Annotated in this window: 230 protein-coding genes, 1 tRNA gene, 1 pseudogene and 1 riboswitch (2 of these 233 running past the window's edge); of the genes and pseudogenes, 100 read left to right on the top strand and 132 right to left on the bottom strand. The window is 70.1% G+C overall.

Annotated features, from left to right (window positions below):
- Together G6N60_RS04815 and G6N60_RS04810 are read right to left on the bottom strand one after the other, a co-directional pair.
- Positions 1 to 622, bottom strand: the 5' portion of a protein-coding gene (locus tag G6N60_RS04815) for a GntR family transcriptional regulator (protein ID WP_163733297.1). Its footprint begins 83 nt before the window's first position; 622 of the gene's 705 nt are visible here — the first part of the coding sequence; its start codon is at positions 620 to 622; its stop codon lies off the left edge, out of view.
- 125 nt (positions 623 to 747) lie between these two features.
- Positions 748 to 2205, bottom strand: coding sequence for a serine/threonine-protein kinase (locus G6N60_RS04810; RefSeq protein WP_163733294.1), 1458 nt, complete (start codon positions 2203 to 2205; stop codon positions 748 to 750).
- Positions 2206 to 2398: 193 nt separating this feature from the next.
- Between G6N60_RS04810 and G6N60_RS04805 the strand changes: the two genes are divergently transcribed.
- Positions 2399 to 2788 carry an SEC-C metal-binding domain-containing protein gene (locus G6N60_RS04805; protein WP_163733291.1) on the top strand — a complete coding sequence of 130 codons (390 nt, stop codon included), beginning with the start codon at positions 2399 to 2401 and terminating at the stop codon, positions 2786 to 2788.
- On the opposite strand, the gene G6N60_RS04800 is transcribed toward G6N60_RS04805, so the two are convergent.
- From G6N60_RS04800 to G6N60_RS04790, 3 genes are all read right to left on the bottom strand, one after another.
- Positions 2785 to 3033, bottom strand: coding sequence for a hypothetical protein (locus G6N60_RS04800; protein ID WP_163733288.1), 249 nt, complete (start codon positions 3031 to 3033; stop codon positions 2785 to 2787). The two genes, G6N60_RS04805 and G6N60_RS04800, sit on opposite strands and share 4 nt — an antisense overlap.
- Before the next feature lie 86 nt (positions 3034 to 3119).
- Positions 3120 to 4136: a DUF7159 family protein gene (locus G6N60_RS04795; RefSeq protein ID WP_163733286.1), complete on the bottom strand. Its 1017-nt coding sequence runs from the start codon at positions 4134 to 4136 to the stop codon at positions 3120 to 3122.
- Between the two features lie 41 nt (positions 4137 to 4177).
- The gene (locus G6N60_RS04790) at positions 4178 to 4852 is read right to left on the bottom strand and encodes a rhomboid-like protein (protein ID WP_163733283.1); all 675 of its coding nucleotides are present in this window, start codon (positions 4850 to 4852) and stop codon (positions 4178 to 4180) included.
- A 55-nt stretch (positions 4853 to 4907) separates the two neighbouring features.
- Here G6N60_RS04790 and G6N60_RS04785 point away from each other — a divergent pair, with 55 nt between their 5' ends.
- Entirely contained in the window at positions 4908 to 5585 is a 678-nt protein-coding gene (locus G6N60_RS04785) for a haloacid dehalogenase type II (protein WP_163733280.1), read from the top strand.
- Between the two features lie 139 nt (positions 5586 to 5724).
- Positions 5725 to 6024, top strand: a complete 300-nt coding sequence (locus G6N60_RS04780; protein WP_163733277.1) for a hypothetical protein — start codon at positions 5725 to 5727, stop codon at positions 6022 to 6024.
- A gap of 23 nt (positions 6025 to 6047) precedes the next feature.
- Here G6N60_RS04780 and G6N60_RS04775 read toward each other — a convergent pair whose 3' ends face one another.
- The 3 genes from G6N60_RS04775 to G6N60_RS04765 all read right to left on the bottom strand — a co-directional run bounded on the left by G6N60_RS04775 (position 6048) and on the right by G6N60_RS04765 (position 8721).
- Entirely contained in the window at positions 6048 to 7145 is a 1098-nt protein-coding gene (locus G6N60_RS04775; protein ID WP_163743469.1) for a glycosyltransferase, read from the bottom strand.
- A gap of 270 nt (positions 7146 to 7415) precedes the next feature.
- The gene (locus tag G6N60_RS04770; protein ID WP_246240310.1) at positions 7416 to 8165 is read right to left on the bottom strand and encodes a GAF and ANTAR domain-containing protein; all 750 of its coding nucleotides are present in this window, start codon (positions 8163 to 8165) and stop codon (positions 7416 to 7418) included.
- A 37-nt stretch (positions 8166 to 8202) separates the two neighbouring features.
- Positions 8203 to 8721: a gamma carbonic anhydrase family protein gene (locus G6N60_RS04765; RefSeq protein ID WP_163733271.1), complete on the bottom strand. Its 519-nt coding sequence runs from the start codon at positions 8719 to 8721 to the stop codon at positions 8203 to 8205.
- A 117-nt stretch (positions 8722 to 8838) separates the two neighbouring features.
- On the opposite strand from G6N60_RS04765, the gene G6N60_RS04760 reads away from it, so the two are divergent.
- Genes G6N60_RS04760 through bluB form a run of 4 tightly spaced genes read left to right on the top strand, consistent with a single transcriptional unit; the run spans position 8839 to position 12423 of the window.
- Complete coding sequence (locus tag G6N60_RS04760) at positions 8839 to 9513, top strand: precorrin-8X methylmutase (RefSeq protein WP_163733268.1); 675 nt, start codon at positions 8839 to 8841, stop codon at positions 9511 to 9513.
- Positions 9510 to 11021 (top strand): precorrin-2 C(20)-methyltransferase, encoded by a 1512-nt coding sequence (locus G6N60_RS04755; RefSeq protein ID WP_163733265.1) that lies wholly within the window; start codon positions 9510 to 9512, stop codon positions 11019 to 11021. The genes G6N60_RS04760 and G6N60_RS04755 overlap by 4 nt, the downstream gene beginning before the upstream one ends.
- Positions 11018 to 11782 carry a precorrin-4 C(11)-methyltransferase gene (gene cobM, locus G6N60_RS04750; RefSeq protein WP_372510927.1) on the top strand — a complete coding sequence of 255 codons (765 nt, stop codon included), beginning with the start codon at positions 11018 to 11020 and terminating at the stop codon, positions 11780 to 11782. Before G6N60_RS04755 ends, cobM begins: the two co-directional genes overlap by 4 nt.
- Complete coding sequence (gene bluB / locus G6N60_RS04745) at positions 11779 to 12423, top strand: 5,6-dimethylbenzimidazole synthase (RefSeq protein WP_163733259.1); 645 nt, start codon at positions 11779 to 11781, stop codon at positions 12421 to 12423. Before cobM ends, bluB begins: the two co-directional genes overlap by 4 nt.
- Here bluB and cbiE read toward each other — a convergent pair.
- A complete protein-coding gene (gene cbiE, locus G6N60_RS04740) occupies positions 12408 to 13649 on the bottom strand; it encodes a precorrin-6y C5,15-methyltransferase (decarboxylating) subunit CbiE (protein ID WP_179969642.1) in 1242 nt (413 codons plus the stop codon). The two genes, bluB and cbiE, sit on opposite strands and share 16 nt — an antisense overlap.
- A gap of 75 nt (positions 13650 to 13724) precedes the next feature.
- On the opposite strand from cbiE, the gene G6N60_RS04735 reads away from it, so the two are divergent.
- From G6N60_RS04735 to G6N60_RS04725, 3 genes are all read left to right on the top strand, one after another.
- Positions 13725 to 15704 (top strand): VWA domain-containing protein, encoded by a 1980-nt coding sequence (locus tag G6N60_RS04735; protein ID WP_407665263.1) that lies wholly within the window; start codon positions 13725 to 13727, stop codon positions 15702 to 15704.
- Positions 15701 to 16639, top strand: coding sequence for a cobalamin biosynthesis protein (locus tag G6N60_RS04730; protein ID WP_163743464.1), 939 nt, complete (start codon positions 15701 to 15703; stop codon positions 16637 to 16639). The genes G6N60_RS04735 and G6N60_RS04730 overlap by 4 nt, the downstream gene beginning before the upstream one ends.
- A 104-nt stretch (positions 16640 to 16743) precedes the next feature.
- Positions 16744 to 19161 carry an HNH endonuclease signature motif containing protein gene (locus G6N60_RS04725; RefSeq protein ID WP_163733256.1) on the top strand — a complete coding sequence of 806 codons (2418 nt, stop codon included), beginning with the start codon at positions 16744 to 16746 and terminating at the stop codon, positions 19159 to 19161.
- Here the strand turns inward: G6N60_RS04725 and G6N60_RS04720 are convergent.
- From G6N60_RS04720 to G6N60_RS28845, 5 genes are all read right to left on the bottom strand, one after another.
- Positions 19158 to 19895 carry a cobalt-precorrin-6A reductase gene (locus G6N60_RS04720; RefSeq protein WP_163733253.1) on the bottom strand — a complete coding sequence of 246 codons (738 nt, stop codon included), beginning with the start codon at positions 19893 to 19895 and terminating at the stop codon, positions 19158 to 19160. The two genes, G6N60_RS04725 and G6N60_RS04720, sit on opposite strands and share 4 nt — an antisense overlap.
- Positions 19892 to 21355, bottom strand: coding sequence for a cobyric acid synthase (locus G6N60_RS04715; protein WP_163733250.1), 1464 nt, complete (start codon positions 21353 to 21355; stop codon positions 19892 to 19894). The genes G6N60_RS04720 and G6N60_RS04715 overlap by 4 nt, the downstream gene beginning before the upstream one ends.
- Positions 21355 to 22101, bottom strand: coding sequence for a precorrin-6A synthase (deacetylating) (gene cobF, locus G6N60_RS04710; RefSeq protein WP_163743460.1), 747 nt, complete (start codon positions 22099 to 22101; stop codon positions 21355 to 21357). Before cobF ends, G6N60_RS04715 begins: the two co-directional genes overlap by 1 nt.
- 5 nt (positions 22102 to 22106) lie before the next feature.
- Positions 22107 to 25706 (bottom strand): cobaltochelatase subunit CobN, encoded by a 3600-nt coding sequence (gene cobN / locus G6N60_RS04705; protein WP_163733247.1) that lies wholly within the window; start codon positions 25704 to 25706, stop codon positions 22107 to 22109.
- Positions 25707 to 25862: 156 nt separating this feature from the next.
- Positions 25863 to 27437 carry a helix-turn-helix domain-containing protein gene (locus G6N60_RS28845; RefSeq protein WP_163733244.1) on the bottom strand — a complete coding sequence of 525 codons (1575 nt, stop codon included), beginning with the start codon at positions 27435 to 27437 and terminating at the stop codon, positions 25863 to 25865.
- Positions 27438 to 27702: 265 nt separating this feature from the next.
- On the opposite strand from G6N60_RS28845, the gene G6N60_RS04695 reads away from it, so the two are divergent.
- The 3 genes from G6N60_RS04695 to G6N60_RS04685 all read left to right on the top strand — a co-directional run bounded on the left by G6N60_RS04695 (position 27703) and on the right by G6N60_RS04685 (position 30484).
- Positions 27703 to 27951: an acetyl-CoA carboxylase gene (locus G6N60_RS04695; RefSeq protein ID WP_163733240.1), complete on the top strand. Its 249-nt coding sequence runs from the start codon at positions 27703 to 27705 to the stop codon at positions 27949 to 27951.
- Entirely contained in the window at positions 27948 to 29306 is a 1359-nt protein-coding gene (locus G6N60_RS04690; protein WP_163733235.1) for an acetyl-CoA carboxylase biotin carboxylase subunit, read from the top strand. The genes G6N60_RS04695 and G6N60_RS04690 overlap by 4 nt, the downstream gene beginning before the upstream one ends.
- An 89-nt stretch (positions 29307 to 29395) precedes the next feature.
- On the top strand, positions 29396 to 30484 hold the full coding sequence (locus G6N60_RS04685) for a ParB/RepB/Spo0J family partition protein (RefSeq protein WP_163733232.1): 1089 nt from the start codon (positions 29396 to 29398) through the stop codon (positions 30482 to 30484).
- Positions 30485 to 30497: 13 nt separating this feature from the next.
- On the opposite strand, the gene G6N60_RS04680 is transcribed toward G6N60_RS04685, so the two are convergent.
- Positions 30498 to 30974: a hypothetical protein gene (locus G6N60_RS04680; RefSeq protein ID WP_163733229.1), complete on the bottom strand. Its 477-nt coding sequence runs from the start codon at positions 30972 to 30974 to the stop codon at positions 30498 to 30500.
- A 718-nt stretch (positions 30975 to 31692) separates the two neighbouring features.
- Between G6N60_RS04680 and G6N60_RS28260 the strand changes: the two genes are divergently transcribed.
- Complete coding sequence (locus G6N60_RS28260; RefSeq protein WP_179969641.1) at positions 31693 to 31998, top strand: hypothetical protein; 306 nt, start codon at positions 31693 to 31695, stop codon at positions 31996 to 31998.
- A 223-nt stretch (positions 31999 to 32221) separates the two neighbouring features.
- Here the strand turns inward: G6N60_RS28260 and G6N60_RS04670 are convergent, their stop codons facing one another.
- From G6N60_RS04670 to G6N60_RS04660, 3 genes are all read right to left on the bottom strand, one after another.
- Positions 32222 to 33355 (bottom strand): hypothetical protein, encoded by a 1134-nt coding sequence (locus G6N60_RS04670; protein WP_163733226.1) that lies wholly within the window; start codon positions 33353 to 33355, stop codon positions 32222 to 32224.
- A gap of 341 nt (positions 33356 to 33696) precedes the next feature.
- Positions 33697 to 34635, bottom strand: a complete 939-nt coding sequence (locus G6N60_RS04665; RefSeq protein ID WP_163733223.1) for an NmrA family NAD(P)-binding protein — start codon at positions 34633 to 34635, stop codon at positions 33697 to 33699.
- The gene (locus G6N60_RS04660) at positions 34632 to 35393 is read right to left on the bottom strand and encodes an SDR family oxidoreductase (protein ID WP_163733220.1); all 762 of its coding nucleotides are present in this window, start codon (positions 35391 to 35393) and stop codon (positions 34632 to 34634) included. The genes G6N60_RS04665 and G6N60_RS04660 overlap by 4 nt, the downstream gene beginning before the upstream one ends.
- Positions 35394 to 36057: 664 nt before the next feature.
- Here G6N60_RS04660 and G6N60_RS04655 point away from each other — a divergent pair.
- Together G6N60_RS04655 and G6N60_RS04650 are read left to right on the top strand one after the other, a co-directional pair.
- Positions 36058 to 36915, top strand: coding sequence for an MBL fold metallo-hydrolase (locus G6N60_RS04655; RefSeq protein ID WP_163733217.1), 858 nt, complete (start codon positions 36058 to 36060; stop codon positions 36913 to 36915).
- Positions 36912 to 37361 (top strand): lipocalin-like domain-containing protein, encoded by a 450-nt coding sequence (locus tag G6N60_RS04650; protein WP_163733214.1) that lies wholly within the window; start codon positions 36912 to 36914, stop codon positions 37359 to 37361. Before G6N60_RS04655 ends, G6N60_RS04650 begins: the two co-directional genes overlap by 4 nt.
- Before the next feature lie 150 nt (positions 37362 to 37511).
- On the opposite strand, the gene G6N60_RS04645 is transcribed toward G6N60_RS04650, so the two are convergent.
- Positions 37512 to 38492 (bottom strand): GlxA family transcriptional regulator, encoded by a 981-nt coding sequence (locus tag G6N60_RS04645; protein WP_163733211.1) that lies wholly within the window; start codon positions 38490 to 38492, stop codon positions 37512 to 37514.
- Positions 38493 to 38735: 243 nt separating this feature from the next.
- On the opposite strand from G6N60_RS04645, the gene G6N60_RS04640 reads away from it, so the two are divergent.
- The gene (locus G6N60_RS04640; RefSeq protein ID WP_163733208.1) at positions 38736 to 39482 is read left to right on the top strand and encodes a hypothetical protein; all 747 of its coding nucleotides are present in this window, start codon (positions 38736 to 38738) and stop codon (positions 39480 to 39482) included.
- A 164-nt stretch (positions 39483 to 39646) separates the two neighbouring features.
- On the opposite strand, the gene G6N60_RS04635 is transcribed toward G6N60_RS04640, so the two are convergent.
- Positions 39647 to 39729, bottom strand: a tRNA-Tyr gene (locus G6N60_RS04635).
- A gap of 102 nt (positions 39730 to 39831) precedes the next feature.
- On the opposite strand from G6N60_RS04635, the gene G6N60_RS04630 reads away from it, so the two are divergent.
- Together G6N60_RS04630 and G6N60_RS04625 are read left to right on the top strand one after the other, a co-directional pair.
- Positions 39832 to 40323 carry a YajQ family cyclic di-GMP-binding protein gene (locus G6N60_RS04630; RefSeq protein WP_163733206.1) on the top strand — a complete coding sequence of 164 codons (492 nt, stop codon included), beginning with the start codon at positions 39832 to 39834 and terminating at the stop codon, positions 40321 to 40323.
- Between the two features lie 74 nt (positions 40324 to 40397).
- Complete coding sequence (locus G6N60_RS04625) at positions 40398 to 41423, top strand: NAD(P)H-dependent glycerol-3-phosphate dehydrogenase (RefSeq protein ID WP_163733203.1); 1026 nt, start codon at positions 40398 to 40400, stop codon at positions 41421 to 41423.
- A 4-nt stretch (positions 41424 to 41427) separates the two neighbouring features.
- On the opposite strand, the gene G6N60_RS04620 is transcribed toward G6N60_RS04625, so the two are convergent.
- From G6N60_RS04620 to grcC1, 3 genes are all read right to left on the bottom strand, one after another.
- Positions 41428 to 41973: a hypothetical protein gene (locus G6N60_RS04620; RefSeq protein ID WP_246240307.1), complete on the bottom strand. Its 546-nt coding sequence runs from the start codon at positions 41971 to 41973 to the stop codon at positions 41428 to 41430.
- A 55-nt stretch (positions 41974 to 42028) separates the two neighbouring features.
- A complete protein-coding gene (gene htpX, locus G6N60_RS04615; protein ID WP_163733200.1) occupies positions 42029 to 42904 on the bottom strand; it encodes a zinc metalloprotease HtpX in 876 nt (291 codons plus the stop codon).
- Between the two features lie 84 nt (positions 42905 to 42988).
- Positions 42989 to 43996 carry a nonaprenyl/(2E,6E)-farnesyl/geranylgeranyl diphosphat synthase gene (gene grcC1, locus G6N60_RS04610; protein ID WP_179969640.1) on the bottom strand — a complete coding sequence of 336 codons (1008 nt, stop codon included), beginning with the start codon at positions 43994 to 43996 and terminating at the stop codon, positions 42989 to 42991.
- Positions 43997 to 44017: 21 nt separating this feature from the next.
- On the opposite strand from grcC1, the gene menJ reads away from it, so the two are divergent.
- The 3 genes from menJ to G6N60_RS04595 all read left to right on the top strand — a co-directional run bounded on the left by menJ (position 44018) and on the right by G6N60_RS04595 (position 48569).
- A complete protein-coding gene (gene menJ / locus G6N60_RS04605) occupies positions 44018 to 45238 on the top strand; it encodes a menaquinone reductase MenJ (RefSeq protein ID WP_163733195.1) in 1221 nt (406 codons plus the stop codon).
- A gap of 200 nt (positions 45239 to 45438) precedes the next feature.
- The gene (locus tag G6N60_RS04600) at positions 45439 to 48186 is read left to right on the top strand and encodes an ATP-binding protein (RefSeq protein WP_263992728.1); all 2748 of its coding nucleotides are present in this window, start codon (positions 45439 to 45441) and stop codon (positions 48184 to 48186) included.
- A gap of 47 nt (positions 48187 to 48233) precedes the next feature.
- A complete protein-coding gene (locus tag G6N60_RS04595; RefSeq protein WP_163733189.1) occupies positions 48234 to 48569 on the top strand; it encodes a hypothetical protein in 336 nt (111 codons plus the stop codon).
- Between the two features lie 10 nt (positions 48570 to 48579).
- Here the strand turns inward: G6N60_RS04595 and G6N60_RS04590 are convergent, their stop codons facing one another.
- Positions 48580 to 49266 (bottom strand): demethylmenaquinone methyltransferase, encoded by a 687-nt coding sequence (locus G6N60_RS04590; RefSeq protein ID WP_163733186.1) that lies wholly within the window; start codon positions 49264 to 49266, stop codon positions 48580 to 48582.
- 97 nt (positions 49267 to 49363) lie between these two features.
- On the opposite strand from G6N60_RS04590, the gene G6N60_RS04585 reads away from it, so the two are divergent.
- The gene (locus G6N60_RS04585) at positions 49364 to 50188 is read left to right on the top strand and encodes an SDR family oxidoreductase (RefSeq protein ID WP_163733183.1); all 825 of its coding nucleotides are present in this window, start codon (positions 49364 to 49366) and stop codon (positions 50186 to 50188) included.
- Here G6N60_RS04585 and G6N60_RS04580 read toward each other — a convergent pair whose 3' ends face one another.
- From G6N60_RS04580 to G6N60_RS04555, 6 genes are all read right to left on the bottom strand, one after another.
- Positions 50189 to 50605: a hypothetical protein gene (locus tag G6N60_RS04580; protein ID WP_163733178.1), complete on the bottom strand. Its 417-nt coding sequence runs from the start codon at positions 50603 to 50605 to the stop codon at positions 50189 to 50191.
- Positions 50606 to 50640: 35 nt separating this feature from the next.
- The gene (locus tag G6N60_RS04575) at positions 50641 to 51768 is read right to left on the bottom strand and encodes a glycosyltransferase family 4 protein (RefSeq protein ID WP_163733174.1); all 1128 of its coding nucleotides are present in this window, start codon (positions 51766 to 51768) and stop codon (positions 50641 to 50643) included.
- A 65-nt stretch (positions 51769 to 51833) separates the two neighbouring features.
- Positions 51834 to 52331, bottom strand: a complete 498-nt coding sequence (locus tag G6N60_RS04570) for a DUF3592 domain-containing protein (protein WP_163743453.1) — start codon at positions 52329 to 52331, stop codon at positions 51834 to 51836.
- Between the two features lie 23 nt (positions 52332 to 52354).
- Complete coding sequence (gene menD, locus G6N60_RS04565) at positions 52355 to 54013, bottom strand: 2-succinyl-5-enolpyruvyl-6-hydroxy-3-cyclohexene-1-carboxylic-acid synthase (RefSeq protein WP_163733171.1); 1659 nt, start codon at positions 54011 to 54013, stop codon at positions 52355 to 52357.
- A gap of 13 nt (positions 54014 to 54026) precedes the next feature.
- Positions 54027 to 54809 (bottom strand): alpha/beta fold hydrolase, encoded by a 783-nt coding sequence (locus tag G6N60_RS04560; RefSeq protein WP_163733167.1) that lies wholly within the window; start codon positions 54807 to 54809, stop codon positions 54027 to 54029.
- A complete protein-coding gene (locus tag G6N60_RS04555) occupies positions 54806 to 55783 on the bottom strand; it encodes an o-succinylbenzoate synthase (RefSeq protein WP_163733165.1) in 978 nt (325 codons plus the stop codon). The genes G6N60_RS04560 and G6N60_RS04555 overlap by 4 nt, the downstream gene beginning before the upstream one ends.
- Positions 55784 to 55913: 130 nt before the next feature.
- On the opposite strand from G6N60_RS04555, the gene qcrB reads away from it, so the two are divergent.
- Positions 55914 to 57545, top strand: a complete 1632-nt coding sequence (gene qcrB, locus G6N60_RS04550) for a cytochrome bc1 complex cytochrome b subunit (protein ID WP_163733162.1) — start codon at positions 55914 to 55916, stop codon at positions 57543 to 57545.
- A 66-nt stretch (positions 57546 to 57611) separates the two neighbouring features.
- Here qcrB and G6N60_RS04545 read toward each other — a convergent pair whose 3' ends face one another.
- Both G6N60_RS04545 and G6N60_RS04540 read right to left on the bottom strand, forming a co-directional pair.
- The gene (locus G6N60_RS04545) at positions 57612 to 59168 is read right to left on the bottom strand and encodes a long-chain-fatty-acid--CoA ligase (RefSeq protein WP_163733159.1); all 1557 of its coding nucleotides are present in this window, start codon (positions 59166 to 59168) and stop codon (positions 57612 to 57614) included.
- Between the two features lie 30 nt (positions 59169 to 59198).
- Positions 59199 to 60806, bottom strand: coding sequence for an amidohydrolase (locus G6N60_RS04540; RefSeq protein ID WP_163733155.1), 1608 nt, complete (start codon positions 60804 to 60806; stop codon positions 59199 to 59201).
- Positions 60807 to 60942: 136 nt separating this feature from the next.
- On the opposite strand from G6N60_RS04540, the gene G6N60_RS04535 reads away from it, so the two are divergent.
- A complete protein-coding gene (locus G6N60_RS04535; RefSeq protein ID WP_163733152.1) occupies positions 60943 to 61362 on the top strand; it encodes a YciI family protein in 420 nt (139 codons plus the stop codon).
- A 61-nt stretch (positions 61363 to 61423) separates the two neighbouring features.
- Here the strand turns inward: G6N60_RS04535 and G6N60_RS04530 are convergent, their stop codons facing one another.
- The gene (locus G6N60_RS04530; protein ID WP_163733148.1) at positions 61424 to 61675 is read right to left on the bottom strand and encodes a DUF3253 domain-containing protein; all 252 of its coding nucleotides are present in this window, start codon (positions 61673 to 61675) and stop codon (positions 61424 to 61426) included.
- 67 nt (positions 61676 to 61742) lie between these two features.
- Here G6N60_RS04530 and fadD8 point away from each other — a divergent pair, with 67 nt between their 5' ends.
- Positions 61743 to 63353 (top strand): fatty-acid--CoA ligase FadD8, encoded by a 1611-nt coding sequence (fadD8, locus tag G6N60_RS04525; RefSeq protein WP_163733144.1) that lies wholly within the window; start codon positions 61743 to 61745, stop codon positions 63351 to 63353.
- A 15-nt stretch (positions 63354 to 63368) separates the two neighbouring features.
- On the opposite strand, the gene G6N60_RS04520 is transcribed toward fadD8, so the two are convergent.
- The gene (locus G6N60_RS04520) at positions 63369 to 64031 is read right to left on the bottom strand and encodes a FadR/GntR family transcriptional regulator (RefSeq protein ID WP_163733142.1); all 663 of its coding nucleotides are present in this window, start codon (positions 64029 to 64031) and stop codon (positions 63369 to 63371) included.
- 48 nt (positions 64032 to 64079) lie between these two features.
- Here G6N60_RS04520 and G6N60_RS04515 point away from each other — a divergent pair, with 48 nt between their 5' ends.
- From G6N60_RS04515 to G6N60_RS04485, 7 genes are all read left to right on the top strand, one after another.
- Positions 64080 to 65300, top strand: a complete 1221-nt coding sequence (locus tag G6N60_RS04515) for a CynX/NimT family MFS transporter (RefSeq protein WP_163733139.1) — start codon at positions 64080 to 64082, stop codon at positions 65298 to 65300.
- A 75-nt stretch (positions 65301 to 65375) separates the two neighbouring features.
- Entirely contained in the window at positions 65376 to 66578 is a 1203-nt protein-coding gene (locus tag G6N60_RS04510) for an RNA polymerase sigma factor (protein ID WP_163743451.1), read from the top strand.
- Positions 66575 to 67258 (top strand): HAD family hydrolase, encoded by a 684-nt coding sequence (locus G6N60_RS04505; protein WP_163733136.1) that lies wholly within the window; start codon positions 66575 to 66577, stop codon positions 67256 to 67258. The genes G6N60_RS04510 and G6N60_RS04505 overlap by 4 nt, the downstream gene beginning before the upstream one ends.
- Before the next feature lie 30 nt (positions 67259 to 67288).
- Positions 67289 to 68203: a 1,4-dihydroxy-2-naphthoyl-CoA synthase gene (locus G6N60_RS04500; protein WP_163733133.1), complete on the top strand. Its 915-nt coding sequence runs from the start codon at positions 67289 to 67291 to the stop codon at positions 68201 to 68203.
- Positions 68203 to 70350 (top strand): thiamine pyrophosphate-dependent enzyme, encoded by a 2148-nt coding sequence (locus G6N60_RS04495; protein ID WP_163733130.1) that lies wholly within the window; start codon positions 68203 to 68205, stop codon positions 70348 to 70350. Before G6N60_RS04500 ends, G6N60_RS04495 begins: the two co-directional genes overlap by 1 nt.
- Before the next feature lie 121 nt (positions 70351 to 70471).
- The gene (locus G6N60_RS04490) at positions 70472 to 71347 is read left to right on the top strand and encodes an SDR family oxidoreductase (protein WP_163733126.1); all 876 of its coding nucleotides are present in this window, start codon (positions 70472 to 70474) and stop codon (positions 71345 to 71347) included.
- A gap of 28 nt (positions 71348 to 71375) precedes the next feature.
- The gene (locus G6N60_RS04485) at positions 71376 to 71762 is read left to right on the top strand and encodes a VOC family protein (protein WP_163733123.1); all 387 of its coding nucleotides are present in this window, start codon (positions 71376 to 71378) and stop codon (positions 71760 to 71762) included.
- A gap of 15 nt (positions 71763 to 71777) precedes the next feature.
- Here G6N60_RS04485 and G6N60_RS04480 read toward each other — a convergent pair whose 3' ends face one another.
- The 3 genes from G6N60_RS04480 to G6N60_RS04470 are packed head-to-tail and all read right to left on the bottom strand — an operon-like array spanning position 71778 to position 73650.
- On the bottom strand, positions 71778 to 72083 hold the full coding sequence (locus tag G6N60_RS04480) for a DUF3349 domain-containing protein (protein WP_163733120.1): 306 nt from the start codon (positions 72081 to 72083) through the stop codon (positions 71778 to 71780).
- An 11-nt stretch (positions 72084 to 72094) separates the two neighbouring features.
- Positions 72095 to 72373 (bottom strand): hypothetical protein, encoded by a 279-nt coding sequence (locus G6N60_RS04475; RefSeq protein WP_163733117.1) that lies wholly within the window; start codon positions 72371 to 72373, stop codon positions 72095 to 72097.
- 35 nt (positions 72374 to 72408) lie between these two features.
- Positions 72409 to 73650 carry an inorganic phosphate transporter gene (locus G6N60_RS04470; RefSeq protein WP_163733114.1) on the bottom strand — a complete coding sequence of 414 codons (1242 nt, stop codon included), beginning with the start codon at positions 73648 to 73650 and terminating at the stop codon, positions 72409 to 72411.
- A gap of 253 nt (positions 73651 to 73903) precedes the next feature.
- Here G6N60_RS04470 and G6N60_RS04465 point away from each other — a divergent pair, with 253 nt between their 5' ends.
- The 7 genes from G6N60_RS04465 to G6N60_RS04440 all read left to right on the top strand — a co-directional run bounded on the left by G6N60_RS04465 (position 73904) and on the right by G6N60_RS04440 (position 79696).
- Positions 73904 to 74206: a DUF3349 domain-containing protein gene (locus G6N60_RS04465; RefSeq protein WP_163733111.1), complete on the top strand. Its 303-nt coding sequence runs from the start codon at positions 73904 to 73906 to the stop codon at positions 74204 to 74206.
- A gap of 50 nt (positions 74207 to 74256) precedes the next feature.
- Positions 74257 to 75351, top strand: coding sequence for an o-succinylbenzoate--CoA ligase (gene menE / locus G6N60_RS04460; protein WP_220100377.1), 1095 nt, complete (start codon positions 74257 to 74259; stop codon positions 75349 to 75351).
- Positions 75352 to 75358: 7 nt separating this feature from the next.
- Positions 75359 to 75973: a pyridoxamine 5'-phosphate oxidase family protein gene (locus tag G6N60_RS04455; protein ID WP_163733108.1), complete on the top strand. Its 615-nt coding sequence runs from the start codon at positions 75359 to 75361 to the stop codon at positions 75971 to 75973.
- A gap of 89 nt (positions 75974 to 76062) precedes the next feature.
- Positions 76063 to 76218, top strand: coding sequence for a hypothetical protein (locus tag G6N60_RS28110; RefSeq protein ID WP_170312544.1), 156 nt, complete (start codon positions 76063 to 76065; stop codon positions 76216 to 76218).
- Between the two features lie 27 nt (positions 76219 to 76245).
- Entirely contained in the window at positions 76246 to 77397 is a 1152-nt protein-coding gene (locus G6N60_RS04450) for an AI-2E family transporter (RefSeq protein ID WP_163733104.1), read from the top strand.
- A gap of 58 nt (positions 77398 to 77455) precedes the next feature.
- The gene (locus G6N60_RS04445; RefSeq protein WP_163733101.1) at positions 77456 to 78265 is read left to right on the top strand and encodes an LLM class F420-dependent oxidoreductase; all 810 of its coding nucleotides are present in this window, start codon (positions 77456 to 77458) and stop codon (positions 78263 to 78265) included.
- Between the two features lie 75 nt (positions 78266 to 78340).
- A complete protein-coding gene (locus G6N60_RS04440) occupies positions 78341 to 79696 on the top strand; it encodes a hypothetical protein (RefSeq protein ID WP_163733098.1) in 1356 nt (451 codons plus the stop codon).
- 15 nt (positions 79697 to 79711) lie between these two features.
- On the opposite strand, the gene G6N60_RS04435 is transcribed toward G6N60_RS04440, so the two are convergent.
- From G6N60_RS04435 to G6N60_RS04425, 3 genes are read right to left on the bottom strand one after another with little or no spacing between them, the layout of a single operon-like run.
- A complete protein-coding gene (locus G6N60_RS04435) occupies positions 79712 to 80344 on the bottom strand; it encodes a methyltransferase domain-containing protein (RefSeq protein ID WP_163733095.1) in 633 nt (210 codons plus the stop codon).
- Entirely contained in the window at positions 80334 to 81020 is a 687-nt protein-coding gene (locus G6N60_RS04430; RefSeq protein WP_163733092.1) for a TIGR04282 family arsenosugar biosynthesis glycosyltransferase, read from the bottom strand. The genes G6N60_RS04435 and G6N60_RS04430 overlap by 11 nt, the downstream gene beginning before the upstream one ends.
- Positions 81017 to 81673 (bottom strand): glycosyltransferase family 2 protein, encoded by a 657-nt coding sequence (locus G6N60_RS04425; RefSeq protein ID WP_163733088.1) that lies wholly within the window; start codon positions 81671 to 81673, stop codon positions 81017 to 81019. The genes G6N60_RS04430 and G6N60_RS04425 overlap by 4 nt, the downstream gene beginning before the upstream one ends.
- A gap of 103 nt (positions 81674 to 81776) precedes the next feature.
- On the opposite strand from G6N60_RS04425, the gene G6N60_RS04420 reads away from it, so the two are divergent.
- Positions 81777 to 82463: a response regulator transcription factor gene (locus tag G6N60_RS04420; RefSeq protein ID WP_163733085.1), complete on the top strand. Its 687-nt coding sequence runs from the start codon at positions 81777 to 81779 to the stop codon at positions 82461 to 82463.
- Positions 82453 to 83478: a sensor histidine kinase gene (locus G6N60_RS04415; RefSeq protein ID WP_163733082.1), complete on the top strand. Its 1026-nt coding sequence runs from the start codon at positions 82453 to 82455 to the stop codon at positions 83476 to 83478. The genes G6N60_RS04420 and G6N60_RS04415 overlap by 11 nt, the downstream gene beginning before the upstream one ends.
- Before the next feature lie 17 nt (positions 83479 to 83495).
- Here G6N60_RS04415 and G6N60_RS04410 read toward each other — a convergent pair whose 3' ends face one another.
- Genes G6N60_RS04410 through G6N60_RS04400 form a run of 3 tightly spaced genes read right to left on the bottom strand, consistent with a single transcriptional unit; the run spans position 83496 to position 86450 of the window.
- Complete coding sequence (locus G6N60_RS04410) at positions 83496 to 84614, bottom strand: NAD(P)H-dependent flavin oxidoreductase (protein ID WP_163733079.1); 1119 nt, start codon at positions 84612 to 84614, stop codon at positions 83496 to 83498.
- Positions 84615 to 84627: 13 nt separating this feature from the next.
- Positions 84628 to 85659, bottom strand: a complete 1032-nt coding sequence (locus tag G6N60_RS04405; RefSeq protein WP_163733076.1) for an NAD-dependent epimerase/dehydratase family protein — start codon at positions 85657 to 85659, stop codon at positions 84628 to 84630.
- Positions 85656 to 86450: an S-methyl-5'-thioadenosine phosphorylase gene (locus G6N60_RS04400; protein WP_179969759.1), complete on the bottom strand. Its 795-nt coding sequence runs from the start codon at positions 86448 to 86450 to the stop codon at positions 85656 to 85658. The genes G6N60_RS04405 and G6N60_RS04400 overlap by 4 nt, the downstream gene beginning before the upstream one ends.
- Positions 86451 to 86664: 214 nt before the next feature.
- Between G6N60_RS04400 and G6N60_RS04395 the strand changes: the two genes are divergently transcribed.
- Genes G6N60_RS04395 through G6N60_RS04380 form a run of 4 tightly spaced genes read left to right on the top strand, consistent with a single transcriptional unit; the run spans position 86665 to position 91851 of the window.
- On the top strand, positions 86665 to 89553 hold the full coding sequence (locus tag G6N60_RS04395) for an arabinosyltransferase domain-containing protein (protein ID WP_163733070.1): 2889 nt from the start codon (positions 86665 to 86667) through the stop codon (positions 89551 to 89553).
- A 34-nt stretch (positions 89554 to 89587) separates the two neighbouring features.
- A complete protein-coding gene (locus tag G6N60_RS04390) occupies positions 89588 to 90244 on the top strand; it encodes a DUF1345 domain-containing protein (RefSeq protein ID WP_163733067.1) in 657 nt (218 codons plus the stop codon).
- A gap of 33 nt (positions 90245 to 90277) precedes the next feature.
- Positions 90278 to 91147 carry a 1,4-dihydroxy-2-naphthoate polyprenyltransferase gene (locus G6N60_RS04385; protein WP_163733064.1) on the top strand — a complete coding sequence of 290 codons (870 nt, stop codon included), beginning with the start codon at positions 90278 to 90280 and terminating at the stop codon, positions 91145 to 91147.
- 29 nt (positions 91148 to 91176) lie between these two features.
- Positions 91177 to 91851, top strand: a complete 675-nt coding sequence (locus tag G6N60_RS04380; protein WP_163733060.1) for a hypothetical protein — start codon at positions 91177 to 91179, stop codon at positions 91849 to 91851.
- A 13-nt stretch (positions 91852 to 91864) separates the two neighbouring features.
- On the opposite strand, the gene G6N60_RS04375 is transcribed toward G6N60_RS04380, so the two are convergent.
- Positions 91865 to 92143, bottom strand: coding sequence for a DUF4229 domain-containing protein (locus G6N60_RS04375; protein ID WP_163743447.1), 279 nt, complete (start codon positions 92141 to 92143; stop codon positions 91865 to 91867).
- 198 nt (positions 92144 to 92341) lie between these two features.
- Between G6N60_RS04375 and G6N60_RS04370 the strand changes: the two genes are divergently transcribed.
- A complete protein-coding gene (locus G6N60_RS04370) occupies positions 92342 to 92500 on the top strand; it encodes a hypothetical protein (RefSeq protein WP_246241128.1) in 159 nt (52 codons plus the stop codon).
- A gap of 7 nt (positions 92501 to 92507) precedes the next feature.
- Here G6N60_RS04370 and G6N60_RS04365 read toward each other — a convergent pair whose 3' ends face one another.
- Genes G6N60_RS04365 through G6N60_RS04320 form a run of 10 tightly spaced genes read right to left on the bottom strand, consistent with a single transcriptional unit; the run spans position 92508 to position 102807 of the window.
- Positions 92508 to 93596, bottom strand: coding sequence for a MinD/ParA family ATP-binding protein (locus G6N60_RS04365; protein ID WP_372511049.1), 1089 nt, complete (start codon positions 93594 to 93596; stop codon positions 92508 to 92510).
- Complete coding sequence (gene ccsB, locus G6N60_RS04360) at positions 93593 to 94570, bottom strand: c-type cytochrome biogenesis protein CcsB (protein ID WP_163733057.1); 978 nt, start codon at positions 94568 to 94570, stop codon at positions 93593 to 93595. Before ccsB ends, G6N60_RS04365 begins: the two co-directional genes overlap by 4 nt.
- Positions 94567 to 96192 carry a cytochrome c biogenesis protein ResB gene (gene resB, locus G6N60_RS04355; RefSeq protein ID WP_163733055.1) on the bottom strand — a complete coding sequence of 542 codons (1626 nt, stop codon included), beginning with the start codon at positions 96190 to 96192 and terminating at the stop codon, positions 94567 to 94569. Before resB ends, ccsB begins: the two co-directional genes overlap by 4 nt.
- On the bottom strand, positions 96189 to 96968 hold the full coding sequence (locus G6N60_RS04350; protein ID WP_163733052.1) for a cytochrome c biogenesis CcdA family protein: 780 nt from the start codon (positions 96966 to 96968) through the stop codon (positions 96189 to 96191). The genes resB and G6N60_RS04350 overlap by 4 nt, the downstream gene beginning before the upstream one ends.
- Positions 96969 to 96979: 11 nt before the next feature.
- Positions 96980 to 97555 (bottom strand): TlpA disulfide reductase family protein, encoded by a 576-nt coding sequence (locus G6N60_RS04345; protein ID WP_163743442.1) that lies wholly within the window; start codon positions 97553 to 97555, stop codon positions 96980 to 96982.
- Between the two features lie 8 nt (positions 97556 to 97563).
- Complete coding sequence (locus G6N60_RS04340) at positions 97564 to 98178, bottom strand: histidine phosphatase family protein (RefSeq protein WP_163733048.1); 615 nt, start codon at positions 98176 to 98178, stop codon at positions 97564 to 97566.
- On the bottom strand, positions 98175 to 99488 hold the full coding sequence (hemL, locus tag G6N60_RS04335; RefSeq protein ID WP_163733044.1) for a glutamate-1-semialdehyde 2,1-aminomutase: 1314 nt from the start codon (positions 99486 to 99488) through the stop codon (positions 98175 to 98177). Before hemL ends, G6N60_RS04340 begins: the two co-directional genes overlap by 4 nt.
- Positions 99489 to 99519: 31 nt before the next feature.
- Positions 99520 to 100908: a cytochrome P450 gene (locus G6N60_RS04330; protein WP_163733040.1), complete on the bottom strand. Its 1389-nt coding sequence runs from the start codon at positions 100906 to 100908 to the stop codon at positions 99520 to 99522.
- Positions 100909 to 100933: 25 nt separating this feature from the next.
- Positions 100934 to 101440, bottom strand: a complete 507-nt coding sequence (locus tag G6N60_RS04325) for a VOC family protein (protein WP_163733037.1) — start codon at positions 101438 to 101440, stop codon at positions 100934 to 100936.
- On the bottom strand, positions 101437 to 102807 hold the full coding sequence (locus G6N60_RS04320) for an FAD-dependent monooxygenase (protein ID WP_163733034.1): 1371 nt from the start codon (positions 102805 to 102807) through the stop codon (positions 101437 to 101439). The genes G6N60_RS04325 and G6N60_RS04320 overlap by 4 nt, the downstream gene beginning before the upstream one ends.
- Positions 102808 to 102904: 97 nt before the next feature.
- Here G6N60_RS04320 and G6N60_RS04315 point away from each other — a divergent pair, with 97 nt between their 5' ends.
- Positions 102905 to 103501 carry a TetR/AcrR family transcriptional regulator gene (locus tag G6N60_RS04315; protein ID WP_163733032.1) on the top strand — a complete coding sequence of 199 codons (597 nt, stop codon included), beginning with the start codon at positions 102905 to 102907 and terminating at the stop codon, positions 103499 to 103501.
- 39 nt (positions 103502 to 103540) lie between these two features.
- On the opposite strand, the gene G6N60_RS04310 is transcribed toward G6N60_RS04315, so the two are convergent.
- The 12 genes from G6N60_RS04310 to G6N60_RS04255 all read right to left on the bottom strand — a co-directional run bounded on the left by G6N60_RS04310 (position 103541) and on the right by G6N60_RS04255 (position 112337).
- Positions 103541 to 103846 carry a hypothetical protein gene (locus G6N60_RS04310; protein WP_163730756.1) on the bottom strand — a complete coding sequence of 102 codons (306 nt, stop codon included), beginning with the start codon at positions 103844 to 103846 and terminating at the stop codon, positions 103541 to 103543.
- 52 nt (positions 103847 to 103898) lie between these two features.
- Positions 103899 to 104489: a TetR/AcrR family transcriptional regulator gene (locus G6N60_RS04305; protein ID WP_163733028.1), complete on the bottom strand. Its 591-nt coding sequence runs from the start codon at positions 104487 to 104489 to the stop codon at positions 103899 to 103901.
- Positions 104476 to 105342: an oxygenase MpaB family protein gene (locus G6N60_RS04300; RefSeq protein WP_163733026.1), complete on the bottom strand. Its 867-nt coding sequence runs from the start codon at positions 105340 to 105342 to the stop codon at positions 104476 to 104478. Before G6N60_RS04300 ends, G6N60_RS04305 begins: the two co-directional genes overlap by 14 nt.
- A gap of 51 nt (positions 105343 to 105393) precedes the next feature.
- Complete coding sequence (locus G6N60_RS04295) at positions 105394 to 105624, bottom strand: hypothetical protein (RefSeq protein ID WP_163733023.1); 231 nt, start codon at positions 105622 to 105624, stop codon at positions 105394 to 105396.
- Positions 105621 to 106100, bottom strand: a complete 480-nt coding sequence (locus G6N60_RS04290) for a transport-regulating membrane protein Mce1N (RefSeq protein ID WP_163733019.1) — start codon at positions 106098 to 106100, stop codon at positions 105621 to 105623. Before G6N60_RS04290 ends, G6N60_RS04295 begins: the two co-directional genes overlap by 4 nt.
- A complete protein-coding gene (locus G6N60_RS04285) occupies positions 106097 to 106504 on the bottom strand; it encodes a hypothetical protein (protein WP_163733016.1) in 408 nt (135 codons plus the stop codon). The genes G6N60_RS04290 and G6N60_RS04285 overlap by 4 nt, the downstream gene beginning before the upstream one ends.
- Before the next feature lie 24 nt (positions 106505 to 106528).
- Positions 106529 to 106942 carry a hypothetical protein gene (locus G6N60_RS04280; protein WP_163743440.1) on the bottom strand — a complete coding sequence of 138 codons (414 nt, stop codon included), beginning with the start codon at positions 106940 to 106942 and terminating at the stop codon, positions 106529 to 106531.
- On the bottom strand, positions 106930 to 107910 hold the full coding sequence (gene hemB / locus G6N60_RS04275; protein ID WP_163733013.1) for a porphobilinogen synthase: 981 nt from the start codon (positions 107908 to 107910) through the stop codon (positions 106930 to 106932). Before hemB ends, G6N60_RS04280 begins: the two co-directional genes overlap by 13 nt.
- Before the next feature lie 11 nt (positions 107911 to 107921).
- A complete protein-coding gene (locus tag G6N60_RS04270) occupies positions 107922 to 109571 on the bottom strand; it encodes a bifunctional uroporphyrinogen-III C-methyltransferase/uroporphyrinogen-III synthase (RefSeq protein ID WP_163733011.1) in 1650 nt (549 codons plus the stop codon).
- Positions 109572 to 109574: 3 nt separating this feature from the next.
- Positions 109575 to 110513, bottom strand: coding sequence for a hydroxymethylbilane synthase (gene hemC / locus G6N60_RS04265; protein WP_163733008.1), 939 nt, complete (start codon positions 110511 to 110513; stop codon positions 109575 to 109577).
- A gap of 26 nt (positions 110514 to 110539) precedes the next feature.
- A complete protein-coding gene (locus G6N60_RS04260) occupies positions 110540 to 111910 on the bottom strand; it encodes a glutamyl-tRNA reductase (RefSeq protein ID WP_163733005.1) in 1371 nt (456 codons plus the stop codon).
- Positions 111911 to 112028: 118 nt separating this feature from the next.
- A complete protein-coding gene (locus G6N60_RS04255; protein ID WP_179969639.1) occupies positions 112029 to 112337 on the bottom strand; it encodes a glutaredoxin family protein in 309 nt (102 codons plus the stop codon).
- Positions 112338 to 112463: 126 nt separating this feature from the next.
- Here G6N60_RS04255 and G6N60_RS04250 point away from each other — a divergent pair, with 126 nt between their 5' ends.
- Together G6N60_RS04250 and G6N60_RS04245 are read left to right on the top strand one after the other, a co-directional pair.
- The gene (locus tag G6N60_RS04250) at positions 112464 to 113291 is read left to right on the top strand and encodes an HAD family hydrolase (protein ID WP_246241125.1); all 828 of its coding nucleotides are present in this window, start codon (positions 112464 to 112466) and stop codon (positions 113289 to 113291) included.
- Between the two features lie 60 nt (positions 113292 to 113351).
- Positions 113352 to 113891: an FAS1-like dehydratase domain-containing protein gene (locus G6N60_RS04245; RefSeq protein WP_163733002.1), complete on the top strand. Its 540-nt coding sequence runs from the start codon at positions 113352 to 113354 to the stop codon at positions 113889 to 113891.
- 6 nt (positions 113892 to 113897) lie between these two features.
- Here the strand turns inward: G6N60_RS04245 and G6N60_RS04240 are convergent, their stop codons facing one another.
- From G6N60_RS04240 to G6N60_RS04200, 9 genes are all read right to left on the bottom strand, one after another.
- Complete coding sequence (locus G6N60_RS04240; RefSeq protein ID WP_163732999.1) at positions 113898 to 114962, bottom strand: lysophospholipid acyltransferase family protein; 1065 nt, start codon at positions 114960 to 114962, stop codon at positions 113898 to 113900.
- Positions 114963 to 114995: 33 nt separating this feature from the next.
- Positions 114996 to 116108 (bottom strand): SDR family oxidoreductase, encoded by a 1113-nt coding sequence (locus G6N60_RS04235; RefSeq protein ID WP_179969638.1) that lies wholly within the window; start codon positions 116106 to 116108, stop codon positions 114996 to 114998.
- Positions 116109 to 116137: 29 nt separating this feature from the next.
- Entirely contained in the window at positions 116138 to 116239 is a 102-nt protein-coding gene (locus tag G6N60_RS04230; RefSeq protein WP_003402602.1) for a 30S ribosomal protein bS22, read from the bottom strand.
- A gap of 111 nt (positions 116240 to 116350) precedes the next feature.
- Positions 116351 to 116608 (bottom strand): helix-turn-helix domain-containing protein, encoded by a 258-nt coding sequence (locus G6N60_RS04225; RefSeq protein ID WP_163732995.1) that lies wholly within the window; start codon positions 116606 to 116608, stop codon positions 116351 to 116353.
- Positions 116609 to 116743: 135 nt separating this feature from the next.
- The gene (proC, locus tag G6N60_RS04220) at positions 116744 to 117616 is read right to left on the bottom strand and encodes a pyrroline-5-carboxylate reductase (RefSeq protein ID WP_163732992.1); all 873 of its coding nucleotides are present in this window, start codon (positions 117614 to 117616) and stop codon (positions 116744 to 116746) included.
- Positions 117617 to 117647: 31 nt separating this feature from the next.
- The gene (locus G6N60_RS04215) at positions 117648 to 118478 is read right to left on the bottom strand and encodes a thioesterase family protein (protein ID WP_163743432.1); all 831 of its coding nucleotides are present in this window, start codon (positions 118476 to 118478) and stop codon (positions 117648 to 117650) included.
- A gap of 77 nt (positions 118479 to 118555) precedes the next feature.
- Positions 118556 to 119401, bottom strand: coding sequence for a sugar phosphate isomerase/epimerase family protein (locus G6N60_RS04210; RefSeq protein WP_163732989.1), 846 nt, complete (start codon positions 119399 to 119401; stop codon positions 118556 to 118558).
- A gap of 20 nt (positions 119402 to 119421) precedes the next feature.
- Positions 119422 to 120546 (bottom strand): Rv0497 family membrane protein, encoded by a 1125-nt coding sequence (locus tag G6N60_RS04205; protein WP_163732986.1) that lies wholly within the window; start codon positions 120544 to 120546, stop codon positions 119422 to 119424.
- The gene (locus G6N60_RS04200; protein ID WP_163732984.1) at positions 120543 to 121544 is read right to left on the bottom strand and encodes a Ppx/GppA family phosphatase; all 1002 of its coding nucleotides are present in this window, start codon (positions 121542 to 121544) and stop codon (positions 120543 to 120545) included. Before G6N60_RS04200 ends, G6N60_RS04205 begins: the two co-directional genes overlap by 4 nt.
- Positions 121545 to 121578: 34 nt before the next feature.
- Here G6N60_RS04200 and G6N60_RS04195 point away from each other — a divergent pair, with 34 nt between their 5' ends.
- Positions 121579 to 122355, top strand: coding sequence for a DUF3109 family protein (locus tag G6N60_RS04195; RefSeq protein WP_163732981.1), 777 nt, complete (start codon positions 121579 to 121581; stop codon positions 122353 to 122355).
- Here G6N60_RS04195 and regX read toward each other — a convergent pair whose 3' ends face one another.
- The 6 genes from regX to G6N60_RS04165 form a co-directional block, all read right to left on the bottom strand.
- Positions 122356 to 123042 carry a two-component sensory transduction protein RegX gene (gene regX, locus G6N60_RS04190; RefSeq protein ID WP_163732977.1) on the bottom strand — a complete coding sequence of 229 codons (687 nt, stop codon included), beginning with the start codon at positions 123040 to 123042 and terminating at the stop codon, positions 122356 to 122358.
- Complete coding sequence (locus G6N60_RS04185; RefSeq protein WP_163732975.1) at positions 123039 to 124229, bottom strand: sensor histidine kinase; 1191 nt, start codon at positions 124227 to 124229, stop codon at positions 123039 to 123041. The genes regX and G6N60_RS04185 overlap by 4 nt, the downstream gene beginning before the upstream one ends.
- Positions 124230 to 124368: 139 nt before the next feature.
- Entirely contained in the window at positions 124369 to 125109 is a 741-nt protein-coding gene (locus tag G6N60_RS04180) for a phosphoglyceromutase (protein WP_163732972.1), read from the bottom strand.
- Between the two features lie 37 nt (positions 125110 to 125146).
- Positions 125147 to 125650: a type III secretion system chaperone family protein gene (locus tag G6N60_RS04175; RefSeq protein WP_163732970.1), complete on the bottom strand. Its 504-nt coding sequence runs from the start codon at positions 125648 to 125650 to the stop codon at positions 125147 to 125149.
- Positions 125647 to 126933: a D-inositol-3-phosphate glycosyltransferase gene (mshA, locus tag G6N60_RS04170; RefSeq protein WP_163732967.1), complete on the bottom strand. Its 1287-nt coding sequence runs from the start codon at positions 126931 to 126933 to the stop codon at positions 125647 to 125649. Before mshA ends, G6N60_RS04175 begins: the two co-directional genes overlap by 4 nt.
- Before the next feature lie 50 nt (positions 126934 to 126983).
- Positions 126984 to 128267 carry an ROK family protein gene (locus G6N60_RS04165; RefSeq protein WP_372511046.1) on the bottom strand — a complete coding sequence of 428 codons (1284 nt, stop codon included), beginning with the start codon at positions 128265 to 128267 and terminating at the stop codon, positions 126984 to 126986.
- A gap of 190 nt (positions 128268 to 128457) precedes the next feature.
- On the opposite strand from G6N60_RS04165, the gene G6N60_RS04160 reads away from it, so the two are divergent.
- Positions 128458 to 129216, top strand: a complete 759-nt coding sequence (locus G6N60_RS04160) for an SDR family oxidoreductase (RefSeq protein WP_163732962.1) — start codon at positions 128458 to 128460, stop codon at positions 129214 to 129216.
- 70 nt (positions 129217 to 129286) lie between these two features.
- On the opposite strand, the pseudogene G6N60_RS04155 reads toward G6N60_RS04160, so the two are convergent.
- Both G6N60_RS04155 and G6N60_RS04150 read right to left on the bottom strand, forming a co-directional pair.
- A pseudogene (locus G6N60_RS04155) lies at positions 129287 to 130618 on the bottom strand (L,D-transpeptidase); the annotation flags it as partial.
- Between the two features lie 9 nt (positions 130619 to 130627).
- Positions 130628 to 131692: a UDP-N-acetylmuramate dehydrogenase gene (locus tag G6N60_RS04150; RefSeq protein ID WP_163732959.1), complete on the bottom strand. Its 1065-nt coding sequence runs from the start codon at positions 131690 to 131692 to the stop codon at positions 130628 to 130630.
- 26 nt (positions 131693 to 131718) lie between these two features.
- Here G6N60_RS04150 and G6N60_RS04145 point away from each other — a divergent pair, with 26 nt between their 5' ends.
- From G6N60_RS04145 to G6N60_RS04130, 4 genes are read left to right on the top strand one after another with little or no spacing between them, the layout of a single operon-like run.
- The gene (locus tag G6N60_RS04145) at positions 131719 to 132225 is read left to right on the top strand and encodes a DUF2505 domain-containing protein (protein ID WP_163732956.1); all 507 of its coding nucleotides are present in this window, start codon (positions 131719 to 131721) and stop codon (positions 132223 to 132225) included.
- Positions 132222 to 132992 carry a class I SAM-dependent methyltransferase gene (locus tag G6N60_RS04140; protein ID WP_179969758.1) on the top strand — a complete coding sequence of 257 codons (771 nt, stop codon included), beginning with the start codon at positions 132222 to 132224 and terminating at the stop codon, positions 132990 to 132992. Before G6N60_RS04145 ends, G6N60_RS04140 begins: the two co-directional genes overlap by 4 nt.
- A gap of 19 nt (positions 132993 to 133011) precedes the next feature.
- The gene (locus G6N60_RS04135; protein WP_163732953.1) at positions 133012 to 133827 is read left to right on the top strand and encodes a carbon-nitrogen hydrolase family protein; all 816 of its coding nucleotides are present in this window, start codon (positions 133012 to 133014) and stop codon (positions 133825 to 133827) included.
- Positions 133824 to 134783, top strand: a complete 960-nt coding sequence (locus G6N60_RS04130) for an LmeA family phospholipid-binding protein (RefSeq protein ID WP_163732951.1) — start codon at positions 133824 to 133826, stop codon at positions 134781 to 134783. Before G6N60_RS04135 ends, G6N60_RS04130 begins: the two co-directional genes overlap by 4 nt.
- Here the strand turns inward: G6N60_RS04130 and deoC are convergent.
- The 6 genes from deoC to G6N60_RS04100 form a co-directional block, all read right to left on the bottom strand.
- Positions 134780 to 135451 (bottom strand): deoxyribose-phosphate aldolase, encoded by a 672-nt coding sequence (deoC, locus tag G6N60_RS04125; RefSeq protein ID WP_163732948.1) that lies wholly within the window; start codon positions 135449 to 135451, stop codon positions 134780 to 134782. The two genes, G6N60_RS04130 and deoC, sit on opposite strands and share 4 nt — an antisense overlap.
- Positions 135451 to 135837 carry a DUF2599 domain-containing protein gene (locus G6N60_RS04120; RefSeq protein ID WP_246241120.1) on the bottom strand — a complete coding sequence of 129 codons (387 nt, stop codon included), beginning with the start codon at positions 135835 to 135837 and terminating at the stop codon, positions 135451 to 135453. The genes deoC and G6N60_RS04120 overlap by 1 nt, the downstream gene beginning before the upstream one ends.
- Before the next feature lie 56 nt (positions 135838 to 135893).
- The gene (locus tag G6N60_RS04115; protein ID WP_179969757.1) at positions 135894 to 136175 is read right to left on the bottom strand and encodes a DUF2516 family protein; all 282 of its coding nucleotides are present in this window, start codon (positions 136173 to 136175) and stop codon (positions 135894 to 135896) included.
- Between the two features lie 77 nt (positions 136176 to 136252).
- Complete coding sequence (locus tag G6N60_RS04110) at positions 136253 to 136930, bottom strand: heparin-binding hemagglutinin (RefSeq protein WP_163732938.1); 678 nt, start codon at positions 136928 to 136930, stop codon at positions 136253 to 136255.
- 56 nt (positions 136931 to 136986) lie between these two features.
- Complete coding sequence (locus G6N60_RS04105) at positions 136987 to 137379, bottom strand: helix-turn-helix domain-containing protein (protein ID WP_163732934.1); 393 nt, start codon at positions 137377 to 137379, stop codon at positions 136987 to 136989.
- Positions 137380 to 137464: 85 nt separating this feature from the next.
- Complete coding sequence (locus G6N60_RS04100) at positions 137465 to 138796, bottom strand: DUF445 domain-containing protein (RefSeq protein ID WP_163732931.1); 1332 nt, start codon at positions 138794 to 138796, stop codon at positions 137465 to 137467.
- Between the two features lie 87 nt (positions 138797 to 138883).
- Between G6N60_RS04100 and G6N60_RS04095 the strand changes: the two genes are divergently transcribed.
- The 3 genes from G6N60_RS04095 (at position 138884) to G6N60_RS04085 (ending at position 141422) form a co-directional block, all read left to right on the top strand.
- Positions 138884 to 139588, top strand: coding sequence for a TetR/AcrR family transcriptional regulator (locus G6N60_RS04095; protein ID WP_163732928.1), 705 nt, complete (start codon positions 138884 to 138886; stop codon positions 139586 to 139588).
- Between the two features lie 4 nt (positions 139589 to 139592).
- Positions 139593 to 140465 (top strand): polyphosphate kinase 2 family protein, encoded by an 873-nt coding sequence (locus G6N60_RS04090; RefSeq protein WP_163732923.1) that lies wholly within the window; start codon positions 139593 to 139595, stop codon positions 140463 to 140465.
- Positions 140466 to 140573: 108 nt separating this feature from the next.
- Entirely contained in the window at positions 140574 to 141422 is an 849-nt protein-coding gene (locus G6N60_RS04085) for an endonuclease domain-containing protein (RefSeq protein WP_163732920.1), read from the top strand.
- A gap of 63 nt (positions 141423 to 141485) precedes the next feature.
- Here the strand turns inward: G6N60_RS04085 and G6N60_RS04080 are convergent, their stop codons facing one another.
- The 3 genes from G6N60_RS04080 to G6N60_RS04070 all read right to left on the bottom strand — a co-directional run bounded on the left by G6N60_RS04080 (position 141486) and on the right by G6N60_RS04070 (position 144755).
- Entirely contained in the window at positions 141486 to 142340 is an 855-nt protein-coding gene (locus tag G6N60_RS04080) for a 3-hydroxybutyryl-CoA dehydrogenase (RefSeq protein WP_163732917.1), read from the bottom strand.
- Positions 142341 to 142435: 95 nt separating this feature from the next.
- The gene (aceA, locus tag G6N60_RS04075) at positions 142436 to 143722 is read right to left on the bottom strand and encodes an isocitrate lyase (RefSeq protein WP_163732915.1); all 1287 of its coding nucleotides are present in this window, start codon (positions 143720 to 143722) and stop codon (positions 142436 to 142438) included.
- A 256-nt stretch (positions 143723 to 143978) separates the two neighbouring features.
- The gene (locus G6N60_RS04070; RefSeq protein WP_246241114.1) at positions 143979 to 144755 is read right to left on the bottom strand and encodes an acyl-[acyl-carrier-protein] thioesterase; all 777 of its coding nucleotides are present in this window, start codon (positions 144753 to 144755) and stop codon (positions 143979 to 143981) included.
- Between the two features lie 143 nt (positions 144756 to 144898).
- Here G6N60_RS04070 and ramB point away from each other — a divergent pair, with 143 nt between their 5' ends.
- Together ramB and G6N60_RS04060 are read left to right on the top strand one after the other, a co-directional pair.
- Positions 144899 to 146326: an acetate metabolism transcriptional regulator RamB gene (gene ramB, locus G6N60_RS04065; RefSeq protein WP_163732909.1), complete on the top strand. Its 1428-nt coding sequence runs from the start codon at positions 144899 to 144901 to the stop codon at positions 146324 to 146326.
- Positions 146323 to 146874 carry a carboxymuconolactone decarboxylase family protein gene (locus G6N60_RS04060; protein ID WP_163732906.1) on the top strand — a complete coding sequence of 184 codons (552 nt, stop codon included), beginning with the start codon at positions 146323 to 146325 and terminating at the stop codon, positions 146872 to 146874. The genes ramB and G6N60_RS04060 overlap by 4 nt, the downstream gene beginning before the upstream one ends.
- A 1-nt stretch (position 146875) precedes the next feature.
- Here the strand turns inward: G6N60_RS04060 and G6N60_RS04055 are convergent, their stop codons facing one another.
- Genes G6N60_RS04055 through G6N60_RS04045 form a run of 3 tightly spaced genes read right to left on the bottom strand, consistent with a single transcriptional unit; the run spans position 146876 to position 149060 of the window.
- Positions 146876 to 147145, bottom strand: a complete 270-nt coding sequence (locus G6N60_RS04055) for a hypothetical protein (protein WP_163732904.1) — start codon at positions 147143 to 147145, stop codon at positions 146876 to 146878.
- 10 nt (positions 147146 to 147155) lie between these two features.
- A complete protein-coding gene (gene lpdA, locus G6N60_RS04050; RefSeq protein ID WP_163732900.1) occupies positions 147156 to 148550 on the bottom strand; it encodes a dihydrolipoyl dehydrogenase in 1395 nt (464 codons plus the stop codon).
- A 21-nt stretch (positions 148551 to 148571) separates the two neighbouring features.
- Positions 148572 to 149060 carry a DUF779 domain-containing protein gene (locus G6N60_RS04045; protein ID WP_163732896.1) on the bottom strand — a complete coding sequence of 163 codons (489 nt, stop codon included), beginning with the start codon at positions 149058 to 149060 and terminating at the stop codon, positions 148572 to 148574.
- Between the two features lie 58 nt (positions 149061 to 149118).
- Between G6N60_RS04045 and G6N60_RS04040 the strand changes: the two genes are divergently transcribed.
- From G6N60_RS04040 to G6N60_RS04030, 3 genes are read left to right on the top strand one after another with little or no spacing between them, the layout of a single operon-like run.
- Positions 149119 to 151137 (top strand): prolyl oligopeptidase family serine peptidase, encoded by a 2019-nt coding sequence (locus G6N60_RS04040; protein WP_179969756.1) that lies wholly within the window; start codon positions 149119 to 149121, stop codon positions 151135 to 151137.
- On the top strand, positions 151134 to 151769 hold the full coding sequence (locus G6N60_RS04035) for an RNA polymerase sigma factor (protein WP_163732889.1): 636 nt from the start codon (positions 151134 to 151136) through the stop codon (positions 151767 to 151769). Before G6N60_RS04040 ends, G6N60_RS04035 begins: the two co-directional genes overlap by 4 nt.
- Positions 151769 to 151993 (top strand): anti-sigma factor family protein, encoded by a 225-nt coding sequence (locus tag G6N60_RS04030; RefSeq protein ID WP_163732886.1) that lies wholly within the window; start codon positions 151769 to 151771, stop codon positions 151991 to 151993. The genes G6N60_RS04035 and G6N60_RS04030 overlap by 1 nt, the downstream gene beginning before the upstream one ends.
- 47 nt (positions 151994 to 152040) lie before the next feature.
- Here the strand turns inward: G6N60_RS04030 and G6N60_RS04025 are convergent, their stop codons facing one another.
- From G6N60_RS04025 to G6N60_RS03990, 8 genes are all read right to left on the bottom strand, one after another.
- Complete coding sequence (locus G6N60_RS04025; protein WP_163732882.1) at positions 152041 to 153804, bottom strand: cellulase family glycosylhydrolase; 1764 nt, start codon at positions 153802 to 153804, stop codon at positions 152041 to 152043.
- Positions 153805 to 154286: 482 nt separating this feature from the next.
- A complete protein-coding gene (locus G6N60_RS04020) occupies positions 154287 to 155135 on the bottom strand; it encodes a hypothetical protein (RefSeq protein ID WP_163732879.1) in 849 nt (282 codons plus the stop codon).
- A gap of 30 nt (positions 155136 to 155165) precedes the next feature.
- Positions 155166 to 156029, bottom strand: coding sequence for a polyphosphate kinase 2 (ppk2, locus tag G6N60_RS04015; protein WP_163732877.1), 864 nt, complete (start codon positions 156027 to 156029; stop codon positions 155166 to 155168).
- Between the two features lie 129 nt (positions 156030 to 156158).
- Positions 156159 to 157670 carry an aldehyde dehydrogenase family protein gene (locus G6N60_RS04010; RefSeq protein ID WP_163732873.1) on the bottom strand — a complete coding sequence of 504 codons (1512 nt, stop codon included), beginning with the start codon at positions 157668 to 157670 and terminating at the stop codon, positions 156159 to 156161.
- 9 nt (positions 157671 to 157679) lie between these two features.
- Complete coding sequence (locus tag G6N60_RS04005; protein ID WP_179969637.1) at positions 157680 to 158261, bottom strand: phosphatase PAP2 family protein; 582 nt, start codon at positions 158259 to 158261, stop codon at positions 157680 to 157682.
- A 1-nt stretch (position 158262) separates the two neighbouring features.
- Complete coding sequence (locus G6N60_RS04000) at positions 158263 to 158778, bottom strand: mycothiol transferase (protein ID WP_163732870.1); 516 nt, start codon at positions 158776 to 158778, stop codon at positions 158263 to 158265.
- A 48-nt stretch (positions 158779 to 158826) separates the two neighbouring features.
- Positions 158827 to 159054, bottom strand: coding sequence for a type II toxin-antitoxin system BrnA family antitoxin (gene brnA, locus G6N60_RS03995; protein ID WP_163732867.1), 228 nt, complete (start codon positions 159052 to 159054; stop codon positions 158827 to 158829).
- Positions 159044 to 159307, bottom strand: a complete 264-nt coding sequence (locus G6N60_RS03990) for a BrnT family toxin (protein ID WP_163732864.1) — start codon at positions 159305 to 159307, stop codon at positions 159044 to 159046. The genes brnA and G6N60_RS03990 overlap by 11 nt, the downstream gene beginning before the upstream one ends.
- Positions 159308 to 159437: 130 nt before the next feature.
- On the opposite strand from G6N60_RS03990, the gene G6N60_RS03985 reads away from it, so the two are divergent.
- A complete protein-coding gene (locus G6N60_RS03985) occupies positions 159438 to 161180 on the top strand; it encodes an N-acyl-D-amino-acid deacylase family protein (RefSeq protein ID WP_163732861.1) in 1743 nt (580 codons plus the stop codon).
- On the opposite strand, the gene G6N60_RS03980 is transcribed toward G6N60_RS03985, so the two are convergent.
- Together G6N60_RS03980 and G6N60_RS03975 are read right to left on the bottom strand one after the other, a co-directional pair.
- Positions 161152 to 162018 carry a carbon-nitrogen hydrolase family protein gene (locus tag G6N60_RS03980; RefSeq protein ID WP_163732858.1) on the bottom strand — a complete coding sequence of 289 codons (867 nt, stop codon included), beginning with the start codon at positions 162016 to 162018 and terminating at the stop codon, positions 161152 to 161154. The genes G6N60_RS03985 and G6N60_RS03980 overlap by 29 nt on opposite strands.
- A 58-nt stretch (positions 162019 to 162076) precedes the next feature.
- Complete coding sequence (locus tag G6N60_RS03975; RefSeq protein ID WP_163732855.1) at positions 162077 to 162889, bottom strand: SDR family NAD(P)-dependent oxidoreductase; 813 nt, start codon at positions 162887 to 162889, stop codon at positions 162077 to 162079.
- 99 nt (positions 162890 to 162988) lie between these two features.
- Between G6N60_RS03975 and G6N60_RS03970 the strand changes: the two genes are divergently transcribed.
- The gene (locus G6N60_RS03970; RefSeq protein ID WP_163732852.1) at positions 162989 to 164308 is read left to right on the top strand and encodes an MFS transporter; all 1320 of its coding nucleotides are present in this window, start codon (positions 162989 to 162991) and stop codon (positions 164306 to 164308) included.
- Here the strand turns inward: G6N60_RS03970 and G6N60_RS03965 are convergent.
- From G6N60_RS03965 to G6N60_RS03955, 3 genes are all read right to left on the bottom strand, one after another.
- Positions 164280 to 165392, bottom strand: coding sequence for a hypothetical protein (locus G6N60_RS03965; RefSeq protein WP_163732849.1), 1113 nt, complete (start codon positions 165390 to 165392; stop codon positions 164280 to 164282). The genes G6N60_RS03970 and G6N60_RS03965 overlap by 29 nt on opposite strands.
- Before the next feature lie 394 nt (positions 165393 to 165786).
- Complete coding sequence (gene groL, locus G6N60_RS03960) at positions 165787 to 167412, bottom strand: chaperonin GroEL (protein WP_163732847.1); 1626 nt, start codon at positions 167410 to 167412, stop codon at positions 165787 to 165789.
- Between the two features lie 195 nt (positions 167413 to 167607).
- The gene (locus G6N60_RS03955; protein WP_246240297.1) at positions 167608 to 168174 is read right to left on the bottom strand and encodes a TetR/AcrR family transcriptional regulator; all 567 of its coding nucleotides are present in this window, start codon (positions 168172 to 168174) and stop codon (positions 167608 to 167610) included.
- A gap of 93 nt (positions 168175 to 168267) precedes the next feature.
- Between G6N60_RS03955 and G6N60_RS03950 the strand changes: the two genes are divergently transcribed.
- Together G6N60_RS03950 and G6N60_RS03945 are read left to right on the top strand one after the other, a co-directional pair.
- On the top strand, positions 168268 to 169158 hold the full coding sequence (locus G6N60_RS03950; RefSeq protein ID WP_372511045.1) for an SDR family NAD(P)-dependent oxidoreductase: 891 nt from the start codon (positions 168268 to 168270) through the stop codon (positions 169156 to 169158).
- A gap of 31 nt (positions 169159 to 169189) precedes the next feature.
- Positions 169190 to 170074 carry an SDR family NAD(P)-dependent oxidoreductase gene (locus tag G6N60_RS03945; RefSeq protein ID WP_163732844.1) on the top strand — a complete coding sequence of 295 codons (885 nt, stop codon included), beginning with the start codon at positions 169190 to 169192 and terminating at the stop codon, positions 170072 to 170074.
- Here G6N60_RS03945 and G6N60_RS03940 read toward each other — a convergent pair.
- Positions 170062 to 172593 carry an excinuclease ABC subunit UvrA gene (locus G6N60_RS03940; RefSeq protein ID WP_163732842.1) on the bottom strand — a complete coding sequence of 844 codons (2532 nt, stop codon included), beginning with the start codon at positions 172591 to 172593 and terminating at the stop codon, positions 170062 to 170064. The genes G6N60_RS03945 and G6N60_RS03940 overlap by 13 nt on opposite strands.
- Positions 172594 to 172756: 163 nt before the next feature.
- Between G6N60_RS03940 and G6N60_RS03935 the strand changes: the two genes are divergently transcribed.
- Entirely contained in the window at positions 172757 to 174400 is a 1644-nt protein-coding gene (locus tag G6N60_RS03935) for a DEAD/DEAH box helicase (RefSeq protein ID WP_276028408.1), read from the top strand.
- 78 nt (positions 174401 to 174478) lie between these two features.
- Here G6N60_RS03935 and G6N60_RS03930 read toward each other — a convergent pair whose 3' ends face one another.
- Positions 174479 to 175303, bottom strand: coding sequence for an HAD-IIA family hydrolase (locus tag G6N60_RS03930; RefSeq protein ID WP_163732835.1), 825 nt, complete (start codon positions 175301 to 175303; stop codon positions 174479 to 174481).
- 73 nt (positions 175304 to 175376) lie between these two features.
- Here G6N60_RS03930 and G6N60_RS03925 point away from each other — a divergent pair, with 73 nt between their 5' ends.
- From G6N60_RS03925 to G6N60_RS03905, 5 genes are read left to right on the top strand one after another with little or no spacing between them, the layout of a single operon-like run.
- Entirely contained in the window at positions 175377 to 176297 is a 921-nt protein-coding gene (locus G6N60_RS03925) for an SDR family NAD(P)-dependent oxidoreductase (RefSeq protein ID WP_163732832.1), read from the top strand.
- 2 nt (positions 176298 to 176299) lie between these two features.
- Positions 176300 to 177493 carry a molybdopterin molybdotransferase MoeA gene (moeA, locus tag G6N60_RS03920; RefSeq protein WP_163743418.1) on the top strand — a complete coding sequence of 398 codons (1194 nt, stop codon included), beginning with the start codon at positions 176300 to 176302 and terminating at the stop codon, positions 177491 to 177493.
- Between the two features lie 22 nt (positions 177494 to 177515).
- Positions 177516 to 178229 (top strand): phosphatidylserine decarboxylase, encoded by a 714-nt coding sequence (locus tag G6N60_RS03915; protein ID WP_163732828.1) that lies wholly within the window; start codon positions 177516 to 177518, stop codon positions 178227 to 178229.
- A complete protein-coding gene (locus tag G6N60_RS03910) occupies positions 178226 to 179077 on the top strand; it encodes a CDP-alcohol phosphatidyltransferase family protein (protein WP_163732825.1) in 852 nt (283 codons plus the stop codon). Before G6N60_RS03915 ends, G6N60_RS03910 begins: the two co-directional genes overlap by 4 nt.
- A 3-nt stretch (positions 179078 to 179080) precedes the next feature.
- Positions 179081 to 181282 (top strand): AAA family ATPase, encoded by a 2202-nt coding sequence (locus tag G6N60_RS03905; protein ID WP_246240294.1) that lies wholly within the window; start codon positions 179081 to 179083, stop codon positions 181280 to 181282.
- Position 181283: 1 nt separating this feature from the next.
- Here the strand turns inward: G6N60_RS03905 and G6N60_RS03900 are convergent, their stop codons facing one another.
- Positions 181284 to 181757: an SRPBCC family protein gene (locus G6N60_RS03900; protein ID WP_163732822.1), complete on the bottom strand. Its 474-nt coding sequence runs from the start codon at positions 181755 to 181757 to the stop codon at positions 181284 to 181286.
- Between the two features lie 146 nt (positions 181758 to 181903).
- On the opposite strand from G6N60_RS03900, the gene G6N60_RS03895 reads away from it, so the two are divergent.
- From G6N60_RS03895 to G6N60_RS28840, 9 genes are all read left to right on the top strand, one after another.
- Positions 181904 to 184771: a Na+/H+ antiporter subunit A gene (locus tag G6N60_RS03895; RefSeq protein WP_163732819.1), complete on the top strand. Its 2868-nt coding sequence runs from the start codon at positions 181904 to 181906 to the stop codon at positions 184769 to 184771.
- Positions 184768 to 185250: a Na(+)/H(+) antiporter subunit C gene (locus G6N60_RS03890; protein WP_163732816.1), complete on the top strand. Its 483-nt coding sequence runs from the start codon at positions 184768 to 184770 to the stop codon at positions 185248 to 185250. The genes G6N60_RS03895 and G6N60_RS03890 overlap by 4 nt, the downstream gene beginning before the upstream one ends.
- A complete protein-coding gene (locus G6N60_RS03885) occupies positions 185247 to 186839 on the top strand; it encodes a Na+/H+ antiporter subunit D (protein WP_163732813.1) in 1593 nt (530 codons plus the stop codon). Before G6N60_RS03890 ends, G6N60_RS03885 begins: the two co-directional genes overlap by 4 nt.
- A complete protein-coding gene (locus G6N60_RS03880) occupies positions 186836 to 187369 on the top strand; it encodes a Na+/H+ antiporter subunit E (protein WP_163732809.1) in 534 nt (177 codons plus the stop codon). Before G6N60_RS03885 ends, G6N60_RS03880 begins: the two co-directional genes overlap by 4 nt.
- A gap of 67 nt (positions 187370 to 187436) precedes the next feature.
- A complete protein-coding gene (locus G6N60_RS03875; protein ID WP_163732806.1) occupies positions 187437 to 187715 on the top strand; it encodes a monovalent cation/H+ antiporter complex subunit F in 279 nt (92 codons plus the stop codon).
- Positions 187712 to 188056 carry a monovalent cation/H(+) antiporter subunit G gene (gene mnhG / locus G6N60_RS03870; protein ID WP_163732803.1) on the top strand — a complete coding sequence of 115 codons (345 nt, stop codon included), beginning with the start codon at positions 187712 to 187714 and terminating at the stop codon, positions 188054 to 188056. Before G6N60_RS03875 ends, mnhG begins: the two co-directional genes overlap by 4 nt.
- Positions 188043 to 188984, top strand: a complete 942-nt coding sequence (locus tag G6N60_RS03865; RefSeq protein ID WP_163732800.1) for a class I SAM-dependent methyltransferase — start codon at positions 188043 to 188045, stop codon at positions 188982 to 188984. The genes mnhG and G6N60_RS03865 overlap by 14 nt, the downstream gene beginning before the upstream one ends.
- 151 nt (positions 188985 to 189135) lie before the next feature.
- Positions 189136 to 190248: a hypothetical protein gene (locus tag G6N60_RS03860; RefSeq protein ID WP_163732798.1), complete on the top strand. Its 1113-nt coding sequence runs from the start codon at positions 189136 to 189138 to the stop codon at positions 190246 to 190248.
- Positions 190249 to 190474: 226 nt separating this feature from the next.
- The gene (locus G6N60_RS28840) at positions 190475 to 191944 is read left to right on the top strand and encodes a hypothetical protein (protein WP_179969636.1); all 1470 of its coding nucleotides are present in this window, start codon (positions 190475 to 190477) and stop codon (positions 191942 to 191944) included.
- A gap of 31 nt (positions 191945 to 191975) precedes the next feature.
- Here G6N60_RS28840 and G6N60_RS03850 read toward each other — a convergent pair whose 3' ends face one another.
- From G6N60_RS03850 to G6N60_RS03830, 5 genes are read right to left on the bottom strand one after another with little or no spacing between them, the layout of a single operon-like run.
- Positions 191976 to 192614, bottom strand: coding sequence for an LON peptidase substrate-binding domain-containing protein (locus G6N60_RS03850; RefSeq protein ID WP_179969755.1), 639 nt, complete (start codon positions 192612 to 192614; stop codon positions 191976 to 191978).
- Positions 192615 to 192631: 17 nt separating this feature from the next.
- Positions 192632 to 193762 carry a glutamate--cysteine ligase gene (locus G6N60_RS03845; protein ID WP_163743413.1) on the bottom strand — a complete coding sequence of 377 codons (1131 nt, stop codon included), beginning with the start codon at positions 193760 to 193762 and terminating at the stop codon, positions 192632 to 192634.
- A 1-nt stretch (position 193763) separates the two neighbouring features.
- On the bottom strand, positions 193764 to 194477 hold the full coding sequence (gene sodC / locus G6N60_RS03840) for a superoxide dismutase[Cu-Zn] (protein WP_163732793.1): 714 nt from the start codon (positions 194475 to 194477) through the stop codon (positions 193764 to 193766).
- 10 nt (positions 194478 to 194487) lie between these two features.
- Positions 194488 to 194955: a LytR C-terminal domain-containing protein gene (locus tag G6N60_RS03835; RefSeq protein WP_163732790.1), complete on the bottom strand. Its 468-nt coding sequence runs from the start codon at positions 194953 to 194955 to the stop codon at positions 194488 to 194490.
- A 43-nt stretch (positions 194956 to 194998) separates the two neighbouring features.
- A complete protein-coding gene (locus G6N60_RS03830; protein WP_163732788.1) occupies positions 194999 to 195316 on the bottom strand; it encodes a nucleoid-associated protein NapA in 318 nt (105 codons plus the stop codon).
- A 133-nt stretch (positions 195317 to 195449) separates the two neighbouring features.
- Here G6N60_RS03830 and G6N60_RS03825 point away from each other — a divergent pair, with 133 nt between their 5' ends.
- The 3 genes from G6N60_RS03825 to G6N60_RS03815 all read left to right on the top strand — a co-directional run bounded on the left by G6N60_RS03825 (position 195450) and on the right by G6N60_RS03815 (position 197806).
- Positions 195450 to 196043: a peptide deformylase gene (locus G6N60_RS03825; protein ID WP_163732785.1), complete on the top strand. Its 594-nt coding sequence runs from the start codon at positions 195450 to 195452 to the stop codon at positions 196041 to 196043.
- 78 nt (positions 196044 to 196121) lie between these two features.
- Positions 196122 to 197009, top strand: a complete 888-nt coding sequence (locus G6N60_RS03820) for an N-acetylglutamate synthase, CG3035 family (protein WP_163732782.1) — start codon at positions 196122 to 196124, stop codon at positions 197007 to 197009.
- A 5-nt stretch (positions 197010 to 197014) separates the two neighbouring features.
- On the top strand, positions 197015 to 197806 hold the full coding sequence (locus G6N60_RS03815; RefSeq protein ID WP_163732779.1) for an exodeoxyribonuclease III: 792 nt from the start codon (positions 197015 to 197017) through the stop codon (positions 197804 to 197806).
- 17 nt (positions 197807 to 197823) lie between these two features.
- Here G6N60_RS03815 and G6N60_RS03810 read toward each other — a convergent pair whose 3' ends face one another.
- Together G6N60_RS03810 and G6N60_RS03805 are read right to left on the bottom strand one after the other, a co-directional pair.
- Positions 197824 to 198459: a class I SAM-dependent methyltransferase gene (locus G6N60_RS03810; RefSeq protein ID WP_163732776.1), complete on the bottom strand. Its 636-nt coding sequence runs from the start codon at positions 198457 to 198459 to the stop codon at positions 197824 to 197826.
- Between the two features lie 36 nt (positions 198460 to 198495).
- Positions 198496 to 200259 carry an MFS transporter gene (locus G6N60_RS03805; RefSeq protein WP_246240291.1) on the bottom strand — a complete coding sequence of 588 codons (1764 nt, stop codon included), beginning with the start codon at positions 200257 to 200259 and terminating at the stop codon, positions 198496 to 198498.
- Positions 200260 to 200543: 284 nt separating this feature from the next.
- Here G6N60_RS03805 and thiD point away from each other — a divergent pair, with 284 nt between their 5' ends.
- The 9 genes from thiD to G6N60_RS03760 all read left to right on the top strand — a co-directional run bounded on the left by thiD (position 200544) and on the right by G6N60_RS03760 (position 207778).
- Complete coding sequence (thiD, locus tag G6N60_RS03800; RefSeq protein ID WP_163732773.1) at positions 200544 to 201392, top strand: bifunctional hydroxymethylpyrimidine kinase/phosphomethylpyrimidine kinase; 849 nt, start codon at positions 200544 to 200546, stop codon at positions 201390 to 201392.
- A complete protein-coding gene (locus tag G6N60_RS03795; RefSeq protein ID WP_163732770.1) occupies positions 201382 to 201999 on the top strand; it encodes an alpha/beta hydrolase family protein in 618 nt (205 codons plus the stop codon). The genes thiD and G6N60_RS03795 overlap by 11 nt, the downstream gene beginning before the upstream one ends.
- Positions 202000 to 202017: 18 nt before the next feature.
- Positions 202018 to 202599 (top strand): septum formation family protein, encoded by a 582-nt coding sequence (locus G6N60_RS03790; RefSeq protein ID WP_163732769.1) that lies wholly within the window; start codon positions 202018 to 202020, stop codon positions 202597 to 202599.
- A 44-nt stretch (positions 202600 to 202643) separates the two neighbouring features.
- Complete coding sequence (locus tag G6N60_RS03785; RefSeq protein ID WP_163732767.1) at positions 202644 to 204131, top strand: flavin-containing monooxygenase; 1488 nt, start codon at positions 202644 to 202646, stop codon at positions 204129 to 204131.
- 14 nt (positions 204132 to 204145) lie between these two features.
- Positions 204146 to 204415 (top strand): DoxX-related protein, encoded by a 270-nt coding sequence (locus G6N60_RS03780; RefSeq protein WP_170312543.1) that lies wholly within the window; start codon positions 204146 to 204148, stop codon positions 204413 to 204415.
- 141 nt (positions 204416 to 204556) lie between these two features.
- Entirely contained in the window at positions 204557 to 205396 is an 840-nt protein-coding gene (locus G6N60_RS03775) for a polysaccharide deacetylase family protein (RefSeq protein ID WP_372511048.1), read from the top strand.
- A 25-nt stretch (positions 205397 to 205421) separates the two neighbouring features.
- Positions 205422 to 206435, top strand: a complete 1014-nt coding sequence (locus G6N60_RS03770; RefSeq protein WP_163732763.1) for a zinc-dependent alcohol dehydrogenase family protein — start codon at positions 205422 to 205424, stop codon at positions 206433 to 206435.
- Between the two features lie 32 nt (positions 206436 to 206467).
- Positions 206468 to 206902: a MarR family winged helix-turn-helix transcriptional regulator gene (locus G6N60_RS03765; RefSeq protein ID WP_163732761.1), complete on the top strand. Its 435-nt coding sequence runs from the start codon at positions 206468 to 206470 to the stop codon at positions 206900 to 206902.
- 18 nt (positions 206903 to 206920) lie between these two features.
- Positions 206921 to 207778, top strand: coding sequence for an LLM class F420-dependent oxidoreductase (locus tag G6N60_RS03760; protein WP_163732759.1), 858 nt, complete (start codon positions 206921 to 206923; stop codon positions 207776 to 207778).
- On the opposite strand, the gene G6N60_RS03755 is transcribed toward G6N60_RS03760, so the two are convergent.
- A complete protein-coding gene (locus tag G6N60_RS03755; RefSeq protein ID WP_163732757.1) occupies positions 207771 to 208172 on the bottom strand; it encodes a type II toxin-antitoxin system VapC family toxin in 402 nt (133 codons plus the stop codon). The two genes, G6N60_RS03760 and G6N60_RS03755, sit on opposite strands and share 8 nt — an antisense overlap.
- A gap of 7 nt (positions 208173 to 208179) precedes the next feature.
- On the bottom strand, positions 208180 to 208446 hold the full coding sequence (locus G6N60_RS28835) for a type II toxin-antitoxin system Phd/YefM family antitoxin (RefSeq protein ID WP_163732755.1): 267 nt from the start codon (positions 208444 to 208446) through the stop codon (positions 208180 to 208182).
- 73 nt (positions 208447 to 208519) lie between these two features.
- Between G6N60_RS28835 and G6N60_RS03745 the strand changes: the two genes are divergently transcribed.
- On the top strand, positions 208520 to 209779 hold the full coding sequence (locus tag G6N60_RS03745) for a uracil-xanthine permease family protein (RefSeq protein WP_246240289.1): 1260 nt from the start codon (positions 208520 to 208522) through the stop codon (positions 209777 to 209779).
- On the opposite strand, the gene G6N60_RS03740 is transcribed toward G6N60_RS03745, so the two are convergent.
- The 3 genes from G6N60_RS03740 to G6N60_RS03730 form a co-directional block, all read right to left on the bottom strand.
- Positions 209776 to 210183, bottom strand: coding sequence for a hypothetical protein (locus G6N60_RS03740; RefSeq protein WP_163732750.1), 408 nt, complete (start codon positions 210181 to 210183; stop codon positions 209776 to 209778). The two genes, G6N60_RS03745 and G6N60_RS03740, sit on opposite strands and share 4 nt — an antisense overlap.
- Before the next feature lie 72 nt (positions 210184 to 210255).
- Positions 210256 to 211704, bottom strand: coding sequence for a M28 family peptidase (locus tag G6N60_RS03735; protein ID WP_163732748.1), 1449 nt, complete (start codon positions 211702 to 211704; stop codon positions 210256 to 210258).
- Positions 211701 to 213194: a M20/M25/M40 family metallo-hydrolase gene (locus tag G6N60_RS03730; RefSeq protein WP_163732746.1), complete on the bottom strand. Its 1494-nt coding sequence runs from the start codon at positions 213192 to 213194 to the stop codon at positions 211701 to 211703. Before G6N60_RS03730 ends, G6N60_RS03735 begins: the two co-directional genes overlap by 4 nt.
- Positions 213195 to 213311: 117 nt before the next feature.
- On the opposite strand from G6N60_RS03730, the gene G6N60_RS03725 reads away from it, so the two are divergent.
- The gene (locus G6N60_RS03725; protein WP_163732744.1) at positions 213312 to 214058 is read left to right on the top strand and encodes an SDR family oxidoreductase; all 747 of its coding nucleotides are present in this window, start codon (positions 213312 to 213314) and stop codon (positions 214056 to 214058) included.
- Here G6N60_RS03725 and G6N60_RS03720 read toward each other — a convergent pair.
- From G6N60_RS03720 to thiO, 7 genes are all read right to left on the bottom strand, one after another.
- Positions 214055 to 214543 carry a MarR family winged helix-turn-helix transcriptional regulator gene (locus tag G6N60_RS03720; RefSeq protein WP_163732741.1) on the bottom strand — a complete coding sequence of 163 codons (489 nt, stop codon included), beginning with the start codon at positions 214541 to 214543 and terminating at the stop codon, positions 214055 to 214057. The genes G6N60_RS03725 and G6N60_RS03720 overlap by 4 nt on opposite strands.
- Before the next feature lie 50 nt (positions 214544 to 214593).
- On the bottom strand, positions 214594 to 215331 hold the full coding sequence (locus G6N60_RS03715; RefSeq protein ID WP_163732738.1) for an ABC transporter permease: 738 nt from the start codon (positions 215329 to 215331) through the stop codon (positions 214594 to 214596).
- Entirely contained in the window at positions 215331 to 216242 is a 912-nt protein-coding gene (locus G6N60_RS03710; RefSeq protein WP_163732735.1) for an ABC transporter ATP-binding protein, read from the bottom strand. The genes G6N60_RS03715 and G6N60_RS03710 overlap by 1 nt, the downstream gene beginning before the upstream one ends.
- 14 nt (positions 216243 to 216256) lie before the next feature.
- On the bottom strand, positions 216257 to 216988 hold the full coding sequence (locus tag G6N60_RS03705; protein WP_163743408.1) for an SGNH/GDSL hydrolase family protein: 732 nt from the start codon (positions 216986 to 216988) through the stop codon (positions 216257 to 216259).
- Positions 216989 to 217017: 29 nt separating this feature from the next.
- The gene (gene thiG, locus G6N60_RS03700) at positions 217018 to 217782 is read right to left on the bottom strand and encodes a thiazole synthase (protein ID WP_163732732.1); all 765 of its coding nucleotides are present in this window, start codon (positions 217780 to 217782) and stop codon (positions 217018 to 217020) included.
- Positions 217775 to 217972 (bottom strand): sulfur carrier protein ThiS, encoded by a 198-nt coding sequence (gene thiS, locus G6N60_RS03695; protein ID WP_163732729.1) that lies wholly within the window; start codon positions 217970 to 217972, stop codon positions 217775 to 217777. The genes thiG and thiS overlap by 8 nt, the downstream gene beginning before the upstream one ends.
- Positions 217969 to 218970 carry a glycine oxidase ThiO gene (gene thiO, locus G6N60_RS03690; protein ID WP_372511050.1) on the bottom strand — a complete coding sequence of 334 codons (1002 nt, stop codon included), beginning with the start codon at positions 218968 to 218970 and terminating at the stop codon, positions 217969 to 217971. Before thiO ends, thiS begins: the two co-directional genes overlap by 4 nt.
- Positions 218963 to 219075: riboswitch (TPP riboswitch) on the bottom strand. Its footprint overlaps the gene before it by 8 nt.
- Before the next feature lie 33 nt (positions 219076 to 219108).
- Here thiO and thiE point away from each other — a divergent pair.
- On the top strand, positions 219109 to 219777 hold the full coding sequence (gene thiE, locus G6N60_RS03685; protein WP_163732725.1) for a thiamine phosphate synthase: 669 nt from the start codon (positions 219109 to 219111) through the stop codon (positions 219775 to 219777).
- A gap of 63 nt (positions 219778 to 219840) precedes the next feature.
- Here thiE and G6N60_RS03680 read toward each other — a convergent pair whose 3' ends face one another.
- Positions 219841 to 220089: a type II toxin-antitoxin system prevent-host-death family antitoxin gene (locus G6N60_RS03680; RefSeq protein WP_163732722.1), complete on the bottom strand. Its 249-nt coding sequence runs from the start codon at positions 220087 to 220089 to the stop codon at positions 219841 to 219843.
- 83 nt (positions 220090 to 220172) lie between these two features.
- Positions 220173 to 220679, bottom strand: coding sequence for an NUDIX domain-containing protein (locus tag G6N60_RS03675; protein WP_163732717.1), 507 nt, complete (start codon positions 220677 to 220679; stop codon positions 220173 to 220175).
- Between the two features lie 127 nt (positions 220680 to 220806).
- Here G6N60_RS03675 and glnX point away from each other — a divergent pair, with 127 nt between their 5' ends.
- Entirely contained in the window at positions 220807 to 222126 is a 1320-nt protein-coding gene (glnX, locus tag G6N60_RS03670) for a protein kinase G-activating protein GlnX (RefSeq protein WP_163732714.1), read from the top strand.
- Positions 222123 to 222855: the 5' portion of a glutamate ABC transporter substrate-binding protein gene (locus G6N60_RS03665; RefSeq protein WP_163732709.1), read on the top strand. The gene runs 239 nt beyond the window's last position; 733 of the gene's 972 nt are visible here — the first part of the coding sequence; it begins with the start codon at positions 222123 to 222125; the stop codon falls past the right edge of the window. The genes glnX and G6N60_RS03665 overlap by 4 nt, the downstream gene beginning before the upstream one ends.

The raw sequence follows: 222855 nt of genomic DNA, 5'->3' as shown, positions 1-222855 counted from the left end.
CGGCCACGGCGCGCTCCGCGTCGCGGCGGCGGTAGGCCCGGATCAGGGCGGCATGGTCCCGGTCGCCTCGGCGCCGGGTGCCCGCCGAGGCGCCGAGGGACACCGCGACGTACAGCGTCGACAGGTTCGACATTCGGTTGATGACGTCCTGCAGGTGCGTGCGACGCGACGCCGCGGTGAGGACGTGGTGGAAGCGACGGTTGAACTCGACCCACTCGGCGTGGTCGGTGGCGGACTCCATCTGGGCGGCGATCGACTCGGCCTCCGAGATCTCCGCGTCGGTGATGCGGGCGACGGCCTCGCGCACCGCGGGCGGGGTGAGGAGGAACCGGATCTGGTAGATCTCCTCGAGTTCCGCCAGCGTCGGCGTGTGGACCGTGGCCCCGCGGTAGGCGTCGAAGTCCACCAGGCCCTCGGCGACCAAGTCCCGCAACGCTTCTCGCACCGGCGTGACGCTCACGTGCAGCGAGCGGGCGAGGTCGGCTTGCACCAGCCGCGTGCCCGGCGGCAACACCCCGGTCAGCATGGCCCGGCGCAGCTCGTCGATGACCGCGACGTGCGCGGTGCGGGCGGTCGACCCGTGGAGGTCGATCGCGCCCAACCCGTCCACGGTTCCGCCCAACGGTTCACCCCTTCCCGCACCGGCCTGTGCTGGACTGACCCTATCCCCTGCAGATGGGAGGACCGGCGAGCCGTTTCACCCCCCCAGCTGCATGGGGGACGCTCGGGGTGCGACGCGATGCTCGGCTAAGCCGAGCCCCACTCCAACGCCGGCTCCGCGGAGTCGACGTGCCCGTTGCTGATGATCGTCAGCTCGTCGGGGCGCACCTGGTAGCGGGCCCCGTCGGCCGGATTCACCGCGTCGAACCCGTCGCCCGTCGGTACGGCGTTCGCGATCTTGACGTTGGCTCCGTCGCTCAGACGCTCACCGTGGTAGTAGAAGTCTCCCGACGAGGTCCGGCAGATCACGGCCAGCGACGACGCCGTCCGGATCGCCGACTGCAGTGAGTCGCCGGCATCGCAGCGCGCCGCGTGGTCGACGAACCCCTGCGCGTCGACGTCCGACAGCCCCGCCAGCGGCGCCGACGACGGGCTCGAGGTCGTGGTCGACGCACTGGCGGTCGAGGGCGGCGGCGCGGCCAGCGGGGTCTTTGGTGACGACGGCGTCGAGCCGCCCGTGAACACGATCGCTGCAGCGAGCCCCGCCGCCAGCGCGAACATCGCCACCGTGCCCGCCAGCAACGCCTTTTGCGTCCCGCTGAACCGGGACCGGGCGACCGGTGCCACCGGCGGGACGGGCGCGTAGGGCGGCGGTGGCGCGTCGAATTGCCGCGTCCGCATCGGCGGCTGTCCGACGGCGACGGGCCGGGCCGACGCGGCTGCCGCCGCCGCGCGCGCCAATTCGCCCGCCGAGGCGTACCGGTCCGCGGGGTCCTTGGCCATCCCGGTGGCGATCACGGCGTCGAACGCCGGGTTGAGGCCGGGCCTGGCCACGCTCGGCCGCGGCGGTGGCGCGAACACGTGAGCGCTCATCACCGCCCGCAGGTCCGCCGCCTCGAACGGCGCGCGACCGGTCAGGCACTCGTACAGCAGGCACGTCAGCGAATACACGTCCGACGCCGGGCCGCCGGGTTTGCCGCTGAGCCGTTCGGTGGCCATGTACGCGCACGACCCCATGACGAGGCCCGTCTTGGTCACCGACGCCTCGCCGCCGCCGTGGGCAATGCCGAAGTCGACGAGGTAGGCGAAGTCGTCGGAGGTGAGCAGCACGTTCTCCGGCTTGATGTCGCGGTGGACCAGCCCGTTGGCGTGCGCGGCGTCCAGGGCCGACGCCACCTGGGAGACGATCCACACCGCCCGCGCCGGCGGCAGCACCCCGTGGGCGCGCAGTTCGCCCTTGACGCTGCCGCCCTCGACGAGGCGCATGTCGATGAAGAGCACGCCGTCGATCTCGCCGAAGTCGTGCACCGGGATGACGTGCGGCTCCTGCAGCCGAGCCGTGATCCGCGATTCGCGACGGAACCGCTCCTGGAAGCTCGGGTCGGCGGCCATGTCGGCGCGCAGCAACTTCAGCGCGACGGTGCGCCCCCGGACGGTGTCGTACGCCCGGTACACCTCGCCCATCCCGCCGAGGCCGATCAATTCCTGAAGCTCGTAGGGCCCGAACTGCGTGCCGAGCCGCGAGCCGGCACCCCGGGAGCCCATACGTCATCCTCCCTCGCCGCTACCGCACCAGCCGGTTCTTTGGGGCCAGCGTACAGGTCGGCCCGACGAGGGGCGGTCCAGCAAAATCGTCAACCGGTGCCGCCGGCGATGTTAGCTAGCACGTGGTTTGGCTGCGAAAGGAACTCTCAGTACCCTTGACCGGAACCAGTCAGACATTTGCTAGGAGACCACCGTGCGCGACGACATCGCCATCGTGCTCCGCACCTGTGCCGACTGCGGCTTCCCGATCCGCGCGACCATCGTCGCCTCGTGCCCGTACTGCGCGGCACCCCCGGACGCCGGGTCGCAGTGTCAGGCGCTCTACGGCCTCTCACTGACCAGCCTGCAACGCCTGCGGCTCTCGCTGAGGGCAGCGCCGGACACCCGCCTCCGGACGGTTCTCGACGTCCTCGTCGCGCTGTACGCGATCTCCGACGAGCCGGCCACACCCGCACAGCTGACCGAAGTCGTCGACAAGGTGGCCGCCGACCGGCTGGGCGAGTTGCCGCTACCGAGACGCAGCCCGTGCTTCTGCCACTCCGGGCGTCGCTACCAGAAGTGCCACGGCCGCAGAGCGCGCTAGTTGCAGAAGTGCAGCAACCCCAGCGGACCGGTCACGCACCCACCGCCGTAGCCGTTGTATCCGCCGTAGCCGTAGTAGGGCGGCGGTGGCGGCGGCGCGTATCCGCCCCAGGCCGGTCCGCCCCAGCCGTGCCCGTGTCCCCAGTACGGGTCGGCGTTGGCCACCCCGGCGCCGGCGCCGAGCGCGGCCAGCCCGAGGGAGCCCGCGATGGCCGCTCCCGCTGCGATCTTCTTGACGTCGAACATGGCGCACCTCTTCCAAAGCCGTTCCGGGAGAACGCCATCCCGCCGTACTCCCGCACCTCAGAGTAGTAAGCCCGGTTAAGTATCAGCTATGGAGAACTCGCCAACCCGCTGGCAACTCGCCGCGGCGGGCTGGTCCGCGGCGGCGTCGTCGGCACCGCGGCGGGCACCGCGGCCGGCGGCGGGGGCGCCTTGGCGATCATCGTCTGGGCGAAGGACCGACCCGCCTCCGGAAAGGCGACCGACGGCTTGCCCGCGGCGGGCACCGGTGTGTAATCCGCTGCGGCGGTGACGGTTTGGTGCTTCGCCGGAGTGACGTGGGTGGCCTGGCGCTGGAGCGCAAGGGACACCGACACCACGAACGTCACGACCGCGACGGCCAGTATCGCGGCCAGCACTCCGGTCCGCCCGGCCCGCCCGGCCAGCACCGTCGGCTCTCCCGACCACCGGTCGGACATGTCGAGCGTGCGCGCCGCGGCGAGCGCGGCACCGCGGGCCAGCGCGAGATCCGCCTCGGCCGCGGAGATCACGGGGGCGTCGGCGACGGCCTCGAACGCGGAGACCAGTACGCCGACGTCGTCGGACCCGATGACGAAGATCGCGTCGGTGGGGTGCCCGTCGAGCGCGGTGAGGGCGCTGCTGGTGAGCTCGATCGCATCGGCCCGGTCCGCGGGCCGGTCGATGTCCTCGACCGTGACCCACCCGCTCTCGACGAGCGCCACGAACGCCGAGTCCGGCTCGACGACGCAGACGGCGACGTCGTCGTAGTCGGTGATGTCGACGATGCCGTCGGCCAGGGCCGCGACGGCCGCGTCGTCGGAGACCGACACGACGTCGCGGTGGTCGCGCGCGACGAACGCGGCGACGACCTCGGCGGCCGCCGACTCGGCATCCTTGGTGGCGGTGACGCCGACGACGCGAATCGCCTCCTCGGCGACGACGTCGGGGTTCAGGACGGCGTGCACGAGGAGGTCGGCATCCAGGGTTGCCAGATCGGGGATGTCGACTTCGCCACGGTCGATCGGCTCACCGTCGCCCGTGCGGCCGGCGACCAAGACCCAGCGCAGCGCCGTCGTGGTCAGCGAGAGGCCGAGTACACAGTCCATCAGCGCGCCCCCGATCGACCATCTGCGTTCGACCTCTGAGGTTACCGCTGACCCCCGCCGTTGAAACGCGAATGCGGAATCGGGCGCTGCACGGCCGGATACGGCTGCCCGTCGCGATCGGGCGCCAGCGGAACGGCCGCCAGCCCGACCGCGAACGCGACCAGATGCCCGATCGCGGTATAGGTCGGCGCGGCCCCCGCGATACCGCCGAGAACGGCGAGCCCGGCCACCTGGCTGCGCCTACGCCAGGGCGGGCGCGCATAGCCCGCCAGGGTGGCTATCACGCCGAAGGCGAAGTAGCTGACGCCCACGTCGCGAGCGTCGGCCAGCCGCTTCGGTGCGGCGCCGCGATCGATGTGTCGGCGCAGCCGCGCCTGGCTGACGTAGGTCCCGATGACGTGTGCGGCGATGCCGATGAGAAGCCAACGCCACCAACGCAATCGACGCTCGGCCGGGGCGACGAGGGCGACGAACGCCGGCACGTACGGCCACCACACCCGGCCGTCGAGCCAGAACAGGCTGGTCGTCAGCACCCGCGAGGGTTCGGTGCGCAGCCGCCGCAGGTTGGTCGAGTGCGCCTGCTGCAGACGCCGCGCACCCCGGCGGCCCGCCGAGCGCTGCACCCGCGTCGTGACGAACAGGACGACCAACCAGACGTACGTCAGCGGTGCGCCGGTGACGCCGCGCACGAGACGCTTCGACACCGCATCGTCCATGGCACCAACCTAGCCGCCGCGTGCTCGAGCGCCGCCGGACGTGTTGACTGGGGGCATGGACGACCGGGTGCTGGTGTTCGACGTCAACGAGACCCTCATCGACATCGAGTCGCTCACGCCCACCTTCGAGCGAATCTTCGGTGACCCCGCCATCATGCGCACGTGGTTCGGCGAATTGGTCACGTACTCGATGACGGTGACGCTGGCCGGGTACTACACCGACTTCATCGCGCTGGGCCGCGCCGCCCTGCGCATGGTCGGCGACATCCGGGGCGTCGACGTCACCCAGGACGACGAGGAAGCCCTCGCCACGGCCATGCGGACGATGCCCGCCCACCCCGACGTCGAGCCCGGTCTGCAGGCGCTGCGCGACCAGGGGTACCGACTCGTGACGCTGACCAACTCACCGAGCCAACCGAATTCGCCGTCGGCTCTCGACTCGGCGGGCCTGTCCGGGTACGTCGAGCAGCAGTTCAGCGTGCACACCGAACGGGTCTTCAAGCCGGCGTCCGCGCTGTATGCCAACGTGGCGGCCCGACTCGGCGTGCCGGTCTCGGCGTGCACGCTGGTCGCGGCGCACTGCTGGGACACGATCGGCGGGCAGGGCGCAGGCATGCGTGGCGCGCTCATCACCCGGCCGGGCAATGCGGCCCTGGTGACACCGGGTGTGCCGCAGCCGGACGTGATCGCCCGCGACCTCCTCGACCTGGCCGCGCAGCTCCAAAACCGTTGACAGCAGGACTGATAACGGCTGGCCGAGCTACCCCGTCGCCGCATCCGACGAAGGGTAGGTTCGACCCCGTATCAAGCAAATTGACACCGGACGGATATCCGCGTGTACTGGAGTTCCACCGAGGATTCGAGGCGACGGCATGAGTACCAACACGGTCGTCCTGATCGTCGTCGCCATCGTGGTGGCGCTGATCCTCGTCGGCATCGTCACGTGGTTCGGCATCAAGTTTCGCGCCGACCGGCGCATGCTCGGCGGCAACGGCATCCTCGACGAGGCGGAGGAGGACGCTCGCCTCGAGGCCGAGGTCCTGTCCCGACGCGCTCAGGCCGCGAACGTCGACAACGGGATCAAGGCCTTTCGCACCAGGAGCAGGCGCACGCAATCCCCCGATGCCCGGCAGGCCGCCGACATGCGCGCGCAGCTGAAGGATCTCGACTAGGCACCCGCCAGGGTCCCGTCGCGTCAGCTGCGCCCCACCATCGCCGTCCGCTCGGACACCACGCGGCGTACCAGGTCCAGATATGCCGACGCGGCGACGGGCCAGCCCATCGACGGCGCCAGGCGCCGCGCCTCCGCTGCCATGTCGCCGGTCATCCGGGGGTCGGTCAGCATGCGCCGCAATGCCAGGAGCAGCGCGTCGGGATCGTCGTGGTCGACCACGACTCCCGCTCCGCTGCCGAGTAATTCGACCGCGTGCGGGAAGGCGGTGGCCACGACGGGGCGGCCGGCGGCGAGCGCGTCGACGAGCACCCCCGAGTTGGCCTGGTCGGTGGAGTCGTACGGCAGCACGACGGCCGCCGAGGTCTGGATGAGCGCGGCCAGCGACGCGGTGCTGCGGTAGATGGAGTCGAAGCCGACGGCGCCGGCGACACCGGTGGCCCTGGCCCGCTCGACACAGGACTCGCGGTAGGCCTCGCCCTCGGTCGCCAGCACCCTCGGGTGGGTGGCCCCGGCGACGAGGTAGCGCGGTTGACCGCGTAGCTCCTTCAGCGAGGCCATCGCGTCGATGACCCGCTCGACGCCCTTGCCCGGCCCCATCAGACCCCACGTCAGCAAGGTGGGCCGGCCCGCGCGCTTCAGGGGCGCCACGGTCGGTAGCGTCGCACCGCGGTGGATGGCGACGACCTTCCTGCGGTCGACGGCGTAGTCCAGGCACAGCCGGTCCGTGGCGGCCTCGGACATCGCCACGACGCGGCCGGCCTTGGCGACCATGGCCCTCATCAGCGAAAGCTGTTGTGCGCTCGGGTGTTTGGGAACGTCGTGAGCGACGACGATGGCCGGGACGCGGAGATCGTCGATGACGTCGAGCACCGCGTCGCCGTACAGGTCGAAGTCGTGCTGGAGCACGGCGACGTCCCGCTGGTTCAACAGCTCGACGCACCCGGCGATCGACGCCGACGAGCCCGGCACGAACTCACCGACGACGGCGGCGCTGGAGGCCTCCTGGCCGTCGGCGACGCGGACCACGCCGACGTCGCAGCCCTTGGCGGACAGCCCATGGGCGAGTCCGGCGCTGAAGGTCGCGAGCCCGCACGGTGTCGGCGGAAAGGTGGTCAGCATGCCGATGCTGGGGTTGCCGTGGCCGTGCGATGCGCCGTGGCCGTGCGTCACGGCATGACCGGAGAAGGGCGGAAAACGGGAGGGTGCGTTCAAGGTGTTCCCGACGGGCGGATGTCACCGACGTGTCCGGCGTGAGCGGATGCTCGGCGAGCGCAGCGGCGGACAGCTGCCTCAATCCCGGACTGGTTGGGTTCCCAACGCCCATCAGGTTAGCATCCGCGACGGCTCGTCTTGACCCATCAGCACAGCTAGACGGGCCGACCGAGGCCGTCAGGACGACTTGCGGGCGTGCGCCCGGCGCACCGCCTCGTCGACGACGAGCGCCGCGACCTCGGCGAGCTTGCGGTGTTCGGACTGGCTCATCGCCTGCAGTTGGGCGAACGCGTCGTCGGCCGAACGCCCGGTGCGGCCCCGGATGATGCCGATGGCCTGATCGATCACCGGCCGCGACGACAGCGCCCTGCGGAGCTGAGCGTTGAGCGTCAGCGCCTCGGCGAGCACCTGCGCGTTGTGGACCGCGGCGGCGGCCGGTTTGGCGAACAGCTCGCCGAGTTCTTCGGCATGCGCGTCGAACACGTCCTTGCCGTGGGCGTAGACGCTGATGGCACCGACCACGCGACCGGGCAGCAGCAACGGCAGGGCCAGCGCGCTGTGCACGCCCATCCGGCCCACGCGCGGCCCGAACCGCGGCCACATCTTCTCCCCGCCCAGCGACCCCGACCGCACCGCGCGACGATCCCGCACCGCGGTGATGCCGGGCCCCTCGCCCAGGGTGACGTACTGAATCTCGTCGATCGCCGCGACGAACGGCGCGCTGGCCGCGAGCTCGGCGACGGTGGACGCCTCGGGGTCGGTCCGCAGCAGTGTCACCGCGGCTCCGTCGGCGCCGGGGATCGCGCGGCACGTGAAGGCCGCCACCTGCGCGAGCAGTTCGGGTAGGCCCAGGCTGCCCGCCAACAGTCCGGACAGATCCTCGATCCCGGCCCGCAGGTCGGCATCGTGTTCGGCTGCCTCCCTCACGCGGCCTCCCTCACGCTGCCAGCCTAGGCCCGCGACGTCAGGCGTCGCGGTGCACGCCGAGGAGGTATTCGTAGGCGGCCGCGTTGGCACGATTGCCCTGCACCTCGGCATCGCTGAGTTCGCGGCGGACCTTGGCGGGCACCCCGGCGACCAGCGAACGCGGGGGCACGGTCATCCCCTGCGGGACGACGGCCCCGGCCGCGACGGTCGACCCGGCGCCGATGACCGCGCCGTTGAGCACCGTGGCGTTCATTCCGATGAGGCTGCCGTCCTCGACCGTGCAGCCGTGCAGGACCGCGTTGTGGCCGATCGTGACGCCCGCGCCGATCTTCGCCGGAAAGCCGGGGTCGACGTGGATGGTCGCACTGTCCTGCACGTTGGAACCGGCCCCGATCTCGATGGGTTCGAACTCGGCGCGCAGCGTCGCCGAGTACCAGACGCCGACCTTCTCGGCCAGCGTCACCCGGCCCACGACCGCGGCGTTGGGGGCCACCCAGCTCTCGTGGTGGATCTGCGGGGCGTTCCCCAGCACGGTCAGGATCAGCGGTTCAGCCATCCGGACATTGTGCCGCTACGCCGCTGCAACCCTGCGGGTGGTAGTCAATGTGACGTGCCCTACGGAGGCGAGTCCCCGGTACGGCATCCTGGATCGACACGCTTGCTAAGGACACCGATGCCCAGCTCTGACCAGATCGCCCGCCCCACCAAGCGGTACGACTACGTCGACGACGGGCCTGCGATCTACGTCGACTCGTTCGCCGCCATCCGCCGCGAGGCCAACCTGTCCGCGGTGCCGCGCGAGGCCGAGAAGCTCGCGGTGCGGATGATCCACGGCACCGGCCAGCCGAGCGTCGTCGAGGATCTCGTCATCCATCCCGACCTGGTGCGCGTCGGCAGGGCCGCGCTCGACGCGGGCGCCCCCATCCTGTGCGACGCCAACATGGTCGCCACCGGCATCACCGCGAGCCGCCTGCCCGCGGGCAACGAGGTGCACTGCTTCCTGCGCGATCCCCGCGTGCCCGACCTGGCGCGGACTTGGAGCACCACGCGCACCGCGGCCGCCGTGTCACTGTGGGCCCCACTGCTCGACGGGGCGGTCGTCGCGATCGGCAACGCCCCGACCGCGCTGTTCCACCTGCTCGAGATGTTGCTCGACGGCGCTCCGCGACCCGCGGCCATCGTGGGCTGTCCGGTTGGGTTCATCGGCGCCGCCGAGTCGAAGGACGCGCTGATCGCCCTGTCCGGGGAGCACGGCATCGACGTCCCGTTCGTCACGATCCGCGGCCGTCTCGGCGGGTCGGCGATGACGTCGTCGGCCGTCAACGCGCTCGCCTCGGAGAAGGAATGACGGGCAGGTTCTACGGCGTCGGGCTCGGCCCCGGCGATCCCGAGCTCATCACGCTCAAGGCCGCCCGCATCATTGGCGCCGCCGACGTCGTCGCCTACCACGCCGGGGTCAACAAGCAGTCCTACGCACGCGGCATCGCCGCCGACCTCATCCCCGACGGCGTCATCGAGGAGGAACTGCGCTACCCGGTCACCACCGGCAGCACCGACCACCCCGGCGGCTACGCGGGCGCGCTCGCCGACTTCTACGAGGAGTCCGCGCAGCGCCTGGCCACCCATCTCGCCGCGGGCCGCACCGTCGCCCTGCTCGCCGAGGGCGATCCGCTGTTCTACGGCTCCTACATGTACATGCACGACCGTCTCAGCTCACGCTTCCCGACCGAGGTGGTCCCCGGCCTGCCCGCGTTCCTCGCCGCCACCGCGACGACGGCCTCGCCGCTGGTGCGCCAAACCGACGTCCTCACGGTGCTGCCCGGCACGCTGCCCGAACCCGAGCTGGCGCGCCGGCTCGCCGACACCGACGGCGCCATCATCATGAAGCTGGGTCGCACCTTTCCCGCGGTCCGCAGGGCGCTGGCGGCATCGGGACGCCTTCCGCACGCCCTCTACGTCGAACGGGCCAGCCACCCCGAGGAGCGGTGGATGCCGGTGGCCGACGTCGACGAGACCTCCGTGCCGTACCTGTCGCTCATCGTGGTCAACGGCGACTCACTGAACGGCAGCCGGTCCCGGGTAATTGGTGAATTACTTTCTACGACAACGCTTCCCGCCACCGAGGTAGCCGAGCTGCTGGTCGTCGGCCTCGGTCCCGGGCCCGACGAGTGGCTCACCCCGGAGGCCGCGGCCGTGCTCGCCGAGGTCGACCACGTCGTCGGCTACGGCCCCTACGTCGCGCGGGTCCCGCAGCGGGAGGGCCTGCAGCGGCACGCGTCGGGCAACACCGTCGAGGTCGACCGCGCGCGATTCGCCCTCGACCTGGCCAGGCGCGGTGAGCGGGTGGCCGTCGTATCCGGCGGCGACGCAGGCGTATTCGGCATGGCCGCGGCGGTCTTCGAAGCCGCCGAGGACGAGCGCTACGCCGACGTGCCGATCAGGGTGGTGCCGGGGGTGTCCGCCGTCCAGGCCGTCGCCGCCCTCGCCGGCGCCCCCATCGGCGCGGACTTCGCCGTGCTGAGCCTGTCCGACCGGCTCAAGCCGTGGGCGGTGATCGAGACGCGGCTGCGCGCCATCGCCGAGGCCGATCTCGTGCTCGGCATCTACAACCCCGCCTCGCGCACCCGCCCCGATCAGATCGCCGCGGCCCGAAAGGTGTTGTTGGAGCACCGTTCCGCCGACACCGTCGTCGTCGTCGGCCGCGACGTGGGGCGCGCCGAGCAGTCCCTCACCGTGACTACCCTCGGCGACCTCGACACCGACGTCATCGACATGAAGTGCCTGCTGCTGATCGGGGCGTCCCATACGCGCGTGACCGCATCGGGCCGGGTGTGGACGCCGAGGTGGGTGCAGTGAACCCCGTCCAGTTCGTCGGGGCCGGGCCCGGCGCGGCCGACCTGCTGACGCTGCGGGCTGCGCGCCTGCTCGGCGAGGCCGACGTCGTGCTCTACCCCGGCAGCTACCTCGACGCCGCGATCCTCGAGAACTGCTCGCCTGCAGCCGAACTCGTCGACACCCAAGCCCTCGACCTGGACGCCATCGTGGAGCACCTCGTCACCGCGCAGCGGGCAGGCCGGCGCGTCGTACGCCTGGTGTCGGGCGATCCCTCGATCTACAGCGCCGTCTCCGAGCAGACCCGTCGCCTCGACGCCGACGGCGTGCCGTGGACCGTCACCCCCGGGGTGCCTGCCTACGCCGCCGCGGCCGCCCGCGTCGGACGCGAGTTGACGGTGCCCCTGGTCACGCAGTCGGTGGTGCTCACCCGGACCCAGCAGCGCTCGACGGCGATGCCGGAGTCCGAGTCGCTCACCGCGTTCGCCGAGACGGGGGCGACGCTGGTGCTGCACCTCGCGATCACCAGGACCAGGACGTTGATGGCCGAACTCGAACCCACCCATGGCCCCGACTGTCCGGTCGTCGTGGTCTACCGGGCCTCCCAGCCGGACGAACTGGTGCTGCGCGGCACCGTCGCCGACATCGCCGATCGGGTCGAGGCGGCCGAATTACGCCAGGCCGCAGTCATTCTCGTCGGCCGGGCGCTGGCCGAACGGGCTGATCCCTGCGCCGGGGACAGCCACCTCTACGATCCGGCGCGGGACAGGTCGGGGATCCGATGAGCACGCCGGTCACCGTCGACGGCCTCTACGACGTCATCCACCGCCGTCGCGACACCCGCCGCGAATTCACCGGCGAACCGTTGGCCGGCGACGTCCTGGACCGCCTGCTGTCGGCCGCCCACGCCGCCCCGTCGGTCGGGATGTCGCAGCCGTGGGACTTCGTGCTGGTGCGCGCGCCCGAGACGCTGACGGCGTTCCGCGACCACGTGGCCGGCGAACGCGACGTCTTCGCGGCCACCCTCGCCGGCGAGCGCGCCGACACGTTCGCCCGCATCAAGGTCGAGGGCATCCTCGAGTCGCGACTCGGCATCGTCGTCGGCTACGACCCCACCCGCGGCGGCGCGCAGATCCTCGGCAGGCACGCCATCGACGACGCCGGGCTGTACTCCGTGGTGTGCGCGATCCAGAACCTCTGGCTCGCTGCGACGGCGGAAGGGCTTGGCGTGGGCTGGGTCTCGTTCTACCGCGAGGACTTCCTGCGATCACTCGTCGGCATGCCGTCGCACGTGCGGCCGGTGGCGTGGCTGTGCGTCGGACACGTCGCCGACCTTCCCGACGTTCCCGACCTCGAACGCCACGGCTGGCGCGCGCGGGCGCCGCTGCACACCGTCGTCCACGAGGAGCGTTACTCCCCGCGCTGATACGCCCACTGCGTGACGGCGCGGGCCGGAGTCCAGCCGGTGAACGATCCGATCGGCGCGGCGTGCTCGACGTGAATGCGCACCAGCTCGCCGCCGTGGTCGCGGTAGGCGTCCGCGAGCAGCACCTCGGTCTCCAGCGTCACGCCGTGCACCACCAGTCGGCCGTGCCGGGGTAGCGCGGCCAGGCAGCCCTCGAGCACCCCGGGATGGGACGCGCCACCGCCCACGAAGATCGCATCGGGGGCGGGCTGCCCGGCCAGGGCCTGCGGTGCGCTGCCGTGGACCACTCGCAGAGCGGGTACGCCGAGGGCCGCGGCGTTGCGCGTGATGCGTTCGGCCCGCACCCCGTCGGCCTCGATCGCGATAGTCCGGCAGGTCGGGTGCGCGCGCATCCACTCGATGCCAACCGATCCCGCGCCCGCGCCGACGTCCCACAGCAGCTGGCCCGGTGCGGGCAGCAGTCGCGCCAGCGCGGAGGCACGCAGATCCCGCTTGGTCAGCTGTCCGTCGTGCTCGAAGGCGTCGTCGGACAGACCGGGTGCCCAGCCCACCGTGAGCGGTCCCTTCAGTTCTGCCGCAACGATATTCAGGCGGGGCACCGCGGCGTCGAAGGCCGCGGCGGTGGCCTCCACCCGCGTCTCCGCGTCACTGCCGAGGTCGCCGAGGACCGTCAGTCGAGTGGCGCCGTAGCCGTGTTCGGTCAGCAGCGCCGCGAGTGCGCCGGGGGTGTGCTCGTCCGACGACAGCACCAGCACCCGCCGCTCCGGCGCCACCTCGCGCAGCACCGCGTGGACGTCGCGCCCGACGACGCTGACGACCGCGGTCGACTCCGCCGACCAGCCGAGCCGCGCGCGGGCCAGCGCCACCGACGACACGTGCGGGACGACGGTGACCCGCTCGGCGCCGAGGACGTCGATCAACGTGGTGCCGATGCCGCTGACCAGCGGATCACCCGACGCGAGTGCGACGACGTCCCGTCCCGCGAGTTCGTCGAGCAGCGCCTCGAGTTGCGGACGCAGTGGCGATGGCCAGGCGCGACGGAGCTGTCCGGTCGCGTCTGGGAGCAGTCCAAGCTGGCGTGGGGCCCCGAGGACGACGTCCGCCCGTTGCACGATGACGCGCGCGGCGTCCGTCAAGCCGGCCCAGCCGTCGGCGCCGATGCCCACGACGGTCAGACGCGGGTGGTGTGGCTCCCCGGCGCTGCGCTTGCCCTCGGGAAGCGTCACGGCGGCGATGCTAGCGTGAACGGTGCGAGGTGCCCCTTGCACCCCCCGGGGCCAAGAAGGAGCGGAGCCCTCTTGCTGCAGTCCTATCCCTTTCCGGCCGTTCTCGGCGCCGATCCCGACGCCCCCGGCGGGCTCGACGACATGGCGCTGGCGCTGATACTCAGCACGATCTCCCCCGGCATCGGCGGCGTGCTGGTGCGTGGGGAGAAGGGCACCGCGAAGTCGACGCTGGTGCGGGCGCTGGCGGATCTGCTGCCCGACATTCAGGTCATCGCGGGCGACCGATTCTCCACCGATCCCGCTGAGCCGCAGCCGTTGTCACCCGATGGTCCCTTCGCTGCCGACGCCGCCGTCGAGACGCGCCCGGTGCGGCTCGTCGAACTGCCCGTCGGCGCGACCGAGGACCGGGTGGCCGGCTCCATCCATCTCGAGCGTGCGCTGAGCGACGGCGCCGTCCACTTCGAGCCCGGCCTGCTGGCCCGCGCCCACCGCGGCATCCTCTACGTCGACGAGGTCAACCTGCTGCACGACCACCTGGTCGACCTGCTGCTCGATGCCGCCGCGATGGGGCGGTTGACGGTCGAGCGCGACGGCATCTCGGTCACGCACCAGGCGCGATTCGTCATCGTCGGCACGATGAACCCCGAAGAGGGCGAGCTGCGCCCACAGCTGTTGGACCGATTCGGGCTCAGCGTCGAGGTCGCCGCCCCGCAGGATCCCGCGCTGCGGGCCGAGGTGGTGCGTCGCAGGCTGGCGTTCGACGCCGATCCCGAGGGCTTTCGTTCTCGGTACAGTTTGGCTGAAGAGGCTCTGCGGCAACGTATTTCGGACGCCCAAGAGCGCGTTGCCGGTGTCGAGCTGACGTCGGCGGCACTCCTGCGGATCGCGGAGGTGTGCTCGGCGTTCGGCGTCGACGGGATGCGCGCCGACATCGTCACCGCCCGCACCGCGGCCGCGCACGCGGCGTGGCAGGGACGCACCGACATCACCGTCGAGGACCTCCGGGTCGCCGCCCGGCTGGCGCTGCCACACCGGCGCCGCCGCAACCCGTTCGACGCACCGGGTCTGCAGGAGAACGAACTCGACGAACTGCTGCCACCCGAGGGCCCGGAGGATGACCCGGAACCCGACCCCGGCGGGGACGGCGGGGATTCGGCTGAGAGTGAGGCGGATTCGACGGGCGCCGATTCGGGCGCCGAGCCGGGTCCCGCGGGCGGCGGCCAGCCCGCTCCGGTCGGCGCCGGCGAACCGTTTCGGGCCCGGCTGTTCACCGTCGACGGCGTCGGCGAGGGTCAGGCCGGGCGGCGCAGCCGGGCCCGCACCACTGCGGGCCGACGCACCGGTGCGACGCCGCTCGCCGCCGCGGGCGCAGGCATCCATCTGCTCGAAACCGTCCGCGCCGCAGCACCTTTCCAAGCCGTCCGCGGTCGCGCCGGCGGCCGGCTGCTGCTGCGCGCCGAGGATCTGCGCCGCGCAGTGCGGGAGGGGCGGGAGGCCAACCTGGTGCTGTTCGTCGTCGACACCTCCGGGTCGATGGCCGCCAGGGAGCGGATGCGCCAGGTCAAGACCGCCATCCTGTCGCTGCTGCTCGACGCCTACCGGCGCAGGGATCGCGTCGCCGTCGTCACGTTCCGCGGCGACGGGGCCGACGTGGCGCTGCCCGCGACGCGGTCGGTCGACGTCGCGGCCCGGCGACTCGACGATCTGCCCGCCGGTGGGCGCACGCCCCTGGCGGAGGGTCTCATCGAAGCGGTCGAACTGGTACGCCGCGAACGCCTCCGAGACCCTGGCCGCCGCCCGCTGCTGGTCGTGATCACCGATGGTCGCGCGACTTCCGGCGCCGACGCCGTGGCCCGCTCCCGAAGGGCTGCGGACTACGTTGCGTCGCAACGGATCAGCTCGGTCGTCGTGGACTGTGAGAGTGGTCGGATGCGCATGGGACTGGCGCGCACGCTCGCCGAGCACATGGGTGCCGACCACGTGTGGCTCGCCCAGGTGAACGCCGAGGCGCTGACCGACATCGTCCGCGGGGCCACCCGCGAGGGCGCGGCCTGATCGCGCGCGCCACCGGGCTCTTGCTCGGCCACGCCGCGGACCGGTGGCTCGGCGATCCCCGTCGCTTCCATCCCGTGGCGGGATTCGGCAGCGTGGCCACGCGATGGGAACGTCGTCTCTACGCCGACGATCGCTCGGCCGGCGTGCTGTACCTCCTCACGTTGGTTGGCGGGAGCACCGGGCTGGCGATTGCGCTCGAGCGATCGTGTCGAAAACCACTGCTGCGTGCCCTGTCGACGGCTGCGGTCACGTGGGCGGTGCTCGGCGGCCGGTCACTGGAACGGGAAGCGCAGGCTGTCCACGGGCTGCTGACCTCTGGCGACGTGGACGGCGCACGACGGCGACTACGCAACCTCGTCGGCAGGGACACCGCGAACCTCACCCCGGACGAGATCGCCCGGGCCGTCATCGAATCGGTGGCCGAGAACACCAGCGACGCGGTCGTCACGTCCTATTTCTGGGGTGCCGTCGCCGGGATGCCGGGCCTCGTCATGCATCGCGCGGCCAACACGCTCGACGCCATGGTCGGCCACCACAACGTTCGATACGAGCGATTCGGTTGGGCAGCAGCGCGTTTCGACGATCTGATCGGCTACCCCGGAGCACGGATGGCGGGACTGCTCGTGGTCGCACTGAGTCCGAACCCGGGGGCAGCATGGGCCGCCTGGCGCCGTGACGCCGCCGGCCACCCCAGCCCCAATGCCGGCGTCGTCGAGGCGAGCTTCGCTGGCGCCCTTGGCATTCGACTCGGCGGGACCAACACCTACTACGGCAACCGCACCGAACACCGGGCCCTGATGGGCGATGGTCGCACCCCCACACCCGATGACATTCCCCCTACGACGGACCTCGCCCGGCGCGTGGGGTGGGCCGCGGCGGCCGTGGCGGCGGGCGTCTCGCTCCTTCGCTGCGGGCGGCTTAGCATGCGGGACTGACGTTTTCGGGTGTGGTGGCCCGGGTTGTCCCCAGGCGGTGATCCATCCACAGGCCCGAGGATTGGTGCTGTCGGGGTGCGACGGGACGCCATAGACTCGAACACGTGTTCGACACTCTGGTGACCACGGCGCTCTGCGCGCAGGGACCCGTCGCCGTCGAACTGTGGACCCGGGTGGAGAACGCCGCCTGCGCACACCGCCTGCACGCCATGCGAACCATGCTCGAGGCCGCCATGTCCGCCGACGGATCGGTCGATCGCGACCAATGGTGCATCGACAACTGGAGCGCGGTGTGCGCCCACATCGGCGCCGCCCAACGCCTCACCACCCGCTCGGTGTCGGCGACCCTGCTCGTCGCCCTGGCCCTGCGCGAACGCTTCCCCCGCCTGGAAGCCTTGTTCACCGACGGACGCCTGAGCTATCCGATCGTGCGGCTGATCACCACCCGCGCCTCGGCGGTCATCGACCCCGCCGTCTGGGAGGCCCTCGACATCGCCCTGAGTGCACGGTTCACCAGCACCGACTACCCCACCTCGGTCTACCGGGCGCAGAAGGCCATCGACGCCGAGATCTGGCGCCTGGACCCCGCCGCGGTGCACCGCACCCAGACCCGCGCGCAGGGCCGCCGGGTGGACGTCACCATCGACGACGAGACCGGCATCGCCCAGCTCTATGCCAGCCTGTTCGCCACCGACGGCGCCGCCTTCACCGCCCGCCTGGACGCCCTCGCCGACACCGTGTGCCCGCAGGACCCGCGCACCAAGGACCAACTACGCTCCGAAGCCATCGGGGCGCTGTCCTACGGCCAGGACCGCCTGGCGTGCCTGTGCGAACGCCCCGACTGCGAGGCCTACCTGCGCCCACCGTCCACCGGGGTCGTCATCCACCTCATCGCCCACCCCGACACCATCACCGGCAACGGCCCCTCTGATCTCCCGCCGGTGGTGCCCCCGGGCGGCGGGCCCTGCGGTGATGCACCGGCGGACCCCGAGGTCGAGCCCGAACGCGAGGACGAGACCGACGACGTGCCCGAGGCCGAGGCCGAGCCCCACGACGCCACCGACACAGCCGACAAAGCACCGACCGAACCGGAGTCGACCGTCGACCCCGCCCCCGCGGACGTCGACGCCGAGTCGAGGACCAACGCGCCCACCGATCAGGACGCCGACGGCGACGCGGTCGACCTCAACACCGACGATGCGTTCGCAGAGCCGAATTGGGCGATGGAGACCGAGCCCACATCCGCCGACCACCGCGCCGAGGCGTCCACCGTTCAGGACGACGACGACGCGATCGCCCTCAACACCGACGACGCCTCCGCAGAGCCGAATTCGGCGATCGAGACCGAGCCCACAACCGCGGACCTCCGCGCCGAGGCGAGTGCCGACCCGTCCACCGGTCAGGACGACACCGACGCCATGGTCGACGCTGACACCGATTCGGCGTCAACCGACCCGGAGCCGGCGGAGGAGCCCGAACCCGCCGCAACCAACACGCACCCCCGTTCCAACGCCCCCACCAACGCGGGCGGCGATGACTCTGGCGCCGGGTTCACCTCCACCGACGACGTTACCGACACGGACGACGTCGCCAACGACACCACGGTGGACGACGCCACGGTCGACTACCCCGCGGACGGCGACATCGATCGCGACGACACCGCCGACAACGCCGCCGCCGCAACCGAACCCACAACCCCCCACCCCACCACCGTCACCGAGCTCGCCCCACGCACCCCGATCCCGTTCATCACCCCCGAACAGGAATGCGCCGACCTCGACGGCACCCCACCCCCGCTCTACGACAAACCCCTCACCCAACTCACCTGGGCCGAACTGTTCACCCCCCGACCCCACCCCGAACACTTCAGCAGCCTGCCCACCGCCACCCTCCTCGACGGCGGCCACCTCAGTGGCACCGTGCTGCCCGGAGCCATCGCCCGCCGCGCCGCCACCGGGGCCACGATCTCGGTCATCGTGCACCCCGGCCAAGCGCCCCCCGAACCCCGCTACCGCCCCTCACCCACACTCGCCGACTTCATCCGATGCCGCGACCAAACCTGCCGCTACCCCGGCTGCACCAAACCGGCCAGCACCGCCGACATCGACCACACCATCCCCTACCCCTACGGGCCGACCGCTGCCTCCAACCTGAAATGCCTCTGCCGTGAACATCATTTGCTCAAAACCTTCTGGAACGGCTGGCATGACGAACAGCTCCCCGACGGCACCGTCATCTGGACGACCCCCGACGGACGCACCCACACCACCACACCTGGCAGCCACACCGACTTCCCCCAACTGTGCGCACCCACCGCACCCATCACCGCCCACCCGCCACCACCACGGCCCGCCAACGGACTCAAGATGCCCACCCGACGCGCCACCCGCAGACAAGACCGACGCCACCGCGCCCTCGCCGAACGCCAAGCGAACCAAAGAGCACTCGACACCGACCACCCCACCGCTCCGAACGCCGAATACGAAGCCATGCAACATGACTCAGACCCGCCACCGTTCTAGTGACGAGAGGACAACGCGTGTACCCACGCCACGGCATCATCCACCGCGGACACCACCGGCACGTCCGGCGGCGCACTCGGCCGACGGACGATCACCACGGGCACCCCCAGCTGCTCGGCGGCCGCCATCTTGGGCCAGGTGTACTCGCCGCCAGAGTCCTTGGTGACCAACACGTCTGCGCCGTGATCGCGAAACACCGACAGCTCGCCGGGCAGGTCGTAGGGGCCGCGATCGCGCAGCACCCGCCACCCCGACGGCAGCACCACGTCGGGCTCGTCGACGACGCGCGCCAGCACGGCCTTGTCCCGCAGGGCCGGAATGAATTGCGCCAGCTGCTGGCGCCCCGTGGTGAGCAGGGGCCGCCCACCGAGTCGCGCCGCCTCGGCAGCAGCCCTCTCGTGGGTGTCGACCCAATGCCACGACGGGCGAGCACGATCCGCCCAGCCCGGCCGTTCCAACCGCAGCAGGGGCGTCGAGACGCAGGCCGCGGCGGCATTGGCCGAAATCGTCGCAGCGAAGGGATGCGTGGCGTCCACGACGGCGTCGAAGTCGGCGAGCGCGGCCCGCAGCCCGGCCACCCCGCCGAACCCGCCGACACGGACCGGCCCGACGGGCATCCGTGGCTTCGCTACCCGACCAGCAAGCGAACTGGTCACGGGCACGCCGTCGGCGATCAGTCGAGCCGCCAGGGCCCTCGCCTCCGACGTGCCGCCGAGCAGCAGGACCCTCGTCACGGCGCGCCCGGCGGCAGGACGGGCAGATCGCGCGGCGCACCGCAGGAAGCCAATTCGAGCAGCGCGTCGACGTCGAGGTGCGTCTCGACGAGCTCGCCGAGCAGGTCGAGCCGACGCTCACGGGCCGCGGGAAAGCTCACTCCCGAAGGGTCGAGCCCCAGCGTCTCCCGCAGGAATGCCGCTCGCAGCGCGTCACCCTCCAGCGACCCGTGCCACATGGTGCCGAATACCGAACCGGCACGGGCCCCGCCCAGGAACTCGTCGACACCGGGGCCGCGCGTGATGCGCCCGTGGTGAATCTCGTATCCGGAGGCGGGCACACCGAGCCCATCGCCGCGCGGCAGCCGCAACACCTTCTCGGCGGCGAACGTAGTCGTCACGTCGAGCAACCCCAGCCCGTCGACCTCGGCGGCGGCACCCTCGACGCCGTCGGGATCGCGAATCACGTTGCCCAGCATCTGAAATCCCCCGCAGATGCCCAGCAGCGGCTTGCCCGCAGCGGCGTGCGCCACCACGGCGCGGTCCAGTCCGCGTGACCGCAGCCACGCCAGGTCGGCGATGGTGGCCCTGGTACCGGGCAACACCACCAGGTCGGCGTCCACGAGTGCACGCGGATCCGAGACGAAAACGACGTCGACGTCGGGTTCCAGACCGAGCGCGTCCACGTCGGTGAAGTTGCTGATCCTCGGCAGCCTGATCACCGCAACCCGCCGGGCCCCAGACACCGTGGCCCGCCGCCCGGAGAGGTCCAGCGCATCCTCGGAGTCCAGCCACACGTCGGGATGCCATGGCAGCGTGCCGAACACCCGCCGACCGGTCACGCGTTCCAGATCGCGCAGACCTGGCGCCAACAGATCGAGGTCACCACGAAACTTGTTGACCACGAATCCCGCAACGAGCGCCTGATCCTCCGGCGACAGCAGCGCGACGGTCCCCAGGAACGCCGCGAACACGCCACCGCGATCGATGTCACCGACGACGATCGTCGGCAACCCGGCGTGGCGCGCCAACCCCATGTTGACGTAATCGCCTGCACGCAGGTTGATCTCGGCAGGACTACCCGCCCCCTCGGCGATCACTACGTCGAACCGGCTGGCCAGGTCGTCGTACGCCGCATGTGCCGCGGTCGCCAGCGGACGACGGCCGTCCACCCAGTCCGACGACGACACCTCGCCCCACGGCCTACCCATCAGGACGACGTGACTGCGCCGATCGCTCCCCGGTTTGAGGAGCACGGGATTCATCGCAGCCTCCGGCACCACCCCCGCGGCCAACGCCTGAATCCATTGCGCCCGACCAATTTCGACACCGTCACCACACACCATCGAATTGTTCGACATGTTCTGCGCCTTGAACGGCGCCACGGCGATCCCCCGCCGCGCCAACGCCCGACACAGCCCCGTGGTGACCACGCTCTTGCCCGCATCGCTGGTCGTGCCCGCCACCAGCAGACCGCCCATCAGCTGGGTCTCCGCACCAGGAACAGATCCATCACCCAGCCGGCCTCGGCCTTGGCCGCCGCGCGTGCCTCGACCACGGCGGGCCATACCTCGCCGAGCGTGCCCGCGACGAGCCGCTCCCCGGCGGCCCCCAGGTTGGCGCCCCACCACACCGTCCAGTCGTCGAGCCCGGTCAGGTCGAGCCGCTCCGGCGGCGGGTTCAGCATCGAGACGACGTTGTCCTGCCCGGCCGCGACGGCCTCCTGCAGCCGTCGGCCCGTCGTCACGTGCACCGGCCGGCCCACCTCGTGCAGCACGATGCGGTGCCTGGCTGCGAGCACCTGTGGCGCGCTGATGCCGGGCAGCACGTCGAACTCCACCGGCACCCCGAGCTCGCGGATCTTCTCGACGATCCGAATCGTCGAGTCGTACAGCGACGGGTCACCCCACACCAGGAACGCCGCGGTCCCGCCGCGCTCGCGGAGCACGGAGGCATACTCAGCGGCCCGCGCGTCATGCCAATCAGCCACGGCGCCAACGTAACCCACCGTACTCAAACCAGAAGACCGATCCCGCGCCGGATCTCGCACCGCGACCATGGGCACCGACTCCGCGTGCCGAACCAGGATTTCGCGGCGCAACGCGAGCAGCTCGTCGTCCCCACCCTTGTCGGCGGCGAGCACGTAGTCGGCGGTCCGCAGCGCCGCGGCGACCTCGGGGGTCACGTGCTGCGGTCCCATCCCCACGCCGAGGATGCGCACGCGCACCACGCTCACTGCCGCACGGTTCCGCGGTCGCGGTCCTCCAGGTCGCCTTCCACCTCGAGGTACGCCTGCGCCAGCGCGGCAAGGGTGTCCGCCGACGGATCGGCCCACAGCCCGCGGTCGGCGGCCTCCTGCAGCCGTTCGACGATGCCGTGCAGTGCCCACGGATTGGACGTGTCCAGGAACTCGCGCGTGGTCGGGTCGAGCACGTACTCCTGCGCGAGCTTCTCGTACATCCAGTCCTGCACGACGCCCGCGGTGGCGTCGAACCCGAAGAGATAGTCGACGGTCGCGGCGAGTTCGAAGGCACCCTTGTAGCCGTGCCGCCGCATCGCGGAGATCCAGCGCGGGTTCACCACCCGCGACCGGAACACCCGCGCCGTCTCCTCTGACAGCGTCCTGGTGCGCACCGCATCGGGTGTCGTCGAATCCCCCACGTAGGCCTTGGGATCCGAGCCCGTCAACGCGCGCACGGTCGCGATCATGCCGCCGTGGTACTGAAAGTAGTCGTCGCTGTCGGCGATGTCGTGCTCGCGGGTGTCGACGTTCTTGGCCGCCACCTTGATCCGGCGGTAATTGGTGCGCATGTCGTCGGCGGCCGCCGCCCCGTCGAGACCGCGACCGTACGCGAAACCGCCCCACGCCGTGTACACCTCGGCGAGGTCCTTGTCGTCACGCCACGTGCCCGCCTCGACGACCTGCAGGATGCCCGCCCCATACGATCCCGGCTTGGAGCCGAATATCCTTGTCGTGGAACGACGTTCGTCACCATGCTCGGCGAGGTCGGCCTTGGCGTGGGCGGCGACGAAGTTCTGGTCGTCCGGCTCGTCGAGTTCGGCCACCATCCGCACGGCGTCGTCCAGCATGGACACCACGTGCGGGAACGCATCGCGGAAGAATCCCGAGATGCGCACCGTGACGTCGATGCGCGGCCTGGCCAACTCGTCGAGCGAGACGACGGCCAGCCGACTGACGCGCCGGGACGCCTCGTCCCATTCGGGGCGCACGCCGAGAAGCGCCAGTACCTCGGCGATGTCGTCACCCGAGGTCCGCATCGCACTGGTCCCCCACACCGACAGACCGACGGACTCGGGGTAGGAACCCGTGTCGTCGACGTAGCGCTGCACCAGGGACTCCGCCATCGCCTGCCCGGTCTGCCAGGCCAGCCGGGACGGGACCGCGCGAGGGTCGACGGTGTAGAAGTTGCGGCCCGTCGGCAACACGTTCACCAGGCCACGCAGCGGGGACCCCGACGGGCCCGGGCGGATGAAACCGCCTGCCAGCGCGCGGATGACGGCGTCGAGCTCACCTGCGGTGCCCGCCAGGCGCGGGATCACCTCCGTGGCGGCGAATCGCAGCACCTGCTGGACGTCCGGGTCGTCGTGCAGCGTCTCGGCGACAGCCGCGTCCCAGCCGGCCGCCTCCATCGCCTCGACGAGATGCCGTGCGCGCGACTCGATCTCGTCGACCGCGGTCGTCGCGGCGTCGTCCTTCAGGCCCAGGGCGGCCCGCAGACCCGGCACCGCGTGATCGCGTCCGCCCCACACCTGCGACGCCCGCAGGATGGCCAGCACCAGGTTGACGCGGGCCTCGCCCTGCGGCGCACCGCCGAGCACGTGCAGACCGTCGCGGATCTGCGCGTCCTTGATCTCGCACAGCCAACCGTCGACGTGCAGCAGGAAGTCGTCGAACTCCTCGTCGTCGGGTCGGTCGTCGAGGCCCAGGTCGCGGTGCATCTCCGCCGCCCGCATGAGATTCCAGATCTCGCCGCGGATGGCCGGCAGCTTCGCCGGGTCCATCGACGCGATGTTGCCGTACTCGTCGAGCAACTGTTCGAGCCGCGCGATGTCGCCGTAGGTCTCGGCCCGCGCCATCGGCGGGATGAGGTGGTCGACGATCGTGGCGTGCGCCCGCCGCTTGGCCTGCGCGCCCTCGCCGGGATCGTTGACCAGGAACGGGTAGATCAGCGGCAGCGAGCCGATCGTCGCGTCCGTCGCGCACTCGGCCGAGAGTGCGGCGTTCTTGCCGGGCAGCCACTCCATCGACCCGTGCTTGCCGAGGTGCACGACGGCGTGAGCGCCGAAACCCCGCTCCAGCCAACGGTATGCGGCGAGGTAGTGGTGGCTGGGCGCCAGGTCGGGGTCGTGGTAGATCGCGACGGGGTTCTCGCCGAAACCGCGGGGCGGCTGAATCATCAACACCACGTTGCCCGCCCGCAGCGCCGCCAGTACGAGCTCCTGGCGATCGTTGACGAATAGCGAGCCCGGCGCCGGGCCCCATGCCTCGGTCATGGCGTCGCGCAGGCCGGCGGGCAGGTGCGCGGTCCACTCCGCATACTGCTCGGCGGTCACCGTGACGTGGGCGTCGGTCAGCTGGGCGCTGGTGAGCCAGTCCGCATCCTGGCCACCCGCGGCGATCAGCGTGTGGATCAACCGGTCGCCGGCCTCGGTCTCGTCGTCGATGTCGAGCACGCCGAAGCCGTCGCCCACGTCGTACCCCTGATCGGCCAGCAGGTGCAGCAGCCGCACCGTCGACGCCGGGGTGTCCAGACCCACGGCGTTGCCCACCCGCGAGTGCTTCGTCGGATACGCCGAAAGGACAAGGGCCAGTTTCTTTTCCGCGTTCGGGATGCGGCGCAGCCGGGCATGGTTGACGGCGATCCCCGCGACCCGCGCACACCGCTCGGGGTCGGCCACGTAGTGCGGCAGCCCGTCGTCGTCGATCTCCTTGAACGAGAACGGTGCGGTGATGATGCGTCCGTCGAACTCGGGAATCGCGATCTGGGTGGCCGAGTCCAGCGGCGTGACGCCGTCGGTGCTGGCCAGCCAGTCCTCCCGCGACGAGGTCAGACACAGCCCCTGCAGAGTCGGAATGTCAAGGGCGGCAATGCGTTCGATGTCCCAGGAGCCGTCGTCGCCGCCTGCGCTCGCACCCGACGGCCTCGATCCGCCTGCGGCCAGCACGCTGACCACCAGGGCATCGAGGGTGCCCATCGCGTCGAACAGTTCCTGCGGGGCGCTGCGCAGCGAGGACGCAAAGACCGGCACGCCGACGGCGTCGCCCGTCGCATCGATGGCGTCGACCAGGGCATGGACGAAACCGGCGTTGCCGCTGATCTCGTGCGCCCGGTAGTACAGCACGCCGACCCGCAGTCGGTCGGTCTCCTCACGCTCGGCCATCCCCCATTCCGGAATGACCACCGGCTCCTCGAAGCCGACGCCGGTGAGCAGCACCGTGTCGCACAGGAACGCGTGCATCTGGGCGAGGTTGTCCGGGCCGCCCTCGGCGAGGTACGCGTGCGCCTGCGCGGCGACGCCCATCGGCACCGTCGAGCACTCCATCAGCTCTGCGCTCGGTTGCCGCTCGCCGCCGAGGACGACCATCGGCAGACCGCTGCCGCGCAACACCGCGAGCTCCGACGCGATCTCCGCGGAGGAGCCGAGCACCCGCAGCACGACGAGGGCAGCGTCGGCCATCAGCGGCTCGAGTTCCTGGCGTACCGGGTTGCCCAAACTGAAGTGCGCACCGCTGGCGCGTGCCGACAGCAGGTCGGTGTCGGAGGTCGACAGCAACGCGACGCGCGGTGTCGGGGAAACGGGCGTGGACATCGGCAGGGCTCCTACTCGGGGTTCGCGCCCCTCATCGTTCGGATGTCCCGAGACCAGTATCTGGCTTCGACCGCGGGCACCTGCGTGTTCGCGATCGTCACAGTGGCGGAACCGCCCCGGATTCGCGCCGGGTTCCTTGCCACGGGACGTGCCTCGTCAGCGTAGTGCAGGTGGCCCGAGCGCAGCAGCCGCCGTGGCGACGGGCAGGGGGTGTCTGCGCTCCAACGGGGTGCGGCTGATCTCCGCGCTCGCCTGCTGCATGTCCCAGATGGCCAGCGCCACGGCGCACGCCGTCTTGCCCTCGAGTGTCCGCAGCGAGACCCCGAGCAGCTCGCTGATCCGGTTCAGCCGGTACAGCAGCGAGTTGCGGTGGATGAACAGCGCCGCCGCGGTCTTGCTCGGACTGCCGTCGGCGTCGAGGTAGGCCCGCAACGTCCGCATCAGCTCGTAGTCGGCGGTCTTGTCGTAGACGTCCAGCGGACGCAGGAAGTTGATGGCCTGATCGACGCCACCGGCGTTCAACGCGGTGGCCAGCACCGACGAGATGTCGAAACCGCGGCCGATGACGGGTTCGGACGTGCGGAGCAACTGCAGCGGCGAGGCCAGCATCGCGGTGCGCAGGCTTTGCAGGTCGGGCATCGGCGCGGTGACGATGGCCGGTCGGCGCGGCGCCGTCTCCCTGAGCCGATGCAGCACCTCCTTCGTGGTGAGACTGCCGTCGCCGAAGCCCTGCCCGATCAGGAAGACGTAGTCCTCCGACTCGGCCACCCCGAGGGCGGGGAAGAGATCGACGAACTGCAGGCGCATGCGCCACGCATCGTGGCGGTCGGGCCCGGTCCGCGTGGTGACCACGATGGTCGGCTTGGCGGTGTCGAAGCCGGCGAGACGCATGAGCTTCTTCGTCTGCCGAAGGGTGTCGCCCTGAGGCTGGCGCATCTGCTCGATGAAGGCGATGATGCGGTCGTTCTCCACGGTGTACTGCTCGGCGGTCGAGTTCAGGTGCAGGCTGACGATCGACCCCACCGGCCCGAGCAGCGCGTCGATCGTGGACGCGCTCTTGGCCGACCGCACCACGATGGAGAAGCTGCCGCGCCCGCGCACGGAGTTCAACAGGCGCACGTGTTCGGACGACCCGTCCTCGGCGGGCGCGCCGGACCCGCACGGGCCCCATGCCATCGACGGGGGCTGACTGGCGACCAGCCGGCCCTGGCCGTCGACGAGTCCCACTTCGCCGTCGAGCACTTGCCGGATCTGTTCCAGCAGCTCCAGCACGGTCGTCCCCGCGGCCTCCAACTCGGCACATCGATCGGCCAGCTGCAGCGACGTCCGGAGCAGCTGACTGCCCTCCGCATTCAGGATGTCGTTCACCAGGCGGTGCACCTGCAGGAGGTTGACGGGGTGCGCGACCTCGAAGACCGGGATGTCGAGCTCGTCTCCGGCCAGCACCAGCCCGTTGGGGACGTCGGCGTGCGCCACGCCGGAGTTGAACACGATGCCGGCGATCGACACCGCGGCCAGGCGTTCGACGTAGGCCTCCCAGGTACGCACGTCCTGGAAGTTCATGGCGATGCCCGCCAGGGTGACGAGTTCGTTGCCCTCCAGGTACGCCGAGGGGTCCATCAGCTCGGTCGCCGCGACCGTCGTGACGGTCCTACGCAGCCGCATCGCACTGGTGGCAGTCCTCAGACGGATTTCGAGACCGGGATTGCCAAGCAGATCGTGCAGCTGCACCGTCGCCTCCTCCGAAACCCCTGGTTAGGTAACTTGACCGAATTTGCCAAGCCTGCACGTTTCCCTGGTGCGATGGGTCCAGTCTAGGGGCGAGTGCACCGCTGGCTACTCACTTATTTCGGGCAAATGCACGGTAGCCGTCGCCTGTCAGCACGAAATAACGTGGTGCTACTCGCAAGAGCGCGCTCACATCGCAAAGATCCGTCGACCGTCCGACGCAGGCGCTGCGGCCGCAATTCGTTCGAGGAAAGGTAGCTACGAGGACATGCCCGAGCACGAGGTCCCCACTCCGCTCCCCGGGGTCTTCTATCGACATCCCGGCCCGGGCAAGCCGCCGTACGTCTCGGAGGGCGACGTGGTGGACGTTGGCGAGCCCATCGGTCTGGTCGAGATCATGAAGCAGTTCAGTGAGGTCAAGAGCACCGCCCGCGGGATCGTCGAACGATTCACCGTCGCCGATTGCAGCGAAGTGCGGGCCGGCAGCGTCGTGGCAGTGGTGCGGGCCGACACGTGAAGCGCCTCTTCATCGCCAACCGCGGCGAGATCGCGGTGCGCATCATCCGCACCGCCCATGACCTCGGCCTCGAGACGGTGCTGGGCGCCAGCGAGGCCGACCACGAGGGCTATGCGGCGCAGCTGTCGGACCGGGTGGTGGCCATCGGTCCGGAGCAGGCGTGCCAGAGCTACCTGAACGTTCCCGCGATGGTCGAGGCGATCGAACGTTCGGGTGCCGACGCGGTCCATCCCGGGTACGGCTTCCTGTCCGAGGACCCGACGTTCGCGCGCACGGTGGAGGCACTCGGAGTCACCTGGGTGGGCCCGCGACCCGACACCATCGCCCTGATGGGCAACAACGTGTCGGCGCGCGCGGCGGCGGTGGCGGCGGACGTCCCCGTTCTCCCCGGCAGCGCAGCGGCGATCGACCCCGACGCCGACCTCGAGGAACAGGCGGCGCACATCGGCTACCCCGTCTTCATCAAGGCCGCGGCGGGTGGCGACGGCCGTGGGATACGCATCGTGCCGACGCCCGATCGGCTACGCCCCGAGCTGCGGGTCGCGATGGCCGAGGCGAGCGCCGCGTTCGGCGACCCCACCGTGTACCTCGAGCGGTACGTCGACGCGGCGCGTCACGTCGAGGTCCAGATCCTGGGCGACGGACGCGACGTCGTCCATCTCTTCGACCGCGACTGCACCCTGCAGCGCCGCGGTCGAAAGATCGTCGAGGAGGCGCCCGCCCCCGGACTCCCCGACGCCGTCCGCACCGACATGCTCGCCGCCGCCGTGCGACTCGGACAGTCCTGCGACTACCGGGGCGTCGGGACCGTCGAGTTCCTCTACGACCGCGGGCGCGAGGCGGCCTACTTCATCGAGATGACCACCCGTCTGCAGGTCGAGCACCCCGTCACCGAAATGGTCACCGGGATCGATCTCGTCCGCCAGCAGTTGCTCATCGCCGACGGGCAGCGCCTCGGCGTCGCGCAGCACCAGGTCACCTGCACGGGGCATGCGATCGAAGCACGCATCAACGCCGAGAACACCGCCGTGGGGTTCGCACCCAGCCCGGGCACGGTGCGGGACGTGCGCTGGCCCGGCGGACCGGGAGTCCGCGTCGACGACGGGGTGACGACGGGGTCCGTCGTCTCGCCCTACTACGACACGCTGATCGCGAAGGTCGTCGCCTGGGATTCCCACCGTGACGCAGCCCTGCACCGCGCGCGCCGCGCGGTCTCCGAGATCCGGGTCGACGGGATTTCGACGACGTCGTCCTACGTGCACTCCGTACTCACCCATCCCAGGGTGCAGGCCAACGACCACGACACCGGCTTTCTGGAGCACTACGCGGAACCAGAGCGGATCGGTGCGCGGTGAACCCGGTACCCGCGTCGCCCACCCACCCATCGCGCCCGTCGGCGCCCGAGGTCACGTGCCGCCAACCGGGGCGGCAGTTAGGTACCGCCATGTCCACGATTGACGACTTCCACACCGTCCTCGCCATTCGGTGCTCCGAGTTGTCGCATCTCGACGTCACCCTGGGTGCCCCTCAGATGGTGGAGATCGGCTCGCTCAGCTTTGGCGAGTCTCCGCGCAGCCAGGGTGAGAACGTCGAACACACGGCCTTGCTGATGGAATGCGAGGCGCGGCTGCCTCCGATCCTGGTGCATCGGCCGTCGATGCAGATCATCGATGGCTTCCACCGCGTTCGCGCGGCACAAGCCAAGGGCGAGAACATGATCGAGGCAATACTCCTCGACGGCTCGACCGAGTCGGCCTTCGTGACGGCGGTCGCGGTAAACCTCGGCAACGGGCTGCCGCTGTCGATGGAGGACCGCCGGCGGGCGGCCGCCAGGATCGTCCAGTTCCATCCCCATTGGTCCGACCGCGCGATCGCGCGACTGGTGGGGCTGTCGGCCAAGACGATCAAGATGATCCGGTGCACGTCCGACGAGGTGCCGAAGCTGGACAGCCGAACGGGCCGCGACGGGCGGGTCCGGCCCGTCGACGCGGCGGCCGGCCGACTCGCGGCGGCGGAATACCTCACGGCCCATCCGCAGAGCTCGCTGCGAACGGTCGCCAAGCACGCGGGCATCTCGCCGAACACCGTGCGGGACGTTCGCAACCGAATGTTGCGCGGAGACGATCCGACGAAGTGCTCCAGCAGGAGAGCGGTGACCTCGTCGGCCGCAATCCCGGCGCGCCATGCCGTCGCGTCGACTCCCCCGTCGCCGCCCCCCGCCCCACCGCGGATATCCGAGACCTCGTGCACCGAGGTGCGGCCCCTGGTGGCGTCGTTGTCGCGGGATCCCGCGATTCGAATGACCGATGCGGGCCGAGAACTGTTGCGCTGGTTGCACCTTCACATGGTGGAGGACGTCGACGTCGCCGCACTGCTCGCGGCCGTTCCCGGTCACCGGCAGTCTCAACTGGCCGAGATCGCCGCCCGGTGTGCGGTCAACTGGTCGGTCATCGCCAACAAGATGTCGCCCACGTCGTCGTCGGCGCGCAAGCAGCGGGCCATCCCGTCCAGCACGATTCGACACGGTCAGTAGGACCGGCGCGGGCTCAGGTGGACGAACACATTCGCCACCCGCTGGGGCTACGTCCCATCTCGGCCGTGAACTTCTGCGGCACAACGTCGTTGAAATAGGTTTGCGTACCGGTCACGCGCGCGACGACACCGGTCACCTCGACGCTGCGGATGGTGAATTCCATGGCACCGTGGCGCAGACGGTACGCCATCCACACCCTCTCCAATTGCGGACTCCACTGACTGCGAGACCGAGCGCAGAGGCTGTCCTGCGCGGCGCGGACGTCCTTGCGGTTGTAGGCGTCGGAGATCGCTTGTAGGACAATGCGAATCTGGTCCTCGTCGGACGTACCGATCGACGCGTCGGGCACGGCCACGCCGGAGACGAGCACCTGCGTGTGCAGATTGGGCACAGTGAACGCGCCGACCGAGAGCATCGCGACGACGCAGGCGGCGAGCGTCAGCCGCCGGGACGACCAACGGGCCCTTCGCATTCCGGTGTCCGGCACCACGTCGCCTCCCAGGCCATCGGCCAGCCAGCGCAGATTCTAGGCGTGCTGGAACCGTCCACCCCTCATTGCCGCTGCGTGTCGCGTGGGCGCGGGTCGTGCGACGCCTCGTGGTCACCATGATTCACAGCAGTCCCATGACACCACAGGAGTCACGCTAGCAAACATCCTGCTCATGGGGATCACTGGTGTTGTCAACACCCCCGGCCGAGCCGGACGCCTACGAGGGCGCGGCCGGCGGATGCGTCAGCAACGGGTCGACAGCGGCATCTCTGTTTGCTGACGGATCGTACGACGCGGCGTCTACTCGCTTCACCACTGCCGATAGGAATCCCAGCGCTTCGCTATAGCAGCACTACGCGAATTCAGTTACGCCAAATATTGACGGCCTGTGATCCATCTGTGATACTCATCACGGACGCCGATCACTCGGCGTATCTGCTTTCGGGGGAGGAAAGCTGACTCAGAGCTAACTATTTTCGTACGACGCATCGCTTCGTCGACGCCACCGTGGCGGGCCTGGCGATGTCTATTTGCCGAGTGGCGGCAGGCGGAGTTCACGTGATTCCGCGGCTCGCTCACTCCCGTCACATGCGCGCGTTGCCCATGCTCCGCGCATGCCTCAAGCCGCCGCGACTCCATCGGGGAGTTGAGCTCGCGGCTCTGTCATCGACAACGGGTAGCGCCATCGCGGCTGCCCGAAACGTAGAAGGAACGCTCCATGCCAAAGACATTCTCCACGACCGGACTGAAGGTGACCATCGGGACGCTTGCGCTCGTCGGCTCGTACATCGGCGCTGCCGCGCCGGCCAGTGCCATGCCGAACTGTCAGGGCGGCTGGTCACCCTGGGGTGGCGGAAACTATTGCGACGGACAGACTTACAGCGACGGCAGCTACGACCACTGCGCCAACGTCACCGTGCTCGGGTTCGGTGGCATGCAGTGCGGTCGCGTGTGCCCGCCGTCGCCCGACAACCCCGCCATCCCGGCACCGTGGCCGGGTGCAGGGCCTGGCGGGCGCTGCTGACGGGCAAGCCAGGTCGCCGGTCAGGCTATCCGCTCGACGGCAGATAGCCTGTCCGCCACCTTTTCTCGGACAATCCCGGCGTCGTAGTGCGCCTGCATGTCGACGAAGGCCATGTCCGTGTCGACGGGGATCGCCCGTGAACGATCTCGTTGATCCGGCCGTAGCCCTTGGACCGACGGGCTGCGCCCAGGGGTGCCGTGTCGTGCGATTTGGTGAGACAAGGTCAATCCGTATGAGTGGCACTCGTTTCGGCGTGCGCGCGGCCCAAAACGCCTGCGTGCCTCTTCGTCTCGCCTCCGCCCTTGTTGGTTCTGGCGATCCGGGAGTCCTTGCCTGAGGCGGACGTGTCGCCGCCATCGTTCCCGGTTTCGCCTGACGACGAGGTCTTCGTCGCGTCCGTGGTCGAGTTCGTTGACGTCTTGCCGTCTGTGTCGTTGGACGCCCTCGTGGTCGAGGTCTTAGTGCTGCTCAGGTGGGGCCTGGTTGCCGCTCTACCAGTGGAGTTCTGGGTCGTCGGTGCCGCCGTGATGGAGGTTGCGACCGTGTCCGTCGAGAGGTGATCGGTCTTGGCTACCAGCGTCTTCGTGGTAGCTGTGCCGGCGAGGGTGGCCGCGGGCGGGGGGAACGCCGCGGAGATGATCTGCTGGAGCGCCTGTCCCAAGCCGCTGACGACACCGCCGTCACCGAACACGTCGCTGGCCAGGTTGCTGGTGATGGTGTTCAACCCCGTCGCGATCCCTCTGAGCGCACCCGAAAGGTTCAGGGTCGACAGCGCATGGACGACCGCGGAGACGGCGTTCACCACGTTGACCCGAGCATCGGAGTAGGTGAACAACAGCGGGAACGCGGCGGTCACGACGATGTTCGGCAGCGCCTTCACCACATTGGCGACGGGTGCAGACGGTATGAGGTCAGCCGCCGTATCGGCCGCATTCTGCAGCGAGCCATCAAGGGCCAAGTTGAACGTCGGCGTCAACAGGATTCCCTCCAGCGTGGTGAACGCGCCGTTGACATCGCCGTTCACGACCTGACCTGCAGCGGTGATGATGGCCTGCGGAGCGCCCGCGAAGGACTGGATGTAGCTATTCGCGGTGCTGACGAGAAACTCGGTCAGCACCCCGAAGTCGCTGAGCGCTTGAGCTGGGGTGGTGAGGGCCGGCAACTGAGCGACCAAGGTCTTCGCCACCGCATAGGCGGCGCTGTCGATGGGAGTTTCGGCGGCCACCAGAACGGTGGCGGCGTGGCTGTCTGGTGGGCGAAAGGCGGGAGTCGACGGCGCCAAGGGGGCGGCGATGAGGGCGGTGGCTCCCACCATGGCCACGCCGGTGGCGAAGCGGGTTTGGATGACGAGTGGCACGCGAAACTCCCCATTATGAGCGTTGATCGGCACGATGCGCGCCGTGGGAACGGTTTCTGCTGCAGAGGGCGGCGAGGGCAGAGCGGCCCGCAGATGGCTTGGCGATCAGCTGTGGCTCTGGCGTGCTCGGCCCCGGCGACTGCGTCGGTCCGACGTTCCCGCGGGCGATGCCAACTCCGTCGGACCAGAACCCGGCGTGTCGCGTGCGCTCGCCGAACGCCGATACGACGGCACCAGGTGAGAGGCTCCGCAGTCATGGTTGGTCGGCTCACTCACAGTTGGGGCCACCCTCGGCGACTCCCGCGTTCTGCAGCTTGACGTGGCAAGGCTCCCGGTTCTGTTCACCTGACCAGCCGAACCGAACGGAAGTCTTCGATGTTGGTCGCCAGGAACTCGCGCATGGTCACTGGGGCGTGGCCGATGAGCCGATGCAGTCTGTCGGGGTCCGAACTCATCGCTGGTCCGCCGCCGCGAGCAATTTGGCTCGCGACTGCCGAGATATGCTGTGCCATGGCGGTATTGAGTGCGCCGGTGGTGTCTGAATTCGCCAGCGTGATCAGATCGTCGCGCCACTGCGCCTCGGTGATGTCGGCGAATTCAATCGGAATGTCGAGTAATTCGGTCAGCGCGTCGGCGATGTCGAGGTGGCTGAGGTCCTCAGCACCGGCGAGATGGTGCACGGGGCCGACGCCCAACCCTTCGGGGTGCAGTAAAGCGGTCGCCGCGAGATCGGCGACGTCGCGAGCGCCGATCCACGGGACCGGGTCCGCTCCGAAGCAATTGCGGATCACTTGCTCGTCGCGAATCGTCCTGGCGTGCAATACCGCAAGGTTCTCGTGAAAGAGGGCGGCCACCCTCAAGACGGTGAGGTCCAAACCCGCCCAGTCCAAGACCTGCTCGGCCAACCATTGGGCGCGGCCGAGCGCGCTGGGATGTTCTGGATGGGCAGGCCCCATGGACATCACCACGGTGCGGGGATGCCGCCCAACTTTCCGAACGGCTGCAGCGTAATTCGCGGCGGCCGAGACGATACCGGCATTGATCGGGTACACGAAGTACACGAGGTCGACGTCGCGCAGCGCCGGCACCAGGCTACGCCGATCGCCGAGATCCCCGATGACGATCTCGGCGCCGAGGACGGCCAGGTGCTGGGTGCGCGGGTTGTGTCCGCGGGCCAGCACCCGTACCGACCGGCCCGCCGCCAGGAGGCGCCCGACCAGGTGCTCGCCGGTATTACCGTGCCGACCGGTAGCGCCGGTGACGAGAATCGGTGAACTCATCGTGGCCCGGTGACGTCGAATGGGGCGTCGTCCGGGGCCGCTCGCCGCGCTGCCAGGATCGTGGTCGCCGACGGCCCGATCGGGATGCGCAGCGGCAGCTCGGGCAGCTGCGCGGCGTCGACCACGGCGGCGGCCACCTGTTCTGGGGTCATCTGGTCGGTGCGGGCTCCCCCGCCGCCGAGCAGACCGGCGTACGGGTCATCGGGCAGCGTGTAGGTGGTGACGTCGTCGAGCGCGCCTGAACTCACGGCACCGGGCTCGAGCAGGGCGGCGTGAACCCCGAAGGGCGTCAACTCGATTGCCAGCGATTCGACCAGAGCCTCCAGCGCCCACTTGGTCGCCGCGTACGCCGCACCCGGTGGCAGCACGATGCGTCCGGCCACACTGGACATGAACAACAGCCGACCGGCACCGCGGGCGCGCATCCCCGGCAGCAGGGCCTGGGCCACCCGGATGGCACCAACCGTGTTGAGGTCGAACAATCGTTGCAGTTCCGCCGGCGGCGTCGCCTCGACGGCCGCGTAGAAGATGACGCCGGCGTTGGATACCAGCACATCGATGTCGCCGGCCACAGCCACCGCCGCACTCACGCTGTCGTCGTCGGTGACGTCGAGAGCCAACCGCTGGTCGACGTCGAGATCGGCCAGCGTGTCGGGATTACGGGCGGTAGCGACCACGCGAAAGCCGCGTTTGGCGAATTCCGTGGTGATCGCGCGTCCGATGCCGCGGTTGGCGCCGGTGATGAATACCGATGGCATGGCTCGTGCTCCTTTGCCGAACGCCCTGCAATCCCCAGCGGGTGAGTGGCGGTCTTGTCTCGAGGTCTCAATGATCTCGGTGCAGAGGTCGTCATCGGCCACGCTTGGCGTCACGTTTGGCACAGATCCCGCCACGTTGGCGAGTGGTGGTGCCTGCGGGTCAGTCCGGCACGGTCACCCAGTCTCCTATACCGAAGCCGTGTTGATCGTTGGTGATTCGGGCAGCGCGGCGACCCGGAAAGTGCGCCGGTAGCAGGACGGCGTCGGTGTCGATGGCGAGCTGGAGCATTCGGCTGCGGCCGTGGGATCGGAGTCGAACGCAGTCGGCTGGTCGGGGTAGCGGACGTGCATTGGCTGGTGCACGATGTCGCCGATGACAATCGTTGTGTCAGAACCTGATTCGACGATTACCACCGAAGAGCCAGGGCTGTGCAGCCACGCGTGGCGCCGTCGCATATCGCGCCGAGTGTCCCTTCCCACTCTGAGCCGCTCGATGACGCGACGCCTTCGAACAGGCCACACCCACGTTCGATCCTGGGCGGCGGGCGTCGAGCACATCTTTGGCGGCAAGTGCGGTGATTCTGGCCTGGGGCGTGCCAACCGGAGTCACCAAGACGGGCAGGATGGGATCGAAGACTCACGCCGGTCGAGGAAGGACACTCCCATGACACGCATTGCGCCCCTTGACTTCCACGTCTTCACCGCACCGGAGAAAGCGGTCGTGGGGGAACGACCCCGGCCATTCGGGCCGCCGCTGGGGTGGGACCCGATCACCTCGACGTTGATCTTCGGCGAGCGTGATGCCGTCCTGGTCGACACCCTCACCACGATCGCCGAAGCCGAGGCCCTCGCCGCCTGGGTGGCCCTGCACAACCGCAACCTGACCACCATCTACATCACCCACGGGCACTTCGACCACTTCTACGGCCTCAGCGTGCTGCTCGAGCACTTCCCCGACGCGAAGGCCATCGCGACCCCGAAGTCGGTGGAACTCATGCACGAGCAAGCCATTCCGTTGCGGGACTTCTTCAGCCGTTGCTGGCCTGGGCAGGTGCCCCCGAGCCTGACCGCCGCCGAACCCTTCGAGGAGGACGTGTTCACCCTGGAGGGACACGAATTGCGCATCATCGAACAGGGCCAGACCGACACCGTGGACACCACGTCCCTGCACGTCCCGTCCATCGACCTCGTCGTCGGCGGCGACGTGCTCTACAACCAGTGCAACATGTACGTCGGCGGAACCACCGCCGACAGCCGCATCAATTGGATTGCCGCCCTTGACCGATTGGCCGCCCTGAACCCGAAGCATGCGGTGGCTGGTCACAAGAAGGCCAGTGCGCCTGACACACCCGAGGCCATCGAGGCGTCCAAGCAGTACCTGATCGACTTCTCCCGGCTCGTGGAAAGCACCGCCAGTGACCTGGAGCTCTACACGGAGATGAACGAGCTCTATCCCGAGTGGGCCAGCCCGCAGGCGTGGCTGATGTTCGGCCTGAACCGCGCGTCGCAGGTGCGGGAATGACCGAGCCCGTCAGGGTAGAAAACGTCTACGGAGCCTGGGAACTGGTGTCCTATGAGGTACGCGGCAGCGACGGAGAACTGCTCGACCACCCGCTGGGCGTGGAACCCGTCGGGATCATCCAGTACACCGCGGACGGTTACATGTCAGCACAATTGATGCGCCGCGACCGCCCACCGTACGAGCACCCCGACCCGGGTGGCGGTACCCCAAGCCAGACGATCGCCGCGGCGCGCAGTTACCTCGCCTACGCCGGCCCCTTCCATCTGGACGAGGCAACGGCAACATTTCACCACGACGTCGTGGTGTCGCTGCTGCCCAACTGGATAGGACATCCGCAGATCCGCGATGGCCGCATCGAGATGGGTCGGCTGATCCTGTCAGCAGACACGACACACGACGGCACGCCAGCCTGCGCGACCCTGACCTGGCGGCGGCCGCTGCGGTGAATCCCCACCGCTGCACTTTCGGCGTGGCGAACGGGGTGCTTCATCGCCGCGCGGTCGACGTCATGAGGCTCGCCCACCGTCACTCCCCTAGCCATGACCGCCGGCGTCAGCGGCCACCGCCGAATGTGCACGCAACTGGGTCCAGACGACTCAGGACGCCGCCTCGTTCGCCGCGCTACTCCGGAACGTGCGTCGATAAGCTCCCGCGGTCGTGCCGACCGCCTTGTCGAAGTGACGACGCAACGCCTCCGTCGAACCGAACCCCGCCATGGCGGCTACCTCTCCGATGGTGAAGTCGGTGGTCTCCAGCAGCACCTTCGCACGGTTGATGCGCTCGCGGATGAGCCAATCGAACACCGTGGTCCCGGTGGCCGCGCGGAACTTGCGTGCCAGGGTTCGCTCGCTCATGTGCCCGTGCGCCGCGACCTGAGCCAGCGTGATGGGCTGCTCGAGATTCTCCCGAAGCCATTGCAGCAGAGGCTCCATCGACGTCGTCGCGTCCGCACGCAGAGAATCCTTGACGAACTGCGCCTGTCCGCCCGATCGCTGCGGAGCGCTGACCAGAATCCTGCCGACGTCGTTGGCGGCGGCCTGCCCGCGGTCCAGCGCCAGCAGATGCAAGGCCAGGTCCAACGCCGCCATCCGACCCGCCGAGGTGTGTACCCGTCCGTCGTCGACGTAGAGCCGGTCGACGTCGAGGCGCACCCCGGGAAAGGCCTGCCGAAACTCCGCGGCCAGCAGCCAGTGGGTGGTCGCGGTGCGGCCGTCAAGCAGGCCGGCCTGCGCAAGGACGAACGCGCCGCTGCAGGTCGATACCAACCGCGCTCCGCCCTGGTAGGCGTCGCGCAACACGTTTATTAACTCCTCGTCGCGCGGTTTCATCGGCTCGACGACTCCGGCGACCACGACGGTATCGGCGTCGCGCGCTACGTCCAGGGGTGCGAGCTCGCCGAAGTCGATGCCGCTCGGGAGCACGTGCCGAGTGGCGTTGCCGCACAGCACGACCTCATAGGGCGATGGTTCGTCGATGCCCATCACCTCGGCGATCATGCCGGCGGGTTGCCCAAACACCGACTGCGTGACGTAGACGCCCAGGGCGATCGTGTCAGGCAACACGACGACGGCCACCACGTGTCTGTTCCGCCCGCGCGACGTCCGAGGCGATCTCCCCAGCTCTGCCCGTCGCACGTCGTCCCGCGGTCCGAGTCCCGCCGCGGCCAGAGCCCGGTGTGCTTGCCCCATTTCGCCAGTCTCCTCGTGCCGTCAAGCGTGGCGGCGTGGTCGGAGTCGTTCACCGGTCCTGATGACCCCATGCGAGCGAAAGTTGGCACCGGGCGTGGCTCGTGGCTACGACGGGCTGGCCACGATGGTCTGATGAGCGACGATCTTCTCGAGGCGGTGCTCGAGGCGCACGGAGGACGACCCGCGTGGCTCGGGGTGGGTTCCCTGACCGCTCGGGTCGCCACCCTTGGCCCGTTCTGGGGCGCCCGCGGCTGGCCCGATGCGTTCGCCGACACCGTGGTCACCTGCGACGTCCACCGTCAGCGCATCGAGTACTCCTCCTTCGGGCCCAGCAGATTTCGCGCAGTGCTCGACGTCGAGCCCGGTCCGCCCAGAGTGGACCGGGTGACGCTGTGGCGCGGTGACGAACTCGTCGACGAGGAGACCGATCCGCGCGCACACTTTCCCGCCTTCAACGGATCGGTGCGGTGGACGGCCACGCAGGTGGTGTACTTCGCCGGTTACGCGCTGTGGAACTACCTGATGGAACCCCACCTGTTGGCCAGGCCCGACATCATCAGCCACGAGATCGAGCCCTGGCGAGAAGACGGGCAGACCTGGCGGCGGCTGGCCGTCCGATTTCCCGACGCCATCGCCACCCACAACGTCGACCAGGTGTTCTACTTCGATGCCGAGCTTCGGCAGCGCCGCATGGACTACCTGCCGGACCTCACCGGAAATACGGTGGCGCACTACACCTCCGGGCACCAGCGCTTCGACGGCGTCCTGTTCCCCACCCATCGCGAAGTTCACCACCACCGCCCGGATGGCACCACGCTGCCCGGCGCTGCGGGCATCTGGAACGAGATCTCCGACGTTCACCTGCACCGCGGGCCCTGACCACATCACCATCCGCCGGGCCCACGAACCCGCGTTCTCGTGCTCGTTCACGACTTCGACGTCAGAATCATCGACGCCGCGTCCCCGGCGGACGCCCACGAAAAAAGCCCTGAACCCCCAACGAGGGTTCAGAGCTATTCGGATGTCATGCGACATCACATGCGTGGCAGGTGCAGGATTCGAACCTGCGTAGGCGTAAGCCGACGGATTTACAGTCCGCTCCCATTGGCCACTCGGGCAACCTGCCTGGCGTGGCACCAACCCGTACCCGGGTTTGGTGCGAGTAGCACGGTACTACGAGGATGGTCCCAAGACGAAAACGCACCATCGATAGGGAGGGAGCGAGTCCATGGCGGATTCCAGCTTCGACGTCGTCAGCAAGGTCGACCGCCAGGAGGTCGACAACGCCTTGAACCAGGCCGCCAAGGAGCTGGCCACCCGTTTCGACTTCCGCGGCACCGACACCACGATCGAGTGGCAGGGCGAGGAGGGCATCATCCTCGTCTCCTCCACCGAGGAGCGGGTGAAGGCCGCGGTGGACGTCTTCAAGGAGAAGCTGATCCGGCGCGACATCTCCATGAAGGCCTTCGACGCGGGCGACCCGCAACCGTCGGGCAAGACCTACAAGGTCATCGGGAGCATCAAGCAGGGCATCAGCAGCGAAGACGCCAAGAAGGTCACCAAGCTGATCCGCGACGAGGGGCCCAAGGGCGTCAAGGCGCAGATCCAGGGCGACGAGATCCGGGTCAGCAGCAAGAAGCGCGACGACCTGCAGGCCGTGCAGGCACTTCTGCGGGGGGCGGACCTCGAGATCGCGGTGCAGTTCGTCAACTATCGCTGACGCTCGCTGACACTTCGCGGCGGGGTGACGCTATTTCGGCGAAGAAACGGGCCGTCCCCCATACCCTGATCGCCATGGCACCAGCGCAACGCGAACCGAACGTCGTCGTCCTCGGTGGCGGCTCCTGGGGAACCACCGTGGCGTCGATCTGCGCTCGGCGCGGCCCGACTCTGCAGTGGGTCCGCTCCCAGGAGACCGCCGACGACGTCAACGACAACCACCGCAACACCCGCTACCTCGGCGACGACGTCACGCTGCCCGAGTCGCTGCGTGCCACGACCGACTTCTCCGAGGCGGCCCACCAGGCCGACGTCATCGTGATGGGCGTGCCGTCGCACGGGTTCCGCGCCGTGCTGACCGAACTCGCCAAGGAACTGCGGCCCTGGGTGCCGGTGGTGTCGCTGGTGAAGGGCCTCGAGCAGGGCACCAACTACCGCATGAGCCAGATCGTCGACGAGGTGCTCCCTGGCCACCCCGCGGGCATCCTGGCGGGCCCCAACATCGCGCGCGAGGTCGCCGACGGCTACGCGGCCGCGGCGGTGCTGGCCATGCCCGATCAGCACCTCGCCGCCAACCTTGGAAAGCTGTTCCGCACCAAGCGCTTCCGCACCTACACGACCGACGACGTCGTCGGTGTCGAGATGGCGGGCGCCCTGAAGAACGTCTACGCCATCGCCGTCGGCATGGGCTACTCGCTGGGCATCGGCGAGAACACCCGCGCCATGGTGATGGCCCGCGCGGTGCGCGAGATGTCCAAGCTCGGCGAGGCCATGGGCGGGCACCGCGACACGTTCGCAGGCCTGGCCGGCATGGGCGACCTCATCGTCACCTGCACCAGCCAGCGCAGCCGCAACCGGCACGTCGGCGAGCAGCTGGGCGCGGGCAAGCCCATCGACGAGATCATCGCCTCGATGAACCAGGTCGCCGAGGGCGTCAAGGCCGCGAGCGTCGTCATGGAGTTCGCCGAGCACTACGACCTGAACATGCCGATCGCCCGCGAGGTCGACGGTGTCATCAACCACGGCTCGACGGTCGAGGACGCCTACCGCGGACTCGCCGCGGAGAAGCCCGGCCACGAGGTGCACGGCGCGGGGTTCTGACGCGTCAGTTCAGGTAGGGGTTCTTGCCCTCGCCGGTGTTGAGCAGCAGGGGGTTGTTCGGCGGCAGGACGAAGCTTCCGCCGGGGGTGACGGCGAAGCCCGCGCCGTCGAACTGATTGGTGCACTGCGTGCTGGTGCCGTCGGTACCGCACGTGACACCGCGGAAGCTGATCCGCGTACCCGGGAGGAGGCGCGCCGGCGGCGTCTGGAAGACGTAGAACGGATTGGCGACGGCCTTGAACGTGGGCACGCCCTGCTGCCCTCCGGTGACCTGGTTGGCCCCGTCGGGCGCGCCGGGGAACGGGCCGATGCAGCCGTAGTTGCCCGATCCGCGGCTGATGACGCACGCGATGTCACCCGGCACGGCGAACCCGTAGCCCTGGTCGTTCTGGATCGCGAAGCCCTCGGGACTCACCGGCTTCAGCGCGTTGAGGTTCAGCGGCGGCGGGGGTGGGGGCGGCGCTGGATCCGGATCGGCGGCCGCCACGCCGGGCACGCCGATCACTGCTGCCCCCGCAGCCACCAGGCCGATCAGAATTCTGCTCAGCACGGCACAACCATAGAGGCTGGTCGCCCGACATGCAGGGATACCTGCACAGCCGGGGTCAGTACTGCCCCGGCCCCCGGCCGGCCATCTGCTCGAGCCGCGCGATGCGGTCAGCGATCGGCGGGTGCGTCGAGAACAGCTGCCCGATCTTCTCCCCGGAGCGGAAGGGGTTCGCGATCATCAGGTGCGCCTGGTCGGCGAGCTGCGTCTCGGGCGGCAGCGGAGCCAACTCGACGCCGCGGCTGATCTTGCGCAGCGCGTTCGCCAGGGCCAGCGGGTCACCGGTCAGCTCGGCGCCGGACTGGTCGGCCTGATACTCCCGGGAGCGCGACACCGCCAGCTTGATGACGGTCGCGGCGATGGGCCCCAGCAGCGAAACCAGGAGCAGCGCAAAGGGATTGGTGCCTTCGCGATTGCCGCCCAGGGCGCTCGCGAAGTACGCGAGACTCGCCAGCGCGGTGATGACCGAGGCCATCGCGCCCGCGACGCAGGAGATGAGGATGTCGCGGTTGTAGACGTGCGACAGTTCGTGGCCGAGGACGGCGCGCAGCTCGCGCTCGTCGAGCAACTGCAGGATGCCCGTCGTGCAGCACACGGCGGCATTGCGCGGATTGCGCCCCGTCGCGAACGCATTCGGCGCGGCGGTGTCACTGATGAACAGCCGCGGCATCGGCTGGTGGGCGGTGGTCGCCAACTCCCGCACGATGCGGTACATGGCGGGTTCCTGCACCTCGCTCACCGGTTGCGCGTGCATCGCCTTGAGCGCCAGCTTGTCGCTGTTGAAGTACACGTAGACGTTCATGCCGACGGCGAACAGCACCGCCAGGAACATGATCGACCTGCCGAACAGCGCGCCGACGAACACGATGAGCGCAGAGAAGACGACCAGCAGGACGAACGTCTTGACCCTGTTCGCGTGGGGATGCCAGGTCACCTCGGGCCTCCTAACCAGACTGCCGATCACTGTCGGGGGAAGTGATCCGCTCCACCAACGTGCGGACCCGGCGTGCGGTTCCGCTCAGCCGTGCCGATTGACGGTGTAGTCGACGAGGTTCGCCAACGCCACCCGGCCGGGCAGATCGGGCAGCTGGGCCAGCTCGTCGCGGGCCCTCGCGGCGTACTCGGCGACGGTGTCCTTGGCCCGAGCGATCCCGTTCGACGCCCGCAGCAGTGCGATCGCCTCGGCGACCCTGGCGTCGTCGTCGATCGGGCCCGCGAGCAACTCGCGCAGCCGCTCGACGTCGGGGCCGGTCTCGCGCAGCGCGTACAGCACGGGCAGGGTGTGGACGCCCTCGCGCAGGTCGGTGCCGGGCAGCTTGCCCGACTCGTCGGGGTCGCTGTCGATGTCGATGATGTCGTCGGAGATCTGGAACGCCGTGCCGACGATGCCGCCGAGGCGCCCGAGGCGCTGGATCTGCTCGTCGTCGGCCCCGGAGAACGTGGCGCCGAACGTGCCGGACGCCGCGATCAGGCACGCCGTCTTCTCGTAGACGACCTTGAGGTAGTGCTCGACGGCGTCCACGCCGTCGGCCGCGCCGCGGGTCTCGCGCATCTGGCCGGTGACCAGCTGGGCGAAGGTGTCGGCGATGACGCGCACGGCATCGGGGCCGAGTTGGGACACCAGCCGCGACGCCGTCGCGAACAGGTAGTCGCCGGCCAGGATCGCGATGTTGTTGCCCCAGCGGGCATTGGCGCTGTCCGCGCCGCGGCGGACCTGCGCCTCGTCCATGACGTCGTCGTGGTAGAGCGTCGCGAGGTGCACCAGCTCGATGACGGCGCCCGCCACCGACACCTGCCACGCGTCGGGCTCGGGTCCCAGCTGCGCCGACAGCACGGTGAACAGGGGCCGAAACCGCTTGCCGCCCGCCTGGAACAGATGCTGGACGGCTTCGGCCATCAGCTCGTCGGCTTTGCCCAACTCAGTGGCCATGAGGTCTTCGATGCGCGCCACTCCGTCGCGGACGCTGGCCGCGAAGGTGGCGTCACCGAAGTCCACGCCCGCGACCACGGTCGCCGGTGTCTTCATTGGTCCAACATACTGGGCATCGTGCACACCAAAGCTGACGTGGTCGTGATCGGTGCCGGGCCTGCCGGTTCCGCCGCGGCGGCGTGGGCTGCCCGCCAGGGTCGCGACGTGCTCGTGATCGACGGGCAACGGTTCCCCCGGGACAAGGCGTGCGGGGACGGTCTCACCCCGCGTGCGGTCGCCGAACTCGAACTGCTGGGCCTGGGTCCCTGGCTCGCCGGCAGGGTGCGCAGCCGCGGGTTGCGCATGTCCGGCTTCGGCGCCGACGTCGAGATCGAGTGGCCCGGCCCGTCGTTCCCGCCGACCGGCAGTGCGGTCCCCCGCACCGAGCTCGACGAGCGCATCCGTCAGGTCGCCGTCGCCGACGGCGCCAAGATGTCGCTGGGCGTCAAAGCCGTTGGCGTCGAGCGTGATTCGCGAGGACGCGTCACGTCGGTGGTCCTCGCCGACGACACCCGCATCGGGTGTGAGCACCTCGTCGTCGCCGACGGCGTCCGCTCGACCCTGGGCCGCGTCCTCGGCCGCGAATGGCACCGCGAGACCGTCTTCGGCGTCGCGATCCGGGGGTACCTCGCCACCCCGCGCAGCGACGAACCGTGGATCACGTCGCATCTCGAACTGCGCTCCCCCGCGGGCGACGTGCTTCCCGGCTACGGCTGGATCTTCCCGCTCGGCAACGGCGAGGTGAACATCGGCGTCGGCGCGTTGGCCACGTCGCGGCGCCCGGCCGACACTGCACTTCGACCGCTGCTGTCGCACTACGCCCGGCTCAGGAGCGAGGAGTGGGACTTCGACGGCGAGCCGCGGGCGCCCCTGTCGGCGCTGCTGCCGATGGGCGGCGCCGTCTCCGGACTCTCCGGACCCAACTGGGTGCTGGTCGGGGACGCCGCGGCCTGTGTGAACCCGCTCAACGGCGAGGGCATCGACTACGGCCTGGAGACGGGTCGGCTGGCCGCGGAGATGCTGGGTGTCGCGGATCTGACGATGGCCTGGCCGGCGGAACTGCGTCGGCACTACGCGCGCGGCTTCTCGGTGGCGCGGCGGCTGGCCCTGCTCCTGACGATTCCACGGTTCCTGCCCGCGGTCGGCCCGCTGGCCATGCGGTCGTCGTTCCTCATGGAGGTTGCAGTGCGCGTGATGGGCAATCTCGTCACCGAGGACGACGCCGACTGGGTGGCGCGGGTGTGGCGCGCCGCGGGCGCCGGGTCCCGTCGGCTCGACGGGCGCCCGCCCTTCAGCTGAGCCAGCGAACGGGGCGCCCGTTCGGCTTCGATTCCTAGCAGACTTAGATACCGTTGGTATGTCCACGGGCATCAACGCCAGCAAATACCGCTGGCCGCGGCGTCGTGCGGTCATCAGGAACGACGTTTGCCCGAGCCGCGGTCAGGGAAACCACGGTCGGGAGGAGGAGCTTCGGGGGAAGGGGAAATTTGCGGCCTGGGGTGAGCCGGGCGGTGGAATCGCGGGCTGTGACGACGTTCTTCGAGTCGAGCCGGCGCCACCCGTCTGCGTTGGTGATCGAGGGTGAAGCGGGGATCGGCAAGACCACCGTGTGGCTGACCGCGCTCGACGAAGCGCGCGGCCACGGCTTCCACGTGCTCTCGGCGCGGGCCGGGCAAGCCGAGGCGGGCCTCACCTACGCCGTGCTCGCCGACCTGCTCGAGGGCGTCGGTGCCGACGTCCGCGCCACCCTGCCTCCCCTGCAGCGGATCGCGATCGACCGGGTGCTGCTGCAGGGCGACGGCACCGGGCCCGCCACCGACGAACGCGTCGTCGCATCGGCCTTCCTCGGCGTCATCGACCGGCTCGCGGACACCGCTCCGGTGATCGTCGCGATCGACGACGTGCAGTGGCTGGACTCGTCGAGCCAGGCCGTGGTGGCGTTTGCCGCCCGTCGACTCAAGGGCTGCGTCGGAGTGCTCGTCACCGAACGCAGCGAGGCCACTACGACCCCCACCGGCGCCGACTGGTTGAAGCTCAACCGCCTCGACGGCGTCGACCACGTGACCGTGGGGGCGCTGAGCCTCGGCGGACTGCGCAGGGTGATCAGCAGTCGACTGGGGCGATCGTTCTCGAGGCCGACGATCGTCCGCATCAGTGAACTGTCCGGCGGCAACCCGTTCTACGCGCTGGAACTCGCCCGCGCGATCGACGGCCAGTCCAGCCTCGCCGACGCGTCGCTACCGGGGTCGCTCGCCGATCTGGTCCGGTCCCGACTCGACCAGTTCGGCGAGGACGCCCAGACGGTCCTGCTGGCCGCGGCCAGCCTGGGCGCCACGACGGTGGAGTTGCTCGCCCGCGTCATCGAACAGCCCCCCGCACGCGTGGTCGAGTTGCTCGAAGCACCGGAGACCGACGCGATCGTGCAGATCTCGGGCAACCGCGTCCGGTTCACCCACCCGCTGCTGGCCCGCGGCGTCTACAGCCTGGTGGGTCCCGCCCGCCGCCGGCAGATGCACCGCACCCTGGCCGACGTCGTCGAGCAGCCGGAGCTGCGGGCGCGCCACCTCGCCCTGGCCTCGTCGAGTGCGGACCCCGCCACGCTCCTCGCACTCGACACCGGCGCGGACTCCGCGCGCGCCAGGGGTGCGCCCGCCGCGGCCGCCGAACTGCTCGACCTGGCCATCAACCTCGGGGGCGATACCCCCGAGCGCCGCATCAGGTGCGCCGAGCACCACTTCCGCGCCGGTGCCTCCGGACGCGCCGAGGAACTGCTGAAGCCGACCATCGACCAGCTGCCGCCGGGCCCGCTGCGCGCGGCCGCCCTGAATCTGCTTGCGGCCGTGCGGATCTACGACGACAGCCTCGCCGACGCCATCGACCTGCTCGACCACGCGGTCAGCGACGGCGAGGGCGATCACCTCCTGATGGTCCGCAGCCTGCTGCTGTCGTCGTTCGCATACCTCTACTCGGGCAAGCTGGACGACTCCGTGCGCCAGGCCGAGTCGGCGCTCGAGCGGGCCCTCGACCTGGCGCAGCCGGAACAGACGAGCCAGGCCCTCGCCATGGTCGTGCTCGCCAAGTGCATGCGCGGCGACGGGGTCGACGAGCAGGCCCTGCAGCGGGCACTGGAACTCGAAGATCGCGACGCCGACATCCCCCTGCAGTTCCGGGCCAGCGCCGTCCGGGCGATCACGCTGGCCTGGACCGGGGACCTCGAGGCCGCGCGGCTCGAAGCCCTGGACGTGCACCAGCTCTGCCTGGACCGCGGCGCCGAGAGCGACGTGATGGTCATGTCCTCGCACATGGCGATGGCCGAGGTCTGGCGAGGCGACTTCCGCGCCGCGATGTCGGTCGCCGACGAGGCCGTCGAACGCGCCGAACACATCGACACCCAACACATGCGGGGCGTGTCGATGGCGATCCGGGCCATGGTCAGCGCGCATCTGGGCAACGCCGAGGACGCCCGCGCCGAGGCCACCGCCGCGCTCGCGATCGCCCGGGACTGCGACACCCCGCAGCTCGCGGTGTCGGCCCTGACCATCCTCGGCTTCCTGGAGATCTCGCTCGGCAACTACGCCGACGCGCTGGCCACGCTGCAACCCCTGATCGACGCGTTCGGCGAGACGCCGGGTTCGGAGATCAGGATCCTCGAGCACGTGCCCGACGCCGTCGAGGCGATGATCAACCTGGGTCAGGTCGACGAGGCCGTACCCCTGATCGAGCGACTGGAGGCCGACGGCCACCGACTCGACAGGCCGTGGCTGCTGGCGACCGGCTGCCGGGGCCGCGCCATGTGGTGTGCCGCGGGCGGTGACCTCGACGGGGCGACCAGGGTCGTGACGGCCGCCCTCGCCGAGCACGACCGGCTGCCCATGCCGTTCGAGCGGGCGCGGACCCTGGTGCTGCTCGGGCAGCTGCAGCGTCGGCAACGCGTGAAGCAGGCCGCTGCGGACACCTTCGGCGAAGCGCTGCGCGAATTCGAACGGATGGGTGCGTCGCTGTGGGCCGAGCGGACCCGCGTCGAGCTGGAGCGCACCAACGTCGGCAGCCCGCGCAGCGCGGTCCTGACGCCGACCGAGCAGCGGATCGCCGAGCTCGCCACGTCCGGCATGACCAATCGTGAGGTAGCTGCGACGCTGTTCGTCAGCCTCAAGACCGTCGAGGCGAACCTCACCCAGATCTATCGCAAGCTGGGTATACGTTCCCGTGCCCAGCTCGCCATGAAGCTGCGATCGGGTAGATCCTAGGGTTTACCCCGATTACTCACGGGGTCGATCGCCGTAGCGTGGGACCCATGAGCGGAGCTGTCCCCACGGCGACTCGCTTCCTGGTGGAATGGTATCGGCCGGACCTCACGCCACAGTCGACCGACGACCTCGTCGCCGACCTCGACCGGGCCACCGCGGACCTGAGCGCCGAGGGATCTCCGGTCTGGGTGCTCATGACGCTCGCTGTGCCCACCGACGAGGTGCTCTACGGCGTGTTCGCGGCGCATTCACCCGACGTGGTCCAGGCGGCCTGCATCCGCGCCGGCGCCGCACCCGAGCGGATGAGCTACGACGTCGACGCCCGCATCACCGAGCACTTCAGGGTGGGTTCGAGCGGACCGCCGCCACAACTCGCCGTGTGACGCCTCGGCGTCAGGGCTTGATGGCCGCGTGCAGCGCCACGATGCCGCCGGTGAGGTTGCGCCAGCGCACCGCCGACCAGCCGGCGTCCTCGATCCGCCGCGCCAGGGCGGGCTGATCGGGCCAGGCGCGAATGGACTCGGCCAGGTACACGTAGGCATCAGGATTGCTGGACACCGCGCGGGCAACCGAGGGGAGCGCCTTCATCAGGTACTCCTTGTAGACGGTGCCGAACAGCGTGTTGGTCGGGGTCGAGAACTCGCAGACCACCAGCCTGCCGCCGGAGCGGGTGACCCTGGCCAGCTCGCGCAGCCCCTCCGCGTGGTCGACGACGTTGCGCAGCCCGAAGCTGATCGTCACCGCGTCGAACACGCCGTCGGCGAAGGGCAGCTTGGTCGCGTCGCCGGCGACCTTCGGCACGTCGCGCGCCGCGCCCGCCGACAGCATTCCCACCGAGAAGTCGGCCGCGACGCACCAGGCTCCCGAGTGGGCCAGCTCGACGGTCGACACCGCGGTCCCCGCCGCCAGGTCCAGAACCGTGTCGCCGGGGCCGATCTGCAACGCCGCCCGCGTCGCCCGCCGCCAGCGGCGGTCCTGCCCCAGCGACAGCACGGTGTTCGTCACATCGTAGCGGCGGGCCACCCCGTCGAACATGGACGCCACCTCGTGGGGGTCCTTCTCCAGCGTTGCGCGGCTCACGACTCCGACGCTACCTGTGAAAGTGCGCGCGCCGGGAATGGGTAACCCGTCGGGACGTTGGTACCGGTCGAAGGTACGGGTGAGCAGAGGAGCAGGCATGGCCGAGAAGGTGTGGTTCATCACGGGGACGTCGCGGGGCTTCGGCAGGGAGTGGGCCATCGCGGCGCTGGAACGCGGTGACAAGGTCGCCGCCACGGCGCGTGACACCTCCTCGCTCGACGACCTCGTCGCCACCTACGGCGACGCGCTGCTGCCCATCGAACTCGACGTCACCGACCACGACGCCGACTTCGCCGCGGTCAAGCAGGCCCACGACCACTTCGGTCGCCTCGACATCGTGGTCAACAACGCCGGGTACGGACAGTTCGGCTTCATCGAGGAGCTCTCCGAGGCCGAGGCGCGCGCCCAGATCGAGACGAACGTCTTCGGCGCTCTGTGGATCACCCAGGCGGCGCTGCCCTACCTACGTGCCCAGCGCAGCGGACACATCATTCAGGTGTCGTCGATCGGCGGCATCACCGCGTTCCAGAACGTCGGGATCTACCACGCGTCGAAGTGGGCACTGGAGGGCTTCTCGCAGGCACTGGCGCAGGAGGTCGAGTCGTTCGGCATCCACGTCACGCTCGTCGAGCCCGGCGGCTTCTCGACCGACTGGGCGGGCTCGTCGGCGAAGCGGGCCGAGGAGATCGCCGACTACGCCGAGGTCCACGCGGCCGCGCAGAAGGCCCGCGACGAACGGTCCACCGCCCCGGGTGACCCCAAGGCGTCGGCCGCCGCGATCCTCGAGGTCGTCGACGCCGAGGAGCCGCCGCTGCGAGTCTTCTTCGGCAGCTTGCCCATTCAGCTGGCCAAGGCCGACTACGAGAGCCGCATCAAGACGTGGGAGCAGTGGCAGCCCGTCGCCGAATTGGCGCAGGGTTGATCACCTGACGAGCGCCACGATCGCGTTCCAGTCCCGATCCCGGTCGGCGGCGGGGACGTTCGCGGGGAAAGTCACCGCGAGCGTCTCCACCGAACGGCCCTGGTGGTCGGCGGCATAGGCCTCCGCCCGCCCGGTGCTGGGGAACGACATCACCCGGAAGGCGTCGGTCGACACCGACTGCAGACACCCCGCACTCGGGCACTGGGAATCGGTGTCGTCGACGGGATGCACGGTCGCGATCCCGGCCCGGGGCAATGCGTCGACGACCTGGCGCGCCGTCATCGAGCCCAGCAGCACTGCGGGATCCTCGGCGGCCGTCACCGGAGCGTGCGCCTGGGTCTCCGTGTCCCACGACGAACAGGCGACGCACGACATGACGACGACGCCCGCGATCACGACGAGACGAAGCGGCCACACACCTACCGGTATACCCGCACGCGCCGGACGTGGGGTCAGGCGGCCCTGGCGCCGCGGCGGCCGAGCACCGCGTCGTAGTGGACGAGCAGCTGCTCGCAGACGGCGGGCCAGGTGCGGTTCAGCACGCTACGCCGGGCCGCCACCGAATACCGCTGCCGTTCGTCGAGCAGGTGGTCGACGGCCGCGGGCAGCCTGGCCTCGAATTCGCCGACGTCCAACAGCAATCCGGTCTGCATGGGCGCGACGAGGTCCCGCGGGCCGCCCGCGTTGGGCGCGATGACCGGCACCCCCGACGCCTTGGCCTCCTGGACCGTCTGGCAGAAGGTCTCGTGTTCCCCGGTGTGGACGAACACGTCCATGCTGGCGTAGGCCGTCGCCAGCTCCGCGCCGTACAGCGCGCCGGTGAAAACGGCTGTCGGCATGAGCCTTTCGAGTTTCGCGCGGTCCACGCCGTCGCCGACGACGACCACCTGAAGGTCGTCGCGTCGCGCCAGCACCGCGAGCCGTTCGACGTGCTTCTCGGGGGCCAGCCTGCCGACGAACCCGACGATCGGCCGCGCCGACGGCGACCACCGCGAGCGCAGCGCCTCGTCGCGCGCCGACGGGACGTAACCGGCGACGTCGACGCCGCGACCCCAGTGGTGTACCCGCGGAATGCCATGCGCCAGAAGGTCGTCCATCGCCGACGTGGACGGCGCCAGGGTGCGGTCGGCCTTGCCGTGCAGGTGTCGGGTCCATGCCCAGGCCGCCCGAGACATCGCTCCGACACCATAGCTCTGCGCGAAACCCGCGACGTCGGTCTGGAACACCGCGACCGTCGGCACGTCGAGACGGCGCGCCGCCAGGAGCCCGCCGTAGCCGAGCAGTGCCGGCGAGGCCAGGTGCACGACGTCGGGGTCGAAGCCCCGCAGGACGCCGACCAGTCGCGGCCGCGGCACCCCGAGCGGGAGCGAGGTGACCTTGGGGAACATCTTCGACGGCACCCGGTGCACGCGGACCCCGTCGTGGACGCGGTCGGCGGGCGGCTCGCCGTGGGGGGTGTCCGGTGCGATCACCAGCACCTCGTGGCCGGTGCGGCGGAGATGCTCGATGACCCGAAGGACGGAGTTGGTGACACCGTTGACATTCGGGAGGAATGACTCTGCGACGATCGCAACGCGCACGTGGAGAAGACTGACACCGCCGTCTGTCCGGAAGGTTGCGGGCGGGGATACGACACGCGAAACGTCTATGCCCGTAACCGACGCTGCAGCAGGGCCAGCGCGCCGAGGATCGCCGCGGCGGTCAGCCACCCGAGCACCGCGATCGACAGGGCGGGGATGATCGACAGCGAAGCGTTGCGATGCTGTACGCGCACCAGATCGGGGTCACTGCGGTCGTATTCGACGTAGATCCGCATGCCGGTGTCCAACTCGGACGGATACAGCACGCCGAGTTCGGGACGGTAGGTGACGCGATCCGGGGTGACGAACTCGATGGTGGACCGGCGCGGCCCGGCATCGAGCACCTCGGCGGCGGCGACGCCCATGTTGCCCTCGATCTGGCGGTCGTCGCGCCAGGCGCCGAGCACCAGGAGGACGGACTGCAGCGTCACCAGGCACGCCGCGATGACGACGCCGATCCGCACCCGCCGGATGATGCGCTGCGCCCGCGTCTCGCTCGGATCACCGTAGAGATGCGGAATCAGGCTCTGCCACAGGGCCTTACACCACGTCGTAAACCACAGCAGGACCGCCTCGGCGCGGTGCCTCACAGGGCCGCTCGGATCGATGCGTGCAGCGCCCGCAGCGAGGAGCGGTCGGCCTTCACCTCCAGCACGCGCATGCCGTCGCCGGGCTCGGCGAGTGCCGCGCCGAGGCCGTCGAGCTCCACCTGCCGGCACTCGACGTGGTACGCGCGGCACAGGGCGGCGACGTCGACGTCGTGCGGGGTGCCGAAGATGCGGGACGACACGTCGGAGAACCTGGGGTCGCCCTGCTCGAGCAGTTCGAAGATGCCGCCGCCGTTGTCGTTGGACACCACGATCGTCAGGTTGCGCGGAGTGGGTTCGGTGGGGCCGATCAGCAGGCCCGAGCTGTCGTGGACGAACGTGAGATCACCGAGCAGGGCGATCGTGCGTGGCACGTGGTCGCCGCCGGCGCGGCTCGGATCGGCCTCATGGGCCAGGGCCGCTCCGATCGTCGTCGAGACCGTACCGTCGATGCCCGCGACGCCCCGGTTGGAGCGGACCCGAATTCCCTTGGGATGCAACCCGACCAGGGCGGCGTCGCGGACCGGGTTGGAGGCGCCGAGCACCAGCTGATCACCCGGCCGCAGCGCGGCGGTGACGGCGGCCGCCACGTGCAGACCGGTCGTCAGCGGGTGCGCCGCCAGCTGCGCGCGGACCGCGTCGACCGCAGCCGCGTTGGCCTCGGCGCACCGCCGCAGCCACTCGGGGTCCGGCGTCCCGGTCAAGACGGCCCGGGTGCCGGTGGCCTGGGAGTTGCCCGACACGTCCGGCCAGCGGGGGCCGGTGGTGAGCGCGAAGACGGGCAGCGCGGGATCGGCCAGCAGAGTCGACACCGGGCGGTGCAGCGTCGGCCGTCCCAGCATGATCACCTGCTTGGGCCGCAGCGCCGACAGCGCCAGCGGGTGCAGCGGGTTCGCCGCGGGGGGCGCCGTCGGCTCGGCGACGGTCGGCAGCGCGGCCAGGTTCGGATGCGGGCCCGCACCGTGCCCGGCGATCACCACGGTGTCCGGGGTGACGTCGACGTCGAGCGGCTCGTCGAACGTCACCGGCGGGGTGTAGGTCCACGGCCTGCCGTCGGGCCTGCCCTGCGGGGCGTACTCCCCCGCGTCGTCGGCGTCGGGCACCAGCGGCTCGCGCAGCGGGATGTCGAACTGCACCGGTCCGGCGTTGGCCGTGCGAGAACCGGTGGCGGCCACCAGGACCCGGCACGTCGCCGACCGCCACTGCGCGTTGAGGGCGGCCACCTTGTCCGGTGCGCCCTCGGCCAGCCCGAGGCTGATGGTGGCGCGCACCTGGGTGCCGAAGTAGCCGAGCTGCTCCATCGTCTGGTTGGCGCCGGTGCCGAGCAGATCGTAGGGCCGGTTGGCGCTGAGCACGATCAGCGGGACGCGGGCGTAGTTCGCCTCGACGACGGCGGGCCCCAGGTTGGCCACGGCCGTGCCGGAGGTCATGGCCACGCACACCGGGGCGCCCGCGGCGAGCGCCAGGCCGATCGCGAGGAAGCCCGCCGTGCGCTCGTCGATGCGCACGTGCAACCGAAGCCGCCCCGCCCGGTCCGCGTCGTGCAGGGCGAACGCCAGCGGGGCGTTGCGGGAGCCGGGGCACAGCACCACGTCGCGGACACCGCCGCGAACGAGCTCGTCGACGACGATGCGCGCTTGTGTCGTCGACGGGTTCACGGGATCCAGCCTGTCATACCCCCGCGCCGAAGAATTCCAGGATCGCGGCGTTCACGGCGTCGGGGCGTTCGATGAAACCGAGGTGCCCGGCGTCGGGGATCTGCAGGTAGCGCCCGTTCGGGAGGGCATCGGCGACCTCGCGGCCGAGGTGCGGCGGCAGCACGACGTCGTCGGCGAAACCCATCACCAGCGTCGGCGCCATGATGTTGCGGTAGGCGGGCAACCGGTTGCCCTCGGGGCGGATCCGCAGCTGGCTGCGGATGCCGGGCGTCGGCTTGGTCGGCCACATGGTGAACATCTCGATCCAGTCCGCGACGGCCTTCTCGTCGTTCAGGGTCTTGGGCGAGAAGCTCTCCAGCAATCGCGACTTGGCGTCGTACTTGGCGGGCAGCTCGATGCCGAGCTGCAGGAACTCGTACTCGGCGTCGTTGAAGAACTCGCGGGTGCGGTCCTCCCGGCCGCGGGTGGCCATCAGCACGGCCGCCGACACCAGGTCCGGCCTGGCCAGCATCAGCTCCTGGGCGATGAACGACCCCATCGACACCGACACCACGCGCACCGGCCCGGCATCGAGCTTCTCGATCAGCTTGGCCGTGTCGAAGACCACCTGTTCGGTGGTGAAGCCCTGGGCGTTCTCGGTGGCGCCGACCCCGCGGTTGTCGAACGTGATGACGCGGTACCCCGCTCGCTGGAAGACGGGCACCTGATGCAGGTGCCACGTCCGACCTGCGCCCCCGCGGCCGGCAATGAACAGGACGGGCTCCCCCGAGCCGCGGTCGTCGTATGCCAGATTCACGGGTGCGACCCTACTTGGGCCAGCAGGGGGTGGCAGGCCCGCACCCGCTCGATCCACCACCGGCGACGGTCCGGAGCGGCGGCGAGGGCCTGCACGCGATCGGGATCGGGCGCGACGGGACCGACCCGCAGGCGGCCGTCGACCGGGACCACCGCGGCGGTGACGTCCTCCACGAACAGCCCTCCGGTGCCCAGCCCGCACGCATGGCTCAGGTCCGGCAGGCACGCCGCGGCCAGCAACCCCCGCGACATGCCCACCGCCGAGTCGAGCGCGCTCGACACGACGACGGGAACGGCGATCTGGGCGGCGATGTCCAGCAGCCGCCGGACGCCGCCGAGCGGCGCGACCTTGACCACCGCGACGTCCGCGGCCCCGGCCCGCACGACGAGCAGGGGGTCCTCGGCCTTGCGGATGCTCTCGTCGGCCGCGATGGGGACCGACACCAGGTGACGCAGCTCGGCCAGCTCGGCCACGGTCGCGCAGGGTTGCTCGACGTACTCCAGCGGACCGTCGGTGGTAAGCGCGGCACACGCGGCGGCGGCCTCGGCGACGGTCCAGCCACCGTTGGCGTCGACGCGGACGACGGGCACCTGCGCCCGCACCGCGTTCACGCGTGCGACGTCGTCGGCGAGGGTCTGACCGGGTTCGGCCACCTTGACCTTGGCGGTCCCCGCGCCGGGGAACCGCGCCAGGACGTCGGGCACCCCGGCGGCCGCGACCGCCGGCACCGTGGCGTTGATGGGGATCCACTCCCGCCGCGGGGTCGGTGGCGGGGCGTAGGCCGCCTCGACCCCCGCCGCGAGCCAGTGGACCGCCTCGGCGGGACCGTATTCGACGAACGCGCCGAACTCGCCCCACCCCTGCGGACCCCGGATGAGAGCTAGCTCACGAACGTCGATGCCGCGGAAGCGAATTCGCATGGGCAGCGATACGACGTGCAGACCGTCGAGCAGGTCGTCGAGCGAGGGCTTCATCACCCCATGGTGCCCGCCCCCGTCACAGTTGTGACGGCCCGGTGACCATCGCGTCCGAAACGGTAGCGGAGGCCATTCGCGAGCATGCTTGTGATGACCCATGCGTACCCCCTCGAGGAGCACACGCCACATGAGCCCGAAACTCGCCGAACTGGCCGCCGCGCAAGGCAACGCGATCGATTCGCGCTACCACCCGTCGGCCGCGGTACGACGCCAGCTCAACAAGGTCTTCCCCACGCACTGGTCCTTCCTGCTGGGCGAGATCGCGCTCTACAGCTTCATCGTGCTGCTGCTGACCGGGGTCTACCTGACCCTGTTCTTCGACCCGTCGATGGCCGAGGTCACCTACCACGGGGTCTACCAACCCCTCAACGGCATCCAGATGTCGAAGGCGTACGAGACCGCGCTGGACATCTCCTTCGAGGTCCGCGGTGGGCTGTTCGTGCGCCAGGTCCACCACTGGGCCGCGCTGCTGTTCGCCGCCTCGATCATGGTGCACCTGGCCCGCATCTTCTTCACCGGCGCGTTCCGCCGGCCCCGCGAGGCCAACTGGGTGATCGGCTCGATCCTGTTGATCCTGGCCATGTTCGAGGGCTACTTCGGCTACTCCCTGCCCGACGACCTGCTCTCGGGCACCGGTCTGCGCGCGGCGTTCTCCTCGATCACCCTGGGCATGCCGCTGATCGGCACCTGGCTGCACTGGGCGCTGTTCGGCGGAGACTTCCCCGGCGACATCATCATTCCGCGGCTCTACGCGCTGCACATCCTGCTGATCCCGGGAATCATCCTGGCGCTCATCGGAGTTCACCTGGCCCTGGTGTGGTTCCAGAAGCACACCCAGTTCCCCGGCCCCGGTCGCACCGAGAAGAACGTCGTCGGGGTGCGCGTGATGCCGGTGTTCGCGGTCAAGTCCGGGGCGTTCTTCGCCATGACCGTCGGCATCCTGGGCATCATGGGCGGCGTGCTGCAGATCAACCCGATCTGGCAGCTGGGTCCCTACAAGCCCTCCCAGATCTCCGCGGGCAGCCAGCCCGACTTCTACATGATGTGGACCGACGGCCTGGCCCGCATGTGGCCCGCCTGGGAGATCTACCCCTTCGGCCACACCGTGCCCGCGGCCGTCGCCGTCGCGCTGCTGATGGGTGTCGTGCTGGGGCTGCTGACCGTCTATCCATTCCTGGAGAAGAAGCTGTCCGGGGACGTGGCGCACCACAACCTGCTGCAGCGGCCCCGCGACAACCCGGTCCGAACGGCCATCGGCGCCATGGCGATTGCGCTCTACATCGTGCTGACGTTCGCCTCGTTCAACGACATCATCGCGTTGAAGTTCCACATCTCGCTCAATGCGACGACGTGGATCGGGCGCATCGGCATGGTGGTCCTGCCGGCGATCGTGTACTACATCGCCTACCGGTGGGCGATCAGCCTGCAGCGCAGTGACCGCGAGGTCCTCGAGCACGGCATCGAGACGGGCATCCTCAAGCGGCTGCCGCACGGGGCGTACATCGAGCTGCACCAGCCGCTCGGCCCCGTCGACGACCACGGCCACCCCATCCCGCTGGAGTACCAGGGGGCCGCACTGCCCAAGCGGATGAACAAGCTCGGCTCCGGAGGCGCGCCGGGGTTGGGCAGCTTCCTGCGGGCCGATCCCGAAGCCGAGCGCGACGCGCTCACCGAGGCCGCCCACGCCGCCGAACGGCGCGCGCTGGTGGCACTCAAGGAGCGCCAGAACGGCAACGGGAACGGCAACGGGCACCACTAGCCCGCGAGACTGAATCTGACGACGCCGATCGCGGGTTGGGCGTCGTCGGATTCAGTCTCGGGGCCGCTAGACCTTGCGGCCGGACTTCTCCCAATGCGGTTGGCGCAGATCCTTCTTGAGGATCTTGCCCGTCGGATTGCGGGGCAGCTCGTCGACGATGTCGACCGTCCGCGGGCACTTGTAGCCGGCCAACCGCTCCTTGGCCCAGCCGATGAGTTCCTCGTCGGTCGCCTCGCCCTCCAGCGCGACGACGGCCTTGACCGCCTCACCCCACTCCTCGTCGGGCACCCCGATGACGGCGACCTCGGCGACGGCGGGATGTTCGGCCAGCACGCGCTCGACCTCGATCGAGTAGACGTTCTCCCCGCCGGTGATGATCATGTCCTTGAGCCGGTCCTCGACGAAGATGTAGCCGTCCTCGTCGATCCTGCCGATGTCACCGGTGCGGAACCAGCCGTCCTCGGTGATGGCCTCGGCGGTGGCGTCGGGCTTGTTGTGGTAGCCCTTCATCAATTGCCCTGACCTGAACCACAATTCGCCCTGCTCGCCCTGCGGCACGTCCTCGAGGCTATCGGGGTCGATGACGCGCACCTCGGCGCCCGGCACGACCCGGCCGGCGCTCCCCATGCGCTCCTCGTTGCCGCTGCGGTGGTCCTCGGGGCGCAGCAGGCTGATGACGCCGCCGACCTCGGTCAGCCCGTAGGCCTGGATGAAGTCGGTGTCGGGCCACGCCTCGAGCGCCTTGCGCAGCAGCGGCAGCGGCATCGGCGACGCGCCGTAACCGTAGGTCTTCAACGCCGAGAACAGCTTCACCGCATCCTCGCCGGACTCCAGCACCTTCGCCAGCACGGCGGGCACCAGGAACGTGCGGTTCGCCCCGGCGAGGATCCCGCCCGCCAGCTGGGCCCCGTCGACGTCGCGCGTCATATAGCTCGCCACGCCGGTGTGCAGTCCGAGCTGCATGTAGGACGAGCCGCCCACGTGGAACAGCGGCATCGCGACGAGGTTCTTGTCCCCCTCGTCGAGTTCCCAACCGTCGAAGGCACTTTCGGTGTGCGCAATCAGATTGGCATGCGTCAGCGAGACGCCCTTGGGCCGCCCGGTGGTGCCCGAGGAGTACATGATGATCGCGACGTCGTCGGGCTCGACCTCGTCGGGCCGGTCGACGGGGGTGGCATCGGCCAGCAGCGCCTCGTACTCGTCGTCCCCGTCGGGGGTCACCTCGACGACCTTCTCCACGCTACTCAGCTGGTCGCGGATCTTCTCGATCGTCGGCGCGAACTCGGCTCCGACGATGAGCACCTTGGCGCCGGAATCGTTGAGCACGTAGTCCAACTCGTCCGCGGCGAGGCGGAAGTTGATGATCGCGGTGGCCGCGCCGATCGACGCGGCCGCCAGGGTGGTCTCGACGCAGGCGGGATGATTCTTGTCGAGGAACGCGACGACGTCACCGCGGCCGACGCCCAACTCGGTCAGGGCGCCGGCCAGTCGGCGGATGCGGTCGTACCACTGCGACCACGTCCACGTGCGGTCCTTGAAGGTGATGGCTTCGTCGTCCGGCTTGGTCTGCGCCCAGTGAGCGGTGCGTTCGTCGAGGAAGCGAGGCGTTGGCAACTCTGGCATGGCACCAGCGTGCCATTGCGGGGACCGCCGTCAGTCCGATTTCGCAAAGACACGACGACCTGCCAGGTAGGTCGCCCGCACGTCGAGGTCGGCGACGGTCTCCGGCGGCACGGCGCGCGGGTCCGCCGACAGCACCACGAGATCGGCGTACTTGCCCACCTCGAGCGAACCGACGACGTCGTCGGCGAACAACTGCCACGCCGCGTCGAGCGTCTGCGCACGGATGGCCTGCTCGACGGTGATCCGCTCGTCCGGCGCCAGCACCCTGCCGCTCGGCGCGACGCGGGTTGCCGCAACGCTGATGTTGCGCAACGGCTCCTCCGGCGTGACGGGCGGATCGTTGTGCAGCGAGATCCGCATGCCCGTGGCGACGGCGGAGCCCACGGGCATCCAGCGCGACCCGTGCTCGGGCCCGAAGAGACCGTCGACGAGGACGTCACCCCAGTAGTGGATCTGGTCGACGAAGATGCTGCACGTCACGCCGAGGTCGTGCGCACGCTGCAGCTGGGCGTTGGAGATGGCGCCGACGTGCTCGAGCCGCAACCGATGGTCGGCACGCGGATTCGCTTGCAGCGCTTCGTCGTACACGTCGAGGATGGTGTCGACGCCGGCGTCGCCGTGCACGTGGCACGCCATCTGCCACCCCAGCGGGTAGTAGGCGTTCACGATCTCGGTCAGCTGCTCGCGGGTGTAGTTGGCGTGCCCGCAGGAGCCGGGCACGACCCCGATGGTGCGAGTGGCGGCGGTGTCGAGATACGGAAACGTCAGGTCCACGTTGCCGATCCACGGCGAGCCGTCGACCCAGATCTTGATGCCGACCTGTTTGACGACGTCGTCGCCGTTGTCGACGTCGGCGGTGGTCGTCATTGCGGCCGTGGACATCTCGTAGGTCCGCAGCCGCACGGTCAACTGGTCACGCAGGCCGTCGAGCACCGGGCGGAACATGGGGTCGAACGCCATCTCCGAACACGTCGTCAGCCCGGCCCGGTTCAGGCGCGCGCACTCGGCGAGGAGCATCGCGCCGAAGCCGCTCGGGTCGACCACGCCGCCGATGAGCGAGAACACCGCACCCGTCTCCTCCGCGGTCCCGTCGAGTTCGCCCGACGCGTCGCGGCCGTATCGGGCGCCCTTCGGATCGGGGGTGTCGCGGGTCAGCCCGAGGCGCCGCGCGGTCGCGGTGTTGAAGTACGCCTGGTGGCCCGAGTTGTGGACGATCACCAGGGGGGTCTGCGGGGCGACGTCGTCGAGCCAGGCCAGCGTCGGCTCGGGCAACCCGAGCTGCAGTAGCGGATCCCAGCCGTTGCAGTAGGCCCCCGACTCGCCGCGGTCGGCGACCTCGCGACGGATCGCGGCGAGCACGTCCCCGGCGTCACGCATCGTGACGGGTCGGATGTCGACGATGCGATCGGCCAGCACGATCGCCTCCATCAGCGGATGACCGTGTGCCTCGATCAGACCCGGCATCACGCAGCCGTCGCCGAGCTCGACGACCTCGGTGTCGGGGCCGACCATCGCCTCGACGTCGGCGCGCTCGCCCACCGCGACGATGCGTCCGTCGGCGACCGCGAGGGCCTGCGCCGTCGGGCGGGTGTCGTCGACGGTCAGCACGGTACCTAAGAACGCCAGGTCAGCAGCCATCTGGACATCCTGGCAGAGGCGTTCGCGAAATTGGGGAGAATCTTTTTCGGTGCCGTGTCGATTTGGCAGGACCGCCTTTCGACGTCATGACGGGGGCACGATGGGCGTGCCCCAACTGGATCGAGGAGACAACGACATGCGGTACATGCTGATCATGCGGGCCACCCAGGAAGCTCAGGACTTCGCAGCCGAGAACGTCGACTTCGCCGAGATCGTCGCGGCCATGGGTGCGTACAACGAGGAACTCATCAAGGCTGGCGTGCTGCTGTCGGCGGAGGGACTGACCGGCCCCGAAGACGGGTTCGTCGTCGACTTCGACAGCGACCCGCCCGCGATCACCGATGGCCCCTACGCCGAAGCCAAGGAACTGTTCAACGGGTTCTGGATGCTCGACGTGTCCTCGGTCGACGAGGCCAAGCAGTGGGCCAGCAAGTGTCCATTGGGCCCAGGCGTGAAGCTCGAGGTGCGCCTCGTGTCGGAGATCGCGGACTTCGACCAGGACGACGAGTGGGTCAAGAGGGAGCAGGCGTGGCGCGAGGCGAACGGCCCCCGCTAGCCGACCTGCACGGCCAGCGCGGCGTCGAGCGTTGTCGGTACCCGCAGCGCTTCCGAATTCCCTAGCGCGGGCCCTTTATTCGAATGCGGATCGGTCCCCGCCACTGCGCGTTGGGGTCGATCGCCTCGCCCTTCTGCGTGATGTCGACCCGACCCTCGTTGGCCAGCTCCCTGGCGGTCTCGCGCGCCTCGTCCATCAGGTCGCGCCACTGCTCGCCGCCGATCGCGCGGGCGGCGTCGGATGGGCAGATGGTCTTCGCCGGCCCGCGTTCGTCGGCCAACCGGAGGATGGCGTCACGTAGCGCACTGCTCATCCCCCGAGTGAAGCCCAAACCGACGACTCTTGCCACAGTTTCTGTAACACGTTCTAGTCTGTAGACCATGAGTGACGATCTGCTGCGGCATCCCATCCACTCCGGCCACCTGCTCGTCGGCGCGCTGAAACGCCACCGCGACCGGCCCGTCCTGCACCTTGGCGACACGACGCTGACCGGCGGCGAGCTGGCCGCGAAGATCAGCCAGTACATCCAGGCGTTCGAGGCGCTCGGTGCGGGATCGGGCGAGACGGCCGGTCTGCTGTCGCTCAACCGGCCCGAGGTGCTGATGATCACCAGCGCCGGGCAGACGCAGGGCTACCGACGCCTGGCGCTACACCCGCTCGGGTCGCTCGACGACCACGCGTACGTCATCACCGACGCCGAAGTGACGACGCTGATCATCGATCCGAATCCCATGTTCGTCGAACGGGCGCTCGGACTGCTGCAGAAGGTGAGCTCGCTCAAGCAGGTCCTCACCATCGGGCCGGTGCCCCCCGAGCTCGCCGAGTCGGGCGCCCACGTCGTCGACCTGACCGCCGAGGCCGCCAAGTACGAGCCGCGCCCGCTGGTCGCCGCGAACCTCGCCCCCGACCACGTCAACGGGCTGTCCTACACCGGCGGCACGACGGGCAAGCCCAAGGGCGTCATGATGACGAGCCAGGCCACCAGCACCATGACGACCATTCAGCTCGCCGAGTGGGAGTGGCCGGAGAGCCCGAAGTTCCTCATGCTGACCCCGCTGTCGCACGCGGGGGCGGCGTACTTCCTGCCGACCCTGGTCAAGGGCGGCGAGATGCACGTGATGGCGAAATTCGATCCGGCAGAAGCACTTCGGGTCATCGAGGAGCAGAAGATCACCGCGACGTTCGTCGTCCCCGCGATGCTGTACGCACTGATGGATCACCCCGACTCCAAGACCCGCGACCTGTCGTCGCTGGAGACCGTGTACTACGGCGCGTCGGCGATCAACCCGGTGCGGCTGGCCGAGGCCATCGAGCGGTTCGGCAAGATCTTCGCGCAGAACTACGGGCAGTCCGAGGCGCCGATGGCGATCTCGTACCTCGGCAAGAACGACCACGACGAGAAACGGCTGACCTCCTGTGGCCGGCCCACGCTGTTCGCGCGGTGCGCGCTACTCGACGCCGAGGGCAACCCCGTTCCGCAGGGCGAGGTCGGCGAGGTGTGCGTGTCGGGTCCGCTGCTGTCGGGTGGCTACTGGAAGCTGCCGGAGCAGACCGCCGAGACGTATCGGGACGGCTGGCTGCACACCGGCGACATGGCCCGCGAGGACGAGGACGGCTACTGGTTCATCGTCGACCGGGTGAAGGACATGATCGTCACGGGTGGCTTCAACGTCTATCCCCGGGAGGTGGAAGACGTCGTCGCAGAACATCCTTCGGTCGCGCAGGTGTGCGTCGTCGGCAGCCCCGACGAGAAGTGGGGCGAGACGGTGACGGCCGTGGTGGTGCTGCGGGCCGACGCGGCGTCCGACGAGGCCGCCGTCGCGACCCTGACCGCCGAGATCCAGGCGGCGGTCAAGGAGCGCAAGGGTTCGGTGCAGGTGCCCAAGCAGGTGTTCGTGGTCGACTCGCTACCGGTGACCGGCCTGGGCAAGCCCGACAAGAAGGCCGTGCGGGCGCGGTTCTGGGAGGGAGCGGACCGCGCGGTGGGTTGATTTCCCCTCGCGGGGTCAGGGCAGGGCGGCGAGAAAGCGGTCGATGAGCTCGCCCGCCGCGGTGCCCGCCGCGTCGACGTCGCCAGAGGCGATGTGCGCCAACAGTTCTCGGTGATCGACGGTGTCGACGGTGGTCTCGTGGGTGGCGGCCACGCTGGCCGTGATGGCCTCGATCAGCCCGCGGTAGAGCTCGACGAGGATGGCGTTGTGCGAGCTGCGCACGGTCGCCAGGTGAAATGCGGTGTCGGCGCGGGCGAATTCGTCGTCGTCGCCGGCGCGCAGCCAGTCGTCGCGGCGGTCCAGTAGCGATCGCAGCTCGGCGAGGTCGGTCTCCGTCCGGTGGGCCGCGGCGAGCCGCGCTCCCTCGACCTCCAGCGCCCGGCGCACCTGCAGCACGTCGCGCAGTTCGGCGCCGCAGAGACGCCGCAGCGCGCCCGACACCTCGCTCGTCGCACGCACGTAGGTACCGTCGCCCTGGCGCACGTCGAGCAGGCCGGCGTGCGCGAGCGCCCGCACCGCCTCCCGCACGGTGTTCCTCCCCACGCCGAGCGCTTCGACCAGGACGGCCTCGTTGGGGATGCGGTGCCCGATGGGCCACTCGCCGCTGGTGACGGAGGCGCGAACCTGCTCGATGACCTGGTCGACCAGTCCCGAGCGACGGGCGGTGTTCAAGGGCAATGCAGACGTCCTTTCAACCAATCATGGGATGTATGAGACCCTAGCAGCATGCATGGAACCGAGCAGGGCGAATCGAGGGTCGGCGACGACGCGTCTGCGGTATCCCTCGTCGCGGGCGGGGCGCTGCTCGCCGTCGCCGTCGTCCTCACCGCGCTGAACCTGCGCCCCGCCGTCACCAGCGTGGCGCCCCTGCTCGGCGACATGCGCAATGAGTTGGGCACCTCGGCAACCTGGGCCGGTCTCCTGACGACCATGCCGGGGCTGTGCTTCGCAGCGGCAGGCCTGGCAGCACCGCGGCTGGCGCAGCGGCTCGGTCTCGGCCACGTCATCTCGCTGGCACTCGTCGTCCTGACCGCGGGGGTGGCGATCCGCGCGGTCGACGGACCCTACGTGGTGATCGGCGCGACGCTGCTGGCCTGCGCGGGCATCGCGCTGATCAACGTCCTCATCCCCGTGGTCATCAAGGGCTCCTTTGCCGCCAGGATCGGGCTGATGACCGGCATCTACACCGCAGCGCTCCAAGGCGGAGGCGCCCTTGGTTCGGCGCTCACCCCCGGCCTCGAGGGGCCGCTCGGAGGCTGGCGCGAGGCCTTGGCGGCGTGGGCCGTCGTGGCCCTCATCGCCCTCGCGGCGTGGCTTCCCGCGGTGCGACGGCACGGCGGGTCGTGGGCCGCGGCCGCGACACCGACGGGCGTCAAACCCCGTTCGCTGCTTCGCAATCGGCTCGCCTGGATCGTGACGCTGTTCTTCGGAACCCAGGCCTTCCTCGCCTACGTCGTCATGGGATGGCTGCCGCAGATCTTCATCGACAACGGGGTCGGCAAGGTCGAGGCCGGACTGCTGACCGGGCTCTCGTCGTTGATCGGCGTGCCCGTCGGTCTGGTCATCTCGCCGCTGGCGGCGCGATCGGCGAGTCAGAGCGGGTGGATCATCACCCTCGGCGTCACGGGCATCGTCGGCACGATCGGGTTGATGCTCGCGCCCGCCGCGGCGCCGGTGGTCTGGAGCGTCCTCATCGGCGTGGGAATGAGCGCCTTCTCGCTGGCGCTGACCGTGATCGCCCTGCGCGCCCGCAACGCCGAGGACACCGCGCAACTGTCCGGCATGGCACAGGGTTTCGGGTATCTGCTCGCGGGCACGGGACCGTTCCTGTTCGGTCTGCTGCACGACGTGTCCGGTGACTGGACCATCCCGTTCGTGATGTTCCTGGCGGTCTACGCGGTGCAGCTCGTCGCCGGCACGCTCGCCGGGCGTGCCCGCTTCGTCTGACGTCTACCCGTGCGGAAGTACGGTGAGCTGGTGGCCGACCGGGACATCCGACGCACCGTCGACGCGGTGTGGCGGATGGAGGCCGCGAAGATCGTGGCAACGCTCACCCGCGTAGTCGGCGACGTCGGGGTGGCCGAGGACCTCGCCGCCGACGCCCTGGTAAACGCGCTCGAGCAGTGGCCGGCGACGGGCGTGCCGCACAACCCTGCCGCCTGGCTGACCACCGTCGCCAAGCGCAAGGCGATCGATCAGTGGCGCCGCCAGGACCGGCTCGACGCGAAGTACGCCGCACTGGCCCACGAGTTGGAGACCGCGTCAGATCACGCCTGGGACCCCGACCTCATCGACGACGACGTGCTGCGGCTCATCTTCATCAGCGCGCATCCGATCCTGCCACGCGACAGCCGAATTGCGTTGACGCTGAGGATAGTTGGTGGTCTCACCACTGAAGAGATCGCGCGGGCGTTCCTGGTGCAGAAGGCGACCATCGCGGCCAGGATCACCCGCGCCAAGAAGATGCTCGGCGAGGCCAACGTGCCCTTCGAGGTGCCCGAGCCCGACGAGTACCCGGCGCGTCTGTCCGCCGTCCTCAGCGTGCTGTACCTCATCTACAACGAAGGCTATTCCGCGTCGTCGGGCCACCGCTGGATTCGCGACGAATTGTGTAGGGAGGCACTGCGTCTCGGCCGTGTCCTGACGGCTCTGCTCCCCGACGAGGCGGAGGTGAACGGGCTGGTGGCACTGATGGAGTTCCAGTCGTCGCGCTTCGGTGCGCGCACGGACGCCGACGGTAACCCCGTGCTGCTGGAGGACCAGGACCGCACGCAGTGGGACCGTGCGCAGATCGGTCGCGGGATGGCCGCACTCGATCGGGTCGGCCAGATCCTGCGCCGTACCGGAGCCGGCTGGGGACCCTACGCACTGCAAGCGGCGCTCGCCCAATGTCATGCTGCCGCACCGAGTGCAGCCGACACCGACTGGGCCCGCATCGTCTCCCTCTACGACGGTCTGCTGCAGATCGCGCCTTCGCCGGTCGTCGAACTCAACCGCGCCGTCGCGATCGCGATGCGGTCGGGGCCGGAGAGTGCGCTTGGCATCGTCGACACCATCGACGGGCTCGACGATTCGTACCTACTGCACGGCGTGCGCGGTGAACTATTGTCCCGGTTGGGCCGCGACACCGAGGCTGCTGACGAATTCGAAAGGGCCGCAACCATGGTGACGAACGATCGAGAGCGCGACGTCCTGGTCGCCAAAGCCGCCCGGGCGCGCGCATGACGATTCGCGCAGTGCTGTTCGACTTCTCCGGCACGCTGTTCCGGCTCGAGGAGGACGACTCCTGGTTCACCGGCATCACCGTCGACGAGAAGGCGGTCGACGGACACGTGCAAGCCGAGCTGATGCGCCGGTTGACTGCCCCCACCGGACATTCGGTCGACATGGACGAGGAGCAGTACCGCAACTGGGTCGACCGCGACCTCGCCCCGCACCTGCACCGCGAGGCCTACCGGCACGTCCTGCGGGAGTCGGGCGTCACCGACGAGCACGCCGAGGCGCTCTACGCCCTGCTGATCGACCCCGCGAACTGGACGCCCTACCCGGACACCGCCGAGGTGCTCGCCGGCCTGCACCGCAGGGGCATCAAGGTCGCGGTCGTCTCCAACATCGCCTTCGACCTGCGGCCGGCCTTCGACGCCCTCGGCGTCACGGATCTCGTCGACGCGTTCGTGCTGTCCTTCGAAGTCGGGGCGGTCAAGCCGGATCCGAAGATCTTCCGGATCGCGCTGGACCGGGTGGGCGTCGACGCCGAGCACGCCCTGATGGTCGGCGACAGCGAGGAAGCCGACGGGGGCGCCCGCGCGCTGGGCTGCCGGTTCGCGCTCGTCGACCCGCTGCCCACCGCGCAGCGACCCGACGGGCTGATCACGGCCGTCGGGAGCGCAGGGGTCGTCCTCTAGGCGCGCACGCGCCGCTCTACAGTCGACCGGGTGAGCGCTGACAACCCGTTCGACCCGTCCGTATGGCAGCCCGTCCCGGGTTTCGAGCTGACCGACGTCACCTACCACCGGCACGTGGTCGACGGGGTGCCCAAGCCGACGGTGCGCATCGCGTTCGACCGGCCCGAGGTGCGCAACGCGTTCCGGCCGCACACCGTCGACGAGCTGTACCGCGTGCTCGACCACGCCAGGATGTCGAACGACGTCGGGGTGATCCTGCTGACGGGCAACGGGCCGTCGCCCAAGGACGGCGGCTGGGCGTTCTGCTCGGGCGGTGACCAACGCATCCGCGGCCGCACCGGCTACCAGTACGCCGCGGGCGAGACGGCCGACACCGTCGACCCCGCGCAGGCCGGCCGGCTGCACATCCTGGAGGTACAGCGGCTGATCCGCTTCATGCCCAAGCCGGTGATCTGCCTCGTCAACGGCTGGGCGGCGGGCGGCGGGCACAGCCTGCACGTGGTGTGCGACCTGACCCTGGCCAGCCGCGAGCACGCCCGCTTCAAGCAGACCGACGCCGACGTCGGCAGCTTCGACGGCGGTTACGGCAGTGCGTATCTCGCCCGCCAGACGGGGCAGAAGTTCGCCCGCGAGATCTTCTTCCTCGGCCGCCCGTACGACGCCGAGCAGATGAAGGCGATGGGTGCGGTCAACGAGGTCGTCGACCACGCCGAGCTGGAAACCGTTGCGCTGCAATGGGCTGAGGAGATCAACGGCAAGTCACCGCAGGCCATCCGGATGCTGAAGTTCGCGTTCAACCTGCTCGACGACGGGCTCGTCGGCCAGCAGGTCTTCGCCGGCGAAGCCACCCGGCTGGCGTACATGACCGACGAGGCCGTCGAGGGCCGCGACGCCTTCCTGGAGAAGCGCGACCCCGACTGGTCGCAGTTCCCGCGTTACTTCTGATGCCCGAGAAGATCGACGAGTACTTCACCGCGACCGTCGGAGCGCTGACGGCGGGACCGCTCGATCCCACCCTGCCGGTGTCGGACCTGTTGGCGCTCTTCGACTCTCAACTCGGCAGCCGACACCTCGACCTGGCGGCCCGCTGGCTGCGGTCACGCGGCGCGGGGTTCTACACCATCGGGTCGTCGGGCCACGAGTCGAACGCAGCCGTCGCCGCCGCACTTCGACCCACGGATCCGGCTCTGCTGCACTATCGTTCGGGCGGATTCTTCCTGCAGCGCGCCCAGCAGGTGGAGGGGAGCGACGCGCTGCGCGACGTGCTGCTCGGCATCTGCGCCGCGACCGAGGACCCGATCAGCGGCGGCCGGCACAAGGTGTTCGGCCGCCGCGACCTGAACGTCATCCCGCAGACCTCGACGATCGCCTCGCACCTGCCGCGCGCGGTCGGCGTGGCGTTCTCCCTCGGCAGGGCCGCCAAACTCGGCGTGCCCACGCCGTGGCCCACCGACGCGGTCACCGTGTGCAGCATCGGCGACGCGTCGGCGAATCACTCGACCGCGGTGGGTGCCATCGACACCGCGATTCACGCTGCCTACCAAGGCATTCCGATTCCGATGCTCGTCGTGTGCGAGGACAACGGCATCGGCATCAGTACCAGGACCCCCGAGGGATGGATCGCCGCCACCTTCGAGAACCGCAGCGGGCTGGCCTATTTCGCGGCGGACGGCGCGGACCCGATCGAGACCCTGGCCACCGCGACGCGCGCCGCCCAGTGGGTGCGCAGGCACCGCAAGCCGGCGTTCCTGCACCTGCGGACCGTCCGGCTGATGGCACATGCCGGCACCGACGTGGAGACCGCCTACCGCAGCCCCGCACAGATCGCCGCCGACTACGACCGCGATCCCGTGCTGGGCACGGCGAAGCTGCTCGTCGAACGCGGCGGGCTGACCGCGGCCCAGGTGCTCGACCTGTACGAGGCCAAGCGTTCGGAGGTCATCGCGATCGCCGAACGGGTGGCCCGGTTGCCCGCATTGGACAGTGCCGCAGCGGTGATGCGACCGCTGACCGACACGCTCGCCGAGGCCGCCGAGACCGCGCCGACCACCGTCGAGACGGACGGCGCCCGCCTGACGGTGGCGCAGTCGATCAACCGGGCCCTGCGCGACGTGCTGGACGAATGCCCCGGCGCCCTGGTCTTCGGTGAGGACGTGGCCCGCAAGGGCGGCGTGTACGGCGTCACCAGGGGGCTGGCCGGGCAGTTCGGTCCGGCCCGGGTCTTCGACACGCTGCTCGACGAGCAGGCCATCCTGGGCCTGGCGCTCGGCGCCGGGCTCGCCGGGCTGCTGCCCATTGCGGAGATCCAGTACCTCGCCTACCTGCACAACGCCGCCGACCAGATCCGCGGCGAAGGCGCCACCCTACAGTTCTTCTCCGACCGCCAGTACCGCAACCCGATGGTGGTCCGCGTCGCCGGTTACGGCTACCAGAAGGGGTTCGGCGGGCACTTCCACAACGACGATGCCGTCGGCGCGCTGCGCGACATCCCCGGGATCGTCATCGCCTCGCCGTCGCGGCCCGACGACGCCGCCGCCATGATGCGCACGTGTGCGGCCGCGGCCCGCGCGTCGGGAATCCTCTGCATCTTCCTGGAACCCATTGCGCTGTACCATGTTCGGGATCTGCACGATGACGGTGACGACGAGTGGCTGGCCCCCTACCCCGCCGACGGGGCGCCGATCGGGCGCGCCCGCACCCACGGCGACGGGACCGACCTGACCATCGTCACGTGTGGCAACGGCGTGCCGATGAGCCTGCGCGTGGCACGCCGTCTCGAACGGTCCGGCGTCTCGTCCCGCGTCGTCGACATGCGTTGGCTCGCACCGCTTCCCGTCGCCGACGTCCTGCGTGAGGCGAACGCCACCGGCAGGACGCTGGTGGTCGACGAGACCAGGGCGTCGGGCGGGGTGAGCGAGGGCGTGCTCGCCGCGCTCGTCGACCACGGCTACGCCGGCGCGCTGGCGCGCGTGACGAGCGCGGACAGCTTCATTCCCCTCGGCGACGCGGCGTTGGAGGTGCTGGTGTCCGAGGATGAGATCGAGAGTGCCGCGGTGCGGCTGCTGCAGGGGGCTCGCGCGCGCTGCCCGTGACGGCTCTCCGGAACTATTGCCCCTGCCGTAGCCGTCACCATGTGATGACGATCGTCAACCGATGATGACGCCTGCGGGCCCGACCATGGTCTGAGACAGGCGGCCCCTAAGCTCGGCGGTCATGAGCAAGAACCCCCTGCGCCGCCTCGCCGAGAGCGCGCTGCTCGCCGGCATGCGCCCACCGCTGACGCCGGCGCTGTTCCAGCCGCGACGTGGTGTCGAGCCCGCCGGCAAGCGGATCCTCGTCACCGGGGCGTCGTCGGGCATCGGCGAGGCCGGTGCCTACGCGCTGGCGCGCGCCGGGGCCCACGTCATCGTCGTCGCCCGGCGCGGTGAACTGCTGGACGCCGTGGTGGCACGGGTGGCGGCCGAGGGTGGGGTCGCAACGGCCTACGCCTGCGACCTGTCCGACCTGGACCAGGTCGATGCGCTCGTGGCGAAAGTTGAGGATCGCTTCGGGGGCGTCGACGTGCTGATCAACAATGCGGGCCGCTCGATCCGACGCCCGCTGGCCGAGTCACTGGACCGCTGGCACGACGTCGAGCGGACGATGCAACTGAACTACTTCTCGCCGCTGCGACTGATCCGCGGCTTCGGACCCGGCATGCGCGAGCGTCGCGACGGCCACGTCGTCAACGTCTCCACCTGGGGCGTGCTGGCCGAGTCGCAGCCGCTGTTCGCCGCCTACAACGCGTCGAAGTCGGCGCTGACCGCGGTGAGCCGGGTCATCGAGACCGAGTGGGCCGTGGACGGCGTGCACGCCACGACGCTGTTCTACCCGCTGGTGAAGACGCCGATGATCGCGCCGACCCGGGCCTACGACGGCATACCGGGGCTGTCCGCCGAGGAGGCGGCCGAGTGGATGACGACCGCCGTGCGACGCCGTCCGGTGCGCATCGCGCCGCGGATCGCCGTCACCGCCCAGGTGCTCAACGGCGTCGCGCCCGCCGCGGTGGACGCCGCCGTCAAGCGCCAGCGCATCCAACCCAGCCGGTGACCCCGGCGCTCTGTGTTACAACCGAGGCATGGAGATCCTGGCCAGCCGTGTCCTGTTCCGGCCGGCCGACTATTCGCGATCGCTGGCCTTCTACCGTGACGAGATCGGCCTGGCGATCGCCCGCGAGTACGGCGCGGGCACGGTGTTCTACGCCGGGCAGTCCCTCGTCGAACTGGCCGGGCACGGCCACCGCGCGGCCGAGGCGCCGCCGTTCCCCGGCGCACCGTGGCTACAGGTGCGCGACGTCTACGCCACGCAGGCCGAACTCGAGGGCCGCGACGTGGCGATCGCGCGCAAGGCCACGCAGGAGCCATGGGGTCTGCACGAAATGCACGTCACCGATCCCGACGGCGTGACGCTGATCTTCGTGCAGATTCCCGAGACCCATCCCCTGCGCCGCGACGCCCGGGCCTGAGCCCGGTGCCCGCGATCAGTTCGCGGGTGCCGCCAGCGGCCAGCCGACCGAGGCCAGCCGGGACGCGACCTGATGGATCTCTTCGGGATTGGGTTCCTTGGCGGTGGTCTGGTGGATCGCCGCGCGGATCTCGTCCTCGGTGACCGCGTCGGAGTCGGCTGCCTTCAGCACCGTCTGCGCGGCCTTGACGACGTCGTCCTCCGACAGCGACCGCTTCAGCAGCGCGAGCAGCGGAAAGTAGTCCTTGGGCGGAACACCTTCGGGATAACCGGCATTCAGCCAGTTGACGACGTTCTCGAAGATGGACTTGGTCTCGGGCATGTCTGCTCAGCTCACTTGGGAAGGAAGGGAACGGGGTTGAACCCGAAGTGGTGGATGATCGTCGTCTTGGTTATGTAGAGGATGGCAATCACGATCACCGCGGCGACCGCGGCGAACAGCAGCAGCCCCACGGCCTTCAGGGCCGGGTTGGGGGCGACGGTGGCCCCACCCTCGGTGCTCCCCGACCCCCTGGAGTAGGCGACCAGTCCGAAGGCGAAGATCGCCGGCAGACCCGCACCGAGCACCAGGCCGACGGCCAGCACCTTCACGATGGCTTCCACGTATGTCATGGTGAAACTCCTTGTCTAGCAGCAGGATTGGGGGGTTAGACCTCGGCCTTGGGAGCCTCGAGCCGTTCCTCGCGGACGGCCGCGGGCACGACCGAGTTGGTCGTGTCGTCCCAATCGGCGTTGACGTTGGAGCTGTCGACCTTCTGCTGCTGCGCGCGCCAGTACATGTAGCCGGACAGGCCGACCAGGATGAGGAAGATCAGGCCGTCGCCGACGAGCTGCGTGGTGGCCCCCGCGACGAAGTGCGAGATCCAGAAGGCGATCGCGCCGACCAGAGCGGCCGCGGGCAGCGTGATCAGCCAGGCCACGGCCATCCGACCGGCGACCCGCCAGCGGACCGTCGCACCCGGCTTGCCGACGCCGGAGCCGAGGATCGACCCGGTGGCGACCTGCGTGGTGGACAGCGCCATGCCCGCGGCACTCGAGCTGAGGATGACGACGGCCGAGGACGCCTCCGCGGCGAAGCCCTGCGGCGACTCGATCTCGACGAGGCCCTTGCCCAGCGTGCGGATGACGCGCCACCCGCCGATGTAGGTGCCGAGGCCGATCGCGAGCGCGCAGGACAGGATGATCCAGAACGGCAGGCCGTTCTTCTTCACGTCACCCGTGAGGTGGCCGGTGGTGATGAGGGCGAGCGCGATGACACCCATGGTCTTCTGCGCGTCACCGGTGCCGTGGGCCAGGGCGACGAGCGAGGCCGTGGTGATCTGGCCCCAGCGGAAGCCGTCCTCGCGGCGCTTCTTGGCGACGCTGCGGGTGATCCGGTAGACGAGCCAGGTGCCCGCCGCGGCGACCAGGCCGGCGATGAACGGTGACGCGACCGCGGGGATCAGCACCTTGCTGATGACGCCGGGCCAGTTGACCCCGGCCATCCCGGCGGCGGCGAGGCCGGAGCCGATCAACCCGCCGAACAGCGCGTGCGACGAGCTGGACGGGATGCCGAACAGCCACGTCAGCAGGTTCCACAGGATGCCGCCGATGAGGCCGGCGAAGATGATGGTGAGTCCGGTCGACGCGGTGATCGTCGGCAGCAGATGACCCGTCTTGCCGTCCTGGATCTTCAGGACCGACGTGGTGACCGTGACGGCGACCTCGACCGAGAGGAACGCGCCGACCAGGTTGAGCACGCCGGCCAGGAGGACGGCGGTCTTCGGCTTGAGGGCACCGGTGGCGATCGACGTCGCCATGGCGTTGCCCGTGTCGTGAAATCCGTTGGTGAAGTCGAATGCCAACGCCGTGGCAATCAACAGCACCAGAATGATGGTCTCTGCGCTCATGGCTACAGATTGTGGGGCTTCGCTAGCCGCTTTGACCAGCTGCCTCGGGCGCGATTGGGCCCCCTCACCTGGGGCTTTACCCGTGCCGCCGAGCTGTTCATCCGATGTTCACCCACGCGGCGGGGAGCGTTTGCCTGCGAACGCGAAACATCGCTGCCGGCGGGGCTCCAACCATCGACTCGAAGGCCGCGCCGCTACGATCGAAGAGTCGAAGACCGAGGCGGCCGCGCCGCCGCAGGGGGAAGTTGACGCCGTGAATTCCTTTCTCGCGAAGATCGCCGCATGGATCACCGCCGGGTACCCGGAAGGGGTGCCCGGACCCGATCGCGTGCCGCTGCTCGCGCTGCTGAACAGGCGGCTCAGCAACGACGAGGTCAAGGCCGTGGCGCAGGACCTGATGCAGCGCGGCGAGTTCGACACCGTGGACATCGGCGTGCTCATCACGCAGACGACCGACGAGCTGCCCCGGCCCGAGGACGTCGAACGCGTCCGTGCGCGCCTGGCCGCCAAGGGGTGGCCGCTCGACGACGCCCGCGACGGCGAGGGATCGACATAGCCCCCCTGCGCGCCGTCGTCATTCCGCAGCTCCCCGCACCGGAGCCCCTGCTGGCGGTCCTCGAGGGCGTCCTGGACGGGCGCGAACCGGCCATCCTCCCGGTGCCCGCGGACGTCCGGTCCGCCGAACACCTCACGACGTCGCTCGGGATCGGCGAGGACATCGACGACGACGTCGCACTCGTCGTGTCCACGTCGGGCACGACGGGCACGCCCAAGGGCGCGATGCTCACCGCACGCGCGCTGATCGCCAGCGCGTCGGCCACCCACGACCGGATCGGCGGGCCGGGCACCTGGCTGCTGGCGCTACCGGCCTACCATGTCGCCGGGCTGCAGGTCATGGTGCGCAGCATCCTGGCGGGCACGGTGCCCGTCGCGCTGGACCCGAGCTTCGACGTCGCCGATCTGCCCCGGGCCGTCGACGCACTCGGGCCGGGCCCGCGGTACACGTCGCTGGTGGCGGTGCAGGTGGCCAAGGCGCTCGGCGATCCGGCGGCGACGGCCGCGCTCGCCACCCTGGACGCCGTGCTCGTCGGCGGCGGCCCCATGCCCGGCACCGTCGCCGAGGCCGCGGCGCAGGCCGGTATCCGGGTCGTGCGGACCTACGGCATGAGTGAGACCGCGGGCGGCTGCGTGTACGACGGCGTGCCCCTGGACGGCGTTCGCGTGCGCCTCGACGGCGGCCGCGTCGTGCTGGGCGGAACGACCCTCGCCAAGGGCTACCGGCACCCGACGGATCCCGACCCCTTCGCCGAGCCCGGCTGGTTCCGCACCGATGACGTTGGCGCCGTTGACGATTCGGGCGTCCTGCGGATCCTCGGCCGGATCGACGACGGCATCGGCACCGGTGGGCTCACCGTGCTGCCCCAACTGGTCGAGGCGGCGCTGGAGACCCACCCGACCATCGCCGACTGCGCGGTATTCGGCGTGGCCGACGAGCGGCTCGGACAGCGGGTCGTGGCCGCCGTCGTATTGACTCCGGGAGCCGCGGCGCCCACGCTCGACGAGGTGCGCACGCACGTCGAACGGACGCTGGAGCCGACGGCCGCGCCGCGCGAGGTGCACGTCGTCGACGAGCTCCCCCGCCGCGGCATCGGCAAGGTCGACCGAAAAGAGCTCGCCGCGAGGTACGCCACCGGCGCATGATGGGGCCATGTCCCGCGAAGTCACGACCGTCGAGGACCTCCGCCTGATCGTCGGTCATCCCCTGCCCGCCGTCGCCAACAAGGTGAAGGACCGCCTCTCGCAGGCCCAGCAGGACTGGTTGGCGCACTCGCCGCTGGGGTTCGTCGCCACCACCGATGCCCAAGGGCGCGTTGACGTCTCACCGAAGGGCGACCCGCCCGGCTTCGTCCACGTCCTCGACGACACCACCATCGCGATCCCCGAACGCCCGGGCAACCGACGCGTCGACGGCTTCGTCAACGTCCTGCAGCGACCCCGGGTCGGCACGGTGTTCCTGATCCCCGGGCGCGGTGACACGCTGCGGATCAACGGGACCGCCAGGATCATGGCCGACGCGCCCTACTTCGACGCGATGGTCGTCGACGGCAAGCGACCGATCCTGGCGCTGGAGATCGACGTCGACGAGGTGTTCTTCCACTGCCCGAAGGCCTTTCTACGCTCCGACGCGTGGCAGCCGCAGACGTGGGACCCCGAGGCGGTGCCCAGCGTCGCGCGACTGGCCAAGGCCATCAAGCCGGACATGTCCGACGAGGCGCTCGACGCCTACTACGCCGAGAAGAATCTGCGCGAGATGCTCTATTAAGAATTCGTGAGACTGCGAGGTTTGGAATTGACGATTCGGGTAATTCCTTTCGGCGGCAGTGTTACTCGCTTCTACGGATCGGATTGATCATGATCGTCCTCGGCATCATTCTCCTTTTGATCGGATACTTCGCCGGTATCTCGATCCTCTACACCATCGGCGGAATCCTCGTCGTGGTCGGTGTCATCCTGTGGATCCTCGGAGCCGTTGGCCGCCCGGTCGGTGGCCGAAAAGTCTGGTTCTAGCGCATCAGCGCTCTCACGAACCACGTCGTGACCCCCGCCGCGGCACGCGACGACCAGACGGTGACCCCGCTGGTCCGCAGTGCCGCGGCGTGGTCGTGGCGGCTGCTGGTCATCCTCGCCGCCGCCGTCGTCACCTTCCTGCTCCTGGAACGCTTCGCGGTCGTCTTCGTGCCCGTCGCCCTGGCGATGCTGGCCACCGCGCTGCTCCTGCCCGCAGTGGACTATCTCGACCGGGCCGGCGCCGCCCGCGGGGGTGCCGTGGCATTCGTCCTGGTCCTCGGGATCGCCGTGTTCAGCGGCATTCTCGCGTTCGTCGTCAACCAATTCATCGAAGGCGCACCGGATCTGGTGGACCAGGTCGAGCGCAGCGCCGACGGCACCAGGGACTGGTTGATTCACGGGCCCGCACATCTGCGGGCGGATCAGATCACCAGCGCCACCGACACCGCGGTCAACGCCCTGCGCGAGCATCAGACCCAGCTGACCACGGGCGCCCTGTCCACCGCGGGCACGCTCGTCGAGATCCTGACCGGTGCCCTGCTGTGCCTGTTCACCATCATCTTCTTCCTGCTCGGTGGCCGGAACATCTGGCGGTTCGTCACGCAGATCGTGCCGACCGAGAACCGGCACCGCGTCTACGAGGCCGGCGCCGCCGGGTTCCACTCCCTCGCCGGCTACGCCAGGGCGACGACGCTCGTGGCGTTGGTCGACGCGGTCGCCATCGGCAGCGGTCTGGCCATCATGGGTATCCCGCTGGCGCTGCCGCTGGCCTCGCTGATCTTCCTGGGGGCCTTCATTCCGCTCGTCGGCGCGCTCGTCACGGGTTTTCTCGCCGTCATCGTCGCGCTGCTCGCGAAGGGCCTGATCTACGCGGCGATCACGCTCGGGCTCATCGTGGCCGTGATGCAGCTCGAGGCGCACGTGCTGCAACCGCTGGTGATGGGGCGGGCCGTGTCGATCCATCCGCTCGGCGTGGTGCTCGGCCTGACGGCGGGCAGCGTGCTCGCCGGCGTCGTGGGCGCACTGCTCGCCGTGCCGACGATCGCGTTCTTCAACAGTTTCATCCGGGTGCTGATCGCGCAGGACCCCGCGGCCCGCAACGCCGCGCTCAAGGACGAGGACGGCCCGCTGCTGGACGCCCGCGCCGACGACGCCGACCGTCCCGCCGTTATGGAATAAACGATAAACAACGGGGCTTGTGCCCGAGTGACCCAGTAGCGGCACTCGAGGAGATCGCATGACCCGACCCACCCGTGTAAGCGTCCAGCTCCAGCCGGGCGGCGCGCCCGACTACCGCACCTGGCGCGACGCCGTGCGGCACGCCGAGGACATCGGCGTCGACGTCGTCTTCGGCTACGACCACTTCCACAAGATCGCCATGAAGGGCATCGTCGACGGCAAGCCCGTCCTCTTCGACCAGCAACCCGACGAGGTGAACTTCGAAGGCTGGACCGCACTCGCGTCCTGGGGAGAGATCACCTCGCGCGTCGAGATCGGCCTGCTGGTCACCGGCATCGGCTACCGCAACCCCGACCTGCTGGCCGACATGGCCCGCACCGTCGACCACATCAGCGGCGGCCGGGTGATCCTCGGCCTCGGCGCCGGCTGGTACGAAAAGGACTACACCACATACGGTTACGAGTTCGGCACGTTCAAGACCCGGTTCGACCTCTTCGACGAGGGACTCCTGCGCATCGAGAATCGGATGGCGCAGCTCAATCCGCCGCCGGTGCGCGACATCCCGGTGCTCATCGGGGGTTCGGGCGCCAAGCGCTCGCTGCCCGCCGTCGCCAAGCACGCCGACATCTGGCACGCCTTCCTGCCGCTCGACAAGTTCGTCGAGGCGAGCCGGCTCGTCGACGAACTGGCCGAGGCCAATGGACGCCGGGGCAGCGACATCGAGCGCTCGTCGGTGTGGGAGAGCGCCGCCGAGGCCGACGCCTACCGCGAGGCCGGCGTCACGCTGTTCACGACCGAGATCGCCCCCGACGCCGACGGCTACGACTTCAGCACCGTCGAACAGATGGTGAAGTGGCGCGACGCCTGAGGGTGACCGCCCTCGGCTGAGCGTCAGTGAACCGTCACGCGAGGCGCCGGATCGCCCCACCTAGGGTAGGTAGGCGTGAAGTCAGCCCGACGCGAGGTGATCGCGGCCCTCCTGGCGGCCCTGTTGGTCACGGCGGCCTTCGTCGTCCCGCAGCTGCACCTCGGCATCGTGACGCCGCTGATCCACAGCACGGCCCGGCAGATCCAGATGTACGCCGAGGCCGCCCCCATCTTCGGATGGTGGGACGTGCACATGGGCTGGGGCACCGGCCCCGCGATCGTCATCGGCTTCGGCACCGCGCTGTGGGGCCCCGCGGTCGCCCGGCGGCTGCCCTGGCGGGCCGTGCCGTGGGTGACGTGGGCGGTCTCGGGTGGCTGGGCGTTCTCGCTGGCGATGGTCGACGGGTGGCGGCGCGGGTTCGCCGACCGGCTGACGACCACCAACGAGTACCTGCGACAGGTGCCGTCGGTCACCGACATCCCCTATGCGGTCCGCTCCTTCTCGTCGAGAATCCTGGACTTCCAACCACATTCGTGGATCACCCACGTGTCGGGCCATCCGCCGGGGGCGCTGCTGACGTTCGTGTGGCTCGACCGCATCGGCCTCGGCGGGGGCATGTGGGCGGCGATCTTCTGCGTGCTGATCGGCACCAGCGCGGCGGCGGCGATCGTCGTCACGGCCCGCGTGCTGTGCGGGGATGATCTCGCGCGCGCGGCGGCCCCGTTCGTCGCGGTCGCGCCGACGGCGATCTGGATCGCGGTGTCGGCCGACGGGTACTTCGCCGGGGTGGCGGCGTGGGGTCTGGCGCTGCTGGCACTCGCGACGCGGGGCGCGGTGCGACTGCCCGCGCTGGTGGCCGCCGGGGGTGGTCTGCTGCTCGGCTGGGCGGTCTTCCTCAACTACGGCCTCGGCCTGATCGCGCTGCTCGCGGTCGCGGTGCTGTTCACCGCCCCCACCGTCCGCACCGCACTGCGCACGCTGGTGCCCGCCGTGGTCGCCGCGCTCGTCGTGGTCGGGGTCTTCGCGCTGGCCGGGTTCTGGTGGTTCGACGGCTACACCCTCGTCCAGCAGCGGTACTGGCAGGGCATCGCGGCGAACCGGCCGTTCCAGTACTGGTCGTGGGCGAACTTCGCGTCGGTGGTCTGCGCGATCGGGCTCGGCACGGTGGCCGGCGTGACGCGTGCATTCGACGTGAGGGCGATCAAGGCGCGGTCGGGTCTGCACCTGCTGGTGCTGGCGGCGCTGCTCGCCATGATCTGCGCGGATCTCAGCATGCTCAGCAAGGCGGAGGTCGAGCGAATCTGGTTGCCCTACACCGTCTGGCTCACCGCGGCGGGTGCCTTCCTGCCCGCGCGGTCACACCGCTGGTGGCTGGCCCTCAACGTCGTGGGCGCACTGGCGCTCAACCACCTGATCTTCACGAACTGGTAGTTCGCGCAACGGAAGTCAGGCGGCGGACAGACTGGCGAGCACCCGGTTGCCGACCGGGATGACGGAGGTGACGACGAGTCCGACCTCCTCGGCAAGGGACCTGGCGCAGTCGACGCCGACCGAGGCCCACTGGAACCAGGTTCCGACGGTCGACGCGGATTCCAATCGAACCCAACGGTTTTGGACGCCGCTGATCGAGGGGTCGAACTCGGCGACGCACCGACCGCCGATGCGCATCAGCTCACCGGCGCGCCGCAGCACCCGGCTCGGATCACCGCCGAGACCCACGTTGCCGTCGGCGAGGAGCACGGTGCCCCAGCGCCCCATGCCGGGCAGCCGCTCGAACACGTCGCGCCGCAGGGCGGGCGCACCGCTGCGGCGGGCCAGCTCCACCGCCGTCTGAGACTGGTCGACACCGAGGGCGGGGATGCCGAGCTTGGTCAGATGGGCGACGAATCGCCCTGGGCCGCAACCGAGATCGATCGTCGGACCGTCGCACAGCGCGAGCACCGCCTTGTCGAAGGCCTTGTCGAGACGACGGCCGCCGGGAAGCCAACTGTGCACTGGGAGACCCTGCACGCTACCGTCGTCGTAGCGAATCCAACATCGCTCGCCCGTCAACGCCTGATCGTACAAATTACCCAGCACGCTCCACCTCCACTGCCCCGGTCGCCTGACGAAATCGACTGTCCAACTGGCATTCCCGACGTACCTCGCCGACGTCGTCGATGGTGTCGACGTCCGTCAACTCGGCCACCAGGGTGACGTCCACGCCGGCGTCGCGCAGCGCGGCGCGCGTCGCGGCGCCGGTCTCCGCCGTCGACATCGGCACGGCGCGCAGGCATTCGGCGCTGTCGGGCTGGGTGATGCCGAGCACCCACCAGCCGCCGTCGGTCGCCATGCCGAGCACCGCGCCGGACGCGACGAGCTCGCGGGCGCAGTCGGCGAGCAGGCCTGCGCTCACCTGCGGGGTGTCCATGCCGATCTGCAGCACCGGCAGTCCGCCGGCCGCGGCCGAGGCATCGGCGTGGGCGTGGGCCAGCCGGTCGCCGAAGTCGTCACCGCGTTGGGGGATGACGACGAAGTCCGCGAGCCGACGCTCGATCTCGGCGCTGCGGCTGGCCGCCGCGAGGTCACCGGTCATGGCCACGACGCGGGCGGCGACGGGGGCGGCCGCGACGGCGTCGAGGGTGTCCAGCAGGGCGGCGGCCGCGATGTCGGCCGCCGCGGCGTTGCCCACGGTTGCTGCGAGGCGGGTCTTGGCCAACCCGGGCACGGGCGCCTTGGCCACCACGAGCGCGGTGACCGGGACGTCAGCACTCACGAAATCACCCGCCAGAAGTCCAGGACAGCAAAGAAGCTCCCCCGGACCGAACCACTCACCTTGGACTTCCCTCCGGTGCGGGTGCCGTAGGCGACATCGTGCTCGGCGATCTTCCAGCCCGCGGCGGCCGCCCGGACCAACAGTTCCAGCGGATACCCTGATCTGCGGTCGGCTACACCGAGCCCGACGATGGCGTCGCGTCGCGCAACCCGCATCGGCGCGATGTCGTGCACCGGAATCCGGTGTCGTTGGCGCAGCCGCCAGCACACCACCTGCGTGCCCAGCCGCGCGTGCCATGGCCAGCGAACCCCGGGCGAGCAGCGCCTGCGGCCGACCGCCAGGTCGACTCCGCGGTCGAGTTCCTCGACGAGCTTGGGAAGTTCCCGGGGATCGAGCGAGCCGTCACCGTCCAGCACCGCCACGATGGGTGTGCTGGCCGCGACCATGCCCGCGTGCACGGCCGCGCCGTACCCGGCCCGGGACTCCGCGACGACCTCCGCGCCGTAGCGCCTGGCCACGTCGGCGGTGCCGTCGGTGCTGTTGTTGTCGACCACCAGCGCGCGGTACCCGTCGGGGATGAGTTCGAGCACCCCCGGCAGCGACTCCGCCTCGTTCAGACAGGGCAGCACCACCGTCACGCGAGAGGAGTCCACCGGTAAGAGATTAGTCACCCCGACCCTCCCCCCGCACCAGGAGGGCTGACGAATCAGTGACGTCGGCGCAGGTGGGGCGCGTGCCCGGTTACTGTGGACCGTTGTGACCCGGGTTCTGATCGCCGACGACGACAACGTCGTGCGCGACGTCGTGCGCCGGTACCTGGAACGCGACGGCCTCGACGTCTCGGTCGCCAGTGACGGCAACCAGGCTCTGCGCCTGCTGGGCGCCGAGCAGATCGACGTCGCCGTCCTCGACGTGATGATGCCGGGGCCCGACGGGCTGGCGCTGTGCCGCGTCCTGCGCGAACGCGGCGGCTACGCGGTGCCCGTCATCCTCCTGACCGCCCTGGGCGAGGAGGACGACCGCATCGCGGGACTGGAGGCCGGCGCCGACGACTACCTCGTCAAGCCGTTCAGCCCCCGCGAGCTGGCGCTGCGCGTGCGCTCGGTGCTGCGGCGGGCCCCCGCGTCGGGCGGCACCAAGCCGGTGGTCGTGACGGTCGGCAACCTGACGGTGTCGGCGGCCTCGCGGTCGGCGACCATCGGCGGCCGGGCGATCAGCCTGACCAACCGCGAATTCGATCTCCTGCTGTTCTTCCTGACCCACGCCGGCGTCGTCTTCACCCGGGAGGAGCTGTTGAAGTTGGTGTGGCAGTGGGACTTCGGTGACCTGTCGACCGTCACCGTCCACGTCAAGCGATTGCGGTCCAAGCTGGGCGCCGAGCATCGGGTGCAGACGGTCTGGGGCCGGGGCTACATGTGGAGCGAGGAGCGCAATGCCCACTGACGTCTGGGAGATCGTCGGCTTCTCGCTGGCGTGCTCGGTGCCGGTGGTGGCGATCGGTGCGACGGTGATCCGGTTGGCGCGGTCGTGGTCGCTGACGCTCAGCATGGTGGTGCTCGTCCTGATTCCCACGATCGCCACCTTCACCGGCGTCCTCGGCGCCAGCGGCTTCATGCTCTCACCGCAGTCGGAGACCCTGACCGTCGTGCTCGTCATCGTCTCGGTGGTCACCATTCCGGCTGCGATCATGCTGGCGCGCTACCAGGCCCGGCGCACGGTGTGGGAGCAGGAGATCCACGAGTCCGAGGAGACCGCCGAGCAGTCGCGGCGCCAGCTCGTCGCGTTCGTCAGCCACGACCTGCGCACCCCGCTCGCCGGAATCCGCGCCGTCGCCGAGGCGATCGCCGACGGCGTCGTCGAACAGGACGAGGTCATCCTGCACGCCAAGCACATCGAGCACGAGACCATCCGGCTGTCCGAGATGGTCGACGACCTGTTCGAGATGTCCAAGATCAACGCCGGTGCCGTGCAACCCGCCTACGACAAGGTGGCCCTCGACGAGGTCGTCGACGACGTGGTGTCCGCGCACCGCATCGCGGCCGAACGCGCCGGCGTCGCCCTGCACGCCAGGGTGCCCGCGACGCCGGTCGGCGTGATCGGCAGTGACCGTGCCCTGGTGCGGGTGCTGTCCAACCTGGTGGCCAACGCCATTGCCCACACACCCGAGGGCGGCACCGTCGAACTGGCGATCGGCTCCGACGGAGAGGGCGCGTGGGCCAGGGTCGACGACACCGGCGTCGGCATCAACGAGGCCGACCTCGCCCGCGTGTTCGACGTCGCCTACCGCGGCTCCAATGGCCGGGTGCCGCGCGAGGATTCGTCGCTGCCCAGCGGCTCGGGCCTGGGCCTGGCCATCGCCGCCGGGCTGGTGCACGCCCACCACGGCACGGTGTCGGCGTACAACCTGGAGCACGGCGCCCGCTTCGAGGTGCGCCTGCCGCTCGCGGGCGAGGGGTAGTCCCCCGGCGTCGACTGCTAGGTCAGCGAGTCGCCGAGGCGGTGCGCGGCGGCGAGGTAGTCCTCGACGAACTCCAGCACGACGTCGCGGGCCGGCTTGACCTTCGTCATCAACCCGACACCCTGCCCGACGAAGTAGGTGGCGAGCTGCTGCGCGCCGGGATGCCCCTGATCGGCCAGCACGTCGATGCGGCGCAGCACCCGCTCGCTCAGCATCGACTGCAGGGGCAGCGGCAACGGTTGGCGGCCACCGGGTTTCGGCAGCCAGGCGTCGGTCCAGTCCGACTTCAGTTGGCGCGACGGCTTTCCCGTGCGCCCCGCCGAACGAACGGCGTCCCGCGAGGTCGCGGTGAGCATCTTCTGCTTGGTGTGCGACGCGGTCTCGGCCTCCTCGGTGGTCAGCCACACCGAGCCGGTCCACGCGCCGTCGGCGCCCATCGCGACGGCGGCGGCCATCTGTCGGCCCGTCACGATGCCACCGGCAGCCAGCACCGGCACCGCGCCGTCGATCGCGTCGAGCACCTCGGGGACGAGCACCAGCGTGGTCACCTCACCGCAGTGCCCGCCCGCCTCGGTGCCCTGGGCCACGATCAGGTCGACGCCCGCCGCGACCTGTTTGACGGCGTGCTCCTTGGCGCCGACCAGTGCCGCGACCGGGATGCCGCGTTCGCGGCCCGCCTCGATCATGTAATCGGGCGGCACGCCAAGGGCATTGGCGATCAACGCGATCGGATGGCTCATCGCGACGTCCAGCAGCTCGCGGCCGGTGTCCCCGGTCAGCGCCGAGCCACCGAGGCGGGGCGTGCTGTCGGCCTCGATGCCGTGTGCGACGAGCAGGTCGGTGACGAAGTCGCGGTACTCCATCGGAATTCGGTCGGCGAGCTGGGTGCGCGACAACCCTTCGCCCTTGCCCTCGAACGTGGCCGGAACGATGATGTCCGCGCCGTAGGGCTTGCCGTGCACGTGCTCGTCGATCCAGCTGAGCTCCCGGTCGAGCTGCTCGGGCGTGTAGGCCGTCGCCCCCAGCACGCCGAAGCCGCCGGCGTTGGTGACCGCGGCGACGACGTCGCGACAGTGGCTGAAGGCGAACAGCGGGAATTCGATGCCGAACCGTTCGCACAGCGCGCGGGTAGTCATGGGCCCAGTATGGCTAACCGCGCAGCGGCGCGAACGCGAACTCCCGCAATCCATCCGACGGGTCGATCGCCGCACGGAAGCCGAGCACCTCGGCCGCGGCGGCGGGATCGGCGACGATGTGGCGGACGTCGCCGCTGCGGTACTGGCCGGTGACGACCGGCGGCTGGCCCCCTCGGGCGGCGCAGATCCGATCGGCGACGTCCTTGATGGCGATCGGCTTGCCGGAGCACACGTTGAACGCGGCGAAGCCCTCGGTCTGCGCCGTGACCGCCGCGACGTTGACGGCGGCGACGTCGTCGACGTGCACGAAGTCGCGCATCTGGCCGCCGTCCTCGTAAACCCTTGGCGGCTCGCCTCTTTCGATGGCCGACCGGAAGATGGCGGCCACCCCGGAGTACGGCGTGTCGCGCGGCATCATCGGGCCGTAGACGTTGTGATAGCGCAGCGCGACGACCGCGCCGCCGGTCGCCTCGGCCCACGCCAGCGCGTAGTGCTCCTGCGCGGTCTTGCTCGCCGCGTAAAGGCTGCGCGGACGCAGCGGGGCGTGCTCGCCGACCAGCCGCCACGCCAGCTCCTCGCCGCCGATCGGGCAGCGGTGCTCGAAGACGCCCGCGTCCAGGTCGGCGCGCGCCCGCGGCAGGGGGTCGACGGCGCCGTGCACCGGGCAGTCGAAGCCGCCCTGGCCGTACACCACCATCGACGAGGCCAGGACCAGCCGCGTGCAGCCGGCGGCGAACATCTCGGCGAGCAGCACCGTCGTGCCGAAGTCGTTGTGGCTGCCGTAGTTCGGCGCATCCGAGGCGTCGACCCCGGCGCCGACCACGGCCGCCTGGTGACACACCACGTCGACCCCGGGCAGCAGCTCCGCCAGGCCGGAGGCATCGCGGACGTCGACGTCGAGGACGCCCTCCGGGAGGTCGGCGCCGTCCCCGTGCGCGGCGCTCAGCATCGCGTCCAGGGCGACCACCTCGTGGCCCGCGTCGGTCAGCTTCGCGCGAATCCGGGAGCCGATGAATCCCGCGGCCCCGGTGAGGAGGACCTTCACGGCAGCTCGATGGGCAGCGTGACGCCCTCGTGCGGCAGGCAATCCGTGCAGGAGCGCTCCTGCGGGACGCCGTCGATGGCCTCGTGCACCAGCTGCTTGAACGGCACCAGGTTCTTCTCGAATTCGGCGAACACGTCGACGGCCCGCACGCCGGCCCCGGACTCGATGCCGGCGTCCAGGTCGGTCACCAAGGCGATTGCGGCATAGCACATCTCGAGTTCGCGGGCCAGCACCGCCTCGGGGTACCCCGTCATGTTGACGAGCGTGAAGCCCTGTGAGGCGAACCACCGGCTCTCGGCGCGCGTGGAGAACCGCGGACCCTGAATGACGACCATGGTGCCGCCGTCGACCACGCCGGGCAGGTCGGTGACCGTCGCCCGCAACTGCGGGCAGTACGGATCGGCGAAGCCGACGTGGATGCCGCCGGAGTCGAAGTAGGTGTCCTGGCGCGCGCTGGTGCGGTCGACGAGCTGGTCCGGCACCACCATCGACCCGGGGCCGAGCTCGGGGGTGAGGCTGCCCACCGCGCAGGGCGCGAAGATGCGCCGCACGCCGAGCGCCCGCAACGCCCACATGTTCGCGCGATAGGGCACGGTGTGCGGGGAGAATTCGTGGTGTGCGCCGTGCCGCGGCAGGAACGCGACCTCGTGGTCGCCGACGGTGCCGACCGTGATGGCGCCGCTCGGCGCGCCGTACGGGGTGTCGACGCTGATGCTGCGCGCATCAGGGCCGAAGAACGTATAGAACCCACTACCGCCGATCACTGCTAGCACCCGCCCATTGTGGACCATCGCCACCCCGCCGCCGCGGCCTGCCGCCGCCGGTTCGCCACTGAGCGCATGATGACGGTGGTGTGACGACGACCGGCGCTAGCTGCGTGCAGCCGATCCACCTGCCAGTCTCGTCACCGGCCATCCATCCTCGAAGCGGCAAGGGCAGGCTCTGACTACGTCCCCCATCAGTGCACCGCGGACGACGGGTGCCTGGCCGACGCTGCTGCTCGGCGTGGTCGGCGTGCTGACCGCCCTGCTGCTGCCGTTCGCCGCGGTGTGGGTCGACACCACGACGGTGACGTGGCCCGCGCCGGGTGCGGCCGTGACGTCGAGCTCGGCGGTGTTCGCCCCCTACCGACCGACCACGCTGACGGCGACCATCCCGTGCACCGCGCTGCGTGCCGCGGGACCGACGGCCGTCGTCCTCGAGACCGGCACCGGGGCCGACGGGCTCGTGGTGACGGCCGACGGGATGCGCTTCGACGGACACCGCGTGGCGTGGGACGTCCGCGCCGGGCCCGCCGGCTGCCGCGCCGTGCTCACCGCCGGACACGGGCGGACGTCGGTCCTCGGACCGGACGGGCGGCGCACCGACGTGGCCGGGCCGGTGCCCGAGGTCTTCGGCTTCCACACCGGCTTGAAACCGGCTGCGGCAGCCGGTATCTCGGTCGTCGCCACGACCGTCGTCCCCTTCGGCGCCACGCCGGGCGTATTCAAGATCGCGCTCATCGTGGTGCAGCTGGTGGCCGCGGGCTGGCTGCTGCTGCGGTGCGGCGTGCGCCCGCGCCGTCGGTGGATCAGGTGGCGGCCTGGGTGGCGGCGCGCGTGGTGGGTCGACCTCGGCGTGCTCGCGACGCTGGGCTGCTGGGCGGTGATCGGCCCGCTGGCCGTCGACGACGGCTGGGCCACGACGATCGCCCGCGACGTCGCGGCGACCGGCGACCCCGGCAATTACTACCGGTGGTGGAACGCCGCGGAGGTGCCCTTCGCGTTCAGCCAGGAGCTGCTGGCCCCGTGGACCGCGGTGAGCCTGGCGCCGCTGTGGCTGCGCCTGCCGAGCACGCTCGCGGCCGTCGGGACGTGGTTCCTGCTGAGCCGCGGCGTGCTCGGCGCGGCGCTGCCGGTGCGGGCGGCGACCGGACGGGTCCGGCTCTTGGCCGCGGCGTTCCTGCTCGCCTCGTGGTTGCCGTTCAATCTGGGGACGCGGCCGGAATCCCTCGTCGCGCTGGGCGTCACGGCGGTGCTGGCGCTGGCCATGCGGACCCGCGACGTGCGCGGGCTGGCCGCCATCGCCCTCGTCGTCGCGCTGACGGTGTCCATCAGCCCCAACGGCGTGCTGGTGGCGGCGCCGATCCTCGTCTTCGGGCCGCGGCTGCTCGCCGCCTTCCGGGCGGGCGCATCGGGCCGGCTCGACCTGCTGGCCCGGGGGTGCGCGCTCGCCGGCGTCACCGCCGTCGGGCTGACCATCATCTTCGCGAATCAGACCTGGGACGCCCTGGACACCGCGACCGACTGGCACGTGTTCTTCGGGCCGACGCTGCAGTGGTACGACGAGCCCGACCGGTACCGCTACCTGCTGCAGTCCGACCAGCAGGGCAGCGCACCGAAGCGACTGCCGATCCTGTTGGGAGTCAGCATGATTCCCGTCGTCGCGGCGTTCGGCGCGCGGCGTCGCGATCGTGATTTCGTTGCGCGGTCGGCGATCCGGCTGGCGGCCGTCGTCGCGGTGTCGCTGCTGCTGTTCGCCATCTCACCGTCGAAGTGGTCCTATCAGCTCGGCGCCGCGGCGGGTCCGCTCGCCGCGCTGATGACCGTGGGCGTCGTGCTGGTGGCCCGCCGCGCGCGCCGACCCGACCGGTATCTGGTGGCGGCCGGCGCGGTCGCCGCGGTACTGCTGGTGGCCGCCGTGACGCTGGCGTTCCACGGGCCGAACGCGTGGTGGCTGCCCGCCGTGTACGACGTCCCCTGGCCCGCGGAACCGCCTCGCCCCCTTGGCATTGCGCTCGACCACCCGCTGCCGTGGATCGTCGCGGCCGCGGTGGTGTCCGCCGCGGTGTGGCGGCGAGGCCAACGGGCGGTGACCGGGAGTCCGGCCGCGGTCGCGCTCGTCGCCGTCGGTGCCGTGCTCGCGCTGCTGCTCGGCTCGTTCGTCGCGGCACCGCTGCGCCGGCCCCAGGGTTCGCTTGCGATCGTGAATCTGCATCGCCTGCACGGTGTTCGGCCGTGCGGGCTAGCCGAGGACGTCCAGGTGCTGCCCGACGGGCCGGTCCTGCGCACCGCGGGCACCGACGCCGATCAGCTGTCCGGGTTCGTGGCGCAGGGCGGATACCTGCCCGCCGCGCCCCCGCCCGATCCCGTGGGTACGGGTGTCTCGATCCACCTGTGGGGCAGCCGCTTTCCCGACGAGCGCTCGACCGGCAGCCTCACCAGCGCGTGGTTCGTCCTGCCGCCACAGCCGACCACCGGCGGCCTGGCGCTCTCGGTATCGGGCCGCACCGACGGCGGCAACCGCCTGACCTTCCAATTCGGCAGGGCCGCAGGCAGATTCGTCGACGATCTCGGCGACGTCGCACCGGTCGACCGGCCCGCCGTCGACGAGAACCCCGCCCACCCGCTGTGGCGCACGATCGGCATCGACGCCACCGAGATCCCCGCGGGTGCGAACCGCGTCCGCATCCACGCCGTCGACGGGCGCACCGACCCCATGGGCTGGCTGGCCGTCAGCGGCCCACGGCTGCGCTCGACGATCCCGCTCACCGCCTTCCTCGCCACCAGGGGACCGGTCCTCGTCAGCTGGCCCATGGCGTTCCTCTTCCCCTGCGTGCATGACATCGCGACGGTGACCGGGGGCGTCGGGACCACGCCCCGCGCCGTCATCGACTCCCCGCGCCCGCACCTCACCGAGGACCGCAAGGCCGACGTCGGCGGCGTCTTCGCGGCCCTGACCACCTACGGGGACCTGCAGGAGGTTCCCAGCCGGCTGCGGGGTCACCCCGACGTCGACTGGGGCAGCGTGCTGGTGTCGGCCGACCCGGCCCGCCACGACGCCTACCGACGCACCGTCACCCGCACCCTGGTCCCGGGCCTCGACGGCGTACCGCACCCGCCGCCCGAACACTGAGCAACCCCACAGCCGCTCGTGCTTGACTCCCGCCATGGCTCTGCCCGAAGCATCGATCGGCCTGCGGGTCGGCGTGGCGGCGCCGGTCGGCGTGATCGCCGCGATCGTCATGGGCACGACGCTGGCCTGGCCGTACGCGCCGGCCACCGGCTGGATCGTCGCGGCCGTGGTCTACCTCGGCTGGACGTGGTCGATCGTCGGCGGGCTGGACTCCGACGCGACGTGCGCCCACGCCACGCGCTACCGCGACGACGACTCGACGCCGTGGATCCTCGACGTCGCCGTCCTGGTGGCCAGCGTGGCGAGCCTCGGCGGGGTCGGCTACCTGCTGGTCGCAGGGTCCTCCGGCGGCAAACCGGCCGCCGCCGTCGTCGGCGCGCTGAGCGTGGTCGCGGCCTGGGTGACCGTGCACACCGTCTACATGCTGCGCTACGCGCGGCTGTACTACGGCGGCGACTCCCCCGGCGGCATCGACTTCCACGAGGGCGACGACTACCGGCCCGACTACGGCGACTTCGCCTACCTGGCGTTCACGCTCGGCATGACCTACCAGGTGTCCGACACCGACCTGGTGCAGCGCCCGGTCCGGATGGCCGCCCTGCGCCACGGGTTGCTGTCGTTCCTGCTCGGCGCGATCATCCTGGCGATCACCATCAACCTGGTGGCGAGCCTGCTCGGCGTCGGCCACTGACACCCGCGCGACCCCCCATGCGACGATGACGCCGTGGCATCTTTCGCGCAGTGGGTGGAGGGCGCCCGGCCCAGGACGTTGCCCAACGCCGTCGCCCCCGTACTGGCGGGCACCGGAGCGGCCGCCTGGCTCGGCCAGGCCGTGTGGTGGCGTGCGCTGCTCGCCCTGGTGGTCTCGCTGGCCCTGATCGTCGGCGTCAACTACGCCAACGACTACTCCGACGGCATCCGCGGCACCGACGACGTGCGGGCCGGGCCGCTGCGGCTCGTCGGTTCCCGGCTGGCCTCCCCGCGCGCGGTGGCCACCGCCGCCGCCGTCAGCTTCGGCATCGGAGCACTGGCCGGCCTCGCGCTCGCCCTCGTCAGCCAGCCGTGGCTGATCGCGATCGGGGCGGCGTGCATCGCCGGCGCGTGGCTCTACACCGGCGGCTCCAAGCCCTACGGCTACATCGGGCTCGGCGAGATCGCGGTGTTCGTGTTCTTCGGTCTGGTCGCGGTGCTCGGCACGCAGTACACCCAGGCGCTGCGGGTCGACTGGGTCGGCGGCGTGCTGGCCGTCGCCACCGGGGCCCTGTCGTCGGCGGTGCTGGTGGCCAACAACCTTCGCGACATCCCGACCGACGAGCAGGCCGGCAAGATCACCCTCGCCGTGCGCCTCGGCGACGCGCGCACCCGCGTGCTGTACCAGGTGCTGGTGGCGCTGGCGTTCGTGCTGACCCTGGTGTTGACGGCCGCGACGCCGTGGTGCGCTGTCGGGTTGGTGGCCCTGCCGCTCGCCGTGCGGGCAGCGGCGCCGGTGCGGTCCGGTCGCGGCGGTCGCGAGCTGATCCCCGTGCTGCGCGACACCGGGCTGACCATGCTGGTGTGGTCGATCGCGGTCGCGGCCGCGCTGACGTTCGGCTAGCTCGTCGCCGGTAGTGGCATCCTGACTGCATGGGCATCGTGTTCCGATTGGCGGAGCTGCTGCTGATGCTGCTGCCCGTGATCGGCGTCGTGATGGCCGGGGTCGGCATGTGGCGGCGGACGCAACAGCAACAGGAACGACCCGACGAACCCCGGCTCGACCAACCGCGACCCGACCACGCCGCACCCCGCGGCACCCCGAACGTCGCCGCGCTGTGGCGGATGATCACCCGCACCATCGACGAACACAGCCGCACCGACACCCGGTGGCTGGAATACGAACTCGACGTCGAACGCCTGCTGGACTTCCCGCTGATGACCGACACCAGGGCCCCGCTCACCGCGGCCTTCCACAAGGCCAAGCTGCGGGCCGACCTCATGCGCCCGGCCAGGGCCGAGGACCTGCTCGACGACCGGGTCGCCGCCGCGCAGTACCTCGCGGCGGTGGAGGAGTACACCACGGCCTTCGACGCCGCCGAGACCGAGGCGATCCGCACCCGCCGCAACGACTTCTCGGCCGAGGCGCAGCAGCGCATCGCCCGCGCCCGCAGCCTGCTGAGCGTGGCCTCGGACTCCGGGGCGGCCCAGCCCGAACGCGAGCAGGCCTACACCCTCGCGTGCAAGGAACTCGACGGTCTCGTCGTGCTGCCTGCCGCCACCCGCAACGGTATCGAGCGCGGCATCGCGGGTCAGCTCGACGGCTGACCGTCCGGCCGGCTCAGGCGGGTGGGCCGTCGCCGCTCAGGCGGGCGCGCAGCCGTTCGCGATCGCGACGGCGGCGCTCGTCGAACACCGCGATGCTGGCGGTCGCGCGACGTCGCAGCGGCGCGAACAGCCATATGCCCAGTGGAAACGCGATCACGATGGCGAACAGCGCGGGCACCACCACGGGGAAGTCGCGAATGCCCAGCAGTTGCCCGCCGACCCAGATCGCGACGGCGAGCACCAGGACCAGCAGGATGCGGGCCACGGTGTACACCAGCACGTCGACCGCCATCCGCGACCCCGGCCGCCGGCCGCCCCTGGGGTCCGATCCCACGGTCGCTTCGCTCCTGCCCGCCGGGTCCATTCCCCCGGTCGCTTCGCTCCTGCCCGCCGGGTCCATTCCCCCGGTCGCTTCGCTCCTGCCCGCCGAACCAGCCATGGACCCGAGCCTACCGATGACGCGTATATTCACTGACAGGAGGTTTTTGTGCTGCAGTTCGTTCTCCTCGTCGTCATCTTGGCGGCCCTGTCCTACGGGGCCTGGCGCCTGCTGCGCGCAGCGGCGAGCCGGCCTCGCACCAGGACCATCGGGCCCGACGACGACCCGGATTTCCTCAACCGCCTCAACCACGGGAACGATCCCCGCTGAGCGAGTGCTAGTGCGCCGCAGGGAATCCGGCAGCCACCGTCGCCGCCAATTCCAGTAGCGCGTCCCGCGTTTCCGGCCGCAACCGATCCAGACTGATCTCCGCGCCCTCTTCCAGATGCGGATCGAACGGAACCGTCAGCACCGCCTTGCACCGACGCGCGAAGTGGTCGGCCACCTTCGCCTGGTCGACGCGCGACCCGCCCCGGCCCGAGTTCGGCCGCACCGCGTTGATGACGGCGATCGCGTCGGCCACCAATTGCTGATAACCGTGCGCGTCGAGCCAGTCCAGCGTTGCCGAGGCGCTGCGGGCACCGTCCACCGACCCCGAGCTCACCACTACCAGGACGTCGGCGTTGTTGAGCACCGCCGACATCGCCGAGTGCAGCATGCCCGTCCCGCAGTCCGTCAGCACCAGGCTGTAGAACTTCTCGAGCACCTCGAGCGTGCGCTGGTAGTCCTCGCTGCTGAAGGCCTCCGACACCGCCGGATCACTTTCGGAGGCAAGCACTTCCAGTCGGCTCGGGCCCTGCGAGGTGTAGGCGCGCACGTCGCTGTAACTGCTGATGCCCTCGGCGTCGCGCAGCAGGTGCCGCACGGTCGACGCCGTCTCCAGCGGCACCTTCTGACTCAGCGTGCCGCGGTCGGGGTTGGCGTCGACGGCGATCACGCGGTCACCCCTGGCCGAGGCGAACGTGGCCCCGAGCGTCGCGGTGATCGTGGTCTTGCCGACGCCGCCCTTCAGCGACAGCAGTGCGATGCGGTAGCACGAGCGCAGCGGCTTGCTCGCCTGTTCGGTCAACTCCTTGCGGCGCATGATCTTTCGGCCCTCGCCGAGGTTGATCAACCCGAAGGATCCGGCGTACAGCCAGCGGCGCCACCCGCCGCTCGGCTTGCGCTTGGGCTGACCGAGCAGCGCGACCGTCGACAGATCGAGGTAGGGCTGCGGCGCCTGCGCCTCCGGCAGCTCGACGACGGGGATGCCGTGCGGTGGCGTCGGCGCCGTCCACTCCGGCGGGATCGCCTGGGCGGGGTCGACGAACCGCTGCTGGGCTCTGAAGCTGGCCGGCTGGTCGGACGCCTGGGGCAGCACCCTCAGCCCACCCCCGCATAGGAGTGCAGACCGGTCACGACCAGGTTGATGAAGAAGAGGTTGAACACCATCGCCACGAAGCCGACGACGTTGATCCACGCGGCCTTGCGGTCCCGCCACCCCGCGGTGGATCGGGCGTGCAGATACGCGGCGTAGACGACCCACGCGATGAAGGCAACGGTCTCCTTGGGGTCCCAACCCCAGTAGCGGCCCCATGCCTCCTCGGCCCAGATGGCGCCGAAGATCACGCCGAAGCCGAAGACGGGGAACCCGAAGATCGTGGTGCGGTAGGCGATGCGGTCCAGTGTCTGCGCGTCGGGCAGCCGCGCGACGATGGCGGCCAGCGTGCCGTCGCGATCGGGCTCGCCCAGCGGCGACATCTTGAGCAGGAACAGCATGCTGGCCACGCCCGCGACGAGGAACACCCCGGAGCCCAGGCTCACCACCGACACGTGGATCGGCAACCAGTAGGACTGCAGCGCGGGCATCACGGGCGCGGCGTTGGAGTACAGCCACTTGCCCGAGACCGCGAGCAGGATCAGCACCGGCAGCAGCACGAACGCCCACAGCGCGCGGTACTTCGGCTGGCGCAGCGTGATGGCCGCGGCGACCAGGCCGCAGAAGCACGTCAGGTTGATGAACTCGTACATGTTGCCCCACGGCACGCGCGCGGTCGCGAGGCCGCGCAGCACGATGCACACCAGCAACGTGGCCGTGCCGACGTACACCAGCGCCAGACCGGCCCGGCCGATGCGCTCGTCGACGGGACGCCGCGGGGCCTCGACCACCACGCCGGGCCGGTCGTCGTCGGCGGCCACCGCACCCGCGGGCACCAGCTCCCTGGCGTCGGCGAGACGGCTGCGGCTGTAGGCCAGTTCGACGGCGAGCAACAGGAGGGCGAGGACCAGCACCACGATGGTCGACGTGAACGCGAGGTCGGAGTAGCGCGCGAACCCGATGTCGATGTGGGGAGTGTTCACGAGCGTTCTCTTCCGCCTTCTTCCGCTGATGGCACCAACCGCGCGGTCAACCGCTCGAACTCGTCGCCCCACCCGGAATTGTCGGTGCGGGCGAGACCGCCCAGCTCTACGCTCACGGTACCCGGCCCGCCAGGGGACAACCGAACCCAGATCCGGCGCCGGCGGATCACCAGCGACACCAGCAGCCCGGCCATCATCGAGATCGCCGACACCAGCACCCAGATCTGGGCGGGGTCGTGGGAGACCTGGACGTTGATGAACGGCACCGCGCCGTCGAAGCGAACGACCGTGCCGTCCTTGAGCCGCGTGGACTGGCCCGCCTTCAGGTTGACCCGCGCCTCGCGGTTGAGCCGCTTCTGCGCGATCAGGCTGTGGTCGAGGGTGAACAGCGACTGCGGCCTGCCGGTGTCCAGACCGGTGTCGCCGCGGTAGACGTCGATGGCCACGGCCGGGTCGTTGAGCGCCGGATAGCTCGACGACAGCAGCGTGCCGTCGAGCTGCTCGGTCGGGGCGAACAGCCCCTGGATCGCTATCTGGTTGCGACGACGGTCGCCGGTCTTGGGGTAGGTGCCCGCCGGCGGGTCGACGCGGATGACGCCCGAGGACAGCAGGGTGATCGGATCGTCGGGCCGCCACTGCACGGTCTGCGTCCGGCTGCGGCCGTCGGGGAAGGTCACGGTGAACGTCGGGGCGTAACCGTGCCCCTGCAGGTAGAGCCGGTCCCCGCCGAGGCGCAGCGGATGGTTGACCTCGAGCCGGTAGGGCCGCCACGTGTTGGTGACGAGGTCGTCGTCGGTCTGGTACTCGACGTTGGCCGCGAACGTCAGCGCCTGCCCGCTCGGCAGGTACTTGGCGTCGAAGTCCTTGACTCGCAAGCAGATCGGATGCAGTGACGTCCCGTCGACCGTGTTGCCCGCCCGGAAGGTGTCGAAGGCCGCCGGGGAGGCCGAGCAGAAGCCGGGGCCGCCGTTCGCGATGACGATGACGTTGCCCTCGTAGCCCCACAGCTTGCCGACGGCCACCGCGACGAGCAGGCCGAGCAGCGAGAAGTGGAAGACGATGTTGCCGAGTTCGCGCAGATAGCCCCGCTCCGCGGAGATCTCGACGGTGTCGCCGTCGGTGCGACGGACCCGACGCCACCCCCGCAGGCGCGCCTCCACGGCGGTGGCGACGTCCGCCACGTCGCCCTGGGTCTGCAGCGTCTGATGCTTGGGCAGCCGCGCGAGGTTGCGCGGTGCCGCCACCGGCGTGGCCCGCATGGCCTTGACGTGCTCGGCGAGACGCGGCGTCAGGCACCCGACCAACGAGATGAACAGCAGCGCGTAGATCGCGGTGAACCAGAAGCTGGAGAACACCTCGAAGGCCTGCAGTCGGTCGAGCACGGGCCCGATCACCGGGTGGTCCACGAGGTACTGGTCGACCTTGGACTGGTTGAGGGCGCGCTGCGGCAGCAACGCGCCGGGGATGGCCGCGAGCGCCAGCAGGAACAGCAGGACCAGCGCGGTGCCCATCGACGTCAGCGTGCGCCACGTGTTCCGAATCAGCGCGAGCAGCCGCAAATGTGCGCCGACACGCCGGGTCGGCGGCACTTCTACGTCTGCTCGCGGGGGGCTGGTCGTCATATCGGCAACCGCATGTCGCTGACGAAGGCGTCGCGCACCCAGGACACGAAGTCCGCCCACACGCCGGTCACCAGCGCCTCGCCGACCAGGATGAGCAGCACGCCGCCGAAGATCTGGATGCCGCGGGTGTGGCGGCGCAGCCAGCCGAGCCCCTGCACCGCCCGGGCCGAGCCAAAGGCCAAGAGCAGGAACGGAATTCCCAGTCCCAGGCAGTAGGCGACGACGAGGACGACGCCGCGTGCCACGCCGGCGCCCTCGGTGGCCGACGCGACGGCGATCACCGCGGTCAGCGTCGGACCGAGGCAGGGCGTCCACCCGAGGGCGAACACGGCGCCGAGCAGGGGCGCACCACCGACGGTCGACAGCAGCCTGGGAGCGAACCGCGCCTCGCGCTGCAGGGCGGGGATGAACCCGACGAACACCAGACCCATCACGATCGTCACCACGCCGCCGAGGCGTTGCAGCAGCAGCTCGTTGGTCAGCAGCGAGGTCGTCACCCCGAGCACCGCGACCGTGCCGAGCACGAACACGACCGTGAAGCCCACCACGAACAGCGCGGCCGCACCGAGCACGCGCAGCCGCGCGGTCCGCACGGCCACGGCGGCGTCGTCGCGATCGTCGACGCCCACGACCGCCGCGAGGTAGGACAGGTAGCCCGGCACCAGCGGCACCACGCACGGCGACGCGAACGACACCAGCCCCGCGAGCGCGCTGACGAGCAGGGCGAGCAGCAACGGGCCCGCCGACACCAGCCGGTCGACGCCGTCGGCACTCACCGCGAGGATCGTCACTTCTCGGCCGCCAGCCTCTGCACGACGGGCATCAGATCCTCGGCGAGCAGTTCGCGCAGGAACACCGCGGCAACCCGGTGCTGGCGGTCCAGCACGATCGTCGACGGGATGACGGTGGTCGGGTAGCGGCCGCCGAACGCGATCATCGTGCGCATGGCGGGGTCGTAGATCGAGGGGAACGTGACCTTGCGGTCGGTGACGAAGTCGACGGCGGCGTCGCGGTCGTCGTCGCGGACGTCGATGCCGAGGAATGCGACGCCCTCGGCGCGCGTGGCGTCGTACACCTTCTGCAGCTCGGCGACCTCCGAGCGGCACGGCCCGCACCACTGACCCCACACGTTGACGACGACGACCTGGCCCGCGAAGTCGTCCACGCCGATGGTCTTGGCGGGGTCGGTCAGCTCGGGGCCGCTGATCGTGCCTGGGCGACTTCGACTTTGGGGCGGATCGTAGGAGATGTCGGTCTTGCCGCCGGGTGAGACGAACTCGAAGGTGCCGCCGCCCTGGGCGACCGCGTCGTCACCGGTCGCGCAGCCGGTCAGCACCACCGCCGCCGACACCAGGACGACCATCAGCCCCCTCACCGCCCGGCCAGCTCCGCGTAACTCCAGCCGACCAGCGCGTCGTCGTGGAAGTAGAACGACGACAGCGACGCGTGGTTGCACATCCGGTTGGCCGCGGTCGGCAGGTGCGGCAGCTTGAGCCCGGTGAGCGAGCGGCGCAGGGTGGCCGTCGGCAGCTGATGGCTGACGCACACCGCCTCGTGGCCCCTGGCCCGGTCCCTGGCCCGGTAGAGCGCGGCCTGCATGCGCTGGGCGATCTGCTCGTAGGGCTCGCCCCACGACGGCGTGCGCGGGTTGCGCAGATGCCACCAGTTGCGGGGGTTGCGCAGCGCGCCGTCGCCGGGTGACACCCGTTCGCCCTCGAAGACGTTCTCCGATTCGATGAGGTCGGGATCGGTGTCGATCGACAGGCCGTGGGTGGCCGCGATGGGCGCCGCGGTCTCCTGCGCCCGCTCCAGCGGTGAGGCCACGACGTAGGTGATGTCATGGGCGACAAGCCAATCCGCGACCCGCTCGGCCTGGGCGCGCCCCTTCTCGGACAGGTGGAAGTCGGGCAGCCGCCCGTAGAGGATCGCGTCCGGATTGTGCACCTCGCCGTGCCGCATCACGTGCACGACCGTCTTCTCGGTCATGCGGGCCTCGACGCCGCCGCGGCCGCGCGGGCGGCGGCGGGCAGTGCGGCGGCGATGCGGTCGAAGGCGTCGTCGTCGAGCGCCGTCGAGACGAACCATGCCTCGAAGGCGCTGCAGGGCGGGTAGACCCCGGCGCTCAGCAGGGCGTGGAAGAACGGCGGGAAGCGCCAGGTCTCGGTGGCCCGCGCGGAGGCGAAGTCGACGACGGGCGTCTCGCCGAAGAAGACACTGAGCATGTTGCCGGCCCGCGAAATCCGATGTGCGACAGACGCTTCGGTGAGCGCCCCGGTGAGCAGTCCCGCGAGCCGGTCGGCGTTCTGGTCGAGGGTCGCATAGACGGCGTCGTCGGCGGCGCGCAGCGTGGCCAGTCCCGCGGCCATCGCGACCGGGTTCCCCGACAGCGTCCCCGCCTGGTAGACCGGACCAAGGGGCGCAAGGCGTTCCATGACCTCGGCACGGCCGCCGAACGCGGCCGCGGGCAGCCCGCCGCTCATCACCTTGCCGAACGCGAAGAGGTCGGCGTCGACGGGATCGAGGCCGTACCAACCGGATCGGCTGACCCGGAAGCCCGTCATCACCTCGTCGGAGATGAGCAGCGCGCCGTGCTCGGCGGTGACGCGGCGCAGGCCCGCGTTGAAGCCCGGCAGCGGGGGCACGGTACCCATGTTGCCGGCTGCCGCTTCGGTGATGACGCAGGCGATCTCGGGCCCGAACTCGGCGAACACCGCCTCGACCGCGTCGATGTCGTTGTAGGGCAACACGATCGTGTCGGCCGTGGCCGCCCCCGTGACGCCGGGCGAGGACGGCAGGCCCAGCGTCGCGACGCCGGAGCCCGCATCGGCCAGCAGCGCGTCGCTGTGCCCGTGGTAGCAGCCGGAGAACTTGACGATCTTCGCGCGGCCGGTGAAGCCCCTGGCCAACCGGATGGCGCTCATGGTGGCCTCGGTGCCGGAGTTGACCAGACGGATGCGCTCGACGGCGGCGACGCGATCGATGATCTCGCCGGCCAGTTCGCTCTCACTCGGCGTCGGCGCCCCGAAGCTCAGACCGTCGGCGGCGGCCCGCTGCACTGCCTCGACGACGGCGGGATGGGCGTGACCGAGGATCATCGGCCCCCACGAGCACACCAGGTCGACGTAGCGGTTGTCGTCGGCGTCGGTCAGCCAGCAGCCCGCGGCCTTCGTGATGAAGCGAGGCGTCCCACCCACCGCGTTGAAGGCACGGACCGGCGAGTTGACCCCGCCGGGAATGACGGCGGACGCCTCGGCGAACAGGTGTGCCGAGGTGTCCGTCCTTGGGTCAGCACGCATGTCCCCCAGTGTCCCAGCAGCGCCCCCGGCGTCAACTACAGGGTGTAGGAGGTGTGCGCGGGCGCACGTGGACCGGGATCGGACCCTTCGCCACCGTGGTGTAGGGCACCTCGACGGGGAAGTCGTCCGAGCGCGCCTCGATCCGGGTCGCGGCGACGATCGTCGCCAGCGCGAGCGTGGTCTCCAGCAGTGCGAAGTGCTCGCCGATGCACGACCGCGGCCCCCCGGCGAACGGCACGAACTGCCAGCGCGAACGCGTCGCCGACGCGTCGGCGGCGAAGCGATCCGGGTCGAACGCCAGCGGGTCCCGCCACAGCGCGGGGTCTCGGTGCACGGCCTGAATGCCGACGGCGACGATGCTGCCCGCGCGCACCCGGTACCCGCCGATCGCGAGGTCGCGGACCGCGAGCCGGCCCACACCCGCCGCGGGTGGGCACAGCCGCAGCGACTCGTCGAGCACCTGCCGGGTGTAGCGCAGCCGCGGGACGTCGTCGGGCGTCAGCTCGCGGTCTCCCAGCTCGGCGACCTCCGCCGCGAGACGGTCCTGCACGTCGGGGTGGCGGCCCAGCTGCCACAGCGCGTGGGTCAGCGCCGTGGCCGTGGTGTCGTGCCCGGCCAGCATGAAGATCAGCAGGTCGTTGCAGATGTCGCGGTCCGACAGCCGCTCGCCGGTCTCGGGATCGGTCGCCGCCGCGAGCGCATGCACCAGCGGGGCGTCGCGGGTCGGGTCGGCCCGGCACGCCTGCAGCATCTCGTCGGCGACCGCCAGCATCGTCGCGACCGCGGCGCGGGCGCGACGGCGGCGCGGAGTCGGTAGCCAGCGGGGAGTGCGCGCGGGCCGTAGCGCCCGATCGGCGGCGTAGGACGACGCGACGTGCATCGACCGGGCGATCTCGTCGCCGCGCTCGTTGAGGTCGAGGCCCAGGATGGACCGGCCCAGCGACTGCATGGTCACGCGGCGGCACGCCAGGTCGAGGTCGACGTCGAGCCCCGTCTGCAGACCGGCGGCGCGCCAGTCGTCGACCAGCGCCCGCGCCGCCCGCGACATGTGGCCGCCGAACCGGCGCACGTTGTGCTGGGTGAACACCGGCTGCAGTGCGCGCTTGCGCGGCACCCAGCGCTCGTTGGGCAGCACCCACAGGCTGTCGCCGGCCAGGTGCCGCACCTCGTCGTGGACGATGCAGCGCTCGCCGAAGACGTGGTTGCGCGCGAGCAGGTCGCCGATCCCCTCCGGCGAGGTGACCAGGACGATGGGCGGCATCAGCCACGCCGGGCCGAACTGGATGCGGGTGACGGGACCGCCCGCGGCGCTGAGCACCTCACCCCCGGTGTGGAACTCGCGCGTCGCCGCCAGCAGCTGGCGAAGGGACAGCGGGTTGCGGGGCACCAGCGGCAGCGCCTGGGTGTCGGTGGTCACCATGTCTGCACAGTCTGGCCCCCATCCGCTACGACGGCAAAGGCGCGGCGGGTCCGGGATGGCGCATCGACGGCGGCGAGAGCCACGGGTCGTCGGGCTCCGGGTCGCCCTGGGGCATCGTGATGTCCTCGACGCCGCCGGACGGGACGTCGGCGAGGCGCAGGAACATGCCGTCCGGATCGGCGAAGACCAGCAGGTGGCCGGCTCCACCGGTGACGACGCCCGAGTGGGCGACGCCCTCGGCGTCGAGGTGCTCCGCCCAGGCGTGCAGGTCGTCGACGGATGCCACGGCGAGATTGATCGGGTCATAGCCCGCCGCGGCCGTTGCCGCGGCGGGTGCCCAGCGCAGCTCCACGGGCGTGTCGAGGCCGGGCACGCCGACGATGACGGCGTAGCGCTGGCCGTGCCGGTCGACGTGGTCGAACCGCGACAGGTGGGTGGCGCCCAGGATCCGTTCGTACCAGGCGAGGCCGGCGTCGAGATCCGCGACGGGCACCTTGAGGTGATGCAGGCCGAGGACGGGTGGGGCCGTCATGGGGTGGCTCCTTCGCGGTCGAGGATCCGGGCGCCTAGCTCCGGGTCGGCGACGATGCCGTCCGGGCGGACGTAGGTGGACTGCCCGGCGTCGTCGGGCGCGCCGACACTCCAGGTGAGGTCGTCCGCCGGCGCGAGGTCGAGCGGGGCCCGCCGGCCCGGTGCCATCGGCCCGGCGGTGCGGTCGGCGTAGTCGATGTCGAGCTGGGCCAGCTTGGTCGCGAGCAGGTCGGTGACCCCCGGCACGCCGGCGGCAGCGGCGATGACGTCGTTGCGCACCGCGGCCGCGCCCGGGTCGGCGACGGTAGCCACCGCCATCAGCTGCGCGGTGAATGCGATCAGTTCGGCCGCGACGGGGTGGCGTTCGGACTGATAGGTGTCCAGCACGTCGATGGGCCTGGCACGGTCCAACGCCAGGGCCAGCTTCCACGCGAGGTTGCCCGCGTCCTGAATCCCGGTGTTCATCCCCTGGCCGCCCGCCGGGCTGTGGGTGTGCGCGGCATCGCCGACGAGGAAGACGTCACCGAGGCGCAGCCGATCCGCGACCCGCTGCTGGACGCGGTACGTCGAGCTCGCCACCACTTCCGTGATGCGCAGGCGTCGCATGGCCCGCCCGCCCCTGGTGGCGATCAGGTCGTCGAGTTCGGCGGGCGTCGGGGCCGTCGTGCCCGGCGCCACCCCGGCCACCAGCCGCAGCTGATCACCGGGCAGCGCGGAGGTGATCAGCAAACCCGCGGGCGCCAGCGTGAACGTCGTGTCGAGGTCGTCGTCGGGGCGTCCCGACGCACGGGCGTCGGCGACCGCGAACAGCGTCGCGGGCGCCTCGCCGGGGAACCGGCCGCCCGCCTGGTCGCGCACCCGGCTGTGCAGCCCGTCGCAACCCGCCACGTACCGCGCGTGGATGACCCGGACGATGCCCGTGGAGTCGACGAGAGTCGCTGCGGTGCCAGGGAATTCGTCCTGCAGCGTCAGCAGCCGCACGCCGCGGTGGACCCGTCCGCCGAGCGCTTCCAGCCGCTGGAGCAGCCGCAGTTCGGTCTGCTGTTGAGAGATCAGCAGCAGGAAGGGGAACGGGCTGGCGACCCGTCCGTAGTCGGTCCGCAGCAGGGTGCGGTCCCGGTCGGCGACGACGAAGCCGCGCCCCGGCAACCCGTCGTCGATCAGGGTGTCGGCGACGTGGATGCGGTCGAGGTACTCCAGCGTCCGGGGCTGGACGGCGGCGGCGCGCGAACCGGTCGACGGCCCGGGCGCCCGGTCGACGACGGTGTGGTCGACGCCGAGCTGGGCCAGGCTGGCGGCGAGCGCGAGTCCCGCGGGACCGGCTCCCACGATCAGGACGTCGGTATGGGTCGGCAGCGAGGCGACCATGCGATGACCTCTCTCAAACGATAACGTTCGTTACCGTTTAGACAATAAGCGGCCCGGCCCGATCTCGCAACGGGTGACGGGTGCCTAGAGTGGGCGAATGCCCAAGCTGTCGGACGAGGTGCGCGAGCAGCGTCGCCGACACGTCCTGGTCAGTGCGTGGAAGTGCTTCTCCCGCCAGGGTTTTCACGCGACGTCGATGGATCAGATCATCGCCGAGACGGGCATGTCGCCGAACGCGGTCTACCGCTACTTCGCGGGGAAGGAGGAGCTGATCGACGCCGCAGCCGACGAGGCGCTGCTCGTGCTGCGCGAGACACTGCGCGGCACCGAGCTGACCGATCCGGCGCCCGGCCCGGCGGAACTGCTCGACCTCCTGGCCGAGGGGCTGCGACGTCAGGCCGAGGGATCCGGCTATGACATGACCAAGATCTCCATCGTGGCATGGGGAGAGGCGCTGCGTCGACCGGCCTTGCACGACAAGGCCATTCGCTTCTACGCCGAGGCGCTGGTGTACTTCACGCGACTCGCCGAACGCTGGCAGGCCACCGGCGTGATCGCGCCGGACGCCGACCCGAATGCCGTCGCGAAGGTCTTCCTGACGCTGATGCCCGGGATGATGGTGACCCGCCACCTGAGCGAGCCCGCGACCGTCACCGAACTCGTCGCCGGCCTGCGCGCCATCACGACGGACTGAACCACCACGGACTGAACCGCGACGGACTGCTCGGCGGGACTACTCGTCGTCCTCGCCCATCGGCTTCTCGCGGACGCCCATGACGTCTTCGCGCTTGACGCCCCCGCCGTCCTCGACGTCGCCGAACTTCGGCGAACCGTCCTCGTCGACCCACTCGTTCACCGCCTGCCCGCTCACGGTGTTGCTGGTTCCCGGCAACCCGATGGTGGGTCGGTCGTCCTGGTAGGCCTTGGCCATTTCCTTGGCCTTATCCTCGTGCTCTTGCGTGACTTCGGGCTTCTCGGCGAGTTGCCCGGTCTCGTAGGTCTCGGGCTCCTGGGAGGTGTCCTGCTGTTCGGTTGCCATGTCGGCAGGCTGCCCGAAAGTGTGACGCACGAAACAGTGGCAGGTGGGCTCGTCAGACCGGGACCGCGCGCAGCGCGGCGGGCAGGCTCGGCACGAAGTGGCGCCGGGCGAACGCCCGCAGCGCGTCGGGGGTGTCGAGCGGTTCGGCACTGGGCAGCAGCAGGACCACGGCCGCGTAGCGCAGGATGGTGTCGGCCAGATCGTCGACGGCCGCCGTGCCGATCCGGTCGGCGAAACCCGCGGGGAAGATCTCCCGCAGCGCTTCGGCCATCCGCCCGACCGCGGCGCCGTAGTGCTGGCGCGCCAGTTCCAGCACCAGGGCGGGTTCGTCGGTCATCATGCCGTTGAGCACGCGGTGTCGGCGGAACATCAGGATCGACTGCGTGAACGCCTCGACGTAGTAGTTCGCCGTGCGCTCGGCATGCTTCAGCTCGGCGGCAATGTCGGCGAACAACGCGACGTTCTCGCGTTCGATGACCGCGGCCACCAGTTCGTCGCGGTTGGCGAACCTGCGGTAGATGGTGGTGCGACTGACCCCGGCGCGGCGGGCCACGTCGTCGAGCGCGACCCGGCGGAAGCCGTGGCGTTCGAACTCCACCAGGGCCGCGTCCAGGATCGCCTGGGTCGCGTCAGCCGCGGGCATAGCCGGCTTGGGCAAAGGTGTTGTAGCGCACCGTCATTGGCAGACGGTCCCACACCCAGTTGACCGGTCGCGAGCGCCACGCCGCCGCGAACACCCGGTAGGCCCGCTCCTGGCGCCGGCTCCACGGCAGGTCCAGCAGCTCGCGGGCGCGCGGCGGCAGCCCACCGGTCGTGAGGAACGCGGCGACCGGGTCGAACAGCGGGGCGATCAGCCGCCACGCCAGCGGCGAGACCCCCTTGGGCCGCGGGAAGCCCTTCGTGACGTAGCCGACACCGTACTTCGCGGTCGGGTGGGCCACCAGGACGTCGTCCATCATGTGCTCCCAATACCGTTGGAACGCCGCGTAATCCGCGGGCATCGGTCGATCGCTGACCCCGTAGCGGCGGTACCACGTCTTGGACTCGGCGTAGATCTGCTCCTTCTCGCGCTCGGTCAGGCGCGTGACGAACGTGTCGGCGAAGTACAGCACCTGCTCGACGAACGTGGCGTGCGCCCAGAAGTAGGTGTTGGGATCGAGTGCGTGGTAGCGGACGCCCGTCCCGTCGGGCAGGGTCATGTCGCCCTTGATGTCGCGGTGAAAGTCCCGCACCCGGGTGCCCTCCCCCGAATCCGGCTCGCCGTAGACCGTCATCATGATCGGCGGGATCGACCGCTTGACCCTGGCGGCGGTGTCGGAGAAGAACACCGAGTGGTCCAGCACGCCCTGCCCGAGTTCGGCCAGCATGTTCTGCAGCACGGCGGGCCGCGGCCCGATCAGGTACATGCGGTTGTCGCCGAAGTACTTCCACACCAGGGAGTCACGCCCGAGTGGGAGGGCATCGGCCTGCGGGCGGGGGTCCGCGAGTTCGGTCATGGGAACAGTGTTACAGAAATTGCACTTTGTACCAAGCCCTGGTGGCGGGGCTCACCGTCGCCGCAGCCCGGCCACCCCCAGCACGGCCAGCACGCCGGCGACGGTGGCCAGCAGCAGCGCCAGCACGATCAGCGACGGATCGTAGGTCGACGTCGGCATCGACGGCTCCGAGGCGATGACCGGGGCCGCCGTCGTGGCGGCCCGCGCCGCCACCCAGCTCGTGACGGCTCCGATCGCGGCCACCACCGCGACGACCAGCTCGATGGCGGGCCGGATCCTCACGACGCCCGCCCGTCGACGAGGGACTCCAGCGCCGCCCGCAACCGGCGGTGCTTGCGCGCCCAGGCCTGCGCCCGGCGGTCGCTGTCGAGCTTGAGGCCGATGCCGGTCCTGCCGCGTGGGACGCCGGTCAGCTCGCCGAGGGCCCGCGCCGACTGCCATCGGGGCACCTCGTCACCGTCGGCCTCCGGGTAGATCTTCACGATCTCGGAGATGCGGATGGTCTCGGCGCCCTGCCGGAGGTATTCCGGCGTCAACTCGACCGACGTGTGGATGCGCGCCGCCTTGACCTGCAGGCCGAGGAACGCGGTGACGAGCAGCAGGAAGACCAGCGGCAGCAGCGGACGCCACCCGTACCCGGAGGACACCTGGATGGACAGCATCGTCGCCGCCGACAGCGGGCCCGCCAGCAGCCACCACAGCGACGCACCAGGCTCGGCGAACAACACCGTCGACTCGTCGCGCCGGGTGTCGGTCATGCCCCGGCCAGTCCGTCGTACCACTCCTGCGACGTCGGACGCTGGTTCATCGCCGAGCCGGTGATCAGCAGGATCATGATGACGGCAACGGTGAGGACGCCGCCACCACCGAACAGCAGCAGCAGCGCAAGGATCGCCACCGAGGCCAGCGCCAGCCCGACGGCCGCGAAGCCGAAGCGCTTCTGCCCCTTGCGGGCCTGACCGGCCAGGCAGGCCTGCGCCAGCCCCATCACGACGAGCAGGACGCCCGCCAGCAGGAAGAACAGCGGGACCGCGTGGGTCGCGAGCCACAGGCCCTGGGCCGCGGTGAGCACGGCGGCCACCACCCAGCACCAGAACGCGATCGTGACGGTGCGCGGCCTGCCGACGGCAGGCGATGACTGCGGCGAGGGGGTGGCTGGCATGGTCGGACCAGACTATCGTCCCGCTCAGCGAACGAAGAAGGCGTGGGCGTCCTGACGGTGCAGCACGAAGACGCCACCCGCGATGCAGACCGATCCGACGATCGCGGTGCCCGCGTACGCCATCGCGGCCGCCGGGGGCCGGTCGGCGAACAGATTGCTCACCGCGTAGACGATGGTCGCCGTGCCCCCGCCGCTGAGCACCGTGCGCGCCCAGCGATAGCCCACCCGCATCAGCAGCAGGAACGTCAGCGCCACCGACGCCACCACGACCAGGAAGATCGCCGAGACGCCGTACACCAGCACCGCGGGGCCGTGGACGGGGACCGTCACGAGGTCGACGACGTACCCGATCATCATCAGCGGCAGCGCCACCAACCACAGCCAGAATCCGGTGTCGACGTCCTCCGGCCGCCCCGCGGGTGCCGTCACGCCAGCCAGTCCGCGACCTCGGCCGCCCAGTAGGTCAGCACGATGTCGGCGCCCGCCCGGCGGATGCCCGTCAGCGATTCCAGCGCGACGGTCCGCAGATCGATCCAGCCGTTGGCGGCCGCCGCGCTGATCATGGAGTACTCGCCCGAAACCTGATATGCCGCAACGGGAACCGGTGACATCTCGGCCGCGGCCCGCACCACGTCGAGGTAGGCCATGGCCGGTTTGACCATGATGATGTCGGCGCCCTCGACGAGGTCGAGTTCGACCTCGTGCAGCGCCTCGCGGGCATTGCCCGGATTCTGCTGATAGGTGCGCCGGTCGCCATCCAGACTCGAGGAGACCGCCTCGCGGAACGGTCCGTAGAAGCCGGAGGCGAACTTTGCCGCGTAGGCGAGGATCACCACGTCGGTGTGCCCCGCCGCGTCGAGACCGTCGCGGATCGCCGCCACCTGGCCGTCCATCATGCCGCTCGGGGCCACCACGTGGGCTCCCGAATTCGCTTGTGCCACTGCGAGTTCGACGTATCGGAGATTGGTGGCGTCGTTGTCGACGCGGCCGCGGGCGTCGAGCACGCCGCAGTGGCCGTGGTCGGTGAACTCGTCGAGACAGGTGTCGGCCATCAGCACCGTGTCCTGGCCGAGGTCGGCCGCGAGGTCGCGCAGCGCGACGTTGAGGATGCCGTCGCGAGCGGTGCCGACCGACCCGGCCGCGTCCTTGTCCTCGTCGCGGGGGACGCCGAACAGCATCAGCCCGCCGACGCCCGCGGCGACGGCCTCCTCGGCGGCCTTGCGCAGCGAATCCCTGGTGTGCTGAACCACTCCCGGCATGGACGCGATCGGCTGCGGTTCGGCGATGCCGTCGGCGACGAACATCGGCAGCACCAGATGCCGGGGCTCCAGCGACGTCTGCGCCACCAGCCGGCGCAGGGCCGGGGTGGTGCGCAGGCGACGCGGGCGATGCCTCGGGAATGCCACGACAGCGACTCCTAGCGCCGGCGACTCTTCTTGCGCGGGGGCGGCAGGGCACCCTCGGCGCGCAGCCGCGCGGCGTGCTCGGCGAGCGCCTCGACCAGCGGAGCCACGGCTGCGGTCTCGGGCTGCACGTCGACCCGAAGCCCGAATTCGGCTGCGGTCTCGGCGGTCTTGGGCCCGATGCACGCGACGATCGTCCGCGCGTGCGGCTTGCCCGCGATGCCGACGAGGTTGCGCACCGTCGAACTCGACGTGAAGCACACCGCGTCGAACCCGCCGGTCTTGATCATCTCGCGCGTCTGCGCGGGCGGCGGCGCGGCCCGGACGGTGCGGTACGCGGTGACGTCCTCGATCTCCCACCCGCGCATCCGAAGTCCCTCGGCGAGCGTCTCGGTGGCGATGTCGGCGCGCGGCAGCAGCACGCGGTTGACCGGGTCGAAGATGTCGTCGTACGGCGGGAATTCGTCGAGCAGGCCGAGGGAGGACTGCTCACCGGACGGGACCAGTTCGGGATTGATGCCGAAGGCGCGCACCCGATCTGCGGTCGCTTGCCCGACGCAGGCGATCTTCACACCGGAGAACGCCCGCGCGTCGAGACCGAACTCGTTGAACTTCTCCCACACGGCGCGCACGGCGTTGGTGGAGGTGAACACGACCCACTGGAAGCGGCCATCGACCAAACCCTTGACGGCCCTTTCCATCTGAGCGGGGCTGCGCGGCGGCTCGACGGCGATGGTCGGCACCTCGATCGGCAGGGCGCCATGCGACACCAGTCGCTCGCTCATCTCGCCCGCCTGGTCCTTGGTGCGCGGCACCAGCACGGTCCAGCCGTACAGCGCGCGGCTCTCCCACCAGTTCAGCTTGGCGCGGTTCGCGACGGTCTTGCCGATGGTCGCCACCAGCGGGCCCGCCAGCGGACCGGCCGGATCGGCGCCGGCCAGCGTGGCCTTGTCGAGCAGCCCGGCCAGCGTCGACTCGACCGAACGCTGCTGGCACGTGGTGCCGTTCGCGGTCACGACGCAGGGCGTGGTGTCGGTCAGGCCGTACTCGATCAGGGTGCGCGCCGCGTCGGGCAGGTGGGTGGCCGTCGCGTGCAGGATCAGCGGCCCCGGCGCGGCCGCGAGCGCGGCCCAGTCCACGTCGCCGCGGACGTCGGCCACGGTGTGCGAGGACCCGAGCGGCAGCCCGGCGTACGTCGGCACCGCGGCGGCCGGCGAGAGGCCGGGCACGATCTCGAAGTGCGACTGCGTGCGCGCCAGCGCGCTCACCTCGGTGATGACGGAGTCGACCGACAGCGGGTCGCCCGCCACCAGCCGCACGACGTCCACGCCGTTGCGCGCCTCGTGCACCAGCAGCTTGGCGACCTCGGTCGGATCGCCCAGGGCGGGGCGGACGTCCGCACCGCCGGGCAGCGTCGTCGGGGCCGGTGACTCGGCCGTCGCATCGTCGTCGGTGGCCGGGCTCGCCTCCGCGGGGCCCGACGTCGGCGGCAGCTCCGAGCCGACCATGGCGAGCACCGCCTCCGGCACGTCTGGGTCCGTGAAGACCAGTGCCGCGTTGGCCAGTACCGCGCGCGCCCTCGTCGTCAGCAGGCCCGGGTCACCGGGACCTGAACCGACGAACGTGATGCGGCCGGGCTTGCTCTTGCGCCCTCGGGTCGTCATCCTTCACTCCCGCTCTGTCGTCCGCTGATCCAACACGTCCCGCGCTCCCAGATCGAACAACTCCGCGGCCACCGAGAGCCCAAGCTCCCTGGCCCGTTCGGGGGTCCCGATTCCGGACGCACGGATCACGTCGGATCCGTCCAGCGCCGCCACGCAACCGCGCAGCGACAGCTCCTCGAAGACGTTGCCCTCCTCGTCGATGGACTCGACCACCTCTGCGATCGCACCCACCGGCGCGGAACAGCCCGCCTCCAGTTGGGCGAGCAGGACTCGCTCCGCGGTGACTGCGACGCGCGTGTCGGAATGGTCCATCTCCGCCAGCAGCGCGGCGAGCTCGGCGTCGCTCGCGCGACACTCCACTGCGAGTGCACCCTGGGCCGGTGCTGGCAACATCTGCACCGGCTCCAATGTCTCGGTGACGTCACCCTGTCGTCCGATGCGGACCAGTCCCGCCCGGGCGACGACGACGCCGTCGAGATCACCGTTGCTTACCCTGTTCAACCTGGTGTCTAGGTTGCCTCTTAGGGGGCGAATTTCCAAACCGAGACCCAGTGCTCTAAGCTGCGCCGCCCGCCGCGGGCTCGACGTGCCGATCACCGAGCCGGCCGGCAACTCCCCCAGCACCAGCCCGTCGCGGGCCACCAACGCGTCCCTGGCGTCCTCGCGGGGCGGTATGGCGGCGATGACGAACCGGTCGTCGGACGCGGTCGGCAAATCCTTGTAGGAGTGCACGGCAACGTCGACCCGGCCGTCGGCGATGGCGTCGCGCAGGGCCGCGGTGAACACGCCGACACCGATGTCGGCGATCGGCTCACTGGAGCGGTCACCCGCGGTGGAGACGACGACGAGTTCGGCCGCGTGTCCCTTGGCGAGCAGGGTGTCCCGGATCAGACCGGCCTGGGTGGTGGCGAGCAGGCTGCCCCTGGTGCCGATTCGGATCACCGTGTCGCGCGTGAATGACAAAGTGCTTACTCAGCCTGGCCCAGATCGCGCCGGGTCTCACCCAACACCAAATCCGGTGCGACGAGCGGCAATTCGCCGGCGGCGACGGCGTCGACGGCCTGCGGGTCGAGCTCGAACAGCTCGCGCAGGGCCTCGGCGTAGCTGTCCCCGCCGGGCGCGCTCGCGAGTTGCTTCACGCGCACCGTCGGCGCGTGCAGGAGCTTGTCGACGACGCGGCGCACGGTCCTGGCGACCTCGTCGCGCTGCGCGACGTCGAGCCCCGGGAGCCGGTTGTCCAGCCGGAGCAGTTCGGCCTCCACGACGTCGGCAGCCCGCTGCCGCAACGCCGTCACGGTCGGCGTGACCTCGGCCATGCGTTGTCCGGCAAGGTAGTTGGCCACCTCTGCGGCAACGATGGCGCGGGCCGCCTCGGCGTCGTCGACCGCCGCGCGCGACGCCGGTTCGCGCAGGATCCGGTCCATGTCCACGACGTAGACGCCGGGCAGTCCGGCGACGGCCGGGTCGACGTCGCGGGGCATGCCGAGATCGCAGATCACCAGTTGCTTGGGTTCCTGGCCGTGCGCGAGTCCGCGGTGCACGTCGGCCAGTGACACGACGGGCCGTACGGCGCCGGTGCACGTCACCACGACCTCGGCGTCGGCCAGCACGGCCTGGATGTGGTCGAACGGGAAGGCCTTGGCGTCCACGCCCTGGGCGCGGAGGTTCTCGACCAGCCGCTCCGCGCGCGGCAGCGAGCGGTTCACGACGTGCACCCGGCCGATGCCGGCGCGGCTCAGGTGCGCGGCGGCGAGCGACCCCATGGAGCCGGCCCCGATCACCGCGGCCGCGCGGCCTGCCAGCCCGGACAGCTTGCGGTCGGCCATGTCGAGCGCGACGGAGACCACCGAGGCGCCCGCGGCGTCGATGCCCGTCTCGGAGTGCACGCGCTTGCCGACCGACAGGGCCCGCTGCGCCAGCTCGTGCAGCGTGCGGCCGACGGTCTGGTTGGCCTCGGCGGAGGCATACGAGCGGCGGACCTGGCCGAGCACCTGCTGCTCGCCGAGCACCGCGCTGTCGAGGCCGCTGGCGACCGCGAACAGGTGCTCGACGGCGGCCTCGGCGTAGCGCACGTAGGCGTACTTCGTGAGGTCGCCCAGGGACATGCCGGAATGCTCGGACAGCACCGAGCCGATGACGGAGAGGCCGCCGTGGAAGGCTTCGACGACCGCGTAGATCTCCACGCGGTTGCAGGTCGCGAGCACCATGGCCTCGGTCACGAGGGACGACCGCAGGAGTTCTTCGACGATCTTGGTCTGATCGGCCTCGTCGGTGCTCAACTGCTCGAGCACCGACACGGGCGCGCTGCGGTGAGACACTCCGAATAGAAGAACGCTCATGACCTCGTCACTTCGTGCAGTCCCCCGTCGCTTCGTTGCTCAGGAACATTCAGTCCCGTCGCTTCGCTCGCCCCAGGAACACTTCCGAGATTAGCCGTCTACCAGCCCGCCCTCCAAATTAGCCGAGCTCGCTCGCCGGGCGGTCGGCTCGCGTCGGCGGGACCGCCAGATCGGCCCGCAGCGCCGCCTCGTCGACCTCCCAGTAGCTGTGCTGGACGCCGTCGAGCAGCACGACGGGCAGCAGGTCGCCGTACTCGGCGCGCAGGGTGGGGTCCCCGGCGGCCGCGGCAGCGTCGACGTCGGTCGACACGAGGGCGAACCCCCACTCGGCGGCCAGCTCGGCCAGCCGCGCCGCGGCCTTCTCGCACAGGCTGCAGCCGGCCCGGGTCAGCAACTCCACGGTGTGCGCACTCGCCGCATGGTCCACGGCTCCCAGTATCGCGTGCCCTAATGTTGAATCGTGTCCGAGTCATGGGCTGCAACCGGTCCGGAGGCGGCCGATCTCGAGGCCGGCCCCGCCACGGGTGCCGCCGTCGAGCCCGCTGCCGCCGCCGTGGCCGCCGACGAGGTCGAGCACGCCCCACCGCCCCCCGACCTGACCGCGGCGGCGTTCTTCGACGTCGACAACACCCTCGTGCAGGGCTCCTCCCTGGTGCACTTCGCCAGGGGCCTGGCGGCCCGCAAGTACTTCACCTACGGCGACCTCGCGCGATTCGGCTACGCGCAGGCCAAGTTTCAGCTCACCGGCAAGGAGAACAGCGACGACGTCGCCGCGGGCCGGACCAAGGCGCTGGCGTTCATCGAGGGGCGGCCGACCTCGGAGCTGACCGAGGTCGGCGAGGAGATCTACGACGAGATCATCGCCGACAAGATCTGGCAGGGCACCCGCGCGCTGGCCGAGATGCACCTCGACGCCGGCCAGCAGGTGTGGCTCGTCACCGCCACCCCCTACGAGCTGGCCGCCACGATCGCCCGCAAGCTCGGGCTGACCGGTGCGCTCGGCACGGTCGCCGAGTCGAAGGACGGGGTGTTCACCGGCCGCCTCGTCGGGGAGATCCTGCACGGCGCGGGCAAGGCGCACGCCGTGCGGTCACTCGCGATCCGCGAGGGGCTCAACCTGAGGCGCTGCACGGCCTACTCCGACAGCATCAACGACGTCCCCATGCTGTCGCTGGTCGGCACCGCGGTGGCGATCAACCCCGACGCCGCGCTGCGCGACCTGGCGCGCAAGCGGGGGTGGGAGATCCGCGACTTCCGCACCGCCCGCAAGGCCGCCCGCATCGGGGTGCCCTCGGCGCTGGCGCTGGGCGCCGCGGGCGGTGCGCTCGCCGCCGTCGTGTCCCACCGCGGCGGGAACGGCCTTCGCGGGATCGGCCGGTGACCGCGCGCTGATAGGCTCGGCGCCGCTGGGATCCAGGGCCGACGCGGGGAGCGACGAGACATGAGCATCGCCGAAGACATCATCGGCACCCACTACAGGTATCCCGACTACTTCCTGGTGGACCGTGAGAAGGTGCGGGAATTCGCCCGTTCGGTGAAGGACGAGCACCCCGCCCACTACACCGAGGCCGCGGCCGCCGAGTGTGGCCAGGAGGGGCTGATCGCCTCCCTGACCTTCGTCGCCGTCGCGGGTCGCCGGGTGCAGGACGAGATCTTTCATCAGTTCGACGTGCCCATCAACATGGAGCGCGTGCTGCACCGCGACCAGAAGCTGGTGTTCCACCGCCCGATCGTGGTCGGCGACAAGCTGTGGTTCGACTCCTACCTCGACTCGGTGATCGAGTCGCACGGCGCGATCATCACCGAGATCCGCGGCGAGGTCACCGACGACGAGGGCCGACCCGTGCTGACGAGCACCGTCACGCTGTTCGGGGAGTCGACGAACGCCGCCGAGAACGCCGAAGTCACCGCGCAGATCGCGGCCGGGCGGGACGCCGCGATGAAGCGCATGATTGCCGGGCAAACCAAAGCCGGCTCCTGACGACGCTCAGCCGAGGTAGGGGTTCCTGCGGTTGGCGAGCAGTTGGTACAGCGTCTGCTGAATGGTCTCGCGGACCTGGTCGGTCAGCTCGAAGGTGACCATGGGGTCATCGGCCGCGGACTCGTCGTAGTCCCGCGTCGAGATGGGCTCGCCGAACTGGATGTGCCACTTCGACGGCAGCGGCACCAGTCCGAGCGGACCGGCCAGCGGAAACAGCGGCGTGATCGGGAAGTACGGCAGCCCAAGCAGCCGGGCCAGCAGCTTGACGTCGCTGAGCATCGGGTAGATCTCCTCGGACCCGACGATCGAGCAGGGCACGATCGGGGCGCCCGCCCGCAGCGCCGCGGCCACGAAACCGCCGCGGCCGAAGCGCTGCAGCTTGTACCGATCGCGGAAGTTCTTGCCCAGTCCCTTGTAGCCCTCGGGGAACACCGCGGTGAGTTCGCCCGCCGCGAGCAGGCGGTGGGCGTCGGCGGTGCACGCCATCGTGTGGCCCGCCTTGCGCGCGGCCTGGCCGACCATCGGCATGTCGAACACCATGTCGGCGGCCAGCAGCCGGAGGTCGCGGTTCGTGGGGTGATTGTCGTGCACCGCGACCGAGGCCATCAGCCCGTCGAGCGGCAGGACGCCGGCGTGGTTGGCGACGACGAGGGCCGCACCGGTCTCGGGGAGGTTCTCGATACCGCTGACCTCGACCCGGAACCAGTTGCGAAAGAGCCCGCGTAGCAACGGAAGAAAGATTGCCTCGTTGAGGTGCTTGTCGAAGCCGAACTCGTCGACGACGTAGTCGCCGCTCATCCGCTTGCGCAGGAACTCCGCGGCCGAGGCGATGCGCTGGGCGAGTTCGTTGGGCTCGTAGTCCTCGCTGGGGGCACCGGCCGCCGTGCGACGGTCGTCGATCTCGCGGACGACGGCGGCGACCTGCTCGGCCGACGCCCTGGTTCCGGGGTCCTCGATGAGCGACGGATGCCGCCGCGCTCCGTCGGCACGTGCCGCAGCTCTCCGCTGAGCCGATGAACGGCCCGAATTGGAGTGCAGCGGAATCACTTTCGCCTTCGACTCACCCGCCACGTCGCCACCCTCTCCCCGCCCCGTCGTACAAGACTATCTCCCCCACCGCTGCGCCGCCGAAATGGCGCGGCTCTCCAGCGAGCGTACCCAGCGCGGGTCCACGATCGGGGTCAAGCCTCGACCGCGCACGTAATCGTCGAAAGCCTCCGCCGTGGTCCACTTCGGGCTGTAACCTAGGTCCTTGCGCATTCGCGTGGTGTCCATGACCCTCCCATAGCTGACGTAGTTCAGCTGTTCGCGGTCGAGTTCGGTGTAGCGGGTGGCGCGGCGCAGCGAATCCACCGCGCTGAGGGCCGATTTGGGCACCGGCAGCGGCACCCGGCCGGAGCGCCTAATCGCCTGCGACATCATGATGATGCCCGCGGCGCCCACGTTGAAGGTGCCGGAGCGGCCCGCGATCGTGGCCCGCTCGAGCACGCCGAGGGCGTCCTGTTCGTGCAGCAGCTGCAGGCGGGCGTCGTGACCCAGCACCGACGGCACCACGGGTCCGGCGAGGAAGCGGGAGAGCGCGGTGTCCATCGCGGGGCCGATCATGTTGGCCAGCCGCAGGATCGTCACCTTGATGTCGGGACGTCGCCGCGCCAGACCCCGCGCGTAGCCCTCGATGTCGATGCTGTCCTGCGCGAAACCCTCACCGGGTGGCCGCCGCGAGCTGCCGTCCTCGGTGAACAGCACGGGATCGCGCGGGCTCGAGCCGTAGACCTCCGACGTGGACTTCAGGACCACCCGCCGCACCGACGGCGCCTTCTGGCATGCCGCGAACAACTGCATCGCGCCCATGACGTTGAGCTCCTTGAGCGCGGCGCGACCGCCCGCGCGCGGCGCGTAGGACGCCGCCGCCGCGTGCACCACCGTGTCGACGTTCCCGTTGCGAATCACCTTGGCGATGAAGGGATTTCGGATGTCGGCTCGCACGAACTCGGCGCGACCCATCCGACGCAGCAGATCCTTGCTCGGCGTGATCGCATCGACCGCGATGACGTGATCGATCGTCGGGTTCTGCGCCAACCGGGCGGTGAGGTAGCCGCCGAGGAAGCGACACGCACCGGTGACGAGCACCACCTTGGGGCCCTGCGCGGCATCCCTCGAGTCGGAGCTACCGGCGTCGTGCCCATGGCCATGCGTAGGCCGGCCATCGGAATCCATCGGCACAGCCTAGCGGGCGAAGATGAGAGCTACTTGCCCAATTTTCTGCGCTGCACCCGAGTGCGACGAAGCAGCTTGCGGTGCTTCTTCTTCGACATACGCTTGCGCCGCTTCTTGATGACTGAACCCATGAACTCCGCTACCTAAGACATCTCCGGCGTGGTGCCAAAGAACCGAACCGCCACCTTACCCGGCGACCGCGGCGGTACGAAAACCGCTGCGTCGGCGCGGGCGACGGTGCGCTAGCCCGCGTCGAAGTACGAGGTCTCCAGGAGGTCGTGCACGGCCTTGGCGTGCACGCGGAAGGAGCGGCCCACGCGCACGGCGGGGAGCTCTCCGTTGTGAACGAGCCGGTAGACCGTCATCTTGCTCACCCGCATGAGGCTCGCGACTTCGGCGACGGTCAGGAATTGCTGGCGCGGCGGTTCTCCGCCGGAGCCATCCCGCGCGGACTTGCCGCCGGCGGAATCCCGCGAAGAGGGCCCGTTCATAGACGTCATCGCAACCCAATCAATCAGGCACGCTGCCCCAGCGGCTTCCCCACCGCTGGCGCTGAGCGTGCTACCTCGAGGAGAATAGCGTGGCCACTGGGGTTATTGCGACGGGTGTGGGCTAATCCGTCCGAAATCGTTGAACTACTCGGATGTAATTCCTAGCTGCTCAGAGCGGGTTTTTGCGGCCACGACGGCGTCGGCCACCGCGGCCCGCAGGCCCCCCCGCTCCAATTCCCGCAGCCCAGCCGCGGTGGTGCCGCCCGGCGACGTCACGGTGGCACGCAACTGGGCGGGGCTGGTGTCCATCACCGGACCGAACGTTCCCGCGCCCGCCAGACCGGCCCGGTCGATGCTCTCCAGCAACATCGCGGCCGAACCGGCCATGGTCTGGGCGGCCAGATCGGTGGCCACGGCCCTCGGCAGACCGACGGCCACGCCCGCGTCGACGAGCGCCTCGACCATCAGGAAGAAGTAGCCGGGACCCGATCCGGAGACCGCGGTGACGGCGTCGAGCTGACTCTCCGGGACCGTGACGACGCCGCCGACCGCGTCGAAGATCGCCGACACCTCGCTCAGCTGCTCGGGGGTCGCGAACCGGCCGGGGGCCAGCGCGCTGACGCCGCCGCCCACGACGATGGGCGAGTTCGGCATGACCCGGATGACGGGTGACCCCGCGGGCAGGTTGGCCTCGTAGTAGGCCGTGGTGACACCGGCGGCCACCGACACGAACACCTGCTCGGCCGTGTTGGTCTCGGCGCGCGCGGCGGCGTCGGCGATGTCGCCGATCACCTGCGCGACGTCCGTCGGCTTGACCGCGACGATCACGTAGGTGGCGTTCTCGGCGGCATCGGCGACCGACGCCGTCTGCACGGCGTACTTGTCCGCCAGGTAGCTGGCCCGCTCTTGGAACCGCTCGGCGACCACCATGTCCCTGGCCTGCCTGCCCGAACGCAGGAGCCCGGAAAGCAGTGCCTCGCCGATACTTCCGCCACCGATGATCGCAATTCTCGCCACGCAGCCAGCATCGCATGCTCGCGGCGGCCGGCTACGACGGTGGTTGGGGCACCAACGCGAGCTGACGGGACTGCACGATGATGCGTCCCTGCGAATCGACGACGACGTGGTCCTCGTCGAACCACTCCTGCCCGATCTCCGTCGTCGTGCAGATCACCCGCAGCCAGCCGTCGGCGGGCCGGCCCCGGACGTAGGCCGTCAGCTGAACCGTTGGGGCCCAACCGAATCGGTTCACCGCGTAGGTGACGGGCGCCGACACGTCACCGCACAGCAGCGCGAACAGCACGTCGGGCGAACCCTGCCGCGGCCGCACCCAGTACTCGATCACCGGTGCCCGATCCGCTCCCGGCCCGTCACCGGGGCGCGGCCCCATCGTCGTCAGCACCGGCCGGATCTCGCAGCCGCGCGCGAGGTGCACGATGTCGGCCATCGGATGCCCGGGGCCGATCGCCTCGACGTCGGGCGGTGGCTCCGGGGCCATCAGCGGCAGCACCGGGTTCACCGACAGCAGCGGGTCGGCGTGGGGCTCGGGCGCCGCCATCGTCATGGTCGCCCGCACGGCGGTGCGTTCGCCCTGATTCAGCTCGACGTCGACGAGGCTGACCCGCCGCCCGCGCTTGCGGATCGTGGTGAGCACGCGCAGCGGCCCCGGGTCGGGCGCCCACAGGAAGCTGCCCGACACCGCGATGGGCTCGACGTCGGCCGCACCGGCTGCCTGGACCGCGGTGCGGGCCGCGTTCGCGCACAGCGCCAGCATCGCGCCGCCGTGGACCTTCGGCCCGATGGTCCAGTCCTCGTCGAGAACCCCGTCGAAGACGGCGCGCACGCCATCGCCCTCCGAGGGCACCGGCACGAGTGCCATGGCCTCGGCGAACGACGTCGATCCGACGGTGTGCGACACGGCGATGAGCTCCAATCGTTCGGGTGACGCGGCGGCGTTCACCGCAACAGGTGGGTCCTGGCGTATTCCAGCGACTCGGTCAGCAACTCCTCGCGCTCGGCGGCCGTCCTGGCGCCCGAGGTGGTCACCTCGAGGATGACGTGGCCGGCGAAGTTGCTCGCCGCCAGCGACTGACAGATCTCCGCGGTGGGCTGGGTGCCGCGGCCCGGCACCAGGTGTTCGTCGGTCGACGCCCCGCTGCCGTCGCACAGGTGCAGGTGCACCAACCCCTCGCCCATCCGGGCCGCCATGTCGATGGCGTCGGTCCCCGCGGTCGCCGAGTGCGACAGGTCGAGCGTGTAGTGCGCGTGGTTGCCGTCCAGCGGGTCGTAGGACGGCGCGAACGCCGACACCGCGACGCCCGGGGTGCCTCCGCGCTTGCGCATGCGGGAGATCGACGACTGGCCGGTCCCGAAGATGCGGTCGGCCCGGAACGGGAACATGTTCTCCACCGCGATCATCACCGCGCTGCCCGACTCGAGTTCGGCGACCTGGTCGGTGAAGCCCTCCGCGTAGCGGCGCTGCCAGCGAAATGGCGGATGCACGACAACGGTCTGAGCGCCGAGGTCCTCGGCGGCGCGCACGCTGCGTTCGAGCTTGGAGATCGGGTTGGCCCCCCAGACGCGCTGCGAGATCAGCAGGCAGGGCGCGTGCACGCTCAGTACCGGCATGGCGTAGCGCTGCGACAGCCGCTGCACCGCCGCGATGTCCTGGCTGACCGATTCGGCCCAGACCATCAGCTCGACACCGTCATAGCCGAGGCGGGCGGCGTACTCGAAGGCCGCCTCGGTCCTCAACGGGTAGACCGAGGCTGTCGAAAGACCGACCTTGATGGCGGGGCGCACTGCGGGATCAGTGTGACGGGTCAGTGCGACTGGAGGAGTGCCAGGGGTCCCAGGGTGACCAGGGCGCCGACCGCCACCGCGATCAGCGTGCTCCCGATGTCCTCGGTCTTGCGCACGACCCGCACGCCGACCACCAGGCCGAGGATGACGAGTACCGACAGCACCAGCGCGACGATCGTGTTCCACCGCCACAGCTGATCGAAGGCGATGAACAACCCGGCGCCGAACGCGACGGCCAGCACGCACTGCACGACGACCCAGATGCCCTTGACGACGGCGGAGCCGCCGGACTCCGTGGCCTCGCCCGCCTCGGCGGGCGTCTCCGCGGTGGCGAGCTCACCGGCCGCGCGGTCCCCCTTCGCGTCGGGGCCGAGGTCGATGTCCTCGGGCCCCGGCCGCGGTCCCCGCCGGGCCGCCTCGTCGGCGACGGACTGGCCACCGAACAGCGTGTCCGAGTCCGACCGCGAGTAGGACGACACCCGTGGGCGCGGTGTGTCAGCGGCGTCCGCGGCTTCTGCCGCGTCGTCCACGCCGCCGAGGTCATCGAGGTCGTCGAGGTCGTCCGCAGGGGCGAGGTCGTCGAGGTCGTCCGCGTCGTCCAGGCCCCCGCCGAAGCCCACGTCCGTGCCGAGGTCGAGCAGTTCGTCGTCGTCGACGACGGGATCGGGGCTCATCTGCTCGGCCCCGATGGACGGGGACGCGAACGCGGCCGGCGTCGCCACCGGGGGCCGACGCGTGGGTGCCTTGAAGTCGATGGGGTCCGGGTCGACGTCGCGGCTCTGGAGGTGCGCGCGGTAGTCGGCCTCGGCGTCGGTGAGCGCGGGCTCGGTGGCCTCCGTCGGTTCGGCGTCGGCTGCGGGTTCGACCGTGTCGGCCGGTTCGGCCGTGTCGGCGGATTCGTCGTGGGCGGGCGGTTCGGGCGTGGGTGTCGGGGCGGGGGGTGGCTCGGGCGCGGGCTGCACGACCGGCATCGACCCGGTGTTGACGATCGGGATCTCACCGGTGAGCTCGGCGACGGTCACGGCGTCGCTGTTGCCCTTGCGGCGACGGCGCCTGCCGCCCGCGGGCGGGGCGCCGATCGTGCCGTTCTTCGCCAGCAGTTCGGCCACCGAGATGGGCCGGGTCTGGTCGTCGGAATCGGTCATCGTGTCGCGCCTCTGGCCATCGCCTTCTTCACACCGGCCAGGCCCGCCGACGTGCCGACCAGGGCCGTGCCGTCTGCCTCGCTATCGAGTCTCCGCAAGATCAACCCTTCTCGCAACGCCCAGGGGCAAATGTCCACGGTGTCTATCGCCAGGGCCTTCATACTCGCCTCAGCAACCAGCGCTCCCGCCACGATCTGCGGCGCCCGCTCGGCGCTCACCCCTTCCAACTCCGCACGGTCGGCCGTCGTCATCCTAGAGATGAATGCTATGAGCTGACGAAGTCCTGCCGCCGTCAGTGTCCTCTTCACCCTCGGCCCCGCGCCCGAGGGCGCTGCGCCGGTGAGTCGCGCCAGCGAGCGGAACGTCTTCGAGGTCGCGACCGTCAGGTCGGGGGCGCCGGCGTCGAGCACCTCGGCGGCCGCGTCGGCCATCTCCGTCGCCAGCCAATCCCGCAGCATTGCCACGCGCCGCCGGCCGGGGGGATCGTCCTGCAACCACTCCCTGGTCAGTCGGCCGGCGCCCAGCGGCAGCGACAGCGCGATGTCGGGCTCCTCGTCGACGCCGCTGGACAATTCCAGGGACCCGCCGCCGATGTCGATGTTGATGATGCGCCCGGGGCTCCACCCGTACCAGCGCCGCACGGCCAGGAAGGTCAGCCGGGACTCGTCCACCCCGGAGAGCACCTTGAGGGCCACGCCCGTCTCCGCGAGCACCCGGGCGAGCACGTCATCGGAGTTCGTGGCGTCGCGCACCGCCGACGTGGCGAACGCCATCAGCTCCGCACACCCCGAGCTGGTGGCGATCTTGGCGAACTCGTCGATGGTCTCGACCAGCTTGTCGGCACCCTTGCGGGTGAGCTTTCCCGACCCGTCGATGGCCTCCGCCAGGCGCAGCGAGGCCTTCGTGGAGCTCATCGGCGTGGGGTGTCCACCGCGCCGAGCATCCACGACGAGCAGATGAACCGTGTTGCTGCCCACGTCGAGCACGCCCAATCGCACGCGACCCACGTTATCGGGTCTACCGTTGCGTTCCGTGAGCGCATCGCACCCCGGTGAGGTGGAGTTGGACTTCGCCCGCGAATGGGTGGAGTTCCCCGACCCCGACAACCCCGAGCATCTGATCGCCGCGGACCTCACCTGGCTGTGTTCGCGGTGGACGTGCGTGTTCGGCACCCCCGCGTGCCAGGGCACCGTCGCGGGCCGCCCCGACGACGGCTGCTGCAGCCACGGCGCGTTCATGTCCGACGACGACGACGTCGCCCGGCTCGACGCCGCGGTGGCGCAGCTGACCGACGACGACTGGCAGTTCCGCGACAAGGGGCTCGGCCGCAAGGGCTACCTCGAGATGGATGAATACGACGGCAAGGACAACCTGCGGACCCGTAAGTACAAGGGCGCCTGCATCTTCCTCAACCGGCCCGGCTTCGCCGGGGGCATCGGCTGCGCACTGCACTCCAAGGCGCTCGCGCTCGGGGTGGAGCCGCTGACGATGAAACCCGACATCTGCTGGCAGCTGCCGATCCGGCGCAGCCAGGAGTGGGTGGAGCGCCCCGACGGCACGCAGGTCCTACGGACCACAATCACCGAATACGACCGGCGCGGCTGGGGCGAGGGCGGAGCGGATCTGCACTGGTACTGCACCGGCGACCCGAACGCCCACGTCGGCGCGCGGCAGGTGTGGCAGTCCTACGCTCCCGAGCTGACCGAGCTACTCGGCGAGAAGGCGTACGCCGAACTCGCGGCGATGTGCAAGAAGCGCAGCCGCCTCGGTCTGATCGCCATCCACCCCGCGACGCGCGCCGCGCAGTAGTCAGCCCTCGAGCTTGTAGCCCAGCCCCCGCACCGTCACCAGGTGCACCGGGTTCGCCGGGTCGCCCTCGATCTTGCTGCGCAGCCGCTTGACGTGGACGTCGAGCGTCTTGGTGTCACCGACGTAGTCCGCACCCCACACCCGGTCGATCAGCTGCCCGCGGGTCAGCACCCGGCCGCTGTTGCGCATCAGATACTCCAGCAGGTCGAACTCCTTGAGCGGCAACGTAATCGACTCGCCGTTGACCGCGACGACGTGCCGCTCGACGTCCATCCGGACCGGGCCCGCCTCCAGCACGCCGTCGCCGATGCCCGCGTCGTCGTTGTCGGCGCCGCGGCGGAGCACCGCGCGGATGCGGGCGATCAGCTCCCGCGCCGAGTACGGCTTGGTGACGTAGTCGTCGGCGCCGAGTTCGAGCCCGACCACCTTGTCGATCTCGCTGTCGCGCGCGGTCACCATGATCACCGGGACGCTGGAACGCGAGCGCAACTGCTTGCACACGTCGGTTCCGCTCATGCCCGGCAGCATGAGGTCCAGCAGCACGATGTCGGCGCCCGCGCGTTCGAATTCGGCGAGCGCCGCGGGGCCGTCGGTGACGACCGTCGCCTCGAAGCCCTCCTTGCGCAACAGGAAGGCCAACGGATCGGCCAGTGACTCTTCGTCTTCCACGATCAATACGCTCGTCACGGTAACGATGGGTCCTCTCGTTCGTCCGACTCGTCGTCGGGTTCGTGATGGGCCGGGATCGACAGGGTGAACGTCGAACCGGTGCCTGGCTGACTCCACAGCCGGATGGATCCGTTGTGATTGGCCGCAACGTGTTTCACGATGGCCAAGCCGAGTCCCGTGCCGCCGGTGGCCCGGGACCGCGCCGTGTCGACGCGGAAGAATCTCTCGAAGACCCGCTCCTGGTCGTCGCGGGCGATGCCGATGCCGCGGTCGGTCACCGCGATCTCGATGTCGTCACCTCGGCGCCGTCGGCTGATCGACACCGGAGATCCCTTGGGCGAGTAGGCGATTGCGTTGGACACCAGGTTGGCGATCGCGGTCACCAGCAGCGGCTGGTCGCCCAGCACGTGGTACCCCGTGGGCGCGTCGGTGGTGATCTCGATGTCGGCGTTGTCCGCGGCGACCTTGTAGCGCGACAGCGCCTCGCCGACCACGGAGTCGACGTCGACGGACTCCAGATCGGGCAGCGGCTCGGCGCCCTGCAACCGGGACAGCTCGATGAGCTCGCCGACCATGTTCGCCAACCGTTCGGACTCCGTGATCATCATCTCGGCGAAGCGGCTCACGGTCGCGGGATCGTCGGTCGAGGCCTGCAGCGCCTCCGCCAGCAGCCCCATCGCGCCGACCGGCGTCTTGAGTTCGTGGCTGACGTTGGCGACGAAGTCCCTGCGGGTGGCCTCCATCCTGGCGTGCTCGGACTGGTCGTCGACGTACACCACCGCGAACCGGCGGTCGTCCTGACTCAGCAGCCGCACGTGGCCTCTGACGGAAAGCCCTGAGCGCCCGGGGTTTTGGCGCCGCACGGGGGCGAGCTCGAAGTCGGCGTCGGCGCCGGTGGCCAGGGTGCGCTGCGCGGCCGCCCACGCCCGGTCGTCGAGCAACCGGTCCCGGACCAGGCCCAGCTCGCGTGCCTGGTCGTTCATGTAGACCACGTCACGGTAGGTGTCGACGACCACGGTCCCCACCGGTGAGAGCGACACGATGTTCTGCAGCATCTGCGAGACGGTGATGCCCGCCTGGTCGACGGCCCGCCGCTCCCGGCGTGCGGCGATCCGCGGCGCCAGCGCCAGCCCGGCGCCCACCCCCGCGGCGAGCGCGAGAACGGCGACTACTGCCACCGTCAGCAGCGCCGCTACCACACTCACGCGAAAATCGTACGCACTCGGTGAACGCCATCCCAGCAGCGTGCGGCTAAATCGGGACACGTCACAGAGGCAAACACAGGAGTTCGGGTTGCGTTCACCCGAGTTCACCCACTGTTCGCCTCGCCGGTCCCCCGGTCGACTACTTCGCGCCCTGCGCGGCCACGGCGGCGGCGCCCGCCGCGGCGGCGTCCGGATCGAGGTACGTCCCGCCGGGGACGGTCGGGGCCAAGGCGTCGTCCAACTCGTACACCAGCGGTATCCCGGTCGGGATGTTGAGGCCGACGACGTCATCGTCGGACATGCCGTCGAGGTACTTCACCAGCGCGCGCAGCGAGTTGCCGTGCGCGGCGACCAGCACGGTCTTGCCCGCCTGCAGATCGGGCGCGATCGTGCTGGTGAAGTACGGGACGAAGCGGGCGACGACGTCGGCGAGGCACTCGGTGAGCGGTCCGCCGCCGATGTCTGCGTAGCGCGGGTCGGCGTCCTGGCTGAACTGACTGCCCGGCTCGATGGGCGGGGGCGGCGTGTCGTAGCTGCGGCGCCACGCCATGAACTGCTCCTCGCCGTACTTGGCCTTGGTCTCGGCCTTGTCGAGGCCCTGCAGCGCGCCGTAGTGCCGCTCGTTGAGCCGCCAGTCCCGGACCACCGGGATCCAGTGCCGGTCGGCCGCGTCGAGCGCCAGGTTCGCGGTGGTGATGGCGCGCCGCAGCAATGAGGTGTACAGCACGTCCGGCAACACGCCCTGCGACTTCATCAGCTCACCGCCGCGCACCGCCTCGGCCCGACCCTTGTCGGTGAGGTCCACGTCCACCCAGCCGGTGAACAGGTTCAGCGCGTTCCATTCGCTCTCGCCATGGCGGAGCAGCACCAGAGTCGGCATGGTGACGATCTTGCCATGACCCCCGCGGACGTGGGATCTAGTCGTCGCCGTCGTCGATCATGTGCTCGAAGGCACGCAGGTTCTTCAGCGACTCGCCCCGCTTCACCCGCCACTCCCATTCCTTCTGAATGGACGAGTGAAAGCCCAACTCCAACAACATGTTGAAGTCGGCTTCGACGGCGAGGACGACCTGGCCCAGGATGTTGTCGATGACGTCGGAGGTCACCGACTCCAGCGGGATGCGACCGACCAGATAGATGTCGCCGAGGTTGTCGAGGGTGTAGGCGACGCCGAACAGCTTGCGGTTGCGCCGCAGCAGGTAGCGGTAGACCTTCTCGAAGTCCTCGTCGGGCTTGCGGCAGATGAACGCCTCGATGCGCAGGGAGTGATCCCCGACGGTGAGGATCGTGTTCGTAATGAGCCGGCGCTCGCCGGGCACCTCGACCACGATGCCCGACGGCGCACCGTCGACGCCGTGGTGGAAGGCGTACTCCAGCGAGGCTTCCTTCAGCGTGGCTTCGATGACCTCGAGTGCAGTCATGCCCGGATGCCCCGTCGAATCGAGAACCGGCGGGCGTTGCGCCGGACCGGTAGCTCGGCCCGCTGGTGCCGGGACCGGTAGTCGCTGATCGCACGGCCGTAGCTGGCCTGCAGCGCGTCGACGGTGTGCGCCCAGGAGAAGCTCGCGGCGTGCGCCATCGCGGCGGTCCGCAGGGTGTCGGGTCCGCGCTCGAAGAGCCCATCGATGGCCGCGGCCCAGTCGCCGGGGTCGTGACCGTCGACCAGGACGCCACTGACGCCGTCGCGGACGGCCACCGGGAGACCACCCACCGCGGCCGCCACGACCGGCGTTCCGCAGGCCTGGGCCTCCACCGCGACCAGCCCGAACGACTCGGCGTAACTCGGTACCGCCACGACGTCGGCGGCGCGATAGACGTCGACGAGCTGGTCTCTGGTCTGGGGCGGCAGGAACGTCACGCGGTCTGACATACCCAGCTCGTCGGCCAGCCGAACCAACCCGTCCGGATTCGCCAGCCCCGACCCCGACGGCCCGCCGGCGATGACGACGCGCACGTCGGGCAGCTTGGCGACCGCCCGCAGCAGCACGTCGGGCGCCTTCAGCGGCTGAATGCGGCCGACGAACGCGACGACCCGCTCGTCGGCGCGCAGTCCGAGCGCCCGCCGCGACTGCGCGCGGTCACCGGGGGTGAACACCTCCAGATCGACGCCGGGATGAGCGACGTCGATGCGCTGCGGATCGGCGTGGTGCAGCGAAACCAGTTGCTGCGCTTCGTATTCGGTGTTGACGATCAACCGGTCGGCCTCGTCGACCACCTGCTGCTCGCCGACCGCGCGCAGCGGCGGCTCCGGCTGGTCGCCGACCGCGAGCGAGGCGTTCTTCACCGCCGCGAGGGTGTGGGCGGTGTGCACCAGCGGCACGGCCCACCGGTCCCGCGCCAGCCAGCCGACCTGGCCCGAGAGCCAGTAGTGGGAGTGGACGACGTCGTAGTAGCCCGGCTCGTGGGTGGCCTCGGCCCGCAGGACGCCCGCGGTGAAGGCACACAGCTGTGTGGGCAGGTCGTGTTTGTCGAGCCCCTCGAACGGTCCGGCCACCACGTTGCGCACCAGCACGCCGGGGGCCACCCGCACGACGGGGGCGTCCGCCGACGTCGTCGCCCTGGTGAAGATCTCCACCTCGACGCCGCGGCGGGCCAGCTCGAGCGCGGTCTGCAGGACGTAGACGTTCATCCCGCCCGCATCGCCGGTCCCCGGTTGGGCCAGGGGGGAGGTATGGACCGACAGGACGGCTACGCGCACACCCAATACTTACACCGGGTCCCGCGGGAGTTGCCCGTGCCCTGCTCGGAGGTGGGTCAGGCGGTCTTGTCGCGCACGGCGCGCCGCATGGCAGCAATGGGGTCGGCGTACAGCCCGCCCAGGGACACGACGCCGGCGCCCGCCTCCTGCACGCGGTTCCCGAACGACGTCAGCCGGAGGTCGCGCGGGGCGAGCACCGAGCGGCTGCGGTAGGCCGCCTCGACCCGGGCCATCGCTTGCGGGTACTCGGTGAAGGCCTGCCCGCCCACCACGAGGTCGTCGGGGTTGAGCATGTCGCGCAGCAACGCAACGGCCTCCCCGAGCACGCGGGCTCGTTCGTCGAGCAGGTCGATGGCGTCCCGGTTGCCCTGGCGCGCCGAGCGCAGTACGGCGGTCACGGTCGACGATGGTCCGTCGGCGGGCACGATGCGCAGCCTGCGGGCCGCCGTCAGCACCGCCTCATCGCTCACGGTGGACTCCAATTGCCCTGTGCCGCCGAGGATCTCGGACTGCACGGGCAGCGCCGCGATGGTGCCGGGACCGCTGGTGGGCGAGTGCACCCGGCCGCCGATGGACAGCGCGTAGCCGACCGTCTCGCGGGCGTAGACGTACAGGCTCGTCAGCGGCGCCGAGGTCGCACTCATCCGGCGGGCGCCGAGCAGCAGTTCCGCTCCGGCCATCGCGTCGACGTGCGACGCCAGCGACACCGGCAGCCCGAGGGCCTCGGCGAGCACGGGTCCGACGGGCGCGTCGGTCCAGCCCAGCCGGGCATGGTCGAGGTGGCCGGTGGCGCTGTCGACGACGCCGCCCGACGCGATCCCCACCCACAGCGGCCTGCGGCGGTGCCACCGGCTCAGGTAGCGGCTGGCGCTGCCGGCGAGGGCGGCCAGCGCCGTGCCCTGCGATCCGCGTGGCGTGGGGGTCTCGACCACGTCGAGGGTCCGGCCGAACAGGTCGGTCGCCACGATGCTGGTGGTGCGGGCGCCGATGTGGATGCCCAGGGTGAGGAACGGCTCGTGGTTGACCTCGACCGGAACGCGTGGGCGGCCGATGGCGCCGGAGACGGCCAGGTCGGCCCGCTCACGCAGCACACCGGCGTCGAGCAGGGCGGTGACCTGGCGGTTCACGGTGGCGATGCTCAGCCCGGTCGCCTGGGCGATGACGTCGCGGGCGATCGGTCCGCGCAGCCGGGCGGCGCCGAACACCGACGCGGCGGCCGCCTCGGCGACCCGCAGCGAGGGCGCCACGATGTGCTGGCGGGCCATCAGCGCGCGCTTGGCGTGGGCGGCCGAGAGGGCGGTGGGGGTGGTGGGGGTCTCGCGAATGGCGGTGGTGCTCACGGGAGGTGTCCTTCGTCGATATCGGCTGGTGGGTTCTTGGCCTCACCTGGCGACTCGAGGGGACGACGTCCGTGATTCGGTCAGGCGCGGCTGCAGCGGCAACGACAACAACACGCACGCCGAACGGCGATGCGGGAGGTCAGACCAGCGGACACGATGAGAAACCTAGCACGCCACTAGAGTTGGCGGAATGACGGCATCCGGAAACTCCCAGCCCGTCGCCGTGGTCACCGGCGCCAGCTCGGGCATCGGCGAGGCGACAGCGAAAACCCTTGCCGCACTTGGCTTTCACGTGGTCTGCGTGGCCCGTCGCCAGGACCGCATCGCGGCGCTGGCCGCCGAGATCGGTGGCACCGCGATTGTGGCGGACGTCACTGACGGCGCGGCGGTCGAGGCGCTCGCCGACGGCCTGACGCGCGTCGACGTCCTCGTCAACAACGCCGGCGGCGCCAAGGGCACCCAGACGGTCGCCGACGCCGACCTCGACGACTGGCGCTGGATGTGGGAGACCAACGTCCTGGGCACCCTGCGCGTGACCAGGGCGCTGCTGCCGAAGCTGATCGCCTCCGGCAACGGGCTCATCGTCACGGTGACCTCGATCGCGGCCTTCGAGGTGTACGACGGCGGCGCCGGCTACACCTCCGCCAAGCACGCGCAGGCCGCGCTGCACCAGACCCTGCGCGGCGAGCTGCTGGGTCTTCCCGTGCGGCTCACCGAGATTGCGCCGGGCATGGTCGAGACCGAGTTCTCCGTCGTCCGGTTCGGCGGCGACCAGGACCGCGCCGACGCGCTGTACCGCGGCATGACGCCGCTGGTGGCCGCCGACGTCGCCGAGGTGATCGGCTTCGTGGCCTCCCGGCCCCCGCACGTCAACCTGGACCAGATCGTCATCCGCCCGCGCGATCAGGCCACCGCGACGCGGAAGTTCACCCGCCCGGAATCGGACTGAGGTTCGAGTTCGGTACCGACGTCGTCGTGGACGTCGTGGTGGACGTGGTGGTGGACGTCGTCGTCGACGTGGTCGTGCTGGGGCTCGACGTGCTGGACCCCTGAGCCGGGGTGAGCGTCACCTGGCTGGGCGGGGTCGTCGTCGGCGTGCCGGACAGCGTCGGCGCGTCGCTCGGCGTGGCGGGCGCGCTGCTCGGGACGTTCTGCAGCGGCGTGTCGTTGTTCAGCGCCGACATCGACCGCCACTGGTCCCAGTCCACCGCCCAGTCCCAGATGTCGCCGTCGGCGTAGGACAGCTGGATCGACGTCCCGGTCACCTCGACGGGATCCCCGTAGATGGCGGTGTTGTAGTACTGCTCGGCGTCCGACGTCGACAGGTTGATGCAGCCGTTGGTGACGTTGGTGTTGCCCTGGGCGCCCGCGCTGGACGGATTGGCGTGGATGAACTCACCGTTGTTGGAGATGCGCACCGCGAAGCGCTCGTGGGCGTTGGTGTAGCCGGCGGCCGGGTTGGACATGTAGAAGTCCTGGTACTTCTCGGTGACGACGTGGATGCCGCTGCGGGTGATGTTGCGCGGCAGGTCGGCCTCGCCGTAGCTGCACGGCAGGTCGAGGATCACGCCCTCGTCGGTGATGACCTGGATGCGGTGCGACGACGCGTCGGCCTTGACCACCTGCCGGCGGCCGATCTCGAAGTCCAGCGTGATGTCCTGGGCGCCGAACGCACCGGAGCCGAACGGGACGCCGTACGTGCTGGCCGCGACGTGGACCTTCGTGCCCGCCGGGTAGTAGTCCTGGGTGCGCCAGTGCACGCGGGAACCGGCCGCCTCGTCGGGTAGCCAGGCCCAGCTGCCCACGACCGGCGGGGTCGTCGTCACGCTCAGCGCGCGCTCGACCGCGGGTTTGGCGTCGTCGGGAATGGCCGCGTCGAACTGCAGGATGACCGGCGCGGCGATGCCGACGACCTGACCGTCGCCCAGCTGGAACTGCCCGTTCACCTGAGTCGACGGGTTCACCGTGGTGAAGGTGCCCCCGAGCGGGACGGCCTTGCCGTCGCGGCCGACGGCCGACCCGGACCACGTGTACTGCACGCCGTAGCCCAGCGGCTCGGTGGTCGAGAACGACGTGCGATCACCGCTGATGGCGCCCGCGACCGGCTTGCCGTCGGCGTTGAGCAGCGCGACGCGCTGCAACCAGCCGTTCGTGACGGTCACGGAGATGCGGTCGGTCGGTGCGACGTCGACCGCATTCTTGGCCGGGGTGTAGGTGATTTCCGCCTTCGCGGGAGCCTCGGTCGCCTCGGGTTGGCTGGTCGAAGACCTACCGCTGCACGCCGCGAGCACGCCGGAGGCGCCCACGGCGATGGCGGTCAGCGCTTGGCGCCGGTTGATGGTCACGTTCAGATACGGTACCTAGAGAACGCAGCCAACCAGAATCGGCTCGGGTGTGAGCTCGATCCGCAGGGCCTCCCGCACGCCGTCGCGCACCGTCCTGGCCAGCGCCAACAGGTCTGCGGTGGTGGCCGCACCACGATTGGTGAGGGCCAGTGCGTGCTTCGTCGACAACCGGGCCGCGGCCCCGTCGCCGGGGTAGCCCCTGGCGAACCCGGCCCGCTCGACGAGCCAGGCGGCGGCCAGCTTGACCCCGTCAGGGGCGGGGAAGTGCGGCACGGGACCGTCGACCTGTTCGCTCAGCCGCGCGAACTCGGCGGCCGACACGACGGGGTTGGTGAAGAACGACCCGACGCTCCAGGTGTCCGGATCGCCGTCGTCGAGCACCATGCCCTTGCCCGCCCGCAGCGCCAGCACCCGCTCGCGCACCAGCGTCGGCTCCGCTCGCGCCCCCGGCGCGACGTCCAGCGCCCTGGCCAATTCGCCGTATCTTATTGGTGCGCTTCGGTTTTCGGGGTCGAGCGCGAACTCGACCTCGAGCACCACCACGCGCGAGGAATGCTTCAGGACGCTGGTGCGGTAGCCGAACCGCAGCTCGTCCGGCGCTGCCCAGCGCACCTCCCCCGTGCCGCGGTCCAGCAACCGGACCCGGCGGAGCACGTCAGCGACCTCCACGCCGTAGGCGCCGACGTTCTGCACCGGCGTCGCACCCGTCGAGCCGGGAATCCCGGACAGGCACTCCAGTCCGCCCAGCCCGTACGCCAGCGACGTCACGACCACGTCGTCCCAGGAGGCCCCCGCCTCGGCGCGCAGCACGTCGCCCTCGACGGTGATCTCGGTGTTGGCCACCCGCACGACGGTCAGGTCGGCCAGGTCGTCGGCCACGACGACGTTGGACCCCCCGGCCAGCACCAGCGTGCGCTCGGCGGGATCGTCGACGGGCAGCGCGCGCAGCACCCGCACCAGGTCGTCGGTGGTGGCGCAGGTGATCACCCGGCTGGCCACGGGCCCGACCCGCAGCGTGGTCATCGGCGCCACGGGCACGGACCGCTCGACGGCCACGCCTGCGATATCCGAAACGGCCACGGGCCCCAACGGTAGCGTGGGCGGCTATGCCACGTTCCTTCGACATGGCCGCCGACTACGACGGCTCCGTCGAACAGATCCATCAGGCGTTCGCCGACGAGCAGTACTGGCTGCAGCGGCTCGCCGACTCCGGCGCCGACACGGTGTCCCTCGACTCGATGACGCACGACGCCGACGGCACCCTCGACGTCGTCACCACCCAGACGCTCAGCGCCGACCGGCTGCCCGCCGTCGTCACCCAATTCCACCGCGGCGACCTGATCTTCGTGCGCGAGGAGCGCTGGACGCCGGTCACCGACGGGCGGGCGACCGCGACGGTGAAGGGCTCGGTCACCGGAGCCCCGGCGACGCTGTCGGGCACCATGGCGCTCGTGCCGTCGGGCGCCGGCTCCCGGCTCGAGGTCACCGCCACCGTCGAGGTCCGCATCCCGCTGGTCGGCGGCAAGGTGGAGAACTTCATCGGCGCCCAGCTGAAGGACCTACTGACCTCCGAACAGCAGTTCACGACCGCGTGGATCAGGGAGAACGCCTGACCTCGCCCCTGGGTCAGCCGACCCGCGGCACCACCGGATACAACCGGCTGCGGCGCAGCGACCGCTGGCTGATGCACGCACCGCGGGTCCGCGCGGCGCTGCTGTCGGCCACCGATCCCCTGGTCGTCGACCTCGGGTACGGCGCGCTGCCCGTGACGACGCTCGAGCTGGCGGCCCGACTCCGCAGCGTGCGGCCCGACGTGCGCGTCGTCGGACTGGAGATCCATCCCGACCGCGTGGTGCCCGCGCGCGACGGCGTCGAATTCGGGCTCGGCGGCTTCGAACTCGCGGGCCTGCGACCCGTTCTGGTACGCGCGTTCAACGTGCTGCGTCAGTACCACGTCGACGACGTGGCGCAGGCGTGGGCGCAGCTGCGGACGCGGCTGGCGCCGGGCGGGCTCGTCGTCGACGGCACGTGCGACGAGCTGGGCAGGCGCTGCTGCTGGGTGCTGCTCGACGACGCCGGACCGGTGAATCTCGTCATGGCGTGCGACCCGTTCGCCATCGACCGGCCCTCCGATCTGGCCGAACGTCTGCCCAAGGCGCTGATCCACCACAACGTGCCCGGTCAGCCGATCCACGACCTGCTGACCGCCGCCGACCGGGCGTGGGCCGCCGCCGCCGGACACGGGGTGTTCGGACCGCGGGTGCGCTGGCGAGCGATGCTGCAGTCGCTGGCCGACGACGGACATCCGGTCGAGCCACCACGGCGGCGGTTGCGCGACGGCGTGCTCTGCGTGCCGTGGGAAGCCGTCGCGCCGCGCTGAGCCGCACTAGGCTGTCGGAATGCGGATTGCCTTGGCGCAGATCCAGAGTGGCACCGACCCGGCGGCGAACCTCGCGCTCGTCGAAGACCACACCCGGCGCGCCGCCGACGCGGGCGCGGCCATGGTGCTGTTCCCGGAGGCCACGATGTGCCGGTTCGGGGTGTCCCTCAAGCCCATCGCCCAACCGCTCGACGGGCCGTGGGCCGACGGGGTCCGCGCCGTCGCCGAGCAGGCGGGCATCGTGGTCGTCGCGGGGATGTTCTGCCCCAGCGACGACGGGCGGGTCACCAACACACTGGTGGCGGCCGGCCCCGGCGTCGACGCGCACTACCACAAGATCTACCTGTACGACGCCTTCGGATTCACCGAATCACGCACCGTCGCACCGGGTTTCGAGCCCACGCTCATCACGGTCGACGGCGTCGACGTCGGTCTGACGACCTGTTACGACATCCGGTTCCCCGAGCTCTACGTCGAGCTCGCCCAGCGCGGCGCCCAGCTCGTCACCGTGCACGCGTCGTGGGGCTCGGGCCCCGGCAAGCTCGACCAGTGGACGCTGCTGGCGCGGGCGCGCGCACTCGACTGCACCAGCGTCCTCGCCGCGGTCGGCCAGGCCTACCCCGGCGACGAGATCGCCGCCGCGGGGCCGACGGGCGTCGGCGGCAGCCTGGTGTGCTCGCCGGTCGGTGACGTCGTCGCCATGGCCGGACCCGATCCGCAACTCGTGGTCGTCGACGTCGACCTCGACGCCGTCGGTCCGGCGCGCGACGCCATCGCGGTGCTGCGCAACCGGGCCGGGTTCGCTCAGACGAGTAGGGCACAATCGCTGGGGTGACCGACCCCTCCGAGCAGTGGGCCCGACCGGCCAACCAGCAACCCCAGCCGCAGCAGCCCCAGCCGGGGCACCCGGCGGGGCCGCCGTACGCGGGTCCACCTCCGCAGGGCTACTCGCCGGCGCAGGGCTACCCGCCGGCGCAGGGATATCCGCCCGCACAGGGTCATTCGCCGGCGCAGGCCGGTGACCACGACGAGTCCGGTGGCGGACGGTTCGGCTTCCTGCGCGATCCCCTGTCGATCGTGCTGGTGGTCGTCATCGTGCTCGCGATCGGCGCGGCGGCCCTAGTCGGGGGCGAGATCTACGCGCGCCAGCGGGCCGACTCGATCGTCTCGGCCACCACGAAGTGCGAGATCCAGGACGACGTGACCGTGTCGTTCGCCAAATTCCCGCCGTTCCTTTACCAGTACGCGACGAGCCACTACGACACCATCTCGGTCACCACGGCCGGCAATCAGATCCGCAACATCAAGGGCATGAAGGCCCAGATCTCCATCGACGACGTGCGCATCGACAAGAGCGGCTCCTCGTCGGGCTCGATCGGTGCGCTCGACGCGACGCTCACGTGGTCGACCGACGGCATCAAACAGACCATCCAGAACTCGATCCCCCTCATCGGCGGCTTCGTCACGGGCGTCAAGACCAACGCCGCCGACGGCACGGTCGACCTCGAGGGCATGCTCGGCAGCATCGTGGTCAAGCCGGAGGTCGTGAACAACGGCATCTCCCTGCAGGTGCAGCAGCTGACCGGCCTGGGGTTCACGCTGCCGAGGGAGACCGTGCAGCCCGCACTCGACGCGTTCAGCGGACAGCTGACGCAGAACTACCCGCTCGGCGTGCACGCCGACAGCGTGCAGGTCACCGATTCGGGCGTGGTCAGCAAGTTCTCGACGCGCAACGCCTCCATCCCCGCGAGCAACGGCAACAGCCAGGACCCCTGCTTCGCCGGTCTCTAGGACAGCCCGTCGAGCACCGCGCGGGTGCCGGATAGTCCGAGCCGCGTCGCGCCCGCGTCGAGCATGGCGACGGCGTCGGCGGCGGTCCGGATGCCGCCGCTGGCCTTGACGGCCACGGTCGGGCCGACGGTGGCGGCCATGATCTCGACGGCACGAACCGACGCGCCGCCCGCGGGGTGAAAGCCCGTCGAGGTCTTGACGAATTCGGCGCCCGCCTCGGCCGCCGCCCGGCACACCTCGACCAGCGTCTGCTCACCGGCGAGCGTCAGGAGCGCGGCGGACTCGACGATGACCTTCAGCACCGCATCCGGGACCGCGGCGCGGACGGCAGCGACGTCGGCGCGGACGGCCGCGAGGTCGCCGGCCACCGCCGCGCCCACGTCGATGACCATGTCGACCTCACCGGCACCCGCGGCGACGGCCAGTGCGGCCTCCTGCGCCTTGATGTCCGAGACGTGCTTGCCCGAGGGGAACCCGGCGACCGCGGCGATCACCAGACCCGACGATCCGCCTGCGGCGACGGGCACCAGCGACGGCGACACGCACACCGCGTAGACGCCGAGGTCGGCCGCCTCGGCTACCAGTGCCGACACGTCGGCCGCCCTCGCCTCCGGCTTGAGCAGGGTGTGGTCGACCATCGCGGCCACGGCGGCCCTGGTCCAGGTCATCAGGACGGCTCCTCGGCGCCACCGGGGTTGCAGCGGGTGTCGACCATCGTCTGGTCGCTGACCACCGGGCGCCATGGCTCGAGATTCCAGCTGGTCTTGCCGGGCTGCACCTTCTCGGCGAACGCCCAGTGGCAGAGGAACTGCGCGCGCATCCCCGGGGTGTCGGCGTCGGGGGACAGCCGCAGCACCTCGGTCCACGCCTCCTGCCCCTGGGCGTCCTCGTTGAACTCGGCGGCGGCGCGCCGGCCCGCGGCGGTCGGGTACACGTGCAGACTCGACAGGCCGTTCCAATGGGTCCACTCGGTGTGGTCGATGAAGGGCGGAGCGGCGGCGGGATCCGCGGCCGCGGTGGGCGCCTGGCCCGTCGCCACGACCCCCGTTGCCATCACCCCAGCCAGGACGACGGCCGCCGCCACGGCGGCGAACAGATGCAGCATGCGGGCTATCGCGACTTCCCCTGGACCTCGAGGATCTTGGGCCTGACGTCGACGAGGTAGATGCCGACGGCGCACGCCGCGATCGCCGAGCCGACCGGAGGCGGCAAGAGGAATCCCAACACGCCCGTCCCGCCGAGGATGGCCAACCAGATCGGCTTGCTGAGCTTCTCGGCGGCGGGGTAGGCATCGGTGCGCTGCAGCGCCGCGTGCACGAAGGCGTACAACCCCGCGAGGAGAACGCCCACCTGAATGGCGAAGAGGACGTAACTCGCCAGGTTTTGAAGCATCACGCTCCAAGCCTATGCGGGTTACGTCCCCTTGGTCGACTCGCCGCCGCGGCGGCTCGTCGGGGCAGGTCGCCGACCTACTTCTGGGTGACCTTCTTGGCGGGCGCCTTCTTGGCCGGAGCCTTCTTGGCGGGCGCCTTCTTGGCGGGGGCCTTCACCGGCGCCGCGGCCTTGGCGGGGGCCTTCGCCGGCGCCTTGGCGGGGGCCTTGTCCAGGGGCGCGTTCTTCGCGGCGCGCTGCACCGGGGTGACGGCCTCGGCGGCCTTGCTGGGCAGCTCGACGCCCACCAGCTTGGCGGCGCGCTCGCCGACCGCGCGGGTCTGCGAGGCGACGGTGCCGAGGGCATCCTGGGTCAGCTCGACGGCCTGGTCGGTGACGCTCTCGACGCGGCTGGCGGCCTCCTCGAGCGCGGGCGTGCTGCGCAGACGCGTCAGCGCCTCCTCGCCACGCTCGACGAGCTTGTTGTACTGCGCGGTCGCGGCCTCGGCGTAGCCCTCGGCGGCCTTGCGCAGCTCGTCGGAGCTCAGCTTCTCGCGCAGTTCGGCGACCTGGTTGGGCAGCTCCTCCTGCAGCTTGCTCAGCTGGGCGCGGCGCTCTTCGGCGCGCGTCGAGGCCTCGGAGCGGGCCTCCTCGGCACGCTCGCGCAGGCTCGTCACGATCTCGTTCACGGTCGCGAGCGCCAGATCGGCGGCGCCGACGGCGGCAAGCAGCGGGGCCTTCAGGTCTTCAACGGTGGGCTGGTTCTTCTCGGCCATGGTCTTCTTCCTCTCGGACGTCGTTTCGGTTGGCTGTTTCAGCAGATGGTCGGATGTCAGTCAGTGGCTGGCTCCGCATCCAAGGCCTCGTTCTGCTCACGGAACGAGGTGTAGATGTCGAGCAGCACCTGCTTCTGCCGCTCGGTGATCGCGCTGTCCATGACGATCGCGTCGCGAACCTCGCTCGGCTCGCTGGGTTCGAGAAGTCCGGCCCTGACGTAGAGCACGTCCGCAGAGACCCGAAGCGCCTTGGCGATCTGGTTGAGCACCTCTGCAGAAGGTTTCCGCAATCCCCGCTCGATCTGGCTGAGGTAGGGATTGCTGACACCGGCCTTCTCGGCCAGCTGCCGCACCGAAACCTGCGCAGCTTCGCGCTGGCTACGGATGAAGCCTCCGATGTCCTGTGCGGCGGTGGAGACGACGGCGGCAAGGTTCTCGTCCTGCGGCATGCCGTCCCCTTCCACATCGGGTATCCGAATTGCTTCGAACACCACCGTAGAACGGGGTGCTAACTATTGCAAGCGCTTGTTAGCGCTAATGCGAGAGATGGCTGACCAGTTCACCGATCGAGAAGATGATCAACCCCGCGACCGAGCCGACGACCGTGCCGTTGATGCGAATGAACTGCAGGTCACGGCCGACGTGCAGCTCGATGCGACGGCTCGCCTCGTCGGCGTCCCAGCGCTCGATGGTGTCGGTGATGATTGCTGTGATCTCCGTCCCATACTGCGAGACGAGGTGCTGGGCGGCCCTGACGATCCAGTTGTCGACCTTGTCGCGCAGGTTGGCGTCATCGCGCAGCGACTCCCCGATGTGCACCACCGAGTCGGCGATCCTGGTGCGCAGCGTCGACTGCGGGTCGTCGACGGACTCCATGAAGATGCGCTTGGCCGTCGTCCACGCCGTCTCCGCGGCCTTCGTCACCTCTTCGCGGGCCATGATCTGGTCCTTGACCTTCTCGGCCCTGGCAATGGTCGCCTCGTCGTTCTGCAGGTCGTCGGCGAACTCAAAGAGGAACTTCGTCGCCGACCGCCGCAGCTCGTGGTCGGGATTGCGGCGCACCTTGTCGGTGAAGTCCATCAGCTCGCGGTGGATCCGGTCGCCCACCAGGCTGTCGACCCACCGGGGTGTCCACGTCGGCGAGTCCCGCTCGATGACGCGCTCGATGATGTCGTCGGCGCCCAGCGACCATTCGAACGCGCGGTCGGCGAGCAGCTGCAGCAGCGCCTCCTGCCGATGCTCCTCGAGCAGGCTGGAGAGCACCCGGCCCGCCGGCGGCCCCCACTGCGGCTGCGCGATGCGCTTGACGATCATCTTGTCCAGCACCTGCTGGACGTCCTCGTCGCGCAGCATCTCGACGATCACCCGCAACACCGTCGAGGCCTCGGCGGCCACCCGCTCGGCGTTGCGCGTGTCGGCGAGCCACTTGCCCGTGCGGCTCGCGACGTCGGCTTCGCGGATCTTGGTCTCGATCACCTCGGGCGACATGAAGTTCTCGCGCACGAACGAGCCGAGCCCCTCGCCCAGCTGGTCCTTCTTGCGCTTGATGATCGCGGTGTGCGGAATCGGGATGCCCAGCGGATGCTTGAACAGCGCCGTGACCGCAAACCAGTCGGCGAGCCCGCCCACCATGCCCGCCTCGGCGGCGGCGTTGACGTAGCCCAGCCACCCGTGCGTGCCGACGATCTTGGTGACGACGTAGACGAGGAGCGCGCCGAGCAGGAAGCTCAGCGCGACGACCTTCATCCGGCGCAGCCCGCGACGCCGCTCGGCATCGGCCGCGGAGTCCACGCCCGCGAAGGATTCGGCAAAGCTCGACCGCGGTTCCGCGGTGGGGGTTCGTGCCACGGGTCCATCATCCTGCATGTCCGCCGCGGCAGGTCGTCCCACCGAGGCACGCGTCGGATTCGGCCGTATCATCGACGAGAACGAGGGAATGGAAGACGGGCGGAAGTGGCACAGCAGACCCCGGCCGGACCGGTGAAGACCGACGGGCGCAAACGACGCTGGCACCAGCACAAAGTCGATCGACGCAACGAGTTGGTCGACGGCACGCTCGATGCCATCCGGCTCCGTGGCAGCAACGTGAGCATGGATGAGATCGCCGCCGAGATCGGTGTGTCGAAGACCGTGCTCTACCGCTACTTCGTCGACAAGAACGACCTGACGACCGCCGTCATGATGCGGTTCGCGCAGACCACCCTGATCCCCAACATGGCGGCCGCGCTGACGGCCAACCTCGACGGCTACGACCTGACCCGCGAGATCATCCGGGTGTACGTCCACACGGTGGCCGCCGAGCCGGAGATCTATCCGTTCGTGATGGCCAACAGTTCGGCCAGCAAGAGCAAGGCCGTAGCCGAGTCCGAACAGATCATCGCCCGCATGCTCGGCGTCATGCTGCGCAGGCGGATGGCGTCGGTCGGCATGGACACCAGCGGCGCCAACCCGTGGGCGTTCATGATCGTCGGCGGCGTGCAGCTGGCCACCCACTCCTGGATGTCGAACCCGCGGATGACGGCCGACGAGCTGATCGACTACCTGACGATGCTGTCGTGGAACGCGTTGCGGGGCATCGTCGAGGTGGGCGGATCGCTGGAGAGTTTCAACGCGTCACCCCATCCCTCCCCGGTGTTGCCGCCGCACCTGCTTGACTGACGGGATGGCCCGAACCCCCGACGCCGACCTTCCGTCGCTCTGGACCCACGAACCGCACGACCTCCTGGAGTTCCGGGCGGGCACCGCGGTCGCCGACATCGAGACGGCTTCGACGCCCGGATTCACCGGCAAGAAGAAGGATTCGGGCGACCTGCAGGACGAGCGCAACGAGGTGTTCGCCGACCTGCAGGAGATGCTGTATGCCGGCAGCCGCGCCGGGGACACCCGCAAGATCCTCCTCGTGCTGCAGGGCATGGACACCGCGGGCAAGGGCGGAATCGTCAAACACGTTGTGGGAGCGGGCAATCCGCAGGGCATCCGATACTCGAGCTTCGGCAAGCCGACCGAGGAGGAGCTCGCCCACGACTACCTGTGGCGGATTCGCAAGGCGCTGCCGCCGGCGGGCCACATCGGCGTGTTCGACCGGTCGCACTACGAGGACGTCCTCGCCGTACGGGTGCACGATCTGGTGCCGCCCGAGGTGTGGGGCCGACGCTACGACGAGATCAACGCGTTCGAGCGGGAACTCGTCGACGACGGGACGACGATCGTCAAGTGCGCGATGTTCGTCTCGCTCGACGAGCAGAAGAAGCGGCTCGCCAAACGGCTGCGCCGCCCCGACAAGTTCTGGAAGTTCAACCCCGCCGACATCGACGAACGCGAGCTGTGGCCCAAGTACCAGGAGGCCTACCAGGCGGTGCTCGACCGCACCTCGACCGAATACGCGCCGTGGCACGTCATCCCCTGCGACCGCAAGTGGTACTCGCGCCTGGCGATCACCGAGCTGCTGATCGAGGCGCTCGACGGCCTCGACTTGGCTTGGCCGCCACCGGATTTCGACGTCAAGGCGGAGAAGCGTCGGCTCAAGACGGCCTAGCCGCCGAGCGCACGCTTGTTGACGGCTCTACTCGACGTTCGTGTCCAACAAGCGTGCACTCGGCGATCGGTGCGACCGAGGCCCCGCCGGCGCCGTGACGATGGACGGGTGCCGGACCGCCTGATCGTCGCCACCGAAGCGCTCGCCTCGGGACAGTTGACGAGGCGCGACCTACGGCAGCGCTACACCAAGGTCTATCGAAACGTCTACGCTCCCCACGGCGCCGAGTTGACGGCCCGCGACCGGGCGCATGCGGCGTGGCTGTGGTCGGGCCGACGAGCCGTCCTCGTCGGGCATTCGGCAGCAGCCCTCCTGGGCAGCCGCTGGATTCCACCGGAGTTACCGGCAGAGGTCGCGCACTCGCGCCGGGATACGCCACGCGGAATCGTGATGCACAGCAACGACATTCGAGACGACGAACTGTGCACCGTCGACGGCATGGTGTGCACGACGGATGCCCGGACGTCCTATGACCTCGGGCGCCGACTACCCCTCGAGACCGCCGTGATCCGCATCGACGCTCTCCTGAATGCGACGGGCACGCCGCCGTCGCGAGTCGAGGACGTCGCGGCACGGTACCCGGGCGCGAGAGGTGTGCGGCGTTTGCGACGGGCGCTCGATCTAGTCGATACGGGTGCCGAGTCACCGCAAGAGACACGCCTCCGCCTACTCCTGGTGGAGGCGGGCCTGCCACGGCCCGTCACGCAGATCCCCGTGACGAACGAATGGGGTCGTGTCGTCCGCCGCATCGACATGGGGTGGCCCGAGCGAATGGTCGGTGCTGAGTACGACGGCGAGCAGCACTTCACGGGTCCCGCCGATTACGCCAACGACATCATGCGCTTGGAGTTCCTGGCCAACCGCGGGTGGACGATCGTCAGGGTCAGCGCGCGTCAACTGCGCTACGAGCGCGCTGCGATCGTGGCCAGGGTCCAGAGAGCGCTCGGGCATCGCTGAGCGCACGCTTGTTGACGGGGTTACTCGACGTTTGCGTACAAGAAGCGTGCGCTCGGCGGCCGACTAGTAGTCGTAGAAGCCCTTGCCCGACTTCTTGCCCAACTGCCCCGCCTCGACCATGCGCTGCAGCAGCGGCGGCGGGCCGTACTGCGGCTCCTTGAACTCCTCGAACATGCTGTCCGCAATCAGCTTCAGCGTGTCCAGCCCCACCAGGTCGCTCAGCCGCAGCGGGCCCATCGGGTGCGACAGCCCGGCGACGACGGCGGTGTCGATGTCCTCGACCGTCGCGACGCCGGCCTCCGCCATCCTAATCGCGGATAGCAGGTAGGGCACCAGCAGCGCGTTGACGACGAAGCCCGAGCGGTCGGTGCACCGCACGACCTTCTTGCCCAGGGTCTCGCTGGCGAACTGCTCGACGCGCGCAAGCGCCCCGTCGGACGTGACGAGCGTGGGCACCAGCTCGACGAGCGGCAGCACCGGGACCGGGTTGAAGAAGTGCAGTCCGAGCACGCGGCTCGGGTTCTTGGTGGCCGCCGCGATCTTCATGATGGGGATGCTCGAGGTGTTGGACGCTAATACCGCGTCCGGATCGGTGACGACCTCGTCGAGTTGCGCGAACACCTTGGTCTTCACCGCGGCGTCCTCGACGATCGCCTCGACCACCAGCTGACGGTCCGCGAGGTCGGCCATGTCGGTCGCGACGCTGAGCCGCGCCAACGCGTCGTCGCGGTCGGCCTCAGACAGCTTGCCGCGGCTGACGCCACGCTCCAGCGAGGTGGCGATGCGGTCGCGGCCCGCCTTCGCCAGCGCCTCGGTCGGCTCGTAGATGCGGACGTCCGCACCGGCCCGCAGTGACACCTCGGCGATGCCCGCTCCCATTTGCCCGGCGCCCACGACGCCCACTCGTTCGATAGTCACGCTGACACTCTCTCCTGAACCGCCAGCAGACGCAAAAGGCCCTGAAACACGCGGTTTCAGGGCCGTTTGCGTCTGCTCGCGCAGAAAACCGGGACTTAGTGGAACTGGCCCTCTTCGGTCGAGCCCGCGAGCGCGGTGGTCGACGAGGTCGGGTCCACGGTGGTGGCGATGCGGTCGAAGTAGCCGGCGCCAACCTCGCGCTGGTGCTTCGTCGCGGTGTAGCCACGCTCCTCAGCGGCGAACTCCCGCTCCTGCAGCTCGACGTACGCGCTCATCTGGTTGCGGGCGTAGCCGTAGGCCAGGTCGAACATCGAGTAGTTGAGGGCGTGGAAGCCGGCCAGGGTGATGAACTGGAACTTGAAGCCCATGGCGCCGAGCTCCTTCTGGAACTTCGCGATGGTCGCGTCGTCCAGGTGCTGCTTCCAGTTGAAGGACGGCGAGCAGTTGTAGGCCAGCATCTGGTCGGGGAATTCGCTCTTGACGCCCTCGGCGAACTTCTTGGCCAGCTCCAGGTCCGGGGTGCCGGTCTCCATCCAGATGAGGTCGGCGTACGGCGCGTAGGACTTGGCGCGCGAGATGCACGGCTCCAGGCCGTTCTTGACGCGGTAGAAGCCTTCGGCGGTGCGCTCGCCGGTGACGAACGGGCGGTCGCGCTCGTCGACGTCGGAGGTGATGAGCGTGGCGGCCTCGGCGTCGGTGCGGGCGATGACGAGCGTGGGGACGTCGGCGACGTCGGCCGCCAGACGCGCCGAGGTCAGGGTGCGGATGTGCTGCTGGGTGGGGATCAGCACCTTGCCACCGAGGTGGCCGCACTTCTTCTCCGAGGCCAGCTGGTCCTCCCAGTGCGAACCGGCGACACCGGCCGCGATCATGGCCTTCTGCAGCTCGTAGACGTTGAGCGCGCCACCGAAGCCGGCTTCGCCGTCGGCGACGATCGGGGCGAGCCAGTTCTCGACGGAGCGGTCGCCCTCGACCTTGGCGATCTGGTCGGCGCGCAGCAGCGCGTTGTTGATGCGGCGCACGACCTGCGGCACCGAGTTGGCCGGGTAGAGGCTCTGGTCGGGGTAGGTGTGGCCGGACAGGTTCGCGTCACCGGCGACCTGCCACCCGGATAGGTAGATGGCCTTGAGGCCGGCGCGGACCTGCTGCACGGCCTGGTTGCCGGTCAGGGCGCCGAGCGAGTTGACGAAGTCCATGTCGTGGAGCTGCTCCCACAGCACCTCGGCGCCACGGCGGGCGAGGGTGGACTCTTCGACGACGGTGCCCTGCAGCGCCACGACGTCCTGCGGGCTGTAGGTGCGGGTGATGCCCTTCCAGCGGGGGTTGTGGTCCCAGTCGTGCTGGATCTGTTCGGGCGACTTCGGTGTGCCAACGGTGGACATCGGGCTCCTTCGGTTACGGCCGCAGGCGACGTCTGGCTGATCTTGTTAACGCCACCGCGAGTTAACTTTTACTGCTAAGACGAGAGTGTCACAGCCCATATACGCAGGTCCACCCGTTTCGCTTGTCAATTTTCGCCAAGCACCTTCGGCATCTTGCGAAGGTTGCGAAGCCAAGCGGAGCTGAAACGGTTCAGAAGTTACCCGACGGTAGCACGTCCTCGCAGGTCAGTACGCTCGTACTGTTAACCGGACCGATTCAGAGTGCGAACAGGCAGGCGACGGCCTTGACCTCGTCGCCGACCACATATGTGAGCGTTGTAACAGTGCGGTCGACGAGGTAGTCGCCGAACGCGTCCGTCGAACCCGCCGGGTGCACGTGGGTGAGGATCTCGAGCTTGTCCCCGAGGGCGACGGGCAGGTCGTGCTCGATCGTGACCCGCAGCGGTGCGCCGAGCAGATCGGGGTGGGCGTCGAGGTACTCCTCGACCACCGACCAGTACACGGAGTTGTTCATGTGGTCGAAGATGTCGATGTCGCTGGCCCGCACCGGGTAGTCGCGGGTCTCGTCGGCGGTGTCGCGGCCGCCCGCCGTCAAGTAGGCCTTCCACCGCAGCCGGTCGACGGTGGTCGTGCGCCGCAGGCCGGCCAGGAAGTCGTCGGAGATGCGCGATGGGCCCTGCGTCTCGCGGTTGATGTTGATCCAGAACGCCTCGGACTCCATCAGCCCGCCCTTGCGGCCGTCGATGCGCACGCGCATCTCGCACCACCGGTTCGACGTGCCCGAGCACCAGCGGCGCAGGCGCAGGATGTCCTTGAACTCGATGGGCTCGATGAGGTCGATCATGGTCCGCCGGACGATCCACAGCGGGTGGGTCTCGTCGTAGCCCATCTCGCGCAGCTGATCCGAGCCGACGTCCTGGATGTGGCGGGTGGCGGCGTCGAACTTCAACCGGCCCCGGCGATCCACGTCGGCCACCCGCAGCGGCCACTGGGTGTCGAAGACGTCGGGGTGCGGGTCCGGCACCGGCATCATGGTCTTGGCCAGGCCGGTTCGCAGGCTGTGCGACGGGTCTTCGGCACTTCCCCCGGTGTTGCTCACGGATCCCGATACTGCCACAGGCATTTCCATGCCAATGATGCGAAGAATGCCTTCGCACGGTTGCTAGCCTCGACGTCGTGGCCAAGACCTTCGTCGGATCGCGCGTGCGCCAGCTCCGCAGCGAACGCGGCTTCAGCCAGGCGGCGTTGGCGCAGATGCTGGACATCTCCCCCAGCTACCTCAACCAGATCGAGCACGACGTGCGGCCGCTCACGGTGGCGGTCCTACTGCGGATAACCGAGGTGTTCGGCGTCGACGCGACGTTCTTCGCCAGCCAGGACGACACGCGGTTGGTGGCCGAGCTGCGCGAGGTGACGATGGACCGCGACCTCGGCGTCGACGTCGACCTGGCCGAGATCGCCGACGTGGTGGGCGCGCATCCGACCCTGGCGCGCGCGATGGTCAACCTGCACCGGCGCTACCGCCTGACCACCACGCAGCTGGCCGCGGCCACCGAGGACCGCTTCTCCGACGGCAGCGGCGCCAGCTCCGGGTCGGGCGCGATCTCCATGCCGCACGAAGAGGTGCGCGACTACTTCTACCAGCGGCAGAACTACCTGCACGAGCTGGACACCGCCGCCGAGGACCTCACGCTGCGGATGCGCATGCACCGCGCGGACCTGTCCCGGGACCTGTCCGACCGCCTGGTGGCCGTGCACGGCGTGCGGATCGTCAACCGCGTCGACCTCGGCGGCGGCGTGCTGCACCGCTTCGACCCGGCGACCAAGACCCTGGAGATCGCCGGCCACCTGCCGTCGGGCCAGTACGTGTTCCGGCTCGCCGCCGAGCTGGGCTACCTCGAGTTCGGCGACCTGATCGACACCCTCGTCGACGAGGGCATGTTCGCCAGCGACGAATCGCGGATCCTGGCGCGGCTCGGCCTGGCCAACTACTTCGCCGCGGCCACCGTGCTGCCCTACCGTCAGTTCCACGACAAGGCCGAGGAGTTCCGCTACGACGTCGAGCGGCTGTCGGCGTTCTACTCGGTCAGCTACGAGACCATCGCGCACCGGCTGTCCACCCTGCAGCGTCCGTCGATGCGCGGGGTGCCGCTGTCGTTCGTCCGCGTGGACCGCGCGGGCAACATGTCGAAACGCCAGTCCGCCACGGGTTTTCACTTCTCCGCCAGTGGCGGCACCTGCCCGCTCTGGAACGTCTACGAGACGTTCGCCAACCCCGGCAAGATCGGGGTGCAGATCGCCCAGATGCCCGACGGGCGGCACTACATGTGGGTCGCCCGTACGGTGGAGCGACGGGCGTCGCGCTATGGTCAGCCGGGTAAGACGTTCGCGATCGGGCTCGGCTGCGAGCTCCGGCACGCGCAGCGTCTGGTGTATTCGGAGGGTCTCGACTTGTCTGGTGACGTCGCCACGCCGATCGGCGCGGGGTGCCGGGTCTGCGAGCGGGACAACTGCCCTCAACGCGCGTTTCCCGCTCTGGGTCGCGCGCTCGACCTCGACGAGCATCGGAGCACGGTGTCGCCCTACCTGGTGAAGCACTCATGACGGAGACTCAGCCCGCCCGCATCCCGTCGACCGGGAGCGTGCGCGAACTCGGCCCGATCGGCTGGATCATCGCCAAGCTCGGGGCCCGCGTCATACGCGCGCCGCGCTTTCACCTAATGGACGTCATCGGTCAGCACCGCCTGCTGCTGCTGGCGTGGCTGCCCTACTCCGGCGTGCTGCTCAACTGGGGCAAGCTGTCTCGCAAGGACGCCGAGCTGGTCATCCTGCGCGTCGGGCATCTTCGGGACAGCGAATACGAGCTGCAGCAGCACCGCCGGCTCGCCCGCAGCCGGGGGCTCAGCGACGAGACGCAGGCCGCCATCTTCGCCGGCCCCGACTCCGACGGGCTGACCGACCGCCAGCGGGTGCTGATCACCGCGACCGACGAGTTCGTCGTCACCCGGTCGATGTCGCAGGAGACCTGGTCGGCGCTGGCGTCGCACCTGGACCGCAAGCAGCTCATCGAGTTCTGCATGCTGGCCGCCCAGTACGACGGGTTGGCCGCGACGCTGGCGACGCTGCGGGTCCCGCTCGACTTCCGGGACTGAGCTAGAGGTAGGTGACCGCGAGCACGCTGATCGAGAACACGATCGGCGAGACCGGCAGGCACCAGAGGAACGCCGCCTTCGCAAAAGCCTTGCGGCCGTAGCTGATTCGCCCGAGCAATCCCGCCACGACCGCCAGCACCAATGAGCCCGCCGCGACGACGAGGACCCACGTGCTCACCGTCGTCGTCGAGGTCGCCAGCGAGATCGCCAGCAGCCACAGCATGTGCCCGACGATCAGACCTCCGAGCCCCGCGACGACCGTCGCTCTCACGCGTCGACCCTCAGAAGTTGATCATGTGGCCGGCCAGGCCGTGGAAGCACTCCTGCAACGCCTCGGACAGCGTGGGATGGGTGTGCACGTTGCGGGCCAGCTCGTTCACGGTCAGGTCCCACTTCTGGGCCAGCGTCAGCTCCGGCAGCAGCTCGGAGACGTCATGGCCGATGAGGTGCCCGCCGAGCAGTTCGCCATACTTGGCGTCGGCGATCAGCTTGACGAAGCCGCTGGGGTCGCCCATGCCGTGCGACTTGCCGTTGGCGGTGAACGGGAACTTGGCGACCTTCACGTCGTAGCCCTCGTCGCGGGCCTGCTGCTCGGTGAGCCCGAAGCTGGCGACCTGCGGCTGGCAGAACGTGGCGCGCGGCATCATCCGGTAGTCGCCGAGCGGCAGGGTCTCCGCACCGGCGATGGTCTCGGCGGCGACGACGCCCATGGCCTCGGCGACGTGGGCCAGCTGCAGCTTGCCGGTGACGTCACCGATCGCGTAGATGTGCGGCTTGTTGGTGCGCATGTGGTCGTCGACGGCGATGCCGCCGCGATCGGTGAGCTCGACGCCCGCCTTCTTCAGGTCGAAGCCGTCGACGTTGGGCACGAAGCCGATGGCCTGCATGACCTTGTCGGCCTTGAGTTCCTCGGACTTGCCGTCCTTGCTGATCGAGACGGTGACCGTCGACCCGTCGTCCTTGATCGACTCGACCTTGGTGCCGGTGAGGATCTTGACCCCGAGCTTCTTGAACTGCTTCTCGATCTCCTTGGAGACCTCGGCGTCCTCGTTGGGCAGGGCGCGAGGCAGGAATTCGACGATCGTCACGTCGACGCCGTAGTTCTTCATCACGTAGGCGAACTCCATGCCGATCGCTCCCGCGCCGGCGATGACGATCGAGGAGGGCAGCTCGCGCTCCATGATCTGCTCTTCGTAGGTGATGACGTTCTTGCTCATCGACGTGCCGGGCACCAGCTTGGTGTGGGCGCCGGTCGCGATGATGACGTCGTCGAACGTGACGGTCTCGGTGTCGCCCTCGTTGAGGTCGACCTCGATGGTCTTGTCGTCGACGAACTTGCCGTAGCCGTGGATCTCGGTGATCTTGTTCTTCTTCATCAGGAAGTGCACGCCGGCGACGCGGCCCTCGGCGACCTTGCGGCTGCGGTCGAAGGCGGTGCCGTAGTCGAACGTCGCCTCCCCGCTGATGCCGAACTGCTTGGCTTCCTTCGTGAAGATGTGGGCGAGCTCCGCGTTGCGCAGCAGCGCCTTGGACGGGATGCAGCCGACGTTGAGGCAGACGCCACCCCAGTACTTGGGTTCGATGATGGCGGTGTTGAGGCCGAGCTGGGCCGCGCGAATGGCGGCTACGTAACCGCCGGGGCCGGCACCGAGTACGACGACGTCATAGTGAGTCACGTACCCAGCCTAATGGCAGCGTCAGCGCTGAATGCGGGCCGCGGGGATCGGGCAGGCGTCCTGCGCCTCGGCCACGACGTGCGTGCCGGTGTCACGGGGTCGATCACCCGCCTCGTACCTCGCTCCGGTCACCGGTGGTTCCCCGTCGAGCTGCTGGTTCTCGTCCTCGGTGTAGGCCCTACCGCGGCTGAGGAAGCGCATGCCCTCGGGCGCCTCCAGGCTGAACCCACCGCCGCGGCCGGGGACCACGTCGATGACGAGCTGCGTGTGCTTCCACGCCTCGAACTGGCTGCCGGAGATCCAGACCGGCACCCCGTCACCCACGTCGAGGACCGACAGCAGGACGTCGCGGTCACCGACCAGGAATTCCCCCTGCGGGTAGCACATCGGCGAGGACCCGTCACAGCACCCGCCGGACTGGTGGAACATCAACGCGCCATGGCGATCCTGCAGCGTGCGCAGCAGCGCGGCGGCGGCTTCGGTGATCAATGCCCGCGGGGGTGTGGTCATCGTCTCCACGGTAGCCCTCGCAGGTGCCGGCGGAGACCGCATCGCGATGACCTCGCCGATGGGTGGGCACAATGGGGCCGTGAACCAGGACCCCCATCTGTGGCTCGAGGACATCACCGGTGACGACGCGCTGGAGTGGGTGCGCCGGCACAACGAGCCGACCCTCGACGAGCTCTGCGGCGAGCGCTTCGAGCAGATGCGCGCCGAGGCGCTGCAGATCCTCGACACCGACGCCCGCATCCCCTACGTGCGGCGCCGCGGTGAGTACCTCTACAACTTCTGGCGCGACGCCGAGCACCCGCGGGGGCTGTGGCGTCGCACCACGCTGGAGGACTACCGCACCGACGACCCCGACTGGGACGTCCTGCTCGACGTCGACGCCCTCGCCGCCGCCGACGGGGAGAACTGGGTGTGGGCGGGTGCCGACGTCCTCGAGCCCGACTACTCGCTGGCGCTGATCAGCCTGTCCCGCGGCGGCTCCGACGCGACCGTCACCCGCGAATACGACGTGGCCGCACGCCAATTCGTCGTCGACGGCTTCACGCTGCCGGAGGCCAAGTCGAGCGTGTCGTGGGAGGACCGCGACACGGTGCTCGTCGGCACGGACTTCGGCCCCGGGTCGCTGACCGAGTCCGGCTATCCCAGGGTGGTCAAGCGGTGGCGCCGCGGCGAGCCACTGGCCGACGCGCCCACCGTATTCGAGGGCGTCGCCACCGACGTCAGCGTCGGGGTGGGCGTCGACCTCACGCCGGGTTTCGAGCGGCTGCTGGCGTCGCGGTCGGTCGACTTCTTCAACCACGAGCACTTCGAGATCCGCGGTGACGAGCTCGTCCGCATCGACGTGCCGACCGACGCGTCGATCGGCATCCACCGGGAGTGGCTGCTGGTGCGACCGCGCACCGACTGGACCGTCGGCGACACGACCCACCCGGCAGGCTCGCTACTCGCCGCCCGCTACGACGACTTCCTCAGTGGCACGGTCGAATTGACCGTGGTGTTCACACCGGACGACCACACCAGCCTGGACACCTACGCCTGGACCCGCGATCGGATGGTCCTGGTGACCCTCGTCGACGTCGCCACCCACGTCGAACTCGTCACGCCCGGCTCGTGGGCCAGGGAACCCATCGCCGGCGTCCCCGAGCACGCCACCACCGTGATCGTCGACGTCGACGAGTACGGCGACGAGATCTTCCTCGACTCCAGCGGATTCGACAGGCCCTCGACCCTGCTGTGGGGCCGCGCGGGTGACGCGGTCACGGAGATCAAGAGCGCACCGTCGTTCTTCGACGCCTCCGACATCGAGGTCGCCCAGCACTTCGTCGCCTCGGCGGATGGCACCATGATCCCGTACTTCGTGGTGGGACACCGCAATTCGACGGGTCCGGGCAAAACACTGCTCGGCGGGTACGGCGGATTCGAGTCGTCCAACACCCCGGGTTACGGCGGCGTGCTCGGCAAGCTGTGGCTGTCCAGGGGTGGCACGTACGTGCTGGCGAACATCCGCGGTGGCGGCGAATACGGCCCGCGCTGGCACACCCAGGCGATGCGGGAGGGCAGGCACCTGGTCGACGAGGACTTCGCCGCCGTCGCAGCCGACGTCGTGAAACGCGGCATCGCGACCGTCGAACAGCTTGGCGCGCAAGGCGGTAGCAACGGCGGGCTGCTGATGGGCATCATGCTGACGAAGTATCCGGAACTCTTCGGCGCACTGGTGTGCAGCGTGCCGCTGCTGGACATGAAGCGCTACCACCTGCTGCTCGCCGGGGCCTCCTGGGTCGCCGAGTACGGCAACCCGGACGACCCGGAGGACTGGGCCTTCATCTCGAAGTACTCGCCCTACCAGAACATCTCGGCCGAACGCGAGTATCCGGAGTTGTTGATGACGACGTCGACGCGCGACGATCGCGTGCACCCGGGCCACGCCAGGAAGATGACGGCGGCGCTGGAGGAGGCCGGCCACCGGGTGCGGTACTACGAGAACGTCGAGGGCGGGCACGCGGGGGCTGCGGACAACGCGCAGACGGCGTTCCGGTCGGCACTGATCTACGAGTTCCTGCACCGCGCGCTCGAATGACCCCCGCGCCGTACGACGAGACCGCCCTCATCGCCGCCCTGCAGGCCGGCGACGGGGCGGCGTTCGCCCGCGTGGTCGACCTGCATACGCCGTCGATGCTGCGCGTGGCGCGCGGATACGTGCCCAATGCGGCGATCGCCGAGGAGGTCGTCCAGGAGACCTGGCTCGCACTGGTCAAGGGCATCGACGCGTTCGAGGGCCGATCGTCCTTGCGCACCTGGCTGTTCACGGTGCTGATCAACATCGCCAAGAACCGCGGGGTCCGCGAGCGCCGTGACGCCGACGTCGCCGTGACGGCCTTCACCGGCGGGACCGTGGACCCGTCGCGGTTTCGCGCCGCGGGCGAGGAGTGGGCCGGACACTGGCGCGAGACCGAGGAGCCCTCGCCGTTCCCCGAGACGCCCGAGGGTTCGGCCCTCGGCGCGGAACTGCTCGACGTCGCACAGCGGGCACTCGCGAAACTGCCGGAGCGCCAACGTGTCGTGGTGACGCTGCGCGACATGCTGGGGTTCGACTCGGGCGAGGTCTGCGAGCTGCTCGACCTGAGCGTGGCGAATCAACGCGTGCTGCTGCACCGCGGGAGGGCGGCGATCCGCCAGCAGCTGGAGGACTATCTGGGGGATGACGTCTGATGGACTGCATTGAACTCGTCGAATTGGTGACGGCCTATCTCGACGGATCACTGGACGCGCAGACCAGGGAGCGATTCGACCTGCACCTGCTGGAGTGCGACGGCTGCGAGAACTACCTCCAGCAGTTCCGGGTCACCGTGCGCACTCTCGGCTCGCTCGAGCCCCGGGACGTCGCACCGGAGTTCCGCGCCCGCCTCCTGCGGGCGTTCGAGGACTGGCGCTGACGGCAGGCGAGCCGGGCCCCGACTCACCTGCCGCGCTGGGTGATTCGTCAGCCCTTCGCGTGCTTGGGCTTCTTGTCGGAGCTCGACGCCGCCGGCGCAGCGTGTGACGAGCCCGTCGCATCCGCCTTCTGATGCTTGGGCGACGTCTTCGCCGTCGAATCCGACTGTGCCGCAGCGGTCTTGGTGCCCGTGGTCTTGGTCGGCGCCAGGGACGTCAAGGCGGGCTGCGTAGCCGGGATCGCGGCGGGTGAGGTAGCAGCCTTGGTTGTTGCCTTGGTCGCCGCCTGCGTCGGCGTCGCGGCGTCGGTCGCGGCCTTGGTCGCCGTCGCAGCCGGGGTCGCCGCCTTATTAGCCGTCGCCGTGGCCGGCGCCTTGGCCCCCATCATCGCCGCCACCTGCTTCTGGAAGCCGACGGCAGCGGCCTGCACGGAGGCCTGCAGCGCCGTGCCCGCGGCGTTCGCGGAGGCCTCCAGCTGCGTGCCCACGGCGCCCGCCATCGCGTTCACGTTGGCGGCCATCACCGCGGCGGGATCGGTCGGCTGGGCGACGGTGGGCGTGGTCGCCAGTGCGGCGACCGCCGCGGCGTCGGCCGGCGTGACGGCGGGAGCGTCCGGCGTCTGTGCGAGCTTCGTCAGCTTCGCGACGTCGGCGGGGTCGGCGGCCGTGGCGCCCGGCATGGCGAGCGCGAGCTGAGCCATCGCCGGCGTCGTATCGCGTTGCTCCGCAAGCTGTTGGATGACGTAGGCGGCGGGCTTGAGGGTGCCGTCGGACCGGATCACGCCGAGGGTGTCCTCCGGATCCGTGCTGCTGGAGTCGACGTCGTTGAGGGTGTCGATGAACGTCGGACCCGTGTAGCCCAGCGTCGGCCACGTCGTCAGCATGTCCTTGATGAAGGCCGCCTGCTGGTCCTCGGTGGCCACTGACGTCGGCTCGCCGTACTCGGAGGCCCAGATCTGCTTGCTCGCATCGCCATTGGCGACCATGACGTCGCGCATCTCGGTCAACTGGTTGAGCGGCGAGTCGGGCAGGGACGCCCCCTGCGAGAAGGGGGTGCCGTAGTTGTAGGGGTGGAAGGACAGCGCGTCGAAGTAGCCCTCACCGCCCGCGGCGTAGATGCCCTTGACGAACGTCACGGGGTTCATCGTGAAGTCGCCGTAGTCGACGACGGCACCGGTCACGCCGCCGATCACGGTGGCGTTCGGGTCGGCGGCCTTGATCTCGGGATAGGCGGCCTTGAGCAGTTCGGTGTAGGCCGCGGGATCCGGCTTCGGCGCGTAGTAGGTCTGGCCGTTGGGCTCGTTCCAGATCTCGTAGGCGCTGACCTTGCCGGCGTAGCGCTGGGCCACCAGACCCGCGAAGTCGCCGTACTGGGCGGGTGAGGCAGGCGCCCCGCTGATCGCCGGCACCCCGGGGTTCACCGCCCACTGCGGGGACGAGTTCAGCACGCCCAGCACGCCCATGCCGCGGGCGTTGGCGGCATCGATCGTGTAGTCGACCGAACTCCAGTCGTAGTACCCCTGAACGGGCTCGACGCCGGCCCACGGAATGAGCACGCGCACGTCGTTCACGCCGAGCGCCTGCATCTGGTCGAGTTGCTGGTCGATCTGGGCCGGGGTCGCGCCGTACAGGTAGGGATCGGAGAACCCGATGGTCGAGCCGGAGTCGTCGATCGCGGCCGCCGGCATGATGTTGACGGTTGCCACGTTCATCGCGGGAACCAGCGCGGTCGCGCCGACGGCGGCCACCGCCACCGTCGACACCCCGGCACAGACGATCCTGATCACCGGCGGTTGCCATCTCCTGCCAGTCATTTGCCGCATCTTTGAACCCCTCTTCGCTACTCGTCGTGAGATCCCGTCCACCCGAGACCTCCTCTTCCTGGCTTGTTCCCGATCGATTCGTCGAATAACCCTGCTTACGATGAAAAAACCAGGCTTGAGCAGGGTCTTTGGACACTTCGCCGCCCTCACAGGAGTGTAAAATGAACGTGATCTTGATGAATTAGCAAAGACGTCAGTTCTCTACTTAGTTAGCCAAAGCGACGTCATCAACGGGGGTTTTGCTTTGCTCGATTCAGTTCGTGAACGGGTCTCGACTCATCGGCAAAACGATCGCGCGCTCAGCGAACGGACAGCGGACACGCGCTGAGATTCGTGCGAGATATTTTGGATTCCAACGTTGCTGGACCCGGTGTCGGCACTCGAACGGCCAGTGCCGCGGCACGTGATCGCCGCACCGCGCCGCGACGTGCGGCCGTAGGCGAACGCGCGTTTGCTCTCCGGCGCGCGCTTGGTCAGCGGCGGCGCAGGCCGCCGAGCGTCGTCGCGAGCACGCCGAGCACCACCAGACCTCCGCCGGCCGCCAGCACCAGATTGAGCCACGTGTGCGCGCTGCCGATGGCGTGCTCGATCATCGCGGCCGCCACGTTCCTGACGTCGGTCGCCGCGGCGTCGAGAGCCCTGGCGAGATACCGCCGACCCACCTCGATGGCCGCCCAACCCGCGGCACCCACGATCAGGCCCGAAACGCCAAGTGCGACAAGCGCCTTCCCGCGGCGCCGGGCGGCGGCCAGCGTCAACAGCGCGAAGACCCCCGCCAGCACGGCGGCCCCGACACTGACCCAGGGCCCCCACGCCGCCACCTGGCGCAGCTGGCCGGGCCGCAGCGAGTGCGACACGTCCTCCGTCAGCGGGATCTCCAGCGTCTTGGGCGGCCGAATGCCGAAGCCCGCCAACGTCTGCTGGAACGAGGAGTCGGCCAACATGGGCGACAGGTCGATCTCCCAGCGGCCGGACGCGTCGGTCCGGGCGACCGTGTCGGTGAACAGCCAGTCGTGGGCCACCTGATTGGCCAGCGCGAACTGGCCGGGGAACGCGTTGCCTCCGGTGTAGGCCCTGGCCGCCCCCGCGATCAGGTTGGGGTTGACGTCGTCGTACCCGGAGTTCACGGCCAGCGTCGTCAGCTGGTCGGCGAGCGCGCCGGCCATCGCCTGCTGCAGAACCGGGTCCTTGGCCGCGGAGGTGGCGAGCGCGGAGTAGCCCTGGCGATCGACGAGGTCGTGCTGGGCCCACGCCGCCGGGATGGCCACCGCCAGCGCCAGGGTCGTCAGCAGCCAGCAGAGGACGGCCGTCAGCAACCGCACGGGCGTCCCTCCACTCCGGGACGCCGCCGATCAGTCAGTCAGCGCGCGCCCCACGATGAGGGGATCGGCGACGCCGACCACCTCGCGGTCCTTGTTGTCGTAGTCGAACTTACCGAGCACGTGGCGCATGGCGTTGAGACGGGCGCGCTTCTTGTCGTTGCTCTTGACCACGGTCCACGGCGCGACGTCGGTGTCGGTCAGCGCGAACATGTCCTCCTTGGCCGCGGTGTAGGCCTCCCACTTGTCGAGTGACGCGAGGTCCGTCGGGGAGAGCTTCCACTGCCGCACGGGGTCGACCTGGCGGATGGTGAACCGGGTGCGCTGCTCGGCCTGGGTGACCGAGAACCACAGCTTGGTCAGGCTGATGCCGTCGTCGACCAGCATCTGCTCGAACAGCGGTGCCTGCCTGATGAATTCGGCGTGCTGCTCGGGCGTGCAGTAGCCCATGACGCGCTCGACCCCGGCCCGGTTGTACCAGGAGCGGTCGAACAGCACGATCTCACCGGCGGCGGGCAGGTGGGTCACGTAGCGCTGGAAGTACCACTGGGTGCGTTCGCGGTCGGTGGGCTTCTCCAGCGCGACGACGCGGGCGCCGCGGGGGTTGAGGTGTTCCATGAAGCGCTTGATGGTGCCGCCCTTGCCGGCGGCGTCGCGGCCCTCGAAGACGATGACGTGCCGCAGGCCGTTGGCCTGGCTCCACACCTGCAGCTTGAGCAGCTCGATCTGCAGCAGCCGCTTCTGCTCCTCGTAGTCGTGGCGCGACATGCGCTCGTCGTAGGGGTAGCCCTCGCGCCACGTGTCGACGTCCTTGCCGCTGGGATGGTGGACCAGCACGGGATCGTCGTCATCGTCGTCGCGGACGGAGTAGAACTCGGATCCCTGGAGCGCAGTCACGCCCGAGAAACTATCGACCACGGCCGAATCGGGGGTGACGGCCGGGTGAACGGCAGGTGGCGCGCCGACCCTACGGTTGATGACGGGATCGGGCCGATTTCCGTCATCAACCGTAGTCTCGGCGAGGAATCACTTGGCGACGCGCTTGGGGCGCATCAGCGCCAGCTTCGTCATCATCAAGTTCATCCGCTTCATCGCCTTGAGCGAGTTGTGGTAGTAGTTGCCGCCCGCGCCGATCGCCGTGCGGGGCGCGACGATGGCCTCCTGGCGGCAGAACTTGCGCAGGCCCTCGGCGCCACCGAACCGGGCGCCGATACCGGAGGTCTTCCAACCGCCCATCGGCGCGGTGGTGCACATCAGGTTGGAGATCACGTCGTTGACGTTGACCGCACCGCAATCCAATTCCAGCGCAACGTCATTGGCGCGTTCGACGTCCTTGGAGAACACCGCTGCGCTCAGCCCGTACGGACTGTCGTTGGCCAGCCGCACCGCCTCGGCGACGGTGGACACCTTCATGATCGGCAGCGTGGGCCCGAAGGTCTCCTCGGTCATGCACAGCATCGAGTGGTCGACGTCGACGAGCACCGTCGGCGGGTAGAAGCTGCCCGGGCCCGTCGGTCGCCGGCCGCCGGTCAACGCCCTGGCACCCTTGGCAATGGCGTCCTGGACGTGCTTGTCGGTGACCTCGACCTGGCTGTCGTCGATCAGGGCGCCGAAGTCATGGCCCTCCCCCGCGCCCATCCTGAGGTTCTCGACGTCGCGCACGACGGCCGCGACGAACTGGTCGTAGACCTGCTCGAGCACGTAAACGCGCTCGACCGACACGCAGGTCTGGCCGGCGTTGAACATCGCCCCCCAGACCGCGGCGTGGGCCGCGAGGTCGACGTCGGCGTCGTCGAGCACGATCATCGGATCCTTGCCGCCGAGCTCCAGGCTGACGGGGGTGAGCCGGCGGGCGGCGCGTTCCATCACCTTGGCTCCGGTCGCACTGGAGCCGGTGAACTGGATGTAGTCACTGGAGTCGACGACGGCCTCGACGGCTTCGCGGGCGCCCTGCACGATGGCCATCACGTCGGGGGCACCCGAGTCGATCCAGCCGCGCAGCAGCAACTCTGCGGTCAGCGGGGTCCGCTCGGAGGGCTTGAGCAGCACGGCGCACCCCGCCGCGAGCGCGCCAAGCCCGTCCATCAGCAGATTGGCGACGGGGTAGTTCCACGGCGCGACGATGCCGACGATCGGACGCGGCCGATAGTGCACCGCGATCTTCTTGATCGCCAGGAACGGCAGCGACGCGGGCCGGGTCTCGGGCGCCAGCGCCTTCTCCATGGTCTTGACGTAGTAGGAGGCGATCATGATCAGCAGCGGCACCTCCTGGGCGGCGTCCGTCGCGGACTTGCCCGTCTCGGAGATCAGCAGCTTCTCGATCTCGTCGCGGTGTTCGCCGAGCCATACCGCGTAGCGGGCGAGCACCTTCGCCCGGCCGGCGGCGCCACGCGCCTCCCACTCGCGCTGGGACCGCCGCAGCCCGGCCACGATGCGGGGGACGTCGGCGGGATCGGTCCATCGCACCGTGCCCGCGACCTCACCCGTGGCGGGGTTGAGGATCGTGGCGCTGGCGTCGATGTCAGGCGTGGCTGTCATCCCCTCATGCTAACCGCCGCTGTGATCTGGGTCGCAGCGGGGTTGACACCTGTCAAGTCCGGCGGCCAGCGCCGCCAGGCACATCAGCGACGTGCCCAGCAGCACCGCCCCGACGGTGTCGGTGAAGTAGTGGTACGTGCAGGCCTGCCCGACCAGGCCCGCGAGCAGCACGACGGTCGCCACGACGAACATCCACGTCGCCGCCCCCGCCGCGATGACCAGCAGCGCGAGCACCACCAGCGAGACCGTCACGTGGCCGCTCGGATAGGCCAGCGCGCCGACCTTCTCCCGGCCGAACAGCCGTTTCAGCACCCGCTCGGCCGTGACCGCCACGACCGGGGTCAGCGCCGTGACCGCGGCGAGGCGCCACCGCCGCTGCACGCAGACGACCGCGATGGCGACGAGGTATCCCGCCACGACCAACCGCCGGTCGGTGAAGTGCAACAGGAACCACACCCAGGGATGGTCGACGCGGTAGTGCAGGAACCAGTCGTCGAGCGGAGTGGACCCCTTGCCCACCACCAGCCCGAGCACCACCATCGCGGCAATCCCGACCAGCGGCCACCACCGCAGGACGGCGTGCCGGCTCATGTCACGCGAGACCCCGGACGTATGCGGCCTGACCGAGATGCTGCGCGCAGTCGTCGATGATGCTGACGATGCGGGCGCTGGCCGTCACCGGCGGCGTCCACCGCTTGTCGACGATCTTCGCGAGGTCCTCGGCCGTCGCCGACGCGACGTAGGCCAGCGTCATGGCGTGCACGGCGCGGTAGTAGCCGCCGAGTAGGTCGGCCGATGCCCGCACCTTTGCGACCTGTTCGGGGGTGTGGCCGTAGCCGTTCGAGTCGCGCGGCAGATCGAGGCCAAAGCGGTCGACCCAGCCTTCGCGGAACCACACCTGTTCGGTGCCCGCGATGTCGCTCAGCTGCGCGTCCTGCACGCGCGCGCTGTGCCACAGCAACCACGCGATCGGGTTGGCGTCCGGCGCAGGCTTGAAGTAGGCCACCTCGTCGGTCAGACCGTCGACGAGGTCGTCGGCATGCTCGATGAGCCGGGTGAACGCGTCGCGCAACACCTCACGGGTGGTGGCGATATCGGTGTCGGCCATGGCGCCGACGCTACCCGGCGGGGCGGTGACGGGCGGGATCGCGGGTGGTCAGGCCGCGGAGTGGTCGAGCCTCTCGGCGATCCACACCTTGATGAGCGACTGGCGCGTGACGCCGAGCCGGGTGGCCTCACGGTCGAGTTCGACGATCATCCACGCCGGGAAGTCGACGTTGACGCGGCGGTGCTCTTCGCCGGGTCGCCGTGCACGCGCGGCATCCAGAGCGTGGGTCACGTCCTCGCCGGCGTCGAACCGGGCGTCGAACTCCTCAGCCTTCATAGATCGCAATCTCACTTTCCCGGGAGCGGCGTACCGAGATGATCCGGACGTGTCCGTCTCGGTAGGTAACCACTGCCGACCAGCATTGGCCGGCTGCCTGACCGATCACCATCCACCTCGGCTCGTCCGTCGTCCGCGCTGGGATCTCGATGCGGTGCGTATCACGCCAAATGGCTTGCGCCGCTTCGAAATCGATACCATGCTTGGCCGAATTGACCACGCTCTTCGCGGGATCGAACTCGAACTCGAGCATGTATAGAAATCATACCGTAATTACACCTCGGGAAATGCAGTGGCATGATCGGTCGACGTCTCGCAGAGGAATTCGTGGGGATCGCGGTAATCCCGCCACGCACCCAGACGGCAGTCGTACATTCGGCGGTATGGCCTTCGACCTCATCATCCGCAACGGCACCATCGTCGACGGGCTCGGCGGGGAGCCCTACGTCGGGGACGTCGCGGTGTCCGACGGAGTCATCGCTGCGATCGGGACCGTCGACGGCACGGCGACCCGCGAGATCGACGCGACCGGCCTGCTCGTCACGCCGGGCTTCGTCGACCTGCACACCCACTACGACGGGCAGGCCATCTGGTCGGATCGCATGACGCCGTCGTCGGCGCACGGCGTCACGACCGCCGTGATGGGCAACTGCGGCGTGGGTTTCGCACCGTGCCGGCCCGAGGACCACGACACGCTCGTCGACCTGATGGCAGGCGTCGAGGACATCCCCGGCGTCGTCATGGTCGACGGACTGCCTTGGACGTGGGAGACGTTCCCCGAGTTCCTGGACGCCCTGGATGCCCGCGACCGCGACATCGACGTCGCGTCCCTGCTGCCGCACTCCCCGCTGCGGGTGTACGTCATGGGCAGGCGCGGGGTGGACCGCGAACCCGCCACCGCCGAGGACCTCGCCCTCATGCGCAAGCTCGCGGCCGAGGCCGTCGAGGTCGGCGCGCTGGGCTTCGCATCCTCGCGCCTGACCCTGCACAAGAGCGAAAGTGGCCAGCCCATACCGAGTTTCGAGGCGGGCCGCGACGAGATCGAGGCCATCGCGCGCGGCGTCAAGGACGCCGGCGGCGGTCTGATCCAGTTCGTCCCCGACCTGGTCGCAGGCGACTACGGTCCCGCGCTGCAGACGGTGTTCGACGTCGCCGAGGACGTCGAACTGCCGGTGACGTTCACGCTGGCGATCGGCAACGCCGGCGACCCGTTCTTCCTCGACGGGCTGAACCTCGTCGAGAAGTCCAACGCGGCCGGTGGCGACGTCACCGCGCAGGTCTTCCCGCGGCCGATCGGGCTGGTGATCGGTCTCGAACTGTCCGGAAACCCGTTCGTCACCTACCCCAGCTACCAGGCGATCGCCGAGCTCCCGCTACCGGAGCGCGTCGCCGAGATGTGCAAACCCGAAGTACGCCAACGCATTCTGGCCGACAAGCCCGGCAGCGGCGGACACCCGCTGATGTTCGCCGCGCAGGCGTTCGACTGGATGTTCCCCCTCGGCGATCCGCCCAACTACGAGCCGCCACGATCGGAGAGCATCGCCTCGCGCGCCGCGGCCCGCGGGGTCAGCCCGCTCGAGGAGGCCTACGACCGGCTGCTCGACGACGACGGGCACGCCATGCTGCTCATCACGCTCGCCAACTTCCGGGACGCCTCGCTGGACGCCGTGGCCGAGCTGTTCCACCGCGAGGACGTCGTGCTCGGTCTCGGCGACGGCGGCGCGCATTACGGAATGATCTGCGATGCAAGCTTTCCCACGTACATGCTCGCGCACTGGGCCCGCGACCGCGCGACCGGCCGCCTCAGCGTCGCCGAGGCGGTGCGCGAGCTGACGTCGGCGCCGGCCCGGGTCGCGGGTCTCGGTGACCGGGGCCGCATCGCGGTCGGCTACAAGGCCGACCTGAACGTCATCGATCACGCCGCGGTGCGCCTGCACAAGCCCGTCGTGGCCCGCGACCTCCCCGCGGGCGGACGCCGCCTGGACCAGACCGCCGATGGCTACGTCGCAACCGTGGTCTCCGGGCAGATCATCGCCGAACACGGCGTCCCGACCGCCGCCCGCCCCGGCCGGCTGGTACGCGGCCGACAGCCGTCGCCTACCCCGGGTGCCATGGCGGCGTCTTGATGCCGGTGCCGTACATCGGCAGCTCGAGATGGGCGCCGTGGCGGGCCAGCTGGTCCCACGGCCGATTCAGCCCCAGGGTGCCGCGCGTGCGGACCCGGGTCACCGCGTCCAGATCCAGGCAGTCGATCAGGACCTCCTCACCCGTGTTCGCCTGCTGGCGCACGTTCCCCTCGGGGTCGACGATGCAGCTGGCTCCTACGCCGGCCGGATCGGCGGCATTGACGTTGACGACGAAGACCTGATTGGTCCACGCGTTCGCGCGGGCGCAGACCAGTTCCATATCCCGGTCGCGGGTCGAGGTCAGGGTCGGCTGGACGACGACCTCCGCGCCGAGCCAGGCCAGCTGGCGGATCATCTCGGGGAACGAGCCGTCGTAGCAGATCGCCAGACCGATCCGGCCGACGTCGGGGATGTCGAGGACCACGAAATCGCTTCCGGGAGTGGTGCGTTCGTAGGGCTGCCACGGGAAGATCTTGCGGTAGGCCGCCACGATTTCCCCGTCGGGAGAGACCGCGATCGCGGTGTTGTACACCTTTCCCTCCGCGCCGCGCTCGTAGAGACTGCCCGGAATGAGCCATCGCTCAACGTCTTTCGCCAACGCGCAGATGCGGTCGGTGAGCGGCCCCGGAATCGGCTCGGCCACCTCGTCCATCCAGCCGGCGCGGCCCTGCAGCAGCGGCGCCTCGGCGGCCAGCATCAGTTCGGGCACGACCATCAGCTCGACGGCGGGGAAGGTGGCCCGCACCGCGCGCACCCGCTGCTCGAAGGACGCCAGGCTGGCCTCGAGGTCGAACGCGACCGGCGTGGTCTGAATGGCGGCGATGGTCAGTGTGCGCATGGGCGGTCCTCGGTGACGGTCATGCGGGCCAGAGCAACCCGCCCGTCCACCCTGCCACCTAGGTCGCGGGCCGCAGCGCGGGGTGCTGCCTGGCCAGCAGCGGCAATAGCACCCGCTTGGGGATGAGCCCGAAGATGCGCGTGCTGACCAGGCTGGGCAGCCCCGCGATGACGGTGCCGCGGTCGCGCGCCAGCGCGTCCACGCCGACACGGGCCACGTCGCGCGACGGCATCCACATGAACTTGGGGAACGCCGACGCGAACGTCGTCTCGTCGATGCCCGCGGTCTGCAGGAACTCGGTGCGCACCGGACCGGGGTTGAGCGTCGCGACCGTCACGCCGGTGCCCGCCAACTCGGCGGCCAGCGCCTCGGTGTAGCTGATGACGAATGCCTTCGTCGCCCCGTAGCCGGCCTGGCCGGGGAACGGCTGGAAGCCCGCGGTCGAGCCGACGTTCAGGATGGCGCCGCGGCCTCTCGGCACCATCTGCTGCACGGCGCGCGTGGTCAGATCGATCAGTGCTTCGACGTTGACCCGCACCTGGGCGACCTCGCGCTCGACGGTCGACTCGGCGACGGCCCCGATCGCGCCGATACCCGCATTGTTGACCAGGACGTCCACGGTCAGCCCGCGGCGCTGCACCTCGTCGAAGAGCCCCGCCCGCGCGTCGGAATCGGCGACGTCGGCCGCGATCACCTCCACCCGGACCGCGCTGAGTTCGTCGGCCAGCGCCCGCAGCTTGTCCTCCCGCCGGGCGACCAGCGTGACGCCGTGCCCGCGGGCCGCCAGTTCCCTGGCGATGTCGGCGCCGATGCCGGAGGACGCTCCGGTGACGACGGCGGTGGACGTGGGTGACGGCGCAGGAAGTGGCATGGTGGTTCCCAACGTAACGGGCTGGACGGTCTGCGGGGTTTCGATCATTGCGCGCGCAACCCTGGTGGATCCACCCGGGGCGTGAACTGATCGACGGCAATGTCCGTCATCAGCCCTCCCGCAGGAAACGACCAGAGCGGCACGGTGTCCGCCGAGGCCCGCACCGCGCTCTGGGCCAGCCTCGTCGGCACCACGATCGAGTGGTACGACTTCTTCCTCTACGCCACGGCCGCGAGCCTGGTGTTCAACAAGGCCTTCTTTCCCGACCAGACCACGTTCGTCGGCACCCTGCTGTCGTTCGCGACGTTCGCGGTCGGCTTCCTGGTCCGTCCGATCGGCGGCTTCGTCTTCGGCCACGTCGGTGACCGCATCGGCCGCAAGAAGACGCTGGCGCTGACGATGCTGCTGATGGGCGGCGCGACCGCGCTGATGGGTGCCCTGCCCACCGCCGCACAGGTGGGCGTGCTCGCGCCGATCCTGCTTTTGCTGCTGCGCATCGTGCAGGGTTTCGCGCTCGGCGGCGAATGGGCGGGGGCGGTGCTCCTGGCCGTCGAGCACGGTCCCCCGCGCAGGCGTGGATTGTTCGGCAGCATCCCGCAGGTGGGGCTCGCGATCGGATTGGCCTTGGGGACAGGGGTATTCGCGCTCCTGCAGATCGCGCTGCCCGACGATGCGTTCCTTCGCTACGGCTGGCGGATCGCGTTCCTCGTCAGCATCCTGCTGGTGGCCTTCGGCGTCGTGGTCCGACTCAAGGCCACCGAGACGCCCGCGTTCGAGAAGGTGCGCGACAGCGGCGACCGCGCGTCCGTACCGCTCAGGGAGGTCTTCCGGCCGCCCGTCCTGCGGACGACGGTGCTCGGCATGCTGTCGCGCTGGGGCGAGGGCGCGGCGTTCAACACGTGGGGCGTGTTCGCCATCTCCTATGCGACGAGCACGTTGAAGCTCGACAAGATTCCGGTGCTCATCGCCGTGACCGTGGCGGCACTGCTGATGGCGACGCTGATCCCGGTGTCCGGACTCCTGACCGATCGCTTCGGCCCGAAGACGTTGTACGCCAGCGGTATTGCAGCCTACGGGGTGGCCGTCTTCCCCGTCTTCCTGCTCTTCGACACCAAGGACATCTGGCTGTACGCGCTGGGGATGCTGGTGGTGTTCGGCGTCATCCACGCCGTGTTCTACGGCGCGCAGGGCTCGCTGTATGCGTCGCTCTACCCCGCGAGGATCCGCTACACCGGACTGTCGACGGTGTACCAGCTGTCGGGGGTCTACGCCTCGGGGCTGACGCCGCTGATCCTCACGGCGCTGATCGGCGCCGCGGGCGGGACGCCGTGGCTGGCGTGCGGCTACCTGGTGGCGACGGCGGCCATCGCGGTGGTCGCCACGCTGCTGCTCACGCCGACGCCGCTGAAGGAGCTCTAGACTTCGTCGGCTTGGCGTGCCGGGGCTTGGGCTTGGCGTGCGTGGGCTTGGCCTTCGCCTTCGAAGCCTTTGTCTTGCTTGGCTTCTCGGCCTTGACGATGGTTGTCGCGTTGGCCTTCTTGGGCTCCTGGGCGATCGCGCCCTTCGCCGCGCCGACGCTGTAGGTCGGTTGACCGGTCGCCGCTGTCGGCGTCGACAGGGCCGCCGGGGTCACGGGTGTGGGGAGCATCGACAGCACGTGGTTCACGACCTGGGTGACGGCGTCGCGGAACTGGTTGGCCAGACCAGGGGCCGCCGCGCTGTACCCGATCGGTGCGGGCAACCAGGTGAACGGATCCACCGCGTTGTTCAGCAGCTGCCCGAACAACCCGACGTCGGCGTTGGGTGAGAGTAAGCCATAGACGAGATTGCTTGCCAGACCGGGTATGTGGCCCGGCTTCGCGATGGCCGATTCGACGGACGCCTCGACGTTGACGGGCAGATTGCCGAGATAGTTCACGGTGTTCCAGCCCGCGTAGATCGGCGCACGAACCGCGAGCTGGCCCGCCTCCACGACACCGCCGAGCACGGTGTCGTTCATGACGGCCTGCACGGCGTCGTACCCCGGCACCGGATTGCCGAGATGCTTCAGAACGTCGTCGAACGCCGTCGCGAAGTCCTTGCCCGCTTGGTCGACAAGGCCCGGAAGTGGTTGCGGCAGCAGACTTCCGAGGAGCGAGACGGCCTGCTCGGTTTCGAACGGGTAGGCGACGAACGGCGCTCCGATGGAGGGATTGACGAAGCGCTGCACCAGATAGCTCAGGATGCTCGAGCCGAGTTCGGGATGCTGAGCGGCGGCCAGCACCGCCAGTGAAGCCTCGAAGGGTAGCGAGACGACGGCGTCGACGTGTATGCCGACGAGACTCGACGCCACCTCCACGCCCTTGCCGAAGGAGGACAGCACGTCGGTGATCGCGGAGGCGTTGGCGACGTCGATGCTGACCGACCGGTGCTCGGGCAGGCCCACGACGGATGCGGCCGACACCACCCCCGCGGCGACCAACGCGGCGGCGAACCTGGTGTGCGGTCTGACGGCGATGCTCATGTGATTCCCCTCGACGATGATGTGGCACCCGCCACACGTCGAGTATGTCAACGCACGATGACATATGTCAACGGTTGGAGACATAGCCGGCGTCAGACGACCCCGGCGAATACTGCCGAACGACGTCCTAGGCAGGTTTTGCACGCCACGGTCGTGAAAACTGGCCGCGCGGACGAAATCGCGACCGCAGCGTGAGGCTGGCACATAGCAATGCAGAGAGGGGATCCGCTGAGTGACGGGCCGACCCGGACTCCCTCGACACCGAGACTGAATCCCACGACGCCAGACCGCCCAAAACCGTCGCCCGATTCAGTCTGCGCTGCGTAACGTCCTAGGTAAGCGCACGAAAAAGCCCGGCTCCCAAGGGGAACCGGGCCTTCTCGTAGAGCAGGACTTAGAAGTCCATGCCGCCCATTCCACCGGTCGGGTCGCCCGCGGGAGCGGACGCCTTCTCCGGCTTGTCGGCGACGACGGCCTCGGTGGTGAGGAACAGCGCCGCGATGGACGCCGCGTTCTGCAGCGCCGAGCGCGTGACCTTGACCGGGTCGGCGACGCCGGCCTTGAGCAGGTCCTCGTACTCGCCCGACGCAGCGTTCAGGCCGTGGCCCGAGGGAAGGTTCGACACCTTCTCCGCGACGACGCCCGGCTCCAGGCCACCGTTGAAGGCGATCTGCTTGAGCGGGGCCGACAGTGCGACGCGCACGATGTTCGCGCCCGTGGCCTCGTCACCGGTGAGGGTGAGCTCGTCCAGCGAGGGCGACGCCTGCAGCAGCGCCACGCCGCCACCGGCGACGATACCCTCCTCGACGGCGGCCTTCGCGTTGCGGACCGCGTCTTCGATGCGGTGCTTGCGCTCCTTGAGCTCCACCTCGGTGGCCGCTCCGGCCTTGATTACCGCAACACCGCCGGCCAGCTTGGCCAGGCGCTCCTGCAGCTTCTCGCGGTCGTAGTCGGAGTCGCTGTTCTCGATCTCGGCGCGGATCTGCGAGACCCGGCCGGCGATCGCGTCGGCGTCGCCGGCACCACCGACGAGGGTGGTCTCGTCCTTGGTGACGACGACCTTGTCCGCCTTGCCGAGCAGCGCGACGTCGGCGGTCTCCAGGGACAGCCCGACCTCTTCGCTGATGACCTGGCCACCGGTGAGGATGGCGATGTCCTGCAGCATGGCCTTGCGGCGGTCACCGAAGCCGGGCGCCTTGACGGCGACGGACTTGAAGGTGCCGCGGATCTTGTTGACCACCAGGGTCGACAGGGCTTCGCCCTCGACGTCCTCGGCGATGATCAGCAACGGCTTGCCGGACTGAATGACCTTCTCCAGCAAGGGGAGCAGATCCTTGACGGTCGACACCTTGGAGCTGACCAGGAGGATGTAGGGATCCTCGAGGACGGCTTCCTGACGCTCGGCGTCGGTGACGAAGTAGCCCGAGATGTAGCCCTTGTCGAACCGCATGCCCTCGGTGAGCTCGAGCTGCAGGCCGAAGGTGTTGGACTCCTCGACGGTGATGACACCCTCGTTGCCGACCTTGTCCATGGCCTCGGCGATGAGGTCGCCGATCGACTGGTCACCGGCGGAGATCCCGGCGGTGGCAGCGATCTGCTCCTTGGTCTCGATCGCCTTGGCGGACGCCAGCAGCGTCTCGGTGATCTTCTCGACGGCCTTCTCGATGCCGCGCTTCAGGCCCAGCGGGTTCGCGCCGGCGGCCACGTTGCGCAGGCCTTCGCGGACGAGCGCCTGGGCGAGCACCGTGGCGGTGGTGGTGCCGTCACCAGCGACGTCGTCGGTCTTCTTGGCGACTTCCTTGACCAGCTCGGCGCCGATCTTCTCGTACGGGTCCTCCAGCTCGATCTCCTTGGCGATGGACACGCCATCGTTGGTGATCGTGGGAGCGCCCCACTTCTTCTCGAGGACGACGTTGCGACCCTTGGGCCCCAACGTCACCTTTACTGCGTCGGCGAGGGCGTTGAGCCCACGCTCGAGGCCGCGGCGGGCCTCTTCGTCATACGCAATTGTCTTGGCCATTGCGAAGTGTTCCTCCGGATTGGGGATGGCACGATGTCGTGGTCGGGCTCAGTGCCCGCGACGGACGACTGGAGTGTGCGACCGCACGTGCGGCCCCAGTCTCACCGTCCCGACCTAGCACTCACCGATCGCGAGTGCCAATCTAAGTTTTAGCACTCGACCATGGCGAGTGCAAGGTTCGGGTCCGCCGCGGCGTCACGGGGCCGACGCGCGCAGACCTGCCTCGATCACCGCGGTCACCTTGCGCGTGACCTCCTCGTCGTGGCCCTGCGTCGCCTTGCACACGACCAGCAGCGCCTTGACCTCCGCCACGCCGACGTCGCGTCGGGCGGTGCCCGCCGCCTGGGCCGCCGTCAGCAGCTCCTCGATCAACTCGAGGAACGCCGCCTCGGCCCCCGGCGCGGCGGCGTCCATGTCGATTCCGTAGCCGGCGAGCGCCTCGACCAGACCGTGGTCGGTCGCACTGGTGCTGACCATGTGGCGCAGGAAGCTGAACAGCGCCTCACCCGGACCCTCGGTGTCGAGCAGCGCCCGGCCGCTGGCGACCATGCCGCGCACGCGGTCGTCGATCACGGCGGCGAAGAGCGCCTCCTTCGTCGGGAAGTGCCGGTACACCGTGCCGGCGCCGACGCCCGCGCGGCGCGCGATCTCGTCGATCGGCACCGACAATCCCTCGGCCGCGAAGGTCTCGTAGGCCACCTCGAGCACCCGCGCGCGGTTGCGCGCGGCGTCGGCTCGCAGGGGCCTGCACCGATCGATCACGAATCCTCCCGTTGACAAAGCGGGGCGCGCGTTCCGTATATTGGTAGCAACCGGAGCGGGCGTTCCGCTTCGATCTTACCCAGGAGGATCCCCGTGACGTGGACAGCTGCCGACATCCCCGATCAGACCGGCCGCGTCGCGGTCATCACCGGCGCCAACACGGGCCTCGGCTACGAGACCGCGACCGCACTCGCGGGCCGCGGCGCGCACGTCGTGCTGGCCGTCCGCAATCTCGACAAGGGCAAGGCCGCCGCGGACCTCATCGCCAGGCGCTACCCCGGCGCCGACGTGGGCGTTCAGGAACTCGACCTGACGTCGCTCGCCTCCATCAGGGGGGCCGCGGCGAGCATCCGGGCCGCCTACGACGGCATCGACCTGCTGATCAACAACGCCGGAGTGATGATGACGCCGAAGGCCACGACGAAGGACGGGTTCGAGCTGCAGTTCGGCACCAACCATCTCGGCCACTACGCGCTGACGGGGCTGCTGCTCGACCGGATGCTGATCACCCCCGGCTCGCGCGTCGTCACCGTCAGCAGCATGGGCCACCGCGCCGGCCGCATGCGGTTCGACGACCTGCAGTCCGACACCGGGTACAACCGCGTGCGGGCCTACGGCCAGTCCAAGCTCGCCAACCTCCTCTTCACCTATCAGCTGCAGCGGCGGCTGGCCGGCCGCCGGACGATCGCGGTCGCCGCGCATCCCGGCGGCTCCAGTTCCGAACTGTCCCGTCACCTGCCCCGCGTCGTGCAGGCGGCGTTCCGGCCGCTGGAGCAGGACACCGAGATGGGCGCACTCCCCACGCTGCGGGCCGCGACCGATCCGACCGTGACCGGCGGCCAGTACCTCGGCCCCGGCGGGTTCGCCGAGATGCGCGGGTACCCCAGGGTGGTCGAGTCCAGCGGCCGCTCGCACGACATCGCCGACCAGCAGCGACTGTGGGCGGTCTCGGCAGAACTCACGGGAATCTCGTTCCCGGTCTGATCCCCCACCATCCGTCACTAAAGGAGCACACATGAGCACGTGGACCACCGCCGACATCCCCGACCAGAGCGGCCGCACCGCCATCGTCACCGGCGCCAACACCGGGCTCGGATTCGAGACGGCCAAGGCGCTCGCGGCCCGCGGGGCACACGTCGTGCTCGCCGTCCGCAACCTCGACAAGGGCAAGGACGCCGCGACGCGCATCGGTGGTGACGTCACCGTCGCCGAGTTGGACCTCACCTCGCTGGACTCCATCCGGTCCGCCGCCGACGAACTGAAGTCCCGCTACGAGGGCATCGACCTGCTGATCAACAACGCCGGCGTGATGTGGACGCCGAAGTCGACGACCAAGGACGGCTTTGAGCTGCAGTTCGGCACCAACCACCTGGGCCACTTCGCCCTGACCGGTCTGCTGCTGGAGCGACTGCTCCCGGTCGAGGGCTCGCGCGTCGTGACGGTCAGCAGCATCGGCCACCGCATCCTCGCCGACATCCACTTCGACGACCTGCAGTGGGAGCGCAGCTACAACCGCGTCGCCGCCTACGGCCAGGCCAAGCTCGCCAACCTGCTGTTCACCTACGAGTTGCAGCGCCGGCTGGCCCACCACGGGACGACGCTCGCCGCGGCCGTGCACCCCGGCGGCTCGGACACCGAACTGGCCAGGCACCTGCCCGGCTTCATGGCGCCCGCCTTCTCACTCGTCAGCCAGTCCGCGGCGATGGGAGCCCTGCCCACGCTGCGCGCGGCGACCGACCCCAGCGTGCTCGGCGGCGAGTACTACGGCCCCGACGGTTTCGGCGAGACGCGCGGCTACCCGAAGGTCGTCGCGTCGAGCGACAAGTCGCACGACGTCGCGCTCCAGCGTCGGCTGTGGGCGGTGTCGGAGGAGCTGACGAGCGTCGTCTACCCGGAGTAGGCCGACACCTTGGCCGCCAGGTACGGCGCCGTGCGGCTCTCGGTCGACCGCGCCACCTCGGCAGGCGTCCCCGCGGCGACCACGCGTCCGCCCGCATCGCCGGCGCCGGGCCCGAGGTCGATGACCCAGTCGACCCCGGCGACCACGCGCATGTCGTGTTCGGCGACGACGACGGTGTTGCCCGCGTCGACCAGGCGGTGCAGCTGCCGGTCGAGCAGGTCGACGTCGGCGGGGTGCAGCCCGGTGGTCGGCTCGTCGAGCACGTAGAGGGTGTGGTGGCGTCGGGGCCGCTGCAGTTCGCTCGCCAGCTTGATGCGCTGCGCCTCGCCGCCGGACAGTTCGGTGGCGGGCTGGCCGAGCCGCAGGTATCCCAGCCCGACGTCCTTCAGCGTGGTGAGGCTGCGGGCGGCGGCCGTGACGTCGGCGAAGAACTCCGCGGCCTCGTCGACCGTCATCGCGAGCACGTCGGCGATGGTGTGGTCGCGGTAGCGCACCGTCAGGGTGTCGTCGTCGAAGCGGGCGCCGTGACACGTCGGGCATCTGCCGTAGGTGCCGGGCAGGAACAGCAGCTCGACGGCGACGAAGCCCTCGCCCTGACACGTGGGGCAGCGCCCCTCGGCGGTGTTGAACGAGAACCGGCCCGCCGTCCAGCCGCGCCTGCGGGCGGCGGGGGTGGCCGCGAAGACCTTGCGCACCGCGTCGAACAGACCGGTGTAGGTCGCCAGCGTCGAGCGCGGCGTCCGGCCGATCGGCCGCTGGTCGACGGCGACCAGACGGTCGATCAGTTCGAGGCCGTCCGCCGTGACGCCGAGGCTCGCGTCGTGGTCGACGTCGACGATCTCGACGTCGGGTTCGTCGCCCTCGGATTCGGGGGCGACCGCCGCGCCGCCGAGATGGCGCCTGACGACGTCGCCGAGCACCTTGTAGACCAACGTCGACTTGCCGGACCCCGACACCCCGGTGACCGCGGTGTAGGCGCCGAGCGGCAGCTCGACGTCCAGATCGCGCAGATTGTGAAAGCTGATGCCGCGCAACGACAATGAGCCCTTGGCGACCCGCGGCGCGCGTGCGGCCGGCGGCTGCTCGTCGAACAGGTAGGACCGGGTGACCGACGCGGGCACGTCGGCCAGGCCGGCGACCGGGCCGCTGTAGAGCACCTCCCCGCCGAGCTCGCCCGCGCCAGGCCCCACGTCGACGACCCAGTCCGCGCGGCGCACCACGTCCATGTCGTGCTCGACGACGAACAGCGAGTTGCCCGCCCGCCGCAACCGGTCGAGGACGTCGAGCAGGGGTTCCGCGTCGGCGGGATGCAGTCCGGCCGACGGCTCGTCGAGCACGTAGAGGACGCCGAACAGGCCGGCCCGCAACTGCGTGGCCAACCGCAGCCGCTGCAGCTCCCCCGGCGAGACCGTCGGCGTGCGGCGGTTCAGCGCGAGGTAACCGAGGCCGAGGTCGACGAGCACCTGGATGCGGGCCACCAGGTCGGCGGCGATCATCGTCGCGACCTCGGTGAGCTCACCCGACTCGGTCGACTCGTACGCGGTCTGGAATTCGGTGCGGGTCGCGGCCGGGCGCAGCGCGTCGGCCAGTTCGGTCAGCGGCAGCGCCACCAGCTCGGCGATGTTGGCGCCGGCGAACGTGACGGCCAGGGCCTCCGGCCGCAGGCCCGACCCGTCGCACACCGGGCAGTCGACACTGTCGACGAACTCGAGCACGCGGCGGCGCATCATCGCGCTCTGGGAGTTGGCCAGCGTGTGGCGGACGTGGCGTTCGGCGCTGGAGAACGTGCCGTTGTAGGTGTAGTCGGCGGTCACGTTGGCGCGGTCGGGATGGATCTCCACGGTGGGTTGCTCGTCGGTGAACAGGATCCAGTCGCGGGCCTTCCTCGACAGCTTGCGCCACGGCTTGTCGATGTCGTAGCCCAGCGTGATGAGGATGTCGCGCAGGTTCTGGCCCTGCCAGGCGCCCGGCCACGCGGCGACGGCGCCCTCGCGGATCGTCAGCGATGGATCGGGCACCAGCGTCTCCTCGGTGACCCGGTGGATCCGGCCGAGGCCGTGGCACTCCGGACAGGCGCCGACGGCGGTGTTCGGCGAGAAGGCGTCGGAGTCGAGCCGCTCGGTGAAGCCCTTCGGGAACGTCCCGGCGCGGGAGAACAGCATGCGCAGCAGGTTCGACAGCTGCGTCACCGTGCCGACCGACGATCGCGACGACGCCGTGCCGCGCCGCTGCTGCAGGGCGACGGCGGGCGGCAGGCCGGTGATGTCGTCGACCTTCGGCGCGCCGCCAGGCAGCAAAAGCCGGCGCGCGTAGGGCGCGACCGACTCGAAGTAGCGTCGCTGAGCCTCGGCGTAGATCGTGCCGAACGCCAGCGACGACTTTCCCGAGCCGGAGATGCCGGTGAAGGCGACGAACGCGTCGCGCGGCGCCGCGACGTCGACGCCGCGCAGGTTGTGCACGCGCGAGCCGAGCACGCGGACGAACGGGTCGGTGGGTTCGTCGGTGGTCGGCGGGGACATCCCGTCATTGTGCTGCGTTGGCGTGTCGCAGGGGACACGTCCTGCAGATATGCGTCCGCGTAACCCCTTGGCCTAGACTGCCCTTCGACCAGATTGGAGTCTTCGGGTGCCGGGTTACGCAGCGCCCAGCACCCAGGCTTTGCGGGGCTGGCAACGTCGGGCCATGGTGAAGTACCTGGCAGCACGGCCGCGGGACTTCCTCGCGGTGGCGACACCGGGATCGGGCAAGACGACCTTCGCGCTGCGCATCGCCGGTGAGCTCCTCGCTGATGGCACCGTCGAGCGCATCACGATCGTCGTGCCGACCGAACACCTCAAGATCCAGTGGGCGCGCGCCGCGGCAGGCATCGGCATCTCGCTGGACCCCAAGTTCAGCAACTCCTCGGCGCAGAACTCCGACGAGTACCACGGCGTCGTCGTGACCTATGCCCAGGTGGCCAGCCACCCGGGACGACACCGCGTGCGCACCGAGAACCGCAGGACGCTCGTCGTGTTCGACGAGATCCATCACGGCGGTGACGCCAAGAGCTGGGGCGACGCGGTCCGCGAGGCGTTCAGCGATGCGACCCGGCGGCTGGCGCTGACCGGCACGCCGTTCCGCAGCGACGACAGCGCGATCCCGTTCGTCACCTATGAGCGCGGTCCGGACGGGTTGCAGCGCTCGCAGGCCGACCACGTCTACGGCTACGCCGACGCGCTCGCCGACGGCGTGGTGCGGCCCGTGGTGTTCCTCGCGTACTCGGGTGAGTCGCGATGGCGCGACAGCGCGGGTGAGGAACACGCGGCGCGTCTCGGCGAACCGCTGAACGCCGAACAGACCGCCCGCGCCTGGCGGACCGCCCTGAACCCGGCGGGCGAGTGGATGCCCGCGGTAATCGCGGCGGCCGACAAGCGCCTGCAGCAGAAGCGTCAGCACGTGCCCGACGCCGGCGGCATGATCATCGCCTCGGATCAGACGGCGGCGCGGGCGTACGCCGACCTGCTGACGAAGATCACCGGCGAGGTCCCGACGGTCGTGCTGTCCGACGACCCGGGTTCGTCGGACCGCATCACGCAGTACGCGCAGAGCACCAGCCGTTGGCTCGTCGCGGTGCGCATGGTGTCCGAGGGCGTCGACGTGCCGCGCCTCGCGGTCGGCGTGTACGCGACCAGTGCGTCGACCCCGCTGTTCTTCGCCCAGGCGATCGGCCGCTACGTGCGGTCGCGCCGGCCCGGCGAGACGGCGAGCATCTTCCTGCCGTCGGTGCCGAACCTGCTGCAGCTGGCCAGCGAGATGGAGGCCCAGCGCAATCACGTGCTCGGCAAGCCGCACCGCGAACCGCAGGGCGAGTGGGACGAGGACGCCCTCGCCGACGCCGCGAAGGAGAAGTCCGAACGCGACGAGATGGACAACGGCTTCGAGATGCTCGGCGCCGACGCGGAATTGGATCAGGTGATCTTCGACGGGTCGTCGTTCGGGACGGCTACCCCGTCGGGCAGCGACGAGGAGGCCGACTACCTCGGCATCCCCGGTCTACTCGATGCCGCCCAGATGCGAGACCTGTTGCGGCGCAGGCAGGATGAGCAGTTGAAGAAGCGCACCGCGGCGGGTGGCACGCTACCGGTGCCCGGCACGACGCACGGCCAGCTGCGCGATCTGCGCAAGGAGCTCAACGCGCTGGTGACGCTCGCCCATCACCGAACGGGCAAGCCGCACGGCTGGATCCACAACGAGCTGCGCCGCATCTGCGGTGGGCCGGTCGTCGCGGCGGCGAACTCCGACCAGCTCGCCGCGCGCATCGAAGCGGTGCGATCGCTGCGGGCCTGAGTTCCCCTCGCGAGCAGACGCAACGGGCCCTGAAATACCCCGAATGAGGGCCCTTTGCGTCTGCTCGCGGGGGAACTGCTACAGCCCCAGCAGCTCCGGGAAGTCGGCGATCGAGTCGATGACGTGATTGGGTTGCATCGCGAATTCGTCTGCGGCCCAACGGTCCAACGTGTCCTGGCGGAACTTGCCGGTGCGCACCAACACCCCCGTCATGCCCACGACCTGACCGGCCAGCACGTCATTGTTGAGGTCGTCGCCGACGACGTACATCTCCTCGGGTTCGACGCCGAGCCGACTCGCCGCGGCGAGGAAGCCCTCGGGGGCGGGCTTGCCGACGGCGGTGGCCTTGCGACCGGAGGTCTCCTCCATGCCGATGAGGTACATCCCGGTGTCGACCCGCAGCCCGTCGGCGGTGTTCCACGCCGTGCTGCGGTGCATGGCCACGACCGGAACGCCCTGCGCCATCCAGTCGTACACCCGGCTGAGGGTGACGTGGTCGTACTCCGAACCGGCCCCGCCGAGCAGGACGACGTCGGGGGTGTCGGGGTTGCCGTCGACCCCGAGGAGATGGACGTCGTGGGCGTAGACGATGTCGATGCCCGGCATGTCCTCGGCGATCTGTCCGCTGTTGACCAGGAAGCACGTCGCGTCGGGGTAGCGGCTGCGCACGTAGTCCGCCGTCAGGACCGCCGCGGTCAGGACCTCGTCGGAGCTGACGTCCATCCCGGCGTCGGTCAGCAGGCGGGCGATCTGCGCCCTGGTCTTGGTGGTGGTGTTGGTGAGGTAGGTCCTGGCGATCTGGTGCTCGGCGAGCGTCTGCAGCGTCTCCGCGGCGCCGGGGATGGGCTCCCAGGACGTCACCAGGACACCGTCGATGTCGAACAGCACCCCGCCGATAGCCATGGTGCCGAGGTTAAACCGCGGACGGGGCGGCGCAACTCGGGCTCTCATCCCCGCCCTGGGTAGGGTCGAGCCCATGAGCGCCAAGGAGTGGACGGCCGCCGACGTCGGAGATCAGAGCGGGCGCGTCGCCATCGTGACCGGTTCCAACACGGGCCTGGGGTTCGAGACCGCGCTGGTCCTCGCGGCCAGGGGGGCGCGGGTCGTCCTTGCGGTGCGCGACGTCGCCAAGGGCGAGGCCGCCGCGGCCAGGATCGTCGAGCGGGCGCCCCGCGCCGACGTGACGGTGCAACGGCTGGACGCCGGCTCGCTGGCCTCGGTCCGGGCTGCGGCCGACGAGCTCAAGAACGCCTACCCCCGCATCGACCTGCTGATCAACAACGCCGGGGTGATGTATCCGCCGAAGCAGGTCACCGAGGACGGGTTCGAGCTGCAGTTCGGCACCAACCACCTCGGCGCGTTCGCGCTGACCGGCCTGCTGCTGGAGAATTTGCTGCCCGTCGAGGGTTCCCGCGTCGTCGCGGTGGCCAGCATCGCCCACCGCATCCAGGCCGGCATCCACTTCGACGATCTGCAGTGGGAGCGCAGCTACAACCGGGTCGCCGCCTACGGGCAGTCGAAGCTGTCCAATCTGATGTTCACCTACGAGCTCGACCGGAGGCTGGCCGCGAAGGACGCGAACACGATCGCCGTCGCCGCGCACCCCGGCATCTCCAACACCGAGCTGATGCGTCACGTCCCCGGCTCGGGACTGCCCGGGTTCCGCACGGTGGCGGGCCTGTTCACCAACAGCGCCGAGGTCGGCGCGCTCGCGACGCTGCGCGCGGCCACCGACCCGGCCGTCAGCGGCGGCCAGTACTACGGACCGGACGGATTCCGCGAGCTGCGTGGGCATCCCGTGCTCGTCGAGTCCAGCGCGCAGAGCCACGATCGCGAGATCCAGCGCCGGTTGTGGGCCGTCTCCGAAGAGCTCACCGGCGTCACCTACCCGGTGTGACCATGCGGTTGGTCGAGGAGCACCAGCGCGTCGTGGCCGCCCTGATCACCCCGCGGGCGCCGCAGGCCGTCGACGTCGGCGACGCGCTCGGGCTCGTCCTGGCCGACGACGTCGTCGCACCGCTGTCGCTGCCGGGGTTCGACAACTCGGCCATGGACGGGTACGCCGTCGTGGCCGAGGACATCGCGGCGGCCACCACCGATCGTCCCGTGAAACTCGTTGTCGCCGAAGACATTCCGGCCGGGCGCACGGACTCGCTGGTGCTCGCGCCCGGCACGGCGCACCGCATCATGACGGGCGCTCCCCTGCCCGCCGGGGCCACCGCCGTGGTCCCGGTCGAGGCGACCGACGGCGCGATCGACACCGTGTCCATCCGGGCCAGTGTCGTTGCAGGACAACACGTCCGGCGCGCGGGTGAGGACGTGACCGCGGGCACCACGGTGCTGCGCGCGGGCCAGGTGCTCACGCCGGCGGCACTGGGACTGGTCGCGGCACTCGGGCTGGCTCGGGTCGACGTGGTTGCCCGACTTCGGGTTCTGGTCATGTCGACCGGAACGGAGCTGGTGGCCCCCGGCACGCCACTGCGCCCCGGGCAGATCTACGAGTCCAACGCCGTCATGCTGGCCGCTGCGGTGCGCGACGCGGGCGCCGACGTCACGACCTCGTCGATGACCGACGACGACGTCGACACCTTCCGCGCGGAGCTGCACCGCCATGCCGCCGACGCCGATCTGATCATCACGACCGGCGGGGTCAGCGCGGGCGCGTACGAGGTCGTCAAGGACAGCCTGGCCGAGCAGGTCGAGTTCGTGAAGGTCGCCATGCAGCCCGGCATGCCCCAGGGCGCGGGGACCGTGGCCGGAACGCCAATCATCACGTTGCCCGGCAATCCCGTCAGCGCGCTGGTGTCCTTCGAGGTGTTCCTGCGCGGGCCGTTGCGGGCCGCGATGGGGCTGCCGCACCCCGACCGGCCCCGTCTGACGGCGACCCTGATCGAGGACCTGACCTCCCCGCGCGGCAAGCGCCAGTTCCGCCGCGGCGTTCTCGATCCGACGGCCAACACCGTGACCAGCTACGGGCCGCCGGCGTCGCATCACCTGCGGTGGCTGGCGTCGGCGAATTGCCTGCTGGAGATCGGCGAGGACGTCACGGAATTGGCCGCCGGTTCACCGGTGCGGGTATGGGACCTGGGCTAGCCCCCGTAGAATCGCAAGCCTCATGGCCAGACCCGCGCGCCCCGCCGATGCCGCCGACCAGTCCGAGCTCTCCCGATTCGTCGACCTCGTCCGTTCCACCGTGCCGCCCGTCCACCCGGCCGGCCTGCCGTTCATCGCCGGCGGTCTCGGGGTGGCCGCCGCCGGGCGCCGACACCGCTGGCTGCGCACGACCGCGCTGACCGCGGCGAGCGCGTGCGCGCTGTTCTTCCGGCACCCGCCGCGCGTGCCGCCGACGCGGCCCGGCGTCGTGGTCGCACCGGCCGACGGCCTGGTCACGCTCATCGAACGGGTCCGTCCGCCGGCCGCCCTGAACATGCCCGACGTGCCGATGACGAGGGTCAGCATCTTCCTGTCCATCTTCGACGCCCACGTGCAGCGCGCCCCCGTCGCCGGTGAGGTCGTCACCGTCAAGTACCGGCCCGGCAGCTTCGTCTCTGCCGAGCGCGCCGAGGCCAGCGAAGTCAACGAGTCCAACGCCATGTGGCTGCGCACCGCCGAGGGCGTCGACGTCGCGGCCGTCCAGATCGCCGGGCTCGTCGCGCGCCGCATCGTGTGCACCGCCCGCGCCGGGGACAAGCTGGACCTCGGCGAGACCTACGGGCTGATCCGCTTCGGGTCGCGCCTCGACACGTACCTGCCCGAGGATGCCCGCCTCCTGGTCGAGATCGGCCAGCGGGCGATCGGCGGCGAGACGGTCCTGGCGGAGTTGGCGTGACCACCGGCGCGGGCAAGCGCAGCCTCCGAATCCTGCCCAGCGCGACCACCGTCCTGGCGATCTGCGCGGGGCTCAGCTCGGTCAAGTTCGCGCTCGACGAGAAGCCCTGGATCTCGCTCGCCCTGATCGGGGCCGCGGCCATCCTCGACGGCATCGACGGCGGCATCGCGCGCGCGTTGAACGCGCAGTCCCGGATGGGCGCCGAGATCGACTCACTGGCCGACGCGGTCAACTTCGGGGTGGCCCCGGCGCTGGTGATCTACGTGACGCTGCTGCAGCACTCCCAGGCCGGGTGGATCTTCGTGCTGCTGTACGCCGTCTGCGTGGTGCTGCGGCTGGCCCGCTTCAATGCGCTGCTCGACGACGACACCCGCCCGGCCTACACCCGCGAGTTCTTCACCGGGATGCCCGCGCCGTGCGGGGCCGTCGGATCGATCGGCCCGCTGGTCGCCATGATGCAGTTCGGTCAGGGGTGGTGGACGTCGTCGTGGTTCGTCTGCGTGTGGCTTGCGGCGAACGCGGCGCTGCTCGTCAGCCGGGTGCCGACGCTGGCGCTCAAGGCCATCTCGGTGCCGCCGAACGCCGCTCCGATCCTGCTGATCCTCGTCGCCGCCGCGGCGGCGGGTCTGCTGCTGTTCCCGTACGTGCTGGTGCTGCTGATCATCGCCGGCTACCTGGTGCTCATGCCGTTCACCATCCGCAGCCAACGCTGGGTGGCGGCCCGTCCGGAGGCCTGGGACGCCAAACCCCAACAGCGACGGGCGGTCCGGCGCGCCGCGCGTCGGGCGGCACCCCACCGCCGGTCGGTGGCACGCCTCGGGCTACGCAGGCCGGGTCCCCGGCGGTAGGCGGTGACCGATCACCTGACCCAGGCGTTCGACGAGCCGCCCCCGGGGCGACTGACCCTCGTGGCCCGGCTCAACACGTCGGCGTCGGACTCCCGCCGCGGTGTCGTGCGTCTGCATCCGGAGGCGTTGGCCGCGTTGGGAATTCGCGAGTGGGATGCGGTGTCGCTGACGGGTGCGCGCACCACCTCAGCGGTCGCGGGCCTCGCCCCCGCAGGCACTCCGGCGGGCACCGCACTGCTCGACGACGTGACGCTGTCCAACGCCGGGGTCAGGGAGAACGCCGCCGTGCTGGTGGCCCCGGTGACGGTGTACGGCGCGCGTTCGGTCACGGTGAGCGGCTCGCGTCTGGCCACGCAGTCGGTCTCGTCGGCGACCCTGCGCATGGCCCTGCTCGGCAAGGTGATGACGGTCGGTGACACGGTGTCGCTGCTACCCCGCGACCTCGGACCGGGCACGTCGACCTCGGCGGCGTCGGCCGCACTTACGTCGTCGGTCGGCATCACGTGGACCTCGGAGCTGCTGACGGTGACGGGAACCGACCCTGCCGGACCCGTGAGCGTGCAACCCAATTCACTCGTCACGTGGGGCGGTGGCACCGCCCCGGCGAACTCGGCGCCGACCGTGGCGCGCCCGGTCACCACCGCCGCGCGACCCGCGATCGGCGTCGACGACCTCCGGGGTGCCCGCGCCCAGGCGGGCCGGCTGACCGAGTGGCTGAAGCTCGCCCTCGATCAACCCGAACTGCTCCAAACCCTGGGCGCCACGGCCAATCTCGGTGTCCTGGTGTCGGGACCCGCGGGCGTCGGCAAGGCCACCCTGGTGCGGGCCGTCTGCGCCGGACGTCGCCTCGTCGAACTGGACGGTCCCGAGATCGGGGCGCTTCGGCCCGAGGACCGGCTGGCCAGCGTGACGTCGGCCGTCGCCACCCTGCGCGACGGCGGTGGGGTCCTGCTCGTCACCGACGTCGACGCGCTGCTACCCGCCACCGCGGAACCCGTCGCCACGCTGATTCTCGCCGAGCTGCGCACGGCGGTCGCCACGCCGGGCGTGGCATTCGTCGCGACGTCCGCGGTGCCCGACGCCGTCGACGCGCGCCTGCGCGCACCCGATCTGTGCGACCGCGAGCTGGGACTGAGCCTGCCCGACGCCGCGACGCGCAAGGCGCTCCTGGAGGCGCTGCTGCGCGGCGTGCCGGCATCTACTCTGGATCTCGACGAGATCGCCTCGCGGACAACGGGTTTCGTGGCCGCCGACCTCGCCGCCGTGGTGCGGGAGGCGGCGCTGCGGGCGGCCGCGCGGGCCAGCGCCGACGGGGCGGCGCCCGCCCTCGTCCAGGACGACCTCACCGGTGCGCTCTCGGTGATCCGGCCGCTGTCGCGCTCGGCGACCGAGGAGATCGCGGTCGGCGCGGTCACTCTCGACGACGTCGGCGACATGGTCGAGACCAAGCAGGCGCTGACCGAGGCGGTGCTGTGGCCGCTGCAGCATCCCGATACGTTCGCGCGCCTTGGCGTCGAACCGCCGCGCGGCGTGCTGCTCTACGGTCCGCCCGGATGCGGCAAGACGTTCGTCGTGCGGGCGCTCGCCAGCAGCGGCCGGTTGTCGGTGCACGCGGTCAAGGGTGCCGAGCTGATGGACAAGTGGGTCGGCGCCTCGGAGAAGGCGGTGCGCGAATTGTTCCGTCGGGCACGCGATTCCGCGCCGTCGCTGGTGTTCCTCGACGAACTCGACGCGCTGGCCCCGCGGCGCGGGCAGAGCTCCGACTCCGGCGTGAGCGATCGCGTCGTCGCCGCCCTGCTGACCGAGCTCGACGGCATCGACCCGCTGCGCGACGTCGTCGTGCTCGGCGCCACCAATCGACCCGACCTGATCGACCCGGCCCTGCTGCGACCCGGCCGGCTGGAGAAGCTGGTGTTCGTCGAACCGCCCGACGCCGACGCCCGCCGGGAGATCCTGCGCACGTCGGGTGCCTCCATACCGCTGAGTGCCGACGTCGACCTCGACGAGCTCGCCGATCACCTCGAAGGCTATAGCGCCGCCGATTGCGTTGCGCTGCTTCGAGAATCGGCGTTGACGGCCATGCGTCGCTCGATCGACGCGGCCGACGTCACCGCCGCCGACGTCGAAAAGGCTAGGGCCACCGTGCGACCGTCCCTCGATCCGGCGCAGGTGGACTCGCTGCGGGCCTTCGCCGAGCAGCGCTGAATCACCCGCGCTCGGCGAGTGCGGCGAGCCGCGTCAGCGACGCCCGCAGCGCATCGGAGTCGGTGGCCCGGGCCCGGGCGAGACGACTCTCGTCGGTCAGTCGAGACCAGTCGTAGGTGTGGGTGACGCGGGTGTGGGCGTCGTCCAGCGGCTCGAGTTCCCAGCGCCACAGATGACCGGGCGGCGCCGAGCCGGGCTCCGCCGGCTGCCACGCGATGCGCCGGCCCTCCTCGAACTCGACGACGTGGTTCTCACGCACCGCGCCCATCGTGATCGACATGGAGAAGACGTCGCCGACGGCGTGCACGCGCTGACCGTGCGCCGCCTCGGCAAGGTTGTCGTTGCCGTCCCAGCGGGGCTGCTCGGCCGGATCGGCGATCAGGGCGAAGATCCGCTCGGCCGGAGCGGCCACGTCGAGGCTCGCGCTCGCGATCCGGTCCTGCCCCGTCTGCTCGCTGCCATCCCCGTGCGCCATGGCACCCATTGAACCGTCCCCCGCTCCGCGAGACCATCGACACGACCCACGTAAACTCCTCGGGAGACAGAGCCTGCTCCGAAGACCGATGCTCGCCGCGAAAGCGCACATCGCAGGCTGACACCCCGATCGAGGACCGGAGTGCCATGCTCGCCATTCTGTACGCGCACGCGGTGGCCGCCCTGGTGGCGCCCGTCCTCGTGCACCGCTGGGGACGACGAGCCTTCTATCCGCTGGCGCTGGTGCCGCTGGGCTCGCTGCCCTGGGTCGTGCTCAATTGGCCGGGCCGGGGTGGCCAGTGCGAGCGCACCGTGCACCTCGACTGGATCCCCGAGCTGTCGATGGACGTTACGTTCCGCTTCGATGCGCTGGCGGCGATCATGAGCGTGCTGGTGTTGGCGATCGGTTCGCTGGTGCTGTTCTACTGCGCCCAGTACTTCCACCATCACGACGACCACGTGGAGCGACGGCTGCCGAGCTTCGCCGCGGAGCTCGTCGCGTTCGCCGGGGCCATGTTCGGACTCGTCGTCAGCGACAACATGCTGATGCTCTACCTGTTCTGGGAGCTGACGACGGTCCTGTCGTTCCTGCTCGTCGGGCACTACGCCGAACGCGCCACCAGCCGTCGTGCGGCCACCCAGGCGCTGCTCGTCACCACCGCCGGCGGGCTGGCCATGCTGGTCGGCATCGTCATCCTCGGCGAGACGTCCGGCACCTACCGGCTGTCCCAATTGGTCGCCGCGCCACCCTCGGGCACGGCCGCCGCGGTCGCGCTGATCCTGATGCTCGTCGGCGCAGTGTCGAAGTCCGCGCTGGTGCCCTTCCACTTCTGGCTGCCCGGCGCGATGGCGGCGCCGACTCCGGTCAGCGCCTACCTGCATGCGGCGGCGATGGTGAAGGCGGGGGTCTACCTGGTGGCCCGTCTGACGCCCGGCTTCGCCGACTCGCCGGGGTGGCGGCCGACGATCGTCGTGCTGGGGCTGGGCACCATGCTGCTGGCGGGGTGGCGCGCAATCCGCGAGTACGACCTAAAGCTGATCCTCGCGTTCGGCACCGTCAGCCAACTGGGCCTCATCACGCTGATGGTCGGGATCGGCGGGGGCGATCTCCTGCTGGCCGGCCTCGCGATGCTGTGCGCGCACGCGATGTTCAAGGCCGCGCTGTTCATGGTCGTCGGCGTCATCGACCACGCCACCGGCACCCGGGACATCCGGCGGCTCGCGTGGCTCGGCGACCGGGCGCGGCCGCTGATGGTCATCGCGATCGGGGCGACCGCCAGCATGGCCGCGCTGCCGCCCTTCATCGGCTTCGTCGCCAAGGAGGCCGATCTGACCACGCTCGCCGAGAGCCCGTCCCTCGGCGCCGCGGCGCCCTACGTGCTGGCCGGGGTGGCGTTCGGCTCGGTGTTCACCACCATCTACAGCCTGCGTTTCGTCTACGGCGCCTTCGCCCGCAAGGGTCGCCCCGAGCCGAGCCCCCGCGTCCTCGAAATGCACCGTCCCACAACGTTTTTCCTCGTCGCACCGGCCATCCTTGCGATCGCGGGCCTACTGTTCGGCGTGTGGCCGACCGGCCTGGACCGCGCGCTCGCCGACTACGCCGACACGGCTCCCGGCGGGGCCGACTACCACCTCGCCCTGTGGCACGGCGTGAATCTGCCGCTGCTGGTGTCGATCCTGGTCCTGCTCGCCGGTGCCGTCGCGTTCGTCGCACGGCACCGGTTGCGCCGGGTGCGCGTGGGCTACCTGCCGCTGGGCAACGCCGACCGCATCTACGACGCCGTCATCAAGGGCACCGACGTCTTCGCCGTCCGGCTGACGGCGCTCACCCAACGCGGGTCGATTCCCGCGACGCAGGCGGTCATCCTCTCGACGCTGGTGCTGCTGCCGACGGCGATGCTGCTGCTCGGGGCGCGCGACGTCCCGCACCTCGAGCTGTGGGACTCACCGCTGCAGGTCGTGGTCGGTCTGTTCATCCTCGCCGCGGCGCTCAGCGCGACGATGCTGCGCAACCGCTTGGCGGCGGTGCTGCTCGTCGGGGTGACCGGCTACGGCTGCGGCGTGATCTTCGTCTTCCACGGCGCCCCCGATCTCGCGCTCACGCAGTTCCTGGTGGAGACGCTGACGCTGGTGATCTTCGTGCTCGTCCTGCGCTCGCTGCCCGCCGAGGCCGACCGCGTCCACGTCAACCGACTTCGCCTGCCGCGCATCGCCTTATCCCTCGCCGTCGGTGTCAGCGTCACGGTGCTCGCGATGTTCGCGATGGCCGCGCGGACCACGCGACCGCTGGCCGACCTCCTGCCCGACGCCGCGTACTACCGCGGCAACGGCGCCAACACCGTCAACGTCCTGCTGGTCGACATCCGCGCGTGGGACACCATGGGCGAGGTCTGCGTGCTCCTGGTGGCGGCGACGGGCGTGGCCTCGATGGTGTTCCGCAACAGGCGCTTTGGCGCCGCGCCCCGCGTCGCCGACGCCGGTCAGCCCGACATCGGCCGCATCCCGGCGCTGCCGACGAGCCCCGCGATCGGCGACATCACCTGGCTGCGCGGCAGCGAGCTCCGCGACCCCCGCTACCGCTCGCTGGTACTGGAGGTGGCGACCCGGCTCATCTTCCCGCTCATCATGGTGCTGTCCTTCTACTTCTTCTTCGCGGGCCACAACACCCCGGGCGGCGGCTTCGCGGGTGGTCTCACGGCCGGGCTGGCGCTGGTGCTGCGGTATCTGGCGGGCGGACGCTACGAGCTCGGCGAGGCCCTCCCCGTGGATGCGGGCAAGCTGCTCGGCTCGGGGCTGGCGCTGTCCGCGGGGACCGCGGTGGCGTCGCTGCTGCTGGGCGCGCCGGTGCTGTCCTCGGCGGTCATCCAGCTGGATCTGCCCGTCCTCGGGCACGTCAAGCTGGTCACCGCGCTGTTCTTCGACCTCGGTGTGTATCTCATCGTCGTCGGTCTGGTGTTGGACGTGCTACGCAGTCTCGGCGCCCGCGTCGACGTCGAGATCGCGGGGTCGCGATGACCGTCTACGTCGTCCCCCTCATCCTGATCGGCGGTCTCACCAGCACCGGGGTCTACCTGCTGCTGGAACGCAACCTGACGCGAATGTTGTTGGGGCTGTTGCTCGTCGGCAATGCGGTCAATCTGCTGATCCTCACGGTCGGCGGGCCGACGGGCAATCCACCGATCCACGGCCGCACCAGTGACGGCGCCACGACGACGGCCGACCCGTTGGCGCAGGGCATGATCCTCACCGCCATCGTCATCACGATGGGCATGGCGGCGTTCGTGCTGGCGCTGACGTACCGCTCGTTCCGGCTGTCGAGGGCCGAGGAGATCGCCAACGATCCCGAGGACACCCGCGTGTCGCAGCTGTCGGACCGGGCGGCGGGCGCGATCGACGAGGACCTGCCGCCGCACCTGCCGCCGCACGAGGTGTACCCCGACACCGACGAGCCCGATGAACTGGACGCGTTGCCCGGGCACCAGGGGTCGCGATGACCGGTCAGATGCTGGCACCGCTGCCGACGGTGATCCCGATGCTCGCCGCCGCGGCGACGCTGTTCGCCGGCCGACGGCCGCGACTGCAGCGCGCCATCGCCGTGGCGGCGCTGGCCACGGTGGTGGCCGTGTGCGCGGCGCTGGTCTACCTGGCCGACCACGACGGCACCATCGCGGTCCAGGTCGGCGGCTGGGGGCAGACGGTAACCGGGGCGGGTCCGCTGGGCATCACGCTGGTGGTCGACCGACTGTCGGCGCTCATGCTGCTGGTCTCGTCGATCGTGTTGCTGGCGGTGGTGTTCTACGCCATCGGGCAGGGCATTCGCGACGGCGACGAGCGTCAGCCGGTGTCGATCTTCCTCCCCACCTACCTGGTGCTCTCCGCGGGCGTGTGCACGGCGTTCCTGGCCGGAGACCTGTTCAACCTCTTCGTCGGCTTCGAGGTGCTGCTGTCGGCGAGCTTCGTGCTGCTGACCATCGGCGCCAGCACCGATCGGGTACGGGCGGGCATCGCGTACGTAATGGTGTCGATGGTGTCGTCGCTGATCTTCCTGATCGGCCTGGCGATGATCTACGCGGCGACGGGCACGCTGAACATGGCCGAGTTGTCCGTGCGCCTGGCCGACGTGCCGTCGGGCACCAGGAGCGCGATGTTCGCCGTGCTGATGGTCGCGTTCGGCATCAAGGCCGCCGTGTTCCCGCTGTCGACGTGGCTGCCCGACTCCTACCCCACTGCGCCCGCCCCGGTCACCGCGGTCTTCGCGGGCCTGCTGACGAAAGTCGGTGTCTACGCGATCATTCGGGCCCACTCGCTGCTGTTCCCCGGCGGAGCGCTCGACCACGTCCTGCTAGTGGCCGCGCTGGTGACGATGCTGGTGGGCATCTTCGGCGCGATCGCGCAGAGCGACGTCAAGCGACTGCTGTCGTTCACGTTGGTGAGCCACATCGGCTACATGGTGTTCGGCATCGCGCTCGGCAGCCAGCTCGGCATGTCGGGAGCGATCTACTACGTGGCCCACCACATCGTCGTGCAGACCACGCTCTTCCTCGTCGTCGGTCTGATCGAACGGCAGGCGGGCGCGTCGACGCTGCAGCGGCTGGGTGGACTCGCCACGGCCAGTCCGCTGCTGGGGTTGGTGTTCATCGTGCCCGCCCTCAATCTCGGTGGTATACCGCCGTTCTCGGGGTTCATCGGCAAGGTCGCACTGCTCGAGGCGGGCGCTCGGGCCGCGTCACCGCTGGCGTGGCTCCTGGTGGGCGGCAGCGTCGTGACGAGTCTGCTGACCCTGTACGTGATGGCGCGGGTCTGGACCAAGGCGTTCTGGCGGGCGCGGGTCGACGCTCCGGAGGGTGCGCTGGCCGACCTGGGACCCTCGGCGCTGCTCGACGATTCCGACGAGGACATCGACTACTCCGACCGCGACGACGTCGGCCGCATGCCGATCGGCATGCTGGTCCCGACCGGGGCGCTCATCGCGGTGGGTCTGGCGCTGACCGTCTTCGCCGGGCCGATCTTCGGCTACGCCGAGCGCGCGGCGACCGAGGTGCTCGACCGCAGCCAGTACACGTCGGCGGTGCTGCGGCCATGACGAGACGAACACTGCTGCGGCTCGGCGTGCTGTGCTGGCTGACGCTGGTGTGGATGCTGTTGTGGGGCAACGTCTCCGCCGCGAACGTGCTCAGCGGTCTGGCCGTCGCGCTGGTGATCACCGTGCTGCTGCCGCTGCCGGCCGTACCCGTCGAGGGTCGGCTGCACCCAATCTCGTTGCTGGCCTTGGTCGTTCGAGTGAGCTACTACCTGGTGGCCTCGTCGGTCCAGGTGGCTTGGCTCGCGGTCAGACCGGGGCCGCCCCCGCAGGCGGCCGTCCTGCGGGCGCACCTGGCGATCAAGTCGGACTTCATCCTGGCGCTGGCCGTCAACGTGATCAACCTGATTCCCGGATCGATCGTGCTGGAGATCGACCAGACGCGGCGGTTGATCTACGTCCACGTCATCGACGTCGGATCCGATGCCGCCGTGCAGAAGTTCCACCGCCAGATCGCCGACGTCGAACGGCTGATGATCGCCTCGTTCGAGCGCGATGCCGATTGGGAGCCGGCACGGAGGGAGACCACGTGACTAGCCAGCGAGAAGCAGGGCGGGAGCGCGCAATGACTAGCCAGCGAGAAGCGGAGCGGGATCGCGCATGAACACCGTGTGGACCATCGCGGCGGTGCTGCTGACCGCGGCGGCGGGCATCACCGTGTACCGGCTACTGGCGGGACCCGGCACGCTGGATCGGCTGGTCGCGCTCGACACCTTCGTCGCCGTGACGATGTGTGCGATCGGCACGTGGGCCGCCTACAGCCTCGACACCACCGTCACCTACAGCCTGACGGCGCTGGCGCTGATCAGCTTCGTCGGCTCCGTCAGCGTGGCGCGGTTCCGAGTGCGCGACGACGCCGACGCGGGCGAGGAACGATGACGTGGACCGGCGTGCTCGACGCCACCGCCGCCACCCTGGTCCTCTGCGGTTCGATCCTCGCGCTGACCGCTGCGATCGGCGTGGTGCGCTTCCCGGACACGCTGTCCCGCATGCACGCTGCCACCAAGCCGCAGGTGCTCGGCCTCCTGTTGGTCCTGCTGGGAGCCGCGATCCGGCTGCGTGGTCATCCCGACGTGGGCATGCTGATCCTGGCGGGCATCTTCACCGTCATCACCGCGCCGGTGGTCGCCAACCGCGTCGGCCAACTCGCCTACCGCGAACAGAACTACCGTGACGACCTACTGACCAGAGACGAGATGGCCGACCATGACGAGAACTGACGACGACGACTGGGACGTCACCGAGAGCGTCGGCGCCACGGCACTGGGCGTCGCGATGGCGCGGGCCGCCGAAACCAGTTCAGCGACACCACTGTTCGTCGACCAGTACGCACAGTGGTTCATCGATGCCGCCATCGAGCGCGGCTGGCGGTCGCCGTTCGACGCCCAGGCGCTCGCCGAGGCCGATCCCGAGGTGGCCGAACGCATTCGGGAGCGCGCGCAGTCGATATTCGGCTACGCCGCCGTGCGCACGAAACACCTCGACGACTTCTTCCTCGAGGCGGGCGCAGCCGGCATCACTCAGGTCGTCATCCTCGCGGCGGGTTTGGACGCACGGGCGTGGCGGTTGCCCTGGACGTCCGACACCGTCGTGTTCGAACTCGACCAACCCAGAGTGCTCGACTTCAAGGCCGAGACGCTACGAGCCCACGGCGCCGAGCCCAGCGCCCGCCACGTCGCGGTGGCGGTCGATCTGCGTCAGGATTGGCCAACGGCGTTGCAGCAGAACGGCTTCGACCCGTCACGACCGACGTCCTGGCTCGCCGAGGGACTGCTACCGTATCTGCCTGCGGCGGCCCAGGATCTGCTGTTCGACAGGATCCAGGCGCTGAGCGCGGCCGACAGTCGCATTGCCGTGGAAGCGTTCTCGCCGACCTTCTTCGACCCCGAACACCAACGGCGACGCCGGGAGGACATGGCCAAGCTGCGCGCCGCCGCCGGTGCCGCCGAGGACGCCACCCCCGACGTCACCGCACTCTTCTACAACGAGCCCCGCGCCGACGTCGCCGACTGGCTGCGCTCCCACGGTTGGGACGTCAGCACGGAGACGACGGCCACCCTGATGGCCCGTCACAAGCCGCACCTGTCAAGGGATCTGCAGAATCCCGACAGCATCTTCGTCGAGGGACGTCGGCTCACCGGTCCCTGATCACGCCCGGTGGCCGGTGGGCGCGCTTGCACACGCGTTGGTTGATCATGTTGACATCGGCCATCATTCGTCGACCGGGGCTCGATCGGACGCCTCGGCTTCGACGAGGGAGAACATCGACGTGCGTGGCAATTCTCGACGGCATCGGCCCTTGGCGACCTCACCAATGTCACCCGTGCTCGTCGGCGTGGCCGGAGCGGCCATCGTCGGATGGGGTGTCTTGACGCCCGCCGCGGCGACGGCTCGTGCCGAGGTCCCGTCGAACGCCGCCGTGTGCGCGGTGGGCGATCCCACGTGCACCACCACCGACCATGCCGTCCCCCGTCCCGCTGGGCGCCCCGTCATCGGGCCGGGGGGTTGGCTCATCGGCAACGGTCGCGACGCGGCGAAGGACTGCACGGGTCGGGCCTGCCGGGGTGGCGACGGCGGGCTGCTCGCCGGTAACGGTGGCAACGGTGCCAACGGGGGCGGCGGCGGCAACGCCTTCCTCTTCGGCAATGGCGGTCGCGGCGCCAACGGCCGAGATGCCGTCTACGACGCCGGGGTGCGCAAGTCCCTCTCGACCGACGGTGGCAGCGGTGGGCACGGAGGATTCTTCTACGGCGACGGAGGCGCAGGCGGAAACGGCGGCAGCGACAATCAGGGCTCCACCCACGTTCCCGGCGTGACGCCCGACCCCGCCAGTCTCCCCGTGGCGGGCCGCGGCGCTCGCGGTGGCAACGCCGGCCTGCTCGGCGGCGACGGTGGCGACGGTGGCTCCGGCGGCTACATCCGCTCACTCGTCGGTCAGGTGGTCGGGGGCGTCGGAGGCGATGGCGGGAGCGCGCCGATGGGACATGGTGGCCACGGCGGCGAAGGCGGGAGTGCCCGCGTGACCGACGGGTCCGATTACTCGGCGACCGGCGGTCCAGGTGGTCGTGGTGGGGCGGGCTTGAGCCGCGGCGGCCACGGTGGTCGCGGTGGCGAGGGCTTTGGCGTGGGGAAGGCACTCGCGAAGGGCGGTCCTGGCGGAGCTGGGGGCGCGAGCACCGGCTTCGGGGACGGCGGCAACGGCGGTTGGGGCGGCGACCTGGACGCCGCCAACGAGTCATCGACGGCGGGCGACGGCGGTCCCGGCGGACGGAGCGCTCTGGGCAACGGTGGAAATGGGGGTGAGGGCGGTCAGTCGTTCGCCAAGGGAAAGTCCGGCAAGGGTGGCGCAGCCGGCGGGGGCGGTGTCGGCGGTCATCCCGGAACGCAAGGAAAACACGGGCAGCCCGAATGACGGCGGGCCGTGCCTGATTGAACGGTCCGCATTGCACGCCTGGACACGAAACTAGCTGCAGCACATCGATTTTGATGTTCCATTCGTCGACGCCAAAGGCCTGCGACGCATTTGCACGAGTTTGACGAATACCGCACCTCGACTGAATATTCGTCACCGACCATCTCGGTCCTCATCGAGATCCGTTGATGGCGAACACGATCCGAATCAAAGGGAGAAGAACTTCATGCCCGTGAAGGCTGGAAGACACCGCGCATCCGCGCCCTACTCGCGGTCCAAGACCGTGGCCACCGGAGCCGCCGGGGCGGCGATCATCGGACTGGGCGCACTGGCGTCCGCCACGTCGATGTACGAGTCCTCGCACGTGCCGATGAGATCCGCCGCCGATCGCATCGCCCTCGCGGCCGCGGAGTGCGTGGCCGGCACCCCCGGATGCGTCACCGACGCGACCGCGAAGGTCGACGTGGCACCCACGGCCATCGACGGGGCAGCCGTGAAGAAGGACGGCGGCGTCGGCGCCGCCCTCGGCCGTCCCCTCGTGGGACCCGGCGGATGGCTCATCGGCAACGGCCGTAACGCGGCCGCCGATTGCAAGGGCAATGCGTGCAACGGCGAGGACGGCGGCCTGTTGTTCGGCAACGGCGGCAACGGCGCCAACGGCGGACGCGGCGGCAACGCGTTCCTGTTCGGCAACGGCGGCAAGGGTGGCGACGGAACTGCGGCCCTCTACAAGGACGGCGCCCAGCAGCAGGCCGCCACACAGGGCGGACTGGGCGGCCACGGCGGTGCGATCCAAGGCAACGGCGGCGACGGCGGGGCGGGCGGCGCGGACCACAACGAACTGCCGGCGAACGCCACCATCGGCACCGTCGATGCCACCCTCGCCAAGGGCGCCGCCGGCGGCAACGGCGGCCAAGGCGGCTTCCTCGGCACCGGCGGTGCCGGTGGCCACGGCGGAAAGGCCGACTCGGTGAACGGCAGCGCCAACGGCGGCAAGGGTGGCGCCGGCGGCGGGGCCCCCTTCTGGTCCGGAGGCCAGGGCGGCGCCGGCGGCGATAGCGTGGTCGGTGATGAGAAGGCGAAGACAGGCGTTCCCGCGCAGATCGCGACCAGCGGCGACGGCGGAGCGGGCGGCGCCGGGTTCATCGAAGGAGGCAAGGGCGGCGACGCGGGTGTCGCGAAGGCGTACGCCGACGCCATCGCCAAGGGCGGCAAGGGAGGCAAGGGCGGAGACGGCGGCAACGACCTCGGACTCCGCGGTGCCCACGGCGGCACCCCCGGTACCGGTGGAGCCGGCGGGGCGGCGTCGGCGCAAACGGACCTCTCGACCGGCGGTGACGGTGGGAATGGCGGAGACGCCACGACGACCGCGTTCGGCAAGGGCGGCACCGGCGGCGCGGGCGGCAACGCAAGCGCAACGGGTTCGCTAGCGGCGAACGGCGGCAAGGGCGGCGCCGGCGGTGCGGGCGGAAAGGTCAGCGGCACGGGCGGGGACGGCGGCAAGGGCGGCGACTCCCAAACCCCCGACGGCAAGGGCGCTGGCGAAGGTGGTGCGGGCGGGCCCGGTGGCACAGGCGCCGCAGGGAAGCCGGGCAAGGCCGGCGCGGCAGGAGCCAAGACTCCAATCCCCGCGGCCAAGGCCCCTGACGCTACGACCCCGGACGCCAAGACCCCGGACGCCAAGACCCCGGCCTAAATTGGCCTGAGTCGTTCGGCGGGGATGTGGGCTACGTCTGGCCCGCATCCCCGCCGTCGGCGAGCTGGAATTCGATCATCGCCGCCACGGTCTCGACGCCTTCGCGCAGCGCGTCCAAGCGGGCCGCCGCGGACGGCGCCTCCAAGATCGAATAGCGATCCGCCTGGCCCATGGGAACTCGGGAAGCCAAGGCGTACAACCGATCTCCCGCACCCTGACCCGGCTCTGGTTCGCCGAGAAGTTCGGCGCGCGACGGCAGGGTGGCGTTCTGCGCGGCCGCAATGCGCTCGAACAGTTCCATCACCCGGTCCTCGACGACGCCGATGTCCGCACCCGTGACGGTGCTCCCCGGCTCGTCGGGCCATGGCTCGACGTCGGCCCGCGGGTACGGGTCGTCGTCGAGCCAGGACACCACCCGAAACCGTTCTCTCATCTCGCATTCGATGAGGTATTGGCCGCTACCGAAGTCGTGGCTCTCTACGATGTGGGCCATCGATCCGACGTCACAGCGCACGTCCGCGCCGCCGACCTCTCGGCCCGCGGCGATGAGCACGACACCGAATTCTCCTGCGCCAGACAGGCATTCGCGAACCAGCTGACCGTAGCGGGGTTCGAAGATTCGCAAGGGCAAGCCCTCGCCCGGCAGTCGCACGGACTCGAGCGGAAACATCGGTCGGATGGCCACGGCTACAGCTCCAACTCGGCGATCAGCGAATCGACCACGGCCACCAGGTCACCGTCGGTGTCCTCGGCGACTCGACGCTGCCGTTGATAAGAGGCACCCCTGGCGTAGATGTCGGCGACCTGGGCCAGTTCGTCGGCGCAACCCAGTGACGCCGCGACGGGCTCGAGTCGGTTCAGCAGCTCGTCGAGATCCTCGGTGACGAGGCGTTCGTTGCTGTCCTCGTCGAGGATGATCACCGCGTCGAGCCCGTAACGCGCTGCGCGCCACTTGTTCTCCTGCACGTGCCACGGCGGCATCGTCGGCAGGTGCTCCCCCGCGTCGAGCCGGCGGTCCAGGTCCACGATGAGGCAGTGGGTCAGCGCGACCAGCGCGCCGAGCTCCGCAATGTTGGACACCCCGTCGAAGATCCGCACCTCGATGGTGCCGAGATGTGGGGACGGCCTGATGTCCCAACGGATTTCATTCATGTGGTCGATGATGCCGGTCTTCTTCTGATCGTGGACGAACTGCTCGAACTGCGACCATTCCTGAAAGTGGAAGGGCAGGCCCGCGGTCGGAAGCTGTTGGAACATCATGGCGCGGTTGCTCGCATAACCGGTGTCGCCGCCATCCCAAAACGGCGACGACGCCGACAGCGCCAACAGGTGCGGATACTGGTTGAGCAGCGAGGTGATGATGGGCATGACCTTGTGCGCCGAGGACACTCCCACGTGGACGTGCACGCCCCAGATCAGCATCTGCCGACCCCACCACTGCGTCCGCTTGATCAGCTCGGCGTAGCGCGGCGCGTCGGTCAACTGCTCGGCCGACCACTTCGCGAACGGGTGCGTGCCCGCGCAGAACAGCTCCATGCCGCGGGCGCGGACGATGCGGCGCGCAGGCGCGAGCGTGGCCCGCAGATCGTCCATCGCCGCACGGGAGTTCTCACAGATGCCGGTGACGACCTCGACGGTGTTGCGCAGCAATTCCTTGTGCACGCGCGGACTTTCACCGATCTCGGCGATGACCGCCCCGGCTTCGTTGCTCAGCTCACGGGTCACGGCGTCGACGAGCGCAAACTCCCACTCGACCCCTATGGTCTGACGTGCCGAGCCCTTGAAGTCGATCCGCAGGGGTCGCGAACCGGCCGCCAGCTCACTCGGGTGTGACGACACCGCATGCCACTCGCTTGCCGGCGTCGCCGGTGGCGAGGGTTGCCTCGTCGGGGCCCGGGGTCCCGTTGAGCTGCTGGTAGCGCTCCGGCGGGATGTTGGCGTAGTTGTCGGGCAGCTCGTGGATGATGATGGCCGTCTTCGCTCCGGCGAGCAGGTCGGCCGCCGTGAAGGCGTCGGTGGTGGTCACCGACATCGCCGAACCGTCGCCGCGAACCTGCAGCAGGGCGAGGTCGCCGCTGGCGGGATGCGCGGTGTGGCCGGCCACCTGGAAGTGTCCGCCCGCGGAGTTGAAGTTGCCGGGGGCGCCGCCGGTCGGGGCGACCGAGTTCGGCTCGCACTTGCCCACCGCGTGGATGTGCATACCGTGGAAACCGGGCGTCAGCTGGCCGGGAGCGGTGGTCTTGACGGTGATCGTGGCGTAGCCACCGGAGAAGACGAATTCGGCGCTGGCCACCGACGTGCCGTCGGGGGACTTCAGGTCGGCGGTGAGCTTCTCACCCGCGGGCGCGGCGGCGGGAGCCTGACCCGCCTGTCCCTCGGGGCCCCCGGCGGCCGACGGCGGCGGCGAACCCGTCCACACCGACGGGGTGGTACCGGGCTGCGACGCAACCGGCTCGTGCGGTGAGCACGCGCTGGCGATCGGCACGAGGAGCGCTGCGGCGGCGAGGAGACGAAGCGGGGTGGAGATCGGCATGTCGAGGAGCCTAACCGGTGACGGCAACGATCACTCCGGGCGGCTGCTGAGCCACCGCGGGCGTACGCGGCTCGACCGGCGCCTGCAGCAGCGCGCCGATCTGCTCGGCCGCGTCCTTCTCCCCCTGCGCCTCCCCGAAGTACACGGTCGTCGCCGTCACGCCGTCGAGGCTGAGGTTGCCCGTCTCGGCGACGTCCCACTGCGCGTCGCGCAGGCGATTGGCCGTCGTCTCCGCGAGGCCGGCCACGTCGGAGAGGTTGTACACCCGCACCACCGGCTTGGCGGCCGCGGGCGTCGGGGACGCCGACGTGGGCGTGGAGGTCGAACTCGCCGTCGTGCTGGAACTCGACGAACTGGAGCTGCTGCTGCTGCTCGAACTCATGGATTGGAAGCCGACCAACAGGAAGACGACCCCGAGGAAGAGCAGCACCATGACCATGGCGCGCAGTGGCAACCCGGAGGAGTCTCGTTGATTCATCGCCCTCACTGTATCGAGCCGGGCACCTTTGGCGGAAAAGCCCCTAGGTGACGTCGAAGCCGAGGCGGCGCGCCGCCCGGGCCTTCTGCCTGCTGGCGCGCATCCTGCGCAGGCGCTTGACCAGCATGGGGTCGGCCGCGAGTGCCTCTGGCCGCTCGACGAGGGCGTTCAGCACCTGGTAGTACCGCGTCGCCGACATGGAGAACAGCTCCTTGATGGCATCTTCCTTGGAGCCCGCGTACTTCCACCACTGCCGCTCGAACGCCAGGAGGTCGTGTTCGCGGCGGGTCAGACCGTCGGCGAGGGCGGTGTCGTCCTGGGAGTCCCCGGACTTGTCGGTCCGCGCAATGGCGCCGTCCATGTGCTCTCTGGACCCTTTCCCGCATTCGAGACCTCTGGTGGTTCGGGCAACATTGAACCACGACGGATGTGGTTCGACCGTGAGCCGTTCCCGCGAGTCGGGCGAGGAAAGCCTGCCCACTAATCTCTCCGGTATGGCCGTCGTTCCGATCCGCATCGTGGGAGATCCCGTCCTGCACACCGCGACCAGTCCCATCCCCGTGGGCGACGACGGGTCGCTACCCGCCGAGGTGGCCGATCTCATCGCCGACCTGTACGACACCATGGACGCCGCCAACGGTGTCGGGTTGGCGGCCAACCAGATCGGGGTCTCCCAGCGCGTGTTCGTCTACGACTGCGCCGACGAGCGGGGCCGCACGACGCGTCGCCGCGGAGCGGTCGTCAACCCGGTGCTCGAGACGTCGGAGGTGCCCGAGACGATGCCCGACCCGGACAACGACGACGAGGGTTGCCTCTCGGTGCCCGGCGAATCGTTCCCGCGGGGCCGGGCGAGCTGGGCACGGGTCACCGGGCTGGACGCCGACGGGACGCCGATCACCCTGGAGGGCTCGGGTCTGTTCGCGCGCATGCTCCAGCACGAAACCGGACACCTCGACGGCTTCCTCTACATCGACGGGCTGATCGGCCGGCACGCGCGCGCCGCGAAACGCGCCGTGAAGGCGAACGGCTGGGGCACGCCGGGCCTGTCGTGGACGCCCGGCGAGGACCCCGATCCGTTCGGGCACTGATGGCTGGCCTCGCCGAACGCACGCTCGTCGACCGCCGCACTCGCGTTTCACGTGCACGAAGCGTGCGCTGGGCGCCTCGTGCCTGAGCTGCCCGACGTCGGCACCAGGGTCAGCCTGCGCTACCGGCTGCCCGCCGGGTCGGTGCCTCCGCTGAGCGACGTGGTCGGCCATCTCGTCGACGCCGGCCCCGAGCTGCGGGTGAGGGACAAACACGGGGTCGTCGTGACCGTCGCGGCCACCGACGTGGTGTCGCTGCGGCCGCTACCCCCGATGCCGGTGCGCAACCCCGACATCCGCAACCTCGAACATGCCGCTGCGCTGGGCTGGCCCGGCGTCGAACACGAATGGCACGACGGTTGGTTGCTGCGCTTCGGCCACGGCTGCACCCGGCGCGCCAATTCGGCGGTGCCGCTGCTGCCCTCCCCCAGCCTCGACACCGCACCGATCGTGCAGTGGTTCGCCGCCCGCGGCGTCCCACCCCGGCTCGCCGTTCCCGACCGGCTGTTCCGCATCCCGCCCGGTGCGGCCACCGACGGCGAAAACCTGGTCATGACAAAGCAATTGGCCGAAGTGGGACCCGGCCCGGCGGCGCGACTGACCGCCCGGCCGGACGACGCGTGGTTGGGCCTGCACCCACGACGGGTCCCGGTCGACGTGCTGACCGCGGTCGTCGATGGCGAGGTGGTCTTCGCCACCCTCGCCGACGCCGCGGTCGCGCGGGCGGCGATCACCGTGGCGCCCAACGGCACCCGCTGGGTGGGCCTGTCGTCGGTCCACGTCGCCGAGCACGCCCGTCGCCGCGGTCTCGCCCGCGGGGTGTGCGAGGCACTGCTCGGCTGGGCGGCGGGCCGCGGGGCCGACCGCGCCTACGTCCAGGTGCTCGCCGACAACGCCGCCGCGATCGCGCTGTACCGGTCGATGGGCTTCACCGAGCACCACCGCTGCCGGTACGTGTCGCTAGGGTGAGCCGCGTGCGACTGGCCACCTGGAACGTCAACTCGATCCGCTCCCGTATCGACCGCGTGACCGGTTGGCTCGAACGCGCCGACGTCGACGTGCTGGCGATGCAGGAGACCAAGTGCACCGACGAGCAGTTCCCCACGATGCCGTTCGCCGCGCTCGGCTACGAGGTCGCCCACGTGGGGCACAACCAGTGGAACGGCGTCGCGATCGCGTCGCGGGTCGGTCTCGACGACGTGCAGCTGGGCTTCGACGGCCAGCCCGCGTTCAACGACGTCGACGAGGCCAGGGCCATCGGGGCGACGTGTGGCGGCGTGCGGGTCTGGAGCCTTTACGTCCCCAACGGCCGCACCGTTCAGGATCCACACTATGCGTACAAGCTGGAATGGCTTGCGGCACTTCGCAATACCGCGACCGGCTGGCGCGACACCGACCCCGCCGCCCCCATCGCACTGGTCGGTGACTGGAACATCGCCCCCACCGACGACGACGTCTGGGACATGGCCGTCTTCACGCACAGCACTCACGTGACCGCACCGGAGCGCGCGGCGTTTCGGGCCATCGAGGAACGCTTCGCCGACGTGGTGCGGCCCTTCACCCCCGGCCCCGGCGTCTACACCTACTGGGACTACACGCAGCTGCGGTTCCCCAAGCGCCAGGGTATGCGCATCGACTTCATCCTCGGCTCCCCCGCGCTGGAGGCCCGCGTCACCCACGGCGAGATCGCCCGCGACGAACGCAAACCGGGCAAGAAGGGCACCCCCGCGCCCAGCGACCACGCGCCGGTGTTCGTCGACCTCTGACCGCTGAGACCTGACCGTTAACGCTTGACGCCGATGGTGATCAGATCCGACACGGCCTGCGTCCACCACGGCCTGCGTACGCGGTGCTGATCCTCGACGACCAGACCGGCGCCCGTGAACAGGGCGCGCACGGCGGCCGGCGACGGATTGTGGGCCGGTGCCCACGCGCCCGCCGCGAACAGCTGCACCGGTAGCAGCTGACGCGGGCTGATCGTCGCGACCGCCACCACGCCGCCGGGAGCCAGCACGCGGCGGAACTCCCGCAGCGCGGCGGGCTGGTCGAAGAAGTGGAACGCCGAGGTGGTGACGACCGCGTCGAGGAAGCCGTCGTCGAACGGCAGCTGTTCGGCGGGCGCCTTCTTCCAGAACACGTCCGAGGACCGCTTCCTGGCCTGCGCCAGCATGCCGTCGGACATGTCGACACCGTACGTCTCGTCGGGACGCAGTTCCCGCGCGATCCGTGACGCGAGAATGCCCGTCCCGCAAGCGATGTCGGCAATCCGCCGCGATCCGTGCTTGCGCAGGGCGGAGATCACCTCGTCCTGCGCCGGCTGGTAGACCAGCCGCTGCAGACACTGCTGGTCGTAGGCGGGCGCGGCGAAGCTCCAGAACCGCGTCACCGAGTCGTTGAGCCGTCTGCGGGGGGCCGTCATGTCATCCAGCGTAGAGACGCCGGACGGACCCCATGCCTACGCCGCGTTGTCGGCGTCCGGCGCGGTGCCGTACTTGCCGGCGCTGAAGAGCGAGGCGATCGCTCCGAGCAGCATCATCACCGCGGCGGCGATGAAGACGACCGTCAGGCCGCTGTGGAACGGCTCGGTGATCAGCTGCGGGAAGAACGTCTTGCCGGTCAGCAGGTCGGCGTTCACGCCGGGGGCCTGCAGCGCGCCCGAGGGCCCCAGCAGTTCGGCCATCGGGTTGTAGCCGAGGAAGGCGGCGAACAAGCTGCCGACGGGCGGCAGGTTGGCGACGTCGTGGGCGACGTTGGCGGACACGCCCTGGGCCTGCAGGCCCGTGCTCATCGCCGACGGCAGCGTGTGCGCCAGACCCACGATCATGAGCGAGAAGAACACGCCGATCGACAGCGAGTTGCCCGCGTTGAAGAACGTCGCCCGCACACCGGAGGCGGCGCCGCGTTGGGCGGCGGGCACGCTCGACATGATCGCCGCGGTGTTGGGGGCGGTGAAGATGCCGCCGCCGAGGCCGTTGAGGAACGCGAACGTGGCGAAGACCCAGTAGTCGAAGTTCACCGGGATCAGCACCAGGGCGATGAAGGAGGCCGCCATCAGCAGCATGCCGCCCACGGTGAACGGCCGGGCGCCGTAGCGGTCCGACAGCGAACCCGCCAGCGGACCCGCGACAAGGAAGCCGACGGTGATCGGCAGCAGGTAGATGCCGGCCCACAGCGGGGTCGACTCGAAGCTGTAGCCGTGCAGCGGCAGCCAGATGCCCTGCAGCCAGATGATGAGCATGAACTGCAGGCCGCCGCGGCCCATCGAGGACATCAGGCCGGCGAAGTTGCCCATGCCAAACGACGCCGACTTGAAGAGTCGCACGTCGACCATCGGGGACTCGACGTGTCGTTCGACGAAGTAGAACGCCACCAGGCACACCAGTCCGAACGCGATGGCGCCGAGAACCAGCGGGTTCGACCAGCCGGTGGTGGAGCCGCCGTAGGGCTGGATGCCGTAGGTGATGCCCGCGAGCAGCACCGTCAGCCCGACGCCGAAGGTCACGATGCCGGGCAGGTCGAGCTTGCCTGCGGTGCGGGTGCCGAGTTCGCGCAGCGAGCGGACGCTCCAGATGGTGCCCGCGATGCCGATCGGGACGCCCACCCAGAAGATCGCCCTCCAGTGCCACTCGGAGAGGACACCGCCGATCAGCAGTCCGAGGAAGGATCCGGCGACGGCGGACACCATGTTGACCCCGAGCGCCATGCCACGCTGGTTGGCCGGGAACGCATCGGTGAGGATCGCCGACGACGACGCCATCAGCATCGCGCCGCCGACGCCCTGCACGACCCGCCAGCCGATCAGCCAGAGCGCACCGCCGCCCAGGTGGAAGGGGTCGAAGGACAGCGCCACCGCGGCCAGCGTGAACACCACGAAGCCCCAGTTGTAGATGCGGACCCGGCCCAGCATGTCCCCGAGACGCCCGAACGGGACGACCAGCACGGCGGTCACCACCAGATAGCCCATCAGCATCCACAGCAGGTAGCTCACGTTGCCGGGGGCCAGGGGGTTGAGGCCGATGCCGCGGAAGATCGCGGGTAGCGAGATGAGGACGATCGAGGCGTTGATCGTGGCCAGCAGCGTGCCGAGCGTCGTGTTCGACAGCACCACCCACTTGTAGTGCGGGTGGTCGTGGTCCATCCGTACGCGCCGGCTCGCGGTGTCGTTCAGCGCGGCGTTCTCCATGGTGATTGGCTTCGTCATCTCGATCTCTGTCGTCATGTGCGCGGCTACACGTACCGCGATGCGTATCGCGATCAATTCCCAGGGCGCCTCTGCCCAAAACACATATGTTAGCTATACAAATGATCACGGACCAATTCGTATTCCTCTGGTCGAACAGTGGCTGCGGTAGGTTTGTCGCGTCCGCGCGGGAGCGCACACGGAGTGCGCTGAGAGGACGGCTACCGGGCTCGACCACCCGGCCCGCCGTCGACCGTATGAACCTGACCGGGTAATGCCGGCGTAGGGAGTGCCGAGATGACTGCCGTCCACCCGAGGGCCGCATGACGTTCCTACCGCTGAGCGCGCCCGGTGAGACTCCGCTGCGCGTGATGACCATCGCCGGCTCCGACTCCGGCGGCGGCGCGGGCATCCAGGCCGATCTGCGCACGTTCGCCATGCTCGGCGTGCACGGCTGCGTGTCGGTGGCCGCGGTGACCGTGCAGAACTCGTTGGGCGTCAAGGGTTTCCACGAAATCCCGCTCGACGTCATCACCGGTCAGATCCGGGTCGTCGCCACCGACATCGGCATCCAGGCCGCCAAGACGGGCATGCTGGCCTCCTCGGCGATCATCGAAGCCGTCGCCGAGACGTGGCGGGAGCTGCAGAGCGGCGCCGGTGCGGCGCCACTGGTGGTGGACCCCGTGTGCGCGTCGATGCATGGCGACCCCCTGCTGCACCCGTCGGCGCTGGACACCCTTCGCACCGAACTGTTCCCGCTGGCCACGCTCGTCACCCCCAACCTCGACGAGGTGCGGCTCATCACGGGCATCGACGTCGTCGACGCGGTCACCCAGCGCGACGCCGTGCAGGCGCTGCATGCACTCGGACCGACGTGGGCGCTGGTCAAGGGCGGCCACCTGCGGTCCTCGTCGCACAGCCCCGACCTGCTGTACGACGGGACCGACTTCTACGAGTTCGACGCCGAGCGCATCGACACCAGCCACGACCACGGCGCCGGTGACACGTTGGCAGCGGCGACCGCCTGCGCGCTGGCTCACGGCTATTCGGTGCCCGATGCGGTGGCCTTCGCCAAGGGCTGGGTCACCGAATGCTTGCGCGAGGCCTACCCGCTGGGCCACGGCCACGGTCCGGTCTCGGCGCTGTTCCGGCTGCGGTCCCGTGGCGTTTGACGCGATCGCCGGCGTCGCGCACCCGCCGGCCGGCGATCCCACGGGCATCGTGCTGCTCACCCACGGCGCCGGCGGAAACCGGGACTCCCCCATGCTGGTCCGGCTGTGCGACGAGTGGGCGGCGCGCGGGTGGCTGGCGGTGCGCTATGACCTGCCCTACCGACGCAGGCGTCCCAAGGGTCCGCCGTCGGGATCGGCCGCCGCCGACCAAGCGGGCATCGCCGACGCCGTCGACCTGGCGCGCTCGCTGACCGCGGGACCGGTCCTCGCCGGTGGGCATTCCTACGGCGGGCGGATGACGTCGATGGCGGTCGCCGATGGCCTGCCGGTCGAGGGGCTCCTGCTCTTCTCCTATCCCCTGCATCCGCCGGGCAAGCCCGAGCGGGCACGCACCGAGCACCTGCCGCGCATCACGGTGCCGACGGTCTTCACGCACGGCACCTCCGACCCGTTCGCCACGATCGACGAACTCCGCGCGGCCGCCGCGCTCGTCTCGGGCCCCACCGAGGTCGTCGAGATCACCGGCGCCCGCCACGACCTGGGCTCCAAGACGGTCGACGTGCCGGCCCGCGCGGTCGACGCCGCACTCAGGTCGCTGCCCGGCTAATCCTGCTATCTTCCCTGGATGACCTGGCCGGGAGATCCGAATCAGCCGCCTGCGTACGGCCCGCCCGGTCCGCAGTACCCGCCGCCTCCCCCGCTGCCCTATCAGCAGGGCCCCTACCCGCCGCCGATCTACCCGTATCCGGAGCCGCCGAAGAAGTCCCGCACCGGGCTGTGGGTCGGGCTCGCGGTGCTCGCGGTCGTCCTGATGAGCGGGCTGGGTGTCGGGGTGTGGTACTTCCTGAACTCGATGAAGGACAAGGTGATCGCCACCGATCTCGCCGTCGGCGACTGCATCACCGACATTCCGAGCGGCTCGCTGGTGCAGGCCGTTCCCAAGACCGACTGCGCCAACCCGCACGCCGGTGAGGTCTATGCCGTGCTGACCATGCCCGACGGCGAATACCCGGGGCAGGCCGCGATCGACGACTGGCAGAACAGGTGCCCGTCGGAACTGCAGTCCTACTCCTCCGACGCGCTCAGCGACGAGACCATCGGCGTCTTCGTCCTCTATCCCACCGAGCAGACGTGGTCGCAGGGTGACCGCGAGGTCGTCTGCATGGCGACCACGCAGGAGAAGCGGACCGGGTCGCTCAAGGGGTAGGGCGCGCTCCCGTACCTACCCGGTACCTGAGGTACCGTACGGCCATGACTTCGGAGCACTACGACGCGGTCATCGTCGGAGCCGGGTTCGCGGGGATCGGCGCAGCGATCCAGCTCAAGCGGCTCGGCATCGACGACTTCGTCATCCTGGATCGCGAGGACGACCTCGGCGGCACCTGGTACGTCAACCACTACCCCGGCCTCGCCGTCGACGTGCCGACGACCACGTACTCCTACTACTTCGAGCCGAACCCGAACTGGTCGCGGCTGTTCACCCCCGGCCCGGAGATCAAGCAGTACGCCGACGACGTCGCCGACAAGTACGGCGTGCGCGCGCACATGCGCTTCAACGTCGCGGTCGAGGGCGCGCGCTGGGACGAGGAGGCGTCCGTCTGGCGGATCGCCCTGGCCGGCGGCGACACGATGAGCGCGCGCTATCTCATCACCGCGACCGGCTTCCTGTCCCAACCGAGGGTGCCCGACATCCCGGGCATCACCGAGTTCGAGGGCACACTGATCCACACCACCGAGTGGGACGACGACTTCGACGCCGAGGGTCGCCGCATCGCGGTGATCGGCACGGGTGCCACCGCGGTGCAGCTGATCCCCGAACTCGCCAAGACGGCCGCCGACCTCACCGTCTACCAGCGCACGCCGATCTGGGTGGTGCCGAAGATCGACCTGCGGTTCGGTGAACGCGCCAAGCGGCTGTTCGCGCGAGTTCCGTTGACGCAGCGCCTCCTTCGATGGCTGACCAGTTCGATCTACGAGGTGATGGTCTCCGTCGGCGTGCGGCACTACCGGACCTTCCGGGGACGGTTCAACATCTCCGCCTCCGATCTGGCCAAGCTGCACCGGTTCGCCGTGATCCGGGACGCCGAGCTGCGGCGCCGGCTGACGCCGGACTACGACTTCGGCTGCAAGCGACCGACGTTCTCCAACGGCTACTACCGCGCCTTCACCAAACCGCATGTGCACCTTCATGATTCGGGAATCGACCACATCGAGGCCGACGGCATCGTCGGGACCGACGGCACCAAGAACGTCATCGACACCCTGGTGCTGGCCACGGGTTTCGATCTGTGGGAGGCCAACTTCCCGGCCATCGAGGTCATCGGGCGCGACGGACGCGATCTCGGCAAGTGGTGGCGCGAGACCAGATTCCAGGCCTATCAAGGGGTTTCGATGCCCTACTTCCCGAACTACCTGAGCCTGGCCAGCCCGTATGCGTTCCTCGGGTTGAACTTCTTCAACACCATGGAGTACCAGATGCGCTTCATGGACCGGCTGTTCACGGAGGTCAAGCGGCGCGGGGCGACGACCTTCGAGGTCACCGAGGACGCCAACGCCTCGTTCCTGGACCGGATGACCGAGCTCCTGGGGGACTCGCTGTTCACCAACGGCAACTGCGCGAGCGCGCATTCCTACTACTTCAACCCGGCGGGCGAGCCGACGCTGCTGCGCCCGTCCTCCACGGAGACGGCGATCGCCGAGGCGTCCGCATTTCCGTTGAGCGACTTCCAGATTGCCTGACGAGAGGATCAGCAGTGCCCAAGGAGAGTAGTTCGAAAGTGCCGTCGGTGCTCGGAGTGGCCCTGGCCGGAACGGGTGCCGCGCACTTCGTCCGGCCCGACCTGTTCGAGGGCGTCACCAAGGCGGCGTTCCCCAAGGACACCGCGCGCTACCTCAAGATCAATGGTGGCCTGGAGACGGCGATCGGGCTCGGACTCGCGGTGCCCAAGACGCGCAAGCTCGCGGTGATCGGCCTGCTCGGGTACGGCGCCTACCTGGCCGTCAACGTGGTGCGCAACCAGTAGAACGGCCGCCTCGCAGCCGCCCCACGGCAAACCCCAAGCACGCATTTTTCCGACAATCGCCCCAGCGTCCCCGGGTTACGGGCCTTGGGCGGCTACTGTGCTGGAATGTCCGCTGTTACCAGAGTGACGGATGGGACGATGCTGTCCCGTCGCAACGTCCTCCTCGGTGTGGTCGCCTCGGCGACCGGGCTCGCCCTGGTGCGCTGCGGCGCAGGTGCCTCGAGCCAGGCGGCGCAGGTCGTCCCGCCCCCCGGACCACCGCCTCCGCCCGCTCCGCCGCCGTGGCCGCAGCTCCTGCCGCCGCCACCCGCGGCGGCACGGGTCCTGCTCCCCGGCGGCGGCGTGCTCAGCGCGCTACCGGGCGCGGGGGATCTCATGTCGCTCACCCTCGACGACGGCGTCGACACCAAGGTCGTCCGGGCTTACGCCCAGTTGGCCAAGGACACCGGCATTCGCCTGACGATGTTCGTGACCGGGGTGTTTGCCTCGTGGACCGACAACCGCGACCTGCTGCTGCCCATGGTGGAGTCGGGTCAGATCCAGCTGGGCAACCACACGTGGATCCATCCGGACCTCACCAAGCTCACGCCGCTGAAGGTCGCGGACGAGCTGCGCCACACCGACCAGTTCATCAGGGACACCTTCGGCGTTGACGCGACGCCGTACTACCGTCCGCCGTACGGCGCCTACAACGACGTCGTCCAGTCGGTCGCCGCCGACCTCGGCTACACCGAGACCACGCTGTGGAACGGCTCCAGCGGCGACGACCAGATCCTGGCCCCGCACGACATCGTCGCCAACGCCGACAAGTGGTTCACGCCGCAGTCGATCGTCATCAGCCACCTCAACCATCCGCCCGTCACCACCGTCTACCACGAACTCATCGACATCATCCACGACCGCAACCTGCGCACGGTGACGCTGAACGACGTCTTCGACAAGCCCGAGTCGACCCGCCTGACGTCGGCCTACCCCGGCTGATCCACGACGCTCGTAGCCTCGGGGCATGCGCGTCTATCGATTCGACGAACTGACCGGTGTCGACGGCCTGCGCCGCCACGACGAGGAGATGCCACGCCCGCAGCGCGGGGAACTGCTGCTGAAGGTGCGAGCGGTGTCGCTGAACTACCGCGACATCGCGATCGCCCGCAAGGAGTACGTGCGCCCGGCCGCCATCGGCCTCATCCCGTGCAGCGACGCCGCCGCCGAGGTCGTCGAGACCGGCGAGGGCGTCGAGGACTTCGCCGTCGGAGACCGCGTGCTCGGAATCTTTCACCCGCGCTGGTTCGGCGGTCCGATGCCCCCGACCGCCGCGGCCGACAGCTACGGCAGCGGGCAGGACGGCTGGCTGGCCGAGTACAAGGTCGTCTCGCGCGAAGCCGTTGTGCCGCTTCCCGATTCGCTCTCCGACGAGGCGGGCTGCACGCTACCCTGCGCAGCGACGACGGCGTGGACGGCGCTCGGCGGCCCGCTGCCGATTCGAGCCGGCCAGACCGTGCTGACGCTCGGCTCCGGCGGGGTGTCGGTGTTCGCGGTGCAGTTGGCCAAGGCGCTGGGCGCGCGCGTCGTCGCCACCACGTCGAGCGCGGCCAAGGGCGAGATCCTCCGCTCGCTGGGGGCTGACGAGATCGTCGACTACACCGAGGTCCCCCAGTGGGGTCGGCGGGTCCGTGAACTGACCGGCGGCCGCGGCGTCGACCGCGTGGTGGAGGTCGGTGGTCCGGCGACCATCGACCAGTCGCTGCGGGCCGTCGCCCAGGGTGGCGAGGTGACGCTCATCGGGTTCCTCAGCAGGGAGAACCCGGGTGTCGACTTCTTCTTACTGCGCAATTCGGGCGCCCTGACCCGTTCCATCACCGTCGGACACCGCGGTGACCTGCAAAACACCATCCGCGCGGTCACCGCGGCCCACATCGCGCCGGTGATCGACGAGGTCTACGACTTCGACGACGCGCCAAGCGCTTTCACCAGCATCGCCGAGGCACGCCACGTCGGCAAGATCGTCATCCGCGTCAGCTAGACAGTCTGGACTGTTCAGTTTAGGCTGTGTAAATGGAACGGGTCAGCGAGTCTGCGGTGGCGGCGGCGCGCGATCTGCGCGTCATGTTCAGCCGGTTGCGCAGACGCCTGATGGAGGTCGCCACCGACGACGACCTGACCCCGTCCCAGACCGCGGTCCTGATCCGTCTCGTCAAGGACGGTCCCGCGTCGACCAGTCAGCTGGCCGGCGCGGAACGCGTACGGCCGCAATCCATGGCGGCCACGCTGGCGGGCTTGGACCGGCACGGCCTGATCGTGCGTACGCCCGATCCCGACGACGGTCGCCGCCAACTCATCGCGCTGACCCCCGTCGGCCGCAAGCACGCCGAGAACGACCGGCGGGTGCGCGAGGAGTGGCTGGTGCGTGCCATGCAGGACCGCTTCACCGAGCCGGAGCGCAGGATCGTCAACGAGGCGTTGGCACTCCTGGAACGGCTCAACGACTGACGAAAGGCGTTGTCTCACATGAAACTAGGCGTTCACTACATCGACTTCCTGCCCGGCGCCCCCGAACAGCTGGCCCCCACGCTCGCCGCGACCGTGAAGGCCGCCGAGGACGGCGGTGTCGACATGTTCACCCTCGCCGACCACTTCTTCCAGATGGAGAACTTCGGGCCCGCCGAGAACCCCTTCCTCGAGGGCTACACGTCGATGAGCTACCTCGCGGCGCTCACCGAGCGCATCACGTTGACGATGCTCGTCACCGGCGTCACCTACCGCTACCCCGGCGTGTTGGCCAAGACGGTCACCACCCTCGACGTATTGAGCGGCGGCCGTTCGATGTTCGGCATCGGCGCGGCGTGGTACGACCGCGAGCATCACGCGCTGGGCGTTCCCTATCCGCCGCTCAAGGACCGGTTCGAGATGCTCGAGGAGACGCTGCAGATCTGTCAGCAGATGTGGAGTGAGAACGACGGGCCGTACGAGGGCAAGCACTATCAGCTCGCCGAAACCCTCTGCCAGCCGCAGCCGATCCGTCGCCCGCCCATCCTCATCGGCGGGTCCGGGGAGAAGAAGACCCTGCGCATGGTCGCCCAGTACGCCGACGTGTGGAATGCCTCGTCGACCCTCGACGAGCTGCCACACAAGCTCGACGTGCTGCGCAGGCATTGCGACGACGTCGGCCGCGACATCGCCGACATCCGGCTTACCGTCGGCTTCTTCGACGACCCGTTCGCCGACACCGACGCCTATCTGCGCACGCTCGACCAGTTCGCCGCGCTCGGCTTCGACACCATCAACACCGGACCCTGGCCCGGCAACCCGGATCCGGCGGGCTGGGTGACACGCCTCGGCGACGAGATCATCCCGCGGCTCAGTTAGGCGCCGAGGTCTGCATCCCGAGCCGCTGCGCAGCATCGGCCATGCGGAGGTCGTAGGTGACCACGCTGCGCAAGGTGGTCCCCGCCCGCATCGCGGCAGCGAGATGAATCGCGTCCAGGCTCCGAAGGCGTTCTGGCCCAAGGAGTCCCGCGTCGTCGAGAAGTGTCCGTGAGAGCGCGACGGTGTCCACCGCGTCCAGCAGCGCCCGCGCCCGCGCCTGCGCTCGTGCGGCGTCGCCGGCGCGGCCGACGGCGCGCATCAACTCGATGCGTGACAGCGCCGCGGTGAACAGGGCGTCGTCGGGCGACGCGTCCAGGAATGCTTGCAGCGCAGCGGTTTCGGGCTCCTCGACGACGAGCTTGACGAGAGCGGAGGTGTCCAGATAGAGCCGCATTCGCCCCTCAGCGCTCACCGTCGCGGAGGTCGTCGAGGGCGCGGGAGGCGCTGAAACCGTAGTCGCGCGGCGTGATGCCGGACATGGCCTCGCGTCCGGAGCCCGGCTGCACCTCGCCGGCGTCGATCAGGTCTTGCCACGGGTCGCCGGTGATGGGCACCAGGCGGGCAACCGGGCGGCCTCGGTCGGTCACTTCGATCGTCTCCCCGGCCGCGACCCGTCGGAGGTACCGGCTGGCGTGCTGACGCAACTCCCTGACACCAATCTCCTCCATGTGCTACACGGTAGCACTCCGGCCCGGGCGCCCCGGCTGGCGACGTCGGCAGCAATGGTGTGTAGTCCAATCTGTGATTCCGCTGACCTGGAAGCCCGTCCCGTCCGACGCCACCGTGGTGGCCCCCGACGAGCGGCTGAGCTGGCCGCGCACCATCGGCATCGGCGCGCAGCACGTGGTGGCGATGTTCGGCGCGACGTTCCTGGTGCCCGTGCTGACGGGCTTTCCGCCGGCCACGACGCTGCTGTTCTCCGGGATCGGAACGCTGCTCTTCCTCGTCGTCACCGGCAATCGGCTGCCCAGCTACCTGGGTTCGAGCTTCTCGGTGATCGCCCCGGTCACCGCCGCCGTGGCAGCCAAGGGCACGGGCAGCGCCCTCGGCGGCCTGGTCGCGGTCGGCGTACTCCTGATCATCATCGGGGCCGTCGTGCACGTCGTCGGGACCGGCTGGCTCGACGCGACGCTGCCGCCGGTCGTGACGGGTGCCATCGTGGCGCTCATCGGCTTCAACCTCGCGCCCGCCGCGAAGGCGAACTTCGAGAAGGGCCCCGTGGTCGGACTCGTCACGCTGGTGCTGCTCGTCGCAATCCTGGCGTTCTTCCGCGGCATCGTCGGCAGGCTCGCGATCTTCCTGGCCGTCGTCATCGGCTATCTCCTGGCGCTCGCCCTCGGCGACGTCGACACCTCGGCGATCGCGGCGGCGCCCTGGATCGGCCTGCCCCGATTCCAGGCGCCGTCGTTCAGCCCGTCGGTCCTGCCGCTGTTCCTGCCCGCGGTCATCGCGCTCATCGCCGAGAACATCGGGCACGTGAAGTCGGTGGGGCAGATGACGAACCGCGACACCGATCCCGTGATGGGCCGGGCCATCGCCGCGGACGGCATCGCCACCACCCTGGCGGGTCTCGGCGGCGGCTCGGCCACCACGACCTACGCGGAGAACATCGGCGTGATGGCCGCGACGCGCGTGTACTCGACGGCGGCCTACTGGATCGCCGCGCTCGTCGCGATCGTCCTGGCCATGTGCCCCAAGGTCGGCGCGGCGATCTCCGCCATACCGCCCGGCGTGCTCGGCGGCGCCACCGTCGTGCTCTACGGACTCGTCGGCATCCTCGGGGTCCGCATCTGGCTGACCAATCGCGTCGACTTCAGCCTGCCCATCAACCAGATGACGGCCGCCATCCCGCTGATCGTCGGCATCGCCGACTTCACCTGGCACGCCGGATCATTGATCTTCACCGGCATCGCGCTCGGCTCGATCGCCGCCCTGGTCATCTACCACGGCATGCGCCTGCTGGGCCTGCGTCAGGCGAAGGACACCAGCCCCACCGACTAGTTGTGGTGCTGGTTGTCGTTGTTGTTGCCCGGGCCGTAGCCGTTGTGCTGCTGATCGCGCGACGGGCCCACGGTGACGGTCTGGGTCGACGTGTCCACCTCGACGGAGGTCGACGGCGACGGGGTCACCGTCTGGGTGTCGGTCTCGGTGTTGGTCACCGTGGAGGGTGCCGGCGTGTCGGTGTCGGTGGCGGGCGCCTGGCCGCCACCGCCTCCGCCACCCCCACCGCCGCCGCCCGACGAATGCTTCTCGTGGGTCGAGGTCGTCGTCGAGGTGCTGCTGGTCGTGGACGTCGTGGAGGGCGACGGGGTGCTGTTGGAGCCGCAGGCCACCGTCAGCGCGCCCATCAGGACGGCCGCAGCCAATCCCACCGTCGCGGTCCATCGTCGAGGAGTCGTGGTCACGACCGACATTCCTACGCAGGTTCCCTGTGATGAGTCCTGCGGCGCGGGCGGGCGCTACCGTAGGGGTTCCTGTCAACCCCGCGGCGGAACTCCGTTGGGCCCGTGCGTGGATCGGGCGTAGGTCCCGACGGCGAAGGCCACCGCGGGCCCGGTGACGGCCAGCGTCGCGCGGTCGACGTTCGCGATCGTGTCCCCGGGCCCCAGGTAGTTCGGGTCGAACGGCACTCCGGCGCGGCCGCCCCAGAGTCGCGCCTGCAACGCGGTCTTGCGACCCGACGACCCGGTGGTGATGCCGCCGATCGGCACCCCGGCCCGAAGGAACGCGCTGTAGTCGCTCGCCAGGCCCAGCGGCATGTCCGCAGGCCGCACGCCGGCCAGGTTGAGGTAGCCGGCCAAGGTGCGTTCGACGCCGGCCGACCCGACGGGCACGCGTGCTGCGGGGATGTCGGGATTGGGTTGGCCGGACTGGTCACCGTCGAGGGTGAAGTAGCCGGCGTTGGTCGAGCCGATGACGTCGACGTCGAGGTAGAGGGCGATGTCGTCGATCCCGGCGCGTCCGAGGCCCGCGACGTAGGTGGTGGAGCCCCGCAGACCGGCCTGCTGGGCGCCCCAGAACGCGAACCGCACCGCATTGGTGACCTGCGGTGAACTGCCCAGCTGCACAGCGGTTTCCAGCACTGCGGCCAGACCGGACCCGTCGTCGTTCAGACCGGGGCTGCCTGCGGCCGAGTCGAGGTGGGCGCCCGCGACGACGACGTGGTGCGGATCGCCGGACTTGGTCTGTGCCACCACGTTTCGCGACGTGACCACCGCACTCTTGCCGTCGAGCACCAGCCGGACGGGTGCCGACGTGCGCCGCAGCTGCGCATCGGCGGCATCGTCGATGACCGCCGCAGGCGTCCGCAACTGCTCGTAGTAGCCGGGCGGGAAGAGACCTGCCGGGCTGTCGTCGGGTCCCGGGTCGGACACGACGAGCAGGCCGACGGCTCCCCGCGCGACGGCGACGTTCTGCTTGTCGACGACCGAGCACCCCGTGTCGTCGACGACGGCGATGGCGCCGCGCACCTGCGTCGTGCCCCAGTCGCCCGCGCTGCACCCGGCAGGCCGCGGCGGCCGCACGGTGATCGCGCTGAGGCCGCCGGGCGCGGTGGTCACCAGCAGCGAGGCCTGAGCCACGCCGAAGCTGCGCCCCGCCGCGGTCAGCGTGGGCCGGCCCGGCGACGACTGGACCACCCGGTCGAACTCCGGGGTCTGCACGTCGAAACCCTTGTCCCGCAACACTCCTGCGACGTAGTCGACGGTCGCGTCGCCACCCGGGGTGCCGTCGGCCCTGCTGTTCCCGTGCGCCGAGGCGATGTCGGCGAGTTTCCGCAGGTGTCCGAAGATGCCGTCGACGGTGACCTTCGCGGCCAGGTCGTGGGCGGGGTCCGCGGCGGCCGGCGGCTGCGGCGGGGGCTGCTGCTGCGGCGACGAGCACCCGGCCAGCACGACGAGACAGGCTGCGAGGACGACCGCTCTCATGACGCGGTCACCACGTGCCGGGTGCGGTCGTCGCGGACCGGCACCCCGTTGCGGCCACCCTGATCCTGCGCGTAGAGCCCGATCGCATAGGCCAAGCCCTTGCCGTGGATCTCGAGCGACGTGCGGTCGAGCTGGTCGTAGCGGTCGGACTTTGCGTGGTAGTTCGGATCGAACGGCGCGCCGGCCGTACCTCCCCAGAGGGCCGCCTCGTCGGCGCTCATCTCGTCCTCGGCACCGGAGAACAGTCCGCCGGACGGGATGCCGGCCTTCGTGAAGGCGTCGTAGTCCGATCGGCCGTCGAAGCTGGTGTCGCGGGGCGGTTTTCCCGCCGCGGCGAGGTACTGCGCCAGCGTCCGCTCCAGACCCGCCGAGCCCTCCGGGACACGCGGCGGAACGGGGCTCGGCGGTGCGGACTGATCCCCGTCGTAGGTGAAGTATCCGGGGTTCGGCGAGGCGATCATGTCGACGTTGAGGTACAGCGCGATGTCCTTGAGCGCCTCCACCCCGAGTCCCTGCACGTATCTCGTCGATCCGATGACGCCCTCCTCCTCGGCCGCCCAGAACGCGAACCGCACGGCGTTCTGCACCTGGGGCGAACTACCCAGCTGCACAGCGGTTTCCAGCACGGCGGCGACACCGGAACCGTTGTCGTCGATGCCCGGCCCGGCGGGCACGCTGTCCAGGTGGGCGCCCACCATCACGACGTTCCGGGGGGAGCCGGTCTTCGTCTGGGCGACGAGGTTGTGGGTCTCCTCGACCCGGACACCCGCGTCGAGGGTGACCGTCGCGGCGGCGGGGTTCGCCCGCAGTCGAGCGCCGTCGGCCTTGGTGATGCCGACCGCGGGGATCGTCACGTCGGTGTCCTCACCGAGTGTGGCGCCGCGCAGTTCGCCGTCGACGTCGTTGGCGACGATGAGGGCGACCGCGCCCCGTTCGGCGGCCACGGTCTGCTTGTCCCCGAACGGGCAGGCGCCCCTGTCGACGAGGACGACCGCGCCCGTGACGTCGAGACCGTCGTAGTCGGCGCTCGCACACCCGGGTCGTGGACCGCCTCTGGCGGGCACCAGCCGGCCACTGAGCCCCGCCGCGCCGGTCCCGACCGTGTAATTGATCGGCGAGGCGCGCACGCGCTGCCCGCCGACCGTCACCACGGGCTCGTTCGCGAACGGCACCCGTACCTCGAACTCGGTCGCTTGCACGTCGAAACCCTTGTCGCGCAACACTCCTGCGACGTAGTCGGCACTGGCGGCGAAGCCGGGGGTGCCCAGCGCTCGGTTGCCGCCGTTGGCGTCGGCGATGCGCTGCAGCCTGTCGAGGTGCGCGAGCATCGCGTCGGCGCCGACCCCGTCCCGCAGCGCGGCCGCAAAGTCTGGCGCCGCAGCCGCCGGCCGATCCTGCGGCCGGGCGGTCTCGCGGGTGCACGCGGCACCCTCCGTCGCGCACGCGACCGCCACGAGCGCCGCCAGTAACGTCCGTGATCCTCGCCGCATCGTCCCTAGGTTAGTCAGGTTCGCCACGGTCGCCCCGAACGGCGCGGGCGCGGTTGACACCTCAGGGTGCCGTCGGGCATTCTCCATTTAGGTGAAACATCACGTAAAGGAGCACTCATGGGATCCCTCGACGGTAAGAACGCACTCGTCACCGGTGGCACCGCGGGCATCGGGCTCGCCTCGGCGCGCGCCCTGGCCGACGCCGGCGCCCACGTCTTCCTCACGGGGCGCAACCAATCCACGATCGACGCCGCGGTCGCGACGATCGGCCCGGCGGCGACCGGCGTTCGCAGCGACGTCAGCGACCCCGCCCAGCTCGACGCCATCGTCGATGCGGTGACGGCGCACGGCGGCGGCCTGGACGTGGTGTTCACCAACGCGGGTGGCGGGGAGTTCGCCACGCTGGCCGACACCACGGTCGAGCACGTCAACGACACGTTCACTCGCAACGTCGCCGGAACCCTGTTCACGGTGCAGAAGATGTTGCCGCTGTTGAACTCTGGGGCATCGGTCATCCTCGCGGGATCGACGGCGGCGTCCAGGGGCGTGCCGTCCTTCGGCGCCTACGCCGCGAGCAAGGCCGCCGTCCGCTCGCTGGGCCGGACCTGGGCGGCGGAGTTGGCCGAGCGGGGCATCAGGGTCAACACGCTGGTCCCGGGGCCCATCGAAACGCCCGGCCTGGTCGGGCTCGCGCCCGCCGGTGGCGAGCAGGAACTGCTGGAGCAGCTCACCGCCGACGTCACGCTTGGTCGCATCGGCCAACCCGAGGAGGTCGCCGCGGCCGTCGTCTTCCTCGCCTCTGCGGCAAGCAGTTTCATGACCGGAAGCGAGCTGTTCGTCGACGGGGGCGAGGTACAGACCTAGTCCGGCACGCTGCCGGGCCGCGGCAGCGTGCCCTCCCGCAGGATGTTCTGGTAGACGTCGTCGAGCAGCTCGCCCAGCCGCGTCACCTGCCCCTCGTCGAGGGCGGCGAAGAACAGCGTGCGCACCCACGCCACGTGCTTGGGCGCCACGGCCCGCAGCGACGTCATGCCGGCCTCGGTCAGCACGACGTCGGTCGCCCGGCCGTCGGTGTCCGAGCGCACCCGGTCGACCAACCCGCGGCCCGCGGTGCGCTGCAGATGGTGGGAGAGTCGGCTGCGCTCCCAGCCGATGTTCGTCGCCAACTGGGACACCCGCAGCCGCCGGCCCGGCGCGACCGACAACGCGTTCATCACCGTGTAGTCGGCCAGCGACAGCCCGCACTCGGCCTGCAGCTGGCGATTCATCTCGAACTCCATGCGGTGGTAGACGCCCATGTAGCTCAACCACGTTCGCTGCTGCGACGGCGTCAACCACGTGTTGGCCATCGGGACATCATCGACAATGAATGACACTTCACGCAAACCGGCGACGGCGGTCAGGCGTCCCGCCCGTCCACCACCAGCGCTCCGGCACAGAACACGGCGGTGACCACCGCCAGGAAGTAGAGCAGTGACTCGGCCCGTCCCCAGGGCAGCCCGTCCGTCGGCAGGGCACCGACGAAGACGATGACGTTGCGAAACGGCAGGTAGGGACCGAAGGTGGGACCCACGTGCGGCAGCGCCGAGACGACCGGCTCGACCACGAGGGGCCACAGCAGGAGTAGCGCGACCGCACCGGCGGTGTGCCGCAGCAGGGCGCCGACCCCCACGCCGAGCACCGCGCTCGCCGCCCCGTAGGTCGTCATGGCCGCCACGGTGCGCCACACCTCGGCGTCGTCGAGGGTCCAACTCAGGCCGCCGGGACCCGCCCACAGCCAGGTCACCAGGACGGTCGCACACGACAGCACCGCGGCGAAGAGTGCCGAGAATGCGCCCAGGACAACGGCTTTCGCGATCAGCACCCGCCACCGGCCGGGCGTCGCGACGAACGTCGTGCGGATCATCCCGCTGCGGTACTCGTTGGTCACGCTGATCGCGGCGAGCACCATGAACAGCGGGACCCCGAGCACGGCAACCCCGAGCACGGCGTCCGTGGGGCCCGTCGATTCACTGCCGGCCGCGCCGCCCAGCGCGGCGGCCAGCCCCAGGCTCGCGACGACGACGGCGGCACTCGACCACCGCGGGGACCGCGTCGACGTCAGCTTGATGCGCTCGGCGTTCAGCAGGCCCCGCATCAGCTGGCCGCCCGGTACTGCACGGCATCGTCGGTGAGCCGCAGATAGGCCTCCTCCAACGACGCCCGCTGGACGCTCAGTTCGTGCAGGGTCACCCCGTGGCGGGCCGCCAGCTCCCCGACGACCTCCACCGACGCGCCGCGCACCTGCAGCGCCCCGTCGGGCGCGAGCTCCACGTCCAGTCCCGCGTCGGCGAGCAGCTCGGTCATGGTGTCCGCGCGCGGGCTACGCACCCGCACGGTGTCCGCGCCGGAGCGGCCGATGAAGTCGGCCACCGTCGTCGAGGCGACCAACGTGCCCCTGCCGATGACCAGCAGCCGGTCCGCGGTGCTGGCCATCTCGGCGAGCAGGTGGCTCGACACCAGCACCGTGCGGCCCTCGGCGGCCAGGGCGCGCATCAGCGTGCGCACCCAGTGGATACCCTCGGGGTCGAGCCCGTTGACCGGCTCGTCGAACAGCAGCACCGGTGGATCGCCGAGCAGCGCCGCGGCGATGCCGAGCCGCTGCCCCATGCCCAGCGACAGGGCGCCCGCGCGCTGGTCGGCCGCCGAGGTCAGCCCGACGATCTCGAGCACCTCGTCGATCCGCGTCGCGGGTAGTCGCCCGGCGGCCGCCAGCCAGCGCAGGTGGTCGCGCGCAGAACGGTTGGGATGCAACTGCTTCGCGTCGAGCAACGCCCCCACGGTCCGCATCGGATCGGTCAGCTCGTGATAGCTGCAGCCGCCGATGGTGGCGGTGCCCGACGTGGGCCGGTCCAACCCGAGGATCATCCGCAGGGTCGTGGTCTTGCCCGCCCCGTTGGGCCCGAGGAACCCCGTCACGACGCCGGCTTCGATCGTGCAGGTGAGGTGGTCCACCGCCGGGCTGGCGCCGCGGCCGAACACCTTGGTCAGTCCTTCTAATTCGATCATCGGGGCCGATGATGTCAGGCGAGCTGCCCGATGATCAGATCCGCGACCGCGCGCATGCCCGCCGCGTTGGGGTGCAGCGGCGCGGGCCTGCCGGGGAGCGGCAGACCGAAGCGCGTCGTCCACGGCGCGTCTGACCATGGGTGATGAGCGCGGCCGGCGTCACCGGCGCGCACCAGTTCGCAGCCGGTGTCGGCGGCCGCCGCCGCGGTCAGCTGTTCAAGTGTGTCCGAAATGCGCTGCGCGGTGTGCAATTGCTCCTCGGTGAACGGCACCTCGGCCGTGCCCGCGGGGGGCACCAGCGTCAGGTAGTCGACGAACAGCACCCGCGCCGTCGGAGCCCGCCGCCTCAGCTCGCGACCGACCGTCCGCAGGGACTCGCCGACCGCCGCGAGCGCGGCGTCGCGGGCCGCGACGTCGAGCTGGCCGCGCACGGCCCGGCCCACCACCGGCACGGACCGCACCCACGCCGGCAACCCCGCGGCGACCAGGTAGGGAACGTAGCCGACGTCGTTCCCGCCGATGGTCACGGTGACGAGGTCCTCGGCGCCGGTGAGGGCGCTGACCTGCGGCGGCGCACCGTGCTGGCGTTCGGTGAGGACGTTCGCCGTCGTGGCGCCGGAGAACGTCACGTCGACGAGGTCGTGGGACAGCTGCCGCGCGACGAGGTGGGCGTAGTTGCCCGCCGAGCGCCCGGCGGCCAGCGGAGCGCCGGACGCCCGCGGTCTGATGCCCGGCCCCGCCGCCATCGACGAACCGAGCGCGACGTAGCGCCCCGTCACGCGGGCGCCGGGCTCGACGCCTGCGCCCAGAAGCGCTTGGGGATGCGGCCCGCCTGCCGCGCCAGCCGGCCGGCGGTGACCGCGGCGGCCATCGCCGCAGCCATGGTGGGCGGGTCGGCGGCGCGGGTGACGGCCGTGGCCAAAAGCACGGCGTCGCAACCCAATTCCATCGCCTGCGCCGCGTCGCTCGCGGTGCCGATGCCCGCGTCGAGGACGATGGGCACACCCGCCCGCTCGACGATCATCGCGATGTTGTGCGGGTTGGCGATGCCGAGGCCCGTGCCGATCGGCGACCCGAGCGGCATGACCGCGGCGACGCCGGTGTCCTCCAGCCGGCGGGCCAGCACGGGGTCGTCGTTGGTGTACGCCAGCACGACGAAGTCGTCGTCGACCAATCGTTCTGCGGCCCTGACCAATTCGAGACCGTCGGGCAGCAGGGTCCGCTCGTCGGCGATTACCTCGAGCTTGACCCAGTTGGTGCCCAGCGCCTCCCTGGCGAGCTGGGCGGTCATGACGGCTTCGGCCGCGCCTCGGCATCCCGCGGTGTTGGGCAGCGGCGTGATGCCGAGCCGCTGCAGCAGGTCCAGCACGCCGGTGCCGCCGTCGGCGTCGACGCGCCGCATCGCGACCGTGGTCAGCTCGGTTCCCGACGCGACGAGGGCCTCTTCGAGCACGGCGAGGTTGGCGGCCCCGCCCGTCCCGAGGATGAGCCGCGAGCCGAAGCGGCGACCCGCGATGACGAGTGCGGAATCCTCAGCCACCCTGCACCGCCGTCACGACCTCCACCTTGGCCCCGTCGGACAGCTCGAGGTGCCACTGCGAGCGGGGCACCACCGCCCAGTCGACCGCCACGGCGATGCCCTTGTCCGGCATGCCGAGGTCGGCCAGGAGTTGCTCGACCGTGGTGTTCTCGCCGACCTCGACGGGTTCGTCGTTCACGACCAATCTCATACGCCCACACCCACTTCCAACTCCGCCGCGATGGTGGCGGCGGTCCACGGCGCCAACAGGAAACCCGACCGGCCGTGCCCGGCGGCGACCAGCGTGCGCTCGTCGAGCCTGCCGACCAGCGGCACGTTGTCCGGTGTCATCGGACGCAGTCCGGCCGCGCACTCCGCGAGTTCGTACTCCCCCAGCGCGGGTACGACCTCGCAGGCGTCGTCCAGTAGTTCGCGGACGCCGGCGACCGCGGGGGCGGTGTCCCGGCCGTGCTCGTACTGCGTCGCGCCGACCACCACGCCGTCCTCCCGCGGCACCAGATACACCTGTCGGCCGTGCACCCTGGCCCGAATGACCCTCTGCGGCAACGGGAGACAGCCGCGCCGCCACCTCAGACGCAGCACCTCGCCCTTGACGGGCCGGATCGGCAGCCCCGGCCACAGCGTGGGCGCGTCGATGCCGTTGGCGATGACGACGGCGTCAGCGTCGCGCGCCTCGTCCAGCGTCCGCACCGGCGGCGCCCACGACACCCCGAGATCCTGACACCGCGCCGCCAACGCGGTGACGAGCGCCCGGTTGTCGACGGCCAGTTCGGTCTCCGCGACGAAGCCGTGCCGGATGCCCTGGGCGAGCAGGGGCTCCACGTCACGCGCCGCCCTCGTCACCGTGACCGGATGTCCCTGGGCGGCAAGCCATTCCGACGTAGTGGCGAGGTCGGCCGCGTCGGCCCGATCGACGGCGACGACCACCGACTCGCGGGCGGTCACCACCTCGGGTGGCAGACCGTCCAGGAAGTCGTCGTGCCACATCTGCAGGGAGGCCAGCCCGATGCGCAGCAGCCGTTCCTCCCCCGGCCAGCCCTCGCTGTGCGGCGCCAACATTCCGCCGGCCACCCACGATGCGCCGGGGACGTCGGCCCGGTGCACCCGCACGCGCCAACCGTCCAGAGCTGCCCGGCGGGCCACCGAGAGACCGATGACGCCGCCGCCGACGACGGCCAAGGTGGGCACCAGTTCATCCTTCCTACGCCGGCGTGACCCGGATCAGGTGTGACGGTAAGGGTGGTCTCGCACCCACTCTCAGTCCCCGGAACCGGGACTCCCGTGTCGATTCACCAAGGGTACCCGCCGGTCGCTAACGTTCGCGTGGTGCTTTCCCGACGCGACCGCCTCGCCGCCGCCCGCCTCTACCTGTGCACCGACGCCCGGCGGGAGCGCGGCGACCTGGCCGAGTTCGCCGACGCCGCTATGGCGGGTGGGGTCGACGTCATTCAGCTACGTGACAAGGGCTCGGCGGGCGAACAGCGGTTCGGGCCGCTGGAGGCCAGGGCCGAGCTGGCCGCACTCGAGGTCTTGACCGACGCGGCCCGCCGACACGGCGCCCTGGTCGCGGTCAACGACCGGGCCGACGTGGCCCGCGCCGCCGGCGCCGACGTGCTGCACCTCGGCCAGGACGACCTCCCCCTGCCCGTCGCCCGCGACATCGTCGGAGCCGACACGCTGATCGGGCGCTCCACGCACGACGAGACCCAGGCCGCGGCCGCCACCGACGAGGACGTCGACTACTTCTGCGTCGGCCCCTGCTGGCCGACCCCGACCAAGCCGGGTCGGTCGGCTCCCGGCCTCGACCTGGTGCGCGCGGCCGCGGCACTGGGCACCGCCACGCCGTGGTTCGCCATCGGCGGCATCGACGCCGACCGGCTCCCCGAGGTGCTCGCCGCCGGCGCCACCCGCATCGTGGTCGTGCGGGCGATCACCGCGGCCGAGGACCCCGCCGCCGCGGCGCGGGAGCTGGCGCGGGCGCTCACATCTGGCTGAGCGCGCCTCGTTTTCCCGTCGTGGTGGTCGGGCGCGGGCTGCGCCCTCCGTTCGGCCAGTTGCCTAGTCGGCGACGAGTCCCAATTCGGCCATGAGTTTGTCTAGCCCGATGGTGATTCCGGACCGTTCGTGGACGCTAATACGGTCGCGCAGGTCTTCGAGTTCCTCGATCAATTCGTCGTATCGCTCGGCGGAGATGAGGATGGCGGCCGGCGTGGAATGGTTCATCAGGATGACGTCTTCGTCGGCGGCCTGACGAATCAACTCGGACAGCTTGGCCTTGGCCTTGCTGACGGGGACCATGAGGGTCATTGCTTGTACACCTCCTTGCGGTGGCCGACACGGGTCACGTTAGCGCTGAGCTGAGCACCTCCACGGGAGCTGACGCCGTGCGCTCATGCCTCGTCGGTGACCTCGAACGGGTAGGCCGCGGCGGCGGTGCGCAACCGCGGCCAGCTGGCGGCGAACCCGGGGTGCAGCGGCAGGTCGGCCACCTCGTCCTCGGCGACCCAGCGCAGTTCGGAGCTCTCGCGGTTGGGCACGGTCTCCAGCGGTGCGGGCGCCTCCGCGATGACCGTCGTGTAGGTCCAGCAGGACCCCTTCGCCCCAGCAACCGAGGCGGTGACGACCGCTCCCCGCACGACGAGCTGGTCGGCGCTCAGGCCGGCCTCCTCCTCGGCCTCCCGGACGGCGGCCTCCTCGACGGTCTCGTGGCTGTCGCGCGCCCCGCCGGGCAGACTCCACGTCCCGCCCTGATGGCTCCACGGCGCACGATGCTGCAGCAGCACCGTCGCGACCCCGTCGGCGCCGGGGGCCCGCAGCAGCAGTCCCGCCGCTCCGTGCAACCCCCAGAAGTAGGCGCCGTCCTCTGCTTCGACCCAACCGTCCCCGTCGCCTCGCACGGCTTCAGGATAGGTGCGATCTCGTGCGTGTCGAGGATTGTCCCGCGCGTCCCGCCCCCTGCTCTTAGAATTCCTTTACAGTCGAGGAGTCGGGAAAGACGCACCGGAAGCAGAGGTCCGCGCACAGGTGACCGTGGAGTTGGCGCACCCTTCCACCGAGCCCCTTGCGTCCCGCTCACAAGCCAGACCAGCGCACCCGCGGTGGTGGTTCCTCTGGACCACCCCCGGCCGGATCCTGGTCATCGGCTTCGTGCTGGCCGCCATGGTCATCGCGTGTGCCTTCGCCACGTCGACCACCATCAACGACCGCCAGCAGGCGCTGTCCACGGTGCTCGACCACACCGAGCCGTTGGCGTTCGCCGCAGGCCAGCTCTACACGACGCTGTCGGTCGCCGACGCCGCCGCGGCCACCGCCTTCATCTCCGGCGCGGAGCCCCGGGCCGTGCGCCAGCGCTACGAGCAGGCCATCACCGATGCGTCGGTGGCGGTGACGCGGGCCTCCAGCGGTCTGACCGACGACGAGATGGTGCAACTGCTCGGCCGGGTCAACGCCGAGCTCGCGGTGTACACCGGCCTCGTCGAGACCGCGCGCACCAACAACCGTGCGGGCAACCCCGTCGGGTCGTCGTACCTGTCGGAGGCGTCGTCGCTGATGCAGACGCAGATCCTGCCCGACGCCCAACGGCTCTACGAGGAGACCAGCAAGCAGGTCGACACCGAGACCACCGCCTCGACCCGCATCCCCGCGCCGGTCATCCTGGTGGTCCTGGCGACGCTGATGTTCGGCGCGTTCGCGAACCGGTGGCTGGCTCGGCGCACCCGGCGCCGGGTGAACGTCGGCTTCGTCGCGGGCGGGCTCGCCGTCCTGGTCATGATCGTCTGGGTCGGCACGGCGCTGGCGATCTCCACCGCGGACAGCCGCAGCGCCAAGAGCACGGCCGCCGAGTCGCTCAAGACCGTCACGACCCTGGCCATCACGGCCCAGCAGGCCCGCGCCGACGAGACGCTGTCGCTGATCCGGCGCGGCGACGAGGACGTCCGCAAGCAGTCCTACTACCAGCGCATCGACGACATGCAGCACCAGCTCGCGGACTACCTCGGCCGCGAGGACGCCATCGACAAGGCCGACCTCTCCGACGCCGAGCAACTCCTGCGACGCTGGCGGGCCGCCGACGACCGGATCAACGCCTACATCGCGGTCGGCAACTACCAGGCCGCCACGCAGGTCGCCCTGGGCACCGGCGAGGACGACTCCACCCCGGCGTTCGACAAGCTCGACGCCGCCCTCACCAAGGGCATCGGCGAAAGTCGCCAGCAACTCCGCAACGACATCGTCAACGCCCGCCGGGTGCTGTCGGGCGCCACGGTCGGCGCGGCGGTCCTGAGCATCATCGCCGCGATCGCGGTGGCGCTGGGGCTGTGGCCGAGGTTGAGTGAGTACCGATGAGTGCTCTCGCGCGGAAGCTGTCGGCCGTCGCGGCGGTCGGCGTCCTGGCCCTTGCCGGTTGCAGCCAGACCGCGCCCGTCATCAACGTGCCGAGCGTGACGCTCACACCCCCCACCCCGGCGGGGATGACCGACGTCGCGCCCGAGGTCGCCCGCGCCCCCGACCCGGACGCGCAGGGCCAGTGCACGGCCAGCCTGCGGCCCTTCCCGAACGCCGCGCTCGCCGACGCCGCGGTCAGCACGATCCGCAACCGCGGCAGGCTCATCGTCGGGCTCGACATCGGCAGCAATCTATTCAGCTTCCGCGACCCGATCACCGGCGAGATCACCGGTTTCGACGTCGACATCGCCGGCGAGGTCGCCCGCGACATCTTCGGCACCCCGTCCCAAGTCGAGTACCGCATCCTGTCGTCGGCCGACCGGATCACCGCGCTGCAGAACAACCAGGTCGACATCGTCGTGAAGACCATGACCATCGACTGCGCCCGCAAGCAGCTGATCGCGTTCTCCACCGAGTACCTCGCCGCCAGCCAACGGATCCTCGCGCCCCGCGACTCGGCGATCGCGCAGGCGTCGGATCTGTCGGGCAAACGGGTCTGTGCGGTCAAGGGGACGACGTCGATGACGCGCATCAAGGAGATCAACCCGCCGCCCATGATCGTCGAGGTCGTCACGTGGGCCGACTGCCTGGTCGCTCTACAGCAGCGCCAGGTCGACGCCGTCAGCACCG

The organism is Mycolicibacterium madagascariense (genome assembly GCF_010729665.1).
GTDB lineage: Bacteria > Actinomycetota > Actinomycetes > Mycobacteriales > Mycobacteriaceae > Mycobacterium > Mycobacterium madagascariense.
Note: the sequence above shows the minus strand (reverse complement) of the source record. Positions and strands in the feature narration are given on the sequence as shown.

Excerpts from the sequence above, each read along its gene's own strand:
- G6N60_RS04695 (WP_163733240.1), top strand. The coding sequence starts at position 27,703 with ATGCCCGAGCACGAGGTCCCCACTCCGCTCCCCGGGGTCTTCTATCGA.
- G6N60_RS04660 (WP_163733220.1), bottom strand. The coding sequence starts at position 35,393 with ATGCCATCGGTATTCATCACCGGCGCCAACCGCGGCATCGGACGCGCG.
- G6N60_RS04345 (WP_163743442.1), bottom strand. The coding sequence starts at position 97,555 with ATGGTCGTCCTGGTGTCGGCGGCGGTGGTGCTGACCGGCTGCGCGACC.
- G6N60_RS03935 (WP_276028408.1), top strand. The coding sequence starts at position 172,757 with ATGGTGAAGTACCTGGCAGCACGGCCGCGGGACTTCCTCGCGGTGGCG.
- G6N60_RS04105 (WP_163732934.1), bottom strand. The coding sequence starts at position 137,379 with ATGCCGCAGGACGAGAACCTTGCCGCCGTCGTCTCCACCGCCGCACAG.
- G6N60_RS04490 (WP_163733126.1), top strand. The coding sequence starts at position 70,472 with ATGAGCAAGAACCCCCTGCGCCGCCTCGCCGAGAGCGCGCTGCTCGCC.
- G6N60_RS04655 (WP_163733217.1), top strand. The coding sequence starts at position 36,058 with ATGACACGCATTGCGCCCCTTGACTTCCACGTCTTCACCGCACCGGAG.
- G6N60_RS03830 (WP_163732788.1), bottom strand. The coding sequence starts at position 195,316 with ATGGACGGCGCCATTGCGCGGACCGACAAGTCCGGGGACTCCCAGGAC.
- G6N60_RS04035 (WP_163732889.1), top strand. The coding sequence starts at position 151,134 with ATGACCCCCGCGCCGTACGACGAGACCGCCCTCATCGCCGCCCTGCAG.
- G6N60_RS04375 (WP_163743447.1), bottom strand. The coding sequence starts at position 92,143 with ATGGCGGTCGACGTGCTGGTGTACACCGTGGCCCGCATCCTGCTGGTC.
- G6N60_RS03850 (WP_179969755.1), bottom strand. The coding sequence starts at position 192,614 with ATGTTTCCGCTCGAGTCCGTGCGACTGCCGGGCGAGGGCTTGCCCTTG.
- G6N60_RS04030 (WP_163732886.1), top strand. The coding sequence starts at position 151,769 with ATGGACTGCATTGAACTCGTCGAATTGGTGACGGCCTATCTCGACGGA.
- G6N60_RS04545 (WP_163733159.1), bottom strand. The coding sequence starts at position 59,168 with ATGCCAGAGTTGCCAACGCCTCGCTTCCTCGACGAACGCACCGCTCAC.
- G6N60_RS03965 (WP_163732849.1), bottom strand. The coding sequence starts at position 165,392 with ATGAGCATCGCCGTCAGACCGCACACCAGGTTCGCCGCCGCGTTGGTC.
- G6N60_RS04060 (WP_163732906.1), top strand. The coding sequence starts at position 146,323 with ATGACGGAGACTCAGCCCGCCCGCATCCCGTCGACCGGGAGCGTGCGC.
- G6N60_RS03785 (WP_163732767.1), top strand. The coding sequence starts at position 202,644 with ATGACTTCGGAGCACTACGACGCGGTCATCGTCGGAGCCGGGTTCGCG.
- G6N60_RS04005 (WP_179969637.1), bottom strand. The coding sequence starts at position 158,261 with ATGAGCCGGCACGCCGTCCTGCGGTGGTGGCCGCTGGTCGGGATTGCC.
- G6N60_RS04330 (WP_163733040.1), bottom strand. The coding sequence starts at position 100,908 with ATGGTGACCACCGACACCCAGGCGCTGCCGCTGGTGCCCCGCAACCCG.
- G6N60_RS04485 (WP_163733123.1), top strand. The coding sequence starts at position 71,376 with ATGGAGATCCTGGCCAGCCGTGTCCTGTTCCGGCCGGCCGACTATTCG.
- G6N60_RS04235 (WP_179969638.1), bottom strand. The coding sequence starts at position 116,108 with ATGGATTCCGATGGCCGGCCTACGCATGGCCATGGGCACGACGCCGGT.
- grcC1 (WP_179969640.1), bottom strand. The coding sequence starts at position 43,996 with ATGAAGACACCGGCGACCGTGGTCGCGGGCGTGGACTTCGGTGACGCC.
- G6N60_RS03915 (WP_163732828.1), top strand. The coding sequence starts at position 177,516 with ATGGCCAGACCCGCGCGCCCCGCCGATGCCGCCGACCAGTCCGAGCTC.
- G6N60_RS04530 (WP_163733148.1), bottom strand. The coding sequence starts at position 61,675 with ATGAGCAGTGCGCTACGTGACGCCATCCTCCGGTTGGCCGACGAACGC.
- G6N60_RS03980 (WP_163732858.1), bottom strand. The coding sequence starts at position 162,018 with ATGCGCACACTGACCATCGCCGCCATTCAGACCACGCCGGTCGCGTTC.
- bluB (WP_163733259.1), top strand. The coding sequence starts at position 11,779 with ATGAGCACGCCGGTCACCGTCGACGGCCTCTACGACGTCATCCACCGC.
- G6N60_RS04110 (WP_163732938.1), bottom strand. The coding sequence starts at position 136,930 with ATGGCCGAGAAGAACCAGCCCACCGTTGAAGACCTGAAGGCCCCGCTG.
- G6N60_RS04410 (WP_163733079.1), bottom strand. The coding sequence starts at position 84,614 with ATGACTACCCGCGCGCTGTGCGAACGGTTCGGCATCGAATTCCCGCTG.
- G6N60_RS28110 (WP_170312544.1), top strand. The coding sequence starts at position 76,063 with ATGATCGTCCTCGGCATCATTCTCCTTTTGATCGGATACTTCGCCGGT.
- G6N60_RS03875 (WP_163732806.1), top strand. The coding sequence starts at position 187,437 with ATGAACACCGTGTGGACCATCGCGGCGGTGCTGCTGACCGCGGCGGCG.
- G6N60_RS03705 (WP_163743408.1), bottom strand. The coding sequence starts at position 216,988 with ATGGCGGCGGGGCCGGGCATCAGACCGCGGGCGTCCGGCGCTCCGCTG.
- G6N60_RS04270 (WP_163733011.1), bottom strand. The coding sequence starts at position 109,571 with ATGACGACCCGAGGGCGCAAGAGCAAGCCCGGCCGCATCACGTTCGTC.
- G6N60_RS04475 (WP_163733117.1), bottom strand. The coding sequence starts at position 72,373 with ATGACATACGTGGAAGCCATCGTGAAGGTGCTGGCCGTCGGCCTGGTG.
- G6N60_RS04775 (WP_163743469.1), bottom strand. The coding sequence starts at position 7,145 with ATGCTGACCACCTTTCCGCCGACACCGTGCGGGCTCGCGACCTTCAGC.
- G6N60_RS04715 (WP_163733250.1), bottom strand. The coding sequence starts at position 21,355 with ATGGGCGGTCTGCTGGTGGCGGGCACGACCAGCGATGCGGGCAAGAGC.
- G6N60_RS03710 (WP_163732735.1), bottom strand. The coding sequence starts at position 216,242 with ATGATCGAATTAGAAGGACTGACCAAGGTGTTCGGCCGCGGCGCCAGC.
- G6N60_RS04665 (WP_163733223.1), bottom strand. The coding sequence starts at position 34,635 with ATGAGTTCACCGATTCTCGTCACCGGCGCTACCGGTCGGCACGGTAAT.
- G6N60_RS28835 (WP_163732755.1), bottom strand. The coding sequence starts at position 208,446 with ATGGAGGAGATTGGTGTCAGGGAGTTGCGTCAGCACGCCAGCCGGTAC.
- G6N60_RS03975 (WP_163732855.1), bottom strand. The coding sequence starts at position 162,889 with ATGCCACTTCCTGCGCCGTCACCCACGTCCACCGCCGTCGTCACCGGA.
- G6N60_RS04470 (WP_163733114.1), bottom strand. The coding sequence starts at position 73,650 with ATGAGCGCAGAGACCATCATTCTGGTGCTGTTGATTGCCACGGCGTTG.
- G6N60_RS04175 (WP_163732970.1), bottom strand. The coding sequence starts at position 125,650 with ATGACTGCACTCGAGGTCATCGAAGCCACGCTGAAGGAAGCCTCGCTG.
- G6N60_RS04040 (WP_179969756.1), top strand. The coding sequence starts at position 149,119 with ATGGGTGGGCACAATGGGGCCGTGAACCAGGACCCCCATCTGTGGCTC.
- G6N60_RS04070 (WP_246241114.1), bottom strand. The coding sequence starts at position 144,755 with ATGATGCCGGTGCCGGACCCGCACCCCGACGTCTTCGACACCCAGTGG.
- G6N60_RS04230 (WP_003402602.1), bottom strand. The coding sequence starts at position 116,239 with ATGGGTTCAGTCATCAAGAAGCGGCGCAAGCGTATGTCGAAGAAGAAG.
- qcrB (WP_163733162.1), top strand. The coding sequence starts at position 55,914 with ATGAGCCCGAAACTCGCCGAACTGGCCGCCGCGCAAGGCAACGCGATC.
- G6N60_RS04090 (WP_163732923.1), top strand. The coding sequence starts at position 139,593 with ATGGCCCGAACCCCCGACGCCGACCTTCCGTCGCTCTGGACCCACGAA.
- G6N60_RS03720 (WP_163732741.1), bottom strand. The coding sequence starts at position 214,543 with ATGGCCAACACGTGGTTGACGCCGTCGCAGCAGCGAACGTGGTTGAGC.
- G6N60_RS04785 (WP_163733280.1), top strand. The coding sequence starts at position 4,908 with ATGGACGACCGGGTGCTGGTGTTCGACGTCAACGAGACCCTCATCGAC.
- G6N60_RS03790 (WP_163732769.1), top strand. The coding sequence starts at position 202,018 with ATGACCTGGCCGGGAGATCCGAATCAGCCGCCTGCGTACGGCCCGCCC.
- G6N60_RS04625 (WP_163733203.1), top strand. The coding sequence starts at position 40,398 with ATGGCACCAGCGCAACGCGAACCGAACGTCGTCGTCCTCGGTGGCGGC.
- G6N60_RS03755 (WP_163732757.1), bottom strand. The coding sequence starts at position 208,172 with ATGCGGCTCTATCTGGACACCTCCGCTCTCGTCAAGCTCGTCGTCGAG.
- G6N60_RS03725 (WP_163732744.1), top strand. The coding sequence starts at position 213,312 with ATGGGATCCCTCGACGGTAAGAACGCACTCGTCACCGGTGGCACCGCG.
- G6N60_RS04480 (WP_163733120.1), bottom strand. The coding sequence starts at position 72,083 with ATGCCCGAGACCAAGTCCATCTTCGAGAACGTCGTCAACTGGCTGAAT.
- G6N60_RS03940 (WP_163732842.1), bottom strand. The coding sequence starts at position 172,593 with ATGTCCCCGCCGACCACCGACGAACCCACCGACCCGTTCGTCCGCGTG.
- G6N60_RS03900 (WP_163732822.1), bottom strand. The coding sequence starts at position 181,757 with ATGGCGCACGGGGATGGCAGCGAGCAGACGGGGCAGGACCGGATCGCG.
- G6N60_RS04800 (WP_163733288.1), bottom strand. The coding sequence starts at position 3,033 with ATGTTCGACGTCAAGAAGATCGCAGCGGGAGCGGCCATCGCGGGCTCC.
- G6N60_RS04495 (WP_163733130.1), top strand. The coding sequence starts at position 68,203 with ATGCCCGAGAAGATCGACGAGTACTTCACCGCGACCGTCGGAGCGCTG.
- G6N60_RS04790 (WP_163733283.1), bottom strand. The coding sequence starts at position 4,852 with ATGGACGATGCGGTGTCGAAGCGTCTCGTGCGCGGCGTCACCGGCGCA.
- G6N60_RS28840 (WP_179969636.1), top strand. The coding sequence starts at position 190,475 with ATGCCCGTGAAGGCTGGAAGACACCGCGCATCCGCGCCCTACTCGCGG.
- G6N60_RS04795 (WP_163733286.1), bottom strand. The coding sequence starts at position 4,136 with ATGGACTGTGTACTCGGCCTCTCGCTGACCACGACGGCGCTGCGCTGG.
- G6N60_RS03765 (WP_163732761.1), top strand. The coding sequence starts at position 206,468 with ATGGAACGGGTCAGCGAGTCTGCGGTGGCGGCGGCGCGCGATCTGCGC.
- G6N60_RS04415 (WP_163733082.1), top strand. The coding sequence starts at position 82,453 with ATGCCCACTGACGTCTGGGAGATCGTCGGCTTCTCGCTGGCGTGCTCG.
- G6N60_RS04810 (WP_163733294.1), bottom strand. The coding sequence starts at position 2,205 with ATGGGCTCCCGGGGTGCCGGCTCGCGGCTCGGCACGCAGTTCGGGCCC.
- G6N60_RS04555 (WP_163733165.1), bottom strand. The coding sequence starts at position 55,783 with ATGAAGCCCTCGCTCGACGACCTGCTCGACGGTCTGCACGTCGTATCG.
- thiS (WP_163732729.1), bottom strand. The coding sequence starts at position 217,972 with ATGAGATTGGTCGTGAACGACGAACCCGTCGAGGTCGGCGAGAACACC.
- G6N60_RS03770 (WP_163732763.1), top strand. The coding sequence starts at position 205,422 with ATGCGCGTCTATCGATTCGACGAACTGACCGGTGTCGACGGCCTGCGC.
- G6N60_RS04120 (WP_246241120.1), bottom strand. The coding sequence starts at position 135,837 with ATGGCAACGGGGGTCGTGGCGACGGGCCAGGCGCCCACCGCGGCCGCG.
- fadD8 (WP_163733144.1), top strand. The coding sequence starts at position 61,743 with ATGAGTGACGATCTGCTGCGGCATCCCATCCACTCCGGCCACCTGCTC.
- G6N60_RS03890 (WP_163732816.1), top strand. The coding sequence starts at position 184,768 with ATGACCGTCTACGTCGTCCCCCTCATCCTGATCGGCGGTCTCACCAGC.
- G6N60_RS04145 (WP_163732956.1), top strand. The coding sequence starts at position 131,719 with ATGCCACGTTCCTTCGACATGGCCGCCGACTACGACGGCTCCGTCGAA.
- G6N60_RS04045 (WP_163732896.1), bottom strand. The coding sequence starts at position 149,060 with ATGACCACACCCCCGCGGGCATTGATCACCGAAGCCGCCGCCGCGCTG.
- G6N60_RS04540 (WP_163733155.1), bottom strand. The coding sequence starts at position 60,806 with ATGGCTGCTGACCTGGCGTTCTTAGGTACCGTGCTGACCGTCGACGAC.
- aceA (WP_163732915.1), bottom strand. The coding sequence starts at position 143,722 with ATGTCCACCGTTGGCACACCGAAGTCGCCCGAACAGATCCAGCACGAC.
- G6N60_RS04650 (WP_163733214.1), top strand. The coding sequence starts at position 36,912 with ATGACCGAGCCCGTCAGGGTAGAAAACGTCTACGGAGCCTGGGAACTG.
- G6N60_RS04400 (WP_179969759.1), bottom strand. The coding sequence starts at position 86,450 with ATGGTCCACAATGGGCGGGTGCTAGCAGTGATCGGCGGTAGTGGGTTC.
- G6N60_RS04160 (WP_163732962.1), top strand. The coding sequence starts at position 128,458 with ATGACGGCATCCGGAAACTCCCAGCCCGTCGCCGTGGTCACCGGCGCC.
- G6N60_RS04225 (WP_163732995.1), bottom strand. The coding sequence starts at position 116,608 with ATGACGTCTATGAACGGGCCCTCTTCGCGGGATTCCGCCGGCGGCAAG.
- G6N60_RS04320 (WP_163733034.1), bottom strand. The coding sequence starts at position 102,807 with ATGGTCGCCTCGCTGCCGACCCATACCGACGTCCTGATCGTGGGAGCC.
- G6N60_RS04180 (WP_163732972.1), bottom strand. The coding sequence starts at position 125,109 with ATGCCGACTCTGGTGCTGCTCCGCCATGGCGAGAGCGAATGGAACGCG.
- G6N60_RS04585 (WP_163733183.1), top strand. The coding sequence starts at position 49,364 with ATGGCCGAGAAGGTGTGGTTCATCACGGGGACGTCGCGGGGCTTCGGC.
- G6N60_RS03925 (WP_163732832.1), top strand. The coding sequence starts at position 175,377 with ATGAGCGCCAAGGAGTGGACGGCCGCCGACGTCGGAGATCAGAGCGGG.
- G6N60_RS04285 (WP_163733016.1), bottom strand. The coding sequence starts at position 106,504 with ATGCCAGCCACCCCCTCGCCGCAGTCATCGCCTGCCGTCGGCAGGCCG.
- G6N60_RS04215 (WP_163743432.1), bottom strand. The coding sequence starts at position 118,478 with ATGGCACTCGTGCCGGTGCCCTCGGAGGGCGATGGCGTGCGCGCCGTC.
- G6N60_RS03760 (WP_163732759.1), top strand. The coding sequence starts at position 206,921 with ATGAAACTAGGCGTTCACTACATCGACTTCCTGCCCGGCGCCCCCGAA.
- G6N60_RS04340 (WP_163733048.1), bottom strand. The coding sequence starts at position 98,178 with ATGACCGAGAAGACGGTCGTGCACGTGATGCGGCACGGCGAGGTGCAC.
- G6N60_RS04290 (WP_163733019.1), bottom strand. The coding sequence starts at position 106,100 with ATGACCGACACCCGGCGCGACGAGTCGACGGTGTTGTTCGCCGAGCCT.
- G6N60_RS04640 (WP_163733208.1), top strand. The coding sequence starts at position 38,736 with ATGAGCGACGATCTTCTCGAGGCGGTGCTCGAGGCGCACGGAGGACGA.
- G6N60_RS04510 (WP_163743451.1), top strand. The coding sequence starts at position 65,376 with ATGGAGGCCGCGAAGATCGTGGCAACGCTCACCCGCGTAGTCGGCGAC.
- G6N60_RS03735 (WP_163732748.1), bottom strand. The coding sequence starts at position 211,704 with ATGAGAGCGGTCGTCCTCGCAGCCTGTCTCGTCGTGCTGGCCGGGTGC.
- G6N60_RS04390 (WP_163733067.1), top strand. The coding sequence starts at position 89,588 with ATGGCTCTGCCCGAAGCATCGATCGGCCTGCGGGTCGGCGTGGCGGCG.
- G6N60_RS03990 (WP_163732864.1), bottom strand. The coding sequence starts at position 159,307 with ATGCTCGAGTTCGAGTTCGATCCCGCGAAGAGCGTGGTCAATTCGGCC.
- G6N60_RS03865 (WP_163732800.1), top strand. The coding sequence starts at position 188,043 with ATGACGAGAACTGACGACGACGACTGGGACGTCACCGAGAGCGTCGGC.
- G6N60_RS04535 (WP_163733152.1), top strand. The coding sequence starts at position 60,943 with ATGCGGTACATGCTGATCATGCGGGCCACCCAGGAAGCTCAGGACTTC.
- G6N60_RS04780 (WP_163733277.1), top strand. The coding sequence starts at position 5,725 with ATGAGTACCAACACGGTCGTCCTGATCGTCGTCGCCATCGTGGTGGCG.
- G6N60_RS04755 (WP_163733265.1), top strand. The coding sequence starts at position 9,510 with ATGACGGGCAGGTTCTACGGCGTCGGGCTCGGCCCCGGCGATCCCGAG.
- G6N60_RS04300 (WP_163733026.1), bottom strand. The coding sequence starts at position 105,342 with ATGACCGAACTCGCGGACCCCCGCCCGCAGGCCGATGCCCTCCCACTC.
- G6N60_RS04380 (WP_163733060.1), top strand. The coding sequence starts at position 91,177 with ATGGGCATCGTGTTCCGATTGGCGGAGCTGCTGCTGATGCTGCTGCCC.
- G6N60_RS04505 (WP_163733136.1), top strand. The coding sequence starts at position 66,575 with ATGACGATTCGCGCAGTGCTGTTCGACTTCTCCGGCACGCTGTTCCGG.
- G6N60_RS03985 (WP_163732861.1), top strand. The coding sequence starts at position 159,438 with ATGGCCTTCGACCTCATCATCCGCAACGGCACCATCGTCGACGGGCTC.
- G6N60_RS04315 (WP_163733032.1), top strand. The coding sequence starts at position 102,905 with ATGCCCAAGCTGTCGGACGAGGTGCGCGAGCAGCGTCGCCGACACGTC.
- G6N60_RS04000 (WP_163732870.1), bottom strand. The coding sequence starts at position 158,778 with ATGGCCGACACCGATATCGCCACCACCCGTGAGGTGTTGCGCGACGCG.
- thiD (WP_163732773.1), top strand. The coding sequence starts at position 200,544 with ATGACGTTCCTACCGCTGAGCGCGCCCGGTGAGACTCCGCTGCGCGTG.
- G6N60_RS28260 (WP_179969641.1), top strand. The coding sequence starts at position 31,693 with ATGCCAAAGACATTCTCCACGACCGGACTGAAGGTGACCATCGGGACG.
- G6N60_RS04765 (WP_163733271.1), bottom strand. The coding sequence starts at position 8,721 with ATGGCTGAACCGCTGATCCTGACCGTGCTGGGGAACGCCCCGCAGATC.
- G6N60_RS04595 (WP_163733189.1), top strand. The coding sequence starts at position 48,234 with ATGAGCGGAGCTGTCCCCACGGCGACTCGCTTCCTGGTGGAATGGTAT.
- G6N60_RS04245 (WP_163733002.1), top strand. The coding sequence starts at position 113,352 with ATGAGCATCGCCGAAGACATCATCGGCACCCACTACAGGTATCCCGAC.
- G6N60_RS04515 (WP_163733139.1), top strand. The coding sequence starts at position 64,080 with ATGCATGGAACCGAGCAGGGCGAATCGAGGGTCGGCGACGACGCGTCT.
- deoC (WP_163732948.1), bottom strand. The coding sequence starts at position 135,451 with ATGACCTGGACCAGGGCCGCCGTGGCCGCGATGGTCGACCACACCCTG.
- G6N60_RS03835 (WP_163732790.1), bottom strand. The coding sequence starts at position 194,955 with ATGAATCAACGAGACTCCTCCGGGTTGCCACTGCGCGCCATGGTCATG.
- groL (WP_163732847.1), bottom strand. The coding sequence starts at position 167,412 with ATGGCCAAGACAATTGCGTATGACGAAGAGGCCCGCCGCGGCCTCGAG.
- G6N60_RS03895 (WP_163732819.1), top strand. The coding sequence starts at position 181,904 with ATGCTCGCCATTCTGTACGCGCACGCGGTGGCCGCCCTGGTGGCGCCC.
- G6N60_RS03885 (WP_163732813.1), top strand. The coding sequence starts at position 185,247 with ATGACCGGTCAGATGCTGGCACCGCTGCCGACGGTGATCCCGATGCTC.
- G6N60_RS03810 (WP_163732776.1), bottom strand. The coding sequence starts at position 198,459 with ATGACGGCCCCCCGCAGACGGCTCAACGACTCGGTGACGCGGTTCTGG.
- G6N60_RS03970 (WP_163732852.1), top strand. The coding sequence starts at position 162,989 with ATGTCCGTCATCAGCCCTCCCGCAGGAAACGACCAGAGCGGCACGGTG.
- G6N60_RS04310 (WP_163730756.1), bottom strand. The coding sequence starts at position 103,846 with ATGGCAACCGAACAGCAGGACACCTCCCAGGAGCCCGAGACCTACGAG.
- G6N60_RS04115 (WP_179969757.1), bottom strand. The coding sequence starts at position 136,175 with ATGCTTCAAAACCTGGCGAGTTACGTCCTCTTCGCCATTCAGGTGGGC.
- sodC (WP_163732793.1), bottom strand. The coding sequence starts at position 194,477 with ATGCCGATCTCCACCCCGCTTCGTCTCCTCGCCGCCGCAGCGCTCCTC.
- G6N60_RS04685 (WP_163733232.1), top strand. The coding sequence starts at position 29,396 with ATGTCCACGATTGACGACTTCCACACCGTCCTCGCCATTCGGTGCTCC.
- hemL (WP_163733044.1), bottom strand. The coding sequence starts at position 99,488 with ATGCGTGCTGACCCAAGGACGGACACCTCGGCACACCTGTTCGCCGAG.
- G6N60_RS04100 (WP_163732931.1), bottom strand. The coding sequence starts at position 138,796 with ATGCAGGATGATGGACCCGTGGCACGAACCCCCACCGCGGAACCGCGG.
- G6N60_RS04135 (WP_163732953.1), top strand. The coding sequence starts at position 133,012 with ATGCGGATTGCCTTGGCGCAGATCCAGAGTGGCACCGACCCGGCGGCG.
- G6N60_RS04760 (WP_163733268.1), top strand. The coding sequence starts at position 8,839 with ATGCCCAGCTCTGACCAGATCGCCCGCCCCACCAAGCGGTACGACTAC.
- G6N60_RS03945 (WP_163732844.1), top strand. The coding sequence starts at position 169,190 with ATGAGCACGTGGACCACCGCCGACATCCCCGACCAGAGCGGCCGCACC.
- G6N60_RS04010 (WP_163732873.1), bottom strand. The coding sequence starts at position 157,670 with ATGACAGCCACGCCTGACATCGACGCCAGCGCCACGATCCTCAACCCC.
- G6N60_RS04455 (WP_163733108.1), top strand. The coding sequence starts at position 75,359 with ATGTCCCGCGAAGTCACGACCGTCGAGGACCTCCGCCTGATCGTCGGT.
- brnA (WP_163732867.1), bottom strand. The coding sequence starts at position 159,054 with ATGAAGGCTGAGGAGTTCGACGCCCGGTTCGACGCCGGCGAGGACGTG.
- resB (WP_163733055.1), bottom strand. The coding sequence starts at position 96,192 with ATGACGACCAGCCCCCCGCGAGCAGACGTAGAAGTGCCGCCGACCCGG.
- G6N60_RS03930 (WP_163732835.1), bottom strand. The coding sequence starts at position 175,303 with ATGGCTATCGGCGGGGTGCTGTTCGACATCGACGGTGTCCTGGTGACG.
- G6N60_RS04630 (WP_163733206.1), top strand. The coding sequence starts at position 39,832 with ATGGCGGATTCCAGCTTCGACGTCGTCAGCAAGGTCGACCGCCAGGAG.
- moeA (WP_163743418.1), top strand. The coding sequence starts at position 176,300 with ATGCGGTTGGTCGAGGAGCACCAGCGCGTCGTGGCCGCCCTGATCACC.
- G6N60_RS03805 (WP_246240291.1), bottom strand. The coding sequence starts at position 200,259 with ATGACGACAGAGATCGAGATGACGAAGCCAATCACCATGGAGAACGCC.
- G6N60_RS04325 (WP_163733037.1), bottom strand. The coding sequence starts at position 101,440 with ATGACGGCCCCACCCGTCCTCGGCCTGCATCACCTCAAGGTGCCCGTC.
- G6N60_RS04205 (WP_163732986.1), bottom strand. The coding sequence starts at position 120,546 with ATGACCGATTCCGACGACCAGACCCGGCCCATCTCGGTGGCCGAACTG.
- G6N60_RS03680 (WP_163732722.1), bottom strand. The coding sequence starts at position 220,089 with ATGACCCTCATGGTCCCCGTCAGCAAGGCCAAGGCCAAGCTGTCCGAG.
- mnhG (WP_163732803.1), top strand. The coding sequence starts at position 187,712 with ATGACGTGGACCGGCGTGCTCGACGCCACCGCCGCCACCCTGGTCCTC.
- cobN (WP_163733247.1), bottom strand. The coding sequence starts at position 25,706 with ATGTCCACGCCCGTTTCCCCGACACCGCGCGTCGCGTTGCTGTCGACC.
- G6N60_RS03880 (WP_163732809.1), top strand. The coding sequence starts at position 186,836 with ATGACGAGACGAACACTGCTGCGGCTCGGCGTGCTGTGCTGGCTGACG.
- G6N60_RS04025 (WP_163732882.1), bottom strand. The coding sequence starts at position 153,804 with ATGACTGGCAGGAGATGGCAACCGCCGGTGATCAGGATCGTCTGTGCC.
- G6N60_RS03730 (WP_163732746.1), bottom strand. The coding sequence starts at position 213,194 with ATGCGGCGAGGATCACGGACGTTACTGGCGGCGCTCGTGGCGGTCGCG.
- G6N60_RS03715 (WP_163732738.1), bottom strand. The coding sequence starts at position 215,331 with ATGCGGGGCCTGCTGAACGCCGAGCGCATCAAGCTGACGTCGACGCGG.
- G6N60_RS03825 (WP_163732785.1), top strand. The coding sequence starts at position 195,450 with ATGGCCGTCGTTCCGATCCGCATCGTGGGAGATCCCGTCCTGCACACC.
- G6N60_RS04305 (WP_163733028.1), bottom strand. The coding sequence starts at position 104,489 with ATGCCCGCGGCTGACGCGACCCAGGCGATCCTGGACGCGGCCCTGGTG.
- G6N60_RS04260 (WP_163733005.1), bottom strand. The coding sequence starts at position 111,910 with ATGAGCGTTCTTCTATTCGGAGTGTCTCACCGCAGCGCGCCCGTGTCG.
- G6N60_RS04445 (WP_163733101.1), top strand. The coding sequence starts at position 77,456 with ATGACCCGACCCACCCGTGTAAGCGTCCAGCTCCAGCCGGGCGGCGCG.